This is a genomic window from Agrobacterium sp. El2ro-1b, from assembly GCF_048298475.1.
Classification (GTDB): domain Bacteria; phylum Pseudomonadota; class Alphaproteobacteria; order Rhizobiales; family Rhizobiaceae; genus Agrobacterium; species Agrobacterium fabrum.
In genome coordinates, this window is sequence record NZ_CP103458.1 from 2,340,172 (window position 1) to 2,570,857 (window position 230,686).

At 59.3% G+C, this 230,686-nt stretch carries 201 protein-coding genes and 2 riboswitches (2 of these 203 running past the window's edge); of the genes, 79 read left to right on the forward strand and 122 right to left on the reverse strand.

All coding sequences use genetic code 11. The features are described 5' to 3' along the window. Nucleotides 1-467 carry the 3' portion of a hypothetical protein gene (locus NYR50_RS11570; RefSeq protein ID WP_092771795.1) on the forward strand. The gene continues 19 nt to the left of window position 1, outside the view, so the window shows 467 of its 486 coding nt (coding positions 20-486); the start codon falls outside the window, past its left edge; it ends in the stop codon at nucleotides 465-467. A 150-nt stretch (nucleotides 468-617) separates the two neighbouring features. Here the strand turns inward: NYR50_RS11570 and NYR50_RS11575 are convergent, their stop codons facing one another. The 5 genes from NYR50_RS11575 to NYR50_RS11595 form a co-directional block, all read right to left on the reverse strand. Further along, nucleotides 618-1,730 carry an ABC transporter ATP-binding protein gene (locus tag NYR50_RS11575; protein WP_418136040.1) on the reverse strand — a complete coding sequence of 371 codons (1,113 nt, stop codon included), beginning with the start codon at nucleotides 1,728-1,730 and terminating at the stop codon, nucleotides 618-620. Between the two features lie 189 nt (nucleotides 1,731-1,919). Further along, nucleotides 1,920-3,152: an ABC transporter substrate-binding protein gene (locus NYR50_RS11580; RefSeq protein ID WP_269712333.1), complete on the reverse strand. Its 1,233-nt coding sequence runs from the start codon at nucleotides 3,150-3,152 to the stop codon at nucleotides 1,920-1,922. Nucleotides 3,153-3,190: 38 nt separating this feature from the next. Continuing rightward, a complete protein-coding gene (locus tag NYR50_RS11585; RefSeq protein WP_174009370.1) occupies nucleotides 3,191-4,048 on the reverse strand; it encodes a carbohydrate ABC transporter permease in 858 nt (285 codons plus the stop codon). Continuing rightward, a complete protein-coding gene (locus NYR50_RS11590; protein ID WP_006310748.1) occupies nucleotides 4,045-4,929 on the reverse strand; it encodes a carbohydrate ABC transporter permease in 885 nt (294 codons plus the stop codon). The genes NYR50_RS11585 and NYR50_RS11590 overlap by 4 nt, the downstream gene beginning before the upstream one ends. Nucleotides 4,930-4,942: 13 nt before the next feature. Next, nucleotides 4,943-6,124 (reverse strand): Gfo/Idh/MocA family protein, encoded by a 1,182-nt coding sequence (locus NYR50_RS11595; RefSeq protein ID WP_418136041.1) that lies wholly within the window; start codon nucleotides 6,122-6,124, stop codon nucleotides 4,943-4,945. Nucleotides 6,125-6,564: 440 nt separating this feature from the next. On the opposite strand from NYR50_RS11595, the gene NYR50_RS11600 reads away from it, so the two are divergent. Genes NYR50_RS11600 through NYR50_RS11615 form a run of 4 tightly spaced genes read left to right on the forward strand, consistent with a single transcriptional unit; the run spans nucleotide 6,565 to nucleotide 10,457 of the window. Then, entirely contained in the window at nucleotides 6,565-7,317 is a 753-nt protein-coding gene (locus NYR50_RS11600) for a GntR family transcriptional regulator (RefSeq protein ID WP_174009372.1), read from the forward strand. A 24-nt stretch (nucleotides 7,318-7,341) separates the two neighbouring features. Further along, complete coding sequence (locus NYR50_RS11605) at nucleotides 7,342-8,364, forward strand: SIS domain-containing protein (protein ID WP_418136042.1); 1,023 nt, start codon at nucleotides 7,342-7,344, stop codon at nucleotides 8,362-8,364. After that, nucleotides 8,361-9,527, forward strand: a complete 1,167-nt coding sequence (gene nagA, locus NYR50_RS11610; protein WP_418136043.1) for an N-acetylglucosamine-6-phosphate deacetylase — start codon at nucleotides 8,361-8,363, stop codon at nucleotides 9,525-9,527. The genes NYR50_RS11605 and nagA overlap by 4 nt, the downstream gene beginning before the upstream one ends. Nucleotides 9,528-9,530: 3 nt before the next feature. Beyond that, nucleotides 9,531-10,457 carry an ROK family protein gene (locus tag NYR50_RS11615; RefSeq protein ID WP_418136044.1) on the forward strand — a complete coding sequence of 309 codons (927 nt, stop codon included), beginning with the start codon at nucleotides 9,531-9,533 and terminating at the stop codon, nucleotides 10,455-10,457. A gap of 6 nt (nucleotides 10,458-10,463) precedes the next feature. Here NYR50_RS11615 and NYR50_RS11620 read toward each other — a convergent pair whose 3' ends face one another. Both NYR50_RS11620 and NYR50_RS11625 read right to left on the reverse strand, forming a co-directional pair. Then, nucleotides 10,464-11,720, reverse strand: a complete 1,257-nt coding sequence (locus tag NYR50_RS11620) for an FAD-dependent oxidoreductase (protein ID WP_418136045.1) — start codon at nucleotides 11,718-11,720, stop codon at nucleotides 10,464-10,466. 34 nt (nucleotides 11,721-11,754) lie between these two features. After that, entirely contained in the window at nucleotides 11,755-12,456 is a 702-nt protein-coding gene (locus tag NYR50_RS11625; RefSeq protein ID WP_418136046.1) for a phosphatase PAP2 family protein, read from the reverse strand. A gap of 131 nt (nucleotides 12,457-12,587) precedes the next feature. Here NYR50_RS11625 and dxr point away from each other — a divergent pair, with 131 nt between their 5' ends. Further along, entirely contained in the window at nucleotides 12,588-13,781 is a 1,194-nt protein-coding gene (dxr, locus tag NYR50_RS11630) for a 1-deoxy-D-xylulose-5-phosphate reductoisomerase (RefSeq protein ID WP_418136047.1), read from the forward strand. A 36-nt stretch (nucleotides 13,782-13,817) separates the two neighbouring features. Here dxr and hemA read toward each other — a convergent pair whose 3' ends face one another. Then, entirely contained in the window at nucleotides 13,818-15,035 is a 1,218-nt protein-coding gene (hemA, locus tag NYR50_RS11635) for a 5-aminolevulinate synthase (RefSeq protein WP_174009379.1), read from the reverse strand. Between the two features lie 370 nt (nucleotides 15,036-15,405). On the opposite strand from hemA, the gene NYR50_RS11640 reads away from it, so the two are divergent. From NYR50_RS11640 to NYR50_RS11660, 5 genes are all read left to right on the forward strand, one after another. Further along, nucleotides 15,406-15,657, forward strand: coding sequence for a YMGG-like glycine zipper-containing protein (locus NYR50_RS11640; RefSeq protein WP_004443753.1), 252 nt, complete (start codon nucleotides 15,406-15,408; stop codon nucleotides 15,655-15,657). Nucleotides 15,658-15,832: 175 nt separating this feature from the next. After that, nucleotides 15,833-17,758: an autotransporter assembly complex protein TamA gene (locus NYR50_RS11645; protein ID WP_418136048.1), complete on the forward strand. Its 1,926-nt coding sequence runs from the start codon at nucleotides 15,833-15,835 to the stop codon at nucleotides 17,756-17,758. Between the two features lie 45 nt (nucleotides 17,759-17,803). Next, nucleotides 17,804-21,964, forward strand: coding sequence for a translocation/assembly module TamB domain-containing protein (locus tag NYR50_RS11650; protein WP_418136049.1), 4,161 nt, complete (start codon nucleotides 17,804-17,806; stop codon nucleotides 21,962-21,964). Nucleotides 21,965-22,132: 168 nt separating this feature from the next. Then, nucleotides 22,133-22,609, forward strand: coding sequence for a chemotaxis protein CheW (locus NYR50_RS11655; RefSeq protein ID WP_003504949.1), 477 nt, complete (start codon nucleotides 22,133-22,135; stop codon nucleotides 22,607-22,609). 374 nt (nucleotides 22,610-22,983) lie between these two features. Continuing rightward, nucleotides 22,984-24,720 (forward strand): methyl-accepting chemotaxis protein, encoded by a 1,737-nt coding sequence (locus NYR50_RS11660; protein ID WP_418136050.1) that lies wholly within the window; start codon nucleotides 22,984-22,986, stop codon nucleotides 24,718-24,720. 30 nt (nucleotides 24,721-24,750) lie between these two features. On the opposite strand, the gene fdhD is transcribed toward NYR50_RS11660, so the two are convergent. The 8 genes from fdhD to NYR50_RS11700 all read right to left on the reverse strand — a co-directional run bounded on the left by fdhD (nucleotide 24,751) and on the right by NYR50_RS11700 (nucleotide 33,809). Further along, nucleotides 24,751-25,566: a formate dehydrogenase accessory sulfurtransferase FdhD gene (fdhD, locus tag NYR50_RS11665; protein ID WP_418136051.1), complete on the reverse strand. Its 816-nt coding sequence runs from the start codon at nucleotides 25,564-25,566 to the stop codon at nucleotides 24,751-24,753. 272 nt (nucleotides 25,567-25,838) lie between these two features. After that, nucleotides 25,839-26,249, reverse strand: a complete 411-nt coding sequence (locus tag NYR50_RS11670) for a F0F1 ATP synthase subunit epsilon (RefSeq protein WP_006310765.1) — start codon at nucleotides 26,247-26,249, stop codon at nucleotides 25,839-25,841. 131 nt (nucleotides 26,250-26,380) lie between these two features. Next, nucleotides 26,381-27,835, reverse strand: a complete 1,455-nt coding sequence (atpD, locus tag NYR50_RS11675; RefSeq protein ID WP_418136052.1) for a F0F1 ATP synthase subunit beta — start codon at nucleotides 27,833-27,835, stop codon at nucleotides 26,381-26,383. Nucleotides 27,836-27,858: 23 nt separating this feature from the next. Continuing rightward, nucleotides 27,859-28,737: a F0F1 ATP synthase subunit gamma gene (locus NYR50_RS11680; protein ID WP_006310772.1), complete on the reverse strand. Its 879-nt coding sequence runs from the start codon at nucleotides 28,735-28,737 to the stop codon at nucleotides 27,859-27,861. Between the two features lie 31 nt (nucleotides 28,738-28,768). Further along, nucleotides 28,769-30,298, reverse strand: a complete 1,530-nt coding sequence (gene atpA / locus NYR50_RS11685) for a F0F1 ATP synthase subunit alpha (RefSeq protein ID WP_006310773.1) — start codon at nucleotides 30,296-30,298, stop codon at nucleotides 28,769-28,771. Further along, nucleotides 30,298-30,864 (reverse strand): F0F1 ATP synthase subunit delta, encoded by a 567-nt coding sequence (locus NYR50_RS11690; protein WP_173992794.1) that lies wholly within the window; start codon nucleotides 30,862-30,864, stop codon nucleotides 30,298-30,300. Before NYR50_RS11690 ends, atpA begins: the two co-directional genes overlap by 1 nt. Nucleotides 30,865-31,125: 261 nt before the next feature. Next, entirely contained in the window at nucleotides 31,126-31,512 is a 387-nt protein-coding gene (locus tag NYR50_RS11695) for a phage infection protein (protein ID WP_006310775.1), read from the reverse strand. Between the two features lie 80 nt (nucleotides 31,513-31,592). After that, on the reverse strand, nucleotides 31,593-33,809 hold the full coding sequence (locus NYR50_RS11700) for a primosomal protein N' (protein ID WP_418136053.1): 2,217 nt from the start codon (nucleotides 33,807-33,809) through the stop codon (nucleotides 31,593-31,595). Nucleotides 33,810-33,930: 121 nt separating this feature from the next. On the opposite strand from NYR50_RS11700, the gene NYR50_RS11705 reads away from it, so the two are divergent. After that, nucleotides 33,931-34,878 carry a tyrosine recombinase XerC gene (locus NYR50_RS11705; RefSeq protein ID WP_418136054.1) on the forward strand — a complete coding sequence of 316 codons (948 nt, stop codon included), beginning with the start codon at nucleotides 33,931-33,933 and terminating at the stop codon, nucleotides 34,876-34,878. Nucleotides 34,879-34,958: 80 nt separating this feature from the next. Further along, nucleotides 34,959-36,056, forward strand: a complete 1,098-nt coding sequence (locus NYR50_RS11710; protein ID WP_418136055.1) for a TraB/GumN family protein — start codon at nucleotides 34,959-34,961, stop codon at nucleotides 36,054-36,056. Here the strand turns inward: NYR50_RS11710 and NYR50_RS11715 are convergent. From NYR50_RS11715 to sdhC, 16 genes are all read right to left on the reverse strand, one after another. Next, nucleotides 36,040-36,528: a DUF2867 domain-containing protein gene (locus NYR50_RS11715; protein WP_418137296.1), complete on the reverse strand. Its 489-nt coding sequence runs from the start codon at nucleotides 36,526-36,528 to the stop codon at nucleotides 36,040-36,042. The two genes, NYR50_RS11710 and NYR50_RS11715, sit on opposite strands and share 17 nt — an antisense overlap. A gap of 79 nt (nucleotides 36,529-36,607) precedes the next feature. Continuing rightward, nucleotides 36,608-37,108: a cytochrome b gene (locus tag NYR50_RS11720; RefSeq protein ID WP_418136056.1), complete on the reverse strand. Its 501-nt coding sequence runs from the start codon at nucleotides 37,106-37,108 to the stop codon at nucleotides 36,608-36,610. A 126-nt stretch (nucleotides 37,109-37,234) separates the two neighbouring features. Further along, nucleotides 37,235-38,641, reverse strand: a complete 1,407-nt coding sequence (gene lpdA / locus NYR50_RS11725) for a dihydrolipoyl dehydrogenase (protein WP_418136057.1) — start codon at nucleotides 38,639-38,641, stop codon at nucleotides 37,235-37,237. A gap of 64 nt (nucleotides 38,642-38,705) precedes the next feature. Then, complete coding sequence (locus tag NYR50_RS11730; RefSeq protein WP_418136058.1) at nucleotides 38,706-39,350, reverse strand: LysE family translocator; 645 nt, start codon at nucleotides 39,348-39,350, stop codon at nucleotides 38,706-38,708. An 11-nt stretch (nucleotides 39,351-39,361) separates the two neighbouring features. After that, nucleotides 39,362-39,775 carry an MAPEG family protein gene (locus tag NYR50_RS11735; protein ID WP_418136059.1) on the reverse strand — a complete coding sequence of 138 codons (414 nt, stop codon included), beginning with the start codon at nucleotides 39,773-39,775 and terminating at the stop codon, nucleotides 39,362-39,364. 70 nt (nucleotides 39,776-39,845) lie between these two features. Next, nucleotides 39,846-41,078, reverse strand: a complete 1,233-nt coding sequence (gene odhB / locus NYR50_RS11740; RefSeq protein WP_006310784.1) for a 2-oxoglutarate dehydrogenase complex dihydrolipoyllysine-residue succinyltransferase — start codon at nucleotides 41,076-41,078, stop codon at nucleotides 39,846-39,848. Nucleotides 41,079-41,131: 53 nt separating this feature from the next. Further along, the gene (locus NYR50_RS11745) at nucleotides 41,132-44,128 is read right to left on the reverse strand and encodes a 2-oxoglutarate dehydrogenase E1 component (protein WP_010972453.1); all 2,997 of its coding nucleotides are present in this window, start codon (nucleotides 44,126-44,128) and stop codon (nucleotides 41,132-41,134) included. Nucleotides 44,129-44,303: 175 nt separating this feature from the next. Then, complete coding sequence (gene sucD, locus NYR50_RS11750; protein ID WP_173987826.1) at nucleotides 44,304-45,206, reverse strand: succinate--CoA ligase subunit alpha; 903 nt, start codon at nucleotides 45,204-45,206, stop codon at nucleotides 44,304-44,306. A 17-nt stretch (nucleotides 45,207-45,223) separates the two neighbouring features. Then, nucleotides 45,224-46,417, reverse strand: a complete 1,194-nt coding sequence (sucC, locus tag NYR50_RS11755; RefSeq protein WP_418136060.1) for an ADP-forming succinate--CoA ligase subunit beta — start codon at nucleotides 46,415-46,417, stop codon at nucleotides 45,224-45,226. Nucleotides 46,418-46,449: 32 nt separating this feature from the next. After that, nucleotides 46,450-47,412, reverse strand: coding sequence for a malate dehydrogenase (gene mdh / locus NYR50_RS11760; protein WP_418136061.1), 963 nt, complete (start codon nucleotides 47,410-47,412; stop codon nucleotides 46,450-46,452). Between the two features lie 178 nt (nucleotides 47,413-47,590). After that, nucleotides 47,591-48,754 (reverse strand): cell division protein ZapE, encoded by a 1,164-nt coding sequence (gene zapE, locus NYR50_RS11765; RefSeq protein ID WP_418136062.1) that lies wholly within the window; start codon nucleotides 48,752-48,754, stop codon nucleotides 47,591-47,593. 92 nt (nucleotides 48,755-48,846) lie between these two features. Next, on the reverse strand, nucleotides 48,847-49,389 hold the full coding sequence (locus NYR50_RS11770) for a protease inhibitor Inh/omp19 family protein (RefSeq protein ID WP_092771846.1): 543 nt from the start codon (nucleotides 49,387-49,389) through the stop codon (nucleotides 48,847-48,849). Between the two features lie 205 nt (nucleotides 49,390-49,594). Beyond that, nucleotides 49,595-50,374 carry a succinate dehydrogenase iron-sulfur subunit gene (locus NYR50_RS11775; protein ID WP_418136063.1) on the reverse strand — a complete coding sequence of 260 codons (780 nt, stop codon included), beginning with the start codon at nucleotides 50,372-50,374 and terminating at the stop codon, nucleotides 49,595-49,597. A gap of 15 nt (nucleotides 50,375-50,389) precedes the next feature. Then, complete coding sequence (sdhA, locus tag NYR50_RS11780) at nucleotides 50,390-52,231, reverse strand: succinate dehydrogenase flavoprotein subunit (RefSeq protein ID WP_418136064.1); 1,842 nt, start codon at nucleotides 52,229-52,231, stop codon at nucleotides 50,390-50,392. A gap of 7 nt (nucleotides 52,232-52,238) precedes the next feature. Continuing rightward, nucleotides 52,239-52,619 carry a succinate dehydrogenase, hydrophobic membrane anchor protein gene (gene sdhD / locus NYR50_RS11785; protein ID WP_006310796.1) on the reverse strand — a complete coding sequence of 127 codons (381 nt, stop codon included), beginning with the start codon at nucleotides 52,617-52,619 and terminating at the stop codon, nucleotides 52,239-52,241. 11 nt (nucleotides 52,620-52,630) lie between these two features. Continuing rightward, nucleotides 52,631-53,023 (reverse strand): succinate dehydrogenase, cytochrome b556 subunit, encoded by a 393-nt coding sequence (sdhC, locus tag NYR50_RS11790; RefSeq protein ID WP_418136065.1) that lies wholly within the window; start codon nucleotides 53,021-53,023, stop codon nucleotides 52,631-52,633. Nucleotides 53,024-53,328: 305 nt separating this feature from the next. On the opposite strand from sdhC, the gene NYR50_RS11795 reads away from it, so the two are divergent. Next, nucleotides 53,329-53,697, forward strand: coding sequence for a hypothetical protein (locus NYR50_RS11795; protein WP_418136066.1), 369 nt, complete (start codon nucleotides 53,329-53,331; stop codon nucleotides 53,695-53,697). Here the strand turns inward: NYR50_RS11795 and NYR50_RS11800 are convergent, their stop codons facing one another. From NYR50_RS11800 to tsaD, 5 genes are all read right to left on the reverse strand, one after another. Next, nucleotides 53,698-54,342: a class I SAM-dependent methyltransferase gene (locus NYR50_RS11800; protein ID WP_418136067.1), complete on the reverse strand. Its 645-nt coding sequence runs from the start codon at nucleotides 54,340-54,342 to the stop codon at nucleotides 53,698-53,700. It lies immediately after the preceding gene. A 7-nt stretch (nucleotides 54,343-54,349) separates the two neighbouring features. Continuing rightward, nucleotides 54,350-54,793 (reverse strand): EVE domain-containing protein, encoded by a 444-nt coding sequence (locus NYR50_RS11805; protein WP_003492407.1) that lies wholly within the window; start codon nucleotides 54,791-54,793, stop codon nucleotides 54,350-54,352. A 6-nt stretch (nucleotides 54,794-54,799) separates the two neighbouring features. After that, entirely contained in the window at nucleotides 54,800-55,093 is a 294-nt protein-coding gene (locus tag NYR50_RS11810) for a YciI-like protein (RefSeq protein WP_006310800.1), read from the reverse strand. Between the two features lie 88 nt (nucleotides 55,094-55,181). Beyond that, entirely contained in the window at nucleotides 55,182-56,165 is a 984-nt protein-coding gene (locus NYR50_RS11815) for an NAD(P)H-dependent glycerol-3-phosphate dehydrogenase (protein WP_418136068.1), read from the reverse strand. Beyond that, complete coding sequence (tsaD, locus tag NYR50_RS11820) at nucleotides 56,165-57,262, reverse strand: tRNA (adenosine(37)-N6)-threonylcarbamoyltransferase complex transferase subunit TsaD (RefSeq protein ID WP_418136069.1); 1,098 nt, start codon at nucleotides 57,260-57,262, stop codon at nucleotides 56,165-56,167. Before tsaD ends, NYR50_RS11815 begins: the two co-directional genes overlap by 1 nt. A 73-nt stretch (nucleotides 57,263-57,335) precedes the next feature. On the opposite strand from tsaD, the gene hemC reads away from it, so the two are divergent. The 6 genes from hemC (at nucleotide 57,336) to NYR50_RS11850 (ending at nucleotide 63,383) form a co-directional block, all read left to right on the forward strand. Beyond that, on the forward strand, nucleotides 57,336-58,265 hold the full coding sequence (gene hemC / locus NYR50_RS11825; protein WP_418136070.1) for a hydroxymethylbilane synthase: 930 nt from the start codon (nucleotides 57,336-57,338) through the stop codon (nucleotides 58,263-58,265). A 4-nt stretch (nucleotides 58,266-58,269) separates the two neighbouring features. Beyond that, nucleotides 58,270-59,010, forward strand: coding sequence for a uroporphyrinogen-III synthase (locus NYR50_RS11830; protein WP_418136071.1), 741 nt, complete (start codon nucleotides 58,270-58,272; stop codon nucleotides 59,008-59,010). 73 nt (nucleotides 59,011-59,083) lie between these two features. Next, nucleotides 59,084-60,535, forward strand: a complete 1,452-nt coding sequence (locus NYR50_RS11835) for a COG4223 family protein (protein WP_418136072.1) — start codon at nucleotides 59,084-59,086, stop codon at nucleotides 60,533-60,535. Nucleotides 60,536-60,539: 4 nt separating this feature from the next. Then, nucleotides 60,540-62,159: a heme biosynthesis protein HemY gene (locus NYR50_RS11840; RefSeq protein WP_418136073.1), complete on the forward strand. Its 1,620-nt coding sequence runs from the start codon at nucleotides 60,540-60,542 to the stop codon at nucleotides 62,157-62,159. A 14-nt stretch (nucleotides 62,160-62,173) separates the two neighbouring features. Further along, nucleotides 62,174-62,662: a TerB family tellurite resistance protein gene (locus NYR50_RS11845; RefSeq protein ID WP_174020870.1), complete on the forward strand. Its 489-nt coding sequence runs from the start codon at nucleotides 62,174-62,176 to the stop codon at nucleotides 62,660-62,662. Next, nucleotides 62,652-63,383 (forward strand): glutamine amidotransferase, encoded by a 732-nt coding sequence (locus NYR50_RS11850; RefSeq protein WP_006310819.1) that lies wholly within the window; start codon nucleotides 62,652-62,654, stop codon nucleotides 63,381-63,383. The genes NYR50_RS11845 and NYR50_RS11850 overlap by 11 nt, the downstream gene beginning before the upstream one ends. Nucleotides 63,384-63,395: 12 nt before the next feature. On the opposite strand, the gene NYR50_RS11855 is transcribed toward NYR50_RS11850, so the two are convergent. Then, complete coding sequence (locus tag NYR50_RS11855) at nucleotides 63,396-64,631, reverse strand: MFS transporter (protein ID WP_418136074.1); 1,236 nt, start codon at nucleotides 64,629-64,631, stop codon at nucleotides 63,396-63,398. A gap of 245 nt (nucleotides 64,632-64,876) precedes the next feature. Here NYR50_RS11855 and NYR50_RS11860 point away from each other — a divergent pair, with 245 nt between their 5' ends. Beyond that, a complete protein-coding gene (locus tag NYR50_RS11860; RefSeq protein ID WP_003492418.1) occupies nucleotides 64,877-65,167 on the forward strand; it encodes a YggT family protein in 291 nt (96 codons plus the stop codon). Further along, a complete protein-coding gene (locus NYR50_RS11865; protein WP_418136075.1) occupies nucleotides 65,164-65,475 on the forward strand; it encodes a DUF167 domain-containing protein in 312 nt (103 codons plus the stop codon). Before NYR50_RS11860 ends, NYR50_RS11865 begins: the two co-directional genes overlap by 4 nt. Nucleotides 65,476-65,480: 5 nt before the next feature. Here NYR50_RS11865 and ppa read toward each other — a convergent pair whose 3' ends face one another. The 4 genes from ppa to NYR50_RS11885 all read right to left on the reverse strand — a co-directional run bounded on the left by ppa (nucleotide 65,481) and on the right by NYR50_RS11885 (nucleotide 70,938). Then, on the reverse strand, nucleotides 65,481-66,014 hold the full coding sequence (gene ppa, locus NYR50_RS11870; protein ID WP_006310823.1) for an inorganic diphosphatase: 534 nt from the start codon (nucleotides 66,012-66,014) through the stop codon (nucleotides 65,481-65,483). A gap of 169 nt (nucleotides 66,015-66,183) precedes the next feature. Continuing rightward, nucleotides 66,184-66,690, reverse strand: a complete 507-nt coding sequence (locus tag NYR50_RS11875) for a GNAT family N-acetyltransferase (RefSeq protein ID WP_080827119.1) — start codon at nucleotides 66,688-66,690, stop codon at nucleotides 66,184-66,186. Nucleotides 66,691-66,905: 215 nt separating this feature from the next. After that, entirely contained in the window at nucleotides 66,906-68,726 is a 1,821-nt protein-coding gene (gene typA, locus NYR50_RS11880) for a translational GTPase TypA (RefSeq protein ID WP_174009412.1), read from the reverse strand. Between the two features lie 151 nt (nucleotides 68,727-68,877). Further along, the gene (locus NYR50_RS11885) at nucleotides 68,878-70,938 is read right to left on the reverse strand and encodes a M3 family metallopeptidase (RefSeq protein WP_418136076.1); all 2,061 of its coding nucleotides are present in this window, start codon (nucleotides 70,936-70,938) and stop codon (nucleotides 68,878-68,880) included. Between the two features lie 257 nt (nucleotides 70,939-71,195). On the opposite strand from NYR50_RS11885, the gene NYR50_RS11890 reads away from it, so the two are divergent. Next, nucleotides 71,196-71,654, forward strand: a complete 459-nt coding sequence (locus NYR50_RS11890) for a MarR family winged helix-turn-helix transcriptional regulator (RefSeq protein WP_174009414.1) — start codon at nucleotides 71,196-71,198, stop codon at nucleotides 71,652-71,654. A gap of 210 nt (nucleotides 71,655-71,864) precedes the next feature. Here the strand turns inward: NYR50_RS11890 and NYR50_RS11895 are convergent, their stop codons facing one another. Next, entirely contained in the window at nucleotides 71,865-73,088 is a 1,224-nt protein-coding gene (locus NYR50_RS11895; protein ID WP_174009415.1) for an argininosuccinate synthase, read from the reverse strand. A gap of 314 nt (nucleotides 73,089-73,402) precedes the next feature. On the opposite strand from NYR50_RS11895, the gene NYR50_RS11900 reads away from it, so the two are divergent. Together NYR50_RS11900 and NYR50_RS11905 are read left to right on the forward strand one after the other, a co-directional pair. Then, entirely contained in the window at nucleotides 73,403-74,257 is an 855-nt protein-coding gene (locus NYR50_RS11900; RefSeq protein ID WP_418136077.1) for an SDR family NAD(P)-dependent oxidoreductase, read from the forward strand. A 132-nt stretch (nucleotides 74,258-74,389) separates the two neighbouring features. Next, nucleotides 74,390-75,037: a LysE family translocator gene (locus NYR50_RS11905; protein WP_418136078.1), complete on the forward strand. Its 648-nt coding sequence runs from the start codon at nucleotides 74,390-74,392 to the stop codon at nucleotides 75,035-75,037. A gap of 38 nt (nucleotides 75,038-75,075) precedes the next feature. Here the strand turns inward: NYR50_RS11905 and NYR50_RS11910 are convergent, their stop codons facing one another. The 7 genes from NYR50_RS11910 to NYR50_RS11940 all read right to left on the reverse strand — a co-directional run bounded on the left by NYR50_RS11910 (nucleotide 75,076) and on the right by NYR50_RS11940 (nucleotide 80,893). Next, a complete protein-coding gene (locus NYR50_RS11910; RefSeq protein WP_006310835.1) occupies nucleotides 75,076-75,870 on the reverse strand; it encodes an ABC transporter ATP-binding protein in 795 nt (264 codons plus the stop codon). Next, a complete protein-coding gene (locus tag NYR50_RS11915) occupies nucleotides 75,867-76,748 on the reverse strand; it encodes an ABC transporter permease (protein WP_418136079.1) in 882 nt (293 codons plus the stop codon). Before NYR50_RS11915 ends, NYR50_RS11910 begins: the two co-directional genes overlap by 4 nt. Before the next feature lie 106 nt (nucleotides 76,749-76,854). Further along, nucleotides 76,855-77,808: an ABC transporter substrate-binding protein gene (locus NYR50_RS11920; RefSeq protein WP_418136080.1), complete on the reverse strand. Its 954-nt coding sequence runs from the start codon at nucleotides 77,806-77,808 to the stop codon at nucleotides 76,855-76,857. 108 nt (nucleotides 77,809-77,916) lie between these two features. Beyond that, nucleotides 77,917-79,089, reverse strand: coding sequence for a 23S rRNA (adenine(2503)-C(2))-methyltransferase RlmN (gene rlmN / locus NYR50_RS11925; protein ID WP_418137297.1), 1,173 nt, complete (start codon nucleotides 79,087-79,089; stop codon nucleotides 77,917-77,919). Nucleotides 79,090-79,354: 265 nt separating this feature from the next. Continuing rightward, nucleotides 79,355-79,858, reverse strand: a complete 504-nt coding sequence (locus tag NYR50_RS11930; RefSeq protein ID WP_080827110.1) for an invasion associated locus B family protein — start codon at nucleotides 79,856-79,858, stop codon at nucleotides 79,355-79,357. 297 nt (nucleotides 79,859-80,155) lie between these two features. Then, nucleotides 80,156-80,536 carry a YkvA family protein gene (locus NYR50_RS11935; protein ID WP_006310844.1) on the reverse strand — a complete coding sequence of 127 codons (381 nt, stop codon included), beginning with the start codon at nucleotides 80,534-80,536 and terminating at the stop codon, nucleotides 80,156-80,158. Nucleotides 80,537-80,587: 51 nt separating this feature from the next. Then, the gene (locus tag NYR50_RS11940; protein ID WP_006310845.1) at nucleotides 80,588-80,893 is read right to left on the reverse strand and encodes a 4a-hydroxytetrahydrobiopterin dehydratase; all 306 of its coding nucleotides are present in this window, start codon (nucleotides 80,891-80,893) and stop codon (nucleotides 80,588-80,590) included. Between the two features lie 59 nt (nucleotides 80,894-80,952). Between NYR50_RS11940 and NYR50_RS11945 the strand changes: the two genes are divergently transcribed. Then, nucleotides 80,953-81,432, forward strand: coding sequence for a low molecular weight protein-tyrosine-phosphatase (locus NYR50_RS11945; RefSeq protein WP_418136081.1), 480 nt, complete (start codon nucleotides 80,953-80,955; stop codon nucleotides 81,430-81,432). On the opposite strand, the gene thpR is transcribed toward NYR50_RS11945, so the two are convergent. Next, nucleotides 81,366-81,959: an RNA 2',3'-cyclic phosphodiesterase gene (gene thpR, locus NYR50_RS11950; RefSeq protein WP_418136082.1), complete on the reverse strand. Its 594-nt coding sequence runs from the start codon at nucleotides 81,957-81,959 to the stop codon at nucleotides 81,366-81,368. The genes NYR50_RS11945 and thpR overlap by 67 nt on opposite strands. Before the next feature lie 68 nt (nucleotides 81,960-82,027). Next, entirely contained in the window at nucleotides 82,028-82,678 is a 651-nt protein-coding gene (locus NYR50_RS11955) for an arylesterase (RefSeq protein WP_418136083.1), read from the reverse strand. Nucleotides 82,679-82,768: 90 nt separating this feature from the next. On the opposite strand from NYR50_RS11955, the gene NYR50_RS11960 reads away from it, so the two are divergent. The 3 genes from NYR50_RS11960 to NYR50_RS11970 all read left to right on the forward strand — a co-directional run bounded on the left by NYR50_RS11960 (nucleotide 82,769) and on the right by NYR50_RS11970 (nucleotide 87,038). Further along, entirely contained in the window at nucleotides 82,769-83,479 is a 711-nt protein-coding gene (locus NYR50_RS11960) for an ABC transporter ATP-binding protein (RefSeq protein ID WP_418136084.1), read from the forward strand. Then, the gene (locus NYR50_RS11965) at nucleotides 83,476-86,037 is read left to right on the forward strand and encodes an ABC transporter permease (RefSeq protein WP_418136085.1); all 2,562 of its coding nucleotides are present in this window, start codon (nucleotides 83,476-83,478) and stop codon (nucleotides 86,035-86,037) included. Before NYR50_RS11960 ends, NYR50_RS11965 begins: the two co-directional genes overlap by 4 nt. 218 nt (nucleotides 86,038-86,255) lie before the next feature. Then, nucleotides 86,256-87,038, forward strand: coding sequence for a Bax inhibitor-1 family protein (locus NYR50_RS11970; RefSeq protein WP_080827103.1), 783 nt, complete (start codon nucleotides 86,256-86,258; stop codon nucleotides 87,036-87,038). A 121-nt stretch (nucleotides 87,039-87,159) separates the two neighbouring features. Here NYR50_RS11970 and NYR50_RS11975 read toward each other — a convergent pair whose 3' ends face one another. From NYR50_RS11975 to acnA, 3 genes are all read right to left on the reverse strand, one after another. After that, nucleotides 87,160-87,552, reverse strand: coding sequence for a DUF2794 domain-containing protein (locus NYR50_RS11975; RefSeq protein WP_418136086.1), 393 nt, complete (start codon nucleotides 87,550-87,552; stop codon nucleotides 87,160-87,162). A gap of 370 nt (nucleotides 87,553-87,922) precedes the next feature. Then, a complete protein-coding gene (locus tag NYR50_RS11980) occupies nucleotides 87,923-88,663 on the reverse strand; it encodes a DUF1223 domain-containing protein (RefSeq protein ID WP_006310859.1) in 741 nt (246 codons plus the stop codon). A 189-nt stretch (nucleotides 88,664-88,852) separates the two neighbouring features. Further along, on the reverse strand, nucleotides 88,853-91,546 hold the full coding sequence (gene acnA, locus NYR50_RS11985) for an aconitate hydratase AcnA (protein WP_418136087.1): 2,694 nt from the start codon (nucleotides 91,544-91,546) through the stop codon (nucleotides 88,853-88,855). Between the two features lie 269 nt (nucleotides 91,547-91,815). On the opposite strand from acnA, the gene ccmA reads away from it, so the two are divergent. The 5 genes from ccmA to NYR50_RS12010 all read left to right on the forward strand — a co-directional run bounded on the left by ccmA (nucleotide 91,816) and on the right by NYR50_RS12010 (nucleotide 94,929). Continuing rightward, the gene (gene ccmA / locus NYR50_RS11990; protein ID WP_174009427.1) at nucleotides 91,816-92,457 is read left to right on the forward strand and encodes a heme ABC exporter ATP-binding protein CcmA; all 642 of its coding nucleotides are present in this window, start codon (nucleotides 91,816-91,818) and stop codon (nucleotides 92,455-92,457) included. Nucleotides 92,458-92,659: 202 nt separating this feature from the next. Then, nucleotides 92,660-93,319: a heme exporter protein CcmB gene (gene ccmB, locus NYR50_RS11995; RefSeq protein ID WP_418136088.1), complete on the forward strand. Its 660-nt coding sequence runs from the start codon at nucleotides 92,660-92,662 to the stop codon at nucleotides 93,317-93,319. Between the two features lie 74 nt (nucleotides 93,320-93,393). Next, nucleotides 93,394-94,155, forward strand: a complete 762-nt coding sequence (locus NYR50_RS12000) for a heme ABC transporter permease (RefSeq protein ID WP_269708549.1) — start codon at nucleotides 93,394-93,396, stop codon at nucleotides 94,153-94,155. A gap of 4 nt (nucleotides 94,156-94,159) precedes the next feature. Next, the gene (gene ccmD / locus NYR50_RS12005) at nucleotides 94,160-94,333 is read left to right on the forward strand and encodes a heme exporter protein CcmD (protein ID WP_006310865.1); all 174 of its coding nucleotides are present in this window, start codon (nucleotides 94,160-94,162) and stop codon (nucleotides 94,331-94,333) included. After that, nucleotides 94,330-94,929, forward strand: coding sequence for a DsbE family thiol:disulfide interchange protein (locus tag NYR50_RS12010; protein WP_418136089.1), 600 nt, complete (start codon nucleotides 94,330-94,332; stop codon nucleotides 94,927-94,929). The genes ccmD and NYR50_RS12010 overlap by 4 nt, the downstream gene beginning before the upstream one ends. 19 nt (nucleotides 94,930-94,948) lie before the next feature. Here NYR50_RS12010 and NYR50_RS12015 read toward each other — a convergent pair whose 3' ends face one another. The 7 genes from NYR50_RS12015 to NYR50_RS12045 all read right to left on the reverse strand — a co-directional run bounded on the left by NYR50_RS12015 (nucleotide 94,949) and on the right by NYR50_RS12045 (nucleotide 102,318). Then, entirely contained in the window at nucleotides 94,949-96,130 is a 1,182-nt protein-coding gene (locus NYR50_RS12015) for a diguanylate cyclase (RefSeq protein WP_418136090.1), read from the reverse strand. A 119-nt stretch (nucleotides 96,131-96,249) separates the two neighbouring features. Beyond that, nucleotides 96,250-96,846 carry a DUF2585 domain-containing protein gene (locus tag NYR50_RS12020; protein WP_418136091.1) on the reverse strand — a complete coding sequence of 199 codons (597 nt, stop codon included), beginning with the start codon at nucleotides 96,844-96,846 and terminating at the stop codon, nucleotides 96,250-96,252. Continuing rightward, nucleotides 96,843-97,493 carry a septation protein A gene (locus tag NYR50_RS12025; protein WP_418136092.1) on the reverse strand — a complete coding sequence of 217 codons (651 nt, stop codon included), beginning with the start codon at nucleotides 97,491-97,493 and terminating at the stop codon, nucleotides 96,843-96,845. The genes NYR50_RS12020 and NYR50_RS12025 overlap by 4 nt, the downstream gene beginning before the upstream one ends. 2 nt (nucleotides 97,494-97,495) lie before the next feature. Beyond that, nucleotides 97,496-98,923 carry a signal recognition particle-docking protein FtsY gene (gene ftsY, locus NYR50_RS12030; protein WP_418136093.1) on the reverse strand — a complete coding sequence of 476 codons (1,428 nt, stop codon included), beginning with the start codon at nucleotides 98,921-98,923 and terminating at the stop codon, nucleotides 97,496-97,498. Nucleotides 98,924-98,955: 32 nt separating this feature from the next. Next, complete coding sequence (gene mtaB, locus NYR50_RS12035; protein WP_418136094.1) at nucleotides 98,956-100,230, reverse strand: tRNA (N(6)-L-threonylcarbamoyladenosine(37)-C(2))-methylthiotransferase MtaB; 1,275 nt, start codon at nucleotides 100,228-100,230, stop codon at nucleotides 98,956-98,958. Then, entirely contained in the window at nucleotides 100,227-101,126 is a 900-nt protein-coding gene (gene dapF / locus NYR50_RS12040) for a diaminopimelate epimerase (RefSeq protein ID WP_418136095.1), read from the reverse strand. Before dapF ends, mtaB begins: the two co-directional genes overlap by 4 nt. Nucleotides 101,127-101,247: 121 nt before the next feature. Continuing rightward, on the reverse strand, nucleotides 101,248-102,318 hold the full coding sequence (locus NYR50_RS12045) for an MBL fold metallo-hydrolase (protein ID WP_418136096.1): 1,071 nt from the start codon (nucleotides 102,316-102,318) through the stop codon (nucleotides 101,248-101,250). Between the two features lie 326 nt (nucleotides 102,319-102,644). On the opposite strand from NYR50_RS12045, the gene ffh reads away from it, so the two are divergent. The 5 genes from ffh to trmD all read left to right on the forward strand — a co-directional run bounded on the left by ffh (nucleotide 102,645) and on the right by trmD (nucleotide 106,346). Next, entirely contained in the window at nucleotides 102,645-104,216 is a 1,572-nt protein-coding gene (gene ffh / locus NYR50_RS12050; protein ID WP_080811586.1) for a signal recognition particle protein, read from the forward strand. An 11-nt stretch (nucleotides 104,217-104,227) separates the two neighbouring features. Continuing rightward, nucleotides 104,228-104,545: a chorismate mutase gene (locus NYR50_RS12055; RefSeq protein ID WP_006310875.1), complete on the forward strand. Its 318-nt coding sequence runs from the start codon at nucleotides 104,228-104,230 to the stop codon at nucleotides 104,543-104,545. Between the two features lie 33 nt (nucleotides 104,546-104,578). Then, nucleotides 104,579-104,956 carry a 30S ribosomal protein S16 gene (gene rpsP / locus NYR50_RS12060; RefSeq protein ID WP_418136097.1) on the forward strand — a complete coding sequence of 126 codons (378 nt, stop codon included), beginning with the start codon at nucleotides 104,579-104,581 and terminating at the stop codon, nucleotides 104,954-104,956. Between the two features lie 120 nt (nucleotides 104,957-105,076). After that, entirely contained in the window at nucleotides 105,077-105,643 is a 567-nt protein-coding gene (gene rimM / locus NYR50_RS12065) for a ribosome maturation factor RimM (RefSeq protein ID WP_418136098.1), read from the forward strand. A gap of 4 nt (nucleotides 105,644-105,647) precedes the next feature. Then, complete coding sequence (gene trmD, locus NYR50_RS12070) at nucleotides 105,648-106,346, forward strand: tRNA (guanosine(37)-N1)-methyltransferase TrmD (protein ID WP_174009440.1); 699 nt, start codon at nucleotides 105,648-105,650, stop codon at nucleotides 106,344-106,346. On the opposite strand, the gene NYR50_RS12075 is transcribed toward trmD, so the two are convergent. Further along, nucleotides 106,328-107,074 carry a sulfite exporter TauE/SafE family protein gene (locus NYR50_RS12075; RefSeq protein ID WP_006310879.1) on the reverse strand — a complete coding sequence of 249 codons (747 nt, stop codon included), beginning with the start codon at nucleotides 107,072-107,074 and terminating at the stop codon, nucleotides 106,328-106,330. The genes trmD and NYR50_RS12075 overlap by 19 nt on opposite strands. A 268-nt stretch (nucleotides 107,075-107,342) precedes the next feature. On the opposite strand from NYR50_RS12075, the gene rplS reads away from it, so the two are divergent. From rplS to NYR50_RS12095, 4 genes are all read left to right on the forward strand, one after another. Beyond that, nucleotides 107,343-107,882, forward strand: coding sequence for a 50S ribosomal protein L19 (gene rplS / locus NYR50_RS12080; RefSeq protein ID WP_174009441.1), 540 nt, complete (start codon nucleotides 107,343-107,345; stop codon nucleotides 107,880-107,882). A gap of 325 nt (nucleotides 107,883-108,207) precedes the next feature. Continuing rightward, nucleotides 108,208-109,941, forward strand: coding sequence for a type I secretion system permease/ATPase (locus tag NYR50_RS12085; RefSeq protein WP_006310881.1), 1,734 nt, complete (start codon nucleotides 108,208-108,210; stop codon nucleotides 109,939-109,941). After that, complete coding sequence (locus tag NYR50_RS12090; RefSeq protein ID WP_418136099.1) at nucleotides 109,934-111,247, forward strand: HlyD family type I secretion periplasmic adaptor subunit; 1,314 nt, start codon at nucleotides 109,934-109,936, stop codon at nucleotides 111,245-111,247. The genes NYR50_RS12085 and NYR50_RS12090 overlap by 8 nt, the downstream gene beginning before the upstream one ends. A gap of 179 nt (nucleotides 111,248-111,426) precedes the next feature. Further along, nucleotides 111,427-112,389, forward strand: a complete 963-nt coding sequence (locus tag NYR50_RS12095; RefSeq protein ID WP_418136100.1) for a rhizobiocin — start codon at nucleotides 111,427-111,429, stop codon at nucleotides 112,387-112,389. A gap of 120 nt (nucleotides 112,390-112,509) precedes the next feature. Here the strand turns inward: NYR50_RS12095 and NYR50_RS12100 are convergent, their stop codons facing one another. After that, nucleotides 112,510-113,787 carry an MFS transporter gene (locus NYR50_RS12100; RefSeq protein WP_418136101.1) on the reverse strand — a complete coding sequence of 426 codons (1,278 nt, stop codon included), beginning with the start codon at nucleotides 113,785-113,787 and terminating at the stop codon, nucleotides 112,510-112,512. A 414-nt stretch (nucleotides 113,788-114,201) separates the two neighbouring features. Here NYR50_RS12100 and leuC point away from each other — a divergent pair, with 414 nt between their 5' ends. Further along, nucleotides 114,202-115,611: a 3-isopropylmalate dehydratase large subunit gene (gene leuC / locus NYR50_RS12105; protein ID WP_418136102.1), complete on the forward strand. Its 1,410-nt coding sequence runs from the start codon at nucleotides 114,202-114,204 to the stop codon at nucleotides 115,609-115,611. 58 nt (nucleotides 115,612-115,669) lie between these two features. On the opposite strand, the gene NYR50_RS12110 is transcribed toward leuC, so the two are convergent. The 7 genes from NYR50_RS12110 to NYR50_RS12140 form a co-directional block, all read right to left on the reverse strand. Further along, complete coding sequence (locus tag NYR50_RS12110) at nucleotides 115,670-117,184, reverse strand: M48 family metalloprotease (protein WP_006310888.1); 1,515 nt, start codon at nucleotides 117,182-117,184, stop codon at nucleotides 115,670-115,672. Nucleotides 117,185-117,437: 253 nt separating this feature from the next. Beyond that, nucleotides 117,438-118,154, reverse strand: coding sequence for a thiamine ABC transporter ATP-binding protein (locus tag NYR50_RS12115; RefSeq protein WP_418136103.1), 717 nt, complete (start codon nucleotides 118,152-118,154; stop codon nucleotides 117,438-117,440). After that, nucleotides 118,151-119,776 carry a thiamine/thiamine pyrophosphate ABC transporter permease ThiP gene (gene thiP, locus NYR50_RS12120; protein WP_418136104.1) on the reverse strand — a complete coding sequence of 542 codons (1,626 nt, stop codon included), beginning with the start codon at nucleotides 119,774-119,776 and terminating at the stop codon, nucleotides 118,151-118,153. The genes NYR50_RS12115 and thiP overlap by 4 nt, the downstream gene beginning before the upstream one ends. A 19-nt stretch (nucleotides 119,777-119,795) precedes the next feature. Next, on the reverse strand, nucleotides 119,796-120,809 hold the full coding sequence (gene thiB / locus NYR50_RS12125; RefSeq protein ID WP_418136105.1) for a thiamine ABC transporter substrate binding subunit: 1,014 nt from the start codon (nucleotides 120,807-120,809) through the stop codon (nucleotides 119,796-119,798). A gap of 37 nt (nucleotides 120,810-120,846) precedes the next feature. Continuing rightward, a riboswitch (TPP riboswitch) is annotated at nucleotides 120,847-120,957 on the reverse strand. A gap of 45 nt (nucleotides 120,958-121,002) precedes the next feature. Further along, a complete protein-coding gene (locus tag NYR50_RS12130) occupies nucleotides 121,003-121,395 on the reverse strand; it encodes a VOC family protein (RefSeq protein WP_418136106.1) in 393 nt (130 codons plus the stop codon). Between the two features lie 96 nt (nucleotides 121,396-121,491). After that, complete coding sequence (locus NYR50_RS12135) at nucleotides 121,492-123,318, reverse strand: ABC-F family ATP-binding cassette domain-containing protein (RefSeq protein ID WP_418136107.1); 1,827 nt, start codon at nucleotides 123,316-123,318, stop codon at nucleotides 121,492-121,494. Between the two features lie 4 nt (nucleotides 123,319-123,322). After that, a complete protein-coding gene (locus NYR50_RS12140) occupies nucleotides 123,323-123,976 on the reverse strand; it encodes a thiamine diphosphokinase (protein ID WP_092771903.1) in 654 nt (217 codons plus the stop codon). Nucleotides 123,977-124,066: 90 nt separating this feature from the next. Then, nucleotides 124,067-124,143: riboswitch (SAM riboswitch) on the forward strand. 83 nt (nucleotides 124,144-124,226) lie between these two features. On the opposite strand from NYR50_RS12140, the gene metA reads away from it, so the two are divergent. Both metA and NYR50_RS12150 read left to right on the forward strand, forming a co-directional pair. After that, nucleotides 124,227-125,153, forward strand: a complete 927-nt coding sequence (metA, locus tag NYR50_RS12145) for a homoserine O-acetyltransferase MetA (protein WP_010972516.1) — start codon at nucleotides 124,227-124,229, stop codon at nucleotides 125,151-125,153. A gap of 75 nt (nucleotides 125,154-125,228) precedes the next feature. After that, on the forward strand, nucleotides 125,229-126,248 hold the full coding sequence (locus NYR50_RS12150; RefSeq protein WP_418136108.1) for an aldose epimerase family protein: 1,020 nt from the start codon (nucleotides 125,229-125,231) through the stop codon (nucleotides 126,246-126,248). Between the two features lie 33 nt (nucleotides 126,249-126,281). On the opposite strand, the gene mtgA is transcribed toward NYR50_RS12150, so the two are convergent. Further along, nucleotides 126,282-126,929, reverse strand: coding sequence for a monofunctional biosynthetic peptidoglycan transglycosylase (mtgA, locus tag NYR50_RS12155; RefSeq protein WP_370363052.1), 648 nt, complete (start codon nucleotides 126,927-126,929; stop codon nucleotides 126,282-126,284). Between the two features lie 236 nt (nucleotides 126,930-127,165). Here mtgA and NYR50_RS12160 point away from each other — a divergent pair, with 236 nt between their 5' ends. After that, a complete protein-coding gene (locus NYR50_RS12160; RefSeq protein WP_418136109.1) occupies nucleotides 127,166-128,080 on the forward strand; it encodes a polyprenyl synthetase family protein in 915 nt (304 codons plus the stop codon). A gap of 30 nt (nucleotides 128,081-128,110) precedes the next feature. On the opposite strand, the gene NYR50_RS12165 is transcribed toward NYR50_RS12160, so the two are convergent. The 6 genes from NYR50_RS12165 to NYR50_RS12190 all read right to left on the reverse strand — a co-directional run bounded on the left by NYR50_RS12165 (nucleotide 128,111) and on the right by NYR50_RS12190 (nucleotide 136,646). After that, on the reverse strand, nucleotides 128,111-128,773 hold the full coding sequence (locus tag NYR50_RS12165) for an OmpA family protein (protein ID WP_418136110.1): 663 nt from the start codon (nucleotides 128,771-128,773) through the stop codon (nucleotides 128,111-128,113). A 66-nt stretch (nucleotides 128,774-128,839) separates the two neighbouring features. Beyond that, nucleotides 128,840-130,090 (reverse strand): flavodoxin-dependent (E)-4-hydroxy-3-methylbut-2-enyl-diphosphate synthase, encoded by a 1,251-nt coding sequence (gene ispG / locus NYR50_RS12170; RefSeq protein ID WP_418136111.1) that lies wholly within the window; start codon nucleotides 130,088-130,090, stop codon nucleotides 128,840-128,842. A gap of 120 nt (nucleotides 130,091-130,210) precedes the next feature. Further along, nucleotides 130,211-131,401 (reverse strand): MFS transporter, encoded by a 1,191-nt coding sequence (locus NYR50_RS12175; RefSeq protein ID WP_306018037.1) that lies wholly within the window; start codon nucleotides 131,399-131,401, stop codon nucleotides 130,211-130,213. Between the two features lie 12 nt (nucleotides 131,402-131,413). Next, complete coding sequence (locus NYR50_RS12180) at nucleotides 131,414-132,214, reverse strand: DeoR/GlpR family DNA-binding transcription regulator (protein WP_418136112.1); 801 nt, start codon at nucleotides 132,212-132,214, stop codon at nucleotides 131,414-131,416. 127 nt (nucleotides 132,215-132,341) lie between these two features. Then, nucleotides 132,342-135,803 (reverse strand): pyruvate carboxylase, encoded by a 3,462-nt coding sequence (gene pyc / locus NYR50_RS12185; RefSeq protein ID WP_418136113.1) that lies wholly within the window; start codon nucleotides 135,801-135,803, stop codon nucleotides 132,342-132,344. A gap of 105 nt (nucleotides 135,804-135,908) precedes the next feature. After that, the gene (locus tag NYR50_RS12190; RefSeq protein ID WP_418136114.1) at nucleotides 135,909-136,646 is read right to left on the reverse strand and encodes a helix-turn-helix transcriptional regulator; all 738 of its coding nucleotides are present in this window, start codon (nucleotides 136,644-136,646) and stop codon (nucleotides 135,909-135,911) included. Between the two features lie 336 nt (nucleotides 136,647-136,982). Here NYR50_RS12190 and NYR50_RS12195 point away from each other — a divergent pair, with 336 nt between their 5' ends. Continuing rightward, nucleotides 136,983-138,749 (forward strand): glucan ABC transporter ATP-binding protein/ permease, encoded by a 1,767-nt coding sequence (locus tag NYR50_RS12195; RefSeq protein WP_174009460.1) that lies wholly within the window; start codon nucleotides 136,983-136,985, stop codon nucleotides 138,747-138,749. A 134-nt stretch (nucleotides 138,750-138,883) separates the two neighbouring features. Here the strand turns inward: NYR50_RS12195 and NYR50_RS12200 are convergent, their stop codons facing one another. Next, complete coding sequence (locus NYR50_RS12200; protein ID WP_258114272.1) at nucleotides 138,884-139,564, reverse strand: DUF930 domain-containing protein; 681 nt, start codon at nucleotides 139,562-139,564, stop codon at nucleotides 138,884-138,886. A gap of 258 nt (nucleotides 139,565-139,822) precedes the next feature. After that, the gene (locus tag NYR50_RS12205; protein ID WP_418136115.1) at nucleotides 139,823-148,318 is read right to left on the reverse strand and encodes a GH36-type glycosyl hydrolase domain-containing protein; all 8,496 of its coding nucleotides are present in this window, start codon (nucleotides 148,316-148,318) and stop codon (nucleotides 139,823-139,825) included. A gap of 573 nt (nucleotides 148,319-148,891) precedes the next feature. On the opposite strand from NYR50_RS12205, the gene NYR50_RS12210 reads away from it, so the two are divergent. Both NYR50_RS12210 and NYR50_RS12215 read left to right on the forward strand, forming a co-directional pair. Continuing rightward, nucleotides 148,892-150,073 (forward strand): M20 aminoacylase family protein, encoded by a 1,182-nt coding sequence (locus tag NYR50_RS12210; RefSeq protein ID WP_418136116.1) that lies wholly within the window; start codon nucleotides 148,892-148,894, stop codon nucleotides 150,071-150,073. Nucleotides 150,074-150,509: 436 nt separating this feature from the next. Continuing rightward, the gene (locus tag NYR50_RS12215) at nucleotides 150,510-151,613 is read left to right on the forward strand and encodes an NAD(P)/FAD-dependent oxidoreductase (RefSeq protein WP_418136117.1); all 1,104 of its coding nucleotides are present in this window, start codon (nucleotides 150,510-150,512) and stop codon (nucleotides 151,611-151,613) included. Between the two features lie 2 nt (nucleotides 151,614-151,615). Here NYR50_RS12215 and NYR50_RS12220 read toward each other — a convergent pair whose 3' ends face one another. The 4 genes from NYR50_RS12220 to denD form a co-directional block, all read right to left on the reverse strand. Continuing rightward, nucleotides 151,616-152,590 carry a threonine ammonia-lyase gene (locus NYR50_RS12220; RefSeq protein WP_418136118.1) on the reverse strand — a complete coding sequence of 325 codons (975 nt, stop codon included), beginning with the start codon at nucleotides 152,588-152,590 and terminating at the stop codon, nucleotides 151,616-151,618. A gap of 124 nt (nucleotides 152,591-152,714) precedes the next feature. After that, nucleotides 152,715-154,499, reverse strand: coding sequence for an IlvD/Edd family dehydratase (locus tag NYR50_RS12225; RefSeq protein ID WP_418136119.1), 1,785 nt, complete (start codon nucleotides 154,497-154,499; stop codon nucleotides 152,715-152,717). Nucleotides 154,500-154,508: 9 nt separating this feature from the next. Then, nucleotides 154,509-155,411 (reverse strand): NAD(P)-dependent oxidoreductase, encoded by a 903-nt coding sequence (locus NYR50_RS12230; protein ID WP_418136120.1) that lies wholly within the window; start codon nucleotides 155,409-155,411, stop codon nucleotides 154,509-154,511. After that, the gene (gene denD / locus NYR50_RS12235) at nucleotides 155,408-156,394 is read right to left on the reverse strand and encodes a D-erythronate dehydrogenase (RefSeq protein ID WP_418136121.1); all 987 of its coding nucleotides are present in this window, start codon (nucleotides 156,392-156,394) and stop codon (nucleotides 155,408-155,410) included. The genes NYR50_RS12230 and denD overlap by 4 nt, the downstream gene beginning before the upstream one ends. Nucleotides 156,395-156,587: 193 nt before the next feature. Here denD and NYR50_RS12240 point away from each other — a divergent pair, with 193 nt between their 5' ends. The 6 genes from NYR50_RS12240 (at nucleotide 156,588) to NYR50_RS12265 (ending at nucleotide 163,205) form a co-directional block, all read left to right on the forward strand. After that, nucleotides 156,588-158,030, forward strand: coding sequence for an FAD-binding oxidoreductase (locus tag NYR50_RS12240; RefSeq protein WP_418136122.1), 1,443 nt, complete (start codon nucleotides 156,588-156,590; stop codon nucleotides 158,028-158,030). Between the two features lie 116 nt (nucleotides 158,031-158,146). Next, nucleotides 158,147-158,863, forward strand: a complete 717-nt coding sequence (locus NYR50_RS12245; RefSeq protein WP_010972532.1) for a FadR/GntR family transcriptional regulator — start codon at nucleotides 158,147-158,149, stop codon at nucleotides 158,861-158,863. 203 nt (nucleotides 158,864-159,066) lie between these two features. Next, on the forward strand, nucleotides 159,067-160,227 hold the full coding sequence (locus NYR50_RS12250) for a fumarylacetoacetate hydrolase family protein (RefSeq protein ID WP_418136123.1): 1,161 nt from the start codon (nucleotides 159,067-159,069) through the stop codon (nucleotides 160,225-160,227). Nucleotides 160,228-160,344: 117 nt separating this feature from the next. Beyond that, entirely contained in the window at nucleotides 160,345-160,878 is a 534-nt protein-coding gene (locus NYR50_RS12255; protein WP_418136124.1) for a TRAP transporter small permease, read from the forward strand. Continuing rightward, nucleotides 160,879-162,156 (forward strand): TRAP transporter large permease, encoded by a 1,278-nt coding sequence (locus NYR50_RS12260; RefSeq protein WP_418136125.1) that lies wholly within the window; start codon nucleotides 160,879-160,881, stop codon nucleotides 162,154-162,156. Between the two features lie 41 nt (nucleotides 162,157-162,197). Beyond that, nucleotides 162,198-163,205, forward strand: a complete 1,008-nt coding sequence (locus NYR50_RS12265; RefSeq protein ID WP_080811511.1) for a TRAP transporter substrate-binding protein — start codon at nucleotides 162,198-162,200, stop codon at nucleotides 163,203-163,205. A 96-nt stretch (nucleotides 163,206-163,301) separates the two neighbouring features. On the opposite strand, the gene acs is transcribed toward NYR50_RS12265, so the two are convergent. Then, nucleotides 163,302-165,257, reverse strand: coding sequence for an acetate--CoA ligase (gene acs, locus NYR50_RS12270; RefSeq protein ID WP_269700996.1), 1,956 nt, complete (start codon nucleotides 165,255-165,257; stop codon nucleotides 163,302-163,304). A gap of 228 nt (nucleotides 165,258-165,485) precedes the next feature. Here acs and NYR50_RS12275 point away from each other — a divergent pair, with 228 nt between their 5' ends. Next, on the forward strand, nucleotides 165,486-166,190 hold the full coding sequence (locus NYR50_RS12275; RefSeq protein ID WP_162688151.1) for a DUF1013 domain-containing protein: 705 nt from the start codon (nucleotides 165,486-165,488) through the stop codon (nucleotides 166,188-166,190). A gap of 60 nt (nucleotides 166,191-166,250) precedes the next feature. Here the strand turns inward: NYR50_RS12275 and NYR50_RS12280 are convergent, their stop codons facing one another. Continuing rightward, entirely contained in the window at nucleotides 166,251-166,910 is a 660-nt protein-coding gene (locus NYR50_RS12280) for a YggS family pyridoxal phosphate-dependent enzyme (protein ID WP_418136126.1), read from the reverse strand. A gap of 192 nt (nucleotides 166,911-167,102) precedes the next feature. Here NYR50_RS12280 and leuS point away from each other — a divergent pair, with 192 nt between their 5' ends. From leuS to holA, 3 genes are read left to right on the forward strand one after another with little or no spacing between them, the layout of a single operon-like run. Continuing rightward, nucleotides 167,103-169,733, forward strand: coding sequence for a leucine--tRNA ligase (gene leuS / locus NYR50_RS12285; protein WP_418136127.1), 2,631 nt, complete (start codon nucleotides 167,103-167,105; stop codon nucleotides 169,731-169,733). After that, entirely contained in the window at nucleotides 169,726-170,271 is a 546-nt protein-coding gene (lptE, locus tag NYR50_RS12290; RefSeq protein WP_418136128.1) for an LPS assembly lipoprotein LptE, read from the forward strand. The genes leuS and lptE overlap by 8 nt, the downstream gene beginning before the upstream one ends. Before the next feature lie 11 nt (nucleotides 170,272-170,282). After that, entirely contained in the window at nucleotides 170,283-171,320 is a 1,038-nt protein-coding gene (gene holA / locus NYR50_RS12295) for a DNA polymerase III subunit delta (protein WP_418136129.1), read from the forward strand. Nucleotides 171,321-171,384: 64 nt separating this feature from the next. On the opposite strand, the gene fdxA is transcribed toward holA, so the two are convergent. The 4 genes from fdxA to NYR50_RS12315 all read right to left on the reverse strand — a co-directional run bounded on the left by fdxA (nucleotide 171,385) and on the right by NYR50_RS12315 (nucleotide 177,067). Beyond that, nucleotides 171,385-171,723 carry a ferredoxin FdxA gene (gene fdxA, locus NYR50_RS12300; protein WP_010972540.1) on the reverse strand — a complete coding sequence of 113 codons (339 nt, stop codon included), beginning with the start codon at nucleotides 171,721-171,723 and terminating at the stop codon, nucleotides 171,385-171,387. A gap of 157 nt (nucleotides 171,724-171,880) precedes the next feature. Then, a complete protein-coding gene (locus NYR50_RS12305; RefSeq protein WP_418136130.1) occupies nucleotides 171,881-172,297 on the reverse strand; it encodes an RNA-binding S4 domain-containing protein in 417 nt (138 codons plus the stop codon). A 4-nt stretch (nucleotides 172,298-172,301) separates the two neighbouring features. After that, nucleotides 172,302-175,403, reverse strand: coding sequence for a helicase-related protein (locus NYR50_RS12310; RefSeq protein ID WP_418137298.1), 3,102 nt, complete (start codon nucleotides 175,401-175,403; stop codon nucleotides 172,302-172,304). Between the two features lie 449 nt (nucleotides 175,404-175,852). After that, nucleotides 175,853-177,067 carry a ubiquinone biosynthesis hydroxylase gene (locus NYR50_RS12315; RefSeq protein WP_418136131.1) on the reverse strand — a complete coding sequence of 405 codons (1,215 nt, stop codon included), beginning with the start codon at nucleotides 177,065-177,067 and terminating at the stop codon, nucleotides 175,853-175,855. A gap of 86 nt (nucleotides 177,068-177,153) precedes the next feature. Here NYR50_RS12315 and tesB point away from each other — a divergent pair, with 86 nt between their 5' ends. The 6 genes from tesB (at nucleotide 177,154) to NYR50_RS12345 (ending at nucleotide 184,603) form a co-directional block, all read left to right on the forward strand. Beyond that, nucleotides 177,154-178,038 (forward strand): acyl-CoA thioesterase II, encoded by an 885-nt coding sequence (gene tesB / locus NYR50_RS12320; protein ID WP_418136132.1) that lies wholly within the window; start codon nucleotides 177,154-177,156, stop codon nucleotides 178,036-178,038. A gap of 213 nt (nucleotides 178,039-178,251) precedes the next feature. Then, on the forward strand, nucleotides 178,252-178,602 hold the full coding sequence (locus NYR50_RS12325) for a P-II family nitrogen regulator (protein ID WP_004444057.1): 351 nt from the start codon (nucleotides 178,252-178,254) through the stop codon (nucleotides 178,600-178,602). A 29-nt stretch (nucleotides 178,603-178,631) separates the two neighbouring features. After that, on the forward strand, nucleotides 178,632-179,981 hold the full coding sequence (locus NYR50_RS12330) for an ammonium transporter (protein WP_418136133.1): 1,350 nt from the start codon (nucleotides 178,632-178,634) through the stop codon (nucleotides 179,979-179,981). Between the two features lie 217 nt (nucleotides 179,982-180,198). Continuing rightward, a complete protein-coding gene (locus NYR50_RS12335; RefSeq protein WP_418136134.1) occupies nucleotides 180,199-182,865 on the forward strand; it encodes a DNA translocase FtsK 4TM domain-containing protein in 2,667 nt (888 codons plus the stop codon). A gap of 48 nt (nucleotides 182,866-182,913) precedes the next feature. Then, complete coding sequence (locus NYR50_RS12340) at nucleotides 182,914-183,639, forward strand: outer membrane lipoprotein carrier protein LolA (RefSeq protein ID WP_418136135.1); 726 nt, start codon at nucleotides 182,914-182,916, stop codon at nucleotides 183,637-183,639. A 160-nt stretch (nucleotides 183,640-183,799) separates the two neighbouring features. Beyond that, the gene (locus NYR50_RS12345; RefSeq protein ID WP_006310943.1) at nucleotides 183,800-184,603 is read left to right on the forward strand and encodes an exodeoxyribonuclease III; all 804 of its coding nucleotides are present in this window, start codon (nucleotides 183,800-183,802) and stop codon (nucleotides 184,601-184,603) included. Nucleotides 184,604-184,618: 15 nt separating this feature from the next. On the opposite strand, the gene NYR50_RS12350 is transcribed toward NYR50_RS12345, so the two are convergent. Together NYR50_RS12350 and NYR50_RS12355 are read right to left on the reverse strand one after the other, a co-directional pair. Beyond that, complete coding sequence (locus tag NYR50_RS12350; protein ID WP_418136136.1) at nucleotides 184,619-185,074, reverse strand: cyclic nucleotide-binding domain-containing protein; 456 nt, start codon at nucleotides 185,072-185,074, stop codon at nucleotides 184,619-184,621. 138 nt (nucleotides 185,075-185,212) lie between these two features. Next, nucleotides 185,213-185,896, reverse strand: a complete 684-nt coding sequence (locus NYR50_RS12355; RefSeq protein WP_003492637.1) for a response regulator transcription factor — start codon at nucleotides 185,894-185,896, stop codon at nucleotides 185,213-185,215. Nucleotides 185,897-186,079: 183 nt separating this feature from the next. Here NYR50_RS12355 and NYR50_RS12360 point away from each other — a divergent pair, with 183 nt between their 5' ends. Next, nucleotides 186,080-186,583 (forward strand): L,D-transpeptidase family protein, encoded by a 504-nt coding sequence (locus NYR50_RS12360; RefSeq protein WP_174009573.1) that lies wholly within the window; start codon nucleotides 186,080-186,082, stop codon nucleotides 186,581-186,583. Nucleotides 186,584-186,655: 72 nt separating this feature from the next. Here NYR50_RS12360 and NYR50_RS12365 read toward each other — a convergent pair whose 3' ends face one another. Next, nucleotides 186,656-187,225 (reverse strand): CarD family transcriptional regulator, encoded by a 570-nt coding sequence (locus NYR50_RS12365; protein WP_003505223.1) that lies wholly within the window; start codon nucleotides 187,223-187,225, stop codon nucleotides 186,656-186,658. 541 nt (nucleotides 187,226-187,766) lie between these two features. Here NYR50_RS12365 and NYR50_RS12370 point away from each other — a divergent pair. Together NYR50_RS12370 and NYR50_RS12375 are read left to right on the forward strand one after the other, a co-directional pair. After that, nucleotides 187,767-192,527, forward strand: a complete 4,761-nt coding sequence (locus NYR50_RS12370; protein WP_418136137.1) for an NAD-glutamate dehydrogenase — start codon at nucleotides 187,767-187,769, stop codon at nucleotides 192,525-192,527. A gap of 108 nt (nucleotides 192,528-192,635) precedes the next feature. Beyond that, nucleotides 192,636-194,012 (forward strand): MFS transporter, encoded by a 1,377-nt coding sequence (locus NYR50_RS12375; RefSeq protein WP_418136138.1) that lies wholly within the window; start codon nucleotides 192,636-192,638, stop codon nucleotides 194,010-194,012. Nucleotides 194,013-194,070: 58 nt separating this feature from the next. Here NYR50_RS12375 and phaR read toward each other — a convergent pair whose 3' ends face one another. Next, nucleotides 194,071-194,646 carry a polyhydroxyalkanoate synthesis repressor PhaR gene (phaR, locus tag NYR50_RS12380; RefSeq protein ID WP_003520279.1) on the reverse strand — a complete coding sequence of 192 codons (576 nt, stop codon included), beginning with the start codon at nucleotides 194,644-194,646 and terminating at the stop codon, nucleotides 194,071-194,073. 242 nt (nucleotides 194,647-194,888) lie between these two features. Here phaR and NYR50_RS12385 point away from each other — a divergent pair, with 242 nt between their 5' ends. From NYR50_RS12385 to bfr, 4 genes are all read left to right on the forward strand, one after another. Further along, nucleotides 194,889-196,070: an acetyl-CoA C-acetyltransferase gene (locus NYR50_RS12385; protein ID WP_418136139.1), complete on the forward strand. Its 1,182-nt coding sequence runs from the start codon at nucleotides 194,889-194,891 to the stop codon at nucleotides 196,068-196,070. Nucleotides 196,071-196,240: 170 nt separating this feature from the next. Next, a complete protein-coding gene (phbB, locus tag NYR50_RS12390) occupies nucleotides 196,241-196,966 on the forward strand; it encodes an acetoacetyl-CoA reductase (RefSeq protein ID WP_174009484.1) in 726 nt (241 codons plus the stop codon). Nucleotides 196,967-197,232: 266 nt separating this feature from the next. Further along, nucleotides 197,233-197,544, forward strand: a complete 312-nt coding sequence (locus tag NYR50_RS12395) for a (2Fe-2S)-binding protein (RefSeq protein WP_080600126.1) — start codon at nucleotides 197,233-197,235, stop codon at nucleotides 197,542-197,544. Next, nucleotides 197,510-197,995: a bacterioferritin gene (gene bfr, locus NYR50_RS12400; RefSeq protein ID WP_143242109.1), complete on the forward strand. Its 486-nt coding sequence runs from the start codon at nucleotides 197,510-197,512 to the stop codon at nucleotides 197,993-197,995. Before NYR50_RS12395 ends, bfr begins: the two co-directional genes overlap by 35 nt. A gap of 40 nt (nucleotides 197,996-198,035) precedes the next feature. Here the strand turns inward: bfr and NYR50_RS12405 are convergent, their stop codons facing one another. The 14 genes from NYR50_RS12405 to rplU all read right to left on the reverse strand — a co-directional run bounded on the left by NYR50_RS12405 (nucleotide 198,036) and on the right by rplU (nucleotide 210,241). Further along, on the reverse strand, nucleotides 198,036-198,548 hold the full coding sequence (locus NYR50_RS12405) for an RNA pyrophosphohydrolase (RefSeq protein ID WP_174009485.1): 513 nt from the start codon (nucleotides 198,546-198,548) through the stop codon (nucleotides 198,036-198,038). A 46-nt stretch (nucleotides 198,549-198,594) separates the two neighbouring features. After that, nucleotides 198,595-199,794: a divergent polysaccharide deacetylase family protein gene (locus NYR50_RS12410; RefSeq protein WP_418136140.1), complete on the reverse strand. Its 1,200-nt coding sequence runs from the start codon at nucleotides 199,792-199,794 to the stop codon at nucleotides 198,595-198,597. Between the two features lie 62 nt (nucleotides 199,795-199,856). After that, nucleotides 199,857-201,185 (reverse strand): S41 family peptidase, encoded by a 1,329-nt coding sequence (locus tag NYR50_RS12415; RefSeq protein WP_006310962.1) that lies wholly within the window; start codon nucleotides 201,183-201,185, stop codon nucleotides 199,857-199,859. Beyond that, a complete protein-coding gene (locus tag NYR50_RS12420; protein WP_418136141.1) occupies nucleotides 201,175-202,572 on the reverse strand; it encodes a murein hydrolase activator EnvC family protein in 1,398 nt (465 codons plus the stop codon). The genes NYR50_RS12415 and NYR50_RS12420 overlap by 11 nt, the downstream gene beginning before the upstream one ends. Nucleotides 202,573-202,731: 159 nt before the next feature. Beyond that, a complete protein-coding gene (gene rlmH, locus NYR50_RS12425) occupies nucleotides 202,732-203,214 on the reverse strand; it encodes a 23S rRNA (pseudouridine(1915)-N(3))-methyltransferase RlmH (protein ID WP_174020921.1) in 483 nt (160 codons plus the stop codon). 158 nt (nucleotides 203,215-203,372) lie between these two features. Beyond that, nucleotides 203,373-203,861 (reverse strand): ribosome silencing factor, encoded by a 489-nt coding sequence (gene rsfS, locus NYR50_RS12430; RefSeq protein WP_010972559.1) that lies wholly within the window; start codon nucleotides 203,859-203,861, stop codon nucleotides 203,373-203,375. Between the two features lie 50 nt (nucleotides 203,862-203,911). Beyond that, a complete protein-coding gene (locus NYR50_RS12435) occupies nucleotides 203,912-204,535 on the reverse strand; it encodes a nicotinate-nucleotide adenylyltransferase (RefSeq protein ID WP_418136142.1) in 624 nt (207 codons plus the stop codon). Nucleotides 204,536-204,538: 3 nt separating this feature from the next. Next, nucleotides 204,539-205,825 carry a glutamate-5-semialdehyde dehydrogenase gene (locus tag NYR50_RS12440; RefSeq protein WP_174009490.1) on the reverse strand — a complete coding sequence of 429 codons (1,287 nt, stop codon included), beginning with the start codon at nucleotides 205,823-205,825 and terminating at the stop codon, nucleotides 204,539-204,541. Next, nucleotides 205,818-206,987: a glutamate 5-kinase gene (gene proB / locus NYR50_RS12445; RefSeq protein ID WP_418136143.1), complete on the reverse strand. Its 1,170-nt coding sequence runs from the start codon at nucleotides 206,985-206,987 to the stop codon at nucleotides 205,818-205,820. Before proB ends, NYR50_RS12440 begins: the two co-directional genes overlap by 8 nt. Beyond that, complete coding sequence (obgE, locus tag NYR50_RS12450) at nucleotides 206,984-208,051, reverse strand: GTPase ObgE (RefSeq protein ID WP_006310970.1); 1,068 nt, start codon at nucleotides 208,049-208,051, stop codon at nucleotides 206,984-206,986. The genes proB and obgE overlap by 4 nt, the downstream gene beginning before the upstream one ends. Before the next feature lie 214 nt (nucleotides 208,052-208,265). After that, entirely contained in the window at nucleotides 208,266-208,856 is a 591-nt protein-coding gene (locus tag NYR50_RS12455; RefSeq protein ID WP_418136144.1) for a GNAT family N-acetyltransferase, read from the reverse strand. Continuing rightward, nucleotides 208,853-209,485 carry a GNAT family N-acetyltransferase gene (locus tag NYR50_RS12460; protein ID WP_418136145.1) on the reverse strand — a complete coding sequence of 211 codons (633 nt, stop codon included), beginning with the start codon at nucleotides 209,483-209,485 and terminating at the stop codon, nucleotides 208,853-208,855. Before NYR50_RS12460 ends, NYR50_RS12455 begins: the two co-directional genes overlap by 4 nt. 131 nt (nucleotides 209,486-209,616) lie before the next feature. Beyond that, on the reverse strand, nucleotides 209,617-209,886 hold the full coding sequence (gene rpmA, locus NYR50_RS12465; RefSeq protein ID WP_003492686.1) for a 50S ribosomal protein L27: 270 nt from the start codon (nucleotides 209,884-209,886) through the stop codon (nucleotides 209,617-209,619). Between the two features lie 40 nt (nucleotides 209,887-209,926). Continuing rightward, nucleotides 209,927-210,241, reverse strand: coding sequence for a 50S ribosomal protein L21 (rplU, locus tag NYR50_RS12470; RefSeq protein ID WP_003516451.1), 315 nt, complete (start codon nucleotides 210,239-210,241; stop codon nucleotides 209,927-209,929). A 331-nt stretch (nucleotides 210,242-210,572) separates the two neighbouring features. Here rplU and NYR50_RS12475 point away from each other — a divergent pair, with 331 nt between their 5' ends. Continuing rightward, nucleotides 210,573-211,013: a metallopeptidase family protein gene (locus NYR50_RS12475; protein ID WP_006310993.1), complete on the forward strand. Its 441-nt coding sequence runs from the start codon at nucleotides 210,573-210,575 to the stop codon at nucleotides 211,011-211,013. Nucleotides 211,014-211,687: 674 nt separating this feature from the next. Here NYR50_RS12475 and NYR50_RS12480 read toward each other — a convergent pair. Both NYR50_RS12480 and NYR50_RS12485 read right to left on the reverse strand, forming a co-directional pair. Next, a complete protein-coding gene (locus NYR50_RS12480; protein ID WP_003505258.1) occupies nucleotides 211,688-211,894 on the reverse strand; it encodes a DUF1737 domain-containing protein in 207 nt (68 codons plus the stop codon). Next, complete coding sequence (locus NYR50_RS12485; RefSeq protein WP_418137299.1) at nucleotides 211,891-212,802, reverse strand: HpcH/HpaI aldolase/citrate lyase family protein; 912 nt, start codon at nucleotides 212,800-212,802, stop codon at nucleotides 211,891-211,893. The genes NYR50_RS12480 and NYR50_RS12485 overlap by 4 nt, the downstream gene beginning before the upstream one ends. Before the next feature lie 110 nt (nucleotides 212,803-212,912). On the opposite strand from NYR50_RS12485, the gene NYR50_RS12490 reads away from it, so the two are divergent. From NYR50_RS12490 to leuB, 3 genes are all read left to right on the forward strand, one after another. Next, nucleotides 212,913-213,143 carry a hypothetical protein gene (locus NYR50_RS12490; protein ID WP_006310995.1) on the forward strand — a complete coding sequence of 77 codons (231 nt, stop codon included), beginning with the start codon at nucleotides 212,913-212,915 and terminating at the stop codon, nucleotides 213,141-213,143. A gap of 164 nt (nucleotides 213,144-213,307) precedes the next feature. Then, on the forward strand, nucleotides 213,308-213,913 hold the full coding sequence (leuD, locus tag NYR50_RS12495) for a 3-isopropylmalate dehydratase small subunit (protein WP_010972565.1): 606 nt from the start codon (nucleotides 213,308-213,310) through the stop codon (nucleotides 213,911-213,913). Between the two features lie 221 nt (nucleotides 213,914-214,134). Then, nucleotides 214,135-215,247, forward strand: coding sequence for a 3-isopropylmalate dehydrogenase (leuB, locus tag NYR50_RS12500; RefSeq protein WP_418136146.1), 1,113 nt, complete (start codon nucleotides 214,135-214,137; stop codon nucleotides 215,245-215,247). Here leuB and NYR50_RS12505 read toward each other — a convergent pair. The 3 genes from NYR50_RS12505 to cobA form a co-directional block, all read right to left on the reverse strand. Continuing rightward, on the reverse strand, nucleotides 215,228-216,475 hold the full coding sequence (locus NYR50_RS12505; protein WP_418136147.1) for a cytochrome-c peroxidase: 1,248 nt from the start codon (nucleotides 216,473-216,475) through the stop codon (nucleotides 215,228-215,230). The two genes, leuB and NYR50_RS12505, sit on opposite strands and share 20 nt — an antisense overlap. A gap of 223 nt (nucleotides 216,476-216,698) precedes the next feature. Next, nucleotides 216,699-218,015, reverse strand: a complete 1,317-nt coding sequence (locus NYR50_RS12510; RefSeq protein ID WP_418136148.1) for a cobyrinate a,c-diamide synthase — start codon at nucleotides 218,013-218,015, stop codon at nucleotides 216,699-216,701. Next, nucleotides 218,012-218,800, reverse strand: a complete 789-nt coding sequence (gene cobA / locus NYR50_RS12515; RefSeq protein WP_418136149.1) for a uroporphyrinogen-III C-methyltransferase — start codon at nucleotides 218,798-218,800, stop codon at nucleotides 218,012-218,014. Before cobA ends, NYR50_RS12510 begins: the two co-directional genes overlap by 4 nt. 58 nt (nucleotides 218,801-218,858) lie before the next feature. Here cobA and NYR50_RS12520 point away from each other — a divergent pair, with 58 nt between their 5' ends. After that, entirely contained in the window at nucleotides 218,859-219,989 is a 1,131-nt protein-coding gene (locus NYR50_RS12520; RefSeq protein ID WP_418136150.1) for a cobalt-precorrin-5B (C(1))-methyltransferase, read from the forward strand. On the opposite strand, the gene cobM is transcribed toward NYR50_RS12520, so the two are convergent. From cobM to cbiE, 3 genes are read right to left on the reverse strand one after another with little or no spacing between them, the layout of a single operon-like run. Continuing rightward, nucleotides 219,944-220,717, reverse strand: coding sequence for a precorrin-4 C(11)-methyltransferase (gene cobM, locus NYR50_RS12525; protein WP_418136151.1), 774 nt, complete (start codon nucleotides 220,715-220,717; stop codon nucleotides 219,944-219,946). The genes NYR50_RS12520 and cobM overlap by 46 nt on opposite strands. After that, complete coding sequence (locus NYR50_RS12530; RefSeq protein WP_418137300.1) at nucleotides 220,714-221,133, reverse strand: cobalamin biosynthesis protein; 420 nt, start codon at nucleotides 221,131-221,133, stop codon at nucleotides 220,714-220,716. Before NYR50_RS12530 ends, cobM begins: the two co-directional genes overlap by 4 nt. Next, on the reverse strand, nucleotides 221,127-222,386 hold the full coding sequence (gene cbiE / locus NYR50_RS12535; RefSeq protein ID WP_418136152.1) for a precorrin-6y C5,15-methyltransferase (decarboxylating) subunit CbiE: 1,260 nt from the start codon (nucleotides 222,384-222,386) through the stop codon (nucleotides 221,127-221,129). Before cbiE ends, NYR50_RS12530 begins: the two co-directional genes overlap by 7 nt. Here cbiE and NYR50_RS12540 point away from each other — a divergent pair. Further along, the gene (locus tag NYR50_RS12540) at nucleotides 222,385-223,167 is read left to right on the forward strand and encodes a cobalt-precorrin-6A reductase (RefSeq protein ID WP_174009503.1); all 783 of its coding nucleotides are present in this window, start codon (nucleotides 222,385-222,387) and stop codon (nucleotides 223,165-223,167) included. The genes cbiE and NYR50_RS12540 overlap by 2 nt on opposite strands. Here the strand turns inward: NYR50_RS12540 and NYR50_RS12545 are convergent. The 6 genes from NYR50_RS12545 to cobW form a co-directional block, all read right to left on the reverse strand. Then, the gene (locus NYR50_RS12545) at nucleotides 223,134-223,895 is read right to left on the reverse strand and encodes a precorrin-3B C(17)-methyltransferase (RefSeq protein WP_418136153.1); all 762 of its coding nucleotides are present in this window, start codon (nucleotides 223,893-223,895) and stop codon (nucleotides 223,134-223,136) included. The two genes, NYR50_RS12540 and NYR50_RS12545, sit on opposite strands and share 34 nt — an antisense overlap. After that, on the reverse strand, nucleotides 223,892-224,659 hold the full coding sequence (locus NYR50_RS12550; RefSeq protein ID WP_418136154.1) for a precorrin-2 C(20)-methyltransferase: 768 nt from the start codon (nucleotides 224,657-224,659) through the stop codon (nucleotides 223,892-223,894). The genes NYR50_RS12545 and NYR50_RS12550 overlap by 4 nt, the downstream gene beginning before the upstream one ends. Next, nucleotides 224,656-225,288 carry a precorrin-8X methylmutase gene (locus NYR50_RS12555; protein ID WP_418136155.1) on the reverse strand — a complete coding sequence of 211 codons (633 nt, stop codon included), beginning with the start codon at nucleotides 225,286-225,288 and terminating at the stop codon, nucleotides 224,656-224,658. Before NYR50_RS12555 ends, NYR50_RS12550 begins: the two co-directional genes overlap by 4 nt. Next, the gene (gene cobG, locus NYR50_RS12560) at nucleotides 225,285-226,640 is read right to left on the reverse strand and encodes a precorrin-3B synthase (protein ID WP_418137301.1); all 1,356 of its coding nucleotides are present in this window, start codon (nucleotides 226,638-226,640) and stop codon (nucleotides 225,285-225,287) included. Before cobG ends, NYR50_RS12555 begins: the two co-directional genes overlap by 4 nt. Continuing rightward, nucleotides 226,640-229,987, reverse strand: a complete 3,348-nt coding sequence (cobN, locus tag NYR50_RS12565; protein WP_418136156.1) for a cobaltochelatase subunit CobN — start codon at nucleotides 229,985-229,987, stop codon at nucleotides 226,640-226,642. The genes cobG and cobN overlap by 1 nt, the downstream gene beginning before the upstream one ends. A 64-nt stretch (nucleotides 229,988-230,051) precedes the next feature. Then, nucleotides 230,052-230,686: the 3' portion of a cobalamin biosynthesis protein CobW gene (gene cobW, locus NYR50_RS12570; RefSeq protein WP_418136157.1), read on the reverse strand. 403 nt of this gene lie beyond the right edge of the window; only the last 635 of its 1,038 coding nucleotides appear in the window; its start codon lies beyond the right edge, outside the window — the gene reads right to left on this strand; its stop codon occupies nucleotides 230,052-230,054.

The window sequence follows — 230,686 nt, forward strand, 5'->3', positions numbered from 1 at the left end:
ATCCCTTTCCCGAAACCGACACCGCCCGCCATTCCATCTGGGAGATGCTGGTGACGCGCGATATCGATGCCTTCCTCGCCGCCGACTGGTCGAAGGTCGCGGATGATTTCGTTGAGGACGGCTTCCTCGGCATCAACGCCAACCGCGATGCGAATCCTGACAATTGGCGCCTGTCCTTCCCCTCGCTCGCCGCCTATCGCGACGAGTGGCTGAAACAGGCGAAGGATTTCCAGACCCAGCAATTTTCCGAAGACCCGCGCCATGCGATCTTCACCACCACCACGCTGGAAGAAATCGAAGTGGAAGGCGAGACCGCGCTGGTTCGCAAGAAGTTCGACGGTGGGCTTCGCAAGGCCGACGGCAGCTTCGACGCCATGAAATGGCAGACGCTCTATTATTGCCGGCTGCATCAGGGCCGCTGGAAGATCAGCGGTTTTACCGGCTACATGCCCAACCCCATGCCGTGATCGAGCCGGCACGCAAGACAACCTTGAACGCCGGGCCAAAAGCCCGGCGTAGTTTTTTCGTCGCGGGACGACAGACGAAAAGCGCCGAAAACGGATCGCATCAGGAAAAGCCGGGCATAAAACGACAGAATGCATGGCCCGGCTCCGTTCCTATTGAATCAGCTTGAGGACTGACAGGTCGACGCGACGATCGAGAGCAATGCCGCTTTCATCGAACAGATGGCAATCCGAAGCCTTGATGCCGGTGACGATCGGCTCATCCACGACGACAGGCGCGGAGCCGGGAAGCAGAGCGCAATAATTCTCACCCGTCGGGGCGACCCCATAAGCAATGGTATTCACCCCAAGGCGCTCGATAACGCTCGGCGCGACCTTGATGTTGAGATCGGCCGCTTCCAGACCGGTATGTTCAGGGCGAATGCCGAGCGTCAGCTGCTTACCCTCAAGACCGGTACGAGGCTCCACCGGCACGGTGATCGTCTGCCCCTCATATTCCACGGTCACGCCCTCGGCGCTGACCGATTTGCAGGTGACCTTCAGGAAATTCATTTTCGGATTGCCGATAAAGCCAGCCACGAACAGGTTCGCCGGCTTGTGGTAAAGCTCGAGCGGCGCGCCGACCTGGGCGATTTCACCGGCATTCAGCACCACGATGCGGTCGGCCATGGTCATGGCTTCCACCTGATCGTGGGTGACGTAGATCATCGTCGCCTTCAGCGTCTTGTGAAGATTGGTCAACTCGATGCGCATATCGGCGCGAAGCGCGGCATCCAGATTGGAAAGCGGCTCGTCGAACAGGAATATCTTCGGTTCGCGAACGATGGCACGGCCGATCGCTACGCGCTGGCGCTGGCCACCGGACAAATTGCCGGGACGCTGCTGCAGACGCTGGTCGAGCTGCAGAATTTTCGCGACACCCTCGACCTTCTGCTTGATCTTTTCCTCCGCCATCTTCTCGACCCGGAGGGGAAAAGCGATGTTTTCGAAAACCGTCATATGCGGGTAGAGCGCATAGGACTGGAACACCATGGCGATGCCGCGCTTGACCGGCGGCAACTCATTGACCTTCACGCCGTTTATGACGACGTCGCCGGCGGAAATCTCCTCAAGGCCGGCAATCATGCGCAGCAATGTGGATTTACCGCATCCCGAAGGGCCGACAAAAACGACGAACTCGCCATCCCGGATGTCGAGCTGAACGCCCTTGATGACTTCGAAATGTCCATAGTTCTTGCGGACGTTGTTGAGATAAAGCTGACCCAAAACTTGCCTCTCCCGTCACCAGCCGACATCAGGCTGCGTTCAGAGATGGTCCGAAACAGTGACAAAACCGCGCTGGATCGGAACCGTTGAAAAAACACGGGAGGGAGCGCCAGAAAGGGCGCAGGCATTCCCGCGACGAAATTGACCGGATGCGGGCGACCTGTCGCCCACATCCGTATTAACAAGGAATTATTTGTACTGCTCGAGAGCGGCAGAGGCCTTCTTTGCGGCATCTTCCGGTGTCGCCTTGCCGGTCACGACAGACTGCACCATCTCGATCATCACGTCCTGGAAGCCCTTGTAGTCGGTGAAGAGCGGCTCGGGACCACCATAGGCGATACCGTCGATCAGCGGCTTCCAGAAGGGGTCCTTGGCGATGAACTCATCAACCTTCGGCGACGGACGAAGCGGGGTGAGGCCAGCGCCGCCCTGCAATTCGTATTCACCTTGCGGGCCGGGCGAGGTGATGAATTTGGCGAATTCTGTCGCCTTTTCTTCCACGCCGGTTCCCTTGAAGATCGCAAGGCTGTCGGTGATAAGCAGCGTACCGGGACCCTTGGCTTCAGGGCCAAGCGGCAGGGTTGCTATGCCCCAGTTGATCTTGGTTGCCTGCAAACGAGTTGCGGCGCCCGAGCCAGCCTGGATCATGCCGACCTTGCCGTCGAGGAAGATGGCGCGGATTTCGTTCTGCTCATAGGCCGTCGGGCCTTCGACGGAATAGGGCGTGATGTCCTTGTAGGCTTTGAGAGCTTCGAGAACCTGAGGGCTGTCGACGGTGATCTTGTCACCATCGATAACCTTGCCGTTATTGGTGTAAACCCAATGCATGAACTGATGCATGGTGTTGTCGAAGGTCTTGGCAGGCAGGCCGTAACCGGCGATACCGGTCTTTTCCTTGATCTGCTTGGCAAAGGCGATCTCTTCAGCCCAGGTCTTCGGCGGTGTTTCCGGATCGAGACCAGCCTGCTTGAACAGGTCCTTGTTCCAGTAGAGCGCCTTGGTCGAGAAAGCGACCGGCACGCCCCATTGCGTATCCTCGAAGGTGACCGTGTCGACGATGTTGGGATAATAGGTTTTCTTTTCGTCTTCGGTCATCGGCACCGGAACGATCAGATCGTTCTGCGCGAACTGCTTCAGCGTGCGCGAACCGACATAGGCCATGGCGACAGGCGTGCCTGCGGCTGCGAGCGTTGTGGCCTTGTCCTGGCACTGTTCCCAGCCAACGACCTCAGGCACGACCTTGAAGCCTGCGTTCTTGCCTTCCCATTCCTTGATGTATTTTTCATGGATGGGGTCCATCTTGTCGCCGCAATAGATCCAGCTGATTTCCTTGTCGGCGGCATGTGCCGCCACCGTGCCAAGGGCGGTGGAACCGGCAAATGCGAAAGCGCAGAGCGCCAATCCGTAATGTTTCAGTGCCATATTTAGTCTCCCGTTTTGGTGGTCGTTCCGGTTATTGCTTATTTCACCGCGCCGGCGGTCAGCCCGCCGACGAGATATCGTTGCATTAGGAAGATCGCGATCATCGCCGGTGCGATGCCCACGAAGCTCGCCGCCATCAGCTCGTTCCAGACGACTTCCTGCCGGCCGAAATAGGCAAACAGCCCCACCGGCAGTGGCATGTATTCCGTCTTTGAGTTGAAGGTCAGCGCGTAGATGAATTGCTGCGCATAGGCCTCGATGAAGGAGGAGATCGCGACAACGGCAATGCCCGGGGTTGCGATCGGCAAAACTACCCTGCGAAGCGTATAGAGCCTGCTCGCCCCATCCACATAGGCCGCTTCCTCCAACTCCCGCGGGATACGGCGCATATAGGTCACGAGAAGCAGGATGCCGGTGGGGATGATGAAAGCGACACCGGGAATGATCATCGCGAAATAGGTGTTCAGCACGCCGATGGACCGCATCAGTCGAAACAGCGGGATGAGCAACACCGCACCGGAGAACATCTTCACCGCCAGGAATATTCCGAGCAACAGGCCGGCTCCCCTGAACTCGAAACGCGCGAAGGCATAGGAGGCGGGAATGACGAGCACAAGCACGATCAGGGTGATCGAACCCGCAATGAAGAACGAATTGAAAATATAAAGCGCGAAACCCGGCACGCTCACCCACATCGTCCGGTACGCCTCAAAGGAGCCGTTCTCCGGCCAGAACTTGTAAGGTGAGGAAAACAGCAGGCTGAGCGGCTTCAGTGACACCAGAAAGCCTTCGACGAAGGGCGCCAGCACGAAGGCCAGGAACACGGCGATACCGCAATAGATTCCAACCATTTCATACCAGGTGTAGCGGTTGATCCTCGCATGTTTGTCGGTCATCGTGTGGCCTCCTGCGAGAAACGCCGGGTGATGCGGAAATAGAAGAAGGTGAAGATCGACAGGAAGATGCAGATGAGCACGGCGCGCGCGGCACCTTCACCATATTTGTAAGCGCCTATCGCCGTCTTGTAAGTGTCGATGATCATCGTTGTGGTTTCGCCGTTCGGACCACCACGCGTGAGGATCCAGATGATATCGAAGGAATTGAACGTCGAAATCAGCGACAGAACCGACATAGTGATCATGGCAGGCAACATCAGCGGCAGCGTGATACGGCGGAAGCGATAGGAGCGGCTGGCACCGTCCGTCCACGCCGCCTCGTAGAGATCCTGTGGAATGGACTGGATTGCGGCCAAAAGATAAAGCGTCACCATCGGCACCCCGATCCACACATCGGTGACGATCGTCGCCCAGAAGGCGGTTCTGCCATAGGCAAGGAAAGCAACCGGGCCGTCCACCAGGCCGAGATTCTGCAGCACACCGGAAATCATGCCGAACTGGCCGTTATACATCCAGCCCCACATGAAGATGCCGATAGCCATCGGCACGATCCAAGGCGGCATGGTCAGGATGCGAAACAGCGCCCGGCCGGGAACGGCGGAGTTCAGCAGCACTGCACCAAATGTGCCGATGATCATCTTTATCGAGACGGAAAAGAACGTCCAGACAAAGGTCCGCGTGATGACATCGGCAAAAGTCGCGTTGAAGATTTTCTCGTAATTGATGAAACCGACCCAATTCGTCACTTTTTTAAGCGACGCATCGGTGAACGACAGGATGAATGTGTCGACGAGCGGATAGGCGACGATCAGTGTGATGTAGAAAAGCGCCGGTAGAAGAAGAAACCAGGCGAAGATGACTGCGCTGCGTTTTGCATCCATTACGCAGCCCTCCTCAAGCCGATTTCACGGCGGGGGATTTCGGCTGACCGTGCAGCGCAAGATCGTACTCCTCCCACACCGGTTTGAGATCGACCACCTTGCGGCCATGGCGCGCTTCATCCATGGCAAGCGCCAGAATGCCGGCCTCGATCGCGTCGAGCGCGGAAACCGGCAAGGGCGCAGCCCTGACGATATGGGCGATCACATCCTCGGCCATCTGCTCATCCGCGCCATAATGCTGCGAGAGCGTGGTTGCCGCCGAATAGGTCTTGGCGACGGTCTTTTCATTGGTGCGGGCGTTGTGAACGTTCAGGAAACCCCGCACGAAATCTCCCTCAGCCATGCCCTTTGCACCGATGACGCAGAAACGGCGGAAATCGTCGGGAACGTTGAGATTGGTATGGAAGGCGAGCGACGCGCCGTTTTCATATTCGACGATCGCGGTCTGGTAGTCGATGATGTCGCCGTCGCTGTCGAAGACCTTGTCGGAGCCCATCCAGCCGCTCGGCTTGCGGTGATAGACCTCCATGTCGTTGATGCCGTCATTCTGCGGCGCGTTCGCCGGCGTGAAGCTCTTGCGCCCGCCGAAGCTCGACACGAAACGCGGCCGGGCACCAACCACGCCATTATAGAGATCGAGATCGTGGCAGCATTTTTCCAGCATGAAGGAGCCGGAATAATTCTCGTAACGCCGCCAGTCGCGCATGAAGAACGCGCCATGATAGGGCGGAATATGTTCGGAAGCCTCGATGGAGACGACGTCACCCAGCTTGCCTTCGGCCTGCGCGGCGCGCAGATCGCGGTAAAGCGGCGAATACCGCAGGACGAGGCCGACCAGCAGCCGCTCATGGCCGTGCTTGTTAAGAAGCCGGGCGAGTTCGAGGCTTTCCTCGATGCTGACGACGATGGGTTTTTCAGAGAAGATGGTGCAACCCGCCTCAAGCCCGATGCGGATATGCTCCAGATGCATGTGGTTCGGCGAGCCGATCATCAGGAGATCGAATTTTTCGCCGGCGATCAGCGCTTCCGGACTGTCATAGACCTTGCCGGCTGAAATGCCCTTTTCCTGCAAACCCGGCAGGCCTGCCGGATGAGGATCGACATAACCGACGATCTCGAAATCCTTGTCGATCTCGTGAAAAACGTAGCCCAGATAACCGAGACGGAATCCGAGTCCGATAATTCCCACCTTCATGAACTTTGTTCCCTGCTCACTCGTAAATAATTTTCGCAGAAGCAACCATTTCTGTGTTGGTTATTCAGTTATCTGCGATAATTTCTGACCATGATGAAATTAGTTTTCAGAACGGTCAAGCAAAATTCGATTTACTCTGGCAAGTCACGGATAAGAAACCGATTCTTCCAGGCCAGCGGGACGCGCAACAGCTATTCACCGGCAACCGATGCCAAAACAATACCAAAAAAATGCCAATCGTCTAGAGAAATTACGGCAATGGGAAAATTTTTTTGGTTAATGCGGAAATTTCGATCATATGGCCTTAATTTAAGGCATTAGATCGAAAAATGCTCCGATTAATCATACAAGTTCGCTAATGGTTCTATTTTGGTATTGCCGATCGCATCTTCTGTGGTATAGCCAGAAGCAGCCATATCGGATTGTGACAGAGGTTATGGATGAACGGGGCAGCGCTTAATCTGGAGGACCTGCAATCAGGCGGCGGTCCGCTGTACCTGAAATTGCGCCAGACGATCGAAGACGCCATCAATGGCGGCCGGCTTAAGCATGGCGACGCGCTGCCGCCGGAACGCGATATTGCCGAAAGTGCCTGCGTCAGCCGCGTCACCGTGCGCAAGGCGGTGGATGATCTCGTCCGCGACGGCCTTCTCGTTCGTCGGCATGGTTCGGGCACCTTTGTCGTCAAGCCCATCACCCGCATGCAGCAGCCGCTGACCAAGCTCACCTCCTTCACCGAAGACATGCGCCGGCGCGGCATGACGGCAAGTACCCGCTGGCTGGACAGGGGCCTTTTCCACCCCACCGGCGATGAGATGATGACACTCGGCCTTTCCCAATCCGCCATGGTGGCACGGCTAACGCGCCTGCGTCTTGCCAATGACCAGCCGATCGCACTGGAAGTCACCAGCCTGCCGGGCGATATTCTGCCCGATCCGCAACTCGTCGAAAATTCGCTTTATCTGGAGCTTGAGAAGAGCGGCATTCGCCCCGTGCGCGCCATTCAGCGCATCTCGGCCCGCAATCTCACGGATGAGGAAACCCTACTGCTTGGGGTGCCGCTGGGCTCGGCAGCGCTTTCCGTTCAGCGCATGGCTTATTTGGAAAGCGGGCGCCTCATGGAAATATCCCTAGCGCTTTACCGCAGTGATGCCTACGACCTCGTCGCCGAACTGACGATGGGTCCAGAGTGAAACATTGATCAAGGACATGAAACGATGACAACCCTGATGCGCCAGGAAATCGATGAGATTCCCGATGCTGTCGCCCGCCTGCTGGACAATGCCAAGGCCGACTTCCAGGAAGCCGGAAGCAAGTTGAAGGCCCGTGACCCGGCAGTCGTCGTCACCATTGCCCGCGGCTCCTCCGATCATGCCGCACATTTCCTGAAATATGCAATCGAATTGCAGACCGGCCTGCCGGTCGCCTCGCTCGGGCCTTCGCTCGCCTCCATCTATCAGACGAAACTGCGGCTGGAACGGGCAGCGGCCTTCGCCGTCTCGCAATCCGGTAAGAGCCCTGACATCGTCGCGCTCGCACAAAGCGCCCGCAAGGGCGGCGCGCTCACCTTCTCGCTCGTCAACACCCTGCCTTCCCCCCTGGGTGAGGCGGCCGACCACGCCATCAATATCCAGGCGGGCCCGGAAAAGGCCGTGGCAGCGACCAAATCCTTCGTCAATTCCATCGTTGCCGGTCTGGCGATCCTTGCCGAATGGACGGAAGACAGTCTCCTTGCCAGCGCCGTCAGCGCCCTGCCGCAGAATTTCGCCAAGGCCATCGCGCTCGATTGGAGCCATATCGGCGAGGCGGTGAAGGGCGAAGAATCGCTTTACATGCTGGGCCGCGGCCCTGCTCTTGCCATCGCCGCGGAAGCCGCGCTGAAATGCAAGGAAACCTGCGAGCTGCATGCCGAAGCCTATTCCTCGGCTGAAGTCATGCATGGCCCGGTCTCGCTGGTGGCGCCGCAATTCCCCGTCATCGCCTTTGCCGCCCGCGACCGTGCCGAGACCTCGGTCACGGATATCGCCGCAAGCCTTGCCAATAAAGGTGCGAATGTTTTCGTCACCTCCACAAAGGGCAGCCCGGCCAAGCCCCTGCCCTTCGTGGAGACCAACCACCCGCTGACCGATGCATTGCTGCTGATTGCGCCGTTTTACGGCTTCATCGAACAATTATCCCGCGCACGCGGCTTCAACCCGGATGCACCCGTGGCATTGAAGAAGGTAACGGAAACACAATGAGCGGCATCAAGGCATTTGTCGGCGCCCGCATTTTCGACGGCGCCGCATGGCACGAGGGCAGAGTGCTCGTGGTCGGTGACGGGCATGTTGCTGCCATTTCAGACAGCGTGCCAGCCGAAGCCGAGATGATCGATGTGAAGGGACTGCTGATCGCGCCTGGATTCATCGATCTCCAGGTCAATGGCGGCGGCGGGGTGATGTTCAACAACCAGCCGGATGTCGAAGGCATTGCCCGCATCTGTTCCGCTCACGCCAGGTTCGGCACAACGGCGCTGATGGTCACGCTCATTACCGACCGGCCGGATGTAACCTCGAAAGCAGCGCAGGTGGGTATTGCCGCCGGCAAGACGCAGGTGCCGGGCTTTCTGGGCCTGCATTTCGAAGGGCCGCATCTTTCCGTCGCACGCAAGGGCACCCATGATCCGGCGCTGATCCGCAAGATGGAGACGGCCGATCTTGCCGTTCTGGTCGGCTGCAAGGCGGAACTGGCCTTCGTGATGACGACCATTGCCCCTGAGAACGTCACCGAGGAACAGGTCGCAGCGCTGAGAAAAGCCGGCATCGTGGTCAGTCTCGGCCATACCGATACCGGCCTCGATGTTGCAGCGGCCTATACCGAGGCCGGCGCTTCCATGGTGACGCATCTTTTCAACGCCATGAGCCCGCTTGGTCACCGCGAACCCGGTCTGGTGGGCGCCGCCCTTTCGAACGGCGGGCTGGATTGCGGGCTGATCGCCGACGGATTTCATGTCGATCCCGCCGCCATCGGCATTGCGCTACGCGCCAAGAATGGCCCGGGCCGGATTTTCCTCGTCACCGACGCCATGTCGACCATCGGCACGGATGACGATGGTTTCGAACTGAATGGCAGACGCGTCTATCGCAATGGCGGGCGACTGACACTTGAAGACGGCACGCTTGCTGGGGCGGATATCGACATGCTCTCCTGCGTCCGCTTCATGCATGAAAAGCTGGAGATGCCGCTGGAGGAAGCTTTGAGAATGGCATCCGCCTATCCTGCACAGGCCGTCGGCGCATCGGGCAAGGGAAAACTCCTGCCCGGTTTCGATGCCGATTTTGTTGTGCTGACGCCCGGCCTCCAGATGCATTCGACCTGGATTGGCGGAGAACAAACCTACGATGCCGTGCATTCCGGAGTGTGAACCATGATCGTTTGTTTCGATATTGGCGGAACGACTATCAAGGGCGCGATTGCCCATGCCCCGGACGACATTCGCCCCGTGCCACGCATACCAACGCCGAAAACCAGTTTCGAAGACTTCGCCGCCGGCCTCAAATCCGTCATCGATGCGAGCGGCGGCACGCCCGGTTGCGTTTCGTTGTCGATTGCCGGGGTCATCGATCCCGACACCGGCAAGGCCACCGTTGCCAATATTCCGAGCATTCATGGCCGGGTCTTGAAGGACGAGTTGGAAAAAGCCCTCAACTTTCCAGTCATCGTGTCGAATGACGCGGATTGTTTCGTGATCGCCGAATCGGAAATCGGCTCGGGTCAGGGCCACCGCGTGGTTTTCGGCGTCATCCTTGGAACCGGTGTCGGCGGCGGGCTGGTAATCGACGGCAAGCTCATCAACAGCCACGGCGGTTTCGCCGGCGAATGGGGCCATGGTCCCGTGGCCGCGACATCGGCCGGTAATCCGCCGGTCTCGCTGCCCCGCTTCGAATGCGGCTGTGGCCTCACCGGCTGTGTCGACGCCATCGGCAGCGCGCGAGGCATGGAAAAACTGCATGCGCACCTGCACCGGCAGGAGATGACCAGCGAGGATATTATCGCCGCCTGGCAGGCGGGCGATGCAAAAGCCGCCAGAACCATCGATGTCCTCATCGATATTCTCGCCTCGCCGCTGGCGATGGTGATCAATGTTACCGGCGCGACCATTGTGCCGGTGGGCGGCGGGCTTTCGAACTCGCGGGAGCTTCTCGCTGCATTGGATGAAGCAGTCAGGGGCCGCATTCTCCGGCGCTTCAACCGTCCACTGGTCGTGCCCGCCATCTGCCGCATCGAGCCGGGGCTGATCGGATCAGCCGTTATCGGGTTGAAATATGCGCAGGAGATCGCCCGCCCGTCCTGATGGCTCTCACGGCGTCTCAATCTTTTCCCGACGGAAACCCAGCCCCACCAGCCGGCCAGTCAGATGGGAAAGAAGCGGAAATCGAATAATCGCCCGCACGAAGGCAGGCGGGCCTTTGGGCTTTTCCGCTCTTTCCTCTTGCCCTTTCTTGCGACCGATACGCATCATCCGCTGCAGAAACTGCGTGGCCTTGGTCGGGAAGGACCGCCGCTTTTCGATTGCGGCGAGGTCATCATCACGAATGGCCCGGCCGGACACCAGCACCGGCACCAATATATTGGCGGCGGCAACCGCGTCCTGAATGGCCAGATTGACGCCGACGCCGCCGACGGGCGACATGGCATGGGCCGCATCGCCGATGCAGATCAGACCGGGCTTCCACCAGCGCTTCAGGCGGTCGATACGAACGGTAAGGAGATGCACATCGTCCCAGCTCTTGAGCTCATCGAGCCTTTCGCGTGGGAAAGGGCAGATTTCCGCGACCCTGTCCCGGAAGGCTTCGATCCCCTCCAGCTTTATGTCCGCGAAAAATCCCTTGCGCACTACATAACCGCATTGCCAGTAGTCACCCCGGTTGATCATCACGAAACCCTGTCGCGAACCGGCATGCCCCATGGTTTCGGTCGGATCGTCAGGCTGTTTCGAAAGGCGTAGCCACAGCACTTCGGTCGGGATGCCGAAGCGCTGGACCTCGAGCCCTGCCGCCTCACGGACGAGGGAGTTGCGGCCATCCGCACCGACCACCAGATCGGCAGCGATCTCGATGACCCCTTCCGGCGTTTCGACGGTGAGGCCGCCGACGCGCCCGTCCCGTTCGATGAGGCCGGTGACCGGCGCATTCATCAGCAGGCGGAAATTTTCATATTGCCCTGCCTTGCCGACGATGAAATTGAGAAAATCCCATTGCGGCATGAAGGCGATGAACCGATGCCGGACCGGCAGGCGGGAAAAATCCGCAATCGTCACACGCTCGCCACCGATAACTGCGTTCAGCCGCGGCGCGCGTGTATGCGGAAGGCTTAAGAACTCCTCGATGAAACCGAGCTGTTCCATCAGTTCAAGCGTGGAAGGATGGATGGTGTCGCCGCGAAAATCGCGCAGAAAATCCCCGTGTTTCTCGACGACGACAACATCGATACCGCTGCGGGCGAGCAGCAGGCCGAGCATCATGCCTGCCGGTCCGCCACCGGCCACGGCAACACAGGTGCGGATGTTCTGAACGGTTCTGCCGTCCTTTTCATGCCTGGCTTTCGCGTCTTCCATCACCCTCGCCCCCATCCCGTCCCGTTAAATCTCTTTATCTTGTTTCAGCCGCCGGAGGGCTTGCATTCTTCGGCTGCGGCCAGCCCTGTGCGTCGAAACGGAACAGCATTTCGAACCGGGCAAAGATAAAGGCGAAGGCCATGGCCGTCCACAGGCCGAGCAGCAGCCCGGCTGCGACATCGCTTGGATAATGCGCACCGACGATGACACGCGAAACGCCGATCACGAGCGCAAGCAGCAGGAACGCCCAGCGGAAGCGCGGCATCAGCATGGCGAAAACACCGAAAAACGCCCCGGCAGCCGTCGAATGGCCTGAGGGGAAACTCTCATAAAGATTGTCGCCGGTTAAAGGCGTGAGGCTGTAGGCGCCCATTTCCAGAAAAAGCTCCGGCCGCGCCCGCCCGATCAGGAATTTCAGCGTATGGACGAGAATACTCGCCGTGCCGATCGTCAGGAAAAAATAAGCGAGAAGCCGCCACGCCGTTCTCAGCCGCCCGCCATAGGTCTGCGCCTGCAGGACACGTGCGGCAACATAAGCAAGAATGGCGAGCGCGCCCGTGGAGTAAAGCATCCAACGGAAGGTTCCGAAATCGGTAATCGCGCGATTGAAGGTGACTATTCGGCCCGGCAGTGCCTGCGCGGATTCGGAAAGGCGCGGATCGAAAGGAATGAAAACCAGAACCAGCACAAGGCTTGCCGCAAAAATCCAGCCGCTGGAAACCACGAAACGTCGCATCAACATCCTCTTGTCTTTTTCTTGCATATGGCTTTGCGCTTCACAAAAACAATAGCCTGGGCTTTGTCCTTGTTATGGCGGGTTTTCGCGAGTAGAGCCTAAATCTGCCAAATAAAACCGACGGGCTGAAGATGACGAATGCCAGTGAAATGCCACGCAAGCTGACCATATTGGGTTCGACGGGTTCGATCGGCACCAATACTCTGGATGTCGTGCGTCAGCTGGGTGGCCGCGACGGGTTCGAGATCATGGCGCTGACCGGCGCGGGAAACATCGCGCTTCTGGCCGAACAGGCGCGGGAATTTGGCGCGCAGCTCGCGGTCACTGCGGACGATGATAAATATAAAGCGCTGAAATCGGCGCTGGCAGGCACCGGCATCAAGGTCGCGGCGGGCATGGCCGGCCTTGAAGAGGCAGCCTCGATGGATGCCGGCTGGGTGATGGCCGCGATTGCCGGCACCCCCGGCCTCGCCCCGACACTGACGGCCGCCCGGCGTGGTGCCGATATTGCACTTGCCAACAAGGAATGCCTCGTTTCGGCGGGCGATGTTTTTCTGCGCACTGTCAAACAGGGCGGCGGCCGGCTGATCCCGGTCGACAGCGAACACAGCGCAATCTTCCAGTGCCTGACGGGTGAACACAAACAGGCGGTGGAACGCATCGTGCTGACGGCTTCCGGCGGGCCGTTCCGCACCTGGTCGCGGGACGAGATGTCCAACGTCACGGCGGATATCGCCCGCGCCCATCCCAACTGGTCGATGGGGCTGAAGGTCTCGATCGGCAGTGCCTCCATGTTCAACAAGGGGCTGGAAATGATCGAGGCGAAATATCTCTTCGATCTCAGGCCTGATCAGGTGGACGTGATTGTCCATCCACAATCGATCATCCATTCGATGGTTGGCTACACTGACGGCTCCTATATCGCGCAGCTCGGCTCTCCCGACATGCGCACCGCCATCTCCTATGCCCTCACCTATCCTGAGCGCGGCAATCTGAGCGTCGAGCGCCTGGATTTCGCGAAACTGGCGCGGCTCGATTTCGAAGCACCGGATGAAGCCCGGTTCCCGGCGCTGCGGCTCGCGCGCATGGCGCTGGAGCGCGGCGGTTTGCAGGGCGCGGCCCTCAACGCAGCCGAGGAGACCGCCTTTCACGCCTTCGTCGCTGGTGGCATCGGTTTTCTTGACATGGCCGAAATCGTCGAAACGGTCATGGACCGGATGCATGACGGTCGGACCGCCGAGACGATGGACGATGTGTTTGCAGCGGACGAAGAAGCCCGCCGCCATGCGCTGGAACTCATCGCCACAAAAGAAAAGGCCGCGTAAACGCGGCCCTGAATTCTGCAATCTGAACTGCGGCCCTTAAGCCACCGCACGTGCCAGCGCGCAATGCGACCACAGCTGATGCAGCGCACCGACCAGATGCTCGATGTCAGCATCGCTATGCAGCGGCGTCGGGGTGATGCGCAGCCGCTCGGTCTTGCGCGGCACCGTCGGATAATTGATCGGCTGCACATAGACGCCGTGACTATCCAGCAGGATATCCGAAATCCATTTGCACTTGGCGGCATCGCCCACCATGACCGGCACGATGTGGCTTGGATTGTCCATATGCGGAATGCCGCGGGCATCGAGAAGACCGCGCAGCTTCCGCACCCGGTCCTGATGGCGGGCACGCTCGAAAGGGCTGGCCTTCAGATGCTGGATTGAGGCAATTGCGCCGGCAGCGAGCGACGGCGGCAGGGCCGTCGTGAAGATGAAGCCGGAGGCGAAAGAACGGATGAAATCGCAGACTGCGGTGGAGCCGGTGATATAACCACCCATCACGCCGAAGGCCTTGCCAAGCGTCCCCTCGATGATCGTCAGGCGATCCATCAGGCCTTCGCGCTCGGCAATACCGCCGCCACGCGGACCGTACATGCCAACGGCATGGACTTCGTCGAGATAGGTCATGGCGCCATAACGGTCGGCCAGATCGCAGATTTCCTTGATCGGCGCTATATCGCCATCCATCGAGTAGACGGATTCAAAGGCAATCAGCTTCGGCGCATTGGGATCAGCAGCCTTAAGCTTCGCTTCGAGATCTTCGAGATCGTTGTGTTTCCAGATCACCCGCTCGCAACGACCGTAACGAATGCCCTCGATCATCGATGCGTGGTTGAGCGCGTCAGAGAAGATAATGAGGCCTGGAATTTTCTGGCCGAGCGTGCCGAGCGTTGCCCAGTTGGAAACATAGCCCGACGTGAAGATCAAGGCTGATTCCTTGCCGTGCAGATCAGCGAGTTCCTGCTCCAGCAGGACATGATAATGGTTGGTGCCAGAAATGTTCCGGGTGCCTCCCGCACCCGCGCCACAGTGATCGATGGCGGCCTTCATGGCTTCGATGACTTTCGGGTTCTGGCCCATGCCGAGATAGTCGTTGGAGCACCAGACGGTTACGTCCTTGCACTCACCATTGGCGTTGTACCGTGTCGCGCGGGGGAAATTACCCTGCTGGCGCTCGATATCCGCAAAAACGCGATAACGTCCCTCAGAATGCAGGCTTTGCAGTTCCGTCGTAAAAAATGCCTCGAAGTCCATGCCATGCTCCAGAATTGACCAAATCGTTTTCTGCCCCGACACCGGGACCGTCAACCCTTGCGAGCTGCTTTAACCACGTCTGCGTCAATTCGCCGTTGTTTTGAACCATTCCAATAAACCGTTTATAGACGCTTATGAAAAGTGCAAAATTGATTCACATCAAAAAACCGAGAGATTTGGAACCTTTTTCGCGTGGCGCCGTTGTCTGGCACGCAATCGATTTACGCTCGAAGGAATGCCGAAAGACGAGGCTTCCCTAAACGACATCGAATTGTTAGTTATCTGTGGCGGTCGGAGGTAGCAGTCGCCGCAGATAAATATGGGACGCCTACCGAGCCGAAGAGCTCATTGTAACGTTGGAGAGAGTTTCATGAAAAAGGCAATCATATTTGCGCTGGTCGGCCTGTCGCTTGCAAGCTGCACGCAGACCGAAAAGGGTGCTTCGATCGGTGCCGTTTCCGGCGCTGTTATCGGTGGTGCGGTCACTGGTAACGTTCGTGGCGCAGCAGTTGGCGCAGCCATCGGCGGCGTGGGCGGTGCTCTGATCGGTAACGCTTCCGAGCCGGGCTATTGCTATTATCGCGACCAGTATGGCCAGCGTTACACGGCACGTTGCCGTTAATCGCTGCACGACAGACAGTTGCACAGAAGCCCCGGTCACCCGGGGCTTTTTGCGTTAATGGCGGCAAAACATCAGCGCGAGAGTCCTCAAAGCCGTTTATTTATGATTAAATTGCAATGTTAACGGACAGGAAACGGGTTAGGGCGACAATAAATGCTCAACCATAAAGCAGCTTATGCGAAGAACACGAACTAACCCGAAGACAGGTATTGCGTATCGGAAAGCTGGCACCGCGCTTGCGGTTGCTTTGACGTTCGCCCTGTATCCGGCGTTTGCCCGTGATGCTTTCGCCTTCAAACTGTTCGGCATGCGCCTCTGGGGTTCGGAAGAACCGGAGGTCGAAGTTATCAACCCGGTCAAATATGCCGTCACGCTTGACGCGGCCGATGCCGACAAGTCCCTCAAAGGCAGCCTGGAAAACAGCTCGCTTCTTCTGGCCGACAAGGACAAACCTGCCTCCGGCGATCTCGGCCTTCTGATAAAGGCGCGAGACGACAGGGACAGGCTGATCGCGGCACTCTATGAAAACGCCCGCTATGGCGGCATCGTCAACGTGACCGTGGCCGGAAAGAACGTTGATGACCTGCCTCCCAACCCGGTTTTCGATCACAGCACGCCCGTACCCGTGGTCATAACGGTGACGCCTGGTCCGAAATTCACCCTCGGCAATGTCCGCCTCGAAGGTGATGTCACGGGCCGCAATCTGGAGGAATACGGCCTGATCAACGGCGGTGATGCCGGGTCTCTGGCAATCATCCGCGCTGGCAACAAACTGATCGATGATCTGAAGGCGGAAGGCCGGCCGCTCGCGAAACTGACGAAACGCGAGGCGGTCGCAAACCACGCGACGAATACGGTCGACATTACGATGGCAGCTGAAGGTGGCCCCGTTGCGCCGCTCGGCACAGTCACCGTCACCGGTGAAAAAACCGTCGATGGCGACTTCATCCGCCGTTATTCGCGCCTTAATGGCGGCGAGCCCTATTCTCCGGAAAAGCTGCGCAAGGCCGCCGACCGCCTGCGCCAGCTCGGCGTCTTTTCCAGCCTGACGATCAAGGAGGCGGGAACGCTCGCCCGCGACGGCACCATTCCGCTCACCATCGAAGTATCCGAAGGCAAGCACCGTTATTTCGGCGTCGGTGCGCAATATTCGACGACCGAAGGCATCGGGCTTCAAGGATATTGGGGTCACCGTAACCTCTTCGGACAGGCGGAATCACTGCGCATCGAAGGCTCTGTTTCGCGTATTGCGGAGGCATCGAGCGTCGAAGGCATGGATTATTCGGCAGGCATCACCTTCACCAAGCCGGGGATGTTCAACCCCCGCACGACATTCAAGACCAGCCTGATTGCCAAGACCGAAAACCCGGACACCTACAGGGCCAAGACGCTGACGGGCACGGCCGGTTTCGCCTACGAACTGAACGATACGGACACAGCCGCCGCGGGTTTTGAGGTCCAATGGGCAGACACCGAAGACGCATTCGGCAAAAATGAATATCTGACGACCTCGATACCGCTGGAATTCGTGCGCGATACACGCGACGACAAGCTTAATCCGACCGAGGGCTTCCGCGCATCCATCGCGGCAAAGCCAAGCTACGAAGCCCTGAACGGCACCTTCTTCTCGTCCCTCGAAGGCTCGATAACAGGTTATAAAGGCCTCGGTGCCGAAGACCGGTTGATCATGGCTGGAAAGCTCTCCGGCGGTGTTCTGGTCGGCGGCAGCGATCTGCAGGACATCCCGACAACACGGCGCTTTTTCGCCGGTGGCGGCGGATCGGTCCGCGGCTACAGCTACCAGGAAATTTCGCCCTATAATGCGGCGGGCGATGCGACCGGCGGCCGCTCCTATGTCGTTGGCTCCGTTGAGGCTCGCGTCAAGGTCACCGATACCATCGGCCTTGTGCCGTTTTTCGACGCCGGTGTCGTTTCTGATGGGGTAACACCCGATTTCTCCGATATCCGGGCTGGCGCCGGTATCGGCCTGCGTTACGCGACGCCTTTCGGGCCTCTGCGTCTCGATGTCGCCATGCCGCTTGAAAAATACGACGGCGGCAACAATTTCGGCATTTATGCTGGTATCGGCCAGTCTTTTTAAACGCCGCAGTCGAACACCCTAGCAACAGAGTGTAGATTACCCTTGATGGAAATGTTGATTCGATTGCTGAAATGGCTGGGCTACGCTGCACTCTGCTGCGTGGTGCTGGTGTTGTTTGCGGTGCTGTTCATCGGTTTTACGCCGATGGGCGCCCGGATTGCCGCAAAACAGATTTCATCGCTCGTATCGACACCCGATCAGACCATCGAGATTTCTCCTCCGGGTGGCCTTCTGACCGGCCGCCTGCGGCTCGATAACGTCACGCTTTCAGATCGGCAGGGACCCTATGCTCGCCTGAACCAGATTGCCGTCGACTGGTCGCCACTGTCACTGCTTGCCGGCACCTTCCATGCTGACCATGTCTCGGCCGGATCGATCGATGTGGAGCGCCAACCGCTGCCGGCCCAGCAGACGACAGGCAAGAGCTCCAGCGGTTCTTCCCTTCCTATTGAAATCGTCATCGATAATTTCAGCTTCCCGGATATCAGCCTTGAGCAATCGCTTCTCGGCCGCGCCTTCGACCTGACGGCGGAAGGCAACCTCAAGGCCGCCCAGGACGACATGCGGCTTTCGCTCACCGCTCACAGGCGCAATGCTGTGGATGCGGAGGTCAATGCCGACGTTGCATTCCTGCCGAATGAGAACGTGCTGAAGCTGAAAGCTGAGATGAAGGAACCCGAAGGCGGCCTGCTCGCAACCCTGCTTTCGCTTCCCGGCACGCCTGCGGTGGCAATAGACCTCAATGGCGAAGGCCCGCTTTCCAGCTGGACCGGCACCCTGCGCGGCAATGTCGCCGGTAATGCGGTGGTCAATGTCACCGGCCGTCATCTTCTTGGCGACGACGGAACGCGCCGTATCGAGATTGCAGGCGGTGGCCAGCCCGATCTGCTGCTGCCACCTGCCTTCCGCCAGCTTTTTGCCGGTGAGACGAAACTCGACGCGAATGCCACACTCTACCCACAGGGCCGCATCGACATCGGCAGCAGTACGCTGGAGACCGGCACGCTGCTGCTGACGGCATCAGGCACCGTGGATCCGAATGGTCAGAACGATTTGGCCGCCAATCTCATCGGTACCGCCGGCCCGGTGGATTTCCGCTGGCCACTCGGCAATGGTGAAATTCAGGCCCTCATCAACGGCCTCGATCTTTCCCTGAAGGGTGGTGCGGATGCCGCACACCTCAACACCACGGTTTCCCTGCGCAGCCTCGCGCTGCCACAGGGCCGGCTTGACGATGTCAAACTGACCGCCGAGAGCGCCGATCTCAATATCGCCGACCGCAGCGGTACGATCGCTACCGTCCTGTCCGTCGCGCAATCATCCTTCGTCAGTCCAGATATCGACCGGCTGGTACGCGCGCCTCTTACCATCAAGGCGCCGTTCAATCTTACCTCTTCCGCCATCGGTTTTAACGGCGCAACGCTGGAAAGCGCCAGCGTCGGCGGAACGCTGAACGGCAGTTTCGATCTCACTGATAACCGCCTGACGTCAAGCGTCCAGCTCTTCGCGTTACCCGCCACGCTTCCACCGGCACTCGCGGAGAAATTCGACACCACCATCGCCCTCCAGGGCGACATCGACCTGATCATCGGTGGACGCACCAGTATCGAGAACCTCGTCATCAAGTCAGGAACGATCGAGGCGGCTGGTAATGCCAGCCTCGAAAATGATGCACTAAGCGCCGACCTCAAGGGCAAATTCCCGGCACTGGAAAAGCTGACGCCGCAGGCGAAGGGCGTTGCCGATTTTGCAATCGAAGCCAGCGGTGCGCTTGCCGCCCCCGATTTCAACGTGACCCTGAGTTCCGAAAGCGCCGTCCTTGCCGGACGAAAACTCGAAGCACTGAAGGTCAATGCCTCCGGTAAGGCCGACCCGGCCGCGCCGCAGGCAAAGCTGACGGCCAGCGGCAGCCTCGACCGGCAGAAGATCGACGCCAACGCCAATGTGGTGCAGACCGAAAATGGCACGGCAATACCCGAACTTCATGTCGCGGTGGGCCGCAACATTCTGGACGGGAAGCTGCAAATTTCGCAGCAGTTCCTGCCAACGGGCAATCTCTCCTTCAATTTCCCCGATCTCGCCCTGCTGGCCGCACTGGCCGCACAGCAGGCGGATGGTGATATTGCCGGCGATATCGCGCTGAGCGACGCCAATGGCAAGATCGCCGCGACGATAAAGGCAAATGGCGGCAGCATCCGCCAGGGCACGACAACGATTTCAAAGCTGGCCGCCGATATTTCCATCGATGACATCAAGGCTCTCGCCATCAACGGCAAGATCAGCGCCGACAGCGTCAATGCCGGCACGGCCGCGATTTCAGGCCTGAATGCCACCATCGGACATTCCGGCACAACGACCGCGTTCGATGTCAACGGCCGCTATGACAATGCGCCGCTGGTGGTGAAAGGCAGCGCCGATACCGGCGGCTCACCCATGACCGTGCGGGTCGACACCTTTTCGGCCGCCCCCAAGGGAATTCCAGTACGGCTTGAAAAACCAAGCACCATCGCCATCCAGAATGGTACGGCCCGCATCAGTGATCTGACCATCATCACGGGCGATGGTCGCGTTGAGGTCAACGGCACCGCCGGTTCGACCCTCGATATCAAGGCCGATATCCGCTCGCTTCCCGCGAGCCTCGCCAACGCCTTTGCCGCCGGGCTGGATGCGGCAGGCAGCATATCCGGCACGGTCAGCGCCAAGGGCGCGGCATCCGACCCCTCGGTTGATTATAATCTGAACTGGGCCAATGCCGAGGTTGCGCAGACGCGTGCCGCCGGGCTTGCCGCCCTTGGCATCAAGGCGAATGGCCGGTTTGCCGGCGGCAACTTGCAGATCGACACTGACGTGACCGGTCAGGGCGGCATGTCGCTTTCCGGCGGTGGCTCGCTCGGCATCGCCGGCTATCGCCCACTTTCCATGGCATTCTCCGGCCGGCTGCCTTTCAGCGCCGTTGCCGCGCAAACCGCCGCACAGGGCCTTGATGTGGATGGCACCGCCGCCATCGACGTCAAGATCTCCGGCACTGCATCCGCACCTGTGGTGACCGGCAGCATCACCACCGATAGCACACGCCTGACGGATGTGCGCCGGAACCTGACGATCAATGGTCTGGGCGCAACGATCACGTTTGACCGCGACCGTGCCGTCATTTCCAGATTGACGGGCAAGCTCGCTGGCGGTGGAACGATCTCGGGTACGGGCAACATCGGCATTGCCGGCGGCTCGGGTTTCCCCGCCGATATTTCGATCACGCTCGATCGTGCCGGTTATAATGACGGTACGCTGGTAACGACGGTGGTGAGCGGCACGCTGACGTTGAAAGGGCCGCTGCTGAATTCGCCAGTGCTCGGTGGCAACCTGACGCTCGACAGAAGCGCCATCACCATTCCGGAGAAACTTCCGGCCTCGCTGACGGAAATCGACGTCAAGCACAAGAACGCACCGCCAAAGGTGCGCGCTCAGGCCAAGGCGCTCGGAGCGGACCAGGGCGGAAGCGGAAGCTCCTCCACCATCAATCTCGATCTGCAGGTGAATGCGCCGAGCGGTATCTTCGTGCGCGGCCGCGGGATTGATGCGGAACTGACGGGCAATCTGACCATCCGCGGCACGGCCGCCGTACCCGTCATCTCCGGTGGCTTTGAGATGCGCCGCGGCCGGCTGGAAATCCTCACCCGCCGCCTGGATTTCACGACAGGCAATATCACCTTCGGCGGCGGCCTTGTCCCGGTTCTCGATATGAAGGCGGATTCGACGGTGGGTTCGACCACAGTCACCGTATCCGTTTCCGGCAATGCCAACGACCCGACCTTTGCCTTCTCCTCCGCACCGGCGCTGCCACAGGATGAGGTGATGGCGCAGCTGATCTTCGGACAGTCCATGTCGAAACTCTCGGCGCTGCAGATCGCGCGGCTGGCCGATGCCGCCGCCCAGCTGGCCGGCGGACGCTCCACCTCGCTGTTCGACAAGCTCCGAAGCAATCTCGGTGTCGACGATCTCGATATTTCCACGGATTCCGAGGGACAGGCCCGCGTTTCCGCCGGCAAGTATCTCAATGAAAGAACCTATCTTGAGCTGCAGCAGAGCGGCGAATCCGGCGCAAAGGCCATCATCAACCTCGATGTCGGGCGCGGCGTGAAATTGCGCGGCGAAGCAGGCGGCAATGGCGAAGGTGCGGCCGGGATATTTTACGAGAAGGAATATTGAGACGGCTCCGCATTTAGGTTTGCGAAACCATCTCATGCTACGAATCTTCCATTGAAGACGGAAATAGTATTTCCGGCTGTTCAGGCACCAGGCAGAACGCCAAATTCGCACATGCAAGTGTCGGTGCACTTGCGCCGGCCTCCACAGCGAGCATTGGGAAGAATTCTGATGGCAATGATTAACTCTACCAATTTTGGCGGTGAGACGCTCGAAATCATCGCATTCCGCCTGCATGATCAGGAGTTCTGCGTGAAGACGACGACCATCCGCGAAATCCGCGGCTGGGCGCCTTCCACGCCCATTCCCCACGCGCCGAAAGACGTCATCGGCGTCATGAACCTGCGCGGCTCGGTCATTCCGATCATCGATCTGGCCCACAAGCTCGGTATGAAGAGCACCGTCGCCAATGAACGAAGCGCCATCGTGGTGGCCGAAGTGCACAACATGGTCATCGGCATGCTGGTTGACCGCGTTTCGGACATCCTCACGATCCCGGCAAACCAGGTACAACCGGTTCCGGAAATCTCGGCGTCTTTCGACAAGTCCTATTCCGAAGGCATCATCGCCAACGAACACGGCATGATCTGCTTCCTGAACCTCGCAAAGATGTTCAAGGGAACCGAAGCCGAAGATCTTGCCGCCTGATCAGGCGATTACAGTCTGACGCAAGCGTTTCACTGCTTTCATCGACAACAGAACCAGACCGCCGGAGCACCCCCGGCGGTTTTTGTTTTCCAGCGCGCCCCACAACTTAAATAAGAACATTTTAATATTATAGATATCTAATATTAGAAGCCAACGAACAGTAACCTCACCCGCGTCTTATCTCATCAGGGTCCGATAGCTGACGAAGGCCGTAAAGTCGCAAGTGCCTGCATTGCTGCCAATGGCGGCAAAACCTGTTCGTTGTTCAACATGATACGGCGCGGACCACACCTTGGGTGCGGCGAGCCGCCCCGTCGACCGATATTTGGGGGACGTTAATGCTGGGGTTAGGAAAAAGCGCAGATAATCGAAATATGCTCGATGCGATATCCAGATCGCAGGCGGTCATAGAATTCGATCTCAAGGGTAATATTCTCACCGCAAACCGCAATTTCTGCATGGCGCTGGGTTATGATCTCGCAGAAATCGTCGGCAAGCACCATCGCATCTTCTGCGACCGGGAGATTGCCGCATCGCACGCCTATCAGGAGTTCTGGGAATCTCTTGCACGCGGCGAATTTCAGGCGAAGGAGTATCGCCGCATCCGCAAGGATGGATCAGCCGTCTGGATCGAAGCATCCTACAATCCTGTCTTCCGCTCGGGCAAACCCTACAAGGTCGTCAAGATCGCGACCGACATCACCGCCAAGAGGATCAAGGCCGTCGAAGATGCAGGCAAGCTGGAGGCGTTATCCCGCTCTCAGGCCACCATCGAGTTTTTCCCCGACGGTACGATCATCACCGCCAATCCTAACTTCTGCGCAACGGTGAACTACGACCTGAAGGAAATCGAGGGCAAACACCATCGCATGTTCTGCGATCCGGCCTATACCGCATCCGCGACTTACGCCAATTTCTGGCAGCGGCTGGCATCGGGAGAATTCATTTCCGACGAATTTGTCCGCTATGGAAAGAACGGCAAGGAAATATGGATCCAGGCCGCCTACAACCCGGTCCTGGATGAGGCGGGAAAAGTCGTGAAAGTGGTGAAATTCGCCACCGACGTGACCCCGCGCATGAGCGCCATCACCCTCCTTGCCGATGCCTTGCAGGCGCTGGCTGCGGGCGACCTCGTGCAGCGCCTCGACACCAGCTTCGTGCCCAGCATGGAGAAGCTGCGTGCGGACTTTAATGAGGTCGTCGGCAAGCTGCAGGCCACCATGCAGACGATCTCTCACAATGCCTCGACAATCGCCTCCGGTTCGGGCGAAATCCGCATCGCCGCCGATCAACTTTCGCAACGCACCGAACAACAGGCGGCCTCGCTGGAAGAAACTGCGGCCGCTCTCGAAGAAATCACCACCACCGTGACCGATGCCAGCCAGCGTGCCGGTGAAGCGGGCAAGCTGGTGTTGCGGACGAGGGAACATGCCGAACATTCCGGCGACGTCGTTCAGCAGGCGATTTCCGCCATGGACGCGATTTCGCGTTCCTCCGGCGAAATCACCAACATCATCGGCGTGATCGACGACATCGCCTTCCAGACCAACCTTCTGGCCCTGAATGCAGGGGTCGAAGCCGCCCGCGCCGGGGAGGCCGGCAAGGGTTTTGCCGTTGTGGCGCAGGAAGTGCGCGAGCTGGCGCAACGCTCCGCCGTCGCGGCCAAGGAAATCAAATCGCTCATCAACACCTCCCGGGAACAGGTCGCCAACGGCGTCGATCTCGTCGGCAGAACCGGTGAGGCCTTGCGGGATATTCAGTCGCAGATGGGCGAAATCGACATAAATGTCTCGGCAATCGTCGAGGCATCGCGCGAACAAGCGAACGGGCTGAAGGAAATCAATCACGCCGTCAACGTTATGGATCAGGCAACTCAGAAAAATGCCGCCATGGTGGAAGAAACCACTGCCGCCAGCCACGGCCTCGCCAGTGAGGCCGACAACCTCTATGTATTGCTGCGACAGTTCAAAATATCCGGCGACGGACAGATATCATCTGCCCAGCCCGTCGATAAAAAAGCCGCCAGCATATCCCGGCTGCCGACACCTCAGCCGCGATATGCCACGGCAAGGGCGCATGGCAATGCGGCAGCCGAATGGGCGGAATTCTAAACCCGCCCATCCCGAAGCCAACCGCCGAGGCTACAGAATAATACGGTCCGCACGGGTGAAGATTTCGAAGTCTTCACCCCGGACCAACGCAACAAGCGTAATGCCCGCTCTATCGGCAGTTTCGATGGCGAGCGCCGTGGGGGCGGAGATCGCCGCCAGAACCGGACAGCCGAGGATCGCCGTCTTCTGCACCATCTCCACCGACAGGCGGCTGGTAACCGCCACAATACCCGTCTGCGCGGAAACACCCGCATTCACCACCGCACCGGCCAATTTATCGAGCGCATTGTGGCGGCCGACATCTTCGCGCGCCGCCAAAAGCCCCTCACGCGGATTATAAAACCCGGCACCGTGAACAGCCCTTGTTTCGCGATTGAGGGTTTGTGCATCGTTCAGGGCCTTCACAGCCGCAACGATATCGTTGCCGTGGACCGACGATTTCACGCTGCTCAAATCAGGCACGACACGAACCGCCTGCTCTATCGATTCAATGCCACAGAGACCGCAGCCAACCGGGCCTGCCATATGCCGTCGTCTTGCCCGCAGCGCATCGGCCTCGGCATCCGTCAAATCCACTTGGACATCGTAACCCTGCCCCGCCTCGACCACTTCAATGGCCTGGATTTCGGAACGCATCGATATGATGCCCTCGGTGAGGCTGAAGCCGACGGCAAAATCGATGAGATCGGCAGGGCTGGCCATCATCACGGCATGGGTGCTGCCTCCATAAGAAAAAGCAACAGGCACCTCTTCCGGCACGGCACGCTCACCTGTGGCAATCGCGCCCTCACGCAAAGCGGTTCTGGCAACCCTTCGATAACTTGCTTCTACCGACACGACGATCATTCCTCCATGACGGAAAACACACCACCAACTCGATCTGTGACCGGTAAAGCGGTATTCCTCTTCGTTTTCACATCTAGCCCATCACCTAAAAAATCGGAATCGATTTCGGTAAAAGCGAGCCAATGCCGCGTGATGTGCCTTGGGCGGCAACCCGACATATCCCAAGCGGAGGAAACAGGAGACAGCTGAAAACAAAAAAAGCGGCCGAAACGGCCGCTTTTTTGTTTTAAATATTTTGTGGGCAGTCATTCTTTCGAACCCGCCCGGTGCTTTCAAGCAGCGACGAGAACCTCATGCAGGTTCGTCAGCTCATAGAGGTGCTTTTCAAGCTTGGTCAGATGCTCGTGGTGATGATTGCCTTCCTGGATTTCGGCCTTGGCCGCATCGATGCGCTTCTGCAGCGTATCAGGGGACATATCGTCAGCCGAAACAGCGGATTCGGCAAGAAGCGTGCAGCCGGTCGGCAGAATATCGGCAAAACCGCCGAAGACGACGTATTTGTGGGTTTCGCCTGAAGCGAATTTCACCGTCACCAGACCCGGCTTGATCGTGGTCATCGTCGGTGCGTGATTGGCCAGAACGGTCATTTCACCCAGCGTAGCCGGGATGACGACTTCCGTAACCGTTTCGGAAACGAGCAGACGCTCCGGGGAAACGAGATCGAATTTGAAACTGTCAGCCATGGCTATTCACTTCTTTTCAATTACGCGGGCGTCACGGACTTGTCTTTTAACAACGCAGACGAAAGTCGTTTCGGTTTCGCTGTCATTGGTCGGAAGGCGCGCGGTAACACCACGCGCCCGCCAATTTATAATCAGGCGACTTCAGCAGTCAGCTTCTTTGCCTTTTCGATGGCTTCTTCCATCGAACCGACCATGTAGAAAGCTGCTTCCGGCAGGCTGTCATATTCGCCGTTGACCAGGCCCTTGAAGCCCTTGATCGTGTCTTCGAGCGCGACGAGCTTGCCCGGAGAACCGGTGAAGACTTCAGCAACGAAGAACGGCTGCGACAGGAAGCGCTCGATCTTGCGGGCGCGGGCAACCGTCAGCTTGTCTTCTTCCGACAGTTCGTCCATGCCGAGAATGGCGATGATGTCCTGGAGAGACTTGTAGCGCTGCAGGGTCGACTGAACCTTACGGGCAACTTCGTAGTGCTCTTCGCCGACGATCATCGGGTCGAGCATGCGCGAGGTGGAGTCGAGCGGGTCGACAGCCGGGTAAATACCCTTTTCAGCGATCGAACGCGACAGAACCGTCGTTGCGTCTAGATGCGCGAACGAGGTTGCCGGCGCCGGGTCGGTCAAGTCGTCGGCGGGAACGTAAATTGCCTGAACCGAGGTGATGGAACCCTTGTTCGTGGTGGTGATGCGTTCCTGCATCTGGCCCATGTCGGTTGCCAGCGTCGGCTGATAGCCCACGGCCGAAGGAATACGGCCGAGCAGAGCCGACACTTCCGAACCAGCCTGCGTGAAGCGGAAGATGTTGTCCACGAAGAACAGAACGTCCTGGCCTTCATCGCGGAAGTTTTCAGCGATCGTCAGACCGGTCAGAGCGACGCGAGCGCGGGCGCCCGGCGGTTCGTTCATCTGGCCGTAAACGAGCGCAGCCTTGGAGCCTTCGCCGCCGCCGAGCTTGTTGACGTTCGATTCGATCATTTCGTGGTAGAGGTCGTTACCTTCGCGGGTACGTTCACCCACGCCGGCGAATACCGAGTAACCACCATGCGCCTTGGCGACGTTGTTGATCAGTTCCATGATGAGAACTGTCTTGCCCACGCCGGCGCCGCCGAAGAGGCCGATCTTGCCGCCCTTGGCGTAAGGAGCGAGAAGGTCGACGACCTTGATGCCGGTGACGAGGATCTGGCCTTCCGTCGACTGCTCGACGTAAGACGGTGCGTCCTGGTGGATGGCGCGCTTCTTGGCCGTTACGATCGGACCGGCTTCGTCAACCGGCTCGCCGATGACGTTCATGATGCGGCCGAGCGTTTCCAGACCAACAGGAACCTCGATCGGTGCGCCCGTGTCAGCAACGGACTGACCGCGAACCAGACCTTCGGTCGAGTCCATGGCGATCGTGCGCACGACGTTTTCGCCGAGATGCTGCGCAACTTCCAGAACGAGGCGGTTGCCATTGTTCTGTGTTTCGAGCGCGTTCAGGATCGGAGGCAGTTCGCCTTCGAACGCCACGTCGACAACAGCGCCGATAACCTGGGTAACCTTGCCCGCGCCGTTCACCGCTGCGGTTTTCTTGGGGGTAGCTGCCTTAGCCATTATCCTTACCCTCTTTCCTTACCTCAGAGCGCTTCCGCGCCCGAAATGATTTCAATGAGTTCCTTGGTGATCTGAGCCTGACGCTGACGGTTATAGGAAAGCGTCAGCTTGTTGATCATCTCACCGGCATTGCGCGTTGCATTGTCCATCGCGCTCATCTTGGCGCCCATTTCACCGGCAACGTTTTCGAGCAGAGCCCGGAAAACCTGAACCGAAATGTTGCGCGGAATAAGGTCTTCCAGAATAGAAGCCGCATCCGGCTCATATTCGTAGACGGCGGTCTGCGTCGTCTCAGCCGCTTCCACAACAGGCGTTGCGGCCGGAATGAGCTGCAGGCCGGTCGGGATCTGGCTGATGACGGACTTGAATTCCGAGTAGATCAGCGTGCAGACATCGAATTCACCCGCGTTGAAGAGCGAGATCACCTTCTTGGCGATCTGGTCGGCGTTTTCAAAGCCGACCTTCTTCACGTCACGCAGTTCGATACGCTCGATGATGAGCGATGCAAATTCGCGGCGAAGGCTGTCGTAACCCTTCTTGCCGACCGTGATAATCTTGACCGTCTTGCCTTCGGAAATCAGCTTGCGGGCTTGATCGCGGGCAAAACGGGCGATTTGCGAGTTGAAACCGCCGCAAAGACCACGTTCAGCCGTGCAGACGACGAGCAGATGCACGTCGTCCTTGCCGGTGCCGGTCATCAGCGCCGGAGCAACGTCAGCCTCGACCGCCGTGGCGATGTTGGCAAGAACGGCGCTCATGCGCTGAGAATAAGGCCGGGCGGCCTCCGCAGCTTCCTGGGCGCGCCGAAGCTTCGCCGCGGCGACCATTTTCATCGCCTTGGTAATCTTCTGCGTCGCCTTCACGGAGGCAATGCGGTTTTTCAGATCCTTTAGTGAAGGCATCCGTTATCCGTCCGAGTAAAAGAGCCCTGATTTAAGAGAAAGACTTGGCGAAGTTATCAAGAGCGCCCTTGAGCTTACCCTTGGTATCGTCGCTGATAGCCTTTTCCGTGCGGATGGTGTCGAGGATCGCCTTACCTTCCGAGCGGAGGTAGGAGAGGAAACCCTGCTCGAACTTGCCGACCTGTGCGACCGGGATCTTGTCGAGATAACCGTTGACACCAGCGAAGATCACCGCAACCTGCTCTTCCGTCTTGAGCGGAGAGAACTGCGGCTGCTTCAGAAGCTCTGTCAGGCGGGCACCGCGGTTAAGCAGGCGCTGCGTGGAAGCGTCAAGGTCCGAACCGAACTGAGCAAAAGCGGCCATTTCACGATACTGGGCGAGTTCACCCTTGATCGAACCGGCAACCTGCTTCATCGCCTTGATCTGAGCGGCGGAACCAACACGCGAGACCGACAGACCGACGTTAACAGCCGGACGGATACCCTGATAGAACAGGTCGGTTTCGAGGAAGATCTGGCCGTCGGTGATCGAGATCACGTTGGTCGGAATGAAGGCCGAAACGTCGTTACCCTGGGTTTCGATAACAGGCAGTGCCGTCAACGAACCAGCGCCCATTTCGTCGGAGAGCTTTGCAGCGCGCTCGAGAAGACGGGAGTGAAGGTAGAAAACGTCGCCCGGATAAGCTTCGCGGCCCGGAGGACGACGCAGCAGAAGCGACATCTGACGATAGGCGACGGCCTGCTTGGAAAGGTCGTCGTAACCGATGAGAGCGTGCTTGCCGTTGTCACGGAAATATTCGCCCATGGCGCAACCGGCAAACGGAGCGAGGTACTGCATCGGAGCCGGATCGGAAGCCGTTGCGGCAACGATGATCGAGTACTGCAGCGCGCCGCGCTCTTCCAGAACCTTTACGAACTGGGCAACGGTCGAACGCTTCTGACCGATAGCGACGTAGACGCAATAAAGCTTGTCGCCGTCAGGACCATTGTCGTGAATGGCCTTCTGGTTCAGGATCGTGTCGAGAATGATGGCGGTCTTGCCGGTCTGGCGGTCGCCGATGACGAGCTCGCGCTGGCCGCGGCCAACCGGGATGAGCGCGTCGATGGCCTTGAGGCCGGTCGACATCGGCTCATGGACCGACTTGCGCGGAATGATGCCGGGAGCCTTGACGTCAACGCGCGAACGCTTGGCGGCATTGATAGGGCCCTTGCCGTCGATCGGGTTGCCGAGCGCGTCAACGACGCGGCCGAGCAGTTCCGGACCAACGGGAACGTCAACGATAGCGCCAGTCCGCTTTACGGTGTCGCCTTCCTTGATGGAACGGTCCGAGCCGAAGATAACCACACCGACGTTGTCGGCTTCGAGGTTGAGCGCCATGCCGCGAATGCCGCCAGGAAACTCGACCATTTCGCCGGCCTGAACATTGTCGAGGCCATAAACGCGGGCGATACCGTCACCGACGGAAAGCACCTGACCGACTTCCGAGACTTCCGCCTCGTTGCCGAAATTTTTGATTTGATCTTTCAGAATTGCGGAAATTTCCGCGGCGCGGATATCCATCAGCCAACCTCTTTCAGTGCAAGCTTAAGGGTGGAAAGTTTGGTGCGAAGAGACGTATCGATCTGGCGCGAACCGACCTTGACGATCAGGCCACCGAGGATCGAAGGATCGACGGTAACGGAAATCGTCACATCCTTGCCGGTAACGCTCTTCAGCGCCGCTTTCAGTTCAGTTTCCTGCGCCTCGTCGAGCGCATGTGCCGAGGTGACCTCGGCGGTGATTTCGCCGCGATGGGCGGCGGCAATGGTGCGGTAGGCGCGGATCATGCCGGGAACGGCAAAGAGACGGCGGTTATTCGCAACAACCTTGAGGAAATTAACAGCGAGACCAGCGATGCCGGCCTTTTCGCAAATCGCGGTGATTGCCTTGAACTGATCCTCGGCGGAAAACACCGGGCTCGCAACCAGACGCTTCAAATCGTCGCTTTCGTCGAGAAGTGCGCCGAACTTGTCCAGTTCGACCTGAACCGCTTCGACCGTACCCGCTTCCAAAGCAAGCTCGAAAAGCGACGACGCATACCTTTCCGCTACACCGGATGTTCCCTGGGAGGTCTCTGCCACGGGCACTTTTTCCCTGCTAATCGTCCAAGACCATCAGCGATGGGGCTCCACCGCATCAAATTCTTGAAATCGTTTCAATTTCCCCGAAAAAGACCGGAATTCCCCCCTGCCTTTTCCCAATTTCGCGGTCCGTCTAGCATAGGACGCCGGGACTCGCAACACGCGTAATAGCGGAAAGCGCCGTTTGGGCAAGGGGGAATGCGTTTAAATTTTCCGATTTCGCTCAGGATGCGGCGTATCTGCGGCACAAATGCCAAAAAGCCCGCTTCAGACCAGCCCGAAGACGTAGCTCAACGCGAGTGCGGACAGCAGAAAGTGCACAACCAGAAGTAAGAAATTCCGCATGGTTGCGCCACCATCCGACAGCATGGAGAGAATGCCGCCGAAGACGCTGAGGCCGAATGCCGCACCAAAGGCGAGATAGACCATGGGCTGGGCGAGAAGGAGCGCGGCAGCACCGAGACCGAGATAAAAGCCGGCAAGCGACGAGCGCGCGAGCGCGTAACCATCCCTGCGCTCGCCGGCCGGCTGCAGACCGAAGGCGCGAAGCGTCAACCCCGGCGCAAACATGAAAAACAGGCCGATGATGGCTGATACCACCGCCGCGCCGAAGGCCAGTTGCTCGCCGAACTCGGCCGGAAAATAAAACTCCATCTCTTTCCCCAAATCATTGTGTTGTTCGCTCGCGTTATGACACGGTCACGACAGCGGGAAAACGCCCTCTCTGGCAAAGTTCAAAGGAAACTTTGCGGATCGATATCGAGCTGCACATGCACGCTGCCACGCTCCTTCGGGCCACTGGCAAGAAGCGTGCGAAGAAAAGACTGCATGTCGGAATTGCGCCGCCCATGCACCAGCAGACGAAAACGGTGGCGGCCACGGATCAGTGCCAGCGGCGCTTCCGCCGGGCCGAGAAGCATGATGCCGGTGACCTGCGGGGCTGCGGCCCGCAATCCACGCGCATGGGTCTCCGCCTCCGCCCGTGTATCGGCGGAGACGATGATCGAAGCGAGACGGCCGAAGGGCGGCAGGACGGCCTTTTCGCGCTCGACGATCTCCCTTTCATAAAAGGCCGAGGCATCACCCGACACGATCGCCTGCATCACCGGGTGCTGCGGCTGGTAGGTCTGCAGCAGGCCATGGCTCTTCAACCCCGTTCGTCCGGCACGGCCGGTCACCTGCGAAAGCAGCTGGAACGTCCGCTCCGCCGCGCGCGGATCGCCATTGGCAAGGCCGAGATCGGCATCGACAATGCCGACGAGCGTCATCAGCGGGAAGTTATGTCCCTTGGCGACAAGCTGCGTCCCGATGACGATATCCGCCTCGCCCTTGACGATCGCCTCCAGCTCCAGCCGCAGCCGCTTGACGCCCATGAGATCGGAGGAGAGCACAATGGTGCGGGCTTCCGGAAAATGTTTCTCTACCTCCTCGGCGATCCGCTCCACCCCCGGCCCACAGGCCACCAGGTGATCGAAGGTTCCGCATTCCGGGCAATGGTCGGGCGTCGGCTCGTTGTGTCCGCACTGGTGGCACTGCAATTGATTGCGGAAGCGGTGTTCCACCAGCCAGCTGGAACATTGCGGGCACTGAAAGCGGTGGCCGCAGACCCGGCAGAGCGTCAGCGGCGCATAACCGCGCCGATTGAGGAAGAGCAGGGACTGCTCGCCCTTTTCGATCGTCTTGCCGATGCCACGCAGGAGAACCGGTGAAAGGAACCCTCCCCTTTCCGGCGGATGGCGACGCATATCGACGAGATGCAGGTCCGGCATCGCCGCATCGCCAAAGCGGGTATGCAGATGGATGGTGTTGTAACGCCCCGAACTGCCATTAACCTGGCTTTCCACCGACGGCGTGGCCGAGACCAGCACGACAGGGAATTCGGCGATACGCGCCCTCACCACAGCCATGTCGCGGGCATTATAAAAGACGCGGTCTTCCTGCTTGTAGGCCGGGTCGTGCTCTTCATCGACGATGATAAGGCCAAGATTGTCGAACGGCAGGAAAAGCGCCGAGCGCGCGCCCGCCACCACTTTCACCTCACCCGTCACCGCCTGCCGCCAGACCTTTTCGCGCATGCGCGGCGACACATCCGAATGCCATTCCGCCGGTTTCGCACCGAAGCGATCCTGAAAACGCTCAAGAAACGCCGCCGTCAGGGCGATTTCCGGCAGCAGGATAAGGACCTGCTTGCCTTGTCGCAACGTTTCCGCCACCGCTTCGAAATAAACCTCTGTCTTGCCCGAACCAGTTACGCCGTCGATCAGGGAGACATTAAAGCCACCCTTGCGCACATCTTCAATTATCTCCGAAGCAGCCTGTTTCTGCGGGCCTTCCAGACGTGGCGCGACATAATCAGGGTCAGGCTCGGCCACGACAGGCGGCGCGGGCAGAAAGACCGTCTCGAACACACCCTGCTTGACGAGACCGTCGATGACGCTGGTAGAGACGCCCGCCGCATGGGCAAGCCCGCTCTTGGTCCAGCCATGCCCTTCGGCCGCCAGCTCCATTACCCGCTCGCGGGCGGGAGTCAGGCGCTCCGGCCTGCCTTCGGTCAGCCGCAGCCCCTCGATCATCGGCTCGGGATCGAAGGCGGCGGGCGCGCGCAGCGCCATGCGCGCCACGAGGCCCGGCGGAGACAGCGTATAGGCGGCAACCCAGTCCACGAAGCGGCGCATTTCGGCCTTCAGCGGCGGGCACTCGAAACTCTTGGTAATGGGCCGCAGCTTCTTCGGATCGACGCCCTTCTCGCCGGCATCGTCCCACACCACACCGAAAACCTGCCGCGGACCGAGCGGCACCTGCACGACGGAACCGGTCTCGACCACCATATCCTCGGGCACGGCGTAGCTATAAGGCCCCGGAGCCGGCAGGGGCACAAGAACGGGCACCGTGCGCGTGGGCGACGGCGGGTCAAATAGAGCCCCAAACAGATCGGACGAATCTTTTGCCATGATGTGGCGACCATGCCCCGGCGACAGGAAAAAGGAAACCGCCCGGATGTAGTGGGCGCGCCCCACAAAGTCCACCTCTTAACCAAATGCTGACCATAAGCGCATAGTTTCGGGGGATGGAATGGAGCGCCGCGTGACCGAAATCCTGACATTTGCCGAACCCGATCTCCTGAACGAGCGCCAGTCCTGGCTCGCCACCCTTGCCGGCGAGCGCCGCCTTGCTGACAACACCGTCGAGGCCTATGAACGCGACACGCGCCAGTTTCTGACATTCCTCACCGGCTATATCGGCAGGCCCGCGACCATAAGAGATATAGCCGATCTGCGCCCTGTCGATCTGCGCGCCTTTCTGGCCAACCGGCGCAAGGAAGGCGCCGGCGCGCGTTCGCTCGGCCGGCATCTGGCGGGACTGCGCTCGCTTCTTCATCATCTGCAGAAGAAAGGCCTCGTCAACGCGGCGGGTGCGACCGCCATGCGTGCGCCAAAACAGCCAAAATCCCTGCCGAAAGCGCTCACCGACCGGCAGGCGCTGAAGATCACCACGGCAGAGGCACAGTTGAATGAAGAACCCTGGATCACCGCCCGCAATGCCGCGGTTCTTTCGCTGCTTTATGGCTGCGGTCTGCGCATTTCCGAGGCATTGGGTCTCACGCCAGCCGATTTTCCACCCGGCACCCGCAGCCTGCGCATCACCGGCAAAGGCAACAAGACGCGGATCGTGCCGCTGCTCGCAGTGGTCACGGAAGCGGTCGATACCTACAGGAAGCTCTGCCCCTATGCTCTGGCCGCGGATGAACCGATGTTCCTGGGCGCACGCGGCGGCAAGCTTCAGCCCGCCATCATCCAGCGGGAAATGCAGAAGCTGCGCGGCGCTTTCGGCCTGCCGGAAAACGCCACTCCGCATGCGCTGCGCCATTCCTTCGCCACCCATCTTCTGGCGGGCGGTGGCGACCTGCGCACCATTCAGGAACTGCTCGGCCATGCGAGCCTCTCCACCACGCAGGTCTATACCGGCGTCGATACCGCACGACTGCTAGAAATCTACGACAACGCCCACCCGCGCGCCTGAAGCAGGAAATGGTTAACCACAAACATTAACCAGACGTCCAAACCGCCGTTCTATAAACAAACAAGAACCGGATTGGACCGATGCACAGCCTTATAAAACCCGAAAATCTCACCGCCACCCTGATGGGAAAGACCGGCGACGCCCTGCTCTGGCTGCTGGCGGCCCTGCATGTCACCGCCGTCGCCGTCCTGCTCATGACCCTGCTGTCACTCAGTGAAGCGGGGGCTGCGGAGCAGAAGATCACCTGCACGGGCAGCGACATTCTCGTGGAGATGCGCAAGACCGATCCGCAAGCTTTCACAAAGATCGAACAGGAAGCGGCCGCCATTCCAAATGGCAAGGGCAATTTCTGGCGCATCGAAAAGGCAGGCACGGCTCCGTCCTATCTTCTCGGTACCATGCATGTCACCGATCCGCGCGTTCTGGAAATGCCGACCGCCGCCAGCCCCGCTTTCGAAAAGGCCGCGACTGTCATCGTGGAGTCGGATGAAATCGTCGACGACAAGAAGGTCGCGGCATCGCTGCTGAGCAAACCAGAACTCACCATGTTTCTGGATGGCAAATCGATCACCGACATCCTGTCGTCCGAAAATGTCGCGCGCCTCGAAAAAGGCCTGAAGGAGCGCGGCATTCCGCTGAATGCGGTTTCGCGCATGAAGCCCTGGATGCTGTCGAGCTTCGTCGCCCTGCCCGCCTGCGAATTCGCCCGCAAGGCAACCGGTCTCTCCTTTCTCGACAAGAAGCTGGCCGAAGACGCGATTGCGGATGGAAAGCGGCTTGTCGGGCTGGAGACCATGGTGGAGCAGCTGACGGCCATGTCCGAACTGCCGATGGAATTCCATCTACAGGCGCTGATCGAAACGCTGGAACTCGGCGACCGCATGGACGACGTAATGATGACCATGACCGATCTCTATGTCGCCGGCGATATCGGCATGACCATGCCCATGCTGAAAAGCATCGACCCCAAAAAGACAGCGGCAGAAAGCGAACAGGGCTACGCCGCCTTCGAGCAACGCATCATCACCGACCGCAATCACGTCATGGCCGACAGGGCCACCCCCGAGCTTGCCAAGGGCAATGTCTTCATGGCCGTCGGCGCACTGCATCTGCCCGGCGAGGAAGGCCTTGTCGAACTGCTGCGCGCAGAGGGCTTTACGCTCACGCGGGTCGACTGAACCACGCAGTCTCGGTGCTGACAGGCCGGACATCGCTACAGAACGGCCGCATCGTCGCCGGCACGATACGGCGGTGAAACGGCCCGACGGCAAGAAGATAGAACCGCCCGAACAGGTTCTTGCGCCGCACGAGGGTGGTGACACTCATCAGCTGGCGGCTTTCCTCTTCTTCCAAATCAACGACGATCCGGAAATCGAGATGGCGGTCATCGAAACCCAGCACGGTCCGCTCCCGGCTGGAGGACAGAATCGGAAATCCGCCCGCCGAAGCGCCGGCCACCAACTCGACCGTTTTTAAGCCAAAAAGCGAAACGACGCGGTTTCGAAGCGCCATCAGCCCGCTAATCCATGCCGGAGGATGATCGAGAAGAAGCCTGCTCACATCGAGCGAGCTCATTCCCCGCGTCATCATCTCGCCCTGAAAGCGATCGCACCAATCGGCGCCCGGCAATATGTCTTCGCTGTTTCGCATCTCTGTACCCCAGCCGCCCGGTGCGGCAAGGGTCACCATCGTCTTTTTCCGTCGAACCGAAAACGCGACAAACCGCCGCTCAGCCGTGTGTCATGCGCTTGAGAATATTGGTGCGCCAGTAGAACTGATGAACCAGAACGGCTGCGACATGGCCCGCGATCAGCACCCACATCAACACCTTGAACGGACCGGAATGCAGCTGCCCTGCCGTCTGAATCCCGAAATAATAAGCGGCGATACCGGATAGTGGCAGGACGAAGAAAAGGGCGTAGAAGGTGAAATGCGCTACCTTCGCGGCAATCTGAAACGGCCGCGGTTCTTCGGCCGGATGCGGCGGTACGCCCTGGAAAAAGCGAAGACAGAGACGCAGAACCGCAAGGAACAGGATGGCAAAGCCGACATAGGCATGGATATTGGCCGAAGAAATCTGGTCCGGCGTCAGCGTCTCACCCCGCCGCATCAGCCGGTAGGCGTGGGCCATGGCGTCAGGAAACAGCAGATTGAAGAAGATCAGAAGCGCCATTGCCCAGTGAATGACACGCTGCGGAACGGAAAAGGAAACTTGACTGAAAGATGCCATTTTATTGCCTTTTATCAAAAGGTTAGACAGGCTATGGCACGAGTATGAGAAACCCCGGCCTGCATGGCAAGCCGGGGTTCAACAGATGACTGAAATTTAATATTCGAACGTCGGGCTCAATGCCGATCACATGTGGATCGGCTTGAAGAAGGTGGCAAGTGCTGCTTCCTTCACGGCTTCCGACATGGTCGGGTGCGCATGGCAGGTGCGGCCGAGATCTTCCGAAGAACCGCCGAATTCCATCAGCACGGTGATCTCGTGGATCATTTCGCCGGCGCCGAAGCCGACGATATGGCCGCCGAGTACCCGGTCGGTTTCCTTGTCGGCGAGGATCTTCACGAAACCATCCGTCACCTGCATGGCGCGGGCGCGGCCATTGGCGGTGAACGGGAACTTGCCGACCTTGTAGGCGATGCCTGCGGCTTTAAGTTCTTCTTCCGTTTTGCCGACGGAGGCGACTTCCGGCTGCGTGTAGACCACGGCCGGAATGACGTCGTAGTTCACATGGCCACGCTGGCCAGCGAGGATTTCCGCAAGCGCAACGCCCTCATCTTCCGCCTTGTGAGCCAGCATCGGGCCTTTCACCACGTCGCCGATCGCATAGATGCCATCGACATTGGTCTTATAGTGGCCGTCGATTTCGACACGACCACGGCTGTCGAGCACAACACCGGCTTCGGCAAGGCCGAGGCCTTCGGTGTAGGGCTTGCGGCCGGTCGAGATCAGCACGACATCAGCTTCGAGCGTTTCGGCAGCGCCGCCCTTGACCGGCTCAAACACCACCTTCGCGCCGGCGGCGGTCTTTTCAACGCCCGTCACCTTGGCGCCGAGCTTGAAATCAAGACCCTGCTTGGCGAGCAGACGCTGCGCCTGCTTGGAAACTTCACTATCCATGCCGCCGAGAATGGTGTCGAGATATTCGACGACGGTCACCTTCGCGCCAAGACGCGACCAGACCGAACCAAGCTCGAGACCGATGACACCACCGCCGACAACGATCAGCTTTTCCGGAACCTTGGAGAGAGCGATCGCACCGGTGGAAGACACGATAACGGTCTCATCGATGTCGACCTGAACGCCCGGAATGCCGGCAACATCAGAACCGGTGGCAATGACGATGTTCTTCGCCTCGATCTCCTGCGTCTCGCCCTTGTCGTTGGTGACGGAAACCTTGCCGGCGGAAACAACCTTGCCCGTGCCCTGGAAGGCATCGATCTTGTTCTTCTTGAACAGGAAGGCGACGCCATCGACATTGGCCTTCACCACGCCATCCTTGTGCCCCATCATCTTCTCGAGGTTCAGCTTCGGAGCGGCGACTTCGATACCAAGCGAATCAACGCCATGGGCCACATGCGCGAAGGTTTCGGAAGCGTGCAGCAACGCCTTGGAAGGGATGCAGCCGACATTGAGGCAGGTGCCGCCATAGGTCGCGCGCTTTTCGATCACTGCGACCTTGAGGCCGAGCTGTGCCGCCTTGACCGCGCAAACATAACCGCCGGGACCCGTACCGATTACAACTACATCATATGCCATGTTTCTGTTCCTGATTGATTGCGGGCAGGATTTTGAACCGCCCTGCTTCCGTTTGACCTGAAACTCAGGCCGCTTTTTCCGTTGCGAGTTTTATACCGAGAGCGATGAAGACCACGCCACTGGTGCGGTCGATCCATTGACTGGCGCGCTGAAATGCGGCGCGCATGCGCGGCGTCGTCATGAACAGGCTGACGCCGACGAACCACAGGACAAGGCAGCTTGCCATGACAAGGCCGTATCCGAATTTGATGCCAACAGGTGTATGCGCGTGAACCACCGTCGAAAAGATCGACAGGAAGAAGAACACCGGTTTGGGATTGAGCGCGTTTGCGGCAAAACCGAGCGTGAAGGCCTTGAATGCCGTCTGGCCGCTTTTGGCTCGAACGCCGTCCTCACCTTCCGCCGTCGGCAATTCGGTCTTGCCGGCGCGCAGCGCCTTGATGCCGATATAGATCAGATAGGCGACACCGAGCCATTTGACGATGTTGAAGAGATAGATCGACTGGGAAATGATGAGGCCAAGTCCGAGGATCGTATAGGTGACGTGGAACATCAGCGATGTTCCCACGCCGAAGCTTGTGATGATGGCCTGCTTGCGCCCATGCACCATGGCCTGACGCATGACCATCGCAAGATCGGCGCCCGGCGATACGATTGCGAAAGCGAAAATGGCCATCAGCGATGTCAGTTCGATAAGATATTGGTGCATCACATCAGGCCTCAGAACATCAACACGACAAACATCAGCGCAAGTCCAAGCATTGAACCCAACCAGACGAAAGACCGGATATAGGGTACGCCAGCCAGATAGAGCGGAATATAGATGATGCGGCAGATCAACCAGAGCCACGCACCGATAAGCGCAAGTCCGGCCGGGTCACCCGCCATGATAACGCCGAAAGCCAGTGCCAGAAAAGCCGGATAGGTCTCCCGGAAATTCGCCGATGCGCGCGAAGCGCGACCGGAAAGCTTGCCCTGTGGCTTCTGCTCACCGTCTCTCGGACCGGCATTCCATTCACGCCCCAGTTCTCTGGTCGCCGTCATCCCCTGCAAGAGGACATGCGCGACGAGAAGAAAAACGCTTAGACCGATAAGCGGCAAAAAAGGCGAAGCGGCAAGAAATGTCGGCTGCACGTCTGCTCTCCCGGGTAGTCTTTCAGCGGGGCTTCACTTGAACCCCCGCTGAATTGAAAAGCAAGAGCGATTAAAGATCGAGAACCAGACGTTCCGGATCCTCGAGGCTTTCCTTGACGCGAACGAGGAAGGTCACGGCTTCCTTGCCGTCAACGATACGGTGATCATAGGACAGCGCAAGATACATCATCGGGCGGATGACGACCTGACCGCCGATGGCGACCGGGCGCTCCTGGATCTTGTGCATGCCGAGAATGCCCGACTGCGGTGCGTTGAGGATCGGCGAAGACATTAGTGAACCGTAGACGCCACCATTGGTGATGGTGAAGGTGCCGCCCTGCATGTCCGCCATGCCGAGCGAACCGTCACGGGCTGCCTTGGCAAGGCGACCGAGTTCCTTTTCGACGCCGGCGATGGAGAGCTGGTCGGCATCACGGATAACAGGAACGACGAGGCCCTTGTCGGTGCCGACAGCCATGCCGACGTGACAATAGTTCTTGTAGATGATGTCGGTGCCGTCGATTTCAGCGTTGACAGCAGGCAGCTCCTTCAGCGCGTGGGTCACGGCCTTGGTGAAGAAGCCCATGAAGCCAAGCTTGACGCCGTGCTTCTTTTCAAACACGTCCTTGTAGCGGTTACGAAGGTCCATGACCGCGCTCATGTCCACTTCGTTGTAAGTGGTGAGCATGGCGGCGGTGTTCTGCGCGTCCTTCAGGCGGCGGGCGATCGTCTGGCGCAGACGGGTCATCTTGACGCGCTCTTCGCGAACCTGATCCTGCTCGGCCGAAACCGGACGGGGGGCGGCAACCGGTGCCGGTGCGGCGGCAGGTGCCGAAACGCCCTTGGCGACAGCGGCAAGAACGTCGCCCTTCAGAACCTGACCACGCTTGCCCGAACCGTCAACCTGATCGGCAGACAGGTTGTTTTCGGCAAGCAGCTTGCCAGCGGCGGGTGCCGGTGGCATGGCGCTGCCAGCCGGAGCGGCGGCTACGGCTGCGGCAGGTGCCGGTGCGGCGGCGGGCGCAGCAGGCTTTGCCGCAGGTGCAGAAGTGGCAGCGCCGGCAGCACCTTCGGCGATCTGGCCGAGAAGCGCGTCGAGACCAACGGTCTCGCCGTTCTGCGCAACGATTTCGGTGAGAACGCCTGACGCAGGGGCCGGGACTTCGACGGTAACCTTGTCGGTTTCGAGTTCAACGAGAGGTTCGTCGGCCTTGACGGTATCGCCGACCTTCTTGAACCAGGTGCCGACGGTCGCTTCGCTGACGGATTCGCCGAGGGTTGGTACGCGGATTTCAGTGGCCATGATCTAGTTCCGTTATTCGGGTGTCTTTTTTACGGGGCGATGCGGGAGAGTTCTCACTCTCCCAGCGCGTCTTCCAGGAACGCAGCAAGCTGCGCCAGATGCTTGGACATCAGGCCGGTCGCCGGAGAGGCGGCCGCCGGACGGCCCGTGTAACGGACCTTCTGGTACTTGGCGTCGATATGCGCCAGAACCCACTCCAGGTAAGGATCGATGAACGACCACGAACCCATGTTCTTCGGCTCTTCCTGGCACCAGACCATTTCCGCGTGGCGGAAACGGGAAAGCTCGTTGATGAGCGCCTTTGCCGGGAACGGATAAAGCTGTTCGACGCGCAGCAGGTAGACGTCGTCGATACCGCGCTTTTCACGCTCTTCGAGAAGATCGTAATAGACCTTACCGGTGCACATGACGACGCGACGGATCTTGGCGTCCTTCTGCAGCTTGATCGGGCCGTCCTTGATGACTTCAGCATCGTCCCACAGGAGACGGTGGAAGGAGGACTCGCCGGCCAGTTCCGCCAGAGACGAGGTGGCGCGCTTGTGACGCAGCAGCGACTTCGGCGTCATCAGGATCAGCGGCTTGCGGAAGTCACGCTTCATCTGGCGGCGCAGGATATGGAAGTAGTTAGCCGGCGTCGTAACGTTGGCGACCTGCATATTGTCTTCGGCGCACATCTGCAACCAGCGTTCCAGACGAGCGGACGAATGTTCCGGGCCCTGGCCTTCATAACCATGCGGCAGAAGGCAGACGAGACCGGACATGCGCAGCCACTTGCGTTCACCCGAGGAGATGAACTGGTCGAACACCACCTGCGCGCCGTTGGCGAAGTCGCCGAACTGGGCTTCCCAGAGCGTCAGCGCATTCGGGCGGGCAAGCGAATAGCCGTATTCGAAACCGAGAACGGCTTCTTCCGAAAGCATCGAGTTGATGACTTCGTAACGGGCCTGCGTCGGGGCGAGGTTCGCCAGCGGGATGTAACGCTCTTCGGTCTCCTGATCGTAAAGAACCGAGTGGCGCTGTGAGAAGGTGCCGCGTTCGCAATCCTGACCGGAAAGACGGATCTTGTGGCCGTCAACAACGAGCGAACCGAAAGCCAGCGCTTCCGCCATAGCCCAGTCGATGCCTTCGCCCGTCTCGATCATCTGCGAGCGGTTTTCCATGAAACGCTGGATCGTGCGATGCGCGGTGAAACCTTCAGGAATGGTCGACAGCTTCTTGCCGATTTCCTTCAGCTGCTTCATCGGCACGCCGGTCTTGCCACGACGCTGCTCATCGGCATTGTCGGCGGCGCGCAGGCCGGACCACTGACCATCCAGCCAGTCGGCCTTGTTCGGCTTGTAGGACTGGCCTGCCTCGAACTCCTGCTCGAGATGGGCGCGCCAATCGGCCTTGACCTTCTCGAAATCGCCTTCGGTGATCAGGCCTTCCGCGATCAGACGGTCGGCATAGATACGGGCGACGGTCTTGTGGCCACGGATGACCTTGTACATCTTCGGCTGCGTGAACGCCGGCTCATCGCCTTCGTTATGGCCGAAGCGGCGGTAACAGAACATGTCGATGACGACAGGCTTGTGGAACTTCATACGATATTCGGTCGCAACCTTGGCCGCATAGACAACCGCTTCCGGATCGTCACCGTTGACGTGGAAGATCGGCGCTTCGATCATCTTCGCAACGTCGGACGGATAGGGCGACGAGCGCGAGAATGCCGGATTGGTCGTGAAGCCGATCTGGTTGTTGATGATGAAGTGCATGGTACCGGCAACGCGGTGACCACGCAGGCCGGAAAGACCGAGAATTTCGGCAACCACGCCCTGACCCGCAAAAGCGGCATCGCCGTGCAGAAGCAGCGGCAGCACCTTGGCGCGTTCGGAGAGCGGAATAATGTCGCCGTCCCATGTCTTTGCCAGCTGGTCCTGCTTGGCGCGGGCCTTGCCCATGACGACAGGATTGACGATTTCAAGGTGCGACGGGTTGGCCGTCAGCGACAGGTGAACCTTGTTGCCGTCGAATTCGCGGTCGGAGGAGGCACCGAGATGGTACTTCACGTCACCCGAACCTTCAACGTCGTCAGGCTTGAACGAACCGCCCTTGAACTCGTGGAACACGGCGCGGTGCGGCTTGCCCATCACGTTGGTCAGAACGTTCAGGCGACCGCGGTGGGCCATGCCGAGCACGACTTCTTCCAGACCGTCCTGGCCGCCGCGCTTGATGATCTGCTCGAGCGCCGGGATCAGCGATTCACCGCCATCGAGGCCGAAACGCTTGGTGCCCTTGAAACGCACGTCGAGGAACTGCTCGTAACCTTCGGCCTCGACCAGCTTGGACAGAATGGCCTTCTTGCCTTCCGGCGTGAAGTCGACACCCTTGTCCGGGCCTTCGATGCGCTCCTGAATCCAGCCCTTTTCTTCCGGGTTGGACATGTGCATGAATTCGACGCCGAGCGTCGAGCAATAGGTGCGCTCGAGAATCTCGACCATTTCGCGCACGGTCGCATATTCGAGGCCGAGCACGTTATCGATGAAAATCTTGCGGTCGTAGTCGCTTTCCTCGAAGCCATAGGACTTCGGCGAAAGCTCGTTGTAATCCTCGACGGCGCTGGCGATGCCGAGCGGATCGAGCTTGGCATGCAGGTGGCCGCGCATGCGGTAGGCGCGGATCATCATGATGGCGCGAACGCTGTCACGGGTCGCTTGCAGCACTTCCGCTTCGCTGACGGGCTTGCCGGTATCGGCGCTCTTGGCTTCAGCCTTCGCCTGGACCTTTTTCTCGATGGCCTTTTCGACCGTGGCCCAGTTACCGTCGAGTGCGGAGACCAGTTCGCCATTCGCCGGGATCGGCCAGTTGGCACGCTTCCAGGAGGCGCCCTTGGCCGCCTTCTTCACATCTTCCGGATTATCGGACAGTGCCTTGAAGAAGCTCTGCCACTCCGGCGACACGGAAGAGGGATCCTCTTCGTACCGGGCATAGAGCTGCTCGATATAGGCTGCATTCGCGCCGTCCAGAAACGACGTGATCTGAAACTGCTCGTTCGCTTCTTGCCTTGCCATTGTGTTCCTGCGGACTTGTCCGTCCGCCTCCTCGATGCCGTTAGGGCCGTTCACCGGCCTGCCGCTTTGATTATTGCTGTCTGCCGCCGGGGCGGTATGCCGTCTGTCTATCTTCTTGCGGCATCGGGCAGCGTGGCGTTGAAGCCGCGCCGCCCGTTACCGGTCTCATGTGGTCTCAGCCCTTGAGGACTTCAACCAGCGTCTTGCCGAGGCGCGCCGGGGAAGGCGATACCTTGATGCCGGCTGCTTCCATGGCAGCGATCTTGGACTCTGCGTCGCCCTTGCCGCCGGAAACGACAGCGCCGGCGTGGCCCATGGTGCGGCCCTTCGGAGCCGTGCGGCCCGCGATGAAGCCGGCCATCGGCTTCTTGCGGCCCTTCTTGGCTTCGTCGATCAGGAACTGCGCCGCATCTTCTTCAGCCGAACCACCGATTTCGCCGATCATGATGATCGACGTCGTGGCGTCGTCTGCGAGGAACATTTCCAGCACGTCGATGAACTCGGTGCCCTTGACCGGGTCACCACCGATGCCGACAGCCGTCGTCTGGCCGAGGCCTTCGTTCGAGGTCTGGAACACGGCTTCATAAGTGAGCGTGCCGGAGCGCGAAACGATACCAACCGAACCCTTGCGGAAGATGGAGCCCGGCATGATGCCGATCTTGCATTCTTCCGGCGTCATGATGCCGGGGCAGTTCGGGCCGAGCAGGCGCGACTTGGAGCGGTCGAGGCGAGCCTTGACGCGCACCATGTCCATGACCGGGATGCCTTCGGTGATGCAGGTGATGAACGGGATTTCCGCTTCGATGGCTTCGATGATGGCGTCTGCTGCACCTGCCGGCGGAACGTAGATCACGGATGCATCCGCACCGGTCTTTTCCTTGGCTTCGGCAACCGTTGCGAAGATCGGCAGGCTTTCGCCCTTGGAGCCGGTCCAGGTTTCGCCACCCTTCTTCGGGTGAATACCGCCGACCATCTGCGTGCCGTAATAAGCAAGCGCCTGTTCGGTGTGGAAGGTACCGGTCTTGCCGGTCAGACCCTGAACAAGGATCTTCGTGTCTTTATTAACGAGAATAGACATTATTTCCGGTCCCTCAATTAGCCGTTGATCGCCGCGACGATCTTCTTGGCTGCGTCGTCCAGGTCGTCAGCAGCCGTAATCGCAAGGCCCGATTCGTTCAGGAGCTTCTTGCCAAGTTCGACGTTGGTGCCTTCGAGGCGAACAACGAGCGGAACCTGCAAACCGACTTCCTTCACCGCGGCGATCACGCCTTCGGCGATGACGTCGCACTTCATGATGCCGCCGAAGATGTTGACGAGGATGCCCTCGACCTTCGGATCAGCCGTGATGATCTTGAAGGCTGCCGCAACCTTCTCCTTGCCGGCGCCGCCGCCGACGTCACAGAAGTTGGCCGGCTCTTTGCCGTAAAGCTTGATGATGTCCATCGTCGCCATGGCAAGACCTGCACCGTTGACCATGCAGCCGATGTTGCCGTCGAGCGCCACGTAAGCGAGGTCCCACTTGGAGGCTTCGATTTCCTTGGCGTCTTCTTCGGTCTCGTCGCGTAGCGCCTTGACGTCGTCATGGCGGAACAGCGCGTTGCCGTCGAAGGACATCTTGGCGTCGAGAACGCGCAGATGGCCATTTTCCATGACGATCAGCGGGTTGATCTCGAGGAGAGCCATGTCCTTCTCGTTGAAGGCCTTGTAAAGGATCGGGAACAACGCCTTGGCGTCTTCGGCAGCCGCACCGTCAAGCTCGAGAGCCTTGGAGATTGCGGCAATGTCGGCGTCGCTCACACCCTTTTCCGGGTTGATGGCGATGGTGTGGATCTTCTCGGGCGTGTCGTGGGCGACAGCTTCGATATCCATGCCGCCTTCGGTGGAAACCACGAAGGCAACCTGACCGACAGAACGGTCAACCAGAAGCGAGCAATAGAGTTCGCGGGCAATGTCCGCACCGTCTTCGATGTAAAGACGGTTGACCTGCTTGCCAGCATCGCCCGTCTGGGCGGTGACCAGCGTGTTGCCGAGCATGTCCTTGGAATGGGAAACGACTTCCTCGATCGACTTCGCGAGGCGAACGCCGCCCTTGGCGTCGGGGCCGAGTTCCCTAAACTTGCCCTTGCCGCGGCCGCCAGCATGGATCTGGCTCTTGACGACGTAAAGCGGGCCGGGAAGCTGCTTTGCGGCAGCTTCGGCTTCTTCGACCTTGAGGATGGCGACGCCTTCAGCAACCGGCGCGCCGTAGCCCTTCAGAAGAGCCTTGGCCTGATATTCGTGAATATTCATGGAATAATCCCTGTTTGGAGCCGCTTGGAGTATTACTTCAGCGACGGAGCGATGTTGACGCAGGCTTCGCAAAGACCAGCGACAGCGCCGACGGACTTCTGGAAGGCGGCTTCTTCTTCCTTGTTCAGTTCGATCTCGATGATGCGCTCGATACCGCCGGCACCGATGATGGTGGGCACGCCGACATACATGTCGTCTACGCCATACTGACCCGAGAGGTGAGCAGCGGCGGGCAGAACGCGCTTCTTGTCCTTGAGGTAGGATTCAGCCATTTCGATCGCCGAAGCGGCCGGTGCATAATAGGCCGAACCGGTCTTCAAGAGGCCGACGATTTCCGCACCACCGTCGCGGGTGCGCTGGATGATCTGCTCAAGGCGCTCGGCGGTCAGCCAGCCCATCTTGACGAGATCGGTGAGCGGAACGCCGCCAACGGTGGAATAACGGGCGAGCGGTACCATGGTGTCGCCATGACCGCCGAGAACGAAGGCGGTGACGTCCTGAACCGAAACGTTGAATTCTTCGGCAAGGAACAGGCGGAAGCGGGCGCTGTCGAGAACGCCGGCCATGCCGACGACCTTGTTCTTCGGCAGGCCAGAGAACTTCTGCAACGCCCAGACCATGGCGTCGAGCGGGTTGGTGATGCAGATCACGAAAGCGTTCGGGGCATATTTCTTGATGCCGGCGCCGACCTGTTCCATGACCTTGAGGTTGATGCCGAGAAGATCATCGCGGCTCATGCCGGGCTTGCGGGCAACACCGGCGGTGACGATGCAGACGTCTGCGCCTTCGATGGCGGCGTAATCGGAAGCGCCGGAGAGCTTTGCATTGAAGCCTTCAACCGGGCCGGACTGGGCAATATCCAGACCCTTGCCCTGAGGGATGCCGTCGGCGATGTCGAAGAGGACGATATCGCCCAGTTCCTTCAGGCTGGCGAGATGCGCCAGCGTGCCGCCGATCATGCCAGAACCAATAAGTGCAATTTTTTTGCGAGCCATCGAATGCTTCCTCTTGAGCTTCAATTCAATTTTACCGCGCCAAACCGGCAGCCAAATTGTCGCACTTCGATTAGCCCCATTGGCCAAAATTGGCAACAGATTCTTTTCTGATGAATATTTTCAATCGTTTAGATCATTATTTTCTTACGTAAACGTAAGAAAATGCGTCACGAAAGTGTCAAACTTTCTGCCGCTTTTCATGGTGGAGCGTCAAGTAATCGGCACTGCGCATCTCAAACAGGCGCGAGGCGGTGCGATCGAACTCGAAACCTTCTGTTCCCTTGCGCTTGCCCAGCAGGTCTTCCGGCATGGCGGCGGCAGAGGCGAAAAGCCTGACGCTATGATCGTAAAGCGCATCGATGAGGATGATGAAACGTTTGGTCTCGTTACGCTTGTCGGCATTCAGGAGCGGGATGTGATCGATGAAAACCGTATCGAAACGATTGGCGATGGCGAGAAAGTCGGAAGCTCCGAGCGGCTTTTCGCAAAGGTCGGAAAAGGAAAAACGGGCAACCCGGCCGCTGGCGCGCGGCACCAGAATGGAACGGCCCTTCATGGGTATCTCGGTCGGCGCAACGAGGTGACCGGCAATCATGTGTCGCCATGCCATATCCATCGCCTGATCCGCCGAGCCGTCGAGCGGCGTGATATAGACCGGCAGGCTTTCCAGCTTCTCCATCCGGTAGTCTGTCGGGCTGTCCAGCGTCACCACGTCAACATATTTCTTCAGCAGATCAACGAAGGGCAGAAACAGACCGCGATTGAGCCCGTCCTTGTAGAGATTGTCAGGCACGACGTTGGAGGTCGTAACCAATGTGCAGCCATTGGCGAACAGCTCGCTGAACAGCCGGGCGAGGATCATCGCATCGGCAATATCCGTGACGGTGAATTCGTCGAAGCACAGAAGTTCGGCTTCCGCCAGAAGCTGGGCCGCGACGGGTGGAATGGGATCGGCCTGTTTGGTCTCGCCATTCTTCAGTTTCTGCCGGTGCGCATGTACGCGATTATGCACATCCGCCATGAATTCGTGGAAATGACAACGCCGTTTCGAAGAGACGGGCGCCATCTCGTAGAACATGTCCATCAGCATGGTCTTGCCTCGACCGACGCTGCCATAGACATAGAGCCCCTTGACTGCGGCGGCCGGGCCGGACTTGCGCGCGAACATCCAGCCGAGCGCGCTTTTTTTCTTGGCAGGCTTGCGTGCTTTCAGATCGGCAAGGATACGGTCGAGATGGGCTGCGACGCCAAGCTGGGCGGCATCGGCCTGCAAGGTGCCAGCTGCCGTCAATGCGTTGAGCTGTTCAACGACACTATGATTGTAATCAGGCAATGGCTTCATGAAAAAGCGCTCCGGTCGCGGGCGCAGCAAAGCACCCGCGAGGAATGGAATGGCTCAGAATAAGGAAAGCGATCCGGCTGCACCGGACAGGCTCATCGGCTGAGGCTGAGTGGCTGGCCGCTATTGGTCGTGCCGTCGAAGCGCGCATCGGCGCTCTTGTAGACGCGGCCGATCGTGTCACCCGAACGGTTCTTGAAGAGGACCATCTTGCCGGACACTTCCCAGGAGCCCATTGCCGTCAGCTCACCCGAGCAACCGCGCGTGCCGCCACGCGAACCGCTGCCGAGGTTGGTGAGCGTCAGGAACATGTCGCAATTGGCGCCGCCATTGGAAACGCGCCAGTTGCCGACCATGGATTCCTTCGTCACATCGAGCGCCGTTGCCGGCGGAGCGGCAGAAGCGACATTCACGCCGCCAGGTGCTGCGGATGCAGGCGCCGATGGGAACTGGCTGCCGGAAGCGCCACCGGGCGGCGGCAAGGCGCCGGACTGGACCGACGGCACCGGCTGTGCCTGCAACGGCGGCGTATAACCGGGATTGTTGCTGCCATTATTGTTGTAATCGTAGGAGGTACGTTGGCAACCGGCAAGGCTCATCACAACCGCAAGGCCCGTCACCACATATCTGAATTGCATATCAAGCTCCCGATTCTCTCGCTTCCGGAAAGACCATGATCAAACAAGAAGGCTGAATTATTACCAAAGCCTTATCTTGCGCAAGCGATGGCCGGGATAATTACCATTTCGGTCGATTTTTACCGAATTTTCCCAGGCCCGGTTGTAAAAAGAGCCGCGGTCGAGACCGCGGCCGGATAGATTTTCTCTCTCAAGCGAATCGCCGTTAGACGCGACGCTCGACCATCATCTTCTTGATTTCTGCGATCGCCTTGGCCGGGTTCAAGCCCTTCGGGCAGGCCTGCGCGCAGTTCATGATGGTGTGGCAACGATAAAGGCGGAACGGGTCCTCGAGATTGTCGAGACGCTCGCCGGTTGCCTCATCGCGGCTGTCGATCAGCCAGCGATAGGCCTGTAGCAGAACGGCGGGGCCGAGATAACGGTCGCCATTCCACCAGTAGCTGGGACAGGAGGTGGAGCAGCAGGCGCATAGGATGCACTCATAGAGACCATCCAGCTTCTGACGATCCTCATGGCTCTGCTTCCATTCCTTGGCCGGTGCCGGCGAAACCGTCTTCAGCCAGGGCTCGATCGAGCGGTGCTGGGCGTAGAAGTTCGACAGGTCAGGAACGAGGTCCTTCACGACAGGCATATGCGGCAGCGGATAAACCTTTACCGTGCCCTTGATCTCTTCCATACCCTTCGTGCAGGCGAGCGTGTTGGTGCCGTCGATGTTCATCGCACAGGAACCACAAATGCCTTCGCGGCAGGAGCGACGCAGCGTCAGCGTCGGGTCGACGTTGTTCTTGATGTAGAGAAGCGCATCGAGAACCATCGGCCCGCAATCATCGACATCAATGTAATAAGTATCGATGCGCGGGTTCTGGCCGTCGTCCGGGTTCCAGCGATAGATGCGGTATTCGCGCACATTCTTGGCGCCAGCAGGCTTCGGCCAGACCTTGCCTTCGCTGATCTGGGAATTCTTGGGGAGAGCGAGTTCAACCATATCCAGTTCCTCAAATCAGTAGACGCGCGCCTTCGGCTCGATCTTTTTCGGATCGATACCTTCGGCGATCAGGTCGGTGTGAACCGGGCGATAATCGAGTTTGACGTCCCCTTCTGGGCTGACCCAGGCGAGCGTATGCTTGCGCCAGTTCACGTCGTCGCGACCAGCGAACGGACCGTCGACGAAATCCTCGCGAGCGTGCGAACCGCGGCTTTCCTTGCGCGCTTCCGCGCCGTAGACCGTGGTAATCGCGTTGGCCATGAGGTTGTGCAGCTCGAGCGTCTCGACCAGATCGGAGTTCCAGACCATCGAACGGTCGGTGACCTTGACGTCGGGAAGTTCCTTCCAAATGGCGGAAAGACGCTGACAACCGCTTTCGAGCGATTCCTGCGTGCGGAACACGGCCGCATCGTCCTGCATGGCGCGCTGCATCTTGTCGCGCAGCACCGCCGTCGGCGTCGAGCCATTGGCGTAGCGCAGGCTGTCGAAGCGCTCCATGATCTTGTCGCAGGCAGCAACGTCGAGCGCAGGAACCGGCGCATCGCGGTCGATGACCTGGGCTGCACGAATGGCAGCGGCGCGGCCGAAGACCACGAGGTCGATCAGCGAGTTGGAGCCGAGACGGTTCGCACCATGAACAGAGGCGCAACCGGCTTCGCCGACAGCCATCAGGCCGGGCGCGATGCGCTCCGGGTTGTCGGCATCGGCATTCAGCACTTCACCCCAATAGTTGGTGGGAATGCCGCCCATATTGTAGTGAACCGTCGGCAGAACCGGGATCGGCTCGCGCGTCACATCGACGCCCGCAAATATCTTGGCGCTTTCGGAAATTCCCGGAAGACGCTCATGCAGGATCGCCGGATCGAGGTGATCGAGATGCAGGAAGATGTGATCCTTGTTCTTGCCGACGCCACGGCCTTCACGGATTTCCATCGTCATGCAGCGGGAGACAACGTCACGCGAGGCAAGGTCCTTCGCCGATGGCGCATAACGCTCCATGAAGCGTTCGCCTTCGGAGTTGACGAGGTAACCGCCTTCACCGCGCGCGCCTTCGGTGATCAGGCAGCCTGCGCCATAAATACCGGTCGGGTGAAACTGCACGAACTCCATATCCTGAAGCGGCAGGCCGGCACGGGCAATCATGCCGCCGCCGTCACCGGTGCAGGTATGGGCCGAGGTTGCCGAGAAATAAGCGCGGCCGTAACCGCCGGTCGCCAGCACCACCATCTTCGCGGAGAAGCGATGGATCGTGCCGTCATCGAGGTTCCATGCCACGACGCCGGTGCAACGGCCATCCGGTGCCATGATCAGGTCGAGCGCGAAATATTCGATGAAGAATTCAGCGTTGTGGCGCAGCGACTGGCCATAAAGCGTGTGCAGAATGGCGTGGCCGGTACGGTCGGCGGCTGCACAGGTGCGCTGCACCGGCGGGCCTTCACCGTAATTCTGCATATGGCCGCCAAACGGGCGCTGATAAATTTTGCCCTCGGCATTGCGCGAGAAGGGCACGCCATAGTGCTCCAGCTCATAGACCGCCTTCGGCGCTTCCATGGCGAGATATTGCATTGCGTCGACGTCGCCAAGCCAGTCGGAGCCCTTTACCGTGTCGTAAAGGTGCCACTGCCAACAGTCAGGCGTCATGTTGGTAAGCGAAGCGGCGATACCGCCCTGCGCTGCCACCGTGTGCGAGCGTGTGGGGAAAACCTTGGTGATGCAGGCGGTCTTGAAACCCTGTTCGGCCATGCCGAGCGTGGCGCGAAGACCTGCGCCGCCGGCGCCCACCACGATCACGTCATAGGAGTGATCGACATAGGTGTAGGCCTTGCCATTCTGGGAAGGTGAACTGATCGATGCCATGGCGGACTTATCCTGCGAATGCGATTTTCAGAATGGCGAAGATGGAAAGACCGCCAATCAGAATCGCGAAAAACGTGTTGAGCATCAGAAGAACGAGCTTCAAAACCTCGGCGTGAATGTAGTCTTCGATAATGACCTGCATGCCGAGCTTCATGTGGATGAGGCCGGACACCAGCACCAGCGCCATGATGACCGCAACGAGCGGGTTTGACAGCGCGGCGGCGACTTCCGGATAGGGCGCGCCGGCATATTTGATGAGGAAGATCACGAAGAAGATCAGCAGCGGAACGTTGGCGACCGCGGTGACGCGCTGGCGCAGGAAATGGTCGGTGCCTTCCTTGGCAGAGCCGAGACCGCGAACCTTTCCGAGAGGTGTACGCATATCCATGAAAAATCTCCTCAGCGCACGATCAGGACAATGACCCAGATCAGCGCGGTCAGACAGATCGACGCGACCCACGAGGCCTTTGCCAGCTTGGTGGTAAAGTGCTTGTCGAAACCATGACCCAGATCCCACATGAAGTGGCGAAGACCGCCCAGCATGTGGTGAACCAGAGCCCAGGTATAGCCGATCAGGATAAGCCTGCCGATGATCGTGCCCATCGCCCAGGTGACCCAGTCGTAATAGGCAGGGCCAGAAGCAAGCGCGATCAGCCACCAGGCGACCAAAAGCGTCCCGAAATAAAGCGCGCCGCCAGTGATGCGGTGCACGATGGATGCAACCATCGTCGGGATAGGCTTGTAAATTTGAAGATGCGGCGACAGAGGCCGGTTATTTGTCACATTCGCCATCAGAACCTCGCGGCGTTTTCCCGTGCGCCCATTCAGACAGGACGCCCCCAAGCAACAGCACATGACGAAAGAATGTGCATTGCACCAACCGCGACGTTTAATCACATGGGGGCGTCATCACAAGCACATTTCATGACCGATTCGAATTTAATCGATTGGTTCACGAATTTTTTTTGGATTTTTTCATGTTAAAATAAAAAATCGAGCGTTTCCAAGATTTACGCCCTCAAAATATTTACCTTTACGTAATTCAGAAAAGGTGTAATTTACGATTGGTTAACCAATAAAAGCGGAGCATGAAGCTCATGTTACAGCGCCGAATCGCCGCCCTGATCATGATGGTTGCAGGCGCCATTTTAACCTTTATGCCACCGGCAGCGGCAGAGGATTTTTATGGCCGCCACCCATATCGGCATCATCAATCCCAGGTAAGCTTCTCTACCGATGGGTTGCCATCCGCCCTGCCCGGCGGCACCTATGTCGGCGGCATATCGGCCCTTCGGGTGCGCGGAAACGGCAATTATTTCGCGATCAGCAGCGGATTTTCACGAAAAGCTATTACGGATCGAGCGGGTCTGCAACTTGCGCCCAAGGCGAAGATCATCTCTGTCCATGCCGAAAACGCAGACGATGCCTGCGCCTACGAACATGGCGTCTGCATCATCAGGCCCTGATCAGATAAAACGCCACACCGTGGTCTTCTTCACGTCGCTGTCTTCCAGCGCCCGCGTCACCGGCACCTGATAGGTCGCCTCGGCGCGAAGCAGTTCTTTGGGCAGATAAGCTCGCCCCGGATCGCCGACGAGCACGATCACGCCCTTCTCCGTCAGCTCCAGAAACCACGGCACGAGAAGATCCGCAAAAGTGCGGTCGTAGAACACGTCGCCAGCCAAGAGGACATCGGCATCGACCGGATTGCCGACGAGGTCGAACCCCGTAAAGCTGATATCCACGCCATTGAGCGCCGCATTCAACCGAATGGCCGTTTCCGTCCACGGATCGATGTCGGCGGCCAGAACCTTGGCTGCACCGGCCTTTGCTGCCGCGATGGCAACCAGACCAGAGCCACTGGCGAAATCCAGCACACGCTTGCCGCAAACGCTTTCAGGGTGATCGAGAACATAACGGGCAAGCCCCTGCCCGCCGGCCCAGGCGAAAGCCCAGAAGGGCGGCGGCAGGCCGATCTCCTCCAGCTCCTCCTCCGTCTTCAGCCACAGCTCATGGGCTTCACTGGCGAGATGCAGACGCAGTTCCGGCACATGCGGCGGATGCAGGATGCCGGTGTTTTCGAGAATGAAGCGTTCGGGATCGGTCCTCACCGAAACATCAGTCCGGCGATTTCGGCGGATTGGCGAGGCCGCCCATGCGGCAGACCTCAAGATATTCCTCTTCCGTCACCGGCTGCACGGAAAGCCGCATGGAGGTGACGAGCGACATCTTTTCGAGCTTTGGGTTTGCCTTCACATCCTTCAGGGAAACCGGCTGGGGCATATCGCAGACGGCGCGGATATCAACGCAATCCCACTTCAGATCACCCTCCGCAGTCGAATCCGGATGCGACAAGGCACAGACTTCGACGATACCGACGACATCCAGCCCTTCATTGGAGTGATAGAAGAAACCCTTGTCGCCGATCTTCATGGCGCGCATGTTGTTGCGGGCCTGATAGTTGCGCACGCCGGTCCATTCTTCGCCGGCCTCACCCTTGGCCTTCTGCATTTCCCACGACCATTTGAACGGCTCGGACTTGTAAAGCCAGTAATTCGCCATTTCCGATCACGCTCCCGGATTGTTGAAGACCCAGTTATAGGGCTTCACATCGACGCTTTCGAACAGGCCGGCCTTGGCATAGGGATCAGCATCGGCGAGAGCCTTCGCCGCTTCGATATCAGCAGCCTCCACGATGACGAGGCTGCCATTCGGCTTGCCTTCGGCATCCAGAAACGGGCCGGCGATCTTCAGCGTGCCTTCGGCATTCAGCTTGTTCAGATGTTCCAGATGGGCGGGGCGCGTTTCCATGCGCACGTTCAGATGGCCGGGCTTGTCCTTGCAGATAAAGGCAAACAGCATTGTCGTCTCCTTGCTAGAGCATGTCTCCCAAATGGGTCAGCGGTTTTGGGACCAGGACATGCGTAAAATATTATTCGGCCGCCCCACCTCATTCGGTGGTGATCGGCCGTGTCATCAATTGTTGCATGGCGCTCGCCACATCCAGATTGCCATCGATAATGGCGGCCACCGCCTCGGTCACCGGCATGTCGACAGCATGGTGTTCGCCGAGCCGGGCGGCAACGGCTGCAGCAAAGGCACCCTCCACCAGCCCGCCGGACGTGTCCTTGCCCTCACCCCGGCCAAGCGCGATGCCGAAACGCAGGTTGCGTGACTGGTGGCTGGTCGCCGTCAGCACCAGATCGCCAAGGCCGGAAAGACCGCGCACCGTATCGGCCTTGCCGCCCATGGCGACGATGAGACGCGACATTTCGGCAAGCCCGCGCGAAATCAGCGCTGCCCGGGCGGAATCCCCGAGCCCAGCGCCTTCGACGATACCGGCGGCGATGGCGAGAACATTCTTCAGCGCGCCGCCGAGCTGCACGCCGATGCGGTCTGTCGAGGCATAAAGCCGGAAGGTCCTGCCGGAAATCGTGGTCGCCAGCCGGTCGGCAACCGCGGCGTCCTCCGCCGCAATCGCCATGGCGGTCGGCAAGCCGCGCGCGATATCGGCAGCAAAGCCCGGCCCGGACAGAACAGCAATGGGATGATGCGGCAGTTCCGTCTCCAGAAGTTCCGTCAGCAGCCGACCGGAGCTGCGGTCGATACCCTTCGCGCAGGTGACGATGATAGAGTCACTAGCCAGATAAGGGCAATAGTGCCGCGCGGCGTCGGCATGGGCCTGCGAAGGCATGGCGAACAACACAATACTGGCGTCAGCCAGCACGTCAGGCTCGGCCGAGAATTCAAGTGTATCCGGCAGCTCCACGCCCGGTAGGGCGGCCTCGTGTACGCGTTCATTCCTTAGATCGGCTATCAGCGACGGATCGCGGCCGAGCAGGGTCACATCATGCCGGTTTTCCAGCGCGATGACGACGGCAAGCGCGGTTCCGAAGGCACCGGCGCCAATGACGACGATTTTCTCCCGCTGCATCAGGCCTTGGCTCCTCTTTTACCGAAACCGATCAATGTCTCTGCACTGCCGTCAAGCGGCCAGCGAGAGCGCGGCGCGACCTCAAGCGCATCGGGTTGCCTGCCGTCCGCCATGCGCTCCAGCCCCGCCCAGGCAATCATCGCAGCATTATCGGTGCAAAGCCGATGTGGCGGCGCGACGAAGCGGAAGCCGTGTGTATCGCAAAGTGCCTGCAGGGTCTGGCGGATTTCCTGGTTGGCGGCTACGCCGCCGGCCACGACAAGAGCCGGTTCTCCATGGAGATGCGGAAATTCTTCTTTGAAACGCGCAAGGCCACGGCCGATACGGTCTTTCAGGGTGCGCGACACCGCCTTCTGGAAGGAGGCGCAGATATCGGCAATATCCTGCTCCGAAAGCGGCGCGATGGCGGTCGCGGCCTGCCGCACCGCTGTCTTCAGGCCGGAGAAGGAAAAATCCAAACGGGTTTCGCCGACCATCGGGCGCGGCAACGGAAACCGGTTCGGGTCACCCTTCGCTGCCGCCTTCTCAACCGCTGGCCCGCCGGGATAAGGCAAACCGAGAAGCTTCGCGGTCTTGTCGAAAGCTTCACCCAAAGCGTCATCGATGGTGGTGCCCCAGCGCTCGTACTCGCCAACGCCACGCACCAGCACCAGCTGGGTATGGCCGCCTGAAACCAGCAGCATCAGATAGGGAAAAGACAGACCGTCGGTCAGCCGCGCCGTCAGCGCGTGGCCTTCCAGATGGTTGATGGCGTAAAGCGGTTTGCCGGCCGCTTTGGCGATGGCCTTGCCGGTCATCAGCCCCACCAGCAGCCCGCCGATGAGCCCAGGGCCGGAGGTGGCGGCAATGGCATCGACATCGGCAAGGGTGACGCCTGCCTGTTCCAGCGCCTCTTCCACCAGCGTATCCAGCGCCTCGACATGGGCGCGCGCGGCAATTTCCGGCACCACACCGCCATAGGCACTGTGTTCCTCAAGCTGCGACAAAACGACGTCGGAGACGATCTCACCACGCCCGTCCGCATGCCGAACCACAATGGATGCAGCGGTTTCGTCACAGCTTGTCTCTATGCCGAGGATACGAAGAAAGGGGGTCATCAAATCTGTTCGTTCATTGCGATCATGCGCGGAGTTGGTCTAAGACAACTCCGGTAACAATGGATAGACGCGGATGCAAACAAAACCTTTCCGAATCGGCACGCGCGGCAGCCCGCTGGCGCTCGCACAGGCTTATGAGACCCGCAGCCGGCTGATGGCGGCGCATGGTCTGCCGGAAGAGATGTTCGAAATCGTCGTGCTATCCACCAAGGGCGACCGGATTACCGACCGCGCTCTGTCGGAAATCGGCGGCAAGGGCCTGTTCACGGAGGAACTGGAAAACCAGCTCCTGTCCGGCGAACTCGATATCGCCGTGCACTCCTCCAAGGACATGCCGACGGTTTTGCCTGAGGGCCTCTATCTTTCCGCTTTCCTGCCGCGTGAAGACATGCGCGACGCCTTCATCGGCCGCACGGCACCGAAGCTTCTGGAGCTGCCGCAGGGCGCCGTTGTCGGCTCCGCATCTCTGCGCCGCCAGGCGCTGATCCGCCGCCTGCGCCCGGATCTCAGCGTCATCGTTTTCCGCGGTCTGGTCGACACGCGCCTGCGCAAGCTCGAAGAAGGCCAGGCGGACGCCACACTTCTTGCCTTTGCCGGCCTGAAGCGGCTCGGCAAGGACAACGTGCCGACGGAAATTCTCGATCCAAAAGAATTCCCGCCAGCTCCAGCCCAAGGCGCGATCGGGGTCGAAAGCCGCATCGGTGACGCCCGCATGGATAAATTGCTGGCTCCCATAAACGACAGGCCCACCTATGACGCCGTGACCTGTGAGCGTGCCTTTCTGGCAGCGCTTGACGGTTCCTGTCGTACCCCCATTGCCGGTTACGCCACCTGCGAAGGTGATAACCTGCATTTTTCCGGCCTGATCCTTACCCCCGATGGCCAGATAAGCCACGGCGTCGAAATCTCCGGCAACTGCAGGGACGCTTTGATACTGGGGAAAAAGGCCGGCGAAGAGGTGCGCGCCAAAGCGGGCAGCAATTTCTTCGAAGGCTGGAGCTGAGCCGGTGCGGATCGTCGTCACCCGGCCGCAGCGTTCGGGCGAACGGACGGCCGCAAAGCTTGAAGCGCTTGGCCATGCGCCGGTGCTTCTTCCGCTGTTTCATCCCGTCCATCATGGCGAACGCGCCACCTCGGCGCTGTCCGATCCGGCTGGCGCCATCGCGGTGACCAGCGCCGAAGCCTTGCGGGCGCTGGCAACGTGCGAAGAACAGCTTACCACCTATCTGTCGAAACCGCTTTTCGCCGTCGGCGGGGCAACGGCGGAAGCAGCGCAAAAAACCGGCTTCGAGCAGATATTCACTGCCTCAGGAGATGCTCTGGGTCTGACCGCGCTGGTGAAACAGCACCGCGCTTTTTTGACCGAAGAAGAACCCTTGCTCTACCTCGCCGGCCGGCCGCGTGGCTCCGTCTTCGAAGAGGGCCTTGCCGCCGCGGGCATTCCCTTCAGAACGGTCGACTGTTACGAGATGCTGCCCTCGGATATCTCTGAAAACACGCTCGAAACGACGCTTCTCGACACGACCGCCGATATGGTCCTGCTCTATTCCTCTGAAGCGGCGCGGGCCTTTTTCCGCCATGTATCGGCGGACAGATACGTGACGGCGCTGGCGGCGACAAAATTTATCTGCATCAGCCGCAACGTGCTGTCTCTGGTTCCGGAAATCTTCCGTGCCAATGCCAAGGCCACCGAAGAGCCGAGCGAGGCCGCGATGTTCGAACTTCTGCACCATAACTCTGGAACCTAATTCGACCTCGCCTCTTTCCTTTGCCGCCGTCACTGACTAGGTTTAGAGTATTGCAGGCAGAAATGAGGTTGTCATGGTATCGGGAAAGCCGCCACGCCACTCCAAGTCCAAAGCCGAACCGGTCACAATCGACCTGGACGCGAAAGACGTGAAAGCAATTTCTGCCGAGGGAGACGCTGCCAGGACGGACGACAAGGCGGGTGACCAAACGCCGGTCGCAACCGCAGAGCCGGGCGTTGAAGAGACAAAGCCCGCAGCAGCCGCTGGCAATCCCCCGCCAGTCTGGGACCAGCCGCCCAAAACCCCTCTCGAGCCTGAGCCCAACGTCGGCAAGACGGAGGTAGAACCTTCCGCGCCGAAGGCAGAAAGCCCTGCGGACAAGCCAAAAGAGCCCGTTTCACCAGCTCCCGTACCGCCAAAAGCCGATGCCAAGCCGGCAACGAGCGCGTACGGGGCGAGCGCCTCTTCGGCTGCTGGAGCCGCTTCGAAACCGGCCTTTGGCTCCACAGCCTCCACCAGCGCATCCGGCAGCGCCGCCGCCGCTGCAAAACCCTCAACGGCCACCGCCTCATCTGGACCGGCCAAACCCTCCACACCACAACAGGCGGAGCGTAAACAGGCCGCAACCTCGGGTCTGATCGCCGCCGGCATCGTTGGCGGCCTGGTGGCGCTGGCGGCCGCTGGCAGCATGCAATATGCAGGCATTCTGCCTTCCTTTACCGCGGGCGGGGCCGGAAGCGATGAAATCGCGGCCCTGAAATCCGATATCGGCGGCCTGCGACAGCAGCTCGCCAATGCTCCGGCGGCAGACACATCGGCGCTGGAACAGCGCATCGCAACGCTGGAATCCGCGAAAAGTGAAGCGCCGCAGGTAGATGGGCTTTCGGAAAAAGTCACCGCTCTGGAAGCTGCCCTGCAATCGGAGCGATCCGCGCAGGCCTCCGCCACATCAGAACTGACGCGCCGCCTTGCGAATGCGGAAACCAAGCTCAACGAGCCGCGCGACGATATCGAAGTCGCCCGCGCCATTGCATCGGCCGCACTGAAGGCAGCGATCGATCGCGGTGGTCCGTTCCTCACAGAACTCGACACGCTCTCCAAGGTGACGCCTGACGATCCGGCCATCGCATCGCTGCAATCCTTCGCCGCCACGGGCGTGCCGTCGCGTTCGGAGCTGATGCAGAAATTCCCTGATGTCGCCAATGTGATGCTGTCGGCCATCAACCAGCCCGACCCCAATCAGGGCATCATGGAACGCCTGACCGAAAGCGCCTTCTCGCTGGTGAAGGTTCGTCCGGTTGGAAATATCGAGGGTGAGACCCCCGACGCGATGATCGCGCGTATGGAAAACAAGCTGCGCAATGGCGATCTGCAAGGTGCGGCACTTGAATGGAACGGGCTTCCCGAGGCCGCCAAGACGGCATCCGCCGATTACAAGAAATCTCTGGATGCGCGTATCGAGGTCGAAAATCTGGTGGGCGGTACGTTGAACCGTGCCATCACCAGCACCGGCAGGCAGGGGTAAGCGCATGACCAGAATTCTGACTTTCGCCGTTATCGTTCTGGCGCTTGGTTTCGGTTTCTCTTGGCTGGCGGACAGGCCGGGCGCGCTTTCCATCGTCTGGCAGGGCCAGCTGATCGAAATGAGCCTGATGGTCGCCGCCTCGATTATCGCGGCGCTGGTTGCCGCCGTCATGCTCATCTGGTGGGTCGTTAACGCCGTCTGGACCTCACCCAATGCCGCTCGCCGCTATTTCCGCGCCCGCAAGCGTGACCGCGGTTATCAGGCCCTGTCCACCGGCCTCATCGCCGCCGGCGCTGGCAATGCCATCCTCGCCCGCAAGATGACGGCACGCACACAGGGTCTGCTCAGCGCCGATCAGGAGCCGCTGATCCACCTGCTCGATGCACAGGCCGATCTCATCGAAGGCAAATATGACGAGGCGCGCCGCAAATTCGAGGCCATGGCCCGCGACCCGGAAACCCGAGAACTTGGCCTTCGTGGCCTTTACATCGAAGCCCGCCGTCAGGGCGCTTATGAAGCCGCCCAGCAATATGCCGAGGACGCAGCGGAAAAGGCCCCCTATCTGCCGTGGGCTGCGCAGGCGACGCTGGAAAACCGTTGTCGCAACGGACAATGGGACGACGCCATCCGCCTGCTAGACCAGCAGAAGGCGGCAAGCGTGATCGAGCGTGGTGAAGCGGAACGGCTGAAAGCCGTGCTTCTCACCGCCAAGGCCGGCGAAAAACTGGAAAGCGATCCGGTGAGTGCGCGAGAGGATGCCAAGCATGCTCTCAAGCTCGCAAAGGGCCTCGTTCCGGCAGCGCTGATCGCGGCAAAATCCCATCTGCGCGAGGACAATCTGCGCAAGGCGGCCACGGTTCTGGAACCCGTTTGGAAGAACGACCCGCATCCGCAAATCGCCGAGCTTTATGTCCGCGCCCGCAGCGGGGATACTGCCATTGACCGGCTGAAACGCGCCGAGCGGCTGGAAAGCCTGAAACCCAACAATATCGAATCGCTGTTCGCCGTGGCGCAGGCAGCGCTCGACGCCAAGGAATTCGCCAAGGCGCGGGCCAAGGCCGAGGCAGCCGCGCGGATCGAGCCGCGCGAAAGCATCTTCCTGCTGATGGCCGACATCGAGGAGGCCGAAACCGGTGATCAGGGCCGGGTGCGCTACTGGATGGCACAGGCGCTGCGCGCGCCGCGGGACCCCGCCTGGGTGGCCGATGGCATCGTTTCTGAAAAATGGCTGCCGGTTTCGCCCGTCACCGGCCGTCTGGATGCCTTCGAATGGAAAGCGCCTTTTGGCCAGCTCGAAGGACCCGTCGAAGACCTGACAATCGAAAATGCGATTGCCGCAGCACCCGCAAGGGCCGAACCGGCTGTAAAGACAATCATTGTCGACGCCGCCCCGGAGGCCCCCCGTGCGGAGCCGAAACCCGTCCCGGCCACGCCGATTGAGGTGAAGCCGATCGTCTCCACGCCGAAAGAGAATAAGGCCGTCCCGATCGAAGCGCCGGTGGAAACCGATGCGTCGGATAAAAAGGCCGACGCCGTGCCGTTTTTCGGCGGCGCGCCGGATGATCCGGGTGTCAAGAAACCCGGCTCGGAAGCCGAACCCAAGACCCGGCTCAAACTCTTCTGACCAACAGGCTATCGATGTTCCAGCAAATACAGTCGTTTATTCAGAACCTCGTCGGCCCGAATGCGGGTGATTTCAGCCCTGATGATCTGAGGGTAGCGGTGGCCGCTCTCTGTTTCCAGGTGATGGAAGCGGATGGCACCGTCTCGAAAAGCGAGCGTCACCGCCTGCGCGAGATTCTGCACGAATACTACAATCTCGATGGCGGCAAGCTCGATGCCCTTCTCACCGCCGGTCAGGAGGCCGGCAAGGAGGCCGTCGATTATTACCGCTTCACCGCCGATATCCGCCGCCATCTCGATGAAGATCAGCGCGTGGAGCTTATTGGAATATTATGGGATATTGTTTACGCTGACGGCGAACGAAGCGAAATGGAAGATCATGTGATCTGGCGGGTAGCCGATCTGCTTGGTGTTTCCGTGCGCGACAGGGTTCTGCAACGTCAGCAGGCCGCCACGAGGTCCGGGCCCGCTGAAGAAAGCGAAAACGAAGACGATGCTGTTTGACCCCTCCAGGCAACAGAGAGAACAACCTTCGCTGCTAGTCGTCCTGCATCAGGAACGTTCCACGCCCGGCCGCGTCGGCCAGATACTGGTGGAAAAAGGGTACCGCCTCGACATAAGACGCCCCGCACTGGGTGATGATTTGCCACAGACGCTGGAACGCCATGCCGGCGCCATCATCTTCGGCGGCCCGATGAGCGCGAATGATCCGCATGATTATGTCAAAGCCGAAATCGACTGGCTGAAGGTGCCGCTGAAGGAAAACAAACCCTTTCTCGGCATCTGTCTCGGCGCGCAGATGCTGTCCAAACATCTGGGCGGTAAGGTCGAGGCCGACAGGGACGGCAAGGTGGAAATCGGCTGGTATCCACTTCACGCCACCGAACACGGGCGTCTTTTGATGCCGCATTGGCCGAAGATGGTCTATCATTTTCACAAGGAGGGGTTCGAACTGCCGCGCGGCGCCGAGCTTCTGGCTTCAGGCGAGACCTATCCCAACCAGGCCTATCGTTATGGAAAAAATGCCTGGGGCTTGCAGTTTCACGCCGAACTCACGCGCGCCATGATGCATAGCTGGGTGGTGCGCGGCGCGCAACGTTTCGGAATGCCGAATGCGCAGGTGGGCAGCCAGCATCTGGAAGGCCGCATGCTGTTCGACACACCGCTCCGGGCATGGCTTGGCAATTTTCTCGATCTGGTCTTTGAAGGCAAGGCGCAGCGCTGAGACCTTACAGGGTCATTGCGGCGCGTCCAGATTGTCAATCTTGCGCAGCTTGGAAAAACCAAGCGCCCAGATAACTGCCACCGCAAGCGTCCCTGCCCCGCCGATAACGACGGCCGGCACAGCACCCACGACATGGGCCATGGTGCCGGCGCGGAACTCACCCAATTCGTTCGATGCGCCGACAAATACCATGTTCACGGCATTCACGCGCCCGCGCACCTCATCCGGCGTCCAGAGCGCAATCAGGGTCTCGCGCACATAAACCGACACCATGTCGGATGCACCCATGACCACCAGCGCGGCGATGGACAGCCACGCGGTTTGCGAGAGCCCGAAGACCACGGTGGAAACACCGAAGAGGCCGACGCCGACGAACATCAGCAGACCGGCACGGTGCCGGATAGGCTTGAACGCCAGAATAACCGCAACCGTGATCGCCCCGATACCGGGTGCCGCGCGCAAAAGCCCGAGACCCCAGGGTCCGAGTGTCAGCACTTCCTTGGCAAAGATCGGCATCAACGCAACAGCACCGCCCAACAGGACAGCGAAAAGGTCGAGCGAGATCGCGCCGAGGACGATCTTCTCCTGCGAGATGAATTTGAACCCGGCCAGCATGGTTTCCAGGTTGATGGCTTTTGCCGGCCCGCGTTGTTCCGGCTTGCGGATCGCCACCGCAAGCGTTGCGGACACGATGAACAGCACGAACGCCACGCTATAGGCGACGGACGCGCCGAGGCCATAAAGCAGGCCACCGGCAACCGGGCCGAGGATCGACGCCATCTGCCAGGAGGACGAATTCCACGCGATTGCGTTTGGCAAATCTTCGACGGGCACGAGATTGGGCGCCAGCGACTGGACCGCAGGCCCCATGAAGGCCCGCTCAATGCCGAAGACGACGAGAATGGCGAAGACCGGCCAGGGGGAAAAGCTATGCGTCAGCGTGAGGCCGAGGAGCGCCACAGCACAAAGCGCCGCCATCAGCAGACATATGGCCATGATGCGCCGGCGATTGTGCCGGTCGGCGACCGTTCCCGTGACAAGGATCAGAAGCAGCGACGGCAGAAACTGGAAAAGACCGATCAGGCCGAGATAAAAGGCGTTGCCTGTCACCTCATACATCTGCCAGCCGACGGAAACGCTGACGATCTGGATGGCGAAGGCCGAAAAAAACCGGGCGCTGAAGAAGCGGCGATAGGAACTATGCCGGAATGCGCCAAAGCGGTTTTCGGCAGAAGGCAGGGACGACATCGGCTGGGTGCTCGCGAGACAAGATCAGAGCTTTGCAATAGAGCGATATGACAAGAATCGCCAGCCCTCAACAGCGGGAGGGCGAAAAGTATGAGGGGCTTTCGTCTGGAATCCCGCGCAAAGCCTTGAATCGGATTATGATGACCGCCGGTCGATCAGACCAAAGATCATTACGATCTGGCGGAACACTTGCCGGTTCACGCGTCAATGTCTAAATGTCTTGCAACCAAGATACGGAGATATTGATGCTTGCCCTGTTTCAGACCATCGATCTGGCCTTGAACCTCTATACGTGGGTGCTGATTGCCAGCGCTATTTTTTCCTGGCTTTACGCCTTCAACGTCATCAATTCCCGCAACCAGTTCGTGAACGCCATCGGGAGTTTCCTGGTCAATGTCACGGAACCGGCCCTGCGCCCCATCCGCCGCATTCTGCCCAATCTCGGCGGTATCGACATCTCGCCGATCATCCTGCTGCTGATCATCTTCTTCATCCGCTCCTTCATGTGGAACACGCTTTACCCGATGACCGTTTGAGCGGCCCTTGGCGAAAACACGATGATCATATCCGCCTGTCTGTTCGCCTGACGCCGAACGGCGGGCGTGATGCAATTGACGGCGTGGAGCAGGATGCGGACGGGAACGCGCATCTGAAAGCCCGTGTCAGCGCCGTGCCGGAAGGCGGCAAGGCGAACAAGGCCCTCATTGTTTTGCTGGCGAAAAAACTCGGCCTCCCCAAATCTTCCATCACCTTCATTTCAGGCGAAACAGCGCGCAAAAAAGTCCTCCGGATCGATACCGACCCGGAGGATTTCGAAAAGCTTATTAAAAAGCTGGCGGTTTAGGCCTGTCAGCCCTGCGTCTTGTAACGCTCGATGGCTTCGACGATCAGCTTCTTGGCGACGTCGACATCCTGCCAACCGCCCATCTTCACCCACTTGCCGGGCTCCAGATCCTTGTAGTGCTCGAAGAAGTGCTCGATCTGCTTCAGCGTGATTTCCGGCAGGTCGGTGTAGTTATGGACCTTGTCGTAACGCTGCGTCAGCTTCGGAGCCGGCACGGCGAGGATCTTCTCGTCCTTGCCACCATCATCTTCCATGATCATCACGCCGATAGGGCGGACATTGATCACGCAGCCGGGAACCAGCGGACGGGTGTTGCAGATGAGAACGTCGATCGGGTCGCCATCGTCGGACAGCGTGTGCGGCACAAAGCCATAGTTACCCGGATAGGTCATCGGCGTGTAGAGGAAGCGATCAACGATCAGCGCACCCGCGTCCTTGTCCATCTCGTACTTGATCGGATGGCCACCGACCGGCACTTCAACGATAACGTTTATGTCATCCGGCGGGTTCTTGCCTATGGAAATTGCATCGATACGCATTCGCTTCCCTCAATTCGACGGGTTGGATTTGGTTTTCGATACTGGGAAAGTCGCCGTATTGCAACATGGCTTTGAGCGGATAAGACAGAATGCCGGATTTGAGGTTATCGCAAATACGCATGGCGGCCGCAAAAAACCACACCATCACGTAATCCGTCCGCAACTCTTGTCAGTTCCAGACGAAACCGACCTTGCGTAACGACTTGCCACCGAAATCTTCCATGCCTTCGGCAATGTCGCGGCCGCCATGCGAACGGAAGAACCGATTGGCGACGTCACTGTCTTCGAGGCACCAAACGACGATGCCATTGCAGCCAAGCGATGTCAGCAGCCTGCGGGCCTCCGTAAACAGCAGCGAGCCGAGCCCGATGCCCTGATATTCCGGTCGCAGATAAAGTTCGTAAATCTCGCCGTCATGCGGCAGCCCGCGCGCGCGGCTAAGACCGAGCGTCGCATATCCGGCAACCACACCGGCCACTTCCACCACCAGCATGGTGGCAGAGCCTCTGGTCGCCTTCTTCCACCAGCCTTCACCCCGGCGCTCCAGCATCTGCGTCAACGGCCGGTGCGGAATAAGCCCCGCATAGGCCTGTTGCCACGACAGACGGTGCGCTTCGGAGATGGCGCGCGCATCATGCGGCTCGGCACGGCGAACATCGATGGATAACGTTTTCATAACGCGATTCTGGCCCCGGCTGCGGAAACTTGCCAGTCATAAAGGTTAACGCCGGCAGGCTTACCCACAGCCTATTCATGTGGACGACCAGGAAAAATTAACGCATCCTTAACCTTTCGCACAAGCTCCTTTCGACTCATGCACACATAAAAACGAATGCATAAAAAAACCCGGCTCAAGGCCGGGTTTTTCAAATTCGTGCCGACTAGCCGCAATCAGATTGCGAGCTTGGCCTTTTCAAAACGCTTGCGGTCGTTTGCGTCGAGGAACATCTTGCGCAGACGGATCGACTTCGGCGTCACTTCCATCAGCTCGTCTTCCTGGATCCAGGAAAGAGCGCGGTCGAGCGTCATGCGGATCGGCGGCGTCAGCTTGACAGCTTCATCCTTGCCGGCGGCGCGGATGTTGGTCAGCTGCTTGCCCTTCAGCACGTTCACTTCGAGATCGTTGTCGCGCGTGTGAATACCGATGATCATGCCGGCGTAAACCTTCTCACCCGGCTCGATGATCATCGGACCGCGATCTTCCAGGTTGAACATGGCATAGGCAACAGCCTCGCCGGAACCATTGGACAGGAGAACGCCGTTGACGCGACCGGCAATCTGGCCCTTGAAGGGCTGATAGTCATGGAACAGACGGTTCATGATGGCCGTACCGCGCGTGTCGGTCAGCAGTTCCGACTGGTAGCCGATCAGGCCACGGGTCGGAGCGTAGAACTTCAGACGAACGCGATTGCCGCCGGAAGGACGAAGCTCGGCCATTTCAGCCTTGCGCTCGGACATCTTCTGAACGACGACACCGGAATGCTCTTCATCAACGTCGATCACGACTTCTTCGATCGGCTCCAGCAGGGTGCCGTTCTCATCCTTGTGCATCACGACGCGAGGACGCGAAACGGCAAGCTCGAAGCCTTCGCGACGCATGGTTTCGATCAGAACCGCCAGCTGCAATTCGCCACGACCGGAAACGAAGAACGAATCCTTGCCTTCGGCCTCTTCGATCTTCAACGCGACGTTGCCTTCGGCTTCCTTGAACAGGCGGTCGCGGATAACGCGGCTCGTGACCTTGTCGCCTTCGGTGCCGGCAAGCGGGCTGTCGTTGACGATGAAGGACATGGTAACGGTCGGCGGATCGATCGGCTGCGCAGTCATCGCCTCGGTGACGGACGGATCGCAGAAGGTATCGGCGACGGTACCCTTGGAAAGACCGGCAATGGCAACGATGTCGCCCGCATGGGCTTCGTCGATTGCCGTGCGCTCGATACCGCGGAAGGCGAGGATCTTGGAAATACGACCGGTTTCGATCAGCTTGCCGTCCTGACCCAGAACCTTCACAGCCTGGTTCGGCTTGATCGAACCGGAAGCGATGCGGCCGGTGATGATACGGCCGAGGAAGGGGTTTGCTTCAAGGATCGTGCCGATCAGGCGGAACGGACCTTCTTCAACCTTGGGCTCCGGAACATGTTCGAGAACCAGATCGAGCAACGGTGCGAGACCCTGATCCTTCGGCCCTTCCGGGTTGACGTTCATCCAGCCGTCACGACCAGAACCGTAGAGAATCGGGAAGTCGAGCTGCTCGTCCGTGGCGTCGAGGTTTGCGAAGAGGTCGAAGACTTCGTTGATGACTTCCTCATGGCGGCCATCCGGACGGTCGATCTTGTTGATCGCAACGATCGGGCGAAGACCAACCTTCAGCGCCTTGCTGACCACGAACTTGGTCTGCGGCATCGGGCCTTCGGAACTATCGACCAGAACGATCGCGCCATCCACCATCGACAGGATACGCTCGACTTCGCCGCCGAAGTCGGCGTGGCCGGGGGTGTCGACGATGTTGATGCGAACACCCTTCCACTCCACCGAGGTCGCCTTGGCGAGAATGGTGATGCCGCGTTCCTTTTCGAGGTCGTTGCTGTCCATCACGCGCTCAGCCACGCGCTGGTTATCGCGGAACGAGCCGGACTGCTTCAGAAGCTCGTCCACGAGCGTCGTTTTTCCATGGTCAACGTGCGCGATGATCGCGATGTTGCGAAGTGCCATTGTTCAAAATCTCTGAGGTTGGGCGCCATAATGATGAGAAACGCCAATTTAGTTTGGCGCGCTCATAACCTTTTTTTTGCAAATGCGAAAGGGGGGGCTCATGTCATAAGCCCCCTGCGCTGAGGTTCTAGCTGAGAATTATGACAGTCTCTTATACGAGACCGCGCTTCGAAAGCATCGCATCCGGGCTCGGCATCTTGCCGCGGAACGCGAGATAGGCTTCTTCAGGATCGATCGAGCCCCCGACGGAATAGATATTATCCTTCAGCCGGCGCGCCATCTCGCCATCAAAAGCATTGCCGGTTTCCTCAAAGGCGGCAAAGGCATCGGCGTCGAGAACTTCCGACCACATGTAGGAATAATAACCGGCGGAATAACCGTCGCCCGAAAACACATGCTGGAAATGCGGCGTCGCGTGCCGCATGACGATGGATTTCGGCATATTGAGGCCAGACAGAACCTCAGCCTGAACCGCCATCGGATCGGCAACGCTGTCACGGGTGTGAAACGCCATGTCGACGATCGCCGAAGAGGTGAATTCCACCGTGTTGAAACCGGCATTGAAGGTTTGCGCGGCCAGAACCTTGTCCAGCAGCGCCTTCGGCATCGGCGCGCCGGTTTCGTAATGGAGGGCGTATTTTTCCAGAATTTCCGGCACCGTCAGCCAATGTTCGTAAAGCTGCGACGGCAATTCGACGAAATCGCGCGAGACGCCCGTTCCGGATACCGAGGGGTAGGTGACATCGGACAACATGCCATGCAAGGCGTGGCCGAATTCATGGAACAGCGTGCGCGCATCGTCGAGCGAAAGCAGCGCGGGTTTCCCTTCGGCCGGTTTCGCGAAATTGCAGACATTGTAGATGATCGGGATTTCACCGACCGTGCCGTTCTTCAGCGGCAGCTTGTGCTGCGACTGGAAGGAACTCATCCATGCGCCTGATCGCTTGGAGGGGCGGGCGAAATAGTCGCCGAGGAACATGGCCTTCAGATCGCCCTTATCATCGCGGATTTCGAAAATCCGCACATCCGGGTGGTAGCCCGCAACACCCTTCACTTCGACCGCATGAATTCCAAACAGCCGCCCTGCCACATCGAAACAGGCTTCAATGATCTTTTCCAGCTGCAGATAAGGCTTCAATTCCGCCTCGGAGAAATTGAACTTCTGTGCCCGGAGCTTTTCCGCATAATGCCGCCAGTCCCACGGCAGCACCTCATGGTTTTTCCCTTCCTCGGCGATGATGGCGGCAAGTTCAGCCTCTTCCTCGCCCGCCCGTTGAACGGCCTTTTCCCAGACCTGGCCGAGAAGACCGTTTACCGCATCCGGTGTCTTCGCCATCGTATCATCGAGCTTATAGGCAGCAAAATTCGCATAACCGAGAAGCCTTGCCTTCTCCTCGCGCAGTTCGAGCGTGCGGCGAACGATCTCGCGATTGTCGGTTTCGCCGCCATTTTCGCCCCGCGCCACCCAGGCCTTGAAGGCCTGTTCGCGCAGGTCGCGTCGTTCGGAAAAGGTGAGGAATGGCTCAATGATCGAGCGGGAAAGGGTAACGGCAAATTTGCCATCCTCGCCATGTTCGCGGGCAGCACCTGCCATCGCATCGCGCAGAAAACCGGGAATGCCCGCAAGCTCTTCCTCCGTGGAAAGCAGAAGCTTCCAGTTCTTTTCATCCGCCAGCACATTCTGCCCGAATTTCGCGCCGAGACCGGCGAGTTCCTCATTGATCGCAGCCAGCCGCTCCTGCCGATCCCTGGGCAATTTGGCACCAGAGCGCACGAAACCCTTCCAGTGTCGTTCTAGAACGCGGCTCTGTTCGCCCGTCAGCCCAAGCGCCTCCCGCTTTTCCCACAATGTGTCGATCCGCTTGAACAGGGCCTCATTCATGCCGATCTTGGAATAATGCCGTGACATTTTCGGTGCGATTTCCCGCTCCAGAGCCTGGATTACAGCATTTGTGTTGGCGCCGGCTCTGTTCCAGAACAGCGACGAGATACGCGAGAGATCGTCACCGGCGATTTCCAGTGCAGAGACGGTATTTTCGAAACTCGGCGCCCGCGCATTGCCGGCAATCGCATCGATTTCCTGTTCGTGGGCCGGAAAGGCGGCATCGAAGGCCGGCGCGAAATCCTCATCCTTGACCGCATCGAATTTCGGCAGACCATTATGACCGTTCCAGTCAACGAGTGCGGGATAAAGCGCGGTCTTCAATGGCATTTCATCTTCCTTGTGCAATTCCGTTTCAAACCCATATGGGCATGCCTCCACCGCCAATTCAATATGCCGGACGGTGATGACGCACGATGCCGATTTCGGCCCTGTGTTTTTTGCTTCGGCGTAACAATCGTCGACTATATTGCCGAATATCCCGCAATTGAACTGACGCATGTTTTACTCGATTTTCGACAATATGATTTGTGCACCATTGATTATCGCCCGGAATTTAGTAAGGCTGACTTACAAAAAGGCGAAGCATGGGCACGAAACGCGAAAAAGATTCACTGGCATTTCTGCTAAACAGCGGCGCACGCCTGCTGAACAGTGCTTTTGAGCGCCGAATTTCTGAAGCCGGACTAGGCCTGACCCCCGGCGAAGCACGCGCATTGCTAACGGTTGCCGTCGTGGATGGCAGCAAGCAGTCGGATATTGCCGCCCGTCTCGGCATCGAGCCCATGACGATATGCGCCTATCTCGACAAGCTGCAATCCCTCGATCTCATCGAACGCCAGCAGGACCCGCTGGACAGACGATCGAAACGCATAGTGCTGACAAAAAACTCCACCGACATGCTGGAAGCCGTGCGCCAGGAAATCGATGAACTGGTCCGTCACGCTACGCGCGGCCTGAACGAAGAAGAAGTCGCGCTTTTCCGCGGCTTCCTGCAGACACTTCGCGACAATCTCCAGCCTGAACAGCCGGGCCAGAGCTGCTGACCGCAATGCCGCCAGAATCGATCATGTCGACAAAACGAGCTGCGCCTCGGTTATCGGTTCGCCCTTGACCGGTTTCGGCATCATTATCCCGGTGATGGAATTCACCGCCGTTGCCAGCTACATCACCTTCCGCATCGTCTCCGGAAGCAAGACATGAAAAACCCGCCGGCGTCACCGCCCGCGGGTTTCATAATCTTCACGTCAGCAGAATTACTTGCTGAGGTTACGCTTGGCGAGCGTGCGCAGGCGCAGCGCATTGAGCTTGATGAAGCCAGCAGCATCCTTCTGGTCATAAGCGCCGTGATCATCCTCGAAGGTCACCAGCGCGTCGGAATAGAGCGACTTCTCGCTCTCGCGGCCGGTTACCATGACATTGCCCTTGTAGAGCTTCAGTGTCACTTCGCCTTCGACGTGTTCCTGGCTCTTGTCGATCAGGGCCTGCAGCATTTCGCGCTCCGGCGAGAACCAGAAACCGTAATAGATAAGCTCGGCGTAACGCGGCATCAGATCGTCCTTGAGATGCGCGGCACCCCGGTCGAGCGTGATGGATTCGATGGCGCGGTGCGCAGCCAGCAGGATGGTGCCGCCGGGCGTCTCGTAAACGCCGCGCGACTTCATGCCGACGAAACGGTTCTCGACCAGATCGAGACGGCCAATGCCGTTCTCACGACCGTAATTGTTGAGCGCGGCAAGAAGCGTTGCCGGCGACATTTCAACGCCGTTGATGGAGCAGGCATCGCCCTTGCGGAAACCGACCTTGATGACGGTCGCCTTGTCCGGAGCCGCTTCCGGGGAAATGGTGCGCATATGCACATATTCAGGCGCTTCCACCGCCGGGTCTTCTAGAACCTTGCCCTCGGAAGAGGAGTGCAGCAGATTGGCGTCGACGGAGAATGGCGCTTCGCCCTTCTTGTCCTTGGCGACCGGAATCTGGTGCTGTTCGGCGAAGTTCAGGAGGTCGGTACGGCTCTTGAACGTCCAGTCACGCCACGGAGCAATGATCTTGATGTCAGGGTTCAGCGCATAGGCCGAAAGCTCGAAACGGACCTGATCGTTGCCCTTGCCGGTGGCGCCATGGGCGATGGCGTCAGCGCCGGTCTTCTTGGCGATCTCGATCAGGTGCTTGGAAATCAGCGGACGGGCAATCGACGTGCCGAGCAGATAGACGCCTTCGTAAACGGCGTTGGCACGGAACATCGGGAACACGAAATCACGCACGAACTCTTCGCGGACGTCCTCGACGAAGATTTCCTTGATGCCCAGCATCTCGGCCTTCTTGCGTGCCGGCTCAAGCTCTTCGCCCTGGCCGAGATCGGCGGTGAAGGTAACGACTTCAGCGCCGAGTTCTGTCTGAAGCCACTTCAGGATGATCGAGGTGTCGAGGCCGCCGGAATAGGCGAGAACGACTTTCTTAACGTCTTTCGGGAGTGCCATAGTGATGTCCATCTGCATGATGACGGCATCAGGGCACCGCCATTTCCTTGGGATTTCGGCACTTTTACAGTGCAACCCGAAATGTGTGAAGCGCTTTTCCGTGAGATAAGCGACAAAACAATTGATGGGCAGGCATGACGATGGGTGAGACCGGCCACGCCGTTGGGAACGAAGCAATTGTCATATGCATTTAAAAAATTCGCGCTTTATCATAAAGCGGCGCGATCGACTTGAAGACCGTGAATGAAGCCACTCAGGTTCAGGCAACGTTGCAAACCGCTGGAAACAGCAGAAACGACGCGAAGGAGAAACCTATGACGACCATCCACCCCGCATTCAAGGAAGATAATGTCGCTGTCATCACTGGTGCGGCGTCCGGCATCGGATTAGCCGCCGCCCGCAAATTCGCCGGTTTCGGCATGAGCGTCGTGCTCGTCGATCTCGATGGCGAAAAGCTCGCCGCAGCGCATGCGGATATTCTGGCCGTCGCCAAGGATGGCGAAGCGCAGATCGTCGCCATCCCGACTGACGTCTCGAAACTCGATGAGCTGGAGGCGCTGGAACGTGCCGTGATCCAGCGTTTTGGGCGCGTCCACGTTCTCATGAACAATGCCGGCATCCAACCAGGCAGCGCCATCTTCGGGCCGCAGGCCAACTGGGAAAAGATTATCGGCGTCAATCTGATGGGCGTCGTGAATGGCAGCCGCGTCTTCGGCCAGGGCATGATCACCCATGGCGAACCGTCGCTGATCATCAATACCGGCTCGAAACAGGGCATCACCACGCCTCCGGGCGATCCGGCCTATAACGTCTCGAAATCAGGTGTGAAAACCTTCACGGAAGCACTTCAGCACGAATTGCGCAATATTCCGAACGGCGCGGTTTCCGCCCACCTGCTAATCCCCGGTTTCGTCTTCACCGGCCTGACTGCTCATGGCCGGACGGAAAAGCCGCAGGGCGCCTGGACCGGTGAGCAAACCGTCGATTTCATGATCGAGAGTATCGGCCGCGGCGATTTCTACATTCTCTGCCCTGACGGCGAGGTGGACCGCCCGACGGATGAGAAGCGCATTCTCTGGGCGGCCCAGGACATCATCCAGAACCGCCCGCCGCTCTCACGCTGGCACACGGAATATTCCGCCGCCTTCACCAGCTTCCTGAAAAACTGAAATTCCAGCCGCCATTCCTAAAAGGGTGCGGCGGCTATTTTCCCGTTGCAGGCATGTCATCAGTCAAAAACATTGGCAGAAACACGAAACCGCGTTAAGCAACCGCAATCTCCAGATTTTACGGGTGCCGCGATGGATTTCGTTCCGAGCCTGCCGACATTAATCACCTTCACCATTGCCATTCTGCTTCTGGCGGTGACGCCGGGTCCTGACATGACGCTCTGGATCAGCCGCTCGCTGCGCGAAGGCCGGGCGGCGGGCTTCATGACGCTGGTGGGGACCAATATCGGCATTACCGTGCATACGATGCTGGTCGCTTTCGGCGTCGCAGCCCTCATCGTCGCCTCGCCGACCGCCTTCATGATCCTGAAAACCGGTGGTGCGGCCTATCTGGTCTGGCTCGCCATACAGGCGATCCGCAAGGGCTCGGATTTCGTGATGGTGAAAAGCACCGGCGAAAAGGCGCAGGCCTCCCTGAAGTCAGCCCTCCTGAACGGTATCTGGGTCAATCTGCTGAACCCCAAGGTCATCATCTTTTTTATGACCTTCCTGCCGCAATTCGTCAGCGCAACCGATCCGCACGTCACCGGCAAGCTGATCTTCCTCGGCATCTGGTCCATCATCGTGGCGCTGCCGATCGGCATCGGCATCGTTGTTGCCGCCGATGTTCTTTCCGCCTGGCTGCAGCGCAACCGAAAAGTTCTGCGCGGACTCGATTATACGATCGCCGGTGTCTTCTCGCTTTTCGCGGTCAAGATTTTCTTCACCCAAACGCGCTGAGGGCTAAAAAAAAGGCGCCGAAAGGCGCCTTTTTGCAATCAGCCGATCAACAGCTCGTCATCGTCAAGCGTCTGGCCGCGTATCTTGCGGAACATCTCGATCAGGTCTTCGACCTCGAGATCCTTGCGGCTGTCACCGGAGACATCGAGCACGATTTCGCCCGCATGCAACATGATCGTTCGCGTACCATAATCCAGCGCCTGACGCATGGAATGGGTGACCATCAGGGTCGTCAGCTTGCGCTCCGACACAACCTTGCGGGTCAGTTCCATCACGAATTCCGCCATGCCGGGATCAAGTGCTGCCGTATGTTCATCCAGCAGCAGCACATCCGAACCTGATAGCGTTGCCATGACAAGCGAAACGGCCTGCCTCTGCCCACCCGACAGAAGGTCCATACGGTCCTTCAGACGATTTTCCAGACCGAGATTGAGCGAAGCGATACGTTCCCTGAAGAAATCCCGCCTGCCGCGTCCAAGCGCCGACGACAACCCGCGACGCTCGCCGCGAGACGCCGCAAGCGCCAGGTTCTCCTCGATGGTGAGCGCACCGCAGCTTCCCGCCAGCGGGTCCTGAAACACGCGCGCTACCCGTCCCGCCCGGCTGGCGGTCGGCTTGCGGGTGACATCGGCGCCGCCGATCATCACCTTGCCTGCCGTTGGCAGAACATCGCCGGCCAGAACACCGAGAAGCGTGGATTTGCCCGCACCATTGGAGCCGATGACCGTGACGAAGGAACCATCCTCGATGGTAAGATCGATCTTGGCCAGCGCCTGCTTTTGCAGCGGCGTGCCGCGCCCGAAGACGACCTGAATGTCGGAAAGCGAAATCACGATGTTGCTCCCCCACGGCGCAGTCGCGGCAGGATCAATGCGATGGCCACCAATACCGCCGTTACGAAATTGAGATCGGACGCCTTGAGACCCAGCACATCGCTCGACAGGGCAAGCTGGATGGCGAGACGATAGGCGATGGAGCCGAAGACACAGCCGATGAGCGCGATCAGGATGCCGCGTGCGCCAAACAACGTCTCACCGATGATGACGGCCGCAAGCCCGACGACGATGGTACCGACCCCGGAGGTCACATCCGCAAAACCATTGGTCTGCGCAAACAATGCGCCGCCGAGAGCCACCAGCGCATTGGAAAGCGCCATGCCGAGATAGATCTGGTTTCCGGTCTTCACACCCTGCGCCCGCGCCATCCGCGCATTGGCGCCGGTCGCCCGCATGGCAAGACCCGCATCGCTTTCAAGAAAACGCCAGACGAAAATGACAGCGATCAGCACCAGCACGCCGACAAAGAGCGGCCGCACCAGATATTCGGAAAGGCCAAGGCCGTAAAACGGCGATACCATCGTGCCCTGATTGAGCAGCGCCACATTCGGCTTTCCCATCACCCTGAGATTGACGGAAAACAGCGCGATCATCGTCAGGATCGAGGCAAGCAGGTTGAGGATCTTGAAACGAACGTTGAGCGTTGCGGTCACCATGCCCGCGGCAGCGCCAGCAACCATGGCAATCGCTGTCGCGACCCAGGCATTCAGACCGGCGATGATCAGCACGGCAGCCACGGCAGCGCCAAGCGGAAACGAACCGTCCACGGTCAGGTCGGGAAAATCAAGTACGCGGAAAGCGAGATAGACGCCGATCGCCACGAAAGCGAAGACCAGTCCCAGCTCCACGGCACCCCAGAAGGCGATTTGGCTCACGGTAATGTCCTTGTTATTGCCGCCATCAGGCGGATACGGGCACCGTCTCGTGCCACGTAAAACGGGCGGCGAAATACCGCCGCCCGCAATTCAGTCTGGTTTCGGTTCAGTCGATGACCTTAGTGGCGCGCTTCGTCACGCTTTCAGGGAAGGTGACGCCAACTTTTTCGGCAACCTTCTTGTTGATGACGAGGTCCGTACCAACAGCCACGGTGGCCGGAATATCGCCCGGCTTTTCACCCTTGAGGATGCGGACAACAACGGCGCCGGTCTGCTTGCCAACGTCGAAATAGTTGAAGCCGAGGGCTGCAACCGCGCCACGGGCAACGGAATCCGTATCTGCGGCGTAAAGCGGGATCTTCGCCTCGGAGGCAACACCGGCTACCGCTTCGAAAGCGGAAACGATGGTGTTGTCGGTCGGAACGTAGATCACGTCAGCCTTGCCGACCAGCGCGCGCGTTGCGCCCTGAACTTCAGCGGACTTGGTGGCGACGGATTCGATAACCTTCAGGCCGGCCTTGTCAGCTTCGGCCTTCAGCAGGGCGAGCGTCGAGGCGGAGTTGGCTTCGGCCGAGTTGTAGATGAAGCCGATGGACTTGGCGTTCGGGGAGATTTCCTTGATGAGCGCCAGATGTTCGCCAACCGGCAGCATGTCGGAAAGGCCGGTCACGTTGCCGCCGGGCTTTTCCATGCTCTTGATAAGCTGTGCGCCGACCGGATCGGAAACAGCCGTGAAGACGACCGGAATGTCGCGCGTGGCCGCAACGACAGCCTGGGCCGACGGCGTCGAGATCGGCACGATGACGGCAGGGGCGTCGCCGACGAACTGGCGCGCAATCTGCGCTGCGGTGCCGGGATTGCCCTGTGCGGACTCGTAAAGGAACTTGAGGTTTTCGCCTTCCTTGTAACCGGCCTCAGTAAGGGCAGCCTTCACGCCGTCACGGGCAGCGTCGAGCGCCGGATGTTCAACAATGGCGGTGACGGCAACGGTAACGTTTTCAGCCTTGGCCGGCAGAACGATGGCGCTCGCGGCAGCGAGAGCCAGAATGAATGCGCGCATGGATATCCTCCTGTTGGTTCCCTGTTTTCGTCTTTCTAGGAACAAGACAGACCGAAATCAATCGGAGAACCGCCGGAAAGCCAGCTTTATGGCGCAATTGCGGCTTATTCAGTCATCTGCGCCGTGGTTGGCGATCATCATCGCCTCAAAAGCCAGTCTTTCGGTCTTGCGCATGCGTTCCGATTCCGACTTCAACTGGCCGCAGGCGGCGAGAATGTCGCGGCCGCGCGGTGTGCGGATCGGCGAAGCATAACCCGCCTGATTGATGAAGTCGGCGAATTTTTCGATCTGCGCCCACTCCGAGCACTGGTAGTTCGTGCCCGGCCAGGGATTGAACGGAATGAGATTGATCTTGGCCGGAACGCCTTTCAGCAGCTGAACCAGCATCTTGGCGTCCTCCAGGCTGTCATTGACATCCTTCAGCATCACATATTCGAAGGTGATGCGGCGGGCATTGGAAACACCGGGATAGTTGCGGCAGGCCTCGATCAGCTCCTTCAGCGGATATTTTTTGTTGATCGGCACCAGCATGTCGCGCAGATCATCACGCACCGCATGCAGTGAAATCGCCAGCATCACGCCGATCTCGTCGCCCGTGCGGAAGATTTCCGGCACGACGCCCGAGGTGGAGAGCGTCACCCGCCGCTTGGAAAGCGACAGGCCGTCACCATCGGTGGCGATCAGAAGTGCTGTCTTCACATGCTCGAAATTATAGAGCGGCTCGCCCATGCCCATCATCACGATGTTGGAGACCTTGCGGCCTTCGCTCGGCACATAGGCGCCGACCGGCGTCGACCCATCAGGGAAGTCACCCAGCCGGTCGCGGGCGAGCAAAAGCTGGGAGAGAATTTCCTCCGCCGTCAAGTTGCGCACCAGCCGCTGCGTGCCGGTGTGACAGAAAGAGCAGGTCAGCGAACAGCCGACCTGGCTCGATATGCACAACGTGCCGCGTCCCTCTTCGGGAATATAGACCGTCTCGATCTCGACGGGACGGCCAGCGCCGCGCGGCGGAAAACGCATCAGCCATTTGCGGGTGCCGTCATTGGAGATCTGCTCCTCGACGATTTCCGGGCGGGCGATGGTGAAGGCCGCTTTCAGCTTCTCGCGAAGTTCCTTGGCGACATTGGTCATATTGTCGAAATCGGAGACGCCGCGCACGTAAAGCCAGTTCCACAACTGGCTGACGCGCATTTTCACCTGCTTCTGCGGCACACCGATCTCGGCCAGGGCCTCGCCCATTTCATCACGCGTCAGGCCGATCAGCGACGGCTTGCCGGACATGAGATCGCTGTTGGCGATCAACGGGGTTTTGACTGCCAGGCCGGCAGGAGCTTGCATTACGGACATCACGTTATCCCATCGTTCCATGCATCGCACGACCGCCTGTCGGAAAGGCGAAAAATCGTCTGCATGTCGAGAAAATCAAAGGCGGAGCACTTTTCGCGCATCCGCCTGTCAATGTTGCCGCGCCTTTAGCATCAAACTGGCAAAAACGCAAATGGCCGGTCGAGGACCGGCCAATCACAAATCTGACAAAGCGTCAGGATTACTTGCAGCTCTCGATCTGTTTGAAAGCAGCCGAGATGCCCGACAGCGAATAGGAATAGGACGTCGCAGTGCCACGGCCGGAAACCGCCTTGACGGTCATCGACTTGCCGCCCTTCATGGCGGCGACGAGAGCCGGTTCTTCAGCGGCGTTTTCAACCCAGGCAGCCTTGTCCTTGGTGAACATGACGAAGTTCTTGTTGTCGATCGTCACATTGACCTTGGAGCCCTGCTTCAGCGGATAACCCACCATGGCCTGCGGCTCGTAGGAGATGTTCTGGCCGGGACGCTGCGAGACGATGAAGAAAATATCACCATGGTCAACGCTTGCCGGTTCCTTGGAGGTGGGGATGGAAAGAACGTAGCAGACGGTGCTGTTGCCCGATTTGTACGAATAGGCACCCCAGGCATTGAACTGCTGGATGCGCGTGGGCGACTGTGCAGATGCTACGCCGACGCTGGTCAGCAAAATGGCCGCTGCGGTTGCTACACTTCTTACAAACATAGAATTTCCTGCCGGGTTATTGTCTTCCATTGGCCCGAAGCAGCGGCGAGCCCAGATTCTGGATCGGCCACGTTCAGGTGCGGATCGTCTTTTCTCATTGTGGTCGGAAAGCGGTTACCAAACCGTCAACAACACGCATAAAATGCCGAAAACGTCCTGCGGTGTTACAGATTGGCGACTTGCCGATGCCCTGAGGAGAACGGCGTGGCACGCCCTTCCCTCGTGTGTAAAACACATAAATTCAGGCAAGAATTTGTCACCCGCCGGGCTATGCCGGATGGACACATCACAGAGACGTTACCCGGCTTCCTGCTGTCGCTTCAGCATGGCGTCAGCCGCCTCGTAATGTTCCATCTTGATATGGGCGCGGATCATGGCGAGCGCCGCGGTAATGACCGCGATATCATCGGTAAAACCGACGACCGCCAGCATGTCCGGCACCGCATCGATGGGCATGATGAAATAGGCAAGGGCAGCCAGAATAATACCCTTCGCGCGCAACGGCGTGTCGCGGTCGATAGCGCAATAATAGGCCGCCGCCGCGTCGCGCGCGAAGGGTACCTTCGTCATCACCCGCTTCAGCTTGGGCCAGAATTTGGCGCGAACGACATTCTCACGCTCCTGCTGCTTGTCGGTTTCACCCGGCAGAAGAATTTCACCGATTTTCACATCATCCATGATCGACGGTCCTCCGGTCACGGTTATTATATGGGACTAAACGCCTGTCGTTCAATTCCCCCGGCCCGCAGCCGCCTTCTGCATGGCCTCGGCCAGAAGAAAATCCCGCTCGGTCACACCCTGCGAATCATGGGTGGTGAGGCAGACTTTCACGCGCGAATAGACGTTTGACCATTCCGGATGATGATTGAGCTTTTCCGCCGCAAGAGCAGACTCGGCCATGAAACCGAAGGCTTCGGCAAAACTCGAAAACTTGAAGGAGCGAACGATCGCCGCCCCGTCCTCACGCAGCGACCAGCCCTCGAGTTTCGACAATGCCTGCCGGATGGCGTCCGGTTCAAGTCTGGGATATTTCATGAATCTTGCCTCCGCTTGATAACCACTAACGCCTCAACGACTGGATCGACGCATCGTTCATGAAACATATCACCGTTGTTTTCGTCTGCATGGGCAATATCTGCCGCTCGCCGCTTGCCGAAGGGGTTTTGAAAGACCTCACCGATGGTGAAGGCGTGTCCGACCGGATCACTGTCGATTCCGCCGGCACCGGCGGCTGGCATGCGGGCGACGCGCCCGATCCGCGATCCATCGCCATGGCGCGGCGACACGGCATCGATATTTCCCGACAACGGGCAAGACAGGTGACACGGGGTGATTTCGAGGCCTTCGACCTCATCCTCGCCATGGACGAAAACAATCTGGCGAACCTGCTTCAACTGAGCCCGGAAAAGCATCGGCACAAAATCCATCTCTTCATGGATTATGCCGCAGGCCACCGGGAAAACGTCCCCGACCCCTATTATGGGGCCGAGGACGGGTTCCTTGATGTCTACAACATGCTCTTGGCGGGATGCAGATCGTTGCTCGAAAAGATGGAGCTGGACCGCGCCTCGTGAAGCGGGAAAGCCTCCTCAACGACATAAGGCCCGCCGCCCACCGATTCCTTCGACGACATCAGCACGAAACGGCCGACCGTGAAGGGCGAGGTGCGGAAGTTGCCGCGTCCGGAAAGATAATGCACCACATCATCCACACGCGAGGAGCGCAGCCGCGCCAGCGTGACATGCGGCATGAACTTGCGCGGATCGGGTGGGAGGCCGACCCTCTGACAAATCCTTTCGACCTCGGCCTGCAGCGCATGCATTTCCGGGGAGGGCGAAACCCCCGCCCAGATGGAATGCGGTTTCTTGGAGCCGAAGGAACCCATGCCGGTGAGATTAAGCTGGAACTCCGGTCTTTCGATCCGATCCAGCCTGTCCACGACCTCATCGGCGGTGCGTCCGTCGATGTCACCGATAAAACGCAGGGTTATGTGATAATTCTCCACATCGATCCACCGGGCTCCCGGCAGACCACCGCGCAACAATGAGAGGCTCATCGCCGCATTGCGCGGAATTTCGAGGGCGGTAAACAGTCTCGGCATGGCGAGCTCCCCGAATCTTTTAGCAGAACAAGCATAGCGAATCATGCAATGCAGATGGGCGCAAGTGCTTATTTTTTTTGCGCACCGATTGTCTTGATGAAGCTTTCAACAGCCGGCAAAGATTTCTCCACCATCACCGCCACCCCCTTGGTATTGGGGTGCATCTTGTCCTCGAGCTTCAAGGCGTCATCCGTCACGACGCCATCGAGAAAGAAGGGATAAAGCGGCAGGTTGTATTTTTTAGCCAGCCTTGGAAAGATCGGGTTGAACCGCTTGGCGTAATCGTCACCCATATTCGGCGGCGCCATAATGCCGACTAGCAGCACGGCTATGTTGCGTTTCTGGAAACCGGAAATAATGGTATCAAGGTTCTTTTCCGTTTGTTCCGGCGCGATGCCCCGCAGCGCGTCATTGGCGCCGAGCTCCAGAATGACCCCGTCGGTTCCATCGGGAACCGACCATTCCGACCGGGCGAGACCCCCGGAGGAGGTATCACCGGAGACGCCGGCGTTCGTGATCGCGACATTGATGCCCTTTGCCTTCAATGCAGCCTCAAGCTGTGCCGTATAGCTGTCGGTGGGGGGGAGCTGATACCCGGCCATCAGGCTGTCGCCGAAGCCAACCAGTTGCAATGTCCGCTCCTGCGCCGTTGCGGAAGCGACGGAAAAGGCGCCCGCGAGAATGACGATGAAGTGAAACAGGGCGGCTTTAAATCTCATCACGGCTTTCCTAACTTGGTTCACATTGTCTGAAACACCGACCGCATCGACCGCCAGACCGCTTCATCATCCTATATAGGAACGAGAATTGTGACGAAAAGCATCATAGAGCTGAAGAAGGCCGACCTCACCCTCGGTAACGCCGCCGCCTCCGTTCACGTTCTCAAGAACATCGATCTTTCCATCGACGAAGGGGAAGCGGTCGGTATCGTCGGCCCTTCCGGTTCGGGAAAATCGACTTTGCTGATGGTACTTGCCGGTCTGGAGCGGCTCGATAGTGGTGAAATTGTCATTGCGGCTACGCAACTGCACAATCTCGGCGAAGATGCGCTGGCGGATTTTCGCGGCCGGAATATCGGCATTGTGTTCCAGTCCTTCCACCTCATCGCCAATATGACGGCGCTGGAGAATGTGGCGGTTCCGCTGGAATTGGCCAATACCCCCAATCCCTTCGAGATCGCCAAGCGCGAACTCATCGCCGTCGGGCTTGGTGAACGTCTCAACCACTATCCCGGACAGTTGTCCGGTGGCGAGCAGCAGCGTGTCGCCATCGCCCGCGCGCTTGCCCCCTCACCGGCTGTGCTGATCGCCGACGAACCGACCGGCAATCTCGATACCGATACCGGAAAGCAGATCGCCGACCTTCTGTTTGCCAAACAGGCCGAGCGCGGCATGACCATGGTGCTCGTCACCCATGATCCGTCGCTCGCCGCCCGCTGCTCGCGCCAGATCAAGGTGCGTTCCGGCGAGATCGAGGGCGATAGCGCCCGCCCGCAGATGGCACGGGCAGTATCGGCATGATCGGCTCTATTTTCCCGTCCTTTACCAACATCAGAAACGCCGCAAGGCTGGCCCGGCGTGAAATCCGCGGCGGTCTGCGCGGTTTTTATATTTTCCTCGCCTGTATCGCGCTGGGAACCGGTGCCATCGCCGCCGTCAACTCGGTGTCCCGCGCGGTCACCAGCGCCATTGCCACCGAAGGCCAATCCATTCTGGCCGGAGACGTGCGTTTCGAACTGCGTAACAGGGAGGCAACGGCAGAAGAGCGATCCTATCTCGACGGCCTCGGCACCGTCGCTGTTTCCACCGGACTACGTTCCATGGCCCGCCTTGCTGACGGCTCCGAACAGACGCTGACGGAGGTGAAAGCCATTGACGGCGCCTATCCGCTCTATGGCGCCTTCGTCGCCGACCCAGATCGGCCACTCAGCGAGCTTCTGGCCGGCAGCGGCGATACCTATGGCGCCGTCGCAGCGCCGCTTCTGCTGGAACGGCTTGGTATCAAGGTCGGTGATGAAATCCTGCTCGGCAATACCAAGTTGAGATTGACCGGCACCGTGGTCGATGAGCCGGATGCGCTGTCTGACGGCTTCGGTTTTGCCCCGAGGCTTGTCGTCAGCCGCGATGCCCTCTTCGCTTCCGGCCTCATCCAGACCGGCAGCCTCGTCGAACACGCCTACAAGATCAAGCTGAACGACCCGGCGGCGCGGGCAACCATGACCGACGCAGCCAACAAGGCCTTTCCCCAGGCCGGCTGGTCCATTCGCACCAGCGACCGCGCAGCCCCCTCGCTCACCGAAAACGTCAACCGCTTTTCACAATTCCTCACGTTGGTGGGTCTCACCGCCCTCATCGTCGGCGGGGTCGGCGTCGCCAACGCCGTTCGCGCTTTCCTCGATTCCAAGCGCACCACGATCGCCTCACTGAAATGCCTGGGCGCACCGGCCTCCGTGGTCACCATGACCTATCTCTTCCAGATCGCCTTCATTGCCGCCGTCGGTATCGTGATCGGTCTTGTGGTCGGCGCCGTCGCACCGCTTGTCGCCATGCGGTTTCTGGAAGGTGTGCTGCCGGTGCCGGAAGGGCTTGCCTTTTATCCCGGCGCGCTGGGTCTCGCGGCCCTGTTCGGCCTGTTGACGACGCTCGCCTTCGCCATTGTGCCGCTCGGGCAGGCGCGTGAAGTTCCGGCAACGGCACTTTTCCGCGAACAGGGTTTCGAAGAGGGCAGCTGGCCCTCCTGGCCCTATCTCGCCGCAACCGGCCTGCTTCTGGCGGCGCTCGCCGCACTGGCCATTTTTTCGGCGGAAGACCGTTTCATCGCCTCGGTGTTCCTTGCCGCAATCGCTTTTGCCTTCGTGGTGCTGCGGCTAGTGGCTTCGGGCGTCAAGGCCATCGCCAAACGCAGTCCGCGCGTTCATTCGGCCGCTCTTCGGCTGGCGATTGGCAATATTCACCGCCCCGGCGCGCTTACCCCCTCTGTCGTTCTTTCCCTCGGCCTCGGCCTCACTTTGCTCGTGACGCTGACGCTGATCGACGGCAATCTGCGACGCGAACTGACCGACAGCCTGCCGGAAAAGGCGCCGAATTTCTTCTTCGTGGATATTCAGGGCAGCGAAGTTCAGGGTTTCCGCGACCTCGTGAAGCGCGAAGCGCCCGAGGGAACCCTGACCGAAGTGCCGATGCTGCGCGGCCGTATCATGGCCCTGAACAGCACGGATGTGACTAAAATGGAGGTGCCGCCGGGAGGACGATGGCTGCTGCGCGGTGACCGGGGCATAACCTATTCGGAAAATAGACCCGAAAACGCGACGCTGACGGAGGGAACATGGTGGGAGTCGGACTACAGCGGCGAACCACTGGTCTCCTTCGCGGCGAAAGAGGCGGGGGATCTGGGCCTCAAGATCGGTGATAAAGTCACCGTCAACGTGCTCGGCCGCAGCATCACCGCCAAGATCGCCAATCTGCGTAATGTCGAATGGGAATCTCTCTCGATCAATTTCGTCATGGTGTTTTCGCCCAATACCTTCCGTGGGGCACCGCATGCCTGGCTTGCGACCCTTGCCGATCCTTCCGCAACCGCCAGCGACGAGGGCCGCATATTGCGCGCCGTCACCAACAGCTATCCAACGATCACCAGCGTGCGCGTGAAGGACGCGCTTGATGTCGTCAACCGGCTGGTCGGTCAGCTCGCCACGGCCATCCGCGCGGCGGCGGCCGTGGCGCTCATCGCATCCGTGCTGGTACTTGCAGGCGCGCTCGCCGCCGGCAACCGCGCCCGCACCCATGACGCGGTTATCTTGAAAACGCTGGGCGGCACGCGAAACCTGCTCATCCGCGCTTTCTCATATGAATATATGATGCTCGGCCTCGCCACCGCCGTCTTCGCGCTTTTTGCCGGCGGCGTTTCCGCGTGGTTCGTGGTCGCCCGCATCATGAAACTGCCGTCCAGCTTCCTGCCGGACGTGGCGATCGGCACGCTTGTCATTGCCCTCGTCATGACCGTTGGTATCGGTCTCATCGGTACGTGGCGGATTCTCGGGCAGAAGGCGGCACCGGTTCTGCGGCAGGCGGGGGAATGATCATCGGTTGTGCGCCGCTTAACTTTAACGATTAATTCTTTGTAATGATCGCCAAAACGTGAGTGCTTTTCGCGCATATGGTGTCTTTTCGGCAGTAAAAGGCCTTGTATCCGACACGTTCTGCCATCATATTCGTGAGTAGGCTTGCTGAAGCTCCGCAGCGGCGCCCGGGAGGTATCCCGACACCGTAGCAATCACGGAGCTCAAAAGAGGAAACAATGGCTGACTTCAATAACTACCAGAACCGCATGGCGCAGACGCGTGCACAGTCTGGTGCGATGATCGATGAAGGTCTTCGCGCCTATATGCTGAAGGTTTACAACCTGATGGCGCTGGCTCTGGTCATCACCGGTGTCGCGGCGTTCGGCTTTGCCATGCTTGCCACGACAACTGATCCCGCCGCCGCGGTCGCAACCTTGCCGAATGGCAAGATGCTGACCTCCCTGGGTGCCCTTGTTTATGCGTCTCCGCTGCGCTGGGTCGTCATGCTGGCACCGCTCGGACTGGTCTTCTTCCTTAGCTTCCGCATTCAGAACATGAGCGTTTCCGCGGCTCAGTCGACCTTCTGGGTTTATGCCGCTCTTATGGGTGTGTCGCTGTCTTCGATCTTCCTCAGATATACTGAAGGAAGTATCGTACAGACGTTCTTCGTGACCGCTGCTTCGTTCGGCGCACTCTCGCTTTACGGTTATACGACGAAGAAGGACCTCTCCGGTATGGGGTCGTTCCTGATCATGGGTCTGTTCGGACTCATCATCGCCTCTATCGTCAATATTTTCCTTGGTTCCGGCGCCCTGCAGTTCGCGATCTCCGCGATCGGTGTGCTGATCTTCGCAGGCCTGACCGCCTATGACACGCAGAAGATCAAGGAAATGTATTTCGATGCCGACGACGTTGCCGTGGCTGGCCGCAAGGCTATCATGGGCGCACTGACGCTCTATCTCGACTTCATCAACCTCTTCACCTTCCTGCTGCAGTTCCTCGGTAACCGCAACGACTAAGGATGAGAGGCTTTGAGACAAACATGTAAAAGGCGGCCGTTCGGCCGCCTTTTTATTTGGGAATAGTCTTCCCTCACATCAGCCTGCCTGCCCTCCTTGGAGGTAGACCAGCCAGTTAAAATCACTCGATAAGCTTCAGAACCTTGTCGAAAACCTTGAGAACCTGCGGCAGCTCATGGCCGCGCTTGAGAATGCGGCCATCCACATTCACCACGCAATAGGCGCCCTGCTTCGTCGCCAGCTTGGGGTTCTTCTCGATCCTGTAAAGCGGCATTTCACCCGAACGTTTAAAGACGGAAAACACCGCCTTCTCCTTCAGATGGTCGATGGCGTAGTCACGCCATTCTCCCTCGCCCACCATGCGGCCGTAGATACGCAGAATCGCATCCAGCTCGCGGCGGTGAAAAGTGACCGGCAAAGGGTCCTTGTTCGTCTTATATTCACGGAGATCGATAATGGTGGAATTGTCGCGTGAAGCGGTCTGCACCCGCTGCACATCCGGTTGATCGGTCATCCAATACCTCCGAATCCACCCAAATCATCAGAACAATGTGAGCCTGAGGCAGCGAAATTGCAAGCCTTGCGCCATCAGGAGGGTTTGACACGCTTCAGACAGCAATGGGCAAGCAGGAGGCGTGACCGCACCTGCTGCCAAAGCTCCGCAGAGGGGCTGACGCCATAAAAGCAGAGGTAAAAATTGGTAACCATTTAGGCACCCATTTTAGGGGAGCCTGCCGTATTTCGGTCAAACCATGGCCTGAATTGGGTGGAATAGTCCTATTGTCAATTGATGCCTAGGCACCAAGATGACCCGGTCCGGTGCATTGACCCTTTACCCCCAGCCCCCAATGCCCGGATCGGATCTTCCCTCGCCAGAGTGGCGATTACTGTGTTTCATTCCCCAGCAGAATACTTGCGCCGACGATAGCCGCCGGATCGCCGCTGGCATTGGCAGTCTGCAACAGCACGGCGCAGCCACCCTTTTTCACCTTTGCCACCACGCTTGCCGGAAGCTTCACCGTCATCGGTGAACCATCCCACATGCCGACGGTCTGCACATCGTAGACGCTATGCCAGTAGGACATTTTTTTGCCCTGGTTCTCGCCTTTCTGCACATCTACCGTCTGCTCGCGCGTGAAATAGGCGACCACGACATCGGCCTTGCCATTGCCCGCGCCAATATCGATCTCCACCTCGTCACCGGCAAATTTCGACGAGACCGGCACGTTCAGCCCCTGGCCTTCGCGTTTGAAAGCATCGAGTCTGTCGTAAATCCCACGGACATCCGCACCCTTGACGTGGTCGCGACCATTCAGAATGGCCTGCGGCGTATAGACCCCGTTGCGGCCGAGTGCGCGCATGTAACCATATTGCCGTTCGGTATTTTCCTTCGATGCCAGCGAATCGGTCCAGCCGAGATAGTTCCAATAATCGACATGGTAAGAAAGCCCGACGACATCGCCCTTCTGGATCATCTTACGCAGGGCCTCATCCGCCGGAGGGCAGGAGGCGCATCCCTGCGATGTGAACAATTCGACGACGCCCTTCACGGCCTCCTGCGCCTGCGCGGAGGTGACGAGGAACGTGCCGAGAAGACATATCGACAGGGGGAATTTCAGCGGCATTACAAAAACCTTTGTCCGGAAGAGATCCAGACGAATTGATGCGATCAATCCTGCCGGGATGCAAACCGGAAAATAACGTCTATTGCCCTTCAATAGAAAGTCACGAAGGGGTGAGCGACAATCACAAAAAACAAGACTTGAAAATGAAAGGCGCCGGGATTTCTCCCGGCGCCTTCGATTGTTGAAGTTTTATGCGGCCAGATCGCGAAGAACGGTCTGCAGAATGCCGCCATTGTTCATGTAGATCACCTCGTCCAGCGTATCGATGCGGCAAAGAAGCGGAACTTCCTTCACCGAACCGTCGCTATAGGTGATCTTGGCGATCTTCTTTTCACGCGGCTTGATTTCGCCTTCGAGACCATCGATCTCGACAACTTCGTCACCCTTGAGATCGAGGCTCGCCCAGGTCGTGCCCTCTTCGAAGACGAAGGGAACGACCCCCATGCCGACGAGGTTAGAGCGGTGGATACGCTCGAAGGACTGCGCAATCACAGCCTTTACACCGAGCAGGTTTGTACCCTTGGCCGCCCAGTCGCGGGACGAACCGTTACCATATTCGACACCGGCAAAGATGACGAGCGGGACGCCTTCCGCCTTGTATTTCATGGCAGCGTCGTAGATCGACATCTCTTCCTTGGACGGATAGTGGATGGTGTAGCCACCTTCCTTACCGTTCGGACCAAGCATGTGGTTGCGGATGCGGATATTGGCGAAGGTGCCGCGCATCATCACTTCATGGTTGCCACGCCGCGTGCCGTACTGGTTGAAGTCGGCCACGGCAACGCCATGCTCGGTGAGGTAAGCACCGGCAGGCGATGCAGCCTTGATCGAACCGGCCGGAGAAATATGGTCGGTGGTGATCTTGTCGCCGAAGAGACCGAGGACGCGCGCGCCCTTGATGTTCTTGAGACCGGTGCCCTTTTTGCCCATGCCAACGAAATAAGGCGGGTTCTGAACATAGGTAGACTGGTCGTCCCAGGCATAGGTCTGGCCCGGCGGAACCTGCACGGCCTGCCAGTTCGCATCACCCTTGAACACGTCGGCATACTTCGTTTCATAAAGCTCGCGGGTGACGTATTTCAGGATGAATTCCTGGATTTCCTTCGAGGTCGGCCAGATATCCTTGAGATAAACAGGATTGCCGTTCTGGTCGTCGCCGATCGGCTCCTTGGTCAGATCCTTCTGGACCGTGCCGGCAAGGGCATAGGCCACGACGAGCGGCGGCGATGCCAGATAGTTCGCCTGAACGTCAGGCGAAATGCGGCCTTCGAAGTTGCGGTTGCCCGAGAGAACGCCTGATGTGATCAGGCCCTTGTCGTTGATCGTCTTGGAGATCGCCGGCGGCAGCGGGCCGGAATTGCCGATGCAGGTGGTGCAGCCGAAACCGACGAGGTTGAAACCGATCGCATCTAGATCCTTCTGCAGACCTGACTTGTCGAGATATTCGGCAACGACCTGGCTTCCCGGTGCCAGCGAGGTCTTCACCCACGGCTTGGACTTCAGCCCCTTGGCGACCGCATTGCGGGCGAGAAGGCCGGCAGCGATAAGAACCGAGGGGTTGGAGGTGTTGGTACAGGAGGTGATGGCGGCAATCGCCACATCGCCATGGCCGAGATCGAAATCCTCGCCTTCAACCGCATAGCGGCTGTTGAGCTGGCCGGGCTTCTTGTAGTCGTTTTCGAGAGCCGTTGCGAAATTCGGCGCGATGGTTTCGAGCGGCAGGCGGCCTTCCGGACGCTTCGGACCGGCCATGGACGGCACGACGTCGCCAAGGTCGAGTTCCAGCGTGTCGGTAAAGACGAGGTCGGAACCGTCGCCGGTGCGCCACATGTCCTGCGCCTTCGAATAGGCTTCGACGAGGGCGATACGGTCCTTGGCACGGCCGGACATGGTCAGGTAATTGATGGTTTCGCCATCAACCGGGAAAAAGCCGCAGGTCGCGCCATATTCCGGGCCCATGTTACCGATGGTCGCACGGTCGGCCAATGTCATCGAATCAAGGCCGGGACCGAAGAATTCGACGAATTTCGAAACCACGCCCTTCTTGCGCAGCATCTGCACGACGGTCAGCACGAGGTCGGTCGCGGTGACGCCTTCCTTCACCTTGCCAGTCAGCTTGAAGCCGATGACCTCGGGAAGAAGCATGGAAACCGGCTGGCCGAGCATGGCTGCCTCAGCCTCGATACCACCAACACCCCAGCCGAGAACACCGAGACCGTTGATCATAGTCGTGTGGCTGTCGGTGCCGACGCAGGTATCAGGATAAGCGATCGTCTCGCCTTCCTCTTCTTTCGTCCACACGGTTTGGCCCAGATATTCGAGGTTGACCTGGTGACAGATCCCGGTGCCGGGGGGAACGACGCGGAAGTTCTTGAAAGCCTGCTGGCCCCACTTCAGGAAGCGGTAACGCTCGCCGTTGCGCTCATATTCAAGTTCCACGTTGCGGGCAAAGGCGTTCGGCGTGCCGAATTCGTCAACGATAACAGAGTGATCGATGACGAGATCGACCGGAACGAGCGGATTGATCTTTTCCGGATCGCCGCCGAGAGCCTTGAGTCCGTCACGCATGGCAGCCAGGTCGACCACGGCGGGAACGCCGGTAAAGTCCTGCATGAGAACGCGGGCGGGGCGGTAGGCGATTTCGGTTTCGGTCAGGCCCTTGTTGTTCAGCCATTCGGAAACCGCAATGATGTGCGCCTTGGTGACGGACTGGCCATCCTCGAAACGCAGCAGGTTTTCCAGAAGAACCTTCATGGAATAGGGCAGCTTGGAAACGCCCTTCAGGCCATTGGCTTCGGCCTTGGGAAGGCTGAAATAGACATAGTCCTTACCATCAACGGTAAGGATGGAACGACATTGAAAACTGTCGAGTGACTTGGGCATGGATTAAAACCCCGCTTACACTGATAGCCAACACGTTCGTGCGGACACCTATGCACTCATGCACATCAGGATGCGGGTACGACCATTTCCGCTGTCCGCACGTGAAAATTGCTCCTCGCAATCGTCAAGTCCGGCGCAAGATGATGTTCACGCCGGCCGCTGGCGTGGTTGACACCCATATAGATAATTTCGGAGAAACGTGCCAGACCATTCCACGAAGCTAATCGATTTTTTTATCGAGACGACGAAATCTGAAACGGAATCGCAGCATGGATTTGACGGCGGAAAATCTTGGCGTGCGACGTGGCGAAGATTTCATATTCATGAACATTTCCTTCAAGTTAAGCGACGGAGAGGCACTGGTACTGACCGGCCGCAACGGCTCGGGAAAATCCACACTTCTGCGCACGGTGGCCGGCCTGCTGCACCCCGAACAGGGGCGGGTGAAAGTAGCCGGCGAAGGAATAGACGCCGAGATGCGGCCCTCGGAGGCCTGCCATTATCTTGGCCATCGCAATGCGATGAAAACCGAACTGACCGTCGCGGAAAATCTGCGCTTCTGGAAGGACTTCCTCGGCGATTTCCCCGGCAGCACGGGCGTGGCCATCGATGAGGCCGCGGAGATCGTCGGTCTCGCCGGCATCACCCACCTGCCCTTCGGTTATCTCTCGGCCGGCCAGCAACGACGTTTTGCCATGGCGAAGCTCCTCGTTGCCTGGCGGCCGGTGTGGATTCTCGACGAGCCAACGGCGGCGCTCGACAGGGCTGCGGACGCCATGTTTACCGATCTCGTGAAAAGCCACCTCGGAAAAGGCGGGATCGTCCTGGCTGCGACCCATCAGCCTCTGGGACTGGAGAAGGCGCAGGAATTGCAGATGACGGGGTTTGCGGGTGTGGAGGCTTGGGCATGATGGTGATGTGCACGCGGCTTACCCCCCTCTGCCCTGCCGGGCATCTCCCCCTCAAGGGGGGAGATCGACTCGCGGCTAGGCCTCGACAATCTCAACGCTCGAGAATGGAGTGGTGGAAGGGCATCTTGCCTATCTCCCCCCTTGAGGGGGAGATGCCCGGCAGGGCAGAGGGGGGTAAAGCCGCAGGCGCGGAGCAACCCCAATGACCGCCCTCTTCCTCCGCGACATCAAGCTCTCCATCCGCGCCGGCGGTGGTGCGCTGATCGGCGTGCTGTTCTTCATGACCGTCGTTGCCGTCATCCCCTTCGGCGTCGGCCCCGATCTCAACCTGCTCGCCCGCATCGGCCCGGCCATCGTCTGGATCGGGGCGCTTCTGTCCGCCCTTCTCGGCCTCGACCGGCTGTTTCAGGCCGAACGGGATGACGGCTCCCTCGATCTCATTCTGATGCAGGAAACCCCGCTGGTGCTGACCGTCTTCGTCAAATGCCTGGCGCATTGGGTGGGAACCGGCTTGCCGCTGGTGCTGGCATCACCATTGCTCGGCCTGTTCATGAACATGGACGAGGTGGCGATCGGTGCCGTGATGCTCACGCTTCTCGTCGGCTCACCCGCCATCACCTTCATCGGCGCGGTGGGCGCGGCGGTTGCCGTTGCCCTGCCGCGTGGTGGCCTTCTGGTTTCCATCCTCGTCCTGCCGCTCGCCATTCCGGTGCTGATCTTCGGCGTCAGCGCTTCCTATGCGGCGGTGCAGGACCCCGCGCCCTTCATGCCGCCATTCCTCATTCTCGGCGCGATCACGTTATTTTCAGCCGTGACCGGCCCTTTCTTCGCCGCTTTGGCACTGCGCAATGTTATGGATTGACGAAACCGTGATGGATGATCCCCTGTTGACAGGGATCAATTGCGGGGCGGCCATTCTCGGGTTACACAAACGGCATGAACGAGCAGACCTTCACCATCACCAAATTCAGCGATCTCGCCAACCCCACCCGGTTTCTAGCACTGGCGGCGCGCATTCTGCCCTGGCTCGCTGGGCTAACGGCGCTGGTGCTGGCCGCTGGTCTTTATCTGTCCTTCACCACTGACGGTGACTACCAGCAGGGTTACACCGTGCGTATCATGTATGTGCATGTGCCCTCCGCCTGGCTGGCGATGATGTGTTATTCGGTCATGGCGGTCTCTGCCATCGGCACGCTCGTCTGGCGTCATCCGCTGGCGGATGTCAGCCACAAGGCCGCCGCCCCCATTGGTGCTGCCTTCACGCTGATTGCGCTCATCACCGGCTCGCTCTGGGGCAAACCCATGTGGGGAACCTGGTGGGTTTGGGATGCGCGGCTCACCTCCGTTTTTGTGCTTTTCCTGATGTATCTCGGGCTGATAGCGCTGAACCGCGCCATGGATGACCCGTCGAGAGCCGCCCGCGTCAGCGCCGTGCTGATCCTCGTCGGTTTCGTGAATATTCCGATCATCAAGTTTTCGGTCGAGTGGTGGAATACGCTGCACCAGCCGGCAAGCGTCATCCGCATGGGCGGTTCCGCCATCGATGCAGAGTTTCTGTGGCCGCTTCTGACCATGGCGATCGGTTTCACGCTGCTGTTCTTCACCTTGCACATCGCCGCCATGCGCAATGAAATCTGGCGCAGGCGCGTGGCCGCGCAGCGGCGGCTTGCCGCGCGCATGGCCAACCGGGAGGGCTGAGGTGATGACACACGCCTTTTATATCGGCATGTCCTATGCGGCGACCGGCCTTGTCGTTCTCTGTCTCATCGCCTGGGTCGTCGTTGATGGCCAGGCGCGCAAACGGGAGCTGAAGCAACTCGAAGCATCCGGCGTTCGCCGTCGGGCGAGAGCCGCTTCCGCAGGTGATGCGCAATGACGCAGGCCGACCACGACACCAAGGCCAAAACAACGGGCCGCGCCCGTTATGCGCTGGCGCTGCTGCCGCTTCTGCTGTTTGGTGGTTTTGCCCTCATTGCCGGCAAGATGCTCTACGATCAGGACGTGAACGGGCTGGATATCAGCGCCATTCCCTCCGCACTCATCGGCACCAAGGCCCCCGCCCTGTCGCTGCCGCCGCTGGAGGGCTCCAACCTGCCGGCGCTCACCGACGCCGTTATCAAGGGCAAGCTGACGCTGGTCAATGTCTTCGCTTCCTGGTGCATTCCCTGCCGGCAGGAGCACCCGCTGCTTCAGGAATTATCAAAGGATAGCCGCATCACCGTCGTCGGCATCAATTACAAGGACAAATCGGACAATGCGCTGCGCTTCCTCGGCGAACTCGGCAACCCATTTGCTGCGATAGGTATCGACCCCAACGGCAAGGCGGCAATTGACTGGGGTGTTTATGGCATTCCCGAAAGTTATCTGGTCGGTGCCGATGGCACGATCCTTTATAAAAAGGTCGGTCCCTTCGACGCCCGCAGCATAGAGCGAGACCTGCTGCCGGCCATCGCGGCGGCGACAGGAAAATAGCCGCCGCGCCAGAAGGGCGTCACGCCTTGGCAATGACCCTGAGCGCAGGCCCTTCCGCAGGCAAACGTATGCCTTCCAGCACGACCTGATCGCGACCGCCGCGCTTTGCGGCATAAAGACTGTCATCGGCCCGCTTGATGGCATCGTGAACGGAATGGTCTCCCCTCGCAACAGCCGAGACGCCGAAACTTGCGCTGATCTGGCTGGTAACGCCGCGGTTGCGCCAGTCGAGAGACGAAAGACCCGTACGCATGCCATTGGCAAGCTGACCGGCCACAGCAGCCGTTTGTCCGGGCAGGAAGACCACGAATTCTTCACCACCGAAACGCGCCACCAGCGCATCCTCGGGCGCGTTTCGCCTGAGGAGATCGGAAAGGCCGATGAGCACGATATCGCCAGCCGCATGACCGTAGACATCGTTAATGCGCTTGAAGTGGTCTATGTCGCAGGCGATAATCGCGCCTTCTGGCGTATCGTTGCGAAAATCGGGAACGCGCCGGTCGAAACCACGGCGATTCAACACATCCGTCAGCGGATCATGTTCCGCCGCATGCAAGTGACGGTTGACGGTGACGGAAATCTGGCTTGCGAGCACAGACAGCGCCAGCAGGAAGCCGAAGATGCTGGCGGCGAGCTGCATGTAAAAAGCATAGTCCGATTCGAAGAATTCGCTGAGCTCGATCATCGAGCCGCCCGGCGTCATCACCAGCAACATGCCGATGCGCACCAGCGTTTCCAGCACCACGAGCGAAGCGATGGCCACCATCAGCCTGTCAGCGAGCGCGACGGGCCGTTTGCGCACGAGCCATACCGGAAAGGCGAGCAGCAGAGCGCAGACGAGATCGCCGATGACGAGTTCGCGTTTCAGATCCGGCGTGACGAAAACATGGAACGAGACCAGCAATACTGCCACTGCCACGATCGACAGCCGCGCCTTGGTATAAAGCGGCCGCTCAAAATGGGTGAGCAGCGCGTGGCCATAAAGGAAGAAGGCGGAGAAGAACAACAGGTTCGAAAGGATCGCCTGGACTTCGAAAGGCAGGCCGCCAAGCACCAGAGGCGTGGCGAAGCCAAAAGCCGCCGCAAGATATCCGATACCCCAATAGCGCGCCGAAGCGTGGCCGATCCTTTGCAGGAACAGGAACACCACGCCGAATGTCAGCATGATGAAGGGGAGAAGATAGGCGAAATTATCTTGCAACGGGGTCTGCCGGGAAAGAGACGAGCTTTGTACCCCGACGTTAGCGGAACGCCATTAAGAAAACCTGCATATAAAAAGATGCTTTTGCGGCTTTCCGGCTGGAATTCCGATGGACCAGTTTACATTTGCGGGAGCGCGTTCTGCCATTCCTTGACCGCGTCGACGGGCCAGACCAGCATTACCACGTTCAGCGTCAGATTATCGCGGATCAGCCAGCCGGTGAAGATTTCGAAGAAAATGGCGATCACGACCGTCAGCCACACCGGCACGCGCGCGGCACAGAGGAAACCCAGCGCCATGAAAACCGTGTCCATCGCCGAATTCAGGATGCTGTCGCCGGTATAACCCAGCGCCATGGTCGCCGTGCGGTAACGATCGATGATAATAGGCGAATTTTCGAGAAGTTCCCACGCCGCCTCGATCAGAACCGCGAAAGAAAGCCGCATGGAAAACGGTTTGTTGCGGAACAGCAGCCACGCGAACCAGTAAAACAGGAATCCGTGAATGATATGCGAGGGCGTATACCAGTCGGCCAGATGCTGGGAATTGCCCGGCGTGTTCACGCCCGGCTCGAACAGCTTCACATAACCGCATTCGCAGATGGGAATACGGCCCATGGCATAGAGAATGACGATCTGCAGCAGAAGCAGCCCGGCAGCCACACCGAACCATCTAAGCGAACGCGAACGGGAAGCCGACATTTCCGCAACTGTCATTTTTCGTCCTTGCCGAGAGGTTCGACAGAATGGCGCATGACGAGCGGCATCTGCGCCATGGTGAAGATGATGGTGATCGGCATCGTGCCCCACACCTTGAAGGCCACCCAGGTATCGGTGGTGAACATGCGCCACACCACCTCGTTCAGCACCGCGAGAGAGAGGAAAAACACGCCCCAGCGCAGCGTCAGCTTGCGCCAGCCCTCGTCCGTCAGCTTGAAGGCCGAATTGAAGACGTAACCCAGCAGCGACTGGCCAAAGAACAGGCCGCCCAGCAGAATGACACCGAACAGCGTGTTGACGATGGTCGGCTTCATCTTGATGAAGGTATCATTCTGCAGCCAAAGCGTCAGCGCGCCGAACACAAACACCACGATGCCAGATATCAGCGGCATGATCGGCAGCTTGCGCGTCAAAATCCAGGACACGGTCAAGGCGGTGGCCGTCGCGATCATGAAAAGGCCAGTAGCGATGAAGATCGGACCACCGAATTCCGTCAGCACCGGAAAGGTGGAAGCGAGCCATTCGCCCCGGGAATTGGCGAAAAAGAACACCATGAGCGGACCAAGCTCGAGCACGAATTTCAACAGCGGGCTGATTTCCGCCACCATCTTTTCGCTTTCCTTGGAATTGCTTTCGATATCCATACTCAAACTCCCGCAATGGCCTTGGCGAAATCTTCCGCCTCGAAGGGCTCCAGATCGTCAACACCTTCACCCACACCGATGAAATAAACCGGCAGCTTATGTTTGGCAGCGATGGCGACGAGGATACCGCCCCGCGCCGTGCCATCCAATTTTGTCATAATCAGGCCCGAAACGCCCGCAACATTGCGGAATATTTCCACCTGGTTCAAGGCGTTCTGTCCCGTCGTCGCATCCAGCGTCTGCAGCACGGTATGCGGAGCATCCGGATCGAGCTTGCCGAGCACGCGCACGATCTTTTCCAGTTCCGCCATCAATTCGGTCTTGTTCTGCAAACGGCCAGCCGTATCGATGATGAGCACGTCGCTTTTCTGCGCGCGGGCCTGCTCGTAAGCGTCGTAAGCAAGACCGGAGGCATCTGCTCCGAGCTTGGTGCCGATGAATTGCGAGCCGGTCCGGTCGGCCCAGATCTTCAGCTGCTCGATCGCCGCCGCGCGGAACGTATCGCCAGCCGCGAGCATCACCTTCAAGCCCGAGCCGGAAAGTTTGGCAGCAAGCTTGCCGATGGTCGTCGTCTTGCCGGTACCGTTTACACCGACCACGAGAATGACATGCGGCTTGTGCGAAAGATCAAGCTCCAGCGGCTTGGCGACGGGCTTCAGGACCTTGGTGATCTCGCCCGCCATGATGCGCGCCACATCTTCGCCGCTCACATCCTTGCCGTAGCGTTCCGAAGACAGGGCGCCGGTGATGCGCATGGCGGTCTCGACGCCGAGATCCGACTGGATGAGAAGATCTTCCAGTTCGTCGAGCGTATCCTCATCCAGCTTGCGTTTGGTAAAGAGTGCAGAAATCTGCGTGGTCAGCTGCGACGAGGTGCGGGCAAGACCGGCCCGCAGGCGCTGGAACCACGTCAATTTTACCTGAGGTGCGGCAGGAACAGGTTCCTCCCGCTCGCTTGCCGATGAAAAGCCCTTGGGCAAGACCGGGGCAATGGCAGACGATTCGACCGCGTTCGCGGCTTCCGCCTCATCGAGCAATGCATCCATCGCATCCGCATCGAGCCCCGCAGCCAGGGATTCCGGCAAAAGCTCCTCGGCAGCGGCTTCCGCCTGCAGCAGGGATAAGGGCACCAAACCCATATCGCCGGAAAGCTCGGCACCTGGAAGAAGCGGCGCATCCTCTTCCTCATCGTCTTCAGCCGGGGCAACATCGATGGCCTCGTCGGCGGCCGGCCCGCCGGCCGTCTCCATTTCCAGTTCGGAAACCGGGTCTTTGTCGACAGGGTCATGCGCTTCAGCGTCGCTCAGCGCGGCTTCGAAGGAGGCATTTTCATTGCCACGCTCAAGCGCAGCCTCCTCTCGCGGCCGCTCTTCCGTTTCGGCCTTGTCCTTGCCGAACGAAAAGACTTTTTTGATGAAGCCGAGGGCCATGGTTGTTCCCGTGTCTTTTCTCTTTGGTCGCCTCAGGCCGCATCCGCCGCCAGAAGCTTCATGTTCAGATGTTTGCCGTTGTGGCCGGTAATCGCAACCTGCGCAAGAGTGCGCGGGGCAAGATCAGGCGCTGCCACCAGCGTGAAATTGTCGGTATGGGCAAAACCGTTGTTTTCGACGAGGACCGTCTGCACCGAACCAACCATGTTTTGCAGATGCACCTGCCTCAGCGCCTCGCCGCGCGCCCGAAGCCGTGCCGCCCGCTCCTTCACCAGCGCCCGGTCCAGCTGCGGCATGCGCGCCGCTGGCGTGCCGGCACGCGGGCTGTAGGGGAAGACATGCAGGCTGGAAATGCCGCATTCTTCCGCCAGCGTCGCGGCGTTTTCGAGCATCTCTTCCGTTTCGGTCGGGAAACCGGCGATCATATCCGCACCAAAGGCGATATCGGGCCTCAGCGATCGCACCTCGTTGCAGAAGCGAACGGCATCGGCCCGCAAATGACGGCGTTTCATGCGTTTCAGGATCATATCGTCGCCATGCTGAAGGGACAGGTGCAGATGCGGCATGAAACGCGGCTCATCAGCAATCAGATCCATCAGATGATGATCTGCCTCAATACTATCGATCGAGGAAAGCCGGAGACGAAGAATATCAGGCACCTGCTTCAGCAATGTCTTGGCGAGGTAACCGAGCGACGGTTCGCCCGGCAGATCGGCCCCATAACTCGTGGCATCCACACCGGTCAGCACGATTTCGCAATAGCCGCTTTCCGTCAGCCTGCGGGCCTGATCCACCACCGCACCCATCGGCACGGAGCGCGAATTTCCGCGCCCATAGGGAATGATGCAGAAGGTGCAGCGATGATCGCAGCCATTCTGCACCTGAATGAAGGCGCGCACATGCCCGTCAATGTGCTTCACCATCTGCGGCGCGGTCGCCTTGATGCTCATGATGTCGTTGACGCGCAGCTTTTCTTCCGCTGAAACGCCGAAATCTGGCAGCGCGCGATAGGAGGCGCTTTTCAGCTTTTCCTCGTTGCCCAGCACCGCATCCACTTCCGGCATGTCGGCGAAGGTCTGCTTTTCTGTCTGGGCGGCGCAGCCGGTGACGATGATGCGTGCATGCGGATTATCCCGCCGGGCGCGGCGGATGGCCTGGCGCGCCTGCCGCACCGCTTCGCCCGTCACGGCGCAGGTATTGACCAGCACGGCATTGTTGAGCCCCGCCTTTTCGGCCTCCGCCCGCATCACTTCCGATTCATAGGTGTTGAGACGGCAGCCGAAGGTTATGACCTCGACGCCACTCATACAGCCCCCCGCTCGACCGCATCCCGCGCCCAGACGCCGGTGACGGGATCGACGGAACCCGACCATTCCCATTCGGCAGGGCCGGTCATGACGACGTGGTTATCCTCACGCCAGTCGATGGTCAGCGGCACGCGGATGGGGCTGGAGGCAACATCGATGGTGACCTTTCGACCGGTGCGGCCGGTACGGGCAGCGGAAACAGCCGACGCACAGGCGGCGGAACCGCAGGCAAGCGTCAACCCCGCGCCGCGCTCCCAGGTGCGGGTGCGAAGCGCGCTGTCGGAAATCACCTGCGCCAGCGTGATATTGGCCTTTTCCGGAAACATCGGATGATTTTCGAGAAGCGGCCCGAAACGTTCGAGATCAAACGTCATCGGATCGCGATCCACCCAGAAAATCGCATGCGGGTTGCCCATGGACATGACCGCAGGCGAATGCAGGATCGGCGCGTCTATCGGCCCGATCTGCAATTCGATGCGGCTCGTATCGTGGAATTCTTCAGACAGCGGAATGTCGCTCCAGCGGAAACGCGGCAGGCCCATATCAACCGATATCATGCCGTCTTCATGCTCGACGGCGTTCAGAATGCCGGCGACGGTCTGGAAGGTGAAGCTGGTCTTGCCGGTTTCGGAAGACAGCGCCTGCACCACGCAGCGCGTGCCGTTGCCGCAAGCCTGTGCCTTGGTGCCATCACAATTGAGAATATCGATGAAAGCATCCGTGCCGCTGACACGCGGATCGTGGATCGCCATGATCTGGTCGAACTGCGTGGCGGGATTGGAATTGAGGGCGATGGCAGCCGCTGGCGTGACCATATCCTTGCGGCCGCGCATATCGATAACGAGGATCTTGTTGCCAAGCCCGTTCATCTTCGCAAATTCGACCGTGTCCGCCATTGCCTTAAACCTAAAAAACTGCCTGAAACTGGTTTGCATGCGGGATTTCCCCGCGCTTTCGCCCTATATGGCGGAAAGGCCGACAAATTACCAGACTGTAGCAGCGCAAACGGGGCGGCCGTCAGGCGGAAGGCACGTCGAAAACCTCACCCGGGCGCATCGGCCGAAAACGGCTCTCCTCCACCCCCTGCTCCGTCAGTGCTGCCTTGAGAGCCGCAAGCGGCGCATCCACCGCCTCATCGGTGAGCTGCACCGTACCCCAATGGTGGCCGCAGACATGCGCCGCATCGCAAAGCTTCATACCCTCCACGGCTTCCGCCGGGTTCTGGTGCTGGCCCTTCATGAACCAGCGCGGTTCGTAGGCGCCGAAAGGCAGGTTGGCGAGGCGGAACTCACCATGCTTCTTGCGAGCAGCAGCGTAATTGAGACCCTCGTGGAAGCCGGTATCGCCAATATGGTAGATCTTGCCGCCGGGCGTTTCGATGACGAAGGCAGCCCAGAGAGCCATGCGCCGATCGTTCAAACCGCGCGCCGACCAATGATGGCATGGTTCGAAGTGAATTTTCACCGAACCCGTCTCCACCACATCGCCCCAGTCCCCCACCTTGATGCGCGCCGCCTCGACGCCCGTACGGATGACGGCGTCATTGCCGAGCGGCGTGATGAAAAGCGGCTTGTGCGCCACATGCAGGCGCTTCAGCGTTTCCATATCCAGATGGTCGTAGTGATTATGCGTCACCAGCACCAGATCGATGGGCGGCAGGTCTTCGAAACGGATGCCGGGCGGATTAACCCGCTTGGGGCCGGCAAAGCTGAACGGGCTGGTGCGCTGCGACCACACCGGATCAACAAGAATATTCAGCCCCGCCGTCTGTATGAGAAAGGAGGCATGGCCGACGAAGGTGACACGCATATCCCTGCCTTCGATCCGGGTCTCCGGTTTCGCGAAGGGAAAAGGGCTGGGATAGGTTTCCGGCCATGTGGCGCGCTCGCCATTAAAGCGCCATTTCAAAAGGCCCATGAAGTTGCCGGGCGGTGTCCCGCCGGGATTGAAAAAGCGCACTCCGTCGAAGTGATCGGAGATCGGGCCGCTGTAATAGGCGCTGGCGCTCGAACGGCGTGCATAAAGGCCACCGCCCGCCAGAGCGAGCAGGCCAAGTGCGGAAAAACGAAAAAAGTTTCGACGTTTCATGACAAAGGTATAGGAAGCGCAATGGCACCGTTCAAGCGCTGCCAATAGCGGCTTGCAGCCGATCACGCAAAGATGACTTGCGGACGTTGTCGGCCGAAAACCGGCGCCGCCTTGACTTTTCCCGCACTTTCCTGTTTATCCCGCCCATCAGCTGGCAGTTTCACGACTCCAAGCCGCCGACCGGGACCCGAAAAGGTATAAAGAGATCCCGGAGGTCAACACCCGACAGCGCGATGCGCCCTCGGGTGCTTTTTGGCTTTGCGTCTTGTTTTTGCCAGCGAAAGCACCGACGTTTCGGAAACCCCGGAACGAAGAAGGAAGAAACGATGTTTGAAAACCTCCAGGACCGCCTTGGTTCCATTCTGAATGGACTGACCGGCCGTGGCGCGCTGACGGAAGCCGATGTTGCCGCCGCCCTGCGCGAGGTTCGCCGTGCGCTTCTGGAAGCGGACGTGGCGCTGGAAGTCGTGCGTTCCTTCACCGACAGGGTGCGTGAAAAGGCTGTTGGCGCAGCGGTTCTGAAATCCATCAAGCCCGGCCAGATGGTCGTCAAGATCGTGCATGACGAGCTTGTCGAAATGCTCGGCACCGAAGGCGTCTCGATCGACCTGCACGCGGCCGCCCCCGTCGTCATTATGATGGTGGGTCTGCAGGGCTCGGGTAAAACCACCACGACCGGCAAAATCGCCAAGCGCCTGACCGACCGCGACAAGAAGAAGGTGCTGATGGCATCTCTCGACACGCGTCGTCCGGCCGCGCAGGAACAGCTGCGCCAGCTCGGTGTCCAGACCGGCGTCGACACGCTGCCGGTCATCGCCGGCCAGTCGCCGACAGATATCGCCGCGCGCGCCGTGCAGGCTGCGAAACTCGGCGGCCACGACGTCGTCATTCTCGATACCGCCGGCCGCACCCACATCGACGAACCCTTGATGCTGGAAATGGCCGACATCAAGAAGAAATCCAACCCGCATGAAATCCTGCTGGTCGCGGATTCGCTGACCGGTCAGGACGCCGTCAATCTGGCGCGCAATTTCGATGAGCGTGTCGGCATTACCGGTCTCGTGCTCACCCGTATGGATGGCGACGGACGCGGTGGTGCGGCCCTCTCCATGCGCGCCGTCACCGGCAAGCCGATCAAGCTGATCGGTATCGGCGAGCGCATGAACGAACTCGATGAGTTCCATCCGCGCCGTATCGCCGACCGTATTCTCGGCATGGGCGACATCGTCTCGCTGGTCGAAAAGGCCGCCGAAAACATCGATGCGGAAAAAGCCCGCTCCATGGCCGAGAAGATGGCCAAGGGCAAGTTCGACCTCAACGATCTGGCCGACCAGCTTGGTCAGATGAAGAAGATGGGCGGCATGGGCGGCATCATGGGGCTGATGCCCGGCATGGCCGGCATGAAGGACAAGATGGCTTCGGCCGGTATGAACGACAAGATGTTCGACCGCCAGATCGCCATCATCTCTTCCATGACCAAGGCCGAGCGCGCCAATCCGGATATTCTGAAGCACAGCCGCAAGAAGCGCATCGCCGCCGGCTCCGGCACCGATGCCGCCGAAATCAACAAGCTCTTGAAGATGCATCGCGGCATGGCCGACATGATGAAGGCCATGGGCGGCAAGGGCAAAGGCGGCATCATGAAACAGATGATGGGCGGCCTTGCCGGCAAGATGGGTCTTGGTGGCATGATGGGCGGCGGCATGCCTGATCTGTCGAACATCGATCCGAAGCAGCTTGAGGCGCTCCAGAAACAGGCTGAAGCCGCCGGTCTCGGCAAGCCGGGTGCAATGCCTGGTATGGGTGGTCTGCCTGGCGGACTGCCCGGTCTCGGTGGGGCAAAGCTGCCGGGTCTTGGTGGCATGCCGGGCCTGCCCGGTTTCCCGAAAAAGAAGTGAGGGCGACGCCAATGAATAATACAGAGGTGAAAGCCCAGCTTTCCGAATACCGCCAGTCAATCGACAATATCGATGCCGCACTGGTTCACATTCTTGCCGAACGCTTCCGCTGCACCAAGGCGGTGGGCGTGTTGAAGGCAACATACAGTTTGCCGCCGGCCGACCCGGCGCGCGAGGAATACCAGATCGAACGCCTTCGCCGTCTTGCGAAGGACGCCAATCTGGACCCGGATTTCGCCGAGAAGTTTTTAAACTTCGTCATCAAGGAAGTCATCCGGCATCATGAAGCAATAGCCGCCGAACATGGCGGTCATGAAAAGACCGCCTGACCGGCGGACAAGCCATCTTAAGGAGTAAATCACATGGCACTGAAAATTCGTCTCGCACGCGGTGGTTCCAAGAAGCGCCCGTATTACCAGATCGTCGTTGCTGACGCCCGTTCGCCCCGCGACGGCCGTTTCCTCGAGAAGGTCGGTTCCTGGAACCCGATGCTTGCCAAGGACAACCCGCTGCGCGTTGAGCTGAAGGCTGACCTCATCAAGGAATGGATCGCAAAGGGCGCACAGCCGACCGACCGCGTTCTGCGCTTCCTCGCAGAAGCCGGCATCACCGAGCGCGCCGCCCGCAACAACCCGGAAAAGGCACTGCCGGGCAAGCGCGCTCTGGAACGCGTTGCTGAAAAGAAGCAGAAGGCTGAAGATGCAGCCGCTGCTGCTGCGGAAGCCTCCGCTGCAGAATAATCTGCACGGAAACTTTTGAAGAACGGGTGGCATGGTTTTCCATGCCACCCGTTTTTTGTTTATTTTGGCGTCAACAAACCTTAAAGCTGACGCAACCAACACCAGAAGACGGACGGCCCGATGGCAAAGCTGGAAAACCCGATACTCATGGCAAAAATCGGCGGCGCGCAGGGCCTGCGCGGCGAAGTCCGCGTCAGCACCTATACGGCCGACCCGATGGCGCTGGGCGATTACGGCAATCTGGTCACCGCCGATGGCCGCGTCTTTGAAATTCTGGAGGTTCGAGAGGGCAAGAATGTCGTCGTCGTCCGTTTCCGTGGTATCAACGACCGCAATGCGGCCGAAAGCCTGAACGGGCTGGAACTCTTCATTGAACGCGACAATCTGCCGGATGACGAACTGGACGATGACGAGTTTTATTATGCCGATCTCGAAGGGTTGGAAGCCGTTGATTCCGAAGGAAAAAGCTACGGCGCCGTCAGCGCCGTCTACGATTTCGGCGCGGGTGATCTGCTGGAACTGAAAGGCGCCGGCCGCCGGCCAGCCCTCATTCCCTTTTCCGAGGCAGCCGTGCTCGAGATCGATCTGGAAGCCGGGCGCATTCTCATCGACCCGATGGCCGCCGGCCTGATCGACAATCCTGACGACAAGGACCAAAACGGCATGCCGCCGTTCGGTAAGAAATAAATCCATGACCTTCAAGGCGACCGTTCTGACGCTCTACCCGGAAATGTTTCCAGGGCATCTCCAATATTCGCTGGCCGGCAAGGCGCTGGAGCGCGGGCAATGGTCGCTGGAGCCCGTACAAATCCGCGAATTTGCCACCGACAGGCACAGAAGCGTCGATGATACGCCGGCAGGCGGCGGCGCCGGCATGGTGCTGAAACCCGATGTATTGGCCGCGGCCATTGATCATGTTTCGAATGGCGACACCCGGCCACGGCTGCTGATGAGCCCGCGCGGCAAACCGCTGTCCCAGAACCGCGTGCGCGAGCTGGCGGCCGGCGGCGGCGCGATCATCGTCTGCGGCCGCTTCGAGGGGGTTGACCAGCGCGTCATCGAGGCGCGCGGGCTCGAGGAAGTATCGATAGGCGACTACATCCTCTCCGGCGGCGAACCGGCGGCGCTGACGCTGCTGGATGCTGTCGTCCGCATCCTGCCGGGCGTCATGGGCAACGATCTCTCGGGCGTGCATGAAAGCTTCGAGGGTGGGTTGCTGGAACATCCGCATTATACCCGCCCGCAACTCTGGGAAGGCCGCGATATTCCCGCCATCCTTACGTCAGGCAATCACGCCGCTATCGACAAGTGGCGGCACGAGCAGGCGCTGGTGCTGACAAAGGAAAGACGGCCGGATCTGCTGGAAAAAACTCAGGCCGAGACGAAATAATAGGCCGTCAGTACTAGCCCGACTGCAATGACAAGCCAGCGGATGATCCATTGCGGCACCCGTCTTGCCGTGTGCACGCCCACATAGCCGCCAAGTGCTGCCGCCGGAAACATGATGAGCGCCGCCCACCAGGACACGACGCCGCCGCTGACGAAGATCGTAATGGCGATGACGGCAATCACCACCGATAGCAGGTTCTTCAGCGCATTGAGATGATGATAGCTGCCGCCGGAGGTTATCCCGAGGATGGCAAGCATCATGATGCCCATGCCCGCCCCGAAAAAACCGCCATAGATCGAAGCGAGCCCCTGAAAGACGAGGCTCGGCAGATTGCCGGGAGAGCGCTCCGCACTCGCCTTCGGCCTGAGCCACGGGCCCGCAGCAAAAACCGCCGTGGCGGCCAGCAGCAACCATGGCACGAGCTGGCGGAAGGCAGGATTGTCGAGCGACAGCAGCAGAAGCGACCCCGCAAGCCCGCCCACGACGGAAACGACAGACAGCGAGACCGCTTCGCGCCAATGGGCGCGGATTTCCGGCCCATAGGCGATCACCGAGGTGATGTAGCCCGGAAACTGCACGATCGCCGAGGTGGCATTGGCGACGATGGGCGGCAGACCGGCCAGCGTCATTGCCCCGAAGGTCAGGAACGTGCCGCCACCGGCGATCGCATTAACGACACCAGACAAAAAACCGGTCGCAAACAACATGAGAACGATGAAAACTGACATGGCCCCTCCCAAGGTTCTCATGCCATATCCGGCAGCAAGCCGCTTCGCAACAGCCGGAGCACAGCGGGTAATCGATAAAATATTGTCATGAAAGGGATGACAAATGGCGCATGCTAGTATATGTGCGCGCTTGGAATTGGGGTTTACCCCTTTAACCGCAAGCAAAGAATGGCGAACCCGCTCCTGCCGCAAGGCATGGTCTGAAGGCATTGACCGACAGGCGAACCGTTGAGCGCTCTGGCTGTTTCAGAAGAAATCAGAGGTTAACATGACCAATATCATTCAGCAGCTGGAAGCCGAACAGGCTGCCAAGATCGAAGCGAAGCGCACCCTGCCCGAGTTTTCTCCGGGCGACACGCTGCGCGTCAACGTTCGCGTGACGGAAGGTACCCGTACCCGTATCCAGGCTTACGAAGGCGTTTGCATCGCCCGTTCTGGTGGCGGCCTTTCCGAAAGCTTCACCGTTCGCAAGATCTCCTACGGCGAAGGCGTCGAGCGCGTATTCCCGATCTACTCCCCGCTGGTCGAAGGCGTTGAAATCGTTCGCCGTGGTAAGGTTCGCCGCGCGAAGCTCTACTACCTGCGCGACCGTCGCGGCAAGGCTGCCCGTATCGTTGAAAACACCGGTACGCGCGCCCGTAAGCTGAACGAATCCGAGCGCCAGGCAGCTGCCGAAGAAAAGGCACGTCTGGAAGCTGAAAAGGTAGCAGCAGCACAGGCTCTCGCCGCCGAAAAGGCAGCAGCCGAAGCCGCAGAAGCCAAGGCAGCGGAAGAAGCAGCAAAGGCTGCAGAAGCTACGGCGGAATAAGATTTCCATTTCGATGGATGCACAAAAGGCGGCCTTCGGGTCGCCTTTTTTGTGGTCTCAGGCTGCCAATCGCAAACCGCAGGCCGCAAACTGCCAACTGGATACCTGGCCCGAATTACGGGCGGCGGGCCAGAAACCTTAAGAAACGCCGTCGCTTCTTCCCGTCTGCTGGTCCCATTTCAGTTTTTTTCTGGATAAACCAACAGGTTCCAAACAGATAACAGATATTTACTTAGTTTTTTCAGGCGGGTGTTTTAGCCCATCCTCGAATAGCATTGCCTAATCCCTTTTATTGTGCAATTTTCTTGCTGTTTTAGGTGTTATTATGTTTTTATTTAATTCTTTTTTAACAAAAAATAAGTCCGCTTTTTTCGCGGTTGGCCTCGCCAGCGCGTTGATGAACATCCTTAATCTTTCCGGCTCGCTTTTCATGCTGGAAGTTTACGACCGCATTTTGCCCAGCAAGAGCATTCCATCTCTTGTGGCTTTGGTCGTTCTCCTGATCGTTCTCTACGCGTTTCTGATGGGGTTCGACGCATTGCGAGGCCGTATATTGGCGCGCATCTCCGACAATATGGATGATGCGCTCAATCAGAAGCTTTTCAGGGCATCGATCAGTGCCCCGCTTCTGGCCTCCAGCAAGATCGACGGGCTGCAGATCGTCGGTGATCTCGATCAGATCCGCCAGTTTCTCTCCGGACCGGGCCCGGCAGCCTTTTTCGATATTCCCTGGCTGCCAATCTATCTCCTGATCTGTTTTGCCCTGCATCCCTGGATCGGTTTTGCGGTGCTCGGCGGGGCCGTGGTTCTCGTCGTGCTGACGCTTCTGACCAATTGGCTGACCGAAAGGGCGACGAAGCAGGCCTACACCGCACGGGGCCAGAGAAACGTGCTTGTCGGCAGCAGCCAGCGCAACATCGAATCCATCAAGACCATGGGTATGATGGGTGCGGTGACGTCGATGTGGGACGAATTGCACTCCAAGTATCGCTCCGTGACCCTGTCAACGTCAGATACCGCAGGCATGCTCGGCGCCATGTCGCGAACATTCCGCCTGTTGCTGCAATCCGGCGTCATGGCCATCGGCGCCGTGCTTGTCATCGACGGCCATGCTTCGGCGGGCAGCATCATCGCAGGATCAATCCTTTCTGCAAAGGCGCTCGGCCCTGTCGAACACGCGATCGCGAACTGGCGCAGCTTCATGACCGCACGGCAGGGCTGGAAGCGCGTCAACGAGTTTCTGGAACTGGTGCCGGAGCCTGCCCCACCGCTCTCCCTGCCGCGTCCGCAATTTACCGTTGCCGTCGATCGTGTCACCGGTGGCCCGCCCAATGGCGCGCGCGATACGGTCGCCGACATCTCCTTCACGCTGAATGCGGGCGATGGTCTCGGCATCATCGGTCCAAGCGCCTCGGGTAAATCCACCCTGGCGCGTTTGATGACCGGCATCTGGCCCTATGAGCGCGGCTCCGTCCGCTTCGATGGGGCAGCACTCAACCAGTGGGACTTCGAGTTCCTCGGCAAATCCATCGGCTACATGCCTCAGCAGGTGGAATTGATGCCGGGAACGGTCGCGCAGAACATCGCGCGTTTCGACCGCAACGCGACTGCGGAATCGATCGTTGCCGCCGCCAAGGCCGCACAGGTGCATGAGCTGATCCTCAACCTGCCGAATGGCTACGATACCTCTATAGGCGATCGCGGCGAGGCTTTGTCGGGCGGGCAGAAACAGCGCATCGGCCTTGCCCGCGCGCTGTTCGGCGAGCCCTTCTTCGTCCTCCTCGATGAGCCGAATTCCAATCTGGACAGCGAAGGTGAGGCAGCCCTGCGCAATGCCATCGGCGACATCAGGGCGCGCGGCGGCATTGTCGTCGTCATTGCACACCGCCCCAGCGCCCTCGAAAGCATCAATATGGTGATGGTGATGAGCAATGGCCGGATGCTGCGCTTCGGCACCAAGGAAGAGGTGCTTGCGCAAATCCTGCGGCAGAATATCCGCCAGGTGCCGGAGGGGGAAGAAACGCGCAAGATTGAGAACCGGGTGAGCGAAAATGGCTGATGCAGAAAAAACCGGTACGACGAACTCATCCATTCTCAGGCATTCGGCCGCCGTGGTCGTTCTCGGTCTCGGCCTTCTCGTCGGGATGGGCGGCTGGGCGGCTTTCGCAAAGCTTGCCGGCGCCGTGGTGGCCACGGGCCGGGTGGTCGTTGAAGGCAATTCCAAAAAAATCCAGCATCTTTCCGGCGGCATCGTCAGTGAGATCAATGTCGTCGAAGGCGACAGGGTCGCGGCCGGTCAGATCCTGTTGCGGCTAAGCGCCACGGTCGTTCAGGCAAACCTCTCCATCATTGAGAATACGCTTGCGCAACTCTATGCGCGTCGGGCGCGCCTGCGGGCAGAGATTGCCGAAGAACCCTCTTTCACCGTGACCGAAGACCTGACGGCACTGACGAGTTTGAAGTCGGCCAAAACCTTCATCGATAGCGAACAGAACCTTTTCAACAGTCGTCGCAACGCGTTGATCGGCATGAAAAAGCAGCTTGCCACACGCAAGCTTCAACTGGCCGACGAGGCACGCGGCCTCGACGTACAGGTTGAGGCCACGGAAAACGAACTCGCCATTGTGAAGGAAGATGTCTCCAAGACAGATGAGCTCTTGAAAAAGGGACTCGTCACGCTCCAGCGCCTCAATCTCCTGAAGCGCCAGCTTTCCAATCTCGAAGGTCAGCAGGGCCAATATATTGCGGCTCGTGCGCAGACCGTGGGCAAGCTGAGCGAACTGGACCTGCAATTGCTTCAACTCGATGAAGACCGCAAATCGGAAGTCACGAAAGATCTGACATCGATCGAAGCAACAGTTGCCGAATATGAAGAGCGGCTGGCGGCAACACGCGACCAGCTCGATCGTCTCGACATCCGCTCACCGATTGCCGGTCGTATCTATCAGCTTTCAGTGCACAACATAAACGGCGTCATTCAACCCGGTGAAGTGCTGATGCTGGTGGTTCCTGACAAGGATGAGCTTGCAATCGAAGCCAATATAACGCCGCGAGACATCGATCAGATTTACGTCGGACAGCCGGTCACCGTTCGCTTCACGGCGTTCAATCAAAGCACGACACCGGACTTGAGCGCGGAAGTTGCTGTCGTCGCCCCTGACCTGCAGACGGATTCCCGAACTGGCACATCCTATTACGTCCTGCGCATCAGACCCGACAAAGCTGGCATGGGGCATCTACCTGGTGGGAAGTTGTATCCTGGCATGCCGGCGGAAGTATTTATCCAGACCAGCGAGAGAAGTGTTCTCTCCTATTTTGTGAAGCCATTCCAGGACAGACTCAAAAAGACTTTCGTGCAGGAATAGTTTCTTACTTTTTAAGAAAAAAAGAGAAAAAATTTCAACACACCAAATACGCGATTTTTTTGAAAATACGATTTTCTTATATTGTATTATGGTTTTTTATGTATTAAATGTTACCCGCAATAATTAACAGAAACTTAATTTCAATTCATCGATTTCTCAAAAATTTATAGGAGTTTAAAATGGCGTTAAAAGTAACGTTCGGTAATGGTGGCGCCGCTTCGGTTTCCTCGCTCACCAGCCTCATTGATCAGGAAGCTTATAAGCTCCTCACGGAATCGACCGCGCAGGTTAAGACTGGTTCCTCGATGGAATCCGGCAGTGTCAACGTCGGCTCTGTCGCTGTCGCCGGCACCGGTGCTGGCGGTACGGTCGATGTTGGTTATGATGCCGCCGCGAACGGCTTCAAATTCGACGTGTCTTCGGCATGGAACTCGGTAAAGAACGCTCTCGCCCAGTCCGACACCTCTGAAAACCTCACCTTCAAGGATTTCGTTCAGGTCGACGTTCATCTCGGTGGTACCGGTTCGTCCAACGTTGAAGTTCTCAATGCCAAGCGTGGCAACATTTCGACCGGCGCAGGCAATGACACGGTCACCGTCTCTGTCGTTTCGAATGAAAAGACCTGGGTGAACAATTTCAACATCGACACCGGCGCGGGCAACGACACGATCATCGTCAAGGCTGGCGCTGCATTTAACGACGCTTCTGCAGCTGGCACGGGTAGTCTTGCTGCCAATACCGGCGCAGTGAACGGCGGCGCTGGCATCACTGACGGTAGCTTCACCTCCGTCAAGATCGACGCGGGTGCTGGCAACGACACCATCGACCTGAGCGGCGTAAAGCTTGCTTCGTCGCTGGTGACCGGTGGCAAGGGCATCGACCACATCATTGCAAGCGGTGGCGCCGATACCTTCGTCTTCAATCTCGGCGACATGGCCAAGGGCTTCGCGACCGATACCATCGAAGGCTTCAACGCCTCCATGGACAAGCTCAAGCTGGTTGGCACGGTACTCGACAACTGGGCGATCTCGACGATCGATAACGACACTATCCTCAGCTACAACGTCTCTGGCGAGCACAAGGGCGAGAAGATCATCGTTTCCGGTGTTCAGCTGACGGGTAGCGATTGGTTCACCGCATAATTCTATCAAAGAGAATTTCATATTCCATCGCTTAAATGATTGTGGCCCGGAAACCTCCGGGCCACAATTTTTATATATGCGACTGTGAGCAATCGCGTCAGCTGTCGCAGTCTTCCAAAGTCAGGCAGCCTTGACCTGATCGCCCATTCTACGCGCTGCTATGATGACCAGCACCCCTGCCAGCGCCAGGCAGAAAGCAAGGAAGAACATCGGCGCGATGGTACTGCCGGTCTGGTCCTTGATCCAGGGCACGACATTCTGCGCCACGAAGCCACCGAGATTGCCGACGGAATTGATCGCGGCGATACCCGCAGCCGCACCCGCTCCCTTGAGGAAACGGCCGGGCAGGCTCCAGAACACCGGCTGGCCGGCGAAGATACCTGCGGCAGCGACACAAAGGAAGGCGAACTGCAACACCGGATCGCTGAGCAATGCCGACATCAGCAGGCAGAAAGCGCCAACGAAAGCCGGACCAACGATATAGGGCGTCTTGTTCTTCGCCTTGTCGGCTGCGGAAGGCACGACGAACAGGGCGATGGCGACGATAATCCAGGGGATGATATTGATGAAGCCGTTGGTGGTGTTGGAAACACCAAAACTCTTCACGATCGTCGGAAGCCAGTAGCTAAGCCCGTAGGCAGCCAGCGGAAATCCGACATAGCACAGCGCCATGAACAGAACGCGCGGGTTGATCAGGGCCTTGAAGCCATCTTCCGCATGGTCTTCCATGCCCTTGTTTTCTTCGGCCAGCCGGTTCTTCAGCCAGTCCTTCTCATCCTGGGTGAGGAACTTTGCCTTATCAGGCGTGTCATCCAGATAAAAGAAGGTGACGATGCCGGCGATGACGGCAGGTATGCCGGTTGCCAGGAAAACCCATTCCCATCCGGCATAACCGAGGAAACCGTCGAGATCGAGCAGCATGCCGCCGAGCGGCGCGCCGACCGCATTGGCAAGCGCGCTGAAAATCATGAAGAGACCGATCATGCGGCCGCGATAATCACGCGGGAACCAGAGCGTCATGAGGAACAACACGCCGGGGAAGAAGCCCGCTTCGCAAAGCCCGAGCAGGAAACGCAGGATGTAAAACATCGTGGCATTCTGCGTATAGGCAAGCGCGATAGTAACGGCGCCCCAGGAAACCAGAATGCGGGCAAACCATTTGCTGGCGCCGAAACGGTTGAGGAACAGGTTGCTCGGCACTTCGAAGAGGAAATAACCGATGAAAAACAGCGAAGCGCCAAGACCGTAGGCATATTCGCTGAGGCTCAGCGCATCGACCATCTGCAGCTTGGCATAGCTGACATTCTGGCGGTCAATATAAGCGATGAGGTAGAGAAGGCCAAGAAACGGCATCAGCCGCCAGGTGATCTTCGATATGAGGGCCTTTTCGGATACCATGTGCTTTCCTCCCTTCGATTTCTCGTCGAATGCAAATGATAAGGGAACCCATCTATATGTGCGCCGCAAAATAGGCAAGTTGCGCCGCACCATATCGATCGCAAAGCGTTGCAGCGTAGGCGATTCAATCTTGGTGCAGTGCATATGGGCGAAACTAATCCATCCTTCGGCGTGTCCCCAAGCATTCATATTGCCGTAAAACCATCGATCTGCTATGAAAGTTGCCATGGGATCTAAATTCGGATGTCTCGCTCAGAATGTTTACGTCCTGCAGGACCACAAGCGTCTGCCGGCACGGTTCTTTGCGCGCATTTCCGGGGCGCTCAACAGCCGACTTAGGCTCGCCTGACAGCACCCGCTGTCCACCGCCTTTCTGAACCCTGATTACCCTTTTCCATGACAAGGCATAGAGCCATGAGCGCACCTCGCACTTTATATGACAAGATCTGGGACGACCACGTCGTCAATCGTGACCCGGACGGAACCTGTCTTCTCTACATCGACCGTCACCTCGTGCATGAGGTGACGAGCCCGCAGGCCTTCGAAGGTTTGCGCATTGCAGGCCGACCCGTGCATTCGCCGACCCGCACGCTCGCCGTGGTCGACCATAATGTTCCGACCACAGCCGACCGGCTGGAAGGCATCAAGAACGAGGAAAGCCGCATTCAGGTGGAAGCGCTTGCGCAGAACGCCAAAGAGTTCGGTGTCGAATATTATTCCGAGCGCGACAAGCGCCAGGGCATCGTCCATATCGTCGGCCCCGAGCAGGGTTTCACCCTGCCCGGCATGACGATCGTCTGCGGCGATAGCCACACCTCCACCCACGGCGCGTTCGGCGCTCTGGCGCACGGTATCGGCACGTCGGAAGTGGAGCATGTTCTGGCCACCCAGACGCTGATCCAGAAAAAGGCCAAGAACATGCTGGTGCGTGTCGATGGCAAGCTTCCGGAAGGCGTGACGGCCAAGGACATCATCCTTGCCATCATCGGCGAGATCGGCACGGCCGGCGGCACCGGTCATGTGATCGAATTTGCCGGCGAGGCGATCCGCTCGCTCTCCATGGAAGGGCGCATGACGGTCTGCAACATGACCATCGAAGGCGGCGCCCGCGCCGGTCTGATCGCACCCGATGAGACGACTTTCGATTACATCAAGGACAAGCCCCGTGCGTCGAAGGGTGAGACGCTGGAACAGGCCATCGCGTACTGGAAGACGCTGAAATCCGACGAGGGCGCCCATTACGACAAGGTTGTCATCCTCGATGCAGCCAATCTGCCGCCAATCGTCTCCTGGGGTTCGTCTCCGGAAGATGTGACCTCCGTTGAAGGCATCGTTCCCAATCCCGATGATATCGAAGAAGAAAACAAGCGCACTTCCAAATGGCGCGCGCTTGACTATATGGGCCTGAAACCCGGCACGCGCATCACCGATATCGCCATCGACCGTGTCTTCATCGGCTCCTGCACCAATGGCCGCATCGAGGATCTGCGGGCGGCGGCAAAGATCGTCGATGGCCGCAAGGTGGCTTCCACCGTCTCGGCCATGATCGTGCCCGGCTCCGGTCTCGTCAAGGAACAGGCGGAAAAGGAAGGTCTGGACAAGATTTTCCTCGATGCCGGTTTCGAATGGCGCGAACCGGGCTGCTCCATGTGCCTTGCCATGAATGACGACCGCCTGAAGCCCGGCGAACGCTGTGCCTCCACCTCGAACCGCAACTTCGAGGGCCGTCAGGGTTATAAGAGCCGCACCCACCTCGTCTCGCCGGCCATGGCTGCGGCTGCGGCAATCGCCGGTCATTTCGTCGACGTGCGCGAGTGGCAATAATTCCAGCAGATGCCAGACAACAAAAAACCCCGGAGCGATCCGGGGTTTTTCTTTGGGTCTATTCCGAAATAATCTTGACCCGCTGGCCGGGCTGAAGCGTGGCGGTGGCGCTCATCGCGTTAATCATACGGAACATGTCGAGCTTCCGCTCCGTTCCCATCATCCGGGCCGCCATTGTCGCAACGGTTTCACCGGGCTTCACAGTCACTACGCGTACTCTGAGCGGCTTCAGCGAGGCAATCTCCTGCGGCGTCATCTTGCGGAAGCTGGTGCGCAGCACATTGGCGATGGAATCGAGCTGCGTATTGCCCTTCGGCACTGCCGTCAGGAAACGGAAAATCTGCTGCCCGACACGAATGACGGTCACATCGAAATCCCATTTATCGGCGCTGGCGCGGGCTGTCGCTGCCTCCAGACCGTTGATCTGTGTTTCCTTGACGGTTTCCGGCAACAGGCCGGCAACCCAGCCGCTGGTCAGGTAATTGGCAAGGCTGGTCTGTTTCGGATCGGCCACGCCATCGAAACGGATGGCCATGTCGCCCGGGCCAGTCGCCAGAACGGCCTCCACCTTGTTGTCGATGACGAAACCTTCCGGCACGTCGAAACGGATACCCAGCGTTCCATGCAGAAATGTCTGGCCGCGAACATAACCCTCCTGCGGGCTGTCCCCGTAAAGCAGGCCGTCTATGCCATCCAGAAACCAGTCGCGGCCACGGTCCCCAACCTGCCCTTCCTGCCCGAAGGCGCGGGCATGACGGCGTGCAAGCTCGATGCGCTGCGGCGTGTTGGGGTGGCTGGAAAGGAAGTCGAGGCTCTGGTCGTTCTCGGGATCGGCCGAAGAGAACCGCGCATACGCCGCCATGGAATCCAGAAAACGCGGCGATGCATAGGGGTCATAACCGGCCTCGCCCAGCATGCGAACGCCGATGACGTCGGCCTGCAATTCCTGCTGACGGGAGAAGGCCGCAAGCCGCAGCTTGCCGCGCGCCAGCGCCTGTTTGCCGGCGAGGTCGCTCGACAGGACTTCCGCAACCACGCGGCTGGCAATCACCTCCGCCTCTTCGCGGCGCTGGCGTTCGATGCCGTGGTTGGCGGTCACATGGCCCATCTCGTGCGACAGCACGGCCGCCACTTCCGAGGCGTCATTGGCGAGCGCCAGAAGCCCGCGTGTCACGTAAAGATATCCACCGGGCAAGGCGAAAGCGTTGATGGCGGGCGAATTGAGAATGGTAATGCGGTAGGATTGCTGCGGATTTTCCGAGACAGCCGTCAGCGCTCCGGCAATGCGGGCGACCAGCCGCTCCGTCTTGGCATCGCGATATTCGCCGCCATAACTTGCCACGATGCGCGGATGTTCGCGCGCACCCATCTGGGCACGCGGATCGTTCTTCTGCACCTGTTCCACGGTCTGCGGATTGTCAGAGGGACGCAATGTGGACTGGTAGGCCGGGCTGAACAGGGACTGGCACGATGACAGCAGCACGGCAGACGCCGTCAGCGCGGACCACGCCGCAGCAAGCCGGCCGGAACGGCGAAGGCCTGAACCGGAGAAAAGCCTCCGCTGTGCAGTCATGCTATTTTTCATTCTCTATGCCTGCCCCTTAACGTTCCTGATCATCCGTTAATTGCAGACCAGAATAACAGATTCGCCCCAAAGGGCGATGAATGCCAAAATGGTAAAAACGATCCATCAAGTCCGGAATATTCCTGAAGAACGCAATAATTCCCATCTTTTCTCGGGCAACAACTTGAAACTGGCAAGTGCAAATTAGCGCCATGAAGTTATCTAAAGCGATTGCCAGCGGCACGCGTCGAAAATAAGGCGATCAGCCATTCAGAAAACTGTCGACCGCCTTCACATTTTGTGTGGCGAAGAAATCTGCGGTCGAGCCCGTATAGACAACGCGGCCGCGATCAAGAAAAACCACCCGTTGCGCCAGCTTTTTTATGTCGTCGGGGTGATGGGTGACAATAATCACTGTATTTTTTGTTTCGGCGTGCAAGTCGAGAAGCAAAGACGTCATGCCCGCCCGCAGTCCCGGATCAAGCGCGGCGAAGGGCTCGTCGAGCAGCATGACCGGTTTTTGCCGCACCAGCGCACGCGCCAGTGCCGCCCTTTGCCTTTCGCCGCCGGAAAGCGTGCCCGGCAGGCGCTTGCCGAAACCCGCAAGACCGACGCGCGCCAGCGCCACCTCGATCCTCTGCCGGTCTTCCGCGCGCAATTTCAGGCCGGGGCTGACGCCGAGAGCGACATTGGTGAAAATATCGAGATGGGCGAACAGATTATTGTCCTGGAAAATCGATGAAACCGGCCTTTCCGAAGGGTCGCGTGCCGTCATGTCCAATCCATCGATAACCACGCGGCCGAAATCCGGCGCCTCGAAACCGGCAACGAGATTGAGGAGCGTCGATTTTCCTGAACCGGAGGCACCCACAACGGCAGTCACCTGACCTTGCGGAAAGGTGCAATCAAGATCGAAATCCTGCGTTCCAAGCCGTAACCTGAGCTTGTCCAGCGCAACGGCAAAATCATCGCCTGTCATATGCCAGCCCTTGCTGATTGGGATTGCCGTGAAGTACCGCCTGCGGCAAGCAGCAGGCAAACGACACCGAGGATGAAGGCATAACCGGCGGCATCATTGGTGCGATAGCTGCCCATATTGCTATAAACCAGCCAGGGCAAGGTCACGAAATTTTCCGATCCGAACAGTGCAACTGCCCCGAGATCGCCGAGCGACAGCGCCATGGCAAAAGAAAACGCCATCAGCATGGGCCGCCACAGAACCGGCAGATCGGCAAACCGCAGCCGCGAATAGCCCTGAAGCCCGAGACTGGCGGAAAGGCGGCCAGTGCGCAGAAAATGGCTGGTGAAGGCTGGCTCCATCACCCGCATGGCAAGCGGCAGGGCCATCAGCATATTGATGAGCGCCACGAGAACGGGCGCATAAAAGCTGACGTCACCGAATACCCGCAGCAGCAGGAACCATCCGCTTCCCAGCACGACCGGCGGAACAAGCAGCACCAGCGACGAACCCGCCCCAAGCAGGGCGGAAAGCAGGCCGAGAGGCCACGCCACCTGGCGTCTGGAGCCGATGGCTTGGCGTGCGCCGATGATCGCCATGCAGCAGAGGACGACGAGAATTGCCGACAGCATGGCGATTAAAACACTGGTCGCCGCGGCACGCAGGAAGATCGGCGCGATGAGCAGACGCGACAGATCGGCCTGCAGCCCAGAGACGGCTATTGCGACAAGCGGCAGCCCGACCAGGAAGACGGCAAAAACGATTGCCGCACCGTCCCACAGCCGCGCGCCTGTCGTTCTGCCGTCGAAACGGCGGATGTTGCGACCGAGCGAGGAGATTTCCGCTTCCGGCGATGGCAGAAAGGCAAGGAGTCCAAGCAGGACTGCGGTGAGGACGATCTGCAGAACCGAAAGCGCAATCGCCCGCTGCGGATCGAAATCGAACCGCAGCGCCTGATAGATCGCCACCTCCAGCGTTGTCGCCGCCGGCCCGCCACCGAGAAGAAGGACAAGCGTGAAACTGGTGGCGCACAGCATGAAAACCAGCCCGGCAATGCCGGGAATGAGCCGCGAGACCGCCGGCCATTCGATGAAACGGAAAACCGAAACCGGCCCCATGCCGAGACTTGCCGCCATGCGCCAATATTCCCCCGGAATACGCTCCAGCCCCGCCAGCATCAGCCGCACACAAAGTGGCAGATTGAAGAAGACGTGAGCGATGAGAATGCCGGAAAGTCCGTATATGCTGAAAGGCTCATCCGCCCCGGCAAAAACAAGCGCGCTATTCAGCACGCCCTGCCTGCCCCAGATGGTGATGATGCCGAAGGCGCCGACAATCACCGGCAGCCCCATCGGCACCGCCATCAGCCGGATGATCCAGATCCTTCCGGGAAACTCTTTCCGCCGGGCGAGCGCCAGAGCGACGGGCAGGCCAAGAACGATGGACAAAAGGGTGGACAACGTCGCCTGGTACAGCGTGAAGCGCAGGATGCGCAGCGTATAGGCATCCATGATACCGGCGGCGGATGCGCCGACAGCAAGGGACAATAGCGCAAAAACCGCGAGCGCCATGAACAGGAAAACGGCGGCAAAAGCCGCCGTCCCCAAAATGATCGACCGCCGATAATCGCGACGCAACATCATGCGCGGGCGTGCCTCTGCCTCAGTTCATGCTCATGGCCGAAAGCCATTCATCGATCCAGGCCTTGCGGTTCTTCGCCACCTCTTCGGGATCCATCAGGAAGGTCTTCTGCGGCACGACAAGTTTGGAAAATGCCTCGGGCAAGGGCGCCGACGTTGCCGCAACCGGCATCATCCAGTTGTTTTCGGGAATGGCATCCTGAAAACCTGATGTCAGCGTGAAAGCCAGGAACTGCTTTGCCAGCTCCTTGTGTGGCGCGTTTTTGAGAAGGCCGGACACTTCGATCTGGATGTAATGCCCTTCGGAAAAGGCCGCAGCCTGATAACGGTCCGACTTTTCGGCGACCATGTGATAGGCGGGCGAGGTGGTGTAGGAGAGCACCATCGGCACCTCTCCCTTGGTGAACAGGCCATAGGATTCCGACCAGCCCGGCGTGACGGTGAGAATGCGCTTTCTGAGCTTTGCCCAGGCCTCCGGCGCCTTGTCGCCATAAACTGACTTTACCCACAAAAGCAGGCCAAGCCCAGGCGTGGAGGTACGCGGGTCCTGAATGGCGATCTTCTGCGCAGGGTCGCCTTCCACCAGTTCTTTAAGGCTCGTCGGCGGGTTTTTCACCGTCTGCGTGTCATAGATGACAGCGAAATGCCCATAATCATAGGGTACGAAAACATCGTCCTTGTAACCGCCCGGCACCTTGGCCGCCGATGCATCGATGCCGCTGGCGTCAAAAAGGCCGGTCTGTTTGGCTTCCGCGACAAGATTGGTGTCGAGCCCGACCACGACGTCCGCCTTGGAACCGCTGCCCTCAAGTTTCAGACGATTGAGCAGCGCCACGCCATCCGCGACACCGACAAAATTGACCGTGCAGCCGCAAACCTTCTCGAAGGCTTCCTTTACCTTGGGGCCGGGGCCCCATTCGGAAGCGAAGCTTTCATAGGTGTAGACGGTCAGTTCCGGCTTGTCCTGCGCCGCGGCGAAACCGGGCAGAAACAGCGAAGCGGCAATGACGGAATTCAGGAAAAGACGACGGCGCACGGGTATCTCCTCAAAAAACGAGAAGGAATAGCCGCTTGCCTTTAAGCCGTCTAATCCCTCCGCCGGTATGAACCGGATCAGGTTCTTCGGGTTGGCAAGCCTCTCAGCCTTCTGCACAAAAGCACAGAAGACACCCCGTTAGATCAAGATGATGGTTTAGTCCCGTCGTCGGTGATTGGCAAGATGGGCGAGATCAGCCCTGTCCCGTCATATGCACCAGTTCCCAGACGTGACTGTCGGGATCCTGAAAGCTGCCGGCATACATAAAGCCATGGTCCTGAACCGGCTTCCAGCTGCTACCGCCGGAGGCAAGCGCGGTTGCGATCATCCCGTCGATTTCCTCCCGGCTCCCGGCGGAAAGGCAGGTCAGAACCTCGGTACTCTGCTTGGCATCGGCGATATCGCCGTTGATGAAATCGCGAAACCGTTCCTCCTGAAGAAGCATCACGAAAATGTTCTCCTCCACGATCATGCAGAGCGTGCGGTCGTCGGAATATTCCGGATTGAAACTGAAACCGAGGGCCGTGAAGAAGCTTTTCGACACTTCGATATTCTTGACCGGCAGATTGACAAAAATCATGCGCATTTTCAGATCTCCTCCAAACGAGCGGGTCATAGAACGGCAATTCGGCTTGTCTGTCAAAGGCCGAGCCAGGATTGCGCGAACGCGGAGTGCCTGACTTCAGCTCTCCAGTTCCTCGCGCAGCATCTCCAGTTCCAGCCATTCCTCTTCCATGGTCTCCAGCTTTTCGCGCAGCTTTTCCATTTCCTGCGCCAGCTTGTTGAAAGTGACCTGATCCTTGGCAAAGAGTTGCGGGTCAGCCATGCGCTGTTCGCGTTTTGCGATCTCTTCCTGGGTCTTTTCCATTTCCTTCGGAAGGTTTTCGAGAGCGAATTTCTGCTTGAAGGAGAGTTTGCCCTTGGCCTTCGCAGGCTCCTGCGACGGCGAGGCTGAGGATATGGCCTTGGCCTTTTCCTGCCTTTCGACCTTGCGTTTTTCGTCCGCCGCACCCTTGCGCTGCGCCATCATGTCCGAATAACCGCCCGCATATTCGATCCAGCGCCCATCCGGCTGATCGGGATTGGCAGGTGCGATGGTGGAGGTGACGGTACGGTCGAGAAAATCACGATCGTGGCTGACGAGAATGACCGTGCCGGAAAAACCGGCAACGATCTCCTGCAACAAATCGAGCGTTTCAATATCGAGATCGTTTGTCGGTTCGTCGAGGATCAGAAGATTGGTCGGCCGTGCCAGAATGCGCGCCAGGATAAGGCGGGCGCGCTCCCCACCGGAAAGATTGCGGATGGGCGTGCGGGCCTGCTCAGGCTGGAACAGGAAGTCCTTCATATAGCCAGTGACATGCTTCACTTCGCCATTAACGAGGAGATTGTCACCACGCCCGTCGGTCAGATAATGCGCGAGAGTTTCGTTGGGATTGAGATCCTCGCGCTTCTGGTCGAGCGTGGCGATCTCCAGATTGGTGCCGAGCTTCACCGTGCCGCTATCGGGCTCAAGCTCGCCCGTCAGCATCTTCAGAAGCGTCGTCTTGCCCGCACCGTTCGGCCCGACGAGGCCGATGCAATCGCCACGATGAACCCTGAGCGAGAACGGCGCCACGATCACGCGCTCACCATAAACCTTGGTGATGGCGTCGGCCTCGATGACCAGTTTGCCTGATTCCCGCCCTTCCGTGACGGTCGCCTGCACGGAACCCTGCGGCCCCTTGTGGCCGCGATAGTCCGCACGCATGGCCTGAAGCTCGCCGACGCGGCGCATGTTGCGCTTGCGCCTTGCGGTCACGCCGTAGCGCATCCAGTGTTCTTCGCGCTCGATGGCCTTGCCGAGCTTGTGCTGTTCCAGTTCTTCCTCTTCCAGCACCTTGTCGCGCCATTCCTCGAAATGGGCAAAGCCGCGATTGAGACGGCGCGACTGACCGCGATCGAGCCAAACGGTAGAGGTCGAGACCTTTTCGAGAAAACGCCGGTCGTGCGAGATCAGCACCAGCGCACTGCGCGTCTGCTGCAACTCGCCTTCCAGCCATTCGATCGTGGGTAGGTCCAGATGGTTGGTCGGCTCGTCCAGCATCAGAATATCGGGTTCCGGCGCCATCACGCGGGCGAGCGCCACACGGCGCGCTTCGCCGCCTGAAAGGCTTTCCGGATTTTCCTGCCCGGTAAGACCCAGATGCTCGAGAAGATAGGTCACGCGATAGGGATCGTCGCCCGGTCCGAGCCCCGATTCCGCATAGGCCTGAACGGTGGCGTAACCGGCAAAATCCGGTGCCTGTTCCAGATAACGAATGGTGGCGGCGGGGTGCCGGAAAACCTCGCCCGATTGTGCCTCGACCAGACCGGCAGCGATCTTCATCAGCGTGGATTTGCCCGAGCCATTACGTCCGACAAGGCAGATGCGGTCACCGGGCTCCACCTGGAGGTTGGCACCGTCGAGCAGCGGGGTCACGCCGAAGGTCAGCTTGATATCGTCGAGTTTCAGAATTGGGGGTGCCAAGGCGTCAGGCTCCGGTCAGGTCATAGGGGCGGGCGAGCACGATGGCCTTGCCGCTTTTCAGCGAGAAATGCACAGGGCCGCCATTCGCGACATTGGAAATAGTGCGGGAGGAACCGAAAGCAAGCGCGAAATCATTGAGCGGATAACGCACATTACCGATATCGAGCCCCTCAAGGGTGGTGAAGCCGGCAACCGAGAACAGCGATCCGCCCGGCAGATCAATGGAGAGCGAACCGGCAAGCAGCGGCCTCGCCTCTTCTTCACCCGAGGTCAGCGTCACCTCGAAACCACGCTCCGCCAGCGCCACCGCATAAAGAAGGTGCTGAAGCGCATGGTCGCTTCGCGCGCCGCCGAGCGCTCCCACCAGCAACAGCGAATGCGCGCCACGCGACAGTGCCTCGGACACCGCGATCTCACCATCCGTCACGGCCTTTGCGGCCGGATAGGGTTGCCGCGTCACATCCGGCCAGGCATCGAGAAGCTCTTGGCTGGCGGAATCGAAATCCCCGACCCACAGTTCGGGCGTGAGACCAAGCGGTGCGGCATGGCGCATGCCGCCATCGGCCGCAATCACACGGCTATTGACGACCGCCTGTTTCAGACGATCGGTCACCGCGACATCGCCGCCAAGCAGAATGGTGAAGCGCTCTTTATTCATGCCCTGCCTTACCGCACCTCAGCCGAAAATGGAAAGCCGAAACCCCGATGAAATCAGCCTATATTGATTTTCGCCGGCTTCAGGATTATGAAACGCCTCAGTGGTGATTTGCCGACCGGCTTGCAGCCACTTTAAAGAAGTCGCTAAAGGGTCGAGGAAAAGGGCAATTTCCTGGGACCGGCCGCGATTTCGCTGCCGGTTTTTTTGTTTTCGCAACGTTCTTTACGTGATCCGGAAAAGAGAGTTCGACATGCCAATCAAGATTCCCGATACGCTTCCCGCCTTTGAGACCCTCGTTCATGAGGGTGTGCGGGTCATGACCGAAACGGCGGCCATCCGGCAGGATATTCGCCCGCTCCAGATCGGGCTTCTGAACCTCATGCCGAACAAGATCAAGACGGAAATCCAGATGGCACGTCTTGTTGGCGCCTCGCCGCTGCAGGTGGAATTGTCGCTCATCCGCATCGGCGGTCACCGCGCCAAGAATACGCCGGAAGAACATCTCCTCTCCTTCTACCAGACCTGGGAAGAGGTCCGTCACCGCAAGTTCGACGGCTTCATCATCACCGGCGCACCGATCGAACTGCTAGATTATGAAGACGTGACCTACTGGAACGAGATGCAGCAGATTTTCGAATGGACGCAGACCAACGTCCATTCGACCCTGAATGTCTGCTGGGGCGCAATGGCCGCCATCTACCATTTCCACGGGGTGCCGAAATACGAGTTGAAGGAAAAGGCTTTCGGGGTTTATCGCCACCGCAACCTTAGCCCCTCATCGATTTACCTTAACGGTTTTTCAGACGATTTTCAGGTTCCAGTGTCGCGTTGGACGGAAGTGCGCCGCGCCGATATCGAAAAACACCCCGAGCTGGAAATCCTGATGGAGTCCGACGAGATGGGCGTGTGCCTGGCGCATGAGAAAGCCGGAAATCGGCTCTATATGTTTAACCACGTTGAATATGATTCCACTTCGCTTGCGGATGAATATTTCCGTGATGTGAACTCCGGTGTCCCCATCAAGCTGCCTCATGATTATTTTCCGCACAATGATCCAGAGCTTGCCCCGCTGAACCGCTGGCGCAGCCACGCCCATCTGTTTTTCGGAAACTGGATCAACGAGATATACCAGACGACGCCTTATGACCCCCAAGCCATCGGGAAACTGGCCGCGTAAACTACAGGATTGCGAATTGCCGGAAAATGACGCAACGTCCGCCCGGCAATTCGCGATACCAGGGAGAATGACAAGATGAGCGACGGTGCGGCACGAGAAGATTTCGGTTTCACGGCGACCGGCGAAAAGGTCGAACGCGTCACTATCTCGAAAGACGGTTTGACGGCGAAAGTCATCACCTGGGGCGCTGTTATCCAGGATCTGCGGCTTGACGGCCACCAGGCCCCGCTGGTGCTCGGCTTCGACAAATTCGAGGATTACAAATACTCCTCCTATTTCGGCGCCACGCCCGGCCGCAACGCCAATCGCATCGGCAATGGCAAGTTCGCAATCGATGGGCACGACTATCAGCTGGAACTGAACGAAAAGGGCGTGACCCATCTGCATGGCGGCAGCGACGGCATGGGCAAGCGCAACTGGATGCTGATGGAACACGGCGAAAGCCACGCCGTCCTGCAAATCATCGATCCCGATGGACGCGCCGGTTATCCCGGCAATTGCACGGTCACGGCTACCTATACGATCCGCGATGGCGGCGTGCTTTCGGTTGTTTATGAAACGGTGACCGACCAGCCGACCATCGCCAATGTGTGCCAGCACTCCTATTTCAACCTCGACGGCGCGGATACCGCACTTGGCCATGAGATCAGCATCGCCGCTGACTTTTACCTGCCGACCAACGAACAGCAGATACCGACCGGCGAAATCCGCTCCGTCGAAGGCACCGTCTTCGACCTGCGCCACCCGACGCCAATGCGGCGCAAGGAGAATGGCGAACAGGTTCTCTACGACCACAATTTCTGCCTTTCGCCCGAGCGTCGCGCCAAGCGCAAGGTCGCCCGCGCCTATTCACCTGCCTCCGATATTGCCCTTGAAGTCCACACGACAGAGCCCGGTGTGCAGTTCTATTCAGCCTTCAAGCTCGACGTTCCCGTTCCGGGCCTCGATGGCCGCCACTATGGCCCCTTCGCCGGTTTCTGCCTTGAAACGCAGATTTGGCCCGATGCCGTCAATCACCCGGATTTTCCGCACGCCATCCTGCGGCCGGGCGAAATGCTGCGTCAGGAAACGGATTATATTTTCAGGAAGGGCTGAGGCAGAGGGCCGGGATCAGTCAAGCACACAGGATCAGTCCAGCACGCAGCCGACATAGCCGCCCGAGGCGCGGGCCCGACGCTCGATAAGGCCGGCCAGCCGCTGCAGGCCGCGCCCGGGTTTGCTCGCAACCCGGTCAATCGGATTGGGCAGGGAGACGGCCAGCAACGCCGCCTGACGCGAGCTGAGCTTGGCGGCCGGTATCTTGAAATGATGCTGGGCGGCCGCCTCGATACCGTAAATGCCCGGCCCCCATTCGGCGACGTTGAGATAGATCTCCATCATCCGCTTTTTCGACCAGACGAAATCAGCCGCGATTGCCAGCGGCAATTCCAGTCCCTTGCGCAGGAATGAGCGTCCGTTCCATAAAAACAGGTTCTTGGCCGTCTGCATCGGAATGGTGCTGGCACCGCGGGTGGAGGCCCCATCCAGTGCATTGCTGACCACGGACTGCATCTGGTTCCAGTCCACGCCGCCGTGGAAACAGAATTGCCCATCCTCGGACATCATCACGGATTGCACGAGGCGCGGCGAAATATCCTCGAGCGGCACCCAGCGCCTGTCATAACCCTGGAGCGTCACGAGATCGGCAAGCATCAGCGTTGAAACAGGCCGGATGAACGGCAACGCATAAACCGGGATCAGCAAATAAGGCAGGATCAGCAAAGCCAGCAAGGTCATGATGATGCGCTTTGCCAACGTGCGAAAATCCACCTTCGGACTGCTCCGGTCTTCCGCCAGCACGGCGTATTCTGCGTCGCTTTCAGGCGTACTGCTCAATATCCGTCCCCGCGCCCACGCCAATTGAAGCCTTTCATAGTCCATTGCCGTCTTCAAGGCGAGTCCGGTCACACCGTTGCGACCCAGGAATCACGAAAAGGTTTGCCTGCATTCGTCCGGCATGCCAAAGAGCGCGCATGGACGCTCAGATGACGAATTTCGAAACGCGGCTGCGCGAAAACGCGGCGAAAACCGAAGCGCTGCTTGGCCACCTGCTTTCCGGCAAGGCGCGCGCGGACGAGATCACACGCCCGCAAAACCTGCTAGAGGCCATGCGCCATGGCGTGCTGAACGGCGGCAAACGCCTGCGGCCTTTTCTTGTCATCGAGAGTGTCGCCCTTCTGGGCGGAGATGCCGAAGCCGGCCTCCACGTCGGCGCAGCACTCGAATGCCTCCATTGTTATTCGCTTGTCCATGACGATCTGCCAGCCATGGACGACGACGACCTGCGCCGTGGCCAGCCGACCGTGCACCGCAAATTCGACGAGGCGACCGCCATCCTCGCCGGTGACAGCCTGCTGACGCTTGCTTTCGACATTATCGCCTCGGATGACAATCCGCTGGCGGCCGAGCGCAAGGCCGCCCTCGTTCTGTCGCTTGCGCGTGCCGCCGGTATTGGTGGCATGGCTGGCGGGCAGGCCCTTGATCTCGCTGCCGAAAAGAAAGCGCCCGACGAGGATGGCATTATTACATTGCAGGCTATGAAAACCGGTGCCTTGCTGCGTTTCGCCTGTGGGGCCGGCGCGATCATTGCCGGCAGCAATCAAGCCGAAAGGCAGCGACTGCGCCTCTTCGGCGAAAAGATTGGCCTTTCCTTCCAGCTTGCCGACGATCTTCTGGATCTGACCGCCGATGCCGCCACCATGGGCAAGGCGACCGGCAAGGATGCCGCACGCGGCAAGGGCACGCTGGTGGCCTTACGCGGCGAAGCATGGGCACGCGAAAAGCTTCAGGAGCAGGTGGCGGAAGCCAGCGAACTCCTCGCCCCCTACGGCGAAAAGGCCGCGATTCTCATCGCGGCCGCAAGATTCATCGCCGAACGGAAAAGCTGAGCGGATACCTCTCAGCTTTTCATCATCCAATCAGCCCTTGAGCGGCGAAATCAGCACTTCGACGCGGCGGTTCTGGGCACGGCCATCCGACGAGGCATTCGAAGCAATCGGCTGAGACGGGCCGAAGCCGAGCGTCGAAATACGGCGCTGGTCGACGCCGCGTGCACCGAGATAATTGGCGACAGAGGCAGCACGACGCTCGGAGAGCGCCTGGTTATGCTGCAGGCTGCCGGTCGAATCGGTGTGGCCGTTGATGTCGATCAGAGTGCGGTCGAACTTGTTCAGTACGATGGCGACAGAATCGAGCGTCTGGTAGAACGGCGGAATGACCTGGTCCTGATCCGTGGCAAAGGTGATGTTGGACGGCATGTTGAGAACGATGCTGTCGCCGCGGCGGGTCACCGAAACACCGGTTCCCTGAAGCTGGGCGCGAAGCTCGGCTTCCTGTCCGTCCATGTAGTTGCCGATGGCGCCGCCAGCGAGAGCACCGATGCCCGCACCGATCAGCGCGGCGTTGCGGCGACCAACCGGCGAGCCGCCGACAGCCAGACCACCGAGAGCACCAACGACGGCGCCGATGCCGGCACCGCCCGCCGTGTTCGACATCTTCTGCTCACCCGTATAGGGATCAGTGGTGGTGCAGGCGGAAAGATAGGTGCCGCAAAGGACGACGATCGCGATTTTTTTGATCATTTTTCTGGATGCTCCGAGAGGTTCAGGAGGTATGACAGTGGAATTCAGGCCGTTGCAACTTACGCATTACTCCGCCGCATCTTTCTGGCCAAAACGCTTTTTGATGTAGTCGATCACAAGCGCTTCAAAATCGGCGGCGATGTTGGGACCACGCAGGGTGAGAGCCTTTTCGCCATCGATGAAAACAGGTGCAGCCGGGCTTTCGCCGGTTCCGGGCAGTGAAATGCCGATATCGGCATGTTTGCTTTCACCGGGGCCGTTGACGATGCAGCCCATGACGGCGACGTTGAGCGCCTCGACCCCTGGATATTTCTCACGCCAGATCGGCATGTTCTTGCGAATGTCGTTCTGGATGTTCTGCGCCAGTTCCTGAAATACCGTGGACGTGGTGCGCCCGCAGCCGGGACATGCCGCAACAACAGGAATGAACTGCCGAAAGCCCATGACCTGCAGCAGTTCCTGCGCCACCTGCACCTCGCGGGTGCGGTCGCCATTCGGCTCAGGCGTCAGCGAAACGCGGATCGTATCGCCAATGCCATGCTGCAGCACGTAACCCATGGCAGCTGACGAAGCGACGATGCCCTTCGAACCCATGCCCGCCTCGGTCAAGCCCAAATGCAGGGCGTGATTGGATCGTTCCGACAGCATCGAATAAACGGCGATCAGGTCCTGCACCTGACTGACCTTGGCCGACAGGATGATGCGGTTGCGCGGCAGGCCGATCTCTTCGGCAAGCTCGGCGGAAATCAGTGCCGACTGAACGATGGCTTCCCGCGTAACCTGACGGGCGGAGAGCGGAAAACCCTGCTCCTTGTTTTTGTCCATCAGCGTCGTCAGCAGTTCCTGATCGAGCGACCCCCAGTTGACGCCGATGCGGACGGGCTTGTCATAACGGATCGCCATTTCGACGATCTCGCCGAACTGCTTATCCTTCTTGTCCTTGAAACCGACATTGCCGGGATTGATGCGGTATTTGGCCAGCGCTTCCGCACAGGCCGGATGATCGGCCAGAAGCTTATGGCCGATATAGTGAAAATCACCGATCAGCGGCACATCCATGCCAAGTCGTAGCAGCCGCTCGCGGATTTTCGGCACGGCGGCAGCACTTTCGTCTCGGTCGACGGTAATGCGCACCATTTCCGAACCGGCCTGGAAAAGTGCCGCCACTTGGCGGACGGTGGCGTCGATGTCAGCCGTATCGGTATTGGTCATCGACTGCACCACGACGGGTGCACCGCCTCCCACGATAACGCCGCCTACGTCGACAGCGACGGATGCGCGGCGGGGCTTCGGGTCGTAATCGGCAGGTGAATTCATGGCGGTCTCTGGAGCTTGCGGCAAGGTCTTGCAATTGAGGTGAAACAAGGGGGCTTGCTTGTCAACACCCAACGCGCTGGAGCTTCTACTTTACCGCAATCATGGCAAAATTCGAGACGCCTATTCCTTGCCCGCACCATCCGCATGGCGGGCGAGCCGCGAAAGCAGCAAAACCACCACATGCAGCAGAGGCAGCGCCATGAAGACACTGGCAAGGCCGGTATGTTCGGCAATGAAGCCGATGGCGGACGGTGCCACCAAGATACCGGAGTAACCCATGGTGGTAACGACCGAAAGGCCGATTCCCGGTGCCAGCCCCGGCATATTGCCTGCGGCCGAAAAGGCGATGGGCACCATGTTGGAAATGCCTATGCCGGCAATCGCAAAGCCAATGATGGCGATGGTGGAGTTGCCCGCAACACCGGCAATGATGAGGCCGATGATCGACATGGCCGAGCAGAACCGTAGGGTCGTCACAGCGCCAAAGCGGTCACGCACCAGGTCACCGGCAAAACGCATCGCCGCCATAGTCATGGAAAAGGCTGCGAAGGCAAAACCGGACTGCGATACGGAAGCGCCGAGTTCATTGCGCAGATAAAGCGCACCCCAGTCGAGAATGGCCCCTTCCGGGATCATCGAGAACAGCGCCATCAGGCCGATGATCCAGGGCAGTGGCGTCAGCGGCAGGCCACCTTTCGGGCGCTCCTCCTCAGGGTGCGGACGGTCCGCCAGAACCCGCGGCCACGCAATGACCAGAAGCACGAGCGCGATGACGGTAAGTGCAATCGCGTGACCCTGCACACCGATGGCGGTGATGAGGTAACCGCCGAGACCGGCCCCGATGAGGCCACCGAGGCTCCAGAAGGCATGACAGGACGACATGATCGCCCGACGCATATCGCGCTCCACCGCCACGGCATTGGCATTCATCGCGACATCCATCGCACCCGTCAGCCCGCCAAACAGGAAGACCGCAATCACCCCTGCCCAGACGGTGCCGGCCCAGGAAATGAAAAGCAATGTGGGCAGAAAGATCGCGGCGGTGACGAGGCTCACCGTACGCGAGCCGAAACGGGCGATCTGCGACCCGGCAATCGGCATGAAAACCAGCGAACCGATACCGAAAACCAGAATGATCAGGCCGAGCGCACTTTCGCTGAGGGACAGGCGTGCGGCAAACTCCGGAATCTTGGGCGCCCATGACCCCATCATGAAGCCGTTCATCAAAAACAGCAGCGAAACGCCAAGCCTGTGCCGCGTCAGATAGGATGAGCGTGTGCCTGTCGGCGAAAATGTCGTGGGGCCATTCATCGGCAATATCCTTCAGACTTGACCATAAGAAAACGGGGCAGCGTCATCTTCGCCGCAATAGACGTCTACGCCTTGTGCCGAAAGCGACTCGACCAAGGCACGGTCGGCATCCCGTTCCAGCACGAGGCAAAGTGGTGGGGAAAAATCATGGACGTGGAAAGCGGCCTTGTGGCCGAGCTTTTCCGTGGTGATGGCGGCGATCACCCGCTGGCTGGCACTACAGGCAAGCCGCTTGAACACCGCATCTTCGAAAACATCCGCCGAAAGGCCCGTCTCCGCCGCAACGCCGCAAACACCGAGGACGCACAGATCTGGCCGCATCAGTTCAAGCTGTCGAAGCGCCATGGCATCAATCGCCGCACCAACGGCAGGATCGACCTTGCCGCCAATCAGCACCAGATCGATATCGGCCCGCCCCGTCAGCTCGGCGGCTATGGCGGGCGTATTCGTCACTACGGTCAGATTGAGCCCGGCCGGTATCGCTCGTGCAATGGCAAGATTGGTCGACCCGGCATCGATGAAAACCACCATGCCCGGTTCAATGAGCGGAACGACGGCGCGCGCCAGCATGGCCTTGCGGTCAGCATCCTCGGTAATCCGCGTTTTGAGCGGCACCGTCGTGCTGTCGGAAAGCAGCGCTCCGCCATAAACGCGAAGGCATTCCCCCCGCGCCGCCATCTCGCGCAGGTCGCGGCGCACCGTGTCTTCGGAAACGCCGAAATTGTGGGCCAGATCCTGCGCCAGCACACGGCCGCTTTGCCGCAACTGCGCCAGGATGAGCGCCTGCCGCTCACTGACGAAATGATCACTCATTAGGACTCATGCATAAACAAGAATAAACGTGCACGAACATGCATAATCAAGTTTCTGCCAGCGCGCAATAAAAAACGCCCGCCGGGAAGGCGGGCGTCTGTAACTCTATTGGCGATGAGCTACGCCGTTATTCAGCGTAGGAGATCAACAGGTCCTTGGCATCGATCTGGTCACCGGGCTTCACCAGAACTTCAGTGATCTTGCCGTCGCGTTCGGCATGCAGCGCCGTTTCCATCTTCATGGCCTCGATGGAGAGCAGCACGTCGCCGGCCTTGACCTCCTGACCTTGGTTGATGAAGACGCGGCTGATGACACCAGGCATCGGCGCGCCGATATGGGACGCATTGCCGGGTTCTGCCTTGCGGCGCACCGCAGAGCCGGAGGCACCATGGGCGCGATCCGGCACCTTGATGCGGCGCGGCTGGCCGTTGATCTCGAAGAACACCGTCACCATGCCCTTATCGTCAATGCCGGACGAAGCCTGATTGACGATGACGAGCGTCTTGCCGCGCTCGATATCCGCAAACAGCTCTTCACCATCCTCCATGCCGTAGAAATAGGCATGGGTGGGCAGCACGGAGACCGGGCCGTAGGTCTCGGCGGTCAGCGCGAAGTCGGTGAACACCTTCGGATACATCAGATAGGAGGCAAACTCGAAGTCATCGACCTTACGCTCCAGCTTGGTCTCGATCACCTGCCGTTCGGCATCGAGATCGGCATCTTCCAGAAGCGAACCCGGACGAACCGTGTAAGGCTTTTCACCCTTCAGCGCCTTCTTCTGCAGCGCTTCCGGCCAGCCACCCGGCGATTGGCCAAGATCGCCCTTCAGCATGGAGACGACAGAGTCCGGGAAGGAAACCTCCTTATCCGGGTTTTCGACATCGGCCACCGTCAGATCCTGGCTGACCATCATCAGCGCCATGTCGCCGACGACCTTGGAGGACGGCGTCACCTTGACGATATCGCCGAACATCCTGTTGGCATCGGCATAGGCCTGCGCCACCTCATGCCAGCGGCTTTCGAGACCCAGCGAACGGGCCTGTTCCTTGAGGTTGGTGAACTGGCCGCCCGGCATTTCATGCAGATAGACTTCCGAGGCAGGCCCTTTGAGGTCGCTCTCGAACGCCGCATATTGATTGCGCACGGCTTCCCAATAGAAGGAAATGCGGCGAATCCATTCGGTATCGAGACCCGTATCGCGTTCCGATCCGGAGAGTGCTTCCACGATCGAGCCGAGGCAGGGCTGCGACGTATTGCCCGAGAAGGCATCCATCGCGGCATCGACGGCGTCGACGCCGGCATCCACCGCCGCAAGAACGGTCGCGGCGGAAATACCCGATGTATCGTGGGTATGGAAGTGGATCGGCAGACCGGTCGCCTCGCGCAACGCCTTGAACAGAACCTTGGCGGCAGCCGGTTTCAGCAGGCCCGCCATATCCTTGACGGCGATGATATGGGCGCCGGCCTTTTCCAGCTCGATCGCGAGGTTGGTATAATATTTGAGATCATATTTCGGACGTGCCGAATTCAGGAGATCGCCGGTGTAGCAGATGGTTGCCTCGCAGAGCTTGTTCTCCTCGGCAATAGCATCCATCGACACCCGCATATTCTCCACCCAGTTCAGGCAGTCGAACACGCGGAAAAGATCGACGCCGCCCCTTGCGGCCTGACGGACAAAATACTTCACGACATTATCGGGATAGTTCTTGTAACCGACGCCGTTGGCACCACGCAGAAGCATCTGCAACAGCAGGTTCGGCGCACCTTCGCGGATGAGCGACAGGCGCTCCCACGGGTCTTCCGTCAGGAAGCGCATGGAAACGTCGAAGGTCGCACCACCCCAGCATTCCAGCGACAGAAGCTGCGGCAGCGCCTTGGAATAAACGCTGGCAACGCGGGCGATATCATGGGTACGGACGCGGGTGGCCAACAGCGACTGATGTCCGTCGCGCATGGTCGTATCCGTGACCAGCACGCGCTTTTCGTTGCGCATCCAGTCGGCAAAGCCCTTCGGGCCGAGCGTGTCCAGCAATTGCTTGGTGCCATCAGGCGTCGGCGCATCGATATAGGGCACGATGGGCTTTGCGGCCTTTTCCGCAGGCTTCGCACGACCCTTGGTTTCCGGGTGACCGTTGACGGTCACATCGGCCAGATAGGTCAGAAGCTTGGTGGCGCGGTCCTGACGCTTGACCTGCGCGAACAGCTCCGGCGTCGAATCGATGAAGCGCGTCGTATAGGTGTTGTTGCGGAAACTGTCGTGACCGATGATGGCTTCGAGGAAGGTGAGGTTGGTCGCAACGCCGCGGATACGGAATTCGCGTAGCGCTCGATCCATGCGGCTGATCGCTTCATCCGGCTGCGGCGCCCAGGCCGTGACCTTGACGAGCAGCGGATCGTAATAACGGGTGATGACGGCGCCGGTATAGGACGTGCCGCCATCCAGACGGATGCCGAAACCGGAAGCCGAGCGATAGGCGGTGATGCGGCCATAATCCGGGATGAAATTGTGCTCCGGGTCTTCCGTCGTGATGCGGCACTGAAGCGCGTGACCGTTGAGGCGGATATCCTCCTGGCGCGGAACGCCGGATTCCGCCGTGCCGATGGCAGCACCTTCGAGAATATGGATCTGCGCCTTGACGATGTCGATGCCGGTCACGACTTCGGTGACGGTATGCTCCACCTGGATACGCGGATTGACCTCGATAAAGTAAAATTTGCCGGTATCGGCATCCATCAGATATTCGACAGTGCCGGCACCGATATAGTTGGTCGCGGCTGCGATCTTAAGGGAATAGGCGGCCAGTTCCTGGCGCTGCGCTTCGGAGAGATACGGTGCGGGCGCGCGCTCGACCACCTTTTGATTGCGTCGCTGGATAGAACAATCGCGCTCGAACAGATGCACGACATTGCCATGCGTATCGCCGAGAATCTGGCTCTCGACATGGCGGGCGCGCTCGACGAGCTTTTCCAGATAAACTTCGTCCTTGCCGAAGGCGGCCTTCGCCTCGCGCTTGGCTTCAGTCACCTCACGGGCGAGGTCTTCCTTTTTGCGAATGGCGCGCATGCCGCGGCCACCACCGCCCCAGGAGGCCTTCAGCATAACGGGATAACCGATTTCATCGGCCATGCGCTCCACTTCCGCTATATCGTCAGGCAGCGGATTGGTGGCGGGAACAACGGGGACATCAACCGAAATCGCCAGATTGCGGGCGGCGACCTTGTTACCGAGCTGGCGCATCGTATCCGGCGTCGGGCCGATGAAGGTGATGCCTGCCTTTTTGCAGGCCTCCACGAATTCAGGGCTTTCGGACAGAAGACCATAACCGGGATGGATCGCATCCGCTCCGGAGAGCTTGGCCACGCGGATAACCTCCTCGATCGAAAGATAGCTCTCGATCGGTCCCATATCCTTGGCGAGATGCGGACCTCTGCCGACCTGATAGGATTCGTCCGCCTTGAAGCGGTGCAAAGACAGCTTGTCCTCTTCCGCCCAAATCGCAACGGTTTTGATCCCAAGCTCGTTCGCTGCCCGGAAAACGCGGATCGCAATTTCGGATCGGTTGGCAACAAGTATTTTCGATATCTTCAAGACGGTCTCCCCACACGCCAAAACAGAATTCTGCTGCACTGCGGAATAAAGCAGCAAAACCAAGTCTTGGAAAGGGCAATTCCGGCGAGAACTGTCCTGTTTGCGCTAGCTCAACAGACCGTGGCGAAAAGCAAGCGCTACGGTGTGCTGCCGGTTCTTGGCACTGAAACGACGTTGGATTCCGTTGATGTACCAATCGACAGTGTGGTTTGAGATCGATAGCTGGCGTCCGATTTCGGTGGAGGTCATGCCATCCGCCATCAGCGCCAGCACCTCCATTTCGCGTCGCGTGAGTTCGAGGGCGGAAACGTCAGGGGCGTTGCTGAAGCCATGGGCCTGCCCGGAAAGATCGAGCAGCCGCCAGAAGACGGCGCGGGTGGCCGCATCGAGGAGTTCTACGTGCAAGGAGGGCAATTGCCGATCCGGGCCACCAATGAAGACCGCACCGATGAATCCCGCGCGGCCATGCACGGGAAAGGCATAACCGCCCTGAAGGCCGTATCGCCCGGCATCGTGAAAAAACACGCTTGCCCTTTTGCGATGCATTGCACGCGGCAGGCCCTCAAGCGCTTCTTTCCACTGAAACGGCTTGTGCACCATGCCGATCACCTTGCGAACGGGATCAACGAGATTGTATTTCTTGGCCCTGTAAACCTCCAGCCAGCCATCAGGAAGATGCTCTGCGAGAATCTGGCCGGCATTGGCAAGTTCGCCGGTCATGCGTCTGCTGACGAGAAAATACTCGAAGCCATATTCGCGAATGAGCTTGGCAAATTCGGAGCGAACGCGGTCGGCGCTTCCTGCCTGAGAGCACGCAGAGATGAAATGAAGAATATCATGCATAAAGACACGGGGTCCGGGCTTGGCTTGAAGGGATGACACGAGGACAAGGTCCCGCGATGACGTCATGTTACTCGGGCGCCGGTCGGTTCAGATTGAACATATCGTCGTTAGCAATCCCTGAAACGAAGATGCGAAATCTTGTGGTGGCAGGCCCCCGGGAAACATCGGGTTCAGTTTTTTCGGTTCGCACGGGCGGCCAATTTGTTAAGCCGCCATTCAGACAGAAAGAGCGATAATTACACAAATTTCGCCGTCTCATGCAACCTTGCTAAAGTGGCATTGCGTTGAGGCCGAACAATCAACCGCTTGAAAAGACGCTCGGACTGGATTGAAAATTTGACCTTGTTTCAGGTTTACACACGCGCTCTGCGCTATCTGACCGTTCATAAATGGCGTGTAGCCGTTGTCGTCATCGCCAACGTCATTCTTGCAGCGATCACCATCGCCGAACCGGTGCTGTTCGGCCGTATCATTGACGCCATTTCCTCCGGCACCAATGTCACGCCCATTCTCATCCTGTGGGCGGGTTTCGGCGTCTTTAATACCGTCGCTTATGTCGCGGTCGCCCGCGAGGCAGACCGTCTGGCCCATGGCCGGCGCGCGACGCTGCTCACGGAAGCCTTCGGGCGCATCATCTCGATGCCGCTCTCCTGGCACCATCTGCGCGGCACGTCCAATGCCCTGCACACACTGCTGCGCGCCAGCGAAACGCTGTTCGGCCTGTGGCTGGAATTCATGCGCACGCATCTTGCCACCTTCGTGGCGCTGATGCTGCTCATCCCGACTGCCATGTCCATGGACCTGCGCCTGAGCTTCGTGCTGATCGGCCTTGGTATCGTCTACTGGTTCATCGGCAAGTGGGTGATGGGTCGCACCAAAGACGGCCAGGCTTCGGTCGAGGAGCATTATCACAGCGTTTTTGCCCATGTCAGCGATTCCATCAGCAACGTGTCGGTACTGCACAGCTACAACCGCATCGAGGCTGAAACGAAAGCGCTGAAATCCTTCACCGAAAAGCTGCTGAGCGCGCAATATCCGGTACTCGACTGGTGGGCCTTCGCCAGTGCGCTGAACCGCACGGCCTCCACCGTTTCGATGATGATCATCCTCGTCATCGGTACCGTGCTGGTGAAGAACGGCGAATTGCGCGTGGGTGACGTCATCGCCTTCATCGGCTTCGCCAATCTCCTGATCGGCCGTCTGGACCAGATGCGCCAATTCGTGACGCAGATTTTCGAAGCCCGCGCCAAGCTCGAAGACTTCTTCGTACTGGAAGATTCGGTCAAGGAACGGGAAGAGCCGGGCGACGCCCGCGAGTTGTCGAATGTCTCCGGCACCGTCGAGTTCCGCAACGTCAATTTCGGTTTCGCCAACACCAAGCAGGGCGTTCACGACGTCTCGTTCACGGCCAAGGCCGGCGAGACCATCGCGATCGTCGGACCGACCGGTGCCGGCAAGACCACGCTGATCAACCTTCTCCAGCGTGTCTACGACCCTGATTCTGGCCAGATTCTGATCGACGGCACAGATATTTCAACGGTCACGAAAAACTCGCTGCGCAACTCCATCGCGACAGTGTTCCAGGATGCCGGCCTGCTGAACCGCTCCATCCGCGAAAACATCCGCCTCGGCCGTGAAACGGCCACCGACGCGGAAGTCGTGGAAGCAGCAGCAGCAGCGGCGGCAACGGATTTCATCGACAGCCGCATCAACGGCTACCTGACCCAGGTGGGCGAGCGCGGTAACCGCCTCTCCGGCGGTGAGCGCCAGCGTATCGCCATTGCCCGTGCGATCCTGAAGAACGCGCCTATTCTGGTTCTTGACGAGGCGACCAGTGCGCTGGACGTGGAAACCGAGGCCCGCGTGAAGGCCGCCGTGGACGCTCTTCGAAAGAACCGCACGACCTTCATCATCGCTCACCGCCTTTCAACGGTCCGCGACGCCGATCTCGTCCTGTTCCTCGATCAGGGCCGGGTCATCGAGAAGGGCACGTTCGATGAGCTGACCCAGCGCGGCGGTCGCTTCACCTCGCTGCTGCGCACCAGCGGCCTGCTGACGGAAGACGAAAGCCAGCAGCCGCGACCGAAGGCCATAGCCTCCTGAGACCTTGGCCGAGGCAACAAAGATAAGGGCGGGCAGCATTGTCCGCCCTTTTTCTTTGCGCGCCCTACGAAACTCTCGGACGTGGCGCAGAGGTCCTTCAATCAAGCAGGTAACCGCGTCGAAAGATGCCTTCCTCAGTCGGATGCACCATCTCCAGCCGGCAAAGAATGCGCCGCCCACTCGTTTTCAGGAATTTCCGCTCCGACCGAGAATTCGAAAGAAACGACCGTTTCCAGGTCCGGCGTAACGTCACATCTGAACCTGATATTGTACCAGTGTTGTTTGCTCCGAAGGGCCGCCCCATTCGCAAGGAGTGTGAGGCCGGACAACTTGGTGTCCTTCATAGCATAAGCGACGACGAAATCGGGCTGAAAGCTGGGATTCCATCTGTACACTTGCTCCATCGCTTCAACATTACAGAGCTGAATAACACGATCGTCCGTGGTGAGTTGCCTTAGCGCGACCAACGCCGCCTTGCTCCGCGGATCTGCCAGTAGTTTGGCGGAAAACAGCTCTTTGGGTCGAACCATTACATCGGGTTCCGGCGCGACTTTTGAAGCCTCGACTACCCCCTGCGTCTCAACCAATGTTGATGGCAGATCGGGTATAACCTCCTTTTGTGGGACAGAAGACGGTCGCGTGGTTGACGGCTCCCTGAGAATTTCGACTGCAATGCTTTGTTCCAACGGCGGCGGCAAAGTTTTTTTTATCAGAAGGGGAGCAAATGCGATTACCGCCGCCAGATGAAGCATGAGGGAGACCGCGACGCTGCCCCATCCTACACCAGGGTTCCGTCGACTACTTTTTTCCATCATCAACGAAGTGACCACCCGAATAGTCTATCGTGCCATTCAACCACTTTGCAGCACTTCACCACATCTGCGGCACTATTCCTGATGCTTCCAGTTCACACATGATCCAAACGTAACTGCTGCTTTTGGCTTCACGCTATCACTTTCCGACACCCATCGCGATCTAGCTTAGCCCTAGAGCCAGATCTTCGAAACCCCCTTAAAAATAAGGCCCCTGCGTCACCGCAGAGGCCTGATGTCAAAGACGTGAAACATATCGTCTCAATCGAAGGGGATAACCCCATCACCCGACGCCAGGTCCTTACCATCGACGGACACGGAGACGTCCGCCGTGCCGGCCTTGCGGCTGACGGCAATGTCTCTAACCTTGCCGTCGAGCGTAATCCTGATCGAGAAACCGCTCCAGTCTTCCGGCAGCGACGGCGCAATATGAAGCTTGCCGTCCGTGCGGGTGATGCCGAGAATACCCTCGACAGCGGCACGATAGAGCCAGCCGGCAGAACCGGTGTACCAGCTCCAGCCGCCACGGCCCGCATAGGCGCCTTCACCGTAAACATCCGCAGTCACCACGTAGGGTTCGACCCGATAGGTTTCCGACGATGCCGCATCCAGCGCATGATTGACCGGGTTAAGCAGCTTGAAGCAGTTCCAGGCCTCCTGCGCGCGGCCCTGTTTGGCAAGCGCAAGAACCACCCAGGTTGCCGCATGGGTATATTGTCCGCCGTTTTCGCGCACACCCGGCGGATATCCCTTGATGTAGCCGGGATCATGCGGCGCACGCGAGAAGGGCGGTGTGAACAGCCGGATGATACCGGTCTTTTCATCAACCAGATGCTCCATGACGGCGTCCATCGCCTGGCGTGACCGGCCTTCCTCACCCTCGCCGGAGAGAACGCTCCAGCTCTGGCCGAGCGAATCGATCTGGCATTCCTCGCTGCTGGCCGAACCAAGCGGCGTGCCGTCATCGAAATAACCGCGACGATAATAGCTGCCGTCCCAGCCGGCTGTTTCCAGCGTCTGGCGCAGCTTCTCACGGTGCGACGCCCATTTTCCGACCCGGTCGGTATCGCCGCGCTTCTCGGCGATCTCGATGAAATCACGAAGCGCACCGGCGAGGAACCAGCCGAGCCAGACGCTCGTACCCTTGCCGCCGACACCCACACGGTTCATGCCGTCGTTCCAGTCGCCGCCGAGGATCAGCGGCAGGCCGTTCTCCCCGGTGCGATGGATAGCAAGATCAAGCGCCAGCGCCGCATGTTCGTAAAGCGTGGCAGATCTCTCACTCGTTTCCGGCTGGAAGAAAGCATCGTGCTGACCTGGCATCAATGCCGGCCCCTTCAGGAAGGGAATGCTCTCGTCAAGGATAGCGATGTCGCCCGTGGCCGAGACATATTGGTTGATCGCATAAGCGAGCCAGACCACGTCATCGGAGATGGTCGTGCGGACACCGGCACCCGTCAGCGGCAACCACCAGTGCTGCACATCGCCTTCCGGGAACTGGCGGCCTGCCGCGCGCAGAATCTGCGTACGGGCGAGATCCGGCTGATAGAGCAGGAATGCCAGCGTATCCTGCAACTGGTCACGGAAGCCGAAGGCGCCGCTCGACTGGTAAAAGGCGGTGCGCGCCAGAATGCGGCAGGCCAGCGCCTGATATGGCAGCCAGTTATTGACCATGTGGTTGAAGCCGGCATCGGGCGTAGAGACCTGCAACTGGCCGGTAAAGCCCGTCCAGAATGCCTTGCTTTCTTCCAGCACAGAGAGGAAGTCCGCCTGGCGAACATCCTTCACCAGCGCTTCGGCCTCTTCCGCATTGTCGGCATCGCCGAGAATGAAGGTCATGTGCCTTTCTTCGCCCGGCTTCAGGTGGATTTCCTGCATCAGCACGGCGCAGGGATCACCATCAACCTCGGTGGTGCCGCTCAGCGCCGCACCGGCCACGATGCCCTGCGGGGCCTGTGCCGAACCGAAGCGGCCGATAAATTCCCGGCGGCTGGTGGTAAAGCCACTTGCCTCGCTGTCGAGTGTCAGGAACGAGGTGCGGGCGCTATAGTCGATGCTGTAGGGGTTCGACGCGAAGATCGCGTTGCTGCCCGCATCATGCCTGCTCAGGATGAACGGCGCGGATTTCTGGCCGTTATTGCCGAGCACCCACTCCACATAGGCATAGACCTTCAGACGACGGCTTTTCGAACCCTTGTTGCGGACGATGACCTGCGAGAACTTGACCGGCTTTTCACGGTCAACGGTCTGCGTCAGCTCGACTTCGAGCGTATCCGCCACGCCCGTCAGGATGGAATAACCGAGACCGTGGCGGGTTTCGAACATGGCTTCGGGATCGCGCGACAGCGCGGCACAGGGCGTATAGAGCTTTCCTGTTTCCGCATCGGCGACATAGAAGGCCTCACCCGGCCGGTTGATGACCGGGTCATTGGTCCAGGGTGTCAACTGGTAGTCGCGCGAATTGCGGCTCCAGCTGAAACCGGCGCCTTCGGCCGAAATATGGAAGCCGAAATTCTCGTTCGAGATAACGTTGATCCATGGATGCGGCGTAGACTGCCCGCCGTTCAGGCGCACCACATATTCCTGGCCGTTCTTGGCAAAGCCGCCGAAACCGTTCCAGAAATCGAGATCGCCCGCGTCCTCGACCGGCTCCGCAACGGGGAAGGCCGGCACGGGCAGACGGGCCTGCGCAGCATCAGAGGTGCCGTCAGGACCGCGATTGGCCGCAAACAGCGAGACCGCGCGGTTGATCTGGTCGACGATCTTGCCGTTGCGCACATGCAGGACGACGCGGGAAGCGGCGAGAAGCGCACTCCATGTCTCTTCGTCCATCAGGTCGCGGCGCACGGAGAAGACGTGTGGGCGACCGCCATCGGCAGGATTGATGCGACGTTGCGTCTCGGAAATATGATCGAGCGCATGCTGCATGTCCTGTGCATAGGATGCAGCCCGTTCGTTGACGATGACGAGATCGAAGATCACGCCGCGCGAACGCAGATATTCGTGGGCGCTCAGCGCCTCGCGGGCGATATCCATGTCCATATCGTCGTTGATGCGCAGGCTGAAGATCGGGAAATCGCCCGAAATGGCAAGCGGCCACAGAGCGCGCTGCGAGGCGAGGCCCGTTTTCAGCGTTTCCGAATCCGCACGCAGATGCATGTCGGGATACGTCAGATAACGACCGAGATGCTGGAAAGCGGCCGCCTGCTGCGAGGTGACACCGACATGGCGCATCTGCACCTGTGTGCGCGTCCAGGCATGCACGAGTTCATGGGCGAAGGCATCCGGATGACGATAACGGTCGATCGCCTTGTCGACTTCCTCGCGGCTCGGAGCGGCAATCGTCCAGAAGATCACGCTCACCTTCTTGCCCGCCGGCACCCGCACGGTGCGCCGCAGCGACAGGATCGGATCCAGCGTGAAACCGTCGGAGCTGGAGAGCGTCGCACCGGCATCGAAGGCCGCCGCTTCGCGCAGCGACCGTCCGCGACCGATGAACTTGGCGCGATCCGTTTCGAATTCCGTCGGGCGCGACGGGCCGGCATTGTCGGCGGCCAGATGCGCGATGACGGTGCCGGGCTCGGTCGGGCTGCGGCGGTTGCGCCAGGCGCGGATGACATCACCGCGGCGGCCGATTTCCGTCTGCACGAACATGCGCGAGAACAGCGGATGGGCGTTGTCATCATCCTCAGACGCGATGACCGGCTCCATATAGGAGGTCACTTCAATGTAGCGATCCTCGGAACCGACGTTCAGCAGGGTGATACGGCGGCCTTCGGCATCATGCTCGGTGGCGACGATACACTCGACCACGCTCTGCAGATCACCTGTTGTCTTGTGGAACTCGGCCTTGTCATCGGTGAAGATCGTCTTGGTCTTTTCACCCTCGATGACACGCGGCTCAGCCGTCGCACTCCACCATTGTCCATTGGTGGTGTCGCGCAGGAAGATGAAGGTGCCCCACCGGTCGTCGGTCGGATCGGCCTTCCAGCGGGAAATCGCCTGTCCGTTCCACTTCGAATAACCGGCACCCGTCGAGGTGAGCATGGTCGAATAATGGCCGTTCGAGAGGAACACCACCTCGCGGTCGCGCACCGCCGGATCGGCAATGGAGCGCACTTCCGCACGCAACAGGTCGGCCTGTTCCTTGCCGGGGGTTTCCGGCTCGTATTTGGCGCTCATGACCGGCACTTCGCGCGGTGCTTTTTCCTGAAGCAGCAACTCGGCCGCTTCGATCACCGGATCGGAGTGGAACAGTTCGCGCAGCACGCCATCAAAGGCAACGTTGGCAACGGCCGCAATCGACATGCCGTGATGGTGGGCATAATAGTTGTAAACCACCGCACAGACCTTGCCATCAGGCACACGTGTCGGCGTGAAGTCCACCGCATCGTGGAAACCATACTGGCCAAGCGCGCCAAGCTTGCGCAGCTTGTCGAGGTTCTCAAGCGCACCGTCAGGGTCATATTGGCTGGCGAGGATCGAGGCGTAAGGCGCGATCACCGCATTCTGGCCGAGGCCACGCTTGAGGCCAAGCGTCGGTACGCCGAAGTTGGTGTACTGGTAGTTCATGTTGTGATCGCGGGCGTTGAATGCCGCTTCGGAAATGCCCCAAGGCGTGCCGAGACGGCGGCCGTGGTTCATCTGTTCCTTGACGATCAGATTGTTGGTCTGGTTGAGAATGCCACCCTGACGCTCCTGCATGACGAGCGGCGGCATCAGATATTCGAACATCGAGCCCGACCAGGAGACTAAGGCACCCTGCGCACCGATCGGCACGACCTGGCGACCGAGACGGTACCAGTGTTCAGTCGGCAGATCGCCCTTGGCGATGGCAAACAGGCTGGTCAGGCGGCATTCGGAGGCCAGAAGGTCGTAGCACGCCTCGTCCAACTCCTTGCTTTCGACGCGATAGCCGATCGACAGAAGACGACGATCCTTGCGGTAAAGGAAGGTGAAGTCCATCGAGAAGGCGAGATTGCGGCTGCGGTCCCGCAGCGATGCGAGACGCTGGCGCAGCGGCTCCATATTGGTGAGGTCGATGGCGCTGTCGGAGATATGCGCCTCGCAGGATTCCACCAGCAATTGCGCCCAGCGGGTTACTTCCGCGCTCTGCGCAGACTTCACCTCATGATCGACATTGGTTGCGAGCTTCTGGATATCGCGTGCCAGCACTGCGAGATTGATGACGCGGATCGAGGCGAACTCGTGCTCGCGCTTGACGGAGGCCAGCGCATTGGAAAAGCCGATGATGCGCTCTTCGAGACGGCGATGCAGCGGACGCAGGGTCTTGCGGTTATCAGGCAGGGCTTTCAGCGTTTCGCGCAGAATACCGGCGACATCACCGATACCATCCAGATTGCCCTGAAGATGGGCGGACGGCGCTTCCGCCCAGTCGCGGCAGGCGGACGAAACCGCAATCAGGTGACCGGCGAGGTTGCCGCTGTCCACGGCCGAAACATAACGCGGTCCAAGCGTCTGCAAGGTGTCTGTGTGATACCAGTTGTAGAGATGGCCACGATGCTTCTCCATCTTTTCGACGGTCTGGATCGTGTTTTCGATCCGCTCCAGCGTATCGGCAAAGCTGATCCAGCCGAACTGGCGAGCCGAAATGACGGAGAGCAGATAGACGCCGATATTGGTGGGGGAGGTTCGCGAAGCAACAATCGGCTCCGGCGTTTCCTGGAAATTGTCCGGCGGCAGGTGGTTCTCCTGCGGCGTTACGAAAGCCTCGTAATAACGCCAGGTGCGGCGGGCGATCTTGCGCAGCTCGAAGGAGACGTGCTCGGAAACGAACAGCCGGTCTTCGGTTTCCGCCGACTGGCTGACATACCAGGCGACGGCGGGAGAGAGAACCCAGAGCAAAGTGAAAGGAATGCCGATCAGGAAGGCATTGTCGCCCGGCAGCGCCGCAAACAGAAGGCCGAGCATGGCCACGACAGGCGCATGCCACATCTGGCGGTAATAATCGATGATGCTGCCCTGTGCGCTGGACTGCATGCTGGCGGCCGTGCGCCATTCCAGCATCAGCTTGTGGCTGACCAGAAGGCGATAAAGCGAGCGGACAATCGCATCCGTCATCATGCAGGCGGCATCGGCAATGAAGACGATCCGCAGCGCAACCTGCGCATTGGTGGCGCGGATTTCCGACCAGATGGTATGGAAATGCGCCTGCGGCACGATGTCGGTGGAGCGCGGCACAAGGCCAGAGAGCAACGAGAGCGTGGGCGCGACAAACAGCGAGAAGATCAGCAGGATCTGCCAGATCAGCGCGCCGAGCGGATCCATGAAATACCAGCCGAGGATCGAGGCGAAGAACCAGGCGATCGGTGTCAGCGAGCGACGAAGATTATCGACCATCTTCCAGCGGCCGATGGCGGTAACGCCACGGGCACGGTCAATGATGAAGGGAAGCAGCTGCCAGTCGCCACGGGCCCAGCGATGCTGGCGCGAGACTTCCACCTCGTAGCGGGTCGGGAAATCCTCGACCAGTTCCACATCGGTCACCAGCGCGCAACGCGCGAAGGAGCCTTCGAGCAGATCGTGGCTGAGGATGGAATTCTCTTCGATCCGGCCCTTCAGCGCCGCTTCGAAGGCATCCACGTCATAAAGACCCTTACCCGTGAAGGTGCCTTCGGAGGTCAGGTCCTGGTAAACATCGGAAACGGTGAAGACATAAGGATCGATACCGCGATTGATCGAAAAGACGCGCTGGAAGACGGAGGCGTCCTTGCCTGTTGTCAGCGAAGGTGTAACACGCGGCTGCAACAGGCCGTAACCTTCCACGACACGACCGGAAACCGGGTCGATCTTGGGGCGGTTAATCGGGTGGTGCATCTTGCCGACGAGCTTGGTCACCGCGTCGCGCATCAGGCGCGTATCAGCATCCAGCGTCATGACATATTTGACATCGGCCGGGACGATATTCGCGCCGCCGAGGAAGGTCGTATCCTTGTCGCCACGCAGCAGCATGTTCAGCTCATGCAACTTGCCGCGCTTGCGCTCCCAGCCCATCCAGCACTCTTCGGCCGAATTATAGATACGGCGGCGATGCAGCAGGTAAAAACGTGTCTTGCCGTCAAAGGCATAACGGCTGTTCAGTGCCGCAAGCTCGCGCTTGGCATAGTCGAGGATTTCGAGATCCTCATCGGACTGCTCGTATGGCGCATCGCGCCAGTCGCTGACGAGCGAGAAATAGATCTCGCCATGCGGATTGGCGAGATAATGTACCTCGATATTGCGCATCATCTCGTCGACGCTGTCGCGGCTGGTCAGCATGCAGGGCACGGCGACCAATGTGCGAGCGTCCTCAGGGATGCCGTTCTTGAATTCGTATCCGACGAGCCGGAACGGCTTCACGAAGAAGGTGACGAGCGTGTTGAAGAGGCCGGTCGCGCCTTCGGATGCCGGCAATGCGAACATCAGCAGGAAGGCAGTGACGACATACCAGGGCATGCCCGCCTTTGCGAGGAACCAGCCGACCGCGAGCATGGCGACCGCCGTGATGAGAAGCACCGGCGCGGCGATGGCGAGCCAGTTGAACTTACGCATCGAGCGGACGATGTGCTGCGATGCGAGCGGCCGATACCCCAGCGCCTTTTCAAGCTCGAAGCGGCGCTGACCGACGAGCACCGAGCCGACATTGACGCGATGGTTCTCGTCAGCGCCAGCCGGCAGATCGGACCGCGCCATTTCGACGGCGGCACGCGCCACCTCCACTTCGGTCCTGGGTGAGCGGCGGGCCAGAAGTTCGATCGTGTTGCGATAGGTGTTGCGCGAACCGAAATCGAGAATCTCGTAGTCGGTTTCCTCGCGCAGGACCTTGTCGATATGGCTGACTTCCTCGAACCACACCGACCATTCGGTATCGTCGATTTCACGCAGGCTCTTGACGATGTTGCCCATCGTCACATTGCCGGACGCCAGGCGGTTATGTTCCGACATCATGACGTTTTCGGCATCGGTGCCGGCGGCATGCAGGCGTTCTTCGAGCCAGGCTACGGCAAAACCCGATGTCTGCGAACCGTTGCGCAGACGATAAAGGAACTGCGTCGCAAAGGTCGGATCATCGACCAGCGAATCGACCTGTTTCAGAAGTGCAGCCGAGGCTTCGGCATCGTTCAGCCGGATGATCTCGTCGACAACCTCATTCGCCTTCTGGCGCATACGGCGCGAGCGCTCGACGCGGATGGAGATACGGCGAAGATTTTCGATGAGGACGAAGCGGATAATCGAGGGCAGCGCCCACAATTCGCCGATCTGCAGCGTTTGCGATGTCTGGTAGCCATCCACCAGCGCCGTCATGTTCTCGCGCGAAACCGTGCTGTGGGTATGGGCGACATACAGCCAGCCGAGCGCCATGACTCGCGGAATGGTCACCCCGCCCACTGTCATCGTCGGCAGCTGGCGATAGAATTTGCGCGGAAAATCGCGCCGCACTTCCTGGATCGCCTCTTCGATGACGTAGTGGTTGTCGAGCAGCCATTCCGCCGCCGGCGTGATCGTTGCACCGTTTTCGGCGTCGACGGCCGTCGTGCGGTAAACCCGCAGGATTTCCTTTTCGTTCTCGCGGTGACGCTCGAAGAAATCGAATTCCATGAAGCCGGGAAGACTGTCGGCACCGTCGCGGGAAAGCGCGGCACCGGCATCATGCAGTTCCTCGATCGTCATATAGGACGCACGGATCGAATCGTTGTGATCGATCTGCTTCGTCTCGGAATCACGGGCGGCGGCGGTCGGGGTGATATGAAATGACATCGGGCTCGTATTCTGAACTGTATGGAAACTTGTTCGACTTGACCGGCATTTCGTTCACGGCGGGAACGCGCACGAAATCGGGCCACGCTATATTTATGACTTATCCTGAACCTTCGGTGAACCGGCAGAGCCGCCGCAGGAAGCGGATCGTCAAACGGTGAATATCCTCAGGCATGGCATTTGGCGGCGCAGTCCGTCGCATATCCCTGCAAAGCCGGGGATTGGTGCGAACAACGGGGTTTCGACGACAGGAAAATTTTGTCCTCCGGCCCGGCAAAGCCGTTCCCACCGAATTTCTCACCTTCCCCCACGGCGAAAATTGTTGGCGCAACGTCCGATAGTCCCCCTTTGACACCTGAAGGGCAACGCGAGGCCGATAGAGCCTGCGCTACATCCGAAAGGAGCTAATGCCCCAGGACGTCAATAGTTCCATGCCACCTGTGGCGATGCGATGCAAGCGCCGAATTTCAGGGGCTTTCGCCATGGCGAAGAGCACTTTAGAATAAATTTATATGCTGATATGTCCGATGGGAAATACACCGAGACAGAACGGCGTAGCCAGGGACTTCGAAAATGACCAGACAGACCGCAAACATCGCTTCCTTTGCCAACCATATGCCTGATGTGGTGGCGATCCGCCGCCATCTGCACCGTCACCCCGAGATCGGTCTTTCGGAATTCAAGACGTCGGATTTCATTGCCGAACAGCTGGTGGAAATGGGCTACGGGGTGACGCGCGGGCTTGCCGGAACCGGCATCGTCGCGACGCTCCGAAACGGTGACAGCACCCGCACGCTCGGCATTCGCGCCGACATCGACGCACTGCCGATCCACGAGGAAACCGGGGCGGACTATGCCAGCACCCATCAGGGCGTCATGCACGCCTGCGGTCATGACGGCCACACGGCCATGTTGTTGGGAGCAGCGAAGATCATCGCCGAACGCAGGAATTTCGATGGTACCCTGCGTCTGATCTTCCAGCCGGCCGAGGAAAATTTCGGCGGCGCCCGCATCATGATCGAGGACGGCCTGTTCGAGCGCTTCCCGTGCGATGCCGTCTTTGCCCTGCATAATGATCCCGGCCTGCCCTTCGGACAATTCGTGCTGCGCGATGGGCCGATCCTTGCCGCCGTCGACGAATGCAAGATAACCGTCAAGGGGTATGGCGGCCACGGCGCCGAACCGCAGGATGCGGCCGATCCCATCGTTGCCGGCGCGAGCATCATCATGGCGTTGCAGACGGTGGTGTCGCGCAATATCCACCCGCAACTCTCAGCGGTCGTCACCGTCGGCGCATTCCATGCCGGTGTTGCCAGCAACGTCATTCCCGAAACGGCGGAGATGCTGTTGACCATCCGCTCCTTCGATCCGGGCGTACGCGACGAGCTGGAAAAGCGTATCCGAACAATTGCCGAAGGCCAGGCGGTGAGTTACGGCATGAGCGTTACCATCGATTACGAGCGCGGTTATAACGCAACCGTCAATCATAAGGCGGAAACGGATTATGTCGCCGATCTCGCCCGCCGTTTTGCCGGACCGGAGAAGGTTCTGGAAATGAAGCGTCCATCGATGGGTGCCGAAGACTTCGCCTATATGCTGGAAAAGCGGCCGGGCTGCTATTTCTTCCTCGGCACCGCGCGCACCGATAACGATCCGCCACTGCACCATCCGAAATTCGATTTCAACGACGAGATTCTGCCGATCGGAACCACCTTCTGGGTGGATCTGGCGGAGGATTATCTGAAAGCGCGATAAACATAAAAAGGCCGGTCGGAGGAGCGACCGGCCTTTATTCTCAACTTGCCTGAAAACCAGGGAGGATCAGGGAACGAGACCGAATATGACAGCAGCAACGAAGGCCATGCACACGCCGACAAGAGCCGCATGAACGGAATCTCTCCAGTTGCGCGGCGACTGGGGCTGCGAAACAAAGTCTTTTACTTTTCCTGCCTTGGAATAAGAAATTGTACACTCCCTTCCTGCTCGGCCCTTCAAACGGGCATTGCTCATCTGAGGTAGAGAATAGCTTTATTCCCCACTGTTTCAGTAGAGATAAAATTCCATAAGAAGTGCCAATTGGGAAAAATAGGGGTCGTCACTTGCCTCCCAACAAGCATCAATCTACCCATCACGGACTATTAACGCAGCGGGAGGGAGTTGGTTCAAACGGCCCTTCCATGGACAGAAAGACATGACTGACGTCGACGCCATCATCATCGGAGCGGGCGTGATCGGGCTTGCGACGGCCCGCGAATTGTCGATGCGCGGGCTTTCCGTCATCATTCTGGAAAGCGAAAAGGAATTCGGTTCGGCCACCTCGTCCCGCAATAGCGAGGTCATCCATGCGGGGCTTTATTATCCAGCGGGAAGCCTTAAGGCGAGGCTCTGTGTCGAGGGCAGGCAGCGGCTTTATGACTTTTGCGAAAGCCACGGCGTTGCGCACCGCCGCTGCGGTAAACTCATTGTCGCCACGAGCGAGGATGAAACGCCCCTGCTCGTTGCCCTCGGCGCAAAAGGCAAAGCCAATGGCTGCGACGATCTGGAGCTGATCGACCAACGACAGGCACTTTCACTCGAGCCTGCCCTTGCCTGCAGCTCAGCCCTGCTCTCACCCTCGACGGGCATCATCGACAGCCACGGCTATATGCTGGCGCTGCTTGGCGAGGCACAAGACCATGGCGCAGCCCTTGCGCTCAACGCACCGTTCGAACGGGCGGAAGCGATCGGCGACGGTTTCCGGGTTCATGTCGGCGGAAAAGAACCTGTCAGCCTTACATGCCGGCTGCTCGTCAATTCCGCCGGGCTCGTCGCGCCGATGGTGGCAGTCATGATCGAGGGACTGCCGTCAGTGGCGATCCCGCAGCCACGTTTCGCCAAGGGCAGCTATTTCGCGCTGACAGGCAAATCGCCTTTTTCGAGGTTGATCTATCCTGCGCCCCACACCCACGGCCTTGGTGTGCACCTGACTTTGGATCTCGCCGGTCAGGCCCGGTTCGGGCCGGATGTGGAATGGGTTGATACCATCGACTATGCCGTTGATCCCCGCCGCATGGAGGGTTTCGGCGACGCTATAAGGCGTTATTGGCCGGGCCTGCCGGAACACGCGCTGGCCCCTGCCTATTCCGGTATCCGTCCGAAGATTTCCGGGCCGGACGAACCGGCCATGGACTTTCGCATCGATGGGCCGGAAACCCATGGTCTTCCCGGCCTCGTCAATCTGTTCGGCATCGAAAGCCCCGGTTTGACCGCGTCTCTGGCGATTGCCGGCGAGATCGCCGCACGGTTGGAGGCCTGATATCAACCGAAGCGCGACAGAGCGTCGGCCATGATCCCGGGATCGACATTGCCGCCGGAGGCAACCGCAATCACGGTTTCGCTTTCCAGTTCCTTGCCATGAAACAGCGCTGCGGCAAGCGCAACAGCACCACCCGGCTCGATAACGACCTTCAGCCTGTTGAAGGCGAGAACCATCGCCCGCAGCGCTTCCTCCTCGCTGACGGCGATACCTTTCCCACAAAGCCCTGCCATGATGGGAAAGGTGATATTGCCAGGCTGCGGCGTGACGATTGCATCACAGATCGAACCCGATGTCGTCGCATTCCGCTCGATCTTGCCCGCCGCAAGGGAGCGCGCCACATCATCGAAACGCTCCGGTTCTGCCGTCCTGACCTTGTAATTTCGCGCTTTCGCATCGAGTGCAAGAGAGATGCCGGAGGTAAGGCCGCCGCCACCGCAAGGCACCAGAACCTCGGCAGTACCGATACCGAGTTCGGCGCCCTGCTCAGCGATTTCCAGCCCGACAGTCCCCTGCCCCGCAATCACCAGCGGTTCATCGTAAGGCCTGATCAGGGTCAGACCGCGCTCGCTCGACAACCGGTTGCCAATGGCATCACGGTCTTCATTTGCCCGGTCGTAAAGCACCACCTCGGCGCCATAGGCGCGGGTATTGTCGATTTTGATCTTCGGCGCATCCGAAGGCATGATGATGACGGCGGGAATACCATGCAGGCGGGCTGCGAGCGCCACGCCCTGTGCATGGTTGCCGGAGGAAAAGGCGATCACGCCCTTGGCGCGCACATCCGCCGGCAGGCCGGATACCGCCGACCAGCCGCCGCGAAACTTGAAGGATCCCGTCCTTTGCAGGCATTCAGCCTTTACGAACAGCCTTCGCCCGGCAATCTCGTCCAGAAAAGGCGATGTGAGCAGCGGTGTTCGCACCGCATGGTTGCCGATGCGCTCGCGCGCCGCCTCGATCATCGAAATATCTGTCATGCCCTGCCCCCGGTAAGCGGATCTAATGCGGAATCTCCGGCTACATTAGGAGGTCGTGATCAAATGCGAAACTGCCTCCAAAAGAAAAATCCCCGGTCGTGGCCGGGGATTTTGTCATGTTCGGTCAGTGATTGTGCCGGGGCATTTTTTCGGCAATCCGACGGAAATCCGCCGCCCCTTCCAGCACCGCACCGTCCGAAAGCTGGGTCACGGATTGACGATAGATACGCTGCCAGGGCGTTGCATCCGCGGGCACGGCGGGTATGCCATCGGCCTTGCGGGTATCAAGCTCCGCTTGCGGCACCAGTGCGTTGCACTCACCCTTATTGAAGTCGATGCGGATCATATCGCCGGTGCGCAGCCATGCCAGCCCGCCACCCGCCGCACTTTCCGGGGAAGCATTGAGGATCGACGGGCTGTCCGCCGTTCCTGACTGCCGACCGTCGCCGATCGTCGGCAGGCTGGTAATGCCTTTTTTCAGAAGCGCATCCGGCGGCTGCATGTTGACGACCTCGGCCGAACCCGGCCAGCCGAGCGGCCCCGCGCCACGAATGACGAGAATGGTGCGCTCGTCAATATCCAATGCGGGATCGTTGATGCGGGCATGATAATCCTCAGAACCATCGAATACGACGCACTTTCCTTCGAAGATTCCCTCGTGGCCCGGCTCGCTGAGGTAACGCTGACGGAACTCCGCCGAAATCACGCTCGTCTTCATAATGGCGAAATCGAAGAGATTACCCTTGAGCACGAGGAAACCGGCCCGTTCCTTGAGCGGCTTGTCATAGGGCAGAATCACGTCGCGGTCGGTCGATTCACGCCCGTCCAGATTTTCCGCCATCGTCTTGCCAGTGACGGTCGGACAGCTTCCGTCGAGCTTGCCCGCCTGCAGAAGCTCCCACATGATGGCGGGCGTGCCGCCGGCGCGGTGATATTTTTCGCCCAGCCATTTACCGGCCGGCTGGACATTGGCCAGCAGCGGAATATCGTAGCCGTGAGCCTGCCAGTCCTCTTCGCTAAGTTCGACACCGGCATGTTTCGCCATCGCCGCCAGATGCGGCTGCGCATTGGTGGAACCGCCAATCGCCGAGTTGACGCGGATCGCATTCAGAAACGCTTCGCGTGTCATGATGTCGGAAGGCTTGATATTCTCGATGACCAGTTCGACGGCACGGCGACCGGTGCGATAGGCCATCTGGCCACGCTCGCGGTAAGCGGCCGGGATCGCGCCGCAGCCGGTGAGTGACATGCCGAGCGCTTCGGCAATGGCATTCATGGTGGATGCGGTGCCCATGGTGTTGCAATGCCCGACCGACGGAGCCGATTCCAGTGCTGCCTGCAAAAACTCCTCGCGAGTGATTTCGCCCGCGCCATATTTGCGGCGCATGCGCCAGATGACGGTGCCGGAACCGACCAGATCGCCGTCATGATACCCGTCGAGCATCGGCCCGCCGGAAAGCACGATAGCAGGAATATCGACCGTGCTCGCCGCCATCAGCGCCGAAGGCGTGGTCTTATCGCAGCCGGTTGTCAGAACGACACCATCGAGCGGGTAGCCGTAAAGCACTTCCACGAGGCTGAGATAAGCGAGATTGCGGTCAAGCGCCGCCGTTGGGCGCTTGCAGTTTTCGAACATCGGATGGGTCGGAAATTCGATCGGGATACCGCCCGCATCGCGGATGCCATCTCTCACCCGCTTGACCAGCTCCACATGGACCCGGTTACAAGGCGTGAGATCACTGCCGCTCTGGGCAATGCCGATGACAGGCTTGCCGGAGCGCAGCTCCTCCGGCGTCACGCCGTAATTCATGAAGCGCTCCAGATAGAGCGCCGTCATGTCGAGATGATCGGGGTTATCGAACCAGTCTTGGGATCGCAGGCGGCGCATGGGTGTCTTGTCGTCGCTCATCAGCCCGCCTCAGCCCTGTTCACGATTGTTGAGTTTTTCGAGGTAGAGCAGGATGCCGCTATGATCGATATCCGCCCCGCCATCGCCCACGAAATCATCGAATTCCCGCGTCACCTGCTGGGTGAGCGGCAGGGTAAGAGCGAGATCCTTGGCCGTTGCCAGCACGCCGTTCAGATCCTTGAGCTGGAACTTTGACGGACCGCCCGGCACGAAATTGCGCTTCACCATGCGTTCGCCATGCAGTTCCAGGATCCGGCTTTCGGCAAAACCGCCGCGTATGGCATTGCGGAACCCTTCACGGGAGGCGCCGCCCGCTTCCACAAGCATCATCGCTTCGGCAACAGCGCCGATAGTGATGGCGACGATCTGCTGGTTGGCGAGCTTGCAGAGCTGGCCCGCACCCGAGGGGCCGACATAGGTCAGCCGGCCCATCGGCGCGAAGACATCTGCGAGACCCGCAATCAGTGCCTCGTCCCCACCCGCCATGATAGCGAGCGTGCCGGCCGTTGCGCCGGGCACGCCACCGGAAACCGGTGCATCGACATGATGAATGCCGAGCGCCTGAAGCCGGGAGGAATGGTCGCGCGCGATCGGCGGTGCAATCGAGCTGCTGTCGATAACGACGGCACCCTTTGCCAGCGCTTCGGCCACGCCCGCCTCGAACAGCACTTCGCCCACGGCATTGCCGTCGCTCAGCATGGTAATGACGATATCGGCACCCCTGGCGGCCTCCGCCGGAGAGGCCGCCAGAACGGCCCCATTGGCAACCAGCGCCTGCGCCTTGTCGACGCTGCGGTTCCAGACCTTGACCGAAAAGCCGGCGCCCAGCAGACGCCGGGCCATCGGCCCGCCCATCAGGCCCGTGCCGATAAAGGCGACAGACCGCTTCTTCTCCTCCCCGCCAGCACTCATTTCAGTGAACCTCCCAGCTCGTCTTCGATATGAACCTGAATGATGTCTTCAAACGAGCTCTCGGCCGTAAAGCCCAGCTCGCGGGCGCGCTTGGCTTCGAAACCGGGTGCCCAGCCTTCGCACATGCGCATGATCATCTCATTCGGCTCGCGGCGGATGAGCGCAACGGCCTTTTCACCGGCAACCTTGCGCAGCGCCTCGATCTGTTCGCCAACGGTGGCGCTGAGGCCCGGCATGGAAAGGTTGCGGCGCGGACCGACTTTTTCCATGTCGATCGTCGCACCATGGAGAAGGAAACCGACGGCGGAACGCGGCGAGGCGTGCCAGTGGCGAATGCTTTCCGGCACCGGCAGAACCGCTTCCTGGCCGACCAGCGGCTCACGCAGGATATTGGAGAAGAAGCCGGAGGCGGCCGCATTCGGCTTGCCGGGGCGAATGCAGATTGTCGGCAGGCGGATGCCGATACCGTCAAAGAAACCGCGGCGGCTGTAATCGGAGAGCAGCAGCTCGCAGATCGCCTTTTGCGTGCCGTAGCTGGTCAGCGGCGTGGTGTGGAATTCATCCGGGATCGGATAGGGAAGCGGCGCACCGAAGACGGCGATCGACGAGGTGAAGACCACACGCGGCTTGTAGCCATCTTTACCATTGGCAATGCGGATGGCGTCGAAGAGATAACGTGTGCCATCGAGATTGATGCGGTAGCCCTTGTCGAAATCAAGCTCGGCTTCGCCGGAGACGATGGCGGCAAGGTGGAAGATGACATCGGGACGGGCTTCGACCAGCTTTTCGGCTTCGCCGGGCGCCGAGAGATCGGCCACCCGCGCGTCGACTGCACCGGAAAAACCGGCGGGAGCTTCAGGCTGGAAAACGTCGATGAGCGTGAACTTCTCAACCGGCTTGCCGCCGAGCGATCCATCCTTGACGAGACGCTGCGTCAGCTTGCGGCCAACCATGCCTGCGGCGCCGATGATTGCGATATGCATGTCTTCCTCCTCTATGTCCCGACCATTCTCCCGGGACCGAAAATTGCCATCGGCCTGGCGACCGATAAATTAGCTTGTAAGGTTGTCTGATAACCTTATATGATCCGATTGAAAATAGTATTTTTCACAAACCGGTAAAAGCAAGGGCGAAAGACTCTTGCCCGGATATTTTAGGGCGGATTGGACGGAGAGGGTGGAATTGAGCGAACACAATATCGAGGAATTGCGCTTCTCGCTGAAGAACAGGCTGGGTGAGGCCCTGCTGCTGACGTCTCAGGAAGACATGCTGCGTTATTGCCGCGACTGGCACGGCGATGTCACCAGCTCGGCCGTGGCCGTCATCCGCCCACGCTCCACCAAGGAAGTGTCCGATACCGTGCTCGCCTGCGCCGAACTCGGCCTTGCCATCATTCCCCAAGGCGGTAATACCGGGCTGGTGCTCGGCGGCATTCCCGATGCGCCCAAACACCAGGTGGTGCTAAGCCTTGAGCGTATGAACGCGATCCGCACCATAGACAGCGACGATTTTTCGGCCGTGGTCGAAGCCGGCTGCATCCTCTCGGAGTTCAAGGATGCGGTTCAGGATAAGGGCATGTTTTTCCCGCTCTCGCTCGGCGCGCAGGGTAGCTGCCGCATCGGTGGCAACGTCTCCACCAATGCCGGCGGCATCAATGTCCTGCGGTATGGCATGACCCGCGAACTGGTTCTGGGTCTCGAAGTGGTCCTGCCGGATGGCACCATCTGGAACGGCCTGTCGACCCTGCGCAAAGACAATCGCGGTATCGACCTGAAGCAGCTTTTCATTGGCGCGGAAGGAACGCTCGGCATCATCACCGCCGTTTCCGTCAAGCTTTACCCCAATCCCGAACATGTCGAGACGGCGCTGCTCGGCCTCAATTCGCTTGACGACGCCATCAAGCTTTACCGCCGCGCCCGCCGCGAATGCTGCGACCTCATGTCCGCGTTCGAATTCATGCCGCCCGTCGCCTTCACGCTGGCGATCGAGGCTATTCCCGATCTGAAGATGCCGATCGCCGGCGATTATCCGGCCTATGTGCTGATGGAGATTTCCGGCTCAGGGCTGGTGGATACGGCCGACCTTATGGGACGTTTCCTTGAGGGCGTGATGGAAGATGGCCTGGTGCTGGATGGCGTCATCGCCTCCTCCCGCGCACAGGCGCAGTCGCTCTGGCTGTTCCGCGAGGGCATGAACGAAGGTCAGGCGCTGCGCGGTAGTCATATGCGCACCGATATCTCGGTGCCGCTCTCCAAACTCGCGGCTTTCGTGGCCGAGGCGGAAGCGGAACTGGCAGAAAAACTCCCCGAATGCCTTGCGGTTTCTTACGGCCATGTCGGCGACGGCAATGTCCATCTCAACGTACTGCCGCCCGAGGGCGCAACACCGGAAGAGCGTGAGGCCTTTATCTACAAGTCCAAGACACTCGTGAACGAGGTCCTCGACCGTTACGTCGGCAGCATCAGTGCCGAGCACGGCATTGGCCGGCTGAAACGCTCCGATTTCGAAAGCCGGCTATCGGATGTGCAGCGCCGGATGATCACAGGTTTGAAAAATGCCTTCGATCCCGATTTGCGAATGAATCCCGGTTGCCAGATAACCCTGCAACCGGATAGCTAATCGAGAAATAACAAAGGCGGTTTGAACACGCCGCCTTTGAAAACCCGCTGGCGGCGAAGGAGGAAGTCGCTGCCGCGGGAAAACGAACCAATCGTTTCTGTGGAACGGGAGCAATCATGACGCTGGAGTTCAATCAGATACATCGCAACGATCATCTGCCCGGCCGTATCGCGGCGGAGATCGCTCGCGAGATCAATGATTCGCAGCTCGGGCCGGGTGACAGGCTGCCGACGGAACATGTCCTTGCAAAAACCTTCGGCGTCAGCCGCTCGGTCATACGCGAGGCGATCGCGCAATTGCGCAACGAAGGTTTCGTTGAGACCCGGCAAGGGGTAGGCGCTTTTGTAACCGATCCGCGGCAACGATTGTCGATCCGGATCGAGCAATCCACCCTGAACGATCCCGAAAACTTCCGAGACCTTATGCAACTTCGGATGTCGCTGGAGATCGATGCCGCAGGCCTTGCGGCATTACATCATAAACCCGAACATCTGGAAAAATTCGACAAGGCCATTTACGGCATGCGCAATGCTATCGAATGGTCCAAGGACGGGGTCGAAGCTGATCTCGATTTCCATCGCACCATGGCGCAAGCCACGGGGAATGAATATTTCCTGATTTTTCTTGGCTTCATTGCCCAACGCATTAGTTCGGCAATCAATACCGCTTTTTCGCGGGCCGTTTACGGCGAAATCCTGGAAATTACCATAAACGAGCATGTCGTGCTGCGGGACGCGATTGCATCGCGAAATGTTGCGCTGGCTCGAGATGCCATGCGCCAGCACATTTTAGGCGCTGCCCGACGGCTGAACATTGATCTCGACATCTTCTGATCTTTGGACGCCGTTGGTATTGAAGCTATAGGACAGCTTCACCGCATTTGCTGGACTGCGATGGCGAATAAGGCGAATTTTTGTCTGATGCACCGCTAGACTCGCCGCAAAAGTCATACTAAGAAGAATGAGATTAGGTTGTCAGACATCCAGACAATAAGACCGCAGGAGGCGGCCTGTCGGATGCTGAAGGGGAGGACTACATGACCGGCACAAGGTCCATCGACGCTACCGCAATTTTGCCTGACGATTTCGAAAACGCGCTGCTCGTTGGCCGCGTCTGGTCGAAAAGCGAAGGCGGGCCCTGCCCCGTGCTGCTTAAGGGCGGCGTCCTTTATGACCTCACCTCGCTTTCCCCCACCATGTCTGAACTTCTGGAAAAGACGGATCTGGTGGAGCAGCTTGCCGACATCAGCACTTTCGTCGCGCTCGGCGCGCTTGACGCGTTTCTGGACGGTTCAGCCGGCGAGCTTCTTGCCCCCAACGACATTCAAGCCGTCAAGGCCGCCGGCGTCACCTTTGCCGACAGCATGCTGGAACGGGTGATCGAGGAGCAGGCCAAAGGCGACCCGCTTCGCGCACAGGAAATCCGCGGACGACTGGCGCCAGTTCTCGGAGACAATCTGAAGGGACTTGAGGCTGGTTCCGAAAAAGCTGCCGAAGTGAAGAAACTGCTTCAGGAAATGGGCCTCTGGTCGCAATATCTGGAAGTTGGTATCGGCCCGGATGCGGAAATCTTCTCCAAGGCGCAGGCCATGGCCTCCGTCGGCTGCGGCGCGCTGATCGGCGTTCACCCGAAATCGCAGTGGAACAACCCGGAGCCGGAAGTGGTGCTCGCCATCGCCTCCGACGGCCGCATCGTTGGCGCGACGCTCGGCAACGACGTCAACCTGCGCGATTTCGAAGGCCGCTCTGCCCTCCTGCTCAGCAAGGCGAAGGATAACAACGCATCCTGCGCGATCGGTCCTTTCATCCGCCTGTTCGACGGCAATTTCACCATTGAAGACGTGAAGAAGTCGCAGATCTCGCTTCTGGTCGAAGGCGAAGACGGTTTCACCATGACGGGCGTCAGCGCGATGCAGGCCATCAGCCGCACGCCGGAAAATCTCGCGTCCCAGCTCCTGAACCGCAACCATCAATATCCTGATGGCGCCGTCTTTTTCCTTGGCACGATGTTCGCGCCGGTCAAAGACCGCAATGGTCCGGGCCTTGGCTTCACCCACTCAATCGGTGACCGTGTCGAAATCTCCACGCCGAAGCTCGGCAAGCTGATCAACTGGGTCACAACAACAGACGAATGCCCGGAATGGACATTCGGCACCGTTGCCCTGATGCGCAATCTGGCGAAACGCGGGCTGCTCTAGGCAATCCCCGCAAAACTACATTGCGGTTTTGCATCCGGAATTGCGAAAACCAATGGTGGAGCATTTAAAGGCGATCCTTCGCCGAAAATGCTCCAGATATTTCTTCGGGAGGGGAAAATGCAAAAGACCATCAATCTTTTCTACAAGTTTCTCGAAATCGTCCTGGTCGTATTGCTCGCGGGCATGGCGCTCATGGTCTTCGTTAACGTCGTGATGCGTTACACGATGAACTCCGGGATCAATGTGTCGGAAGAAATGTCACGTTTCTTTTTCGTCTGGCTGACCTTCGTTGGCGCCGTCATTGCCTTCCGGGAACATGGCCATATGGGTATCGAGACATTCGTGATGCTGTTGTCTCGTCGCGCCCGTATTTTCTGCATGATGATCTCGAATATCGTCATCTTTGCCGTTTCGGCGATATTCTTCTGGGGAACGTGGAAGCAGTCCGGCATCAATGCCAGCATGCACGCGCCCGTCACCGGCCTTTCCATGATCTGGGTCTACGGTATCGGATTGTTCACCGGCGCAGGTATCTGCCTGATCGCGCTGGAGCGGATCGTGCGCATTGCAACCGGTCGTGTCAAGGAAGAGGAAATTGCCGCCTTTGCGGGCGAAAACCTTACCGTGGAACAGCTTTCGGAGCGCTCATAAATGACCCTTCTCGTTTTTGTCGGCTCACTTCTCGGAGCCATGGCGATTGGCGTTCCCGTCGCTTTCTCGCTGATGTTCTGCGGCGTCGTGCTGATGTGGTACATGGGCATGTTCAACACGGCGATCATCGCCCAGAACATGATTTCGGGCGCGGATACCTTCACGCTGCTTGCCATTCCCTTCTTCATCCTTGCCGGGGAATTGATGAATTCGGGCGGCCTTTCTCGCCGAATCATAGATTTTGCGATCGCTTGCGTCGGCCATATCCGTGGCGGCCTCGGCATTGTTGCCATCATGGCAGCGGTTATCATGGCCAGCATTTCCGGTTCGGCCGCCGCCGACACCGCCGCGCTTGCGGCAATCCTCATCCCGATGATGGCCAAAGCGGGCTATAATGTTCCTCGCTCCGCAGGTCTGATTGCGGCTGGCGGCATCATTGCTCCCGTCATCCCTCCGTCGATGGCTTTTATCGTTTTCGGCGTCGCGGCCAACGTTTCGATCACACAACTTTTCATGGCCGGCATCGTTCCCGGCCTGCTGATGGGATTGTCGCTGGTGGGCACATGGATGTTCGTTGTGCGCAAGGACAATGTTCAGCCGCTGCCGAAAACATCCGCTAAGGAGAGACTGAAGGCGACCGGTCGCGCCGGGTGGGCGCTCGGTATGCCGGTCATCATTCTTGGCGGCATCAAGGCCGGCATCATGACGCCTACGGAAGCGGCCGTCGTCGCTGCTGTATACGCGCTATTCGTGGGCCTGTTCATTTACCGAGAGCTTAAGCTGAGCGATCTGTCGCATGTGCTGCTGCGCGCTGCAAAAAGCACGGCAATCGTCATGTTCCTCGTCTGCGCTGCGCTGGTATCGGCATGGCTTATTACCGCAGCCAACATCCCCAATGAAATTGTCGGTTATATCGAGCCGTTGATTGATCGCCCGATGCTCCTGATGTTCGCCATCATGATTCTCATTCTGATTGTGGGAACCGCCCTTGACCTGACGCCAACCATCCTGATCCTGACACCGGTGTTGATGCCGATCATCAAGCAGGCGGGCATCGACCCTGTCTATTTCGGCGTTCTTTTCATCATGAACACGTGTATCGGCCTCATCACACCGCCGGTTGGCGTGGTCTTGAACGTCGTCAGCGGTATCGGACGGGTGCCGCTTGGACGGGTCACTGTCGGGGTTCTACCTTTCCTGCTGACGCAGGTAGGGGTTCTTTTCCTGCTCGTCATATTCCCCGACATCGTTCTGGTTCCGCTGAAATACCTACGTTAATCCGCAACCTGCTTCTCGCACACAATCCAAGGGAGGATATTATGAGAAAGCTTCTTCTGACCACCACGGCCATCGCTTTCGCCGTTGGCGCCGCAGCTCCGGCCATGGCCGAATTCAACAGCCGCAACATCCGCGTTTCGAACGGCATCAACCAGGACCATCCGGTCGGCAACGGCATCAAGGCCATGCAGGCCTGCCTCGACGACAAGTCGGGCGGCAAGCTGAAGCTGACGGCATTCTGGGGCGGCGCTCTCGGCGGTGACCTTCAGGCAACCCAGGCCCTGCGCTCCGGCGTTCAGGAAGCCGTCGTGACGTCTTCTTCGCCGCTCGTTGGTCTCATCCCGTCGCTCGGCGTTTTTGACCTGCCGTTCCTGTTCTCGAACGCCAAGGAAGCCGATGCCGTCATGGACGGCGCCTTCGGCGACATGATGAACAAGAAGCTCGAAGAACAGGGCCTCGTGAACCTGGCTTACTGGGAAAACGGCTTCCGCAACCTGTCCAACTCCAAGCACGCCGTTAACAAGTGGGAAGATTTCTCGGGCCTCAAGGTCCGCGTGATGCAGAACAACATCTTCCTCGACACCTTCCAGAACCTCGGCGCCAATGCAACCCCGATGGCTTTCGGGGAAGTGTTCTCCGCACTTGAAACCAACGCGATCGATGCGCAGGAAAACCCCTATGTAACGATCGACACCTCCAAGTTCTACGAGGTGCAGAAGTACGTCACCGAGACGAACCACGCCTACACGCCGTTCCTCTTCCTCTTCTCCAAGCCGATCTTCGACAGCTACACGCCCGAAGAACAGGCCGCCCTGCGTGAATGCGCAGTTGTCGGCCGTGACGAAGAGCGCAAGGTCATCCGCGAGCTGAACCAGAAGTCGCTGGAAAAGATCAAGGCTGCCGGCCTCGAGGTCAACACGCTGTCTGCAGAAGAGCAGGCTCGTATCCGCGAAAAGTCAATGGTCGTTTACGAAAAGCACAAGGCTGAAATCGGTGCGGACGTCGTTGACGCCGTTCTGGCGGACCTGAAGAAGATCCGCGGCCAGTAAGCCTGTCTGTATTGAATAAAAAACACCCGGAAGTTCACTTCCGGGTGTTTTCGTTTGCGGAAAGAAAAAGGCTGCCAAAGCAGCCTTTCCAGAAGATCAGGACGCCGTGCGGTTCTGGCGGTTGGCGATAAGGTCTTCCACCACCGCCGGATCGGCAAGCGTCGATGTATCCCCGAGCGCACCAAAATCGTCCTCGGCAATCTTGCGCAGAATACGGCGCATGATCTTGCCGGAACGCGTCTTCGGCAGGCCCGGTGCGAACTGGATCTTGTCCGGTGTCGCAACCGGTCCGATCTCGTTGCGCACATGCTTCACCAGCTCCTCACGCAGCGCATAATCGCCATTCTGCCCCGCCATCAGCGTGACATAGCAATAAATGCCCTGTCCCTTGATGGGGTGCGGATAACCGACCACGGCCGCTTCCGAAACGAGATGATGCGACACCAGCGCCGATTCGACTTCGGCCGTTCCGAGACGGTGGCCCGAGACGTTCAGCACGTCATCAACGCGGCCGGTGATCCAGTAATAACCGTCCTCGTCGCGCCGGCAGCCGTCACCGGTGAAGTACTTGCCCTTGTAGGTGGAGAAGTATGTATCGACGAAGCGCTGGTGATCGCCATAAACCGAGCGCGACTGGCCCGGCCAGCTGTCGGTGATGCAGAGATTGCCGTCTGCCGGCCCTTCCAGCACATTCCCCTCGGCGTCGACAAGCTGAGGCTGCACGCCGAAGAATGGCCGTGTGGCCGAACCCGGTTTCAGATCAGTCGCGCCGGGCAGCGGCGAGATGAGGATGCCACCCGTTTCCGTCTGCCACCAGGTATCGACGATCGGGCTCTTGTCCTCGCCGACCACATGGTAATACCACTCCCATGCTTCCGGGTTGATCGGCTCGCCGACCGTTCCAAGCAGCCGCAGGCTGTCACGGGATGAGCGCGTGACGAACTGGTCGCCCGCCCCCATCAGCGATCGGAGCGCCGTCGGCGCGGTATAGAAGATATTGACCTTGTGCTTGTCGATGACTTCCCAGAAACGACCCTGATCCGGGAAGTTGGGAACGCCTTCGAACATCAGCGTCGTCGCACAATTCGCAAGCGGCCCGTAGACGATGTATGAATGGCCCGTGACCCAGCCGACATCGGCCGTACACCAGAAGACCTCGCCATCCTTGTAGTCAAAGACATATTCATGCGTCATCGACGTATAGACGAGGTAACCGCCCGTCGTGTGCAGCACGCCCTTCGGCTTGCCGGTGGAGCCTGACGTGTAAAGGATGAACAGCGGATCTTCCGCCCGCATCTTCGCCGGCGGGCAATCCGGTTTCACGGTCGCAATTTCCTGATGGTACCAGATGTCGCGGCCCGGCGCCCAGCCGGTCTTGCCGCCGGTGCGGCGCACGACCAGAACCTTGTTGACGATGACATATTGCTTGGCAGCGATATCGATCGCCTTGTCGGTGTTTTCCTTAAGCGGGATCGGCTTGCCGCCGCGCACGCCTTCATCGCAGGTGATGACGAAGGTCGATTCGCAGTCGACGATACGGCCGGCCAGCGCTTCCGGCGAGAAGCCGCCAAAGACGACGGAATGCACGGCGCCGATGCGGGCGCAGGCGAGCATGGCATAAGCCGCCTCGGGGATCATCGGCATGTAGATGGTGACACGGTCGCCCTTCTTGACGCCGTGCTTCTTCAGCACATTGGCCAGACGGCAGACATAATCATAGAGCTGGTTATAAGTGATCTTCTTGTCGATATAGGGATTGTCGCCTTCCCAGATGATCGCCGTGCGCTCGCCATGCGTCTTCAGATGCCTGTCGATACAGTTGTAGGAGACGTTCGTCAGGCCATCCTCGAACCACTTGATCGGCACACGCCCCTTGAATGAGGTGTTCTTGACCTTGGTATAGGGCTTGAACCAGTCGATCCGCCGGCCGTGCTTGTCCCAGAATTTTTCCGGATCCTCGACGCTCTCCTGATACCATTTCTGGTAACGCTCATTGTCGATGAGCGTGCGGGCTTTCGCCGATTTGAGCACCGGGTAGATTTTGGCAGACATGAACTCCTCCTGAACCAAGTATGTCTTGTTGCGCGCCTTGAGACTCCCACCTCAGGCATGTGGTGAATTCATAGCAGGTCAATGACTGACGGCAATTAGACAAAGGCATTTGTTTCGCAAAGAATTGCAATTATGATGCAATCCGGTTATAGAGCGCCAATATCCCGGAAATCAGTGGTTGATACCACGCCCGCGACCCCGGCGCGGACGGACAGAAGGACTGTATCTATGGCTCAACAATTGCTCATGCCAAAGGCAACTGCTGTATGGCTGGTCGACAACACCGCGCTGTCGTTCGACCAGATAGCCACGTTCTGCAAATTGCATCCGCTCGAAGTCAAGGCGATTGCCGACGGCGAAGCCGCACAGGGCATCAAAGGTCTCGATCCGATCGCGACAGGACAGCTTTCCCGCGACGAGATCGCCCGTGCCGAAGGCAATCCCAACCACAAGCTCAAGCTTTCCGAGCCGAAGGTGCGTGTGCCGGAATCCAAGCGCCGTGGCCCGCGTTATACGCCGGTTTCCAAGCGTCAGGACCGCCCGAACGCCATTCTCTGGTTGGTACGCAACCATCCGGAACTCAAGGACGCGCAGATTTCGCGCCTCGTCGGCACCACCAAATCCACCATCGAGCAGATTCGCGACCGCACCCACTGGAATTCGGCCAACCTGACGCCGATGGACCCGGTAACGCTCGGCCTCTGCAGCCAGATCGATCTTGACCTCGAAGTCGAACGCGCTTCTCGCGGCCGCCCGTTGCCGACCGCCGAAGAGCTCGGCAACACGCTGCAGCCGGCAACGGCGACGGAAGGTCTGGACTACAACAACTACCAGCGCGAGGAAGAACAGCAGATCGACGCCGACGCCGTCTTCAAGAAGCTTTCTTCGCTGAAGTCCGCACCAAAGGACGAAGACGAGGACGATCAATACTGATCGAAGTCTTTCCGACATTTGAAACCCGGCCGCCGTGCCGGGTTTTTTGTTTTCAGGATTTTACCGGGTGCCGAAGATCGCCGAGCCAACCCGCACGCTGGTGGCGCCGAACTCGACGGCGGTCTCAAAATCGCCGGACATGCCCATGGAAAGCTTCTCAAGGCCGCATTGCCCGGCAAGCTTCGCCAGAAGCGCAAAATGCGGCCCCGGATTTTCCTCCGCCGGCGGAATGCACATCAATCCCTCGACCGGCAGTTTCAATTCGTCCCGGCAGAAAGCCACGAAGGCGACGGTTTCACGCGGATCGATGCCGGCCTTCTGCGGCTCAAGGCCGGTGTTGACCTGCACATAAAACCGCAGGCTGCGGCCCTGTTTGGCGCATTCTTCGGAAAGCGCGCGAGCGATTTTTTGCCGGTCGATACTTTCTACGACGTCAAATAGTGCGACGGCATCCGCCGCCTTGTTGGATTGCAGCGGTCCGATCAGACGCAGCTCGATATCGGATGTCTTTTCTTTGAGCGCAGGCCACTTACCCTGCGCTTCCTGCACGCGGTTTTCGCCAAACACGCGCTGGCCGGCATCAATGACGGGCTGGATCGCTTCTGCGTCGAAGGTCTTGGAGACCGCAACCAAGGCAATATCCCCCGCCTTGCGGCCGGATTTTTCCGCGACATCCGCAATGCGCTGCCTGACATCCTCAAGACGTGCTTCGATTTCCATCACAAGACCTTTTTTAAACCGTTCAAATCGCTAACTAGACGCCGATTGCCTTGATGCCAAGCGCCTTTAGCACCATTTGAGGCACGCTGGCCAAGATTGAACGCCCGAATGCCCCGCCAAACTTGACGCCCCGGTCGTTTCATGGTGAAGGTCAGCGCAAATTTTTCCCCTCGATACCCGGAATTTTAGATAATGGCCATCGAACGTTACAATCCTCGCGACGCCGAGCCGCGCTGGCAGCAGAAATGGAACGAAGACAAGGTTTTCGTCACCGATAACAGCGATCCGCGCGAGAAATATTACGTTCTGGAGATGTTTCCCTATCCTTCGGGACGCATCCACATGGGCCATGTCCGCAACTACGCCATGGGTGACGTCGTCGCCCGTTACAAACGCGCCCGTGGTTTCAACGTCCTGCACCCGATGGGCTGGGACGCCTTCGGCATGCCCGCTGAAAATGCGGCCATGCAGAACAAGGTCCATCCCAAGGACTGGACCTACCAGAACATCGCCACCATGCGCGGCCAGCTGAAATCCATGGGCCTGTCCTTGGACTGGACCCGCGAATTCGCCACCTGCGACGTGGAATATTACCATCGCCAGCAGGCGCTGTTCGTCGACTTCATGGAAAAGGGTCTGGTTTACCGCAAGCAGTCCAAGGTCAACTGGGACCCGGTCGACCACACGGTTCTGGCCAATGAGCAGGTGATCGACGGCCGCGGCTGGCGCTCCGGCGCACTGGTGGAACAGCGCGAACTGACGCAATGGTTCTTCCGCATCACAGATTTCAGCCAGGACCTGCTGGACGAACTGGACGAACTGGACCAGTGGCCTGAAAAAGTGCGCCTGATGCAGAAGAACTGGATCGGCCGCTCCGAAGGCCTGTCGCTGCGCTGGCAGACCGTCACTGAGACAGCTCCGGAAGGTTTTTCCGACATCACCGTCTATACGACGCGTCCCGACACGCTGTTCGGCGCCTCCTTCCTGGCGATCGCCGCCGACCATCCGCTGGCAAGAGAACTGTCGGCGAACAATCCTGATATTGCCGAGTTCTGCGACGAATGCCGCCGCCATGGCACTTCATTGGCAGCGCTGGAAACCGCCGAAAAGAAAGGCATCGATACTGGCGTCAAGGTCGTGCACCCGCTGGACGCCAGCTGGGAACTGCCTGTCTATGTCGCGAACTTTGTCTTGATGGATTACGGCACCGGCGCAATCTTCGGCTGCCCCTCGGGTGACCAGCGCGATCTGGACTTCGCCCGCAAATACGGCCTGCCAGTCGTCACCGTCGTCGCACCCGAAGGTCCCGACGCAGCAAGCTTCACCGTTGAAGACACCGCCTTCACCGATGACGGCGTGATGATCAATTCCGGCTTCCTGAACGGCATGAGGACGACGGACGCCTTCGAAGCCGTTGTGCAGAAGCTGTCGGCGCAGTCTCTCGGCAATGCGCCGCAGGCCGAACGCAAGGTCAATTTCCGCCTGCGCGACTGGGGCATTTCCCGCCAGCGTTACTGGGGTTGTCCGATCCCGGTCATTCATTGCGAAGTCTGCGGCGTGGTGCCAGTTCCGAAAAAGGACCTGCCCGTCAAGCTGCCCGACGACGTGACTTTCGATGTGCCCGGCAACCCGCTGGATCGCCATCCTACATGGCGTCACGTTTCCTGCCCGCAATGCGGCCATGACGCGCGGCGCGAAACCGACACGATGGACACCTTCGTCGATTCCAGCTGGTATTACACCCGCTTCACAGCACCGTGGGAAGATGAGCCGACCGACCCGAAAGTTGCCAATCACTGGTTGCCGGTTGACCAGTATATCGGCGGCATCGAGCATGCCATCCTGCACCTGCTCTACTCGCGCTTCTTCACCCGCGCCATGCGCGAAACAGGTCATGTCGGCGTCAAGGAACCCTTCAAGGGCCTGTTCACACAGGGCATGGTGGTCCACGAGACCTATAGCCGCGGTGAAGGCCTGACGCGCGAATGGGTGCCGCCTGCGGAACTGAGGATCGAGGAAAACGACGGCGCGCGCCGGGCGTTCCTCCTCTCTTCCGGCGAAGAGGTTAAGATCGGCTCCATCGAAAAAATGTCGAAGTCGAAGAAGAACGTGGTCGACCCTGACGATATCATCGCATCCTATGGTGCCGATACCGCACGCTTCTTCGTCCTCTCGGATTCTCCGCCCGATCGCGACGTCATCTGGTCCGAAGCCGGCGTGGAAGGTGCAAACCGATTCGTCCAGCGTGTCTGGCGCCTCATCGGTGAAGCCGCCGAACAGTTGAAGGGCGTGAAACCGAAGCCGGCGACCGAAGGCGAAGGGCTGGCAGCCTCCAAGGCGGCCCACAAGACGCTGAAGGCTGTTCAGGAAGATCTGGACAAGCTCGCCTTCAACAAGGCCATCGCCCGCATTTATGAACTGGTCAATGCACTCGCCGGTCCGCTTGCGGATGTCGCTGCGGGCGGCAAGCCTGATGACCTCAAGGCGGCCGCGCGTGACGCCGTCGAAATCCTGATCCGCATCATAGCGCCCATGACGCCGCATCTCGCGGAAGAATGCTGGTCCGCGCTGGGCAATGAAGGCTTGGTGGCTGAGACGCCGTGGCCGACCTTCGTGGCTTCGCTGGTCGAGGAAAACGACGTGGTCATGCCCGTGCAGGTCAATGGCAAGAAGCGCGGTGAATTGACAATCGCGCGCGATGCGGATCAAGATGCGGTCCGCACGGCTGCCCTTGCGCTGGACGCCGTCAAATCGATTCTTGCCGGTGGCGAGCCCAAGAAAGTCATCGTGGTTCCGCAGAGGATTGTGAACATTGTTGTCTGACGTTTTTTCGAGATGGAGCCGCGTTGCGGCAGCAATTTCCGTCGTGATGATGGCTGGTCTTCTGGCGGGCTGCCAGGTGCGCCCGCTCTACGGCGAAGCTTCCGGAACCAAGGAAAGGCTGGCGGCCGTCAGCATCACCCAGACCGGCGGCAGGGTCGGACAGGAGGTACGCAACCAGCTGATCTTCCTGACGTCGGGCGGTGCCGGCGAGCCAGCGACGGCTCAATATAACCTCAAGATCGCCGTGAGCTCGAGCGCCAGTTCGACTGAAGTGCAGAATTACGACCTGACCACGCGGACGAACAACAATTACGACGGGCCTTACCCCGGTCGCGTCGTGATGGCTGGTCAATATGTCCTGACGCGCGTCTCCGACGGTCAGATTCTGCGCTCCGCACGCCGCAGCGTGACGGCGCAGGTGGATCTGCCGCAGCAGGAATTCGCCAAGATCAGGGCAATCCGCGACGCCGAAAACCGTGCGGCCCGCGAGCTGGCAGAGATCATCCGCACCGACGTCGCCGCCACGCTCGGCCGCTGAGAGCGGCAGCCGTGACGGAGATAAAGTCCCATGAATTCGAGCGCTTCGCCGAAAATCCGGCGGAGCGCTTTCGCGTTTTTGTGCTCTATGGACCGGATCGTGGTCTGGTATCGGAGCGGGCGGGCCTCATCGCCAAGAAGACCGGCATCGATCCCGATGACGCTTTCGCATCGCTGAAACTGACCGCGTCAGATCTGCAGGGCGACCCTGGCCGCCTGCTTGATGAAGTGAACGCCATCGGCCTTTTTGGTGGCGAAAAACTTGTGTGGGTCAAAAGCGCCTCCGCTGAAAAGGCGCTGGTGGATGCGCTTCAGATTCTGGCAGACACACCACCGGAAGCAAGTTTCCTGATCATCGAAGCGGGCGACATCAAAAAGGGCACGGGGCTGCGTAAGATAGCGGAGCCGGCGCGCTCCATTGCGGCAATCCCCTGTTATGCGGACGATGCGCGCTCCTTAAACGCATTGATCGATCAGGAACTCTCCGCGAATAATCTGCGCATTGCGCCGGCTGCACGACAAAGGCTGATCGAGCAGCTCGGCGGCGACCGTATCGCCTCGCGCAACGAAATCCGCAAGCTGGCACTCTATTGCCTCGGGGCCGACGTGATCGAGGAAGATGATATTCTGGCCATCATCGGCGATGCCAGCACGGTTTCGGCCGACGATGCCGTCGACGCCATCCTGAAAGGCGACAGGAACGCCTTTTTCCACGCCACCCAGAAGATCATTTCATCGAAAACGCCGATCTTCCTCGTCCTCCAGGGATGCCTTAAGCAATTCCAGCTGCTCGACCAGATGCGCGCCGAGATGGATGAGAAAAAGCAGCAGGCCGGCCAGGTCATGCAGACGCTCGGACGCCATATCCATTTTCGCCGGAAACCGATCATCGAAAGAGCGCTGCGGACGTGGCAGCCAGCGGCGATTGCCCGTGAGATGAACCGTCTGCAGGCAGCCATCCTGCAAAGCCGCCAGCGGCAAAGCCTGGAGGAAAGCGTGGCTCTCCTAACATTGCTGTCGACCACGCTTCAGTCCGGTCGCGGTGGATAAACAAAAAAGCCCTCGTGCTGATGCAACGAGGGCTTTTCGAATTTTGATCCAGAAAGGTTCTGGTTCAGTCGCCCTTGCCGGGCTCAGCAGAGAAATAAAGCTCCAGCTTACCTTCGACCCCGTCCATTTCCTTGGCTTCCGGCATCGGATCACGCTTGATGGTGATATTCGGCCAGATGGCCGCATATTCGGTATTGATCTTCAACCACTTGTCGAGACCCGGCTCCGTATCGGGCTTGATGGCCTCAGCGGGACATTCCGGTTCGCACACACCGCAATCGATGCATTCATCGGGATTGATAGCGAGGAAATTTTCACCCTCGTAAAAGCAGTCGACAGGGCAGACCTCAACGCAATCGGTATATTTGCAGCGGATGCAATTGTCGGTCACGACATATGTCATGATGAACTCCAGAATATGCAGGCCGGGTCTTTGGGCTTCGGAACACAAGCCGTCGCCCGGAATTCAGACAGGGCAATTTCGCAAGTGACGTAATGCCTTTGCCAGCAGATAGCAAGGATAACAATTCTGAAAAACGAGGCAGACCTGGAGGTTTATTCTATTCTTTGCTTCCGTCACTGTCAGACAGAAACCTGTCGAGCGCCCTGCGCTCTTTTTTGGTCGGACGCCCACTGCCGGGCTCGCGCAGCGCCTGCTCGAGAGGAGTCAACCTGTCGGACGGTTCCCGCGGTGGCGTCTGGTCGTCATAAAGAAGCCGGGCTTCCTCATAAGGTCCGCGTCGCGCTCCGCCGGATTTGACGACGAGTACCTTGTCCATCCGCTCAAAGCCGATGTCCAGCCTATCCCCCACCTTCAGCATGTGGCTGGGCTGGCGGATGGCAGCGCCGTTGACCTTTACATGACCCGACTGGATGTAACTCTGGGCCAGCGATCGGGACTTGGCCATACGAGCAAAGAACAGCCACTTGTCCAGACGCTGACGCGTGCTTTCCAGTGGCTGTTCGTTGCTTCCCATGGGCTTACTTCTTCAGCTGCTCCTTGAGCGCAGCGAGCTTTGCGAAAGGCGAATCCGGATCCATCGGCTTCTCCTTGCGCGGCGGCTTGGCTTCGAAGCGCTGCTGACCCTGCGGTTTTCCGCCACGGTCGTTACGCTCCGGCCTGTCCTTGCGCTCCCCGCGATCATTGTTGCGGTTGTTGCCGCGATCGGGGCGACCGCCGTCACGCTTGCGCTCACCATCGCCACCGCGATTGGCTGCTTCGCGATTTGCACCGTCGCGATTTGGATTGTCCCGATTTGCACCGTCACGATTGTCGCGACGGCCTTCGCCGCGACGCTCGCCCTGCTCGCGTGCCCCATCACGACCCTGACCGCGATGGCCGGGACGACGGTTTTCGCCGCGCTGATTTTCGTTGCGGCCACCCGGACGCCACAGAAGAACGGGCTTCGGCTCGGAAGGCTCCGCACCTTCGACAGACACGGCCTCACCTGCGGCAACCTCTTCGCCGACAGCTTCCGCGACCGGCGCCTCGGAAGCGTCGCCTTCGGCAACAGCCGCCGTTTCGGTTTCCTGTTGTTCGGAAGCCGGTTCGTCCTGCGCGGTCTCAGCGCTTTCCTCTTCGCCCGTCACCGCTTCTGCGGCGACAGGAGCGGCGGCGCCAACGTGGCTGGCGAGGAAGGCCTGCGCCTCTTCCGCCGTGACCTGATCGGCACGGTAACCGAGGCCCTTGAGGATTTCTTCCATGTCGTCGAGCGTTGCGCCGAGAATGGAAAGCATGGCGGTCGTCGTCGTGAAACGACGGCCATCATAAGCGCCTTCCGGGCGCGGCTGCTGACCGGGCTTCCACTGCAGCAGTGGACGGATCAGATCGGCCAGACGCTCGAGAATGTCGATACGCACGGCGCGCTTTCCGAGGAAACGGAAACCGGCGAGCTTGTAAAACATCCGCTCGAAGCTCGCATCTGTCACGACCGAGGTGCGGCCGGCGGCCAGCACCGGAATGAGATCGCCATAACCCGGCTTGCCGAGACCATCATTCTTCAGCGCCCAGAGCAGCGTGACAAGCTCGGCCGGGGCCGGCTTCAGCAATGCGGGCAGGAAGACGTGATAAGCGCCAAAACGCACGCCGTAGCGGCGCATGGAGGCGCGCGCATCCTGATCCAGCGACTTCACGTCTTCGGTGACGTCGCGGCGGAACAGCACGCCCAGATTTTCGACCAGCTGGAACGCCAGTCCCTTTGCGAGACCCTGAAGGTCTTCGGCGCGCGAAATATCGTCTAGCGGCTTCAGCACGGTCGCAATCTGATGATTGACGAAACGTTCGACGCGCGCCACCGCATGATCGCGGGCATTGCCGCTCAACTGCTCGTCGGCCAGCAGGATCACCCGCGGCTTCATGATGTTATCGCCTGCCGCGAGGCGGGCAACCGGCTCGCCAAGCCAGCGAACCAGACCATCGGAGCTCAAAGCGAGATCGCCGTTGCCGCTGGCATGCAGACGCGCAGCGCGCGCCTCATACTCCAGCGCCAGCGCCTTCTGCGACGCAGCCTGCACGGCCTTCTGATCCGGCCCTTCCATTCCCGACACCGGCGTGAACCGGAATCCGGCCAATTGGCCGACGTGATGTCCTTCTACGAAGACATCACCATTTACACTGATTTCAGCTTCAAGCATCGCATTCTCTCTCAGGCGCCTCATGAGCACAGATGTCCTGCGATCAACAAAGCGTTTCGTCAACCTTTCATGTAGAGCATCGGACAATCGATCCTCGATTTCCCGCGTCTTTTCTTGCCAGTGTGTCGGATCGGCAAGCCATCCTGGGCGGTTCGATACATAAGTCCATGTTCTGATCTGCGCAATCCTTGCGGACAATGTATCGATCTCTCCATCCGTCCGGTCGGCACGGCGCACCTGCTCGGCCATGAAATCCTCGTTCACCGCCCCGCGCTTGACGAGATCGAAATAAAGCGTGGAGATCAGGTCGGCATGCTGTGCGGGGGCGATGCGGCGATAATCAGGCAGCGCGCAGGCCTCCCAGAGTTTTTCCACCCGCGCATCCGTCGTGGTCACGTCGATGATCTCAGGATAACGCGACAGATACTCCAGCGCCTGCTGGTCAATGGCGGGCAAGGCGCGCGAAAGCCCCTGGATCGCCGGCGCGGCATCAAGGCTCGTGCGCAGATTGGCGATGGAGGAAAAATCGAAATTTTTCGTCCGCCATTGCAGCACCTTCACCGCATCGAACTGATGGGTCTCGATCCGCTTCACCAACTCGTCGTCGAACGGATCGACACGCCCCGTCACACCGAATGTGCCGTCGCGAAGATGACGGCCGGCGCGGCCGGCAATCTGGCCGATTTCACCCGGATTGAGGTTGCGGAACTGGTAACCGTCGAATTTGCGGTCCTGCGCGAAGGCGACGTGATCGACGTCGAGGTTGAGACCCATGCCGATGGCATCCGTCGCGACAAGATATTCCACATCGCCCGACTGGTAGAGACCCACCTGCGCATTGCGCGTGCGCGGCGAAAGCGCACCCATCACAACGGCCGCTCCGCCGCGCTGGCGGCGCACCAGCTCGGCAATGGCGTAGACCTCCTCCGCCGAAAAGGCGACGATCGCCGTGCGTTGCGGCAGGCGGGTTATCTTCTTCTGGCCGGCATAAAAAAGCTGCGACAGACGCGGCCGCTCGACCACGGTTATTCCCGGCAGCAGCTTTTCAAGGATCGGGCGCATCGTGCCGGCACCCAGAAGCAACGTCTCTTCCCGCCCGCGCAGATGCAGCACCCGGTCGGTGAAGATATGACCGCGTTCAAGATCGCCGGCCAGCTGCACCTCATCGATGGCGACGAAAGCGGCGGTCGTCTCGCGCGGCATGGCTTCCACGGTGCAGACGGAATATTTGGCTTTGGGCGGTGAGATTTTTTCTTCGCCTGTTATCAGCGCCACATTCGGCGCCCCCACCTTTTCAACCAGACGGGTATAGACCTCCCGCGCCAGAAGGCGCAGTGGGAGGCCGATGACACCGTTGCCATGCGCCACCATCCGCTCGATCGCGTAATGGGTCTTGCCGGTATTGGTGGGGCCGAGAACGGCCGTGACACCGCGGCCGCTCAGGATCATGGGGCGAAAATTCAACGTAGCATCCGCGAGTCGACTTCATCTGCTTGCCGTGCCGCCCGGCATCACCGGATGCGGGCCGCACGCACCACACATGGCAATGCGCACCGACAAAGGCAATAGGCCTCATCCGCAAAGTAGCGCAGGAGGGCTTCTCTGGTGAATTTTCCTTTCGGATTCAGCAACTTGATGCTTCAAAAAGAATCCGGCGAAAATGGAATCGATTCGGTTGCGGAACAGTCTGCGAACGAATCGAATACGAATCGCTGACTCTCCCTGATTCCGTTTTTGTTCTCCGCAATATCTGGTTGGAAAATTGGTGCCCCATACCAGATTGTGAATCCGGGTAAGTCCTTGCCCGGATTCAGCTTTCCATTCCCGGAAAATACCCTAATGGCCTGTCAAGCGACAATTACGGAGGGCGCTGTTCACCCCTTAACGAAGGGTCCCGGTCAAAGCGCCTCGCCGGCAAGAAGGCGCGGCGCATTCGCGTCCGTCGTGCCGGCGGCCTGACCGATGAAATAGGACTTGAGACCCGGCAACCGATCGACAACACCGAGACCGAAATCGCGCATGATGCGGATGGGGCCGACATCATTGGAGAAAAGCCGGTTCAGCACATCCGTCGTCACACCCATGCGCAATGTGTCGAAACGTCGCCAGGATTGATACCGCTCGAGAACGTTGAGAGAGCCGATATCAAGACCGAGGCGGTCGGCCTCTACCACGGTTTCAGCGAGGGCTGCCACATCCTTGAAGCCGAGATTGAGGCCCTGTCCGGAAATCGGGTGGATGCCGTGCGCCGCGTCACCCGCAAGCGCAAACCGTGGCGCAACGAAGGAGCGCGCCAGCGTGAGGCCCAGCGGAAAGGCACGTCGTAGACCGACCGGACGGACCGGCCCGAGCTTGTGGCCGAACCGGCGCTCCAGCTCTTCCTCGAAGACAAGATCGTCGGAGGCGACCAGCCTGTCGGCATCGGCCGTGCGCTCGGTCCAGACAAGCGAGGAGCGATTTCCCTTCAACGGCAGGACGGCAAAGGGGCCGGAAGGCAGGAAATGCTCCTCAGCGCAGCCCTCATGCGGCCGTTCGTGCTCGACGGTCGTGACGATACCAGACTGGTCATAGGCCCAATGCACCGTCTTGATGCCGGCCATGTCCCGCAGAGCGGAACGAACACCATCACAGGCAACGAGCAATCGCGCTTCCAGCGATGAACCGTCGGAAAGGGTGATGGCTGTCGATTGCGGTCCCGAAATAAAACCGGAAACACTGATACCGTGGCGGATTTTAATGCCCAGACGCTCACAAAGGCCACGCAGCGCGGCCACCATCGCAACATTCGGCACCATATGGGCAAAAGGCCTGCCCTCCTCCACAGCACCGTCAAAGGTCAGAAACACCGGGCGGACGGGATCGGCAGTCTTCGAATCGGTAACGACCATCTTGTGGATCGGCTGCGCCTCAGGCTCGATCTCGTTCCATATGCCGAAAACATCGAGCATGCGCGTGGCCGCCGAAATGACGGCGGAGGCACGGACATCCTTCTTCCAGACATCATCAGGGGCGGCTTCAATCACCTGTACATCGAGGTGCGGTGCAGCCTGCTTGATGGCGACAGCAGCGGAAAGACCGACATATCCGCCACCTGCAACTACCACGTCCAGCATCGCGCTTCTCCTCAAATCTTGTGCACGCATCATCGGCGCACTATAGACCATGTGACGTCTTCCTACAGCCGGAGCAGGCCGAAAAAATGTCGCATCCTTCGCAAACGTCAGACCCGATGGTCAATCTCATTGTCACGCTTGATCTCGAGAAGCTGGAAGAGAACCTCTATCGGGGCGAAAGCCCGCAGATCGGCTGGCAGCGGGTTTTTGGCGGCCAGGTCATCGCACAGGCCCTGATTGCCGCGCAAAGAACCGTGGATGACGACCGTTTCGTTCATTCGCTGCATGCCTATTTCATGCGCCCCGGCGATCCGCTGGTTCCTATCGTCTACCAGGTGGAGCGCATCCGCGACGGCGCAAGCTTCTGCACCCGCCGCGTGGTCGCCATCCAGCACGGCAAGGCAATTTTTTCCATGTCGGCATCGTTTCAGATATTCGAGGACGGCTTTGACCATCAAATCAAGATGCCCGATGTGACACCGCCTGAAAAACTGATGAGCGAGGAACAGATGCAGGCGGCCTTCCTCGCCAAGGCGCCCGCTTCGATCCGTAAATACTGGAGCAACAAGCGACCAATCGAGATCAGGCCGGTTTCGCTGACCCATTATATCTCGAAGGAAAAGCTGGAGCCGCAGCAGGATATCTGGGTTCGCGCCGTCGGCGATGTGCCCGCTGATCCGCGCCTGCAATCGGCCATTCTCGCCTATCTCTCCGACATGACGCTGCTCGACACCTCGCTTTATGCCCATGGAACGACGATCTTCGATCCGTCCATTCAGGTTGCGAGTCTCGACCACGCCATGTGGTTCCACCGCCCCTGCCGGCTGGATGACTGGCTGCTCTACACCCAGGACAGCCCCAGCGCGTCCGGCGCTCGGGGACTGACCCGTGGCAATATTTTCACCAGGCAGGGTCAACTCGTCGCCTCCGTCGCGCAGGAGGGTTTGATCCGCAAAAGGGCAAATGATTAAATAATGCGCTTTTTTAAAAAATCGCACATTTTATAGACGCTTTTTTGGGCGACAAATGCCCCTTTTTCAGACGTCCGTCATATAATCTTTATATTTCAATAAATTACGCCCCTGTATCAAAACTGGCACGCCCTTTGAATGTATGTCCGCAGTCGCTGTTACTGATCTGCCAGCGGCAAGGAGAGTCGGCTCCATGCCGAGGACAAACAAAGGATGGGAAACCAGATGAAAATTGTGATGGCCATTATCAAGCCGTTCAAGCTGGATGAGGTGCGCGAAGCACTCACCGGCGTCGGCATCCAGGGCCTGACCGTGACCGAGGTGAAGGGTTACGGACGTCAGAAGGGGCATACCGAGATTTATCGCGGTACGGAATACGCGGTGAGCTTCCTTCCCAAGCTGAAGATCGAGATCGCAGTTCCATCCGACGTCGTCGACAAGGCCGTCGAGGCGATCGCGTCTGCGGCAAAGACCGGGCAGATCGGTGACGGCAAGATCTTTGTCTACTCTATCGAACAGGCCGTGCGCATTCGTACCGGCGAAACCAACACAGAAGCGCTTTAAAGCACGGCTGACAGGGGAGTTTTCCAACTATGCAACTCAACAAGTTTTTGACGCTCGGCAAGCTGGGCGCCGCAGCGACGGCCCTGATGGCCCCGGCCATCGCCTTTGCCCAGGATGCAGCGCCAGCAGTAGCGGCAGCGGCTCCTGTTCCGGAAAAAGCCGATACCGCCTTCATGTATATTGCAACGATCCTCGTGCTGTTCATGATTATTCCCGGTCTGGCGCTGTTTTACGGCGGTCTGGTCCGCACCAAGAACATGCTCTCCGTTCTCATGCAGTGCACGGTCATCGGCGCAGTCATGATGCTCGTCTGGGTCATCTACGGTTACTCCTTCGCCTTCGGCGGCGGCACCGGTCCGTATTTCGGCGGCTTCGGCAAGCTGTTCCTGTCGGGCGTTTCGCTTGACAGCACGTCTGCCACCTTCTCGCAGGGTGTCGTGATCTACGAATACACCTTCATCGCCTTCCAGATGACCTTTGCGGCCATCACGCCTGCGCTGATCATCGGTGCTTTTGCAGAACGCGTGAAGTTCTCCGCCGTCATCCTCTTCACCATCCTGTGGGCCACCTTCGTCTACTTCCCGATCGCGCACATGGTCTGGGACGCGAACGGCCTGATCTTCGGCATGGGCGCCCTCGACTTCGCTGGCGGCACCGTCGTTCACATCAATGCCGGTATCGCTGGCCTGATCGGCGCTATCATGGTTGGCAAACGCACCGGCTTCGGCAAGGACATGATGGCTCCCCACTCCATGACGCTGACGCTGGTTGGCGCCGCCATGCTGTGGTTCGGCTGGTTCGGCTTTAACGCCGGATCCAACCTCGAGGCATCGGGCGGTGCGGTTCTCGCAACCATGAACACCTTCCTTGCGACTGCTGCGGCCATCGTTTCCTGGTCGCTGGTTGAGAGCTTCACCCGCGGTAAGGCTTCCATGCTGGGTGCCGCTTCGGGCATGATCGCCGGTCTCGTCGCCGTCACGCCTGCTGCCGGCTCCGTCGGCCCTATGGGTGCGATCGTTCTCGGTCTCATCGTTTCGCCGATCTGCTACTTCTTCGTCTCCGTGGTGAAGAACAAGTTCGGTTATGACGACACTGCCGACGTCTTCGGCGTCCACGGCATCGGTGGCATCATCGGCGCCCTCGGCACCGGCATCTTCACCTCGCCGCTGCTTGGCGGCACCGGCAAGGCAGATTTCTCCATCTCTTCGCAGCTCTGGACCCAGTTCGTTGCCGTCGCCATCACCATCGTCTGGTGCGCGGTCGTCTCGGTAATCCTCTACAAGATCGTCGACGTGATCGTTGGTCTTCGGGTTCCGGTCGAAGCCGAACGCGAAGGTCTCGACCTCGCGACCCACGGCGAAGCTGCTTACCACTCCTGATATCAGGGAAAAGGGGTTCTCCATCCCCTCTCCCGCAAGAAGGCCCGCTCCGGCGGGCCTTTTTCTTTGCCGCAAATCCGCGCTCGGCCTCAAAAATCCGCATGGTTAACACGACATTAACCAGCGAGCGGTTAGTTTTCCCTGTCAATCCGGGATCAGGTCACCCTGCCGGATCTTGCCGAAACCACAAAACAACGGGTTCAGGGACATGGGCAGAATGCATTCTCCGACATTCGATGGTCGTCACACGCGCTTCGTGTTGACGGCGTTTTTCGTGCGTCAGATCATGGCCCTCGCCGGTTTTGCTCTTTTGGCGACGATTGCGCTCGGCATTGCCGCACTGGCCACATGGAATGTGGCTGATCCGAGCCTCTCTTATGCCACGGGGAACCAGCCCACCAATCTTCTGGGTTACAGCGGCGCGATCTTTGCCGATATCGTGATGCAGTTCCTCGGGCTTTCCGCAATCATTGCATTCCTGCCCATCATCGCCTGGGCGATCGCGCTCATCGCCGGCCGCAAGTTCAATCGTATACCCGCCCGCCTTGTCGCATGGGTTGCGGGCGCCATCGTCTGCGCCGCCTCGCTCGGCTGTTTTCCGGCACCCGTCACCTGGCCCCTGCCGAACGGCATCGGCGGCGTCATTGGTGACATGATCCTGCGCTTCCCGGCACTTTTTATCGGCGCTTACCCCACCGGCACCATCGCCACGATACTCGGCGTCATATTCGCGGCGCCCGCTGCCTGGCTGATGCTGTTTGCCGCCGGTATCGTCGGCGGTCTGGACGACGAGTTGGAGCGGGAGGAAGCTGTGCCCGTCGCCACCAGCAAGGCCCGCGCTGCCCGTGAAGCCGAAGAGGATGATGAGGACGATGGCGAAGGCTTCTTCGCCAACATGCTCGCCTTTGGCGCTATTGCGCATTACTGGTACATCACCCAGGCGCGTTTCCGCCGCCTGTTCGGCCTGAAGTCGAAATCGCTGCACACCGAATTCGAACATCCCTACGATTTCAACGAGTATGAATTCGGTACCCTGAACGAACCCTCTCGCCTGAAGACGGCGATCAATCGTCTCGACCAGCGCTCGGAACCGTCTTTCGAAGAACGCGCCGCATCGCGCCGGCAAATGTCGCCTCCCTCCATTGCGCTCGATCATGACAACGACACGGATGACGAGCCGCCTTTCGACGCGGACGGACGCCGCCTGCCGAACGGCATTCTTTCTGACGACGAATCCGACGATAAATTCACTGCCCGGCAAGCCCCGGGACGTGGACAGCCCAGAATAACCGCGCCTTCCGCCCGTCCCAAGCCAAGCGAGCGCGTGGCAAGAGAGGCCCAGGCTTCTTTCATCGCCGCCGATGGTTTTCAGCTGCCCACCGTCCATCTTCTGGCCGAACCGAAGAATGTCGTGCGCGACAACACGCTCAGCGAAGAAGTGCTCGAACAGAATGCCCGTCTTCTGGAAGGCGTCCTCGAGGATTTCGGCGTCAAGGGTGAGATCATCCACGTCCGCCCCGGCCCGGTGGTGACACTTTACGAACTGGAGCCCGCGCCCGGCATCAAGTCTTCACGCGTCATCGGCCTTGCAGACGATATTGCCCGCTCCATGAGCGCGATCGCCGCCCGCGTCGCCGTCGTTCCCGGCCGCAATGCCATCGGCATCGAACTGCCGAACCAGACGCGCGAGACCGTGTTCCTGCGAGAACTGGTCGGCAGCCGTGATTTCGAAAACAGCAAGGCCAAGCTCGCCATGGCGCTCGGCAAGACCATCGGTGGCGAACCTGTGATCGCCGATCTCGCCAAGATGCCGCATCTTCTCGTCGCCGGCACCACGGGTTCGGGCAAGTCCGTCGCCATCAACACGATGATCCTGTCGCTTATTTACCGCATGTCGCCGGAACAGTGCCGCCTGATCATGATCGACCCGAAAATGCTGGAACTGTCGATCTATGACGGCATTCCGCATCTGCTTTCCCCCGTTGTCACCGATCCGAAAAAGGCCGTTGTGGCCCTGAAATGGACGGTGCGGGAGATGGAAGAGCGCTACAAGAAGATGTCTAAGATCGGCGTGCGCAACATTGACGGCTTCAACAGCCGCGTGCAGCAGGCGCTGGACAAGGGCGAAATCCTCACCCGCACCGTGCAGACCGGCTTCGACCGCCAGACCGGCGAGGCGATGTACGAGACGGAAGAATTCGATCTGAAGCCCCTGCCCTATATCGTCGTCATCATCGACGAAATGGCCGACCTGATGATGGTGGCCGGCAAGGACATCGAGGGCGCAGTGCAGCGCCTGGCGCAGATGGCGCGTGCCGCCGGCATCCACGTCATCATGGCCACCCAGCGCCCGTCCGTCGACGTCATCACCGGCACGATCAAGGCCAATTTCCCAACCCGTATCTCGTTCCAGGTCACCTCGAAGATCGACAGCCGCACGATCCTTGGCGAGCAGGGCGCCGAACAGCTGCTCGGCATGGGCGACATGCTCTATATGGCGGGCGGTGGACGCATTCAGCGCGTGCACGGCCCCTTCGTGTCCGACAATGAAGTCGAAGAAATCGTCGCCTACCTGAAGACGCAGGGGTCGCCGGAATATCTGGAGGCGATCACCGAAGAAGACGACGAGGACGGCGCTGGCAGCGGTCCGGCTGGCGCTGGCAACTTCTCCGATTCCGAAGATCCCTACGATCAGGCCGTGGCCGTCGTTCTTCGCGATGGAAAAGCCTCCACGTCCTATGTGCAGCGCCGTCTCGGCATCGGTTACAACCGTGCCGCCTCGCTGATCGAGCGCATGGAGCAGGAGGGCATTATCGGCCCCGCCAACCACGCCGGAAAACGCGAAATTCTCGTACCGACAGAAGCAGACATCATCGAGCGATAAATCCGCAACCAAGCAGGGCTGCGAAGCGTTATTACACGCTTTCACGTCATGAAGCCGCCGCCTTTTATGCGGACAATCGCTGCGATGAAGGAGAACAGAATGAACGATCTGACCACCGGCGAAACGGCCAATGCAAGCACTGGGCAAAATGGCATGACGCGGCGTGGGGTGCTGACGGCATTTTCCATGGCTGCGGTGATCGCCGGCCTGTCGCCGCTTGACGCATTTGCCCAGGCAGCCGGCAATGGCGCAACCGCGCAGAAAATCGCCAATCACTTCTCTTCGGTCAAAACCATGATGGGCGAATTCGTGCAGTTCGGCCCGCGCGGCGAACAGACCGGCGGCAAGTTCTACATCGAACGGCCCGGCAAGCTTCGCTTCAATTATGAAGATCCTTCGCCCATGCGCGTTATCTCCGATGGCAAGAATGTCGTCATCGGCAACATGAAGCTGAAGACGTGGGATCTCTATCCGCTGTCGAAGACCCCGCTCAGCCTGCTTCTCTCCGACAAGATCGATCTCGGCAACCAGAAGGTCCGGGATGTGAAGGAAGAATCCGACCTGACCACCATTGTCCTTGGCGACAAGAGCGTATTTGGCGATTCGACCATTACCCTGATGTTCGATCCGAAAACCTTCGATCTGAGGCAATGGACGACGACCGACGCCCAGAACAAGGACACGACAGTCATGATCTTCAACGTCCAGACCGGCGTGAACCTCGACGAGCGGGTCTTCAACATCAATTACGAGGAAGTGCGCAAGCGCGGCTGACTCTGTTTGCCCATACAAGCTCTTCGAAAGGCGGCTCTCAGGTCGCCTTTTTTATTTTGCCGCTAAAATACATTCCCGTTTTCATCGCGATGTTATAAGCCTGCGCCCCGGAACCATGCCTTGAGGCTCTCCCTCGAGGCGATAGAAACGGAGCCCATGCATGTCGTTTTCGATAACCACCTGGAACATCAACTCGGTCAGGCTCAGAATGCCGATCGTCGAGCAGTTTCTTGTGCGTTACAAACCCGACATTCTCTGCCTGCAGGAAACGAAATGCCCGAATGGCGAGTTTCCGATGAAACCGCTAAAAGCGCTCGGTTACGAGCACGTCATCATCCATGGCCAGAAAGGCTATCATGGTGTGGCGATCGCTTCGAAAATCCCGCTGACCGAAGACCACAGGCAGGATTATTGCGGCATCGGCGATGCCAGGCATATTTCCGCGATTTTCCAGGTCGGATCGCGCCGCGTGCGGCTGCATAATTTCTACGTTCCGGCCGGCGGCGACGAGCCGGATCGGTCGATCAATCCGAAATTCGGCCACAAGCTCGATTTCATCGAGGAAATGAAGGCACTGCGCGCCGATGGCGTTCCCGGGACCTCCTCCATTCTCGTCGGCGATCTCAACATCGCACCACTTGAAAACGACGTCTGGTCACACAAGCAGCTTCTGAAGATTGTCAGCCATACACCCGTCGAAACCGAAGGCATGCTGGATATTATGAAGAAGGGCAACTGGCTCGATCTGATGCGCCTGAACGTACCGGAGACGGAAAAGATCTATACGTGGTGGAGCTACCGCGCCAAGGATTGGGAAGCCGCTAACCGCGGCCGCCGTCTCGACCATATCTGGTCCTCACAGGATCTCGGTTCCTCGCTTGAAAAAATCGAGATATTGCGTGAAGCCCGCGGCTGGAATCGGCCATCGGATCACGTCCCTGTCACGGCTCATTTCCGCTTCTGAACGATCGAGCTGGCGTCAGACGAAGCGGTTCTGCAAACGGGCCGCACCCGCCGCCAGCGCCGCAATATTATCGCGAATACGCGCCGACACGATATCGGCAACCTCCGGAAACTCCTCCACCAGCCGGTGAAAGAGGATGCGCGTTATCCGGATGACTTCGGAGTCTTCCACTGCAACAGCAGTGAACTTTCTTTCACAAAGGGTGAAAAGCGCCAGCTCCGAAAGCAGCGCACCCTTGCCGGGCGTCGCCTGCAACAGGGGTTTGCCATCCCGCCCGGCGGTGAACAGTTCGAAATGCCCTGATGTCACGGCAAAGGCGCATTCAGCCGGCGAATGTTCCCGGAACAATGTCCGCCCGGCCGATACGCGGCGGCGTTCCGCACCGAAGGCGATAAGCCGCAACTGATCGTCGCTGAATCCCGCAAATAACGGCACTTGCCCCAGCAGAATGATATCGTCCGTCAAGGCCATGTCGATCACTACTCCGGAAAGCCGCCTGCATCACTATAGCGGTTTTCCAATATCGGTCCTCAAAATACAAGATGTTAGAACGCCGCGCATCTTTGTCGACACGCGGCGTGAGCTATCAAACATAATCATAAGCCTGGCTCAGGGAACGATCTTGTAACCACCGTTCTCGGTCACCAGGATTTCAGCGTTGGAAGGATCCCGTTCGATCTTCTGGCGCAAACGATACACATGCGTTTCGAGCGTATGCGTGGTGACGCCGGAATTGTACCCCCAGACCTCTTCCAGCAGAACATCGCGCGTTACCACCGCGCTGCCGGCACGGTAGAGATAACGGATGATCGCCGCTTCCTTTTCCGTGAGACGGATCTTCTTGCCGTCTTCGGTCGTCAGCAGCTTCTGGCTGGGCTTGAACTGATAAGGACCCACGGTGAAAACCGCGTCCTCACTCTGTTCATACTGGCGCAGTTGGGCCCGGATGCGCGCAAGAAGTACGGCAAAGCGGAACGGCTTCGTCACGTAGTCGTTTGCGCCTGCTTCCAGCCCCAGAATCGTATCGGAATCGGTGTCGTGCCCGGTGAGCATGATGATCGGTGCCTTGAAGCCGCCCTTGCGCAACAGCTTCACCGCTTCACGGCCATCCATATCAGGAAGGCCTACATCCATGATCAGAAGATCGACCTGGGCGGTTTTGGCAGTCTGCATCGCCTGCGCGGCGTTTGCGCCGCTCAACAGCGAGAATTCCTCATAGGGAGATAATTGCTCGGTCAGCGTCTCCCGAAGATCGTCGTCATCGTCCACCAGAAGGATAGTGCGAGCCGTCATTCGGATTCTCAGCCTTTCTTACTTTAATCGTCAGCCAATTCAGCGATTTGCCGGTAAAAGGTCAACCCATTGCCATCACATGATGAAGTGCTATGACTTCACGTTAAATAACCTGCAAAGCAAAATCTCGTGAAAAACATGAGCAAACGCTCCACGGAACAACGTAAACGCGTATCGACGCTCATGGTTCGGCCGGCTCCCATGAAAATCAGCCGGGCGATCGTGCAGCTTGGGCATCTCACCTTTCCCGCCGCCATCGGGCGTAATGGCCGCACCATGCTGAAACGCGAGGGAGACGGGAAATCACCGATTTCCGTCACCCGCCTGCTGCACGGATTTTATCGCGGCGATCGCATGTCCGCGACCGCAACGGCATTGCCGATGCAACGGACGCTAAAGTCAATGCTGTGGTGCGACGAGCCCCGCAATCCCAATTACAACAGGCTGGTCAAGGCACCCTTCGCGCCAAGCCATGAAGAAATGATGCGCAAGGACAGCCTCTATGACATCTGTCTCGTGCTGGACTGGAACATCACATCCAGAAGCCGCAACCGCGGCTCGGCGATCTTCATGCATATGATCCGGCCGGGATACGAGCCGACCGCGGGCTGCGTTGCCCTCCACCCCCGCGACATCAGGCGCATCCTGCCCCATATGCGCAAGGGAACGAAAATCCGTATCCTGTGATGTGCATGCAGCCAGGCAAGCAACAAAAAACCCGCCATCAAGGCGGGTTTTTTTAGAAGGAAAAGGCCGTGATTAAGCGGCTTCGTCCTGAGAATCGTCCTCTTCAACGGTCTTGCCACGCTTGGGGCCCTTGGCAAGGTTGACTTCCACCAGGCGGACAGCCTCGGTTTCGGACATCTTGTTGACGGCGGCGATTTCGCGCGCCATGCGGTCGAGAGCAGCTTCGTAAAGCTGACGCTCGGAATAGGACTGCTCCGGCTGGTTTTCCGCACGGTAGAGATCGCGTACGACTTCCGCAATCGCGATGAGATCGCCGGAATTGATCTTCGCATCATATTCCTGCGCGCGGCGCGACCACATGGTCCGCTTCACACGCGCCTTGCCCTGCACCACTTTCAGCGCCCGCTCGACAAAATCGCCTTCGGAAAGCTTGCGCATGCCGATGCTGACGGCTTTGGCGACGGGAACCTTAAGACGCATCTTGTCTTTTTCGAAATCGATGACAAAAAGCTCAAGCTTCATGCCGGCGACTTCTTGTTCCTCGATGGCAGAAATGGTACCGACACCATGAGCGGGATACACAATCGCTTCACCGGTTTTAAAGCCGTGATGTGCTGGAGATTTCTTCTGCTGGGTCGTCATTCGTTCTAAAAACTCCCTGTTACATACCCGGGGATGCCGGGGTTGGGTCGGTCAGGCCCTGATGAGACGGGGGAACCGTCAGGTGACTCCGCACTGGTCCAGCCGTGCACGCAAAAAAACACCTACCCGTCTTACGGGGCTCGATAACGTAAACGCTCGATATGTCACGGAAACCGCGTGCAAAAGAGGTGTTGCTTTCGTGGTGTTTTTGGGCACACAAATGCCACGCTGTGGATCAGTATCGTTGGTGTACCACAAAAATAGGTGCAAATCAATAATTTGCTTCGACCGTGGCCGCAACATCACATGGCAGCTCTAGAACCGCCTAAAATTTAGCCGCTAAAATACTGTAAAATGCTTCGCGACAGACCCTCATGGCAAAAGAAGCAAAAAAATTTCACTTACCGACTGCAGAAACACGAAAGCCTCTTAAACTCTTCGTAATTCCACGCCAATATCCGATTCGACTGAAAAGGCAAAATCCGTAAATTGGCGGTGCTTTTTTATATTAAAGTGTGATTTTTGGAGGAATCCACGTCAAATGGGCTACAGAAACAATCCAAAACGCGAAAAACAGATCGAAAAAGCGCGCCAGCAGGCAATTGCCGAAAATGTCCAATTTCTTGATCCAGGTATTCTTTATGGAAGGGCAAGCGCCGACGATATAGAATATTATTCCGCGGAGATGTTGGCAGCGAGTGCGGCTCACAGTTTCCAGGCGCTTTCGCACTGGACCGGGGAGACACCCCACATCAGCATCACCCAGGTGGACGGCGTTTCACCACGGGATATTCCAGTTACGGTCCTGACGATTATCGGCCGCAACATGCCCTTCCTTTACGATTCCGTGATGGGCGAGGTCACCAGCAGCTATCGCGGTCTCTATCTGGCGGTCCACCCCATCCTTGTTCGCGATGACGAAGCGCAGGCCGGTTACCGCCTTGCCGAGCCGGAGGACGATCCCGCTGATAATATCAGCCTCATCCAGTTGCATATCGCGCCGCTGACGCCGCAGGCAGCCTCGGCGCTGGAAGAGCGGCTGCGCTTCGTGCTGACGCAGGTGCAATCCGCCTATCGCGACTGGCGCCCAATGCTGACGAAGCTCGATGAAGCGCTGGACGAATTGTCGAAGCGTGGCTCGTCGCGGCGCAAGACAGAACGCACGGAAGCCGTCGAATTCCTCAACTGGCTTCGCAACGACAATTTCACCTTCCTCGGCATGCGCGACTACACCTATTCCGGCAAGGGAAAGAACGCGAAAATCGAGCGCGGTGACGGCGTTGGTCTCGGCAGCCTCAGCGACCCCGATGTGCGCGTGCTGCGTCTCGGCAAGAATGCGGTGACGACGACGCCTGAAATCCTTGCCTTCCTTGATGGCCCGGATTTCCTCATCGTCACCAAGGCCAATGTAAAATCCATCGTGCACCGCCGCGCCTATATGGATTACATCGGTATCAAGCGCTTTGACGAGGACGGCAATGTCATCGGCGAATTGCGCATCGTCGGCCTTTTCACCGCCACTGCCTATACGCGTTCGGTCAAGCAGATACCGCTGCTGCGCGCCAAGGTCGCGGATGTCGAGCGCCATTTTGGCTTCGACCCCAACAGCCATTCCGGCCGTATCCTGCAAAACACGCTGGAAGCCTATCCGCGTGACGATCTCTTCCAGATCGAGACCGACCTTCTGATCCGCTTCATCGAGCAGATCATGGAACTGAGCGACCGTCCGCGCGTGCGGGTGCTCGCACGTATCGACCGTTTCGACCGCTTCGTCTCCGCCATCATCTTCGTGCCGCGCGAGGAATATAACTCCTATGTGCGCGAGAAGATCGGCGATTATCTGAGCCGGGTTTATGACGGGCATATCTCCGCCTATTATCCCGCCTTCCCCGAAGGCGCTGTCGCCCGCGTCCACTTCATCGTCGGCCGCACGGAAGGCAAGACGCCGCGCATCGCTCAGGACAAGCTGGAAGATGCCGTCAGTGATATTGCGGCACGCTGGATAGATCATTTTGTCACCCTCTCCGAACCGGGCGCGCCGGTACTGGACGTCGATCAGGCCTATCAGGAAGCCTTCACACCCGAAGAAGCGATCGGCGACATGCCGGACATTCTGGCGGCCGCCAATGGCGAGCCGGTCCGCATTGAATTCTACCAGCAGGAAGGCCAGTCGGCCGACACGCTGTCGCTGAAAATCTTCCACCGTGACGGCCACCTGCCGCTTTCACGCCGTGTGCCCCTGCTCGAAAATCTCGGCTTTAACGTCATCAGCGAACGCACCTTCGATATCGGTGTCGTTTCAGATAGCGTAAAGCGTGACATCGTACTGCATGACATGGAACTGTCAGTCGCTGCCGGCACGACGCTCGATCTGCCGCATTACGGACCGAAACTCGAGGAGGCCTTCCTTGCCGCCTTCTCCGGTAAGGTGGACAATGACAACTTCAACCGCCTGATCCTCGCCTGCGGCCTGAATGTGCGCGAAGTCTCCGTGCTGCGTGCCTATGCCCGTTATCTGCGCCAGACTGGCATCGTTTATTCGCAGGAGCATATTTCCGAAACGCTCTATAAATATCCTGACATTTCCCGGAATATTTTCGCGCTGTTCAAGGCCGGCTTTGATCCGTCTATCGAAGAAAAGAAGCGGGTGAAGAAACTCGCAGAGATTCACAAGGCGATTGAAGCGGCGCTGAGCGGCGTTCCCAATCTCGATGAGGACCGCACGCTGCGGCGTTACGTCAACGCCATCGATGCGACGCTGCGCACCAACTACTTCCAGAAGAATGCCGACGGCACCCCGCGTGATCTCCTGGCATTCAAGTTCGATCCGAAACACCTGGATGGTCTGCCCGATCCCCGCCCCTTCCGCGAAATATTCGTTTACGGCACCGAGGTCGAAGGCGTACATCTGCGCTTCGGCAAGGTGGCGCGCGGCGGTCTGCGCTGGTCGGATCGTGGTCAGGATTACCGCACCGAAGTGCTCGGCCTCGTCAAGGCGCAGCAGGTGAAGAACGCGGTCATTGTGCCTGTCGGTGCCAAGGGCGGCTTCTTCCCGAAGAACCTGCCCGCCGGCGGCTCCCGCGACGAGGTCTTTAATGCCGGTCGCGAGGCCTACAAGACCTATATCCGCACCCTGCTCTCGATCACCGACAACATCGTTGACGACGCGATCGTGCCGCCAGCCGATACGTTGCGGCTGGATGGCGACGACCCCTATTTCGTCGTTGCCGCCGACAAGGGAACGGCCACCTTCTCCGATACAGCGAACGGTCTCGCCCATGAAGCCGGTTTCTGGCTGGACGATGCCTTCGCATCGGGTGGTTCCGCCGGTTATGACCACAAGAAGATGGGCATTACCGCCCGCGGCGCATGGGAAACGGTAAAACGCCATTTCCGTGAAATGGATACCGATATCCAGACCACACCATTCACCGTGGCCGGTGTGGGCGACATGTCCGGCGACGTTTTCGGCAACGGCATGCTGCTGTCGGAAAAGATCAGGCTGATCGCGGCCTTCGATCACCGCGATATCTTCATCGATCCCGACCCGGATACCGACAGATCCTTTACTGAGCGCAAGCGGCTTTTCGAACTGCCGCGTTCCAGCTGGCAGGACTATGACCGTTCGACCCTCTCGCCCGGCGCGATGATCATCTCGCGTTCCGAAAAATCGGTGACGCTGACGCCCGAAGCCGTGGCCGCCATCGGCCTCGACAAGTCTATCGCCACACCCTTCGAGATCATGACCGCCATTCTAAAGGCGCCGACCGATCTCCTCTGGTTCGGCGGCATCGGCACCTACATCAAGGCGGCGGTGGAAACCAACGCCGAGGTGGGTGACAGGGCAAACGACCCGATCCGCGTCAACGCCACGGAGCTGCGCGCCAAGGTCATCGGCGAAGGCGCCAACCTCGGCATCACCCAGAAGGGCCGCATTGCCTATGCGCTTGCGGGGGGGCGTTGCAACTCCGACGCCATCGACAATTCGGCAGGCGTCAACTCCTCCGACGTCGAGGTGAACATCAAGATTGCACTCGCTTCCGCCGTCAATAGCGGTCGCCTGCCGATGCCGAAACGCAACCAGCTTCTCGCTTCCATGACGCCTGATGTGGCGCAGCTGGTGCTGCGCAACAACTACCTGCAATCACTGGCGATCTCGCTGACGGAGCGGCTGGGGCTGGCGAACCGCGAGGAACTCGGCCGTCTGATGGGTGCGCTGGAGGCAACAGGGCAGTTGAACCGCAAGGTGGAAACCCTGCCGAACAATGCCGAATTCAGCGAGAGGTATGCCGCCGGCAAACCGCTGACCCGGCCGGAAATCGGTGTGCTTCTCTCCTATGCCAAGCTGACACTGTTCGACGCGCTGGTGGCAAGCCCGCTTCCGGATGAGCCCTATCTCCAGCATCTGCTGCTCGACTATTTCCCGGCCAAGATGCAGAAGAATTATGCTGACGATATCAAGGCGCATCGCCTGCACCGCGAAATCGTCGCAACCGCGCTCGCCAATGCCGTCGTCAATCGTGGTGGCCCGGGCTTCGTGCAGAAACTCGCCGATGCGAGCGGGCTATTGGCGGCAGACGTCGTCAAGGCAGCTGTTATCGTTGAGGATGGTTTCGGCCTCAAACGCCTCTGGGGCGAGGTCGATGCACTTGACGGCAAGGTCGGCGGTGAGGTCCAGAACGGACTTTATGCCACCATCACCCGCATCTTCTCCGACGCGAGCAGGCTTTACCTGCAAACCGGCAGCGCCGGCGCGGCAACGGGTGACATGGCAAGCGAGATCGATCGACTGAAAACCGCGATCAAGACGCTGTCGCCGGCAGCGGCGAAATATCGCCGCGAGCTGGGCGTGACCGAAATCGATGGCGTTCCCTCCACTCTTCTGGAAGAGCTGGATACGCTTTCGCTGCTTGTCTATGTGCCTGAAATCATGCGCATTGCCGAAAGTGCCGGCACAACGCTTGCCCGCGCCGCCGAAAGCTACGCCACCGTGTCCTCGACCTTCCGTGTTGCGCGTCTGCTGGATGCCAGCCAGCGCATAACACCAGCGGATCATTATGAGAGTCTGGCTCTCCTGCGCAGCCAGGACCAGATTTCCTCATCGAGACGCCGCATCGTCATCTCGGCGCTGACGGACTATGCGAAGGAAAAAGACCCGGTTCAGGCCTGGTATGCGGCTGACCGCGTACGCGTCAACCGCATCGTCTCCGAACTCGGCGCGCTCAGCGAAAGCGGCGACACCAACCTCGCCCGCCTGACCGTGGCAGCCGGGCTGCTTGGGGATATCGTTCTGGCGCGCTGATCGACCATCTGAAAAATGCCATCCGGGTCACTCGCCCGGATGGCGACAAACGAAGCGATGACCGGCATCCCGCACTCTATCCTCCCCGATTATCCGATAGGACCATGAATGACTGTCCCCTCCCAGAACGCGGAAACAGTGGTTGCCAAACGCGGCATCTGGGGATGGGTCATGTTCGACTGGGCGGCGCAGCCGTTTTTCACCGTTGTCACCACCTTCATTTTCGGCCCCTATTTCGTCGCCCGCCTCACCGATGATCCGATCTCAGCGCAGGCGACATGGAGCAACATGGCGACGGTCTCGTCGATCATCATCGCCCTCTTCTCCCCCATTCTCGGCTCCATCGCCGATCAATCCGGCGCCCGCAAACCGTGGATCGCCTTTTTTGCCGTCATCAAGATCGTCAGCCTGTTTTTCCTCTGGTTTGCAGCGCCGGGCTCGCCGATCATCCTGCCGATCATCTGCATGATCTTCGCCTCCATCGCGGCGGAATTTTCGATCGTCTTTAACGATTCCATGATGCCGCGGCTGACCAATCCGCAAAATGTCGGACGCATCTCCAATCTCGCCTGGGGGCTTGGTTATCTCGGCGGCATGATGGTGCTGATTGCCGTGGTGACACTTCTCGCCGCCAACCCACAGACGGGGCTGACGATTGCCGGCATCAAACCGCTTTTCGGTCTCGACCCGGCCACCGGTGAGGATGCCAGAATAACCGGACCGCTTGCCGCCCTGTGGTATCTCGTCTTCATTCTGCCGATGTTCCTGTTGACCCCGGATGCCGAAAAGGGTCTGCCCTTTGCAGCCGCGATCCGCTCTGGACTTGGCGAACTGAAGATTACACTCCGCGAACTCCGCTACCGCCCCACGCTGCTGCGGTTCCTGATCGCGCGCATGCTTTATCAGGATGGCGTCAATGGCGTACTCATCCTCGGCGGAGCCTTTGCCGCCGGCATGTTCGGCTGGGCGACGATGGAAATCGGCCTTTTCGGCATCCTGCTCAATGTCGTCGCCATCGCGGGCTGTTTTGCCGCCGGTCGGCTCGATCAGAAACTCGGCTCGCGCATCACTATCCTCATCAGTCTGGCGCTGCTGCTGCTCGCAACGGTCGGCATCGTCTCGACGGAAAAGGGCTCCACCCTGTTCGGTTGGATACAATTATCGACTGCGGATAATGGCGGCATCTTCGCGACAGGCGCGGAAAAGGCCTATCTGCTCTACGGCGTGCTGATCGGCCTTGCCTTCGGCCCCGTTCAGGCCTCGTCACGCTCTTATCTCGCCCGCAATATCACTGTGGCAGAAGCAGGCCGTTATTTCGGCATCTATGCACTTTCCGGGCGCGCCACGAGTTTCATGGCCACGCTGTCGTTTTCCATAGCGACCACTATAAGCGGCTCCGCCCATATTGGCATGGCCACGCTCATTGTGTTTCTGGGGGCTGGGTTCCTGCTTCTGCTGCGCGTGCCGGAAAGAACGGCAGGCTGAAAGTCTGGAGCGGCAGCCGATGCGGTCGTTCAATCCAGCATCGGCCCGAAAGACAGAATCAGAGCTGGTCGAGTTTTTGCTGCAATGCGCGCAGTTGCGCCTTCAGCTCATCGATTTCGGATGCATTCGGCTTGCGGGTTTCCTTCGGCGCCTGCGGCATTGCGAAAGGTGTAAAACCCTGCATCGCCTGCCGGAAGAGTTCCGTGTTGCGGCGAATCTGCTCTTCCATCATCTGCAGCGGCGCCTGGAAGTTGCGGGCAAGCGAACCGTCACCGAAAGCCTTGGCCATATGCTCCTGCATCTGGCTCTGCTGATCGGAGAAGGTCTTCATCGAATGTTCGAGAAATGTCGGCACGACCATCTGCATCTGGTCGCCGTAATAGGAGATCAATTGCCGCAGAAACGCCGTCGGCAGCAGCGTATTGCCGGTTTTGGCTTCTTGCTCAACGATGATCTGCGTCAGCACCGCGTGGGTGATATCCTCAGACGACTTGGCGTCCTGAACCTTGAAGTCCTCGCCGCGCTTGACCATCTGCGCGAGGTCGTCGAGCGTCACATACGTGCTGGTGCCGGTATTATAGAGCCGCCTGTTGGCATATTTTTTAATGATTGTTTCGCCGTCGTGTTTCGCCATGCCCGCCTCCTCGCGATGATGGTATTTTCTTGTTTTTGTTTTTCTTGCTCTTCCCGGCGCAAAGTGTATGCGCAAAATACGCTGTCTGACAAATGTTTTGTGCATCGCAACAGTTTGTTTTTTGCGCAGCAATTTTTCGAAAGATTCCGACGTGATTTAGCAACATCTTTTAAAGCAACTTTCGGCATTTGACTTGTATTAAAAGCTTTGCCAGTCTCCGCGCGCATGTGAGGAGATGAGAAATGACCCTGCCTTCAATCGTGATTGCCAGCGCCGCGCGCACCGCCGTCGGCTCTTTCAACGGCCACTTCGCCAACACGCCCGCCCACGAACTTGGTGCCACCGTCATTAATGCGGTGCTGGAACGCGCCGGCGTCGCGGCCAATGAAGTGGATGAGGTCATTCTCGGCCAGGTGCTCACGGCAGGCGAGGGGCAGAACCCGGCGCGGCAGGCAGCAATGAAGGCCGGCATTCCGCAGGAGGCAACCGCCTTCGGCATCAATCAGCTCTGCGGCTCTGGCTTGCGCGCTGTGGCGCTGGGGATGCAACAGATCGTGACGGGGGATGCGGCCATCGTCATCGCCGGCGGCCAGGAATCCATGTCCATGGCACCCCATTGCGCCCATTTGCGCGGCGGCGTGAAGATGGGTGACTTCAAGATGATCGACACGATGCTGAAAGACGGTCTGACGGACGCCTTTTATGGTTATCACATGGGCATCACTGCCGAAAACATCGCCCGCCAATGGCAGCTTTCCCGCGATGAGCAGGACCAGTTCGCAGTCGCATCGCAGAACAAGGCCGAAGCCGCGCAGAACGCCGGTCGCTTCACTGACGAGATCGTGGCTTTCACGGTAAAGGGCCGCAAGGCCGATATCGTCATCGATGCGGACGAACATATCCGTCATGGCGCATCGCTCGAAACCATGGCCAAGCTGCGTCCCGCCTTCGACAAGGAAGGCACGGTCACGGCCGGTAACGCCTCCGGCCTGAATGACGGCGCAGCCGCCACGCTTCTGATGTCGGAACAGCAAGCGGCAAAGCGCGGCATCAAACCGTTGGCGCGTATCGCCTCCTGGGCAACGGCCGGCGTCGATCCGCAGATCATGGGCACCGGCCCCATCCCCGCCTCCCGCAAGGCGCTGGCCAAGGCCGGCTGGTCGATAAATGATATCGGCCTTGTCGAGGCCAACGAGGCCTTTGCCGCCCAATCCTGCGCGGTCGTGCGTGAGCTGGGCCTTAACCCTGACATCGTCAACGTCAATGGCGGGGCGATTGCCATCGGCCATCCGATCGGCGCTTCCGGCGCTCGTGTCCTGAACACGCTGATTTTCGAAATGCGTCGTCGCAACGTGTCGAAGGGTCTCGCAACGCTCTGCATCGGCGGCGGCATGGGCGTCGCCATGTGCATCGAGACACTCTGAAAACCCTCGCAAGGTTTGCCAAAAAGCAATTCCGGTTCGCCAGACAATAGGGTAGAAGCGGCCTCCCATTGGCCGCATTTCTATGGCCGTTGAGCACGACGAACGAGTTCCGCAATAGTTGGGAGCGCTCGCATATTGAGGCGCTTCGTTGACAGGTCATGGAGGCCGATATGAGCCGGGTTGCTTTGATTTCCGGCGGGACGAGCGGCATTGGTGCTGCAATCGCCCGCGCGCTGCAGGCAGCCGGCTACCGCGTGGCCGTCAACTACGCCTTCACGACGGACAGAGCCGAAGCATTCCAGAAAGAAACCGGCATTCCCGCGTTTCAGTGGGATGTTCGCGATTACGACGCCTGCGTCAACGGCATAACGAAGGTTGAGGAAACCCTCGGACCGGTCGAAGTGCTCGTCAATAATGCGGGCATCACCCGCGACGCCATGTTTCACAAGATGTCGCCGCAGCAATGGCGAGAGGTGATCGACACCAACCTCACCGGCGTCTTCAACATGACACACCCGGTCTGGCCTGGCATGCGCGAGCGCGGCTTCGGCCGTATCGTCAACATCTCTTCCATCAACGGCCAGAAGGGACAGGCGGGACAGGTCAATTATTCCGCCTCGAAAGCGGGTGATATCGGCTTCACCAAGGCGCTTGCCCAGGAAGGCGCCAGCCGCAACATCACCGTCAATGCCATCTGCCCCGGCTATATCGGCACGGAGATGGTGCGGGCGATACCGGAGAAGGTTCTGACTGAACGGATCGTGCCGCAAATTCCCGTCGGACGACTGGGCGAACCGGAAGAAATCGCGCGCTGCGTCCTGTTTCTCGTGTCGGACGAGGCGGGTTTCATCACCGGCTCCACGATGACGGCCAATGGCGGGCAATATTTCGCCTGAGACAGTCCATCCTCACCTCCCGGCCGACGGATGCAGTAAACTTTTCGTGATAATGACGCCGGATAATTTTGCCGCGCACAAAAACTTGAATGCAAAACACTGCAATACAGAATTCGCTAAACCAATGAAAATACGACAGTTTTCGTAAAGTTTAGAATGAGTCTAGAAAAGCAACACCTGCACTATCGGAGGTTTTTCTTGACATTTGCTGTCCTGTTTTGGTTTAAGAATGAAAACAACGTGTTGCGTCATACAGGCAGTCCATCATGCTGGTTTGCAGCTGCAATTACATTACCGATCACGATATCCGGGACGTCATCAACGAACTCCTCGATGAGGACTGTTGGCAGCTTATCGTTCCGGCAAAAGTGTATCATGCCATGGAAAAACGCGGTCGCTGCTGCGGCTGTTTTCCGACCGTTGTCGACCTGATCATCAAGACCACGGAAGAATATCACGCCCGTCGCCACTCGACGGAGGCCGATGTTTTTGATTTTATGTCCCGCTTGAAGCGATTCCATGAAGAGAACAGGAGAGCGGACATTGAAAGGCGACAAAAAAGTCATCGAGCGGCTTAACGAAGCCCTTTTTCTAGAACTTGGTGCAGTAAACCAGTATTGGCTTCACTACCGGCTTCTGAATGATTGGGGTTTCACCAAGCTCGCAAAGAAGGAGCGTGCGGAATCCATCGAAGAGATGCAGCACGCCGACAAGATCATCGATCGTATCATCTTCCTGGAAGGTCATCCCAACCTCCAGACTCTGGCCCCGCTGCGCATCGGCCAGAACGTCAAGGAAGTGCTTGAAGCCGACCTGGCTGGCGAATACGACGCACGGACTTCCTACAAGAAATCGCGTGACATCTGTTCAGAGGCTGGAGACTACGTGTCCATGAAGCTATTCGAAGCCCTCCTGATCGACGAGGAAGGCCATATCGACTTCCTCGAAACCCAGCTTGAACTTCTCGGCAAGATCGGCGCGGAAAAATACGGCCAGCTCAACGCAGATTCCGCCAACGAAGCGGAATAAGCACCGGCGACAGAACGGAAAGGCGGCCTTGGCCGCCTTTTTATTTGCCGGAAAGGTGCTTGAATTCAGCCACGACCTTTTCATAGACCGCCCGCTTGAAGGGCACGATCAGTTCCGGAAGACTTTCCATCGGCTTCCAGTCCCAGGCGTCGAATTCGGCTGAATGCCCGGTAGGCGGCGGATCGATCTGGATTTCGCTTTCATCGCCCTCGAAGCGGAACGCGAACCAGCGCTGCGCCTGGCCGCGATATTTGCCCTTGAGGCCGATACCGATCAGTTCGGCTGGCAGATCATAGTGAATCCAGTCGCTCGCCTCCGCAAGCAGGGTCACCGTCTTCATGCCCGTCTCTTCATAGAGTTCACGAATGGCAGCCGTCAAAGGCCGTTCGCCATCATCGATGCCACCCTGCGGCATCTGCCACAATTGCGGCGAGCCATCATATTCGGAGTTGCCCTCCTTGATGCGCCGGCCGGCCCAGACGAGGCCCTGAGCGTTCAGAACCATTATTCCCGCACAGGGACGGTAAGGCAAATCTTCTGCTTTGATTGTCATGGGAAACCCGCACTGTCTCAGCGCCGGAAATGGACGCAGGCAAGGTTTACTGCCCCGCCTGCCCGGAAACAAGCGCAGAAACGCCGACAATCTCGATGCCGCGCTCGCCAGCCTCGCGTGACCATTTCGAGATCGCCGCAATGCTTTCATCGAATGCCGAGGCCACACCGATAGCCTGGCCGTTGCGGCGCGCAATCCGTTCCAGATCGTCCAGCTTACGCAGAATGGAGGCTTCGGTGACTTCACCGTCAAGCAGAACATCCGCGAAACCCTGTGGCGCGGAAATGGCTTTCGCAATCCCGCCGCTCAGCGACTGCGCCGAGGAGCCATCATCCAGAAACAGCAATCCACGTTTGCCGATATCACGCATGACCGGCTCCAGCGCGGACTGTTCGGCCAGGAAACGCCCGCCAAGATAATTCATGACGCCGGTATAATTGGTGATTTTCACCATGGAGCGATGCAGCCGGTCAATATTGACCTTGGCGGGGTCGCCCGCCAGCAAGGTGTCAGGACCGGGATTGGTGCCGGGATAACCGAAGGGTTCCAGCGGTATCTGCAGAAGGATCTCATGCCCTTGCCGGCGCGCGTCCTGCATCCAGCGCTGCAGGCTGTTGCCGCTGGCGGCAAAACCGAGCGTTACCTCCGGCGGCAGATCCCGGATCGCCTTTTGTGAACCCGTCTGGCTGAGACCGAGACCGCCGACCACAATTGCCACCCGGGTGCCGCGTGCGCCGGACCATGGCCGCGCATATTGCTCCATCGGCCGCAGGCCATCCGTACCGACAACGGGCAATTGACCGAAGGCGGTTTCCTCCAGCAGCTCCTCATTGGGCCGCGTCGCCATGCGCGGATCCTGGCCATAGGTCTGGCCGCTCATCAGCACAGGGCCGTCACTGTCACGGGGCCGGGGAGAATAAACCGATACGACATTACCATCAGGCAAGGTCGCCCGATTGATATTGGCGCCGGAGCGACCGCTTTGCGGCTGCAGCCCGGCGGTGTCACCGGCAGCAGGCACATCGACCTGTGCTTTTTCAGGGGCCTTTTCGGCAAGCTGCGGCTGTCCATCCGGTCCCGCCGCCGTCTTCTGCAGATTACCGGGCGACAGGGCCGTGTAGATGGACAGGCCACCGATCGACAGAACGGCAAGCACAGACAGAAGCATAATGACGGAAAAGCGCCGGTTGATACCGGCGCTTTTTTTCTGACGACCCAGAAGCGGTTTTCGCAGGTCCGAAGACAATAAACAGTCCGTCCAAATGGTTGGGCAATGGAGACAACGCGCCGGCGTGCCGACGCCTCATCTTACTGCTTGTTGACCACAGCCTTGTCCGGGTTCGGCGGGAAAGACGGATCCGTCTTGGCGCCGCGCAACAGGTCCAGCGCGTAGTTGAGCTGGATGTCGTCCTTTGCTTCCGGCGGGACGTAGGCGGAAGAGCCCGAACCCTCGTCGGTCTCGCTCTGGCCTTTGATGTGACCAGAAAGGCTGGATTCGCCTTCAGCCGTCACACGGCCCTGCAATTCTGCCGGCAACGGCTGCTCCACCTTGATATCGGGCTCAATGCCCGTACCCTGGATCGACTTGCCCGACGGCGTGTAATAAAGCGCCGTGGTCAGGCGCAACGCGCCCGCTTCACCGAGCGGAATGATCGTCTGAACCGAACCCTTACCGAAGGAGCGCGTGCCGACCACGGTCGCACGACGCAGATCCTGCAACGCACCCGCGACGATTTCCGACGCCGAAGCCGAACCGCCGTTGACCAGCACGATCACCGGTTTGCCATCGGTCAGATCGCCGGCCGTCGCATTGAAGCGACGTGTCTCATCGGGATTGCGGCCACGGGTCGAAACAACCTCACCGCGCTCGAGGAAAGCGTCGGAGACATTGATCGCCTGATCGAGCAGACCGCCCGGGTTGAGGCGCAGGTCGAGGACATAGCCCTTCAGCTTGTCGGCCGGCACATCCGCCTTGATCTTCTTGATCGCCTTTTCGAGATCGTCATAGGTCTTCTCGGTGAAGGAGATGACGCGCAGATAACCGACATTGTCACCCTCGACGCGAGACTTGACCGCCCGCACGGCAATCACGTCACGCACCACGGTGAATTCGAGCGGCTTGTCGGCACCCTTGCGGATTACCGTCAGCTTGATCGGCGTCTTAACGGCACCGCGCATCTTTTCGACGGCCTGTTCCAGCTTCAGGCCGCGAACCGGCGTACCGTCGATTTCCGAAATATAGTCGCCGGCGAGAATGCCTGCACGCGAAGCCGGTGTGTCATCCATCGGCGAGATGACCTTGACCAGCTCGTTCTCCATGGTCACTTCGATGCCGAGACCGCCAAACTCACCCTTGGTCTGGGTGCGCATGTCGTTGGCATCCTTGGCATTCATGAAGCTCGAATGCGGATCGAGCGAGCTGAGCATGCCGTTGATGGCATTTTCAACCAGCTTCTCGTCATCGGGCGGCGTCACATATTGTGCGCGCACGCGTTCGAACACGTCGCCAAAAATCGACAGTTCCTTATAGGTCGAAGGCCCGGCCGCCTGTGCCGGCATGCTCGCCGAATAAATCACACTCATCGCCGTGGCGCCCATAAGCCCACCGATAAGGAGAAGCGAAACCTTACGAATCATTGTGCGCCCTTCCGGTATTTTTTGCGGTCCACCATGGTTGGGAATCAACCGGCACACCATTTTTCCTGAACTCAATGTAGAGCGTTGGCCGGTCGGTTTCCAGCGCCAATGCTGCTGCACTCGCTACTCTTTTTGCACCCATGGAGGCGATGGGCTCTCCGGAGAACACAAACATGCCCTGTCGCGTCCTCACATTGTCCATGCCCGTCATCACCACATGATATCCATTACCCGTATTGAGGATGATCATCCGGCCATAACTGCGAAAATCTCCGGCAAACACCACGAAGCCATCCGCAGGCGCTGTCACGATGGCTTCCGGTCCGCTCGCCACAACAATTCCCTTGGAAAAGTGGCCCGTACCATCCGCATCGCCGAAGCGCCGCAACACCTCGCCAGCAACCGGCAGCTCCAGCTTTCCCTTCAAACTCGCGAAGGGATATGCGGGCGCAATGCGGTTTTTATCGGGCATTCCGGCCTCGGCCGCGGCACGCTCTTTCTCGCGTTCCGCTTCGGAAAGACGGGCCAGACGCTGCTCTTCCGCCCGCGCCTTTTCCATCGCCTCACGCACCGAGGTAATCTCGCCTTCAAGCGAGCTAACCAGTCCTTCAAGGCTCGTCGCCTTGCCCGCAAGCTCTTCAGATCGCTTGCGTTCCGCCTCCAGCTGCGCCGCCGTTTGGGTGTTCTTGCGGTCGTTTTCGGCAATCAGCAGGTCGAGGCGTTTTTCCTCTTCCAGACTTGCCGTCATCATACCCGTAAGATCATCCTTTTCGCGAGCGATTGCCTGCCTGACATCGGTCAATTCTTTGAGAGCGGCAACCAGCTTGTCGGTTTCACCACGAATGCCGGGCACGACTGCGCCGAGAAGAATGGCACTACGGACCGAAGCAAGCGCGTCTTCCGGCGAAACAAGAAGGGCGGGGGGCGGGTTTCTGCCCATTCGCTGCAACGCCGCCAGAACCTCCGCCAGCACGCCGCGTCTTTCCCGCAGCGATGCCTTAACGTCATCCTCGCGCACCGAAAGCTTGGCCAGACGATCTTCGCCGTCACTGATCTTGGCTTCCAGCGCTTTACGCCGGGCGGCCGATGCGATCAGTTCTTCGCGGATGCGGGCGCTGTCCTGATTGAGGGAAGCGATGCTTTCCTCGAGCGTCCTTGTCTTGTCCTCCGAGAGGCCGATGCTGTCGACCAGCTCTTCCAGATCCTGCCGGTTCTGATCCCGACGCTTTTCCAGCGCCTGAAGCGCGGCGGGGGACGAATCGTCGGTCGCCGCAGGAAAGGCTCCCGCATCATCACGCGCATGAACAGGGCTACCACCTAAAACGAAAGCAGCAATAACCGCGCCCGCAAGGGCAGCGTGCCGTTGTCGTTGAGGCTCAGTATCCATTTGAACTTTCTTTGCTGCCGAAGCGGAAGCGCCGATATTACGGATTTTGTCGCGATCTTCCAAGGGGCCTGAAAAAGGCTGCCGTCAAAGCCCCTCGCAGCCAGCGGTGTCGCGGAGTTTCATGTTGAAATTGAGACGATTTTTGGAATCGAAACCCGTTCAAACGCGGTGGTAGGGATGGCCGGAAAGGATGGTGACGGCACGGTAGAGCTGTTCGGCAATCAGGATACGAACGATCTGATGCGGCCAGGTCAGCTTGCCGAGATTGAGAACCGCCGTCGCCTTGTCATAAAGCGCGGGATCGAGCCCGTCTGCCCCGCCTATGGCGATCACGAGGTCACGCTTGCCGCTATCGCGCAGATCGCCAAAAAACGAAGCGAAGGCAGGACTATCAAGGGCTTTTCCGCGCTCGTCCAGCAAGACGAGGACCGCGCCGTCAGCCAGATGTTTTTCCAGCATCGCCGCTTCTTCGCGCTTGCGGGTCTCGGCATTGGAAGCACGGCTTTCGCCCACCTCGATCACCCGGGAAAACTCCAGCCCGATCGCCGGACCGGTCTTGGCCAGACGCTCGATATAACGGGCCGCAAGATCCTTTTCAGGGCCGGATTTCAGCCGTCCCACCGCAAAAATTGAAATCCGCATCGCAAACCTGCACTCGTCGTGACCACCAGGGTCCCGCTCTTAACAGCATAGCCTGCGGATTCCTATGCGGCCGGTCTGATTTCCGGCCAGAGACACCGTTTCCGAAGTCAGTCGTGATCTTCGGCAAACACGATGCACTCGCTCAAAGGCTCACCGCATCAATGCAGCGTTTCTTCCGGCATTTCCGGCGTCGCCCACATTTTTTCAATGTTGTAGAAGACGCGGATTTCCGGACGGAACACATGAACGATGATATCGCCGGCGTCAATAACCACCCAGTCTCCGGCCTCAAGGCCTTCGATGCGGGCGTTTCCGAACCCTTCATCCTTCATATCTTTCAGGAGATGTTCGCAGATCGCCGAGACATGCCTGTTCGATCGCCCGGAGACCACGACCATGTAGTCTGCAAGCGCCGATTTTCCGGCAATGTCGAGAGATACGATATCTTCAGCCTTGGAGTCCTCGAGGCTCGCGAGGACGGTTTCGAGGGCATGATCGGCGGCATCGTCGCCACTGTCCTGACCCTTCGGGATAGCAACAAATGCTTTTCCCTTGGTGTGTACTGTTGTCAGAGGTTTTCCCTTTCCAAGAATGACAAAACAGATACTGGCGACGCGAATCTGTGCGTCGCCCCATGAAGGTGGCATCAAAGCATTAACTTTTCAAGATATGGAGCCTTCAACGGCTGTCGCATACATCATTTGTGATTATTGCGGAGCGCCGTCGAACTGAGCGTCGAGCGCGGACCATGGATGAAGACCCAGGCGGGCGCCCGTTTTTTCCATAAAACGCCCGCGTCATCCTCATCTATCCGCGCCTGGCTGAAGGCCTGCGCCGTGGTGGAGGAGAGATAAGAAAGGGTGGAGCCTGGCCGATCGATCACCGCGATCGGAAAGGTCTCGGCGATCTCTCGCCATTTCTGCCAACGATGGAAGCTCTTGAGATTGTCCGCCCCCATGATCCAGATGAAGCGTACGTGCGGATTTTTTGCCTTCACCCTGGCGAGCGTATTGGCCGTGTAGCTGATCCCGAGCGATTTTTCGAAGGCTGTTACCTTGATACGCGGATCGCTGACGAGCCTTTCGCAGGCGGCGATACGGTCTTCAAGGGACGCCAGTTCGGAGCGGCTTTTCAGCGGATTACCGGGCGTGACCATCCACCAGAGCTGGTCGAGGCCCAGCCTGCGCAACGCGATTTCGGCGACGAGCGCATGACCGGCATGCGGTGGGTTGAAGGAACCGCCGAATAGCCCGACCACCATGCCGCGCTCCGCATACGGCATGGTGAGATAACGTCTGTCGAGGCGTGCTTCGGCCGACAAATATCAGGTCCGTGTCTGGCCGGTGCCATGCACACGGTATTTGAACGAGGTGAGCTGCTCGACGCCGACGGGGCCCCGCGCATGCATCTTGCCGGTGGCGATGCCGATTTCCGCACCCATGCCGAATTCGCCGCCATCGGCAAATTGTGTCGAGGCATTGTGCAGCAGAATGGCCGAATCGAGTTCGTTGAAGAACCGCGCGACCACATCCGGGTCCTCGGCGATCACCGCCTCGGTATGATTGGAAGAATAGGTGCCAATGTGCTCGATCGCGCCGGAAATGCCATTGACCACGGCGACCGAAATGATCGCATCGAGATATTCGGTGCGCCAGTCCTCTTCCGCTGCCGGTACCAGACCCGCGACAACATCGCGAACGGCCTGCGACCCGCGTACTTCGCAACCCGCGTCAAGCAGGGCTTTGACGACCGGCTCCAGATGTGTAGGAACGGCAGCCGCATCCACCAGCAGGGTTTCGGCCGCCCCGCAAATGCCGGTGCGACGCATCTTTGCATTTACGACGATGGCTTTCGCCATGTCGAGATCAGCGGATTTGTCGACATAGATATGGCAGATGCCCTCCAGATGCGCGAAGACCGGCACACGGGCTTCAGATTGCACCCGCGCCACCAGGCTTTTGCCGCCGCGCGGCACGATGACATCGACCGTGCCGTTCAAGCCGCTGAGAAGCGCACCGACGGCGGCACGGTCGGTCACCGGCACGAGTTGAATGGCATGCTCCGGAAGACCGGCGATCTTAAGGCCCTGCACGAGGCAGGCATGGATAGCACGCGATGAATGTTGCGAATCCGAGCCGCCGCGCAGGATCACGGCATTGCCGGCCTTGAGGCACAGCGCGCCGGCATCCGCCGTCACATTCGGGCGGCTTTCGTAGATCACGCCGATAACGCCGAGTGGCGTCCGGACGCGCTCGATTTTCAGCCCATTGGGCCGATCCCAGGCCGCGATGACTTCACCGACCGGATCGGACAGCGCGGCAACCGAGCGGATGCCTTCGGCAATGCCGGCGATGCGCGCATCGTTAAGCGTCAGCCTGTCCACGAACGAAGCGGCAAGGCCGGCGCTTTCCGCAGCCGCCAGATCTTTGCGGTTGGCGGCAAGGATCGCCTCCTTCGAAGCCTCAATGGCAGATGCCATGGCAAGCAGCGCACGGTTCTTCTGGTCCGTGCCGGCGATGGACAACGGTCGCGAAGCAGCTTTCGCCTGAGCGCCGATGGTCATCATCAGCGCGTCGATATCATGGCTCTGCTTCACGGCCTGTTCAGGCATGGACCTCATCCTTCTTTGCATGTTTCACTTTGACGGCAGCGCCAGTCATCACAAGGTCGTCGCGATGGATCATCGCCGCCCGTCCGACATAACCGAGGATCGCCTTGATCTCGTTGGACTTGTGGCCGATGATCAGGCGCGCTTCCTCTGCATCGTAACCCGCAAGACCACGCGCCACTTCACGGCCTTCGACGCCGATGATGGCAATGGCATCGCCGCGTCCGAAATTGCCCTTCACCTGCCGCACGCCGGCGGGAAGCAGGCTCTTTCCGGCATAGAGCGCCTTTTCAGCCCCGGCATCGACATGGATTTCGCCGGCCGGCTGCAATTGCCCGGCAATCCAGGTCTTGCGCGCCGTCACCGGCGTGCCGGAGGGTGCAAACCAGGAAGACCGCGCACCGTTTTCGATTGCCTTCAGCGGATTGAGCGTCTTGCCGGAAGCGATGATCATGCCACAACCGGCAGCGGTCGCGATCTTGCCCGCATCGATCTTGGTGCGCATGCCGCCGCGCGAAAGCTCGGAGGCAGCCCCACCCGCCATGGCTTCGATTTCGGGCGTGATATCGGCAATCGTCTCGAGAAATTTCGCATCGGGATCGAGATGCGGCGGGGCGGTGTAGAGCCCGTCAATATCCGACAACAGCACCAGCAGATCGGCACCCGTCATCGTGGCCACGCGTGCGGCCAGACGGTCATTGTCGCCATAGCGGATTTCGGTGGTCGCCACCGTGTCGTTTTCATTGATGATCGGAATGGCGCCGATCTTCAGCAATTGGTTGATGGTGGCGCGCGCATTGAGATAACGGCGGCGCTCTTCGGTATCGGACAACGTCAATAGAATTTGACCGGCAACGATCTCGTGCCGCGACAGGCTTTCCGACCATGCCCGCGCCAGCGCAATCTGGCCGACAGCCGCCGCCGCCTGGCTTTCTTCCAGCTTCAAGGCGCCGGAAGGCAGGCCGAGCACGGTGCGGCCCAGCGCGATGGCGCCCGAAGACACGACCTGAACATCCGCGCCGTTTTTCTTGAGCGCAGCGATATCCTCGCAGATGGCATCCAGCCAGTCTTTCTTCAGGCCGCTTTTCCGGTCCACCAGAAGCGCCGACCCGATCTTGATGACGATCCGGTGGTGGCTCGCCAGCGGCTTGCGCGTCAGGCTCATAGGCGGTCGTCCTCTTCCTCGACCTCGCTCTCATGCGGCATCGACCGGTCTGGAAGGGCGGTATCGCCGCCATTGCTTGCCGAAACGATGATGTCACGAAGGGCGCGCAGCGCTTCCGTCATGCCGATATGGGCGGCAGCGGATAGCAGGAGCGGAGGACGGCCGCAGGCCTTTTCCAGTTCCTTGGCCTTTTTCTTCAGTTCTTTCTCGTCGAGCACGTCAATCTGCGACAGCGCCACGATTTCCGGCTTGTCTGTCAGCCCGCCGCCATAGGCGTCGAGTTCGGCCTTGACGGTCTTATACGCCTTACCGACTTTTTCTTCCTGGGCGGAGACGAGGTGCAGCAGCACCCGCGTGCGCTCCACATGGCCGAGGAAGCGGTCACCAATACCCACACCCTCATGTGCGCCTTCAATAAGACCGGGAATGTCGGCCAGCACGAATTCACGACCGTCGATGGTCGCAACGCCAAGGTTGGGATGCAGCGTGGTAAAGGGATAATTGGCGATCTTCGGACGCGCACGCGTCACCGTCGCCAGGAATGTGGATTTACCCGCATTCGGCAGACCGACGAGACCGGCATCGGCAATCAGCTTAAGCCGCAGCCAGATGGTTTTTTCCTCACCTGCCAGGCCCGGATTGGCGTGGGTAGGTGCCTGATTGGTGGACGACTTGAAGTAGGCATTGCCGAAACCGCCATTGCCGCCGGCGGCAAGACGAAAGCGCTGACCTTCCTTGGTGAGGTCCATGATAAGCGTTTCATTGTCTTCCTCGAAAATCTGGGTACCAACAGGCACTTTCAGCACGACATCCGAACCCTTGGCGCCGGTGCGGGTCTTGCCCATGCCATGCTGTCCGATCGAGGCTTTGAAATGTTGCTGGAAGCGGAAGTCGATCAGCGTGTTAAGGCCATTGACCACTTCCACCCAGACATCGCCGCCGCGTCCGCCATCACCGCCGTCAGGGCCGCCGAACTCGATGAATTTTTCGCGCCGGAACGACACGGCGCCTGCGCCACCATCACCGGACTTGATATAGACTTTTGCTTCATCGAGAAATTTCATCGGACTGCCGTTCTGTCGGTTTGCGGGCGCACCAACCAATCGTGCCGCGCCAAACAAAAATATCGTCGTTTCGAATACAAGCGCTTCTTCACGAGGTCAAAGACTATCGTGCGGCAAGCCCCTGCGCGGGACAAGGCCGGTTTGCTTCAAACCGGCTTCGTTTAACGCCTCGGGCCGAAAACTCTCTCTGTTTTCGGCCCGAGGCTCCTCAGTGTCAGCGGTGCGGCCGGATGAAATCCTCAGCCGTGATCACCGTATCGATATGCGCCACCATGGTGGCGCGCGCCGTGGCGTAGATCTGGTGGCAGCCGGTCACCCGGAAGCCGAGTTTTTCCTGCACACAAAGCGAAGCGGGGTTATCCGCAAACACACCGGAATGCAGAACTACTCCGGGCATGCGGCGGAAAAACCGCTCGACCACGGCGGCCACCGCCTCGGTCATGTAACCCTTGCCCCAGTAAAAGCGGTTCAGCCAGTAGCCGAGATGCCACTCGCCGTGCCGCAACTCCACCGAGACGACGCCGATCAGGGTATCGTCGCCACTGGTAATGGCGAAATCCCAGTCGGGCAGGGTACCGGATGTACGCAAGACCAGCCATTCCAGCGCATCCTGCTTGTGATAGGGTGCGGGAACGCGGGCCAGCATTCTGGTTACGGCGAAATCACCAAGCGATTCCGCGATGCTGCCGGCATCGGAAAGCCGTTGCGGACGCAACACCAGACGCCGCGTCTCGACGACGGGGCAGGGGCCGGGCGGTGCCATGGTCGTAGCAGTTCGGCGACGGGTCAGTTCGAGCGCGCTCATCCCATGTCCCCCCAGCTCTTCAGCGAAACCCAGGTCTTGCGGTCCAGCCGGTACCATTCGACTGGCACCATGCCGCCGAGCGCCAACGAACCGACCATGCCGGAGCCCTGGAACTGGAAACCGCACTTCTGGATGACGCGGCGCGAGCCAATGTTGGTGACCCGGCAACGGGCATCGATGTGGTCGATTTCGCGCGTGCGGAAGGCCATGTCGATCAGCGCATGCGCCGCTTCGGTCATGTAGCCGCGGTTCCAGTAGGGTTCCCCCAGCCAGTAACCGATTTCCAGCGTCTTCTCGTCTTCCTGCGGTTCAAGCGCGCAGCAACCCAGAAACTCGCCATTGTCCATGCGGGTAATCGAATAGACGCACTTGCCGATCTCGCCAGCTTTGGTGCGTCGCACGAAGTCCGCGGCGTCTTTGGCCGTGTACGGGTGCGGCATACGCGACACCATGGTCGCGATATTGGCATTGTTGGCAAGATGGGCAAGGGCGTCGATGTCTTCTTCGTGAGGCTTGCGTAAAACCAGCCTCTGCGACAGTAAAACGGGGCAATCGCTCCTCGACCGATCGGGCCTCGGCCGCTCTTCGGGTGACCGTGATTGGTCAACCCTCAACAATTCAGCTTGCATGGTTCAGTCCCTCCTTGGGGGTAAAGAAAAAGGGGAGTTGGGTGGTGCCCCATCTCCCCTGTTTTCTTGACTGAACCTGATACGTCTCAGCCGGGTCGATGGGACACCGGCTGCATATGACGCTTACCGGCTTATTCTGCGGCTTCCGCTTTCGGGGCCACGGATACGAATACGCGGCCATTGGCCTTCGTACGGAAGTTCACGTTACCTGCGGTCAGTGCGAAAATCGTGTGGTCCTTGCCGATGCCAACATTGGCGCCCGGATGCCACTGCGTGCCGCGCTGGCGCAGAATAATGTTGCCTGGAATGACAGCTTCGCCGCCAAACTTCTTCACGCCAAGGCGCTTGGATTCGGAATCGCGACCGTTACGCGAGGAACCGCCAGCTTTTTTGTGTGCCATTGGAGTTCTCCTTTAAACCTTGTTTCCCGTGTCGCGCCGATCAGGCAGCAACGATGTCCGTGATGCGGACGACAGTGTGATGCTGACGATGGCCGCGCGAACGCTTGGAGTTCTGACGACGACGCTTCTTGAAGGCGATGACCTTCTTGCCGCGATTGTGCTCGACAACTTCAGCCTTGACGATGGCACCCTTGACAAAGGGAGCACCGAACTGAGCGTCGGCGCCTTCGCCGATCACGAGAACTTCGGTGAATTCTACGGTTGCGCCTGCCTCTGCTTCCAGCTTTTCGATGGTCAGCACGGCGTCGGCCGCTACGCGGTACTGCTTACCGCCGGTCTTGATGACTGCGAACATTGTTTATCCTTTCATGTTCGTTCCGGCTCTGCCCGCAAATGCAAGCTGGCCGTCTTTTTATCAGTCGGAATTTGGTAGAAACCCGTTAGGACAGAAGTCCCTTTGAATGTCTGCCGGTGAAGCCGCCTTTTAAGGGGCGGAATAAACGGAAGGCGCACTACGCCACCAATTTGGGTGCCGATTACGCGAGACGCCTGTTTATGTCAAGATGACGACGGCTTGAAAAGTAACTGTAACGCCAAGAATTTCATGCTTTTTCGGCAGGTGAAGCAGACGGGTCTCGAAATTTGCCCCGCAAGTGTTTATATGGGCCTTCCAACAAGGAGCAGAAATGGCCCGCATAGACCAGACCGACGATTGGCGGGACCGCCACGCGCCGACACTTTCCGCCTTCGAGTCGCTTGCGATCGAGGCATATGGCCACCTGCCGGAGGAATTTCGCGCACTGACGAAGGATCTCATCATCGAGATCGCCGATTTTCCGACCGATGACGTCTTCGAAGACATGGCGCTTGAAACACCCTTCGATCTTCTCGGTCTCTTCGAAGGACGCGGTATTTCCGAACGTTTCACCATGGAAACGGGCGAGATGATAAACCGTATCACGCTTTATCGGCGCCCCATTCTCGACTATTGGGCCGAGAACGAGGAAACGCTTGGTGATATCATCACCCACGTCCTCATCCACGAAATCGGCCACCATTTCGGCCTGTCGGATGACGACATGGAGCGGATCGAGGAAAGCGCCGACGAGGCCGCGGCGGAGCGTTAAAAACCGGCACCGAAAGATTGCGGTGCCGGCCCTCAAGTTACTAGTGGTCATGCCTCATTGAAATTGCAATCGTCTCACTGCCTACAAGACGTTTGCGCTTGATCACTTCGTTAACCCGCCCCGGGTTTACACCGTAAGAAGCTGCAATGTGGTGCTGAAACTCGCCACCCCAGTACCGCAACCAAATTTCTACGGCGTCTTTTTCGGTCAATTTATAAGACTGCTGATGCATGCGATTGTCCTCTTAGGTGTCAACCTTGGACAAACTTGACAGAAGAGTCTGTGAGCGTATTCTGCTCTGTGTATATGCTGATCCGCAAGCTTTCCAAGGTATTGTGGTTTCGACACGGAGCCGAGGTTGCACCCTCGGCTTTGTCGTTCCGGCTCAGAGACCGCCTCCGAGCTCGTAAATATATGCTGGGACTCGATATTTTGAGTCAAGCGTAGGGCAATAAGCTGTATTTGTTCACCTTATGTACAACGATAATTTTATCTCAATGTACGGTGCGATTTACAAATTTTATATTTTAAAAACATGTAGTTAATGTATTTTCGGATATTTCAAGCAAGAGCTGTGAATAATACGCCCTAGTATTCGTTCCGACCCACTAACAAACAAGAAAATCGAGAGAATCAGATTTACGGACCCGAATCACTCGATTTTCTACTTATTATTATTGCTCGCCAAGCTTCATATCCGGATGATATTCCTTGCCTTCGACCACCTTGGTTACGGCCTGGCCGCAATGCATCACGCCGCTTGCAGCGTTGAAGGCATAGCTTGGTGAACCCGCAAGTTCCCATCCCTTGTTCAGGGCTTCGGTGACCCTGTGACAGAATTTCGCGTCGTCGGGACCGGTTATGAAACGATAGACCTTCACGTCTTTTTTGCCTTTCTTTGTGCGATGATATCGGCCATGGCGATCAGCCTTTCGGCCTGCCCCACATGCAGCCGTTCGATCATCTGACCGTTCATGTTGATGATGTTCAGTTCCACAGATTCCGGCTTTGCGAAAGCGGCAATAATCGCGCGTGCTTCCGCAACCGCCTCCTCATCCGGACCGAAGTGCCGGTTGGCCGCTTCGATCTGGGCCGGATGGATCAGCATCTTGCCATCGAAGCCCATGGCGCGCCCCTGTTCGCATTCGGCTTTGAAAGCCTCGATATCGCGAAAATCATTCGAGACGCTGTCAACGACATCGAGACCATAGGCCCGAGCGGCAAGAACCACTTGCATCATCCACGGCACGAGATAGGTGCGGCCGGGAAGGCGTGGGACATGCGTTTCCTTGCGTAGATCGTTGAGCCCGATGACGAAAGCGGCAAGCCGGGCATTCGGCGTATGGGCAGCGTCGGCAATCGAGGCGGCATTCAGGACACCAAGCGGTGTCTCGATCATCGCCCAGATTTTCAGATGCTCGGGCCCATCCGCCTCGGCGAGAAGATCGGCCACGTCATGAATATCGGAGGGCTGTTCCACCTTCGGCAATAAAACCGCATCTGGCCGGCAGGAAAGCACAAGCTGCAGATCCGCCTTTCCATCAGGTGTCGAAAGCGGATTGATGCGGATAACGGTTTCCCTTCCGTCGAAAGACGAACCGGAGAACAGCTTTTCCAGATTTTCCCGCGCCTTGCCCTTCATGTCGGGCGCAACCGAATCCTCCAGATCGAGGATCACGCCATCACAATCGAGCTCCCGGATTTTTTCGAGTGCCCGGATATTGATGGCCGGAACTGACAGCAGGGAACGACGTGGTATCACAGAAATATTTTCGGAAAAATTGACGATGCCGCACTTGTGTCAAGCTTTTGTGACATCTGCAAGCTGACAATCCACTGAATCCTCTTGCAAGCCGGTAGAAGAAGGCCCACATTCGTCTCGATAGAAAGGTTTGGATCATGCAAGGCATACGTTCGTTTTTCATCGCCGCATCTGGAATTGCCATTCTGGCGATGGTCGCTCTTTTCACCGCGTCGCTGACGGTCGCTTTCATCGGTGTGCTTGCGGTCCTGAGTGCTGCCCGCCTGCTTTCCGCGCGTCTGAAGCCGGCCCCCATTCCGGTCAAGCCCCGTAACCAGCGCGACATGCGTGTCTGGAACGACGGCAAGGGCACGATTATCGATCTCTGAGATCGTGTAATCCAGTCAGGATGCGATAACGCCCGACGGGCGTACCGAAGAATGCGGATTTGCGCTTCTAAAGCGCCTGGTTTTGCAGTATTTCCCCAGAGGAAACATCCGGCAGGCTTTTGTCGGTGCCGGATTTTGTTCAAGGGAAACACGGGAAGCGACAGATGGAAAAATTCACCAAGCTGACGGGCGTCGCCGCGCCCATGCCGGTCGTCAATATTGACACCGACATGATCATTCCGAAAGATTATCTGAAGACCATCAAGCGCACCGGTCTCGGCAAGGGTCTTTTCGCCGAATCCCGTTATCTCGAAGACGGTTCGCCCAATCCCGATTTCGTGCTGAACAAGCCCGCCTACCAGAACGCCCAGATTCTCGTTGCCGGTGACAATTTCGGCTGCGGCTCGTCGCGCGAACATGCACCATGGGCACTGCTCGATTTCGGAATCCGTTGCGTCATCTCAACCAGCTTCGCCGACATCTTCTACAACAACTGTTTCAAAAACGGCATCCTGCCGGTTGTCGTCAGCCCAGAGAACCTCGAAAAGCTGCTGGACGACGCCTCGCGCGGCTCGAACGCCGTTCTCTCCATCGATCTGGAGCGCCAGGAAATCAGCGGACCCGACGGTGGCACCATCACCTTCGAGATCGACGAATTCAAGCGACATTGCATGCTGAACGGTCTCGACGATATCGGCCTGACACTGGAACACGCCGGCGCCATCGACACGTTCGAAAAGGCGAACGCCTCGGTCCGTCCCTGGGCCTGATCACATTTCCGCTCTTCAAAAAAGCCGATCCCGTACCAAACCGTACCGGATCGGCTTTTGCTTTGCTTGAAAAGCCCTTGAGGCGGAGATAAGAAGCCCTCGATCCCGTCCGGCTGCAATACGACTCGGCATGCGCAGGACGGAACGAGTTTGACGCCGCGCTCGCCGCCATCGAAAACCCTTCGTGATGTTTTCCGGCGCGCCGCCCAAGGAGGGTTCTCATGACAGTCCGTTCGCTTTTCCTGCTGCCCGGTGATGGTATCGGCCCTGAAGCCATGACTGAGGTCCGCAAGCTGATCGAATATATGAACAGCGCGCACAATGCCGGCTTCACCGTTTCTAAGGGCCTCGTCGGCGGTTCCGCTTACGACGCGCATGGCGTGGCGATTTCCGATGCGGACATGGAAAAGGCGCTTGCCGCCGATGCAATCCTGTTCGGTGCCGTTGGCGGCCCGAAGTGGGACGGCGTTCCCTATGAGCATCGCCCGGAAGCGGGTCTGCTGCGCCTACGCAAGGACCTCGAACTTTTCGCCAACCTGCGCCCTGCGATCTGCTATCCGGCGCTCGCCGCCGCCTCCTCGCTGAAGCCGGAACTGGTCGAAGGTCTCGATATCCTCATCGTCCGCGAACTGACCGGCGGCGTTTATTTCGGTGAGCCGAAGCAGATCATCGATCTCGGCAACGGCCAGAAGCGCGGTATCGACACGCAGATCTACGACACCTTCGAGATCGAGCGCATCGCCAGCGTCGCTTTCGAACTGGCCCGCACCCGCGACAACCGCGTCTGCTCGATGGAAAAGCGCAACGTCATGAAATCGGGCGTGTTGTGGAATCAGGTGGTCACCGAAACCCACGCGGCCAAATACAAGGACGTGCAGCTGGAGCATATGCTAGCCGATGCCGGCGGCATGCAGCTGGTGCGCAAGCCCAAGCAGTTCGACGTGATCGTGACCGACAATCTCTTCGGTGACATGCTGTCGGACGTCGCCGCCATGCTGACTGGCTCGCTCGGCATGTTGCCATCGGCTTCGCTCGGCGCACCTGATGCCAAGACTGGCAAGCGCAAGGCCATGTATGAGCCGGTGCACGGTTCGGCTCCTGACATCGCCGGCAAGGGCATCGCCAACCCGATCGCCATGATCGCGTCCTTCGCCATGTGCCTGCGCTACTCGTTCAACATGGTGGATGAAGCCACCAAGCTCGAGGCGGCGATCGCCAACGTGCTGGACAAGGGCATCCGCACTGCCGACATCATGGCCGATGGTTGCCGTCAGGTCGGCACGTCTGAGATGGGTGACGCGGTTCTCGCCGAATTCAAGGCGCTTTCGGCGTAACGCTTGAAACGGGCTGGGCAGGGGGCATCGCCGTCTGCCCGTCCTCCTTTGGCAGAAGATGCTCGTAACGACGGTCGGTCAGCGTCTTCAGAAATGCCACGATGGCATCCACCCGCTTGTCATCCAGTGCCGGTGCCGATGTCAGTTCCGTCATGGCGATACTCTCGGGCACCTCGGGTGCATCCCATGTCTTGCCGGTTTCCGGATTGATCTGACGGCTGGGCTTCTTGCTCTTATATTTTACATAGAACAGCACCACTGTGCGCAGGTCCCTGAACACGCCATTGTGCATGTAAGGACCGGTCACGGCGACGTTGCGCAACGTCGGCACCTTGAACTTGCCCCGCTGGGCTGGATCGCCGGCAACGGCCGGGTTCTGCGCCAGCCCGAGATCGACAGCATCCGGCTTCGAGCCGTTCACAGCCCTGACGGATGTATTGGCGGGAACACCGATGTTGAAATATTTGTGGTTGGTAAAGAGGCCATCTTCCAGACCCTTGGCTCCACGGATTTCGTGGCAGGTATTGCAATTGGTGAACTGCGTCGACGAAATCAGAACGCGGCCCAGCTCCTCCTGATCGGTCAGCTTTTCCTCGCCGCGCAGGAAGCGGTCATATTTGGAATCGAAGGTGGAAAATTCGTCCGAGCGCTCGAAGCTCGCCAGCGCCTTGGTCATAGCGGCATAGGCGGTTTCATCGCTCTGGAACACATCCTTGCCGAACTGCGTGCCGAAGGCCGCGACGTAATCGGGGTTCTCCTTGAGCCGTTTCACGACAGCCGCCTTGTCCGGCATGCCCATTTCGACGGGATTGAGCGGCGGCCCGCCCGCCTGATCTTCCAGCAGGGAGGCGCGGCCATCCCAGAATTGCCCGCCGACATACTCTCCCGCCGCGTTCTTGCCGAAAGGCGGCGTGAACTTGGCGTAAGCCGCGGTTGGCGCGTTTCGGTCGCCAAGAGAAGTCCCGTCATCGCCGAGCGATACATCCCGCCCGACCTTTTCGCTCTCCCGTGCATCGGAAAAACCGGCCGTCTGCATATGGCAGGTGGAACAGGCCATGGTGCGGTTCATCGAGAGATTGGGATCGTCGAAGAGGACCGCGCCAAGCTTTTCCAGCGTTGCATAATCTTCCCCGCCATGGGCGGCAATGCCGTCGAGCCCGGTGCCCAAAGGAGCCAGCAGAATGGCTGCAGCGAGAGCGGCAGAGAGAAAAAATCCGGGTTTCATCATGGCAGGCACGCTCGAAATAAAATGCGCGATAACAGCTTCGGACCGGGAAATTTGAAGCGGTTTAAGGTCCCGTCGCGCTTCACCGGATATGGATAACCGGAGCTCACTCCGCTTTTTCATATCCCATGAAGAGACCTATAGCACTTTCCCGTGATTGGAGCCTAGAAACTTTCGCAGCTCGCTCCACTTTGCCGCAGATCCCCCCGACCGGAACCGCAAACGATCAACCGCCTCTGGCGATGGCATGGAAGAACGTGCCCGAGACAAAACCTCTCCTGCCGCCGGATGGCCCGAGCGGGCGACCCTGCCCGTCAGCCATATGAGCGAAGGGCTGATCACGGCCGGGATCGATGACCCGGGCATAATGAAACTCATGGCCGCGCAGAACGTCTCCCGCCACGCCGAGCGGGCTGTCTGCCGCAATCGTGGCCTGCCGGTAGCCCAGATTCATCTTGCGTGTCGCAAAGCTCGTGGCGTGCGACAGAAGACCAGTCATGGCATGGGCCACGCCCTCCGCATCCTCCAGCCCCTCACCGAGCACCATGTAACCGCCGCACTCGCCATGCACCGGCTTTGTCTCTGCAAAACGGGCAATACCCGCCTTGAAGCCGACAGCAGCGGCAAGTTTTCCGGCAAAAAGCTCGGGATAGCCACCTGGCAGCCAGCAAATATCGCAGCTCTCATCGGGCGCCTCATCGGCGAGCGGCGAAAACGGCATGATCTCTGCCCCGGCCGCACGCCAATGCTTCCTGAGGTGCGGATAAAGGAAGGTGAAGGCCGCATCTTCCGCCAGCGCGATGCGCTGACCGGGCGGCGCAATCGCCGCCTCCACCGAACCGCAGGGCATATCCACCGGCGCAGCGAGCGAAAACAAGGCATCAAGATCGATGGATTTTTCCATCGCATCCGCGAGCCGGTCTATATGGGCGTCAATTTCCGGATGTTCGCTCGCCTGCACCAGCCCCAGGTGTCGCTCCGGCAGGACGAGGGAAGGATCACGCAGAATGCAGCCGACAACCGGCAGACCGATCTTTTCGATGGCTTCGGTGCAGAGCGTCCGGTGCCTTTCGCTGCCGGCCCGGTTCAACACCACCGCTCCCATGGTGACATCGGGATCGTAGTTGGCGAAACCATGCGCAATGGCAGCCGCCGTCTGCGACTGGCCGGAGACATCCAGCACCAGCAGAACCGGAATGCCGAACAGCCGCGCCAGATCCGCCGCCGAGCCGGTGCGGTTTTCCACGACGGGAATACCGTCGAACAGGCCCATGGCGCTTTCGATGAGAATGAGTTCCGCATCCTCGGTCTGCTGCGAAAACAGATGCCGCAGCAGGTCCGGCTGCATGGCCCAGCTGTCCAGATTGAGACCGGGTGTGCCCGTGGCGAAGGCATGAAAACCGGGATCGATGTAATCCGGCCCCGTCTTGATGCCGCGCACCTTCACCCCACGACGCGCAAAAGCCCGGAGCAGGCCAATGGTCACACTGGTCTTGCCGGAGCCCGAGCGCGGCGCGCCGATGATGATTGCCCGCGCCGTCATGAGCCCGACACTCCAAGACGATCCCGCATCGAAACAATCTCGCCGACAATAATCAAAGCCGGCGCTTCGAAGCTCTCCCGTTTTGCATCGTCAGCTATGCTTTGCAATGTACCGATGAAAATCCGTTCTTGCGCAGTAGTTGCCGACATGATGACGGCGACCGGCGTTTTTCCCGAACGTCCACCCTGCATCAGAAGACCGGCAATAGTGCCGATATTCTTCAGCCCCATATAAACGACGATAGGTTCCTGCGTTTTCGCCAGTGCCAGCCAGTCGAGATCCTCTTCGGTGCCCGCCGCATGGCCGGTAGCGAGCGTCACGGCGCGGCTGATGCCGCGCATCGTCGCAGGAATGCGTGCCGAAGCGAGCGCAGTGAACGACGAGGTCATGCCCGGCAATATGCGAAACGGAATGCCGGCATGGACAAGTGCCTCCGCCTCTTCGCCGCCACGCCCGAAAATAAAGGGATCGCCGCCCTTCAGCCGCAGCACCTTTTTTCCCTGTCGGGCGAAATCGATCAGCGAAGCGGTAATATCATCCTGCGTCGCGGAGGGCTTGCCGCCACGCTTGCCGGCAAAGACGACTTCCGCCTGCGGACCGAGGGCCACGACATCGTCGCTTACCAGCGCATCGCGCACGATGATATCAGCCTGCGACAGCGCAAGCGCCACTTCGAGCGTCAGATAACGCACATCACCCGGCCCCGCGCCCGCGAGCCAGACGTGGCCGGCTTCGAAGACCGGACCTTTTGCGGCGATGCTGTTCAAAATCTGCGGTATCGACATTGTTCTTGGCTGCTTTTTAACGATGACGGAAAAAGCCGTCCCGGCTATAGGAATGCATATGGAAACGGATGGAAAGACCCTTCGCCGCGGCTGGACCACGGGCACCTGCGCGGCAGCCGCCACGAAGGCGGCCTGCGCCGCCCTTCTGACCGGCGAGTTTCCTTACCCTGTAGACGTGGAACTTCCAAGCGGCGCGAGGCCGGCATTTTCCCTCGCCACCGAGGAAAAAGGTGAGAACTTCGCGCGCGCCGGCGTCGTCAAGGATGCGGGCGACGATCCTGACGTCACCCATGGCGCGCTGATCGAAAGCACGGTCAGACGGGGCGAACCGGGAAGCGGCATCACTTTCAGGGCCGGCAAGGGCGTTGGCATCATCACAAGGCCGGGCCTGCCCCTGCCACCGGGAGAACCCGCAATAAACCCCGTTCCGCGCAAGATGATCGAGACCGCCATTCGCGAAGTGGCCGGCGAGAATGCCGATTTCGAGGTCGAGATTTCCGTCCGCGACGGTGAGAAGCTGGCGGAAAAGACCCTGAATGGCAGGCTTGGAATCCTCGGCGGCATTTCCATTCTGGGCACCACCGGCGTCGTCATTCCCTTTTCCTGCTCCGCCTGGATTCACTCGATCTGGCGCGGCATCGATGTGGCCCGTGCGACCGGCTGCACCCATGTTCTGGGCGCCACCGGCAATACATCCGAAAAGGCCGGCCAAGCGCTTTACGACCTGCCGGAAACCGCGCTGATCGACATGGGTGATTTCATCGGCGGCATGCTGAAATATCTGCGCAGCCACCCGGTCGAGCGGGTAACGATCGCCGGCGGCGTTGCCAAGATGACGAAGCTCGCCCAGGGCATGCTCGACGTGCACTCCAAGAAAGGCCTTGCCGACCTTGAAGCCTTGGCGGCATTGGCCACCGAGGCGGGAGGGGATGACAATCTCGCCGTTGCCATCTGTCAGGCCAACATGGTAGCGCACGCCTTTCAGCTGGCCGAAAGCGCAGGCATAGACCTCGGCGCGATCGTTGCGGAAAAAGCCTGGGTAACTGCCGCGGCGGCGCTGAAAACGCCGGCCATCGCGCTCGATATTCTGGTGTTTGATCGTCAAGGTGCACTCAAGGGGCGCACCGCCTCCACGCCGTCGCATCAGCCCGCAGCATCCTCCTTCGGGGACCGGAACCGGCGTACATAGTCGGCGCTATAAAGCGCACTTTCGCGGAAATCCGTTGAGGCCAGACCACACCCGACGAAGATCAGCGCCGTTCGCTCCACCGGCTCGGCCGCAAGTTTGCCCTCGATATCAAAAAGCGTGCCTCTGATAACCCGCTCATCCGGCCAGGATGCGCGCACGACAATGGCGACCGGGCAATCGGAGCCATAAAGCGGTGTCAGTTCCTCCACCACCTTGCCGATGGCATGGATGGCGAGATGAATGGCGAGTGTCGCGCCTGTCGCGCCGAAAGCCTTCAGCGTCTCACCCTCAGGCATTTTTGAAGCGCGGCCGGAAATACGGGTCAGGACCAGGCTCTGCGCCACTTCCGGCACCGTCAGCTCCCGCTGCAGGGTGGCAGCGGCGGCGGCGAATGAGGGTACACCGGGGGTGACGGTATAATCGAGACCCAGGCGCTCCAGGCGGCGGATCTGCTCGCCCATGGCGCTCCAGACCGAAAGGTCGCCGGAATGCAACCGCGCCACATCCTTGCCAGCCTTGGCGGCCGCCACGAACTCCGCCTCGATCTCGTCAAGCGAAAGTGCTGCCGTATCGACAATGCGTGCACCCGGCGGGCAATAATCGATCAAGGCCTTCGGAACCAGCGAACCGGCGTAAAGGCAGACCGGGCAGGTCGCGATAAGATCGCGCCCGCGCACCGTGATGAGATCGGCGGCGCCCGGACCGGCGCCGATGAAATGAACCGTCATTCTTGTTCTCCGTATTCAATGGCGCTGCGGCTACCATGCGGCGCGTGGTGCGTCATTGCGATAGCCACAGTGACGTCACCGACCACGAGGCGTGGCGCGACCAGCTTTGCGCCTGCACCAGCCGCCGCAAGCGCCGCTGCTTCGCTGACGCTTGGCGAACCAGCGTGATCGAGGCTAGCCTGTGAAAATGTCATCGTCTCGGCGGCAACCGCTTCAAGCCGTTCCTGCGCCACGATTTCAAGCGACAGAGACAAGCCTTTCGCCGCCTCCGCAAGGCCGGCCTCGTCGGCCTTTATCGGGGCAGTCGCCAGATAGTCAACCGTGACGCCAAAAGTGCGCTCGGCCGCCCGCACAGCCGCAATGATCGCGTCCGACGTGGCACCTTTGCGGCAGCCTATGCCGGCCACGGTCACCATGGCTTGACCCAGCTCCATTGTGTCACCGGCATGGCCGGACGCCAACCGGACATGGAACCGACAGCAGCAGCCCGCGAAACTTCCAGCCGGATCATCGAACCGCCGAATTTCGCGTGGGCAGCCAGCAATACCGCTTCCATTTCCAGCGTCACTGCATTGGCGACCAGCCGCCCGCCCGGTTTCAGAGCATCCATGGCGGCCTCCAGCACGCCCGTCTCACTGCCGCCGCCGCCGATAAAGATCGCATCCGGTGAAGACAAGCCTTCAAAAGCTGCCGGAGCCGTGCCGATCATGACCTCGAGCCCCGGAACACCAAAAGCGTCAGCATTGCGGGCAATCCGCTCAGCCCTTTCCAGATGCTGCTCGATGGCGATGGCGCGCAGCGAAGGATGCGACAACATCCATTCGATACCGATCGAGCCGGAGCCCGCACCAATATCCCACAGCAGCTCTCCCCGGCGGGGGGCGAGTGAGGAAAGCGTCACCGCGCGGATTTCACGCTTGGTGATCTGTCCGTCATGTTCAAACAGGCCGTCATCAAGGCCATGAGCAAAAGGCAGGATACGCGCGCCCTCATCCGCCACGACCTCGATCGCCACGACATTGAGCGGATCAATATCTTCAAAGCCAAAATCAGCAGCCCGGATTTGCCGTCGCTTTTCCCGGTCTCCGCCCAATGCTTCAAGCAGGATGAATTCCGAAAGGCCGAATCCGGCATCGGACAGCAGCCGCGCAACCAAGGCCGGGTCGCGCTCGTCGGACGTCAGCGCGATGATCCGCGCGCCATGATGCAGATGTGGCCGCAACAGATCGATGGAACGCCCATGCAGCGAAACGCATTCCGCCGATTGCAAGGCCCAGCCGAGCCGCGAGGCTGCCAGCGAAAAGGCTGAAGGGGAGGGATAACAGACCGTTTCCGCCGCTGGAATCCGCCGCAGAAGCGTGACGCCGACACCATAGAAGAACGGATCGCCGGAAGCCAGAACACAGACCGTGCGGCCACGCAATGCAAAAACATCGCTCATTTCTACATCGAACGGCACCGGCCAGGTGCGCGCTTCGCCGCGAATGGCCGCAGCCACCAGTTCCAGATGGCGTTTGCCGCCGAAAACCATCTCGGCCGCCTCTATCGCCTGACGCGCATTTTCACCCAGCCCCTCAAGTCCGTCCTCGCCGATACCGACGATGGAAAGCCACGGCTTTTCGTTCTTTTCAGTGGAAGCCTTTGCCATTCCGGAATATTCAGACGTCATGACACGCTCCATGCTCATCCTTGGCGGCACGGCGGATGCCCGCATTCTGGCCGGCCAGCTGGCGGAAGACTCCGGCTACCGAATTCTGCTGTCGATGGCCGGGCGCACGCTTTCGCCGGTGGAACAGCCCGTGCCGATGCGCAGCGGCGGGTTTGGCGGCGCGGCAGGGCTGGCGGATTTCATTCGCACAGAGGGTTTCGATATTCTCGTGGACGCCACCCATCCCTATGCGGCCAGAATTTCCGCCAATGCCGTCGAGGCGGCAAGGCTTGCCAATGTACCACTGGTCGTGCTCTCGCGCCCCGGCTGGCCGCGTCAGCCGGGTGACACATGGCAGAGCGTCCACACCGTCGGACAGGCCGTCACCGCGCTGGGCACTACGGGCAGACGCGTGTTTCTGGCGCTCGGCCGTCAGGAGCTTCTTCCTTTCGAAGCCGCGCCCCAGCACAGTTATCTCATCCGCAGCGTCGACCCGGTGGAACCGCCGCTGAGGGCCCCGGATGCGCGCTATATCACCGCGCGTGGTCCTTTCGTGACGGAAGATGAAATCCGCATGCTGGAGGAAAACCGCATCGAGGTGGTGATATCGAAAAACTCTGGCGGCAGCGCCAGTTACGGCAAGATCGAAGCAGCGAGACGGCTCGGCCTGCCGGTCATCATGATCGAACGGCCGCAACAATTGAACGATACGCCCGCGAATAATGTGACCGTGCCGGATATCGCCACTGCGCTCACCGCCATACGCCATCAGCTTTCCCTTTTCGAAAACCGTGGCGAATAAACGATCGGTTCCTTGCCGGAACGCGCGATCAGGCGGGTTTCCACCGAGCCGACGATGATGCAGGTGGCCATGTCGGCCATGTCGCTCGACGCCTCAGACAGGGGCACCACCCGAATACGTTCATCAACCCGGCCTGCGGCGCGGCCGAAGATCACCGGCACCGAGCCGGGCAAATGTTTGCGCAACAGGTCGAAGGCGGTACCAAGCTGGTGCGGCCGCGCCTTGCTGACAGGATTGTAGAAAGCCATCACGAATCCGGCGTCCGCCGCCGCGATCAACCGTTTTTCGATGATGCCCCAGGGCTTGAGATTATCCGAAAGCGAAATGGCACAGAAATCATGCCCGAGCGGCGCACCGGCTTTAGCGGCCACGGCCAGCATGGCGGTCACACCAGGCACGACGGAAAAATCGATCTCACGCCATTCGGAGGGGCCGTTTTCAATCGCCTCGCAAATCGCCGCGGCCATGGCGAAAACACCGGGATCGCCGCCTGACACCACGCAGACCTTGCCACCTTCGGCCGCAAGCGTGAGCGCCTGTTCGGCGCGGGAGATTTCCTCGCGATTGTCGGAAGCATGGCGTCGCTGGTGAGGCCCAAGCGACAGGCGGTCGAGATAGGGAATATAACCGAAAAAATCTTCCGATGACTCGACAGCGGCCAGCGCCTCAGGCGTCACCTGATCCACATTACCGGGACCAAGGCCGACAACAACCAGTTTGCCGGTCATGACCCTTCGCTCCCGGCTGGCCTGGTTTTCCAGCCCGGCACCAGGACAAGCGAGAAGTAGGGCGCTGGCGAGGCATCACGCTCGATGAGCCGCACCGCGTGGCTGTTTGCCATGGTGCCGCGCTCGACATACAGCGCCTCTTCGAGCTTGCCGGCCACTTCCAGCGCGCGGCGGATTTTCGGCAGATTGCGGCCGACCTTCATGATCACGGCGCCATCCGTGCCGGAGAGCCGCTCCGCGAGCACCTCTTCTGCCAGCGTGCCGGGAAGCACGCTCAGAATATCGTCGCCCTGCACCAGCGGCAAACCGGCCATGGACCAGCAGCCGGACATGGCGGTGATGCCGGCGACGACTTCCGCCTCATAGGAAGGCGCAAGCCGCAGATGCAGATGCATATAGGAGCCGTAAAACAGCGGATCGCCCTCAGACAGCACGGCGACATTGCGCCCGGCATCGAGATGCACGGCAATGTCCTTTGCCGACTGATCAAAGAAAGCAGCAATCGCGCCGCGATAATCCTCGCCGTTCTTGTCGCTTTCGACAGTGACGGGATAGACCAGCGGCATTTCCAGCGTGCCGGGACGAATAAAGGCTTCGACAATGCCACGGCCATTGCCGGCGCTGCCCTTCTTGCAAAAAAAGGCGAGAACATTTGCATTTTCGATGGCGCGCACGGCTTTCAGCGTCAGCAGCTCAGGATCACCCGGACCGGTGCCGACGCCGACGAGCTTACCCTTGGCATGTTCAAAAAGAGCAGCACTCACAGGCCCGCCCTCGCAACCGCGTTGATGGCGGCGGCCGTCATCGCCGAGCCGCCCAAACGTCCCTTGACGATAGCATAGGGAATACCAAGCGCACTTGCCTCCAGCGCATCTTTCGATTCCGCCGCACCGACGAAACCAACCGGCATACCGATGATGGCAGCCGGACGCGGGCCGCCTTTTTCCAGCATTTCCAGAAGATAAAACAGCGCCGTTGGCGCGTTGCCGATAGCGACCAGAGCCCCCTCCAGATGATCCGCCCAGAGATCAAGCGCAGCGGCGGATCGGGTGTTGCCGATGTTTTTCGCAAGTTCCGGCGTGCGTGGATCGCGAAGCGTGCAGATGACAGCATTATCAGCCGGAAGCCTTGCGTGCGTCACGCCATGCGCAACCATTTGCGCATCACACAGAACGGGTTTGCCGGCGAGCAAGGCGCCCCGCGCGGCCGAAACGAAATCCGGCGAAAAGCGGAAATGGCCTGCCGCCTCCACCTGCCCGCAGGCATGGATCATGCGAACGGCGATATCCGCCTGCTCCTCGGTAAAGGCGGATAAATCCGCTTCTTCGCGAATAATGGCGAAAGAGCGCTCATAGATCGCATTGCCATCGCGAATATAATCATAGTCGGTCATTGGTTATCCTGTCGAAGCGCCGCACCGATTTCCTCCCGGCCCAGACGGGCAAAAAAGATGGCGGCGTTTTCACCGGGCTTATGTTCTTTTTCGTAAAGACGGGCAAGCCGCGAAAGCGCGGTCTTCTGTTGCTCGAAGGGCAAAATCCCGTCTGGCGGGTCACCGGCGCGGCCGGAAATCGAGAATGCCAGACCATCCGAAGTGCCCGCGAGAGTGAAAAGTGAGGGCGCGGGATGTGCACAGCCCTTGCCGCAGCCGGAAACATGCAGCGTGAAGGAACCGTCCAGCAACGCGGCACATTCTTTGGCAGCAAAAGCCGCCAGGTCGTGCGTGTGAAGAAAAGCCGAGGCACAGCCCGGCGCGCCGGGACAGACCGCGATGGAGGACCGCGCATCGCCTGCCGTCGTGACGAAGCCGGATGCCACCGCTGCCTCATGCAAAGCCTCACAGGCCGACGACGATCCGAAAAATAGCAGGCTATGATTTAGCGATGGACGCAGGTCATCCATACCGAACGTATCAGCCCGCTCGCAGAGATGCGCCAAGTCGGCACCTCGAACCTGTCCGAAAGCAGGCGCTATACCAACGGCGAAGCGGTTCTCTCCCGTCATCATCAAACCCAGGGGCAACGAAGGGGTCCGGGCTTCGCCCCCGCTTCCCCAATCCAGCAGACGCTCACCGCAAATCGCCTTCACGGTCTGCCGATCCAGATCGCGACCGCGGGCAAACGGTCCCTTTTCAGCCAGAAAAACAAGAAGTGACAGAACCACACCGGCCGCCTTAACTGACTCAACCAGTCCCGCATTCAGCGCCGTACGTTCCGGCCCGCCAACAAGCAATTGCCAGAAAGTCCTACCTTCCAGCCGGATTGCTTTCAAACGAATATCGGCCAGCAAATCGCCCATGGAGAGGCGTCCGCCGCCATCAATGACGACAGAAGTTTTGGCCGCGAGTTTATCATGCAGCGCCAGGGCGCCAGAGCCTTTTCTAATTTCCTCGGCGAGAAAACGGCCATCCGCGATTTCCGTATCATCCCGACCAGCAAGGGGCGAAGTCTCGACCCCAAGCCCTTCGCGTAGTGACAAATCAAGCCCCAGAACATCTTTCTCCAGAGCGCTGGCGCTTTCCGGCGTCAGGCCACGAAATTGCAGGCTGCCGCGCGCGGTAATATCGATCAACCCATTGCCGTGGCGCTCGGCAAGACCGCAAAGCGTCACCATCGCACGGGGCGAGATATCCGCCTCGAAAGCAACCCGCGACAAAAAACCGTCGCCGGTTTGCATGGGGGCGGACGAGGCCGGGCACAGACCACGACGGCCAAATGGCTGAACAGGATCGGCAACGGCGGCCATCATGCACCTACCCTTTCGGATCGGGGCAGGGTCAGCATTTCCAGCTCCGCATCCACCGCATTGCGGCGGCTGTGCCACAGGCCACGGCGGCGGGCGGATAAAAAGCGCGCGGCCATCACCTCGGCCGCCTTCGGATTTTCCCGCAGGATGAAATCGCGCACATCCTCATTGCCGAAATAGGCATCGTAAAGCGCCTCGATCAGCAAGGAGGATACCGTATGGGTGGTTTCGGCAAAGCCGACCAACCGGTCCACCGTTTCTGCAAATTCCGCCGCCCCGCGTGGGCCGTGCCGCATCTGGCCGGCAATGAACCGCGGATTGACGGCGCGGGCGCGCACCACCCGCGTCAGCGCCTGTGTCATCGATCTCGCACGCGGGCGTGCCGGATCGGTCGTATCCAGTGCGACGATATCGGCGATGCCGCCAAGTACTGCCTTCGCAGCGGAAAAACCGCCGATAAAGGCGACATCGGAAGAGCCGTCGAGAAGATCGCGACCGGGATCATCGCCGGTATGAACCAGAAGATCGGCCCGGCGTACCAGCTCCGTAAAGCCGGCATCCTCGAAGATTTCAAGCCCATCGGCGCCACCAAACGCATGGTTCGCCGCATCGAGATAGGCCTGCCCCAGCTCCTCGCGTTCATCCCACGCACCGCTGGCAAGCTTTTCCTCGATACCGGCGCCATAGGTGCCGGGCGCTGAACCGAAGATGCGCGCAGGAATATGCCCAAGCGCTGCCGCCTCCTCCGCCAGCGGATTGTCGCCCGGCGCTTCGTCCCGCCGCGCAACTGCCTTGGCAGCGGCATCGAGAAGCGCGATGAGCGCCGGAAACATATCGCGGAACAGGCCGGAAATTCGAAAAGTCACATCGACCCGCGGGCGGCCGAGGCTCGCGGGTGGCAGAACCTCAATGCCGGTAACCCGGCCCGTGGCAGGATCATGGATTGGCCTTGCCCCCATCAGATGCAGCGCCTGCGCCACATCCTCGCCGCCATTGCGAAGGCTGGCGCTGCCCCAGAGATCGAACACCAGATGTTTCGGCCAATCACCATGGGACTGCAGATGATGCCGAAGCACCTCTTCGCCCGCCATGCGGCCAAGCTCGAAAGCTGTCGGCGTCGGCATGGTGCGGGGATCGGCGGCATAAAGGTTGCGGCCGGTGGGCAGCACATCGAGACGCCCTCGCGCCGGCGCGCCGGAAGGGCCGGGGGCGATGTGCCGGCCATCGAGCGCCGCAAGCAGCGCGGCTTTCTCAGCCTTGGCGCTCTGAAGCCGGAGAGGATCCGCCTCCCCTTCGGGGGAACGGCCGAAAACATGCTGGCCGTCCTTGATGGCAAAATCCTTGAGGTCGCAGAGAAAGGCATCGATGCGTGAAAGGGCCTTATCGGCATCATCCTTCGCGCCAACGCCCGCCTCGGCCGCCAGCCCGGTTTCCAGCGCCTTTTCAACGATCAGCTTCGCCAGCCGGTCACGGCGGCGGCGATCAAGGCCATCCGCCTGCGCATATTCATCGACCAGCTGTTCCAGCGCCAACTGTTGCGGCGAAAGCCCGGCATTGACAAGCACCGGTGGAACATGGCCGATGGTGACGGCAGCAATCCGCCGTTTTGCCACCGCCGCTTCACCGGGGTTGGAGACGATGAACGGATAGACCACCGGCAGCGGGCCGGTGACGATTTCCGGGAAACAATCGCGGGAAAGCGCAACCGTCTTGCCCGGCAACCATTCCAACGTGCCATGCGCGCCCACATGCACGATGGCATGCGCCGCTGCCACACGCTGCATCCATGCGCCGAAGGCGACGAGCGCGTGGCGTGGCGGCATGGCAGGGTCGTGATAATCCACCCGACGATCCTCGTTCCGCCCCCGATCCGGCGCGAGCGCTACGAAGACCTGGCCGAAGCGGGCAACGCGAAAACGGAAGGTGCCGTCGGCGAAAGCGTCGTCCTGTTCCGCAGCTCCCCACGTCGCATTCACCGAGCTGGAGGCGGTCTCAGTCAAACCCGCAAAAAAATCCCGATAGGTGGAAAGATCGACGGTCGCTTCCTGGCTCTCGATACGATCGAGCAGCGCCCGCGCTGTTTCAGGAATCTCCTCCACCGCATAACCGGCATCGGCGAGATCGCGCAGCATTTCCAGCACGCTTTGCGGCACATCGAGACCAACGGCATAACCGGTGCGCCCCGGCGCGGCACCGGGATAATCCGGCATCAGGATGACGACGCGGCGATCCCGCGGCGGCGCAGATTTCATTCGCAGAAAGGCCGCGATGCGGTTCGCCACCTGCTCGACACGATCCGCCTCCGACACATTCAGAAGACTGACACCGCCATCCGTCCGAGCCTGTTTGAACGAAATCGCCCCTGCAAGAATCCGGCCGTCCAGTTCAGGCAAGACGACATGCATGGCAAGATCGGACGGATTGAGCCCGCGCGCATTTTCCGCCCATCCGTCGCGCCGGGTGGTCGCCATCACCACCTGGAAAACGGGAACGCCGAGGCGGTCGAACAACGTCTCGCCTCTATCATCCGTCTGGCTGGCAAAAGCCGTTGCGGCGATGATCGCGGCGGGCTGGAGAGCGGGCAGCACCGTTTCGAGAAAACGGATCGCTTCCCCATCCTTCAACCCGCTGACGAAAATCGGCAGGGGTGCAAACCCGCGCGCAGAGAGAGCCTGAAACAGCGCATCGACGGGTGCAGCATCTTCCGCCAGAAGCATGGAGCGGTAAAAGAGAATGGGCAGAACAGACGCACCGGTAGGAAACCCGGCACAAGCCTCGTCCTGCCCCGCGACACCCAGATCCGGCCGATAGAAGCCGGCTTTCGGCAGGGGTTCGGCCTTTATATCCGGCCATTCTCCTCGATCCGCCAGAACAGCCAGGCCAGCGGCCAGACGGCCCATATTCTCTCTTCCACCTTCGCGAAAGAAGGAGAGAACGGAAGCCAGCATGGGCTTATCGACGGTAGAGGCCGCTTCGAGCTTTTCATCCCTTTCGCTGCACTCCCCGGGCAAAAGCAGAAGCTTGATGCCCCGCCTGCGCGCCAGAATAGCCAGCTGATCGACCCCATAGCGCCAGCGCTCCGCGCCTCCTAGAATCCGGATAAGAATAACGCGGGCATGTTCCGCCGTTTTTTCGATCCAGAGATCGACCGACATCGGATGTCGAAGTTCGGACAGGTTCGCGGCGGAGAGGGACGGGAGATCTCCCGCCTGCCGCCAAGCCCGCTCAAGCCCGGCAAGATCGCTTGCCGAAAAAGACAGCGCCACCACATCCGAGCGAGGCTGGTTGAGATCAACCGGCTCGATCAAGTCGTCCAGAGACGAGGATGTGGTGGCGAGAATATGCATCTAAAGCATTTCCAGTAAAAGTGCGCAGCGGTTTTGCGTCCGGACAATGCGCAAATGGGTTGTGTCAGGCGGCCAGCATCTGTTCGATCTTTTCGCGGTTAATGCCCTTTTCGCCGATGACGACGAGACGGCTGCGGCGCTCTTCACCCGCGGCCCAGGGGCGGTCGTAATAGTGGTTGACGCGGCTGCCGACAGCCTGCACCTGCAGACGCATGGGCTTGGCGGCGACTTCGATGAAGCCCTTGATGCGCAACACATTCTCGGCAGCGGCCGTCTGTGCGATACGGGCCGCCAGCGCCTCCGGATCGGTAACGGCCGGCAGGTCGATGACGAAGCTGTCGAAATCATCATGTTCATGGTCAAGTTCGCCATCATGATGGGTGCGACGGTTTTCAATATCCTCTTCCACCGCAAGGCCGAGACCGATCAGCACGGCCGGATCGATGGCACCATTCGAAGCGACAACGATCTTCGCCGCCTTTGGCAGATGTTCGAGGATATGGGCCTTGGCCTTCTCGAGGCCGGCATCGTCGAGAAGATCGGCCTTGGTGAGCACGATAAGATCGGCGCAGGCGACCTGATCTTCGAAGACCTCTTCGACCGGATCGTCATGGTCGAGCGCTTCGTCGTTGGCACGCTGGGCAGCAAGCGCTTCCATGTCGTGGGCGACCTGCCCCTCGGCCAGCGCTGCACCATCCA

Coding starts and splice junctions, on each gene's coding strand:
- NYR50_RS12095 (WP_418136100.1), top strand. CDS start 111,427: ATGGCGTTAAAAGTAACGTTCGGTAATGGTGGCGCCGCTTCGGTTTCC.
- NYR50_RS11615 (WP_418136044.1), top strand. CDS start 9,531: ATGATCGTTTGTTTCGATATTGGCGGAACGACTATCAAGGGCGCGATT.
- NYR50_RS11650 (WP_418136049.1), top strand. CDS start 17,804: ATGGAAATGTTGATTCGATTGCTGAAATGGCTGGGCTACGCTGCACTC.
- NYR50_RS12455 (WP_418136144.1), bottom strand. CDS start 208,856: ATGAGCGCGCTCGAACTGACCCGTCGCCGAACTGCTACGACCATGGCA.
- NYR50_RS12530 (WP_418137300.1), bottom strand. CDS start 221,133: ATGGTGACCGTGGCCGGCATAGGCTGCCGCAAAGGTGCCACGTCGGAC.
- NYR50_RS12100 (WP_418136101.1), bottom strand. CDS start 113,787: ATGGTATCCGAAAAGGCCCTCATATCGAAGATCACCTGGCGGCTGATG.
- ppa (WP_006310823.1), bottom strand. CDS start 66,014: ATGCGTATCGATGCAATTTCCATAGGCAAGAACCCGCCGGATGACATA.
- metA (WP_010972516.1), top strand. CDS start 124,227: ATGCCAATCAAGATTCCCGATACGCTTCCCGCCTTTGAGACCCTCGTT.
- NYR50_RS11895 (WP_174009415.1), bottom strand. CDS start 73,088: ATGGCACTCCCGAAAGACGTTAAGAAAGTCGTTCTCGCCTATTCCGGC.
- NYR50_RS12190 (WP_418136114.1), bottom strand. CDS start 136,646: ATGCATGATATTCTTCATTTCATCTCTGCGTGCTCTCAGGCAGGAAGC.
- leuB (WP_418136146.1), top strand. CDS start 214,135: ATGACAGTCCGTTCGCTTTTCCTGCTGCCCGGTGATGGTATCGGCCCT.
- NYR50_RS12365 (WP_003505223.1), bottom strand. CDS start 187,225: ATGACGACCCAGCAGAAGAAATCTCCAGCACATCACGGCTTTAAAACC.
- NYR50_RS11940 (WP_006310845.1), bottom strand. CDS start 80,893: ATGAAATATCCCAGACTTGAACCGGACGCCATCCGGCAGGCATTGTCG.
- lpdA (WP_418136057.1), bottom strand. CDS start 38,641: ATGGCATATGATGTAGTTGTAATCGGTACGGGTCCCGGCGGTTATGTT.
- NYR50_RS11710 (WP_418136055.1), top strand. CDS start 34,959: ATGCACAGCCTTATAAAACCCGAAAATCTCACCGCCACCCTGATGGGA.
- acs (WP_269700996.1), bottom strand. CDS start 165,257: ATGTCTGCCAAAATCTACCCGGTGCTCAAATCGGCGAAAGCCCGCACG.
- NYR50_RS12355 (WP_003492637.1), bottom strand. CDS start 185,896: ATGACGGCTCGCACTATCCTTCTGGTGGACGATGACGACGATCTTCGG.
- tsaD (WP_418136069.1), bottom strand. CDS start 57,262: ATGACCCCCTTTCTTCGTATCCTCGGCATAGAGACAAGCTGTGACGAA.
- NYR50_RS11640 (WP_004443753.1), top strand. CDS start 15,406: ATGAAAAAGGCAATCATATTTGCGCTGGTCGGCCTGTCGCTTGCAAGC.
- rpmA (WP_003492686.1), bottom strand. CDS start 209,886: ATGGCACACAAAAAAGCTGGCGGTTCCTCGCGTAACGGTCGCGATTCC.
- NYR50_RS11810 (WP_006310800.1), bottom strand. CDS start 55,093: ATGCTGTTTGCCTTTATCTGCAAGGACAAGCCCGGCCATCTGAACGTG.
- NYR50_RS12555 (WP_418136155.1), bottom strand. CDS start 225,288: ATGACCGACTATGATTATATTCGCGATGGCAATGCGATCTATGAGCGC.
- NYR50_RS11590 (WP_006310748.1), bottom strand. CDS start 4,929: ATGGATGCAAAACGCAGCGCAGTCATCTTCGCCTGGTTTCTTCTTCTA.
- rlmH (WP_174020921.1), bottom strand. CDS start 203,214: ATGCGGATTTCAATTTTTGCGGTGGGACGGCTGAAATCCGGCCCTGAA.
- sdhC (WP_418136065.1), bottom strand. CDS start 53,023: ATGGCGAATGTGACAAATAACCGGCCTCTGTCGCCGCATCTTCAAATT.
- NYR50_RS11660 (WP_418136050.1), top strand. CDS start 22,984: ATGCTCGATGCGATATCCAGATCGCAGGCGGTCATAGAATTCGATCTC.
- atpD (WP_418136052.1), bottom strand. CDS start 27,835: ATGGCTAAGGCAGCTACCCCCAAGAAAACCGCAGCGGTGAACGGCGCG.
- NYR50_RS12045 (WP_418136096.1), bottom strand. CDS start 102,318: ATGAAACGTCGAAACTTTTTTCGTTTTTCCGCACTTGGCCTGCTCGCT.
- NYR50_RS12415 (WP_006310962.1), bottom strand. CDS start 201,185: ATGATTCGTAAGGTTTCGCTTCTCCTTATCGGTGGGCTTATGGGCGCC.
- mtaB (WP_418136094.1), bottom strand. CDS start 100,230: ATGAGTGGCGTCGAGGTCATAACCTTCGGCTGCCGTCTCAACACCTAT.
- odhB (WP_006310784.1), bottom strand. CDS start 41,078: ATGGCCACTGAAATCCGCGTACCAACCCTCGGCGAATCCGTCAGCGAA.
- leuS (WP_418136127.1), top strand. CDS start 167,103: ATGGCCATCGAACGTTACAATCCTCGCGACGCCGAGCCGCGCTGGCAG.
- NYR50_RS12220 (WP_418136118.1), bottom strand. CDS start 152,590: ATGACAGATATTTCGATGATCGAGGCGGCGCGCGAGCGCATCGGCAAC.
- NYR50_RS11730 (WP_418136058.1), bottom strand. CDS start 39,350: ATGCACCAATATCTTATCGAACTGACATCGCTGATGGCCATTTTCGCT.
- NYR50_RS12215 (WP_418136117.1), top strand. CDS start 150,510: ATGACTGACGTCGACGCCATCATCATCGGAGCGGGCGTGATCGGGCTT.
- NYR50_RS11670 (WP_006310765.1), bottom strand. CDS start 26,249: ATGGCTGACAGTTTCAAATTCGATCTCGTTTCCCCGGAGCGTCTGCTC.
- fdhD (WP_418136051.1), bottom strand. CDS start 25,566: ATGATCGTCGTGTCGGTAGAAGCAAGTTATCGAAGGGTTGCCAGAACC.
- rpsP (WP_418136097.1), top strand. CDS start 104,579: ATGGCACTGAAAATTCGTCTCGCACGCGGTGGTTCCAAGAAGCGCCCG.
- ccmB (WP_418136088.1), top strand. CDS start 92,660: ATGACCGCCCTCTTCCTCCGCGACATCAAGCTCTCCATCCGCGCCGGC.
- NYR50_RS12165 (WP_418136110.1), bottom strand. CDS start 128,773: ATGATCAAAAAAATCGCGATCGTCGTCCTTTGCGGCACCTATCTTTCC.
- NYR50_RS12280 (WP_418136126.1), bottom strand. CDS start 166,910: ATGGAAATCGAAGCACGTCTTGAGGATGTCAGGCAGCGCATTGCGGAT.
- atpA (WP_006310773.1), bottom strand. CDS start 30,298: ATGGATATCCGCGCCGCGGAAATTTCCGCAATTCTGAAAGATCAAATC.
- acnA (WP_418136087.1), bottom strand. CDS start 91,546: ATGCCCAAGTCACTCGACAGTTTTCAATGTCGTTCCATCCTTACCGTT.
- NYR50_RS12545 (WP_418136153.1), bottom strand. CDS start 223,895: ATGACCGGCAAACTGGTTGTTGTCGGCCTTGGTCCCGGTAATGTGGAT.
- NYR50_RS11645 (WP_418136048.1), top strand. CDS start 15,833: ATGCGAAGAACACGAACTAACCCGAAGACAGGTATTGCGTATCGGAAA.
- NYR50_RS11965 (WP_418136085.1), top strand. CDS start 83,476: ATGATCGGCTCTATTTTCCCGTCCTTTACCAACATCAGAAACGCCGCA.
- NYR50_RS11815 (WP_418136068.1), bottom strand. CDS start 56,165: ATGCAGCGGGAGAAAATCGTCGTCATTGGCGCCGGTGCCTTCGGAACC.
- NYR50_RS11705 (WP_418136054.1), top strand. CDS start 33,931: ATGGAGCGCCGCGTGACCGAAATCCTGACATTTGCCGAACCCGATCTC.
- NYR50_RS11805 (WP_003492407.1), bottom strand. CDS start 54,793: ATGGCGAATTACTGGCTTTACAAGTCCGAGCCGTTCAAATGGTCGTGG.
- NYR50_RS12375 (WP_418136138.1), top strand. CDS start 192,636: ATGACTGTCCCCTCCCAGAACGCGGAAACAGTGGTTGCCAAACGCGGC.
- hemC (WP_418136070.1), top strand. CDS start 57,336: ATGCAAACAAAACCTTTCCGAATCGGCACGCGCGGCAGCCCGCTGGCG.
- NYR50_RS11695 (WP_006310775.1), bottom strand. CDS start 31,512: ATGGAGTTTTATTTTCCGGCCGAGTTCGGCGAGCAACTGGCCTTCGGC.
- NYR50_RS12210 (WP_418136116.1), top strand. CDS start 148,892: ATGACCAGACAGACCGCAAACATCGCTTCCTTTGCCAACCATATGCCT.
- NYR50_RS11840 (WP_418136073.1), top strand. CDS start 60,540: ATGACCAGAATTCTGACTTTCGCCGTTATCGTTCTGGCGCTTGGTTTC.
- NYR50_RS11970 (WP_080827103.1), top strand. CDS start 86,256: ATGGCTGACTTCAATAACTACCAGAACCGCATGGCGCAGACGCGTGCA.
- NYR50_RS12055 (WP_006310875.1), top strand. CDS start 104,228: ATGAATAATACAGAGGTGAAAGCCCAGCTTTCCGAATACCGCCAGTCA.
- NYR50_RS11980 (WP_006310859.1), bottom strand. CDS start 88,663: ATGCCGCTGAAATTCCCCCTGTCGATATGTCTTCTCGGCACGTTCCTC.
- NYR50_RS12275 (WP_162688151.1), top strand. CDS start 165,486: ATGGCTCAACAATTGCTCATGCCAAAGGCAACTGCTGTATGGCTGGTC.
- NYR50_RS12370 (WP_418136137.1), top strand. CDS start 187,767: ATGGGCTACAGAAACAATCCAAAACGCGAAAAACAGATCGAAAAAGCG.
- nagA (WP_418136043.1), top strand. CDS start 8,361: ATGAGCGGCATCAAGGCATTTGTCGGCGCCCGCATTTTCGACGGCGCC.
- NYR50_RS12505 (WP_418136147.1), bottom strand. CDS start 216,475: ATGATGAAACCCGGATTTTTTCTCTCTGCCGCTCTCGCTGCAGCCATT.
- denD (WP_418136121.1), bottom strand. CDS start 156,394: ATGCATATCGCAATCATCGGCGCCGCAGGCATGGTTGGCCGCAAGCTG.
- NYR50_RS12360 (WP_174009573.1), top strand. CDS start 186,080: ATGGTTCGGCCGGCTCCCATGAAAATCAGCCGGGCGATCGTGCAGCTT.
- NYR50_RS12250 (WP_418136123.1), top strand. CDS start 159,067: ATGACCGGCACAAGGTCCATCGACGCTACCGCAATTTTGCCTGACGAT.
- mtgA (WP_370363052.1), bottom strand. CDS start 126,929: ATGACCTTGCTGGCTTTGCTGATCCTGCCTTATTTGCTGATCCCGGTT.
- NYR50_RS12205 (WP_418136115.1), bottom strand. CDS start 148,318: ATGTCATTTCATATCACCCCGACCGCCGCCGCCCGTGATTCCGAGACG.
- sucC (WP_418136060.1), bottom strand. CDS start 46,417: ATGAATATTCACGAATATCAGGCCAAGGCTCTTCTGAAGGGCTACGGC.
- NYR50_RS12255 (WP_418136124.1), top strand. CDS start 160,345: ATGCAAAAGACCATCAATCTTTTCTACAAGTTTCTCGAAATCGTCCTG.
- NYR50_RS12175 (WP_306018037.1), bottom strand. CDS start 131,401: ATGAATGGCCCCACGACATTTTCGCCGACAGGCACACGCTCATCCTAT.
- NYR50_RS11620 (WP_418136045.1), bottom strand. CDS start 11,720: ATGGAAGACGCGAAAGCCAGGCATGAAAAGGACGGCAGAACCGTTCAG.
- NYR50_RS12245 (WP_010972532.1), top strand. CDS start 158,147: ATGACGCTGGAGTTCAATCAGATACATCGCAACGATCATCTGCCCGGC.
- obgE (WP_006310970.1), bottom strand. CDS start 208,051: ATGAAATTTCTCGATGAAGCAAAAGTCTATATCAAGTCCGGTGATGGT.
- sdhD (WP_006310796.1), bottom strand. CDS start 52,619: ATGGATATGCGTACACCTCTCGGAAAGGTTCGCGGTCTCGGCTCTGCC.
- sdhA (WP_418136064.1), bottom strand. CDS start 52,231: ATGGCATCGATCAGTTCACCTTCCCAGAATGGCAAGGCCTACACCTAT.
- NYR50_RS11720 (WP_418136056.1), bottom strand. CDS start 37,108: ATGGCATCTTTCAGTCAAGTTTCCTTTTCCGTTCCGCAGCGTGTCATT.
- NYR50_RS12315 (WP_418136131.1), bottom strand. CDS start 177,067: ATGCTGGACGTGGTAGTTGCAGGTGGCGGATATGTCGGTCTTTCCGCT.
- NYR50_RS12405 (WP_174009485.1), bottom strand. CDS start 198,548: ATGACAATCAAAGCAGAAGATTTGCCTTACCGTCCCTGTGCGGGAATA.
- NYR50_RS12225 (WP_418136119.1), bottom strand. CDS start 154,499: ATGAGCGACGACAAGACACCCATGCGCCGCCTGCGATCCCAAGACTGG.
- NYR50_RS12200 (WP_258114272.1), bottom strand. CDS start 139,564: ATGATGGAAAAAAGTAGTCGACGGAACCCTGGTGTAGGATGGGGCAGC.
- NYR50_RS12110 (WP_006310888.1), bottom strand. CDS start 117,184: ATGACTGCACAGCGGAGGCTTTTCTCCGGTTCAGGCCTTCGCCGTTCC.
- trmD (WP_174009440.1), top strand. CDS start 105,648: ATGACCTTCAAGGCGACCGTTCTGACGCTCTACCCGGAAATGTTTCCA.
- NYR50_RS11600 (WP_174009372.1), top strand. CDS start 6,565: ATGAACGGGGCAGCGCTTAATCTGGAGGACCTGCAATCAGGCGGCGGT.
- NYR50_RS12475 (WP_006310993.1), top strand. CDS start 210,573: ATGGCCCGCATAGACCAGACCGACGATTGGCGGGACCGCCACGCGCCG.
- NYR50_RS12020 (WP_418136091.1), bottom strand. CDS start 96,846: ATGACAGTTGCGGAAATGTCGGCTTCCCGTTCGCGTTCGCTTAGATGG.
- NYR50_RS12510 (WP_418136148.1), bottom strand. CDS start 218,015: ATGACGGCGCGGGCAATCATCATCGGCGCGCCGCGCTCGGGCTCCGGC.
- typA (WP_174009412.1), bottom strand. CDS start 68,726: ATGGCACTTCGCAACATCGCGATCATCGCGCACGTTGACCATGGAAAA.
- NYR50_RS12150 (WP_418136108.1), top strand. CDS start 125,229: ATGAGCGACGGTGCGGCACGAGAAGATTTCGGTTTCACGGCGACCGGC.
- NYR50_RS11715 (WP_418137296.1), bottom strand. CDS start 36,528: ATGCGAAACAGCGAAGACATATTGCCGGGCGCCGATTGGTGCGATCGC.
- NYR50_RS12260 (WP_418136125.1), top strand. CDS start 160,879: ATGACCCTTCTCGTTTTTGTCGGCTCACTTCTCGGAGCCATGGCGATT.
- NYR50_RS11855 (WP_418136074.1), bottom strand. CDS start 64,631: ATGTCGTCCCTGCCTTCTGCCGAAAACCGCTTTGGCGCATTCCGGCAT.
- dapF (WP_418136095.1), bottom strand. CDS start 101,126: ATGGCGGACACGGTCGAATTTGCGAAGATGAACGGGCTTGGCAACAAG.
- tesB (WP_418136132.1), top strand. CDS start 177,154: ATGTCGCATCCTTCGCAAACGTCAGACCCGATGGTCAATCTCATTGTC.
- NYR50_RS12140 (WP_092771903.1), bottom strand. CDS start 123,976: ATGAATAAAGAGCGCTTCACCATTCTGCTTGGCGGCGATGTCGCGGTG.
- NYR50_RS12025 (WP_418136092.1), bottom strand. CDS start 97,493: ATGGATATCGAAAGCAATTCCAAGGAAAGCGAAAAGATGGTGGCGGAA.
- rlmN (WP_418137297.1), bottom strand. CDS start 79,089: ATGTCCGGCAAGCCGTCGCTGATCGGCCTGACGCGTGATGAAATGGGC.
- NYR50_RS11595 (WP_418136041.1), bottom strand. CDS start 6,124: ATGAAGGTGGGAATTATCGGACTCGGATTCCGTCTCGGTTATCTGGGC.
- cobM (WP_418136151.1), bottom strand. CDS start 220,717: ATGACGGTTCATTTCATCGGCGCCGGTCCGGGCGCCGCCGATCTCATC.
- NYR50_RS11875 (WP_080827119.1), bottom strand. CDS start 66,690: ATGAAAACGTTATCCATCGATGTTCGCCGTGCCGAGCCGCATGATGCG.
- NYR50_RS11885 (WP_418136076.1), bottom strand. CDS start 70,938: ATGCCATTGAAGACCGCGCTTTATCCCGCACTCGTTGACTGGAACGGT.
- NYR50_RS12305 (WP_418136130.1), bottom strand. CDS start 172,297: ATGGGAAGCAACGAACAGCCACTGGAAAGCACGCGTCAGCGTCTGGAC.
- NYR50_RS12010 (WP_418136089.1), top strand. CDS start 94,330: ATGACGCAGGCCGACCACGACACCAAGGCCAAAACAACGGGCCGCGCC.
- NYR50_RS11625 (WP_418136046.1), bottom strand. CDS start 12,456: ATGCGACGTTTCGTGGTTTCCAGCGGCTGGATTTTTGCGGCAAGCCTT.
- zapE (WP_418136062.1), bottom strand. CDS start 48,754: ATGAAGCCATTGCCTGATTACAATCATAGTGTCGTTGAACAGCTCAAC.
- ccmD (WP_006310865.1), top strand. CDS start 94,160: ATGACACACGCCTTTTATATCGGCATGTCCTATGCGGCGACCGGCCTT.
- NYR50_RS11860 (WP_003492418.1), top strand. CDS start 64,877: ATGCTTGCCCTGTTTCAGACCATCGATCTGGCCTTGAACCTCTATACG.
- NYR50_RS12490 (WP_006310995.1), top strand. CDS start 212,913: ATGCAAGGCATACGTTCGTTTTTCATCGCCGCATCTGGAATTGCCATT.
- NYR50_RS12345 (WP_006310943.1), top strand. CDS start 183,800: ATGTCGTTTTCGATAACCACCTGGAACATCAACTCGGTCAGGCTCAGA.
- NYR50_RS12440 (WP_174009490.1), bottom strand. CDS start 205,825: ATGCCTGAACAGGCCGTGAAGCAGAGCCATGATATCGACGCGCTGATG.
- NYR50_RS12540 (WP_174009503.1), top strand. CDS start 222,385: ATGACACGCTCCATGCTCATCCTTGGCGGCACGGCGGATGCCCGCATT.
- NYR50_RS12460 (WP_418136145.1), bottom strand. CDS start 209,485: ATGCAAGCTGAATTGTTGAGGGTTGACCAATCACGGTCACCCGAAGAG.
- NYR50_RS11955 (WP_418136083.1), bottom strand. CDS start 82,678: ATGAGATTTAAAGCCGCCCTGTTTCACTTCATCGTCATTCTCGCGGGC.
- NYR50_RS11900 (WP_418136077.1), top strand. CDS start 73,403: ATGACGACCATCCACCCCGCATTCAAGGAAGATAATGTCGCTGTCATC.
- rimM (WP_418136098.1), top strand. CDS start 105,077: ATGGCAAAGCTGGAAAACCCGATACTCATGGCAAAAATCGGCGGCGCG.
- NYR50_RS11930 (WP_080827110.1), bottom strand. CDS start 79,858: ATGTTTGTAAGAAGTGTAGCAACCGCAGCGGCCATTTTGCTGACCAGC.
- NYR50_RS12180 (WP_418136112.1), bottom strand. CDS start 132,214: ATGAGTGATCATTTCGTCAGTGAGCGGCAGGCGCTCATCCTGGCGCAG.
- mdh (WP_418136061.1), bottom strand. CDS start 47,412: ATGGCTCGCAAAAAAATTGCACTTATTGGTTCTGGCATGATCGGCGGC.
- cbiE (WP_418136152.1), bottom strand. CDS start 222,386: ATGACGTCTGAATATTCCGGAATGGCAAAGGCTTCCACTGAAAAGAAC.
- NYR50_RS11770 (WP_092771846.1), bottom strand. CDS start 49,389: ATGCAATTCAGATATGTGGTGACGGGCCTTGCGGTTGTGATGAGCCTT.
- NYR50_RS11605 (WP_418136042.1), top strand. CDS start 7,342: ATGACAACCCTGATGCGCCAGGAAATCGATGAGATTCCCGATGCTGTC.
- NYR50_RS12395 (WP_080600126.1), top strand. CDS start 197,233: ATGCTGGTTTGCAGCTGCAATTACATTACCGATCACGATATCCGGGAC.
- NYR50_RS12340 (WP_418136135.1), top strand. CDS start 182,914: ATGAAGCCGCCGCCTTTTATGCGGACAATCGCTGCGATGAAGGAGAAC.
- NYR50_RS11700 (WP_418136053.1), bottom strand. CDS start 33,809: ATGGCAAAAGATTCGTCCGATCTGTTTGGGGCTCTATTTGACCCGCCG.
- NYR50_RS12090 (WP_418136099.1), top strand. CDS start 109,934: ATGGCTGATGCAGAAAAAACCGGTACGACGAACTCATCCATTCTCAGG.
- ccmA (WP_174009427.1), top strand. CDS start 91,816: ATGGATTTGACGGCGGAAAATCTTGGCGTGCGACGTGGCGAAGATTTC.
- NYR50_RS12330 (WP_418136133.1), top strand. CDS start 178,632: ATGCAACTCAACAAGTTTTTGACGCTCGGCAAGCTGGGCGCCGCAGCG.
- fdxA (WP_010972540.1), bottom strand. CDS start 171,723: ATGACATATGTCGTGACCGACAATTGCATCCGCTGCAAATATACCGAT.
- ftsY (WP_418136093.1), bottom strand. CDS start 98,923: ATGGCCCTCGGCTTCATCAAAAAAGTCTTTTCGTTCGGCAAGGACAAG.
- ispG (WP_418136111.1), bottom strand. CDS start 130,090: ATGAATTCACCTGCCGATTACGACCCGAAGCCCCGCCGCGCATCCGTC.
- NYR50_RS12075 (WP_006310879.1), bottom strand. CDS start 107,074: ATGTCAGTTTTCATCGTTCTCATGTTGTTTGCGACCGGTTTTTTGTCT.
- NYR50_RS12420 (WP_418136141.1), bottom strand. CDS start 202,572: ATGGATACTGAGCCTCAACGACAACGGCACGCTGCCCTTGCGGGCGCG.
- NYR50_RS12160 (WP_418136109.1), top strand. CDS start 127,166: ATGGACGCTCAGATGACGAATTTCGAAACGCGGCTGCGCGAAAACGCG.
- NYR50_RS12325 (WP_004444057.1), top strand. CDS start 178,252: ATGGGAAACCAGATGAAAATTGTGATGGCCATTATCAAGCCGTTCAAG.
- hemA (WP_174009379.1), bottom strand. CDS start 15,035: ATGGACTTCGAGGCATTTTTTACGACGGAACTGCAAAGCCTGCATTCT.
- NYR50_RS11945 (WP_418136081.1), top strand. CDS start 80,953: ATGAAACATATCACCGTTGTTTTCGTCTGCATGGGCAATATCTGCCGC.
- rplS (WP_174009441.1), top strand. CDS start 107,343: ATGACCAATATCATTCAGCAGCTGGAAGCCGAACAGGCTGCCAAGATC.
- NYR50_RS12085 (WP_006310881.1), top strand. CDS start 108,208: ATGTTTTTATTTAATTCTTTTTTAACAAAAAATAAGTCCGCTTTTTTC.
- NYR50_RS11655 (WP_003504949.1), top strand. CDS start 22,133: ATGGCAATGATTAACTCTACCAATTTTGGCGGTGAGACGCTCGAAATC.
- phaR (WP_003520279.1), bottom strand. CDS start 194,646: ATGGCGAAACACGACGGCGAAACAATCATTAAAAAATATGCCAACAGG.
- NYR50_RS11935 (WP_006310844.1), bottom strand. CDS start 80,536: ATGGATGATGTGAAAATCGGTGAAATTCTTCTGCCGGGTGAAACCGAC.
- rplU (WP_003516451.1), bottom strand. CDS start 210,241: ATGTTCGCAGTCATCAAGACCGGCGGTAAGCAGTACCGCGTAGCGGCC.
- cobN (WP_418136156.1), bottom strand. CDS start 229,987: ATGCATATTCTCGCCACCACATCCTCGTCTCTGGACGACTTGATCGAG.
- NYR50_RS11775 (WP_418136063.1), bottom strand. CDS start 50,374: ATGGTTGAACTCGCTCTCCCCAAGAATTCCCAGATCAGCGAAGGCAAG.
- NYR50_RS12130 (WP_418136106.1), bottom strand. CDS start 121,395: ATGCGCATGATTTTTGTCAATCTGCCGGTCAAGAATATCGAAGTGTCG.
- NYR50_RS11745 (WP_010972453.1), bottom strand. CDS start 44,128: ATGGCAAGGCAAGAAGCGAACGAGCAGTTTCAGATCACGTCGTTTCTG.
- leuD (WP_010972565.1), top strand. CDS start 213,308: ATGGAAAAATTCACCAAGCTGACGGGCGTCGCCGCGCCCATGCCGGTC.
- NYR50_RS11920 (WP_418136080.1), bottom strand. CDS start 77,808: ATGCGCGCATTCATTCTGGCTCTCGCTGCCGCGAGCGCCATCGTTCTG.
- proB (WP_418136143.1), bottom strand. CDS start 206,987: ATGAGCCTGACGCGCAAGCCGCTGGCGAGCCACCACCGGATCGTCATC.
- NYR50_RS11845 (WP_174020870.1), top strand. CDS start 62,174: ATGTTCCAGCAAATACAGTCGTTTATTCAGAACCTCGTCGGCCCGAAT.
- NYR50_RS11975 (WP_418136086.1), bottom strand. CDS start 87,552: ATGACCGATCAACCGGATGTGCAGCGGGTGCAGACCGCTTCACGCGAC.
- NYR50_RS11890 (WP_174009414.1), top strand. CDS start 71,196: ATGGGCACGAAACGCGAAAAAGATTCACTGGCATTTCTGCTAAACAGC.
- cobA (WP_418136149.1), bottom strand. CDS start 218,800: ATGTCGATACCGCAGATTTTGAACAGCATCGCCGCAAAAGGTCCGGTC.
- dxr (WP_418136047.1), top strand. CDS start 12,588: ATGACGAATGCCAGTGAAATGCCACGCAAGCTGACCATATTGGGTTCG.
- NYR50_RS12350 (WP_418136136.1), bottom strand. CDS start 185,074: ATGGCCTTGACGGACGATATCATTCTGCTGGGGCAAGTGCCGTTATTT.
- NYR50_RS11580 (WP_269712333.1), bottom strand. CDS start 3,152: ATGGCACTGAAACATTACGGATTGGCGCTCTGCGCTTTCGCATTTGCC.
- NYR50_RS12230 (WP_418136120.1), bottom strand. CDS start 155,411: ATGAGTGCTGGCGGGGAGGAGAAGAAGCGGTCTGTCGCCTTTATCGGC.
- NYR50_RS12385 (WP_418136139.1), top strand. CDS start 194,889: ATGACCCTGCCTTCAATCGTGATTGCCAGCGCCGCGCGCACCGCCGTC.
- NYR50_RS12520 (WP_418136150.1), top strand. CDS start 218,859: ATGGAAACGGATGGAAAGACCCTTCGCCGCGGCTGGACCACGGGCACC.
- NYR50_RS11585 (WP_174009370.1), bottom strand. CDS start 4,048: ATGACCGACAAACATGCGAGGATCAACCGCTACACCTGGTATGAAATG.
- NYR50_RS11850 (WP_006310819.1), top strand. CDS start 62,652: ATGCTGTTTGACCCCTCCAGGCAACAGAGAGAACAACCTTCGCTGCTA.
- phbB (WP_174009484.1), top strand. CDS start 196,241: ATGAGCCGGGTTGCTTTGATTTCCGGCGGGACGAGCGGCATTGGTGCT.
- NYR50_RS12335 (WP_418136134.1), top strand. CDS start 180,199: ATGCATTCTCCGACATTCGATGGTCGTCACACGCGCTTCGTGTTGACG.
- thiP (WP_418136104.1), bottom strand. CDS start 119,776: ATGATGTTGCGTCGCGATTATCGGCGGTCGATCATTTTGGGGACGGCG.
- NYR50_RS12310 (WP_418137298.1), bottom strand. CDS start 175,403: ATGATCCTGAGCGGCCGCGGTGTCACGGCCGTTCTCGGCCCCACCAAT.
- NYR50_RS12000 (WP_269708549.1), top strand. CDS start 93,394: ATGAACGAGCAGACCTTCACCATCACCAAATTCAGCGATCTCGCCAAC.
- NYR50_RS11905 (WP_418136078.1), top strand. CDS start 74,390: ATGGATTTCGTTCCGAGCCTGCCGACATTAATCACCTTCACCATTGCC.
- NYR50_RS11835 (WP_418136072.1), top strand. CDS start 59,084: ATGGTATCGGGAAAGCCGCCACGCCACTCCAAGTCCAAAGCCGAACCG.
- thpR (WP_418136082.1), bottom strand. CDS start 81,959: ATGCCGAGACTGTTTACCGCCCTCGAAATTCCGCGCAATGCGGCGATG.
- ffh (WP_080811586.1), top strand. CDS start 102,645: ATGTTTGAAAACCTCCAGGACCGCCTTGGTTCCATTCTGAATGGACTG.
- leuC (WP_418136102.1), top strand. CDS start 114,202: ATGAGCGCACCTCGCACTTTATATGACAAGATCTGGGACGACCACGTC.
- NYR50_RS11680 (WP_006310772.1), bottom strand. CDS start 28,737: ATGCCTTCACTAAAGGATCTGAAAAACCGCATTGCCTCCGTGAAGGCG.
- sucD (WP_173987826.1), bottom strand. CDS start 45,206: ATGTCTATTCTCGTTAATAAAGACACGAAGATCCTTGTTCAGGGTCTG.
- NYR50_RS11795 (WP_418136066.1), top strand. CDS start 53,329: ATGTTACAGCGCCGAATCGCCGCCCTGATCATGATGGTTGCAGGCGCC.
- rsfS (WP_010972559.1), bottom strand. CDS start 203,861: ATGCCACCTTCATGGGGCGACGCACAGATTCGCGTCGCCAGTATCTGT.
- cobG (WP_418137301.1), bottom strand. CDS start 226,640: ATGGCCGCCGTTGCCGATCCTGTTCAGCCATTTGGCCGTCGTGGTCTG.
- NYR50_RS12115 (WP_418136103.1), bottom strand. CDS start 118,154: ATGACAGGCGATGATTTTGCCGTTGCGCTGGACAAGCTCAGGTTACGG.
- NYR50_RS12265 (WP_080811511.1), top strand. CDS start 162,198: ATGAGAAAGCTTCTTCTGACCACCACGGCCATCGCTTTCGCCGTTGGC.